The 230,686-nt window shown below is 62.5% G+C and carries 205 protein-coding genes, 1 tRNA gene and 3 riboswitches (1 of these 209 cut by a window edge); of the genes, 76 read left to right on the top strand and 130 right to left on the bottom strand.

Annotated elements, in window-relative coordinates; all coding sequences use genetic code 11:
- Positions 1–479: 479 nt before the first annotated feature.
- Complete coding sequence (locus HWX91_RS06675) at positions 480–2,762, bottom strand: NADP-dependent malic enzyme (protein WP_028198600.1); 2,283 nt, start codon at positions 2,760–2,762, stop codon at positions 480–482.
- Positions 2,763–3,064: 302 nt separating this feature from the next.
- Positions 3,065–4,300, bottom strand: a complete 1,236-nt coding sequence (locus HWX91_RS06670; protein ID WP_028198599.1) for an MFS transporter — start codon at positions 4,298–4,300, stop codon at positions 3,065–3,067.
- Between the two features lie 366 nt (positions 4,301–4,666).
- On the opposite strand from HWX91_RS06670, the gene HWX91_RS06665 reads away from it, so the two are divergent.
- Entirely contained in the window at positions 4,667–5,353 is a 687-nt protein-coding gene (locus HWX91_RS06665; RefSeq protein ID WP_028198598.1) for an orotate phosphoribosyltransferase, read from the top strand.
- A 108-nt stretch (positions 5,354–5,461) separates the two neighbouring features.
- On the opposite strand, the gene HWX91_RS06660 is transcribed toward HWX91_RS06665, so the two are convergent.
- Positions 5,462–6,151 (bottom strand): response regulator, encoded by a 690-nt coding sequence (locus HWX91_RS06660; RefSeq protein WP_028198597.1) that lies wholly within the window; start codon positions 6,149–6,151, stop codon positions 5,462–5,464.
- A gap of 266 nt (positions 6,152–6,417) precedes the next feature.
- Between HWX91_RS06660 and HWX91_RS06655 the strand changes: the two genes are divergently transcribed.
- From HWX91_RS06655 to HWX91_RS06630, 6 genes are all read left to right on the top strand, one after another.
- Positions 6,418–7,020 carry a YbhB/YbcL family Raf kinase inhibitor-like protein gene (locus HWX91_RS06655; protein ID WP_028198596.1) on the top strand — a complete coding sequence of 201 codons (603 nt, stop codon included), beginning with the start codon at positions 6,418–6,420 and terminating at the stop codon, positions 7,018–7,020.
- Positions 7,021–7,088: 68 nt separating this feature from the next.
- Entirely contained in the window at positions 7,089–7,670 is a 582-nt protein-coding gene (locus HWX91_RS06650; RefSeq protein ID WP_028198595.1) for a flavodoxin family protein, read from the top strand.
- Between the two features lie 277 nt (positions 7,671–7,947).
- Positions 7,948–8,895, top strand: coding sequence for an N-acetyl-gamma-glutamyl-phosphate reductase (gene argC, locus HWX91_RS06645; protein ID WP_028198594.1), 948 nt, complete (start codon positions 7,948–7,950; stop codon positions 8,893–8,895).
- Positions 8,896–9,383: 488 nt separating this feature from the next.
- The gene (locus tag HWX91_RS06640) at positions 9,384–10,796 is read left to right on the top strand and encodes a DUF2957 domain-containing protein (protein WP_028198593.1); all 1,413 of its coding nucleotides are present in this window, start codon (positions 9,384–9,386) and stop codon (positions 10,794–10,796) included.
- A gap of 100 nt (positions 10,797–10,896) precedes the next feature.
- Positions 10,897–12,144, top strand: a complete 1,248-nt coding sequence (locus HWX91_RS06635) for a DUF2957 domain-containing protein (RefSeq protein ID WP_028198592.1) — start codon at positions 10,897–10,899, stop codon at positions 12,142–12,144.
- A 172-nt stretch (positions 12,145–12,316) separates the two neighbouring features.
- On the top strand, positions 12,317–13,141 hold the full coding sequence (locus HWX91_RS06630; RefSeq protein ID WP_028198591.1) for an OmpW/AlkL family protein: 825 nt from the start codon (positions 12,317–12,319) through the stop codon (positions 13,139–13,141).
- A 292-nt stretch (positions 13,142–13,433) separates the two neighbouring features.
- Here HWX91_RS06630 and HWX91_RS06625 read toward each other — a convergent pair whose 3' ends face one another.
- Together HWX91_RS06625 and HWX91_RS06620 are read right to left on the bottom strand one after the other, a co-directional pair.
- Positions 13,434–14,069: a LysE family translocator gene (locus HWX91_RS06625; RefSeq protein ID WP_028198590.1), complete on the bottom strand. Its 636-nt coding sequence runs from the start codon at positions 14,067–14,069 to the stop codon at positions 13,434–13,436.
- 68 nt (positions 14,070–14,137) lie between these two features.
- Entirely contained in the window at positions 14,138–15,007 is an 870-nt protein-coding gene (locus HWX91_RS06620; RefSeq protein ID WP_028198589.1) for an NAD(P)-dependent oxidoreductase, read from the bottom strand.
- A gap of 94 nt (positions 15,008–15,101) precedes the next feature.
- On the opposite strand from HWX91_RS06620, the gene HWX91_RS06615 reads away from it, so the two are divergent.
- Complete coding sequence (locus HWX91_RS06615; RefSeq protein WP_028198588.1) at positions 15,102–15,857, top strand: Mut7-C RNAse domain-containing protein; 756 nt, start codon at positions 15,102–15,104, stop codon at positions 15,855–15,857.
- Between the two features lie 137 nt (positions 15,858–15,994).
- Positions 15,995–16,273, top strand: a complete 279-nt coding sequence (locus HWX91_RS06610; protein WP_028198587.1) for a hypothetical protein — start codon at positions 15,995–15,997, stop codon at positions 16,271–16,273.
- A gap of 156 nt (positions 16,274–16,429) precedes the next feature.
- On the opposite strand, the gene HWX91_RS06605 is transcribed toward HWX91_RS06610, so the two are convergent.
- The 4 genes from HWX91_RS06605 to HWX91_RS06590 all read right to left on the bottom strand — a co-directional run bounded on the left by HWX91_RS06605 (position 16,430) and on the right by HWX91_RS06590 (position 19,754).
- Positions 16,430–16,642, bottom strand: coding sequence for a hypothetical protein (locus tag HWX91_RS06605; RefSeq protein ID WP_028198586.1), 213 nt, complete (start codon positions 16,640–16,642; stop codon positions 16,430–16,432).
- A gap of 226 nt (positions 16,643–16,868) precedes the next feature.
- Positions 16,869–17,621: an IclR family transcriptional regulator domain-containing protein gene (locus HWX91_RS06600; RefSeq protein ID WP_028198585.1), complete on the bottom strand. Its 753-nt coding sequence runs from the start codon at positions 17,619–17,621 to the stop codon at positions 16,869–16,871.
- 128 nt (positions 17,622–17,749) lie between these two features.
- Positions 17,750–18,928 carry an SDR family oxidoreductase gene (locus tag HWX91_RS06595; protein WP_028198584.1) on the bottom strand — a complete coding sequence of 393 codons (1,179 nt, stop codon included), beginning with the start codon at positions 18,926–18,928 and terminating at the stop codon, positions 17,750–17,752.
- Between the two features lie 79 nt (positions 18,929–19,007).
- Positions 19,008–19,754 carry a MipA/OmpV family protein gene (locus tag HWX91_RS06590; RefSeq protein ID WP_028198583.1) on the bottom strand — a complete coding sequence of 249 codons (747 nt, stop codon included), beginning with the start codon at positions 19,752–19,754 and terminating at the stop codon, positions 19,008–19,010.
- Between the two features lie 201 nt (positions 19,755–19,955).
- Between HWX91_RS06590 and HWX91_RS06585 the strand changes: the two genes are divergently transcribed.
- The 3 genes from HWX91_RS06585 to HWX91_RS06575 are packed head-to-tail and all read left to right on the top strand — an operon-like array spanning position 19,956 to position 23,077.
- Positions 19,956–20,681, top strand: coding sequence for a response regulator (locus HWX91_RS06585; protein ID WP_028198582.1), 726 nt, complete (start codon positions 19,956–19,958; stop codon positions 20,679–20,681).
- Entirely contained in the window at positions 20,682–22,097 is a 1,416-nt protein-coding gene (locus HWX91_RS06580) for an ATP-binding protein (protein ID WP_042276068.1), read from the top strand.
- Positions 22,098–22,141: 44 nt separating this feature from the next.
- The gene (locus HWX91_RS06575) at positions 22,142–23,077 is read left to right on the top strand and encodes a DMT family transporter (protein ID WP_028198581.1); all 936 of its coding nucleotides are present in this window, start codon (positions 22,142–22,144) and stop codon (positions 23,075–23,077) included.
- A 15-nt stretch (positions 23,078–23,092) separates the two neighbouring features.
- Here HWX91_RS06575 and HWX91_RS06570 read toward each other — a convergent pair whose 3' ends face one another.
- The 6 genes from HWX91_RS06570 to HWX91_RS06545 all read right to left on the bottom strand — a co-directional run bounded on the left by HWX91_RS06570 (position 23,093) and on the right by HWX91_RS06545 (position 29,414).
- Positions 23,093–23,344: a hypothetical protein gene (locus HWX91_RS06570; protein WP_028198580.1), complete on the bottom strand. Its 252-nt coding sequence runs from the start codon at positions 23,342–23,344 to the stop codon at positions 23,093–23,095.
- Positions 23,345–24,095: 751 nt separating this feature from the next.
- Positions 24,096–24,800, bottom strand: a complete 705-nt coding sequence (locus HWX91_RS06565) for a DUF2242 domain-containing protein (protein ID WP_028198579.1) — start codon at positions 24,798–24,800, stop codon at positions 24,096–24,098.
- Between the two features lie 177 nt (positions 24,801–24,977).
- Complete coding sequence (locus HWX91_RS06560; protein WP_028198578.1) at positions 24,978–25,646, bottom strand: lytic transglycosylase domain-containing protein; 669 nt, start codon at positions 25,644–25,646, stop codon at positions 24,978–24,980.
- A 123-nt stretch (positions 25,647–25,769) separates the two neighbouring features.
- Complete coding sequence (locus HWX91_RS06555) at positions 25,770–27,044, bottom strand: cytochrome-c peroxidase (protein WP_028198577.1); 1,275 nt, start codon at positions 27,042–27,044, stop codon at positions 25,770–25,772.
- A gap of 8 nt (positions 27,045–27,052) precedes the next feature.
- Entirely contained in the window at positions 27,053–28,282 is a 1,230-nt protein-coding gene (locus HWX91_RS06550) for an alkaline phosphatase family protein (protein ID WP_028198576.1), read from the bottom strand.
- Positions 28,283–28,430: 148 nt separating this feature from the next.
- Positions 28,431–29,414 carry a helix-turn-helix transcriptional regulator gene (locus HWX91_RS06545; protein WP_244144001.1) on the bottom strand — a complete coding sequence of 328 codons (984 nt, stop codon included), beginning with the start codon at positions 29,412–29,414 and terminating at the stop codon, positions 28,431–28,433.
- Between the two features lie 107 nt (positions 29,415–29,521).
- On the opposite strand from HWX91_RS06545, the gene HWX91_RS06540 reads away from it, so the two are divergent.
- The 4 genes from HWX91_RS06540 to HWX91_RS06525 all read left to right on the top strand — a co-directional run bounded on the left by HWX91_RS06540 (position 29,522) and on the right by HWX91_RS06525 (position 32,192).
- On the top strand, positions 29,522–30,172 hold the full coding sequence (locus HWX91_RS06540) for a glutathione S-transferase family protein (RefSeq protein WP_028198574.1): 651 nt from the start codon (positions 29,522–29,524) through the stop codon (positions 30,170–30,172).
- Between the two features lie 195 nt (positions 30,173–30,367).
- Positions 30,368–30,628, top strand: a complete 261-nt coding sequence (locus HWX91_RS06535; RefSeq protein WP_028198573.1) for a DUF6723 family protein — start codon at positions 30,368–30,370, stop codon at positions 30,626–30,628.
- Between the two features lie 85 nt (positions 30,629–30,713).
- Positions 30,714–31,307: a hypothetical protein gene (locus HWX91_RS06530; protein WP_028198572.1), complete on the top strand. Its 594-nt coding sequence runs from the start codon at positions 30,714–30,716 to the stop codon at positions 31,305–31,307.
- A 186-nt stretch (positions 31,308–31,493) separates the two neighbouring features.
- Entirely contained in the window at positions 31,494–32,192 is a 699-nt protein-coding gene (locus tag HWX91_RS06525; protein ID WP_028198571.1) for a hypothetical protein, read from the top strand.
- An 84-nt stretch (positions 32,193–32,276) separates the two neighbouring features.
- Here HWX91_RS06525 and glmS read toward each other — a convergent pair whose 3' ends face one another.
- The 5 genes from glmS to HWX91_RS06500 all read right to left on the bottom strand — a co-directional run bounded on the left by glmS (position 32,277) and on the right by HWX91_RS06500 (position 37,965).
- Positions 32,277–34,094, bottom strand: coding sequence for a glutamine--fructose-6-phosphate transaminase (isomerizing) (glmS, locus tag HWX91_RS06520; protein WP_028198570.1), 1,818 nt, complete (start codon positions 34,092–34,094; stop codon positions 32,277–32,279).
- A 60-nt stretch (positions 34,095–34,154) separates the two neighbouring features.
- A complete protein-coding gene (gene glmU, locus HWX91_RS06515) occupies positions 34,155–35,516 on the bottom strand; it encodes a bifunctional UDP-N-acetylglucosamine diphosphorylase/glucosamine-1-phosphate N-acetyltransferase GlmU (RefSeq protein WP_028198569.1) in 1,362 nt (453 codons plus the stop codon).
- A gap of 134 nt (positions 35,517–35,650) precedes the next feature.
- Positions 35,651–36,649 carry a tRNA 2-thiocytidine(32) synthetase TtcA gene (gene ttcA / locus HWX91_RS06510; RefSeq protein WP_028198568.1) on the bottom strand — a complete coding sequence of 333 codons (999 nt, stop codon included), beginning with the start codon at positions 36,647–36,649 and terminating at the stop codon, positions 35,651–35,653.
- A gap of 3 nt (positions 36,650–36,652) precedes the next feature.
- Complete coding sequence (locus HWX91_RS06505; protein WP_028198567.1) at positions 36,653–37,048, bottom strand: dihydroneopterin aldolase; 396 nt, start codon at positions 37,046–37,048, stop codon at positions 36,653–36,655.
- A gap of 98 nt (positions 37,049–37,146) precedes the next feature.
- Positions 37,147–37,965 carry an SDR family oxidoreductase gene (locus tag HWX91_RS06500; protein WP_028198566.1) on the bottom strand — a complete coding sequence of 273 codons (819 nt, stop codon included), beginning with the start codon at positions 37,963–37,965 and terminating at the stop codon, positions 37,147–37,149.
- A 13-nt stretch (positions 37,966–37,978) separates the two neighbouring features.
- On the opposite strand from HWX91_RS06500, the gene HWX91_RS06495 reads away from it, so the two are divergent.
- Both HWX91_RS06495 and HWX91_RS06490 read left to right on the top strand, forming a co-directional pair.
- Positions 37,979–39,169, top strand: coding sequence for a class I SAM-dependent methyltransferase (locus tag HWX91_RS06495; RefSeq protein WP_028198565.1), 1,191 nt, complete (start codon positions 37,979–37,981; stop codon positions 39,167–39,169).
- A gap of 22 nt (positions 39,170–39,191) precedes the next feature.
- Complete coding sequence (locus tag HWX91_RS06490; protein WP_028198564.1) at positions 39,192–39,386, top strand: DUF2905 domain-containing protein; 195 nt, start codon at positions 39,192–39,194, stop codon at positions 39,384–39,386.
- A 719-nt stretch (positions 39,387–40,105) separates the two neighbouring features.
- Here the strand turns inward: HWX91_RS06490 and HWX91_RS06485 are convergent.
- The 4 genes from HWX91_RS06485 to HWX91_RS06470 form a co-directional block, all read right to left on the bottom strand.
- Entirely contained in the window at positions 40,106–41,338 is a 1,233-nt protein-coding gene (locus HWX91_RS06485; protein ID WP_028198563.1) for a multifunctional CCA addition/repair protein, read from the bottom strand.
- Entirely contained in the window at positions 41,335–41,988 is a 654-nt protein-coding gene (locus HWX91_RS06480) for a glutathione S-transferase family protein (protein WP_028198562.1), read from the bottom strand. Before HWX91_RS06480 ends, HWX91_RS06485 begins: the two co-directional genes overlap by 4 nt.
- Positions 41,989–42,022: 34 nt before the next feature.
- Positions 42,023–42,976 carry a complex I NDUFA9 subunit family protein gene (locus tag HWX91_RS06475; RefSeq protein ID WP_028198561.1) on the bottom strand — a complete coding sequence of 318 codons (954 nt, stop codon included), beginning with the start codon at positions 42,974–42,976 and terminating at the stop codon, positions 42,023–42,025.
- An 81-nt stretch (positions 42,977–43,057) separates the two neighbouring features.
- Positions 43,058–45,025, bottom strand: coding sequence for a lytic transglycosylase domain-containing protein (locus tag HWX91_RS06470; RefSeq protein WP_028198560.1), 1,968 nt, complete (start codon positions 45,023–45,025; stop codon positions 43,058–43,060).
- Between the two features lie 77 nt (positions 45,026–45,102).
- Between HWX91_RS06470 and HWX91_RS06465 the strand changes: the two genes are divergently transcribed.
- Positions 45,103–45,645, top strand: coding sequence for a 5-formyltetrahydrofolate cyclo-ligase (locus HWX91_RS06465; RefSeq protein WP_028198559.1), 543 nt, complete (start codon positions 45,103–45,105; stop codon positions 45,643–45,645).
- A 58-nt stretch (positions 45,646–45,703) separates the two neighbouring features.
- On the opposite strand, the gene HWX91_RS06460 is transcribed toward HWX91_RS06465, so the two are convergent.
- A complete protein-coding gene (locus HWX91_RS06460; protein ID WP_028198558.1) occupies positions 45,704–46,216 on the bottom strand; it encodes a winged helix DNA-binding protein in 513 nt (170 codons plus the stop codon).
- A gap of 204 nt (positions 46,217–46,420) precedes the next feature.
- Here HWX91_RS06460 and pxpB point away from each other — a divergent pair, with 204 nt between their 5' ends.
- The 6 genes from pxpB to HWX91_RS06430 all read left to right on the top strand — a co-directional run bounded on the left by pxpB (position 46,421) and on the right by HWX91_RS06430 (position 52,890).
- Complete coding sequence (gene pxpB / locus HWX91_RS06455) at positions 46,421–47,074, top strand: 5-oxoprolinase subunit PxpB (protein ID WP_028198557.1); 654 nt, start codon at positions 46,421–46,423, stop codon at positions 47,072–47,074.
- A complete protein-coding gene (locus HWX91_RS06450) occupies positions 47,071–48,123 on the top strand; it encodes a 5-oxoprolinase subunit C family protein (RefSeq protein WP_028198556.1) in 1,053 nt (350 codons plus the stop codon). Before pxpB ends, HWX91_RS06450 begins: the two co-directional genes overlap by 4 nt.
- A 19-nt stretch (positions 48,124–48,142) precedes the next feature.
- Entirely contained in the window at positions 48,143–48,895 is a 753-nt protein-coding gene (gene pxpA, locus HWX91_RS06445) for a 5-oxoprolinase subunit PxpA (protein ID WP_028198555.1), read from the top strand.
- A 273-nt stretch (positions 48,896–49,168) separates the two neighbouring features.
- Complete coding sequence (locus HWX91_RS06440; RefSeq protein WP_028198554.1) at positions 49,169–49,918, top strand: DUF969 domain-containing protein; 750 nt, start codon at positions 49,169–49,171, stop codon at positions 49,916–49,918.
- Positions 49,915–50,871, top strand: coding sequence for a DUF979 domain-containing protein (locus tag HWX91_RS06435; RefSeq protein WP_028198553.1), 957 nt, complete (start codon positions 49,915–49,917; stop codon positions 50,869–50,871). Before HWX91_RS06440 ends, HWX91_RS06435 begins: the two co-directional genes overlap by 4 nt.
- A 213-nt stretch (positions 50,872–51,084) precedes the next feature.
- Positions 51,085–52,890, top strand: a complete 1,806-nt coding sequence (locus tag HWX91_RS06430) for a tetratricopeptide repeat protein (RefSeq protein WP_028198552.1) — start codon at positions 51,085–51,087, stop codon at positions 52,888–52,890.
- A gap of 138 nt (positions 52,891–53,028) precedes the next feature.
- Here the strand turns inward: HWX91_RS06430 and HWX91_RS06425 are convergent, their stop codons facing one another.
- From HWX91_RS06425 to HWX91_RS06375, 11 genes are all read right to left on the bottom strand, one after another.
- The gene (locus HWX91_RS06425) at positions 53,029–54,180 is read right to left on the bottom strand and encodes a TraB/GumN family protein (RefSeq protein ID WP_028198551.1); all 1,152 of its coding nucleotides are present in this window, start codon (positions 54,178–54,180) and stop codon (positions 53,029–53,031) included.
- Positions 54,173–55,192: a peptide ABC transporter ATP-binding protein gene (locus HWX91_RS06420; protein WP_028198550.1), complete on the bottom strand. Its 1,020-nt coding sequence runs from the start codon at positions 55,190–55,192 to the stop codon at positions 54,173–54,175. The genes HWX91_RS06425 and HWX91_RS06420 overlap by 8 nt, the downstream gene beginning before the upstream one ends.
- Positions 55,189–56,193, bottom strand: a complete 1,005-nt coding sequence (locus HWX91_RS06415; RefSeq protein WP_028198549.1) for an ABC transporter ATP-binding protein — start codon at positions 56,191–56,193, stop codon at positions 55,189–55,191. The genes HWX91_RS06420 and HWX91_RS06415 overlap by 4 nt, the downstream gene beginning before the upstream one ends.
- Before the next feature lies 1 nt (position 56,194).
- A complete protein-coding gene (locus tag HWX91_RS06410; protein WP_028198548.1) occupies positions 56,195–57,112 on the bottom strand; it encodes an ABC transporter permease subunit in 918 nt (305 codons plus the stop codon).
- Positions 57,113–57,118: 6 nt separating this feature from the next.
- Positions 57,119–58,129, bottom strand: coding sequence for an ABC transporter permease subunit (locus HWX91_RS06405; RefSeq protein WP_028198547.1), 1,011 nt, complete (start codon positions 58,127–58,129; stop codon positions 57,119–57,121).
- A 132-nt stretch (positions 58,130–58,261) separates the two neighbouring features.
- Complete coding sequence (locus HWX91_RS06400) at positions 58,262–59,890, bottom strand: ABC transporter substrate-binding protein (RefSeq protein ID WP_028198546.1); 1,629 nt, start codon at positions 59,888–59,890, stop codon at positions 58,262–58,264.
- A 205-nt stretch (positions 59,891–60,095) separates the two neighbouring features.
- Positions 60,096–61,739 (bottom strand): ABC transporter substrate-binding protein, encoded by a 1,644-nt coding sequence (locus tag HWX91_RS06395; RefSeq protein WP_028198545.1) that lies wholly within the window; start codon positions 61,737–61,739, stop codon positions 60,096–60,098.
- Between the two features lie 314 nt (positions 61,740–62,053).
- Positions 62,054–62,884 carry a methylenetetrahydrofolate reductase [NAD(P)H] gene (metF, locus tag HWX91_RS06390; protein WP_028198544.1) on the bottom strand — a complete coding sequence of 277 codons (831 nt, stop codon included), beginning with the start codon at positions 62,882–62,884 and terminating at the stop codon, positions 62,054–62,056.
- Positions 62,885–62,895: 11 nt separating this feature from the next.
- Positions 62,896–63,249 carry a phage holin family protein gene (locus HWX91_RS06385; RefSeq protein ID WP_028198543.1) on the bottom strand — a complete coding sequence of 118 codons (354 nt, stop codon included), beginning with the start codon at positions 63,247–63,249 and terminating at the stop codon, positions 62,896–62,898.
- A 155-nt stretch (positions 63,250–63,404) separates the two neighbouring features.
- The gene (gene ahcY / locus HWX91_RS06380) at positions 63,405–64,826 is read right to left on the bottom strand and encodes an adenosylhomocysteinase (protein ID WP_028198542.1); all 1,422 of its coding nucleotides are present in this window, start codon (positions 64,824–64,826) and stop codon (positions 63,405–63,407) included.
- 33 nt (positions 64,827–64,859) lie between these two features.
- Positions 64,860–64,996, bottom strand: a riboswitch (S-adenosyl-L-homocysteine riboswitch).
- Positions 64,997–65,015: 19 nt separating this feature from the next.
- Entirely contained in the window at positions 65,016–65,786 is a 771-nt protein-coding gene (locus HWX91_RS06375) for a glycosyltransferase family 2 protein (RefSeq protein WP_028198541.1), read from the bottom strand.
- Between the two features lie 182 nt (positions 65,787–65,968).
- Here HWX91_RS06375 and HWX91_RS06370 point away from each other — a divergent pair, with 182 nt between their 5' ends.
- Positions 65,969–66,934 carry a LysR family transcriptional regulator gene (locus HWX91_RS06370; RefSeq protein WP_028198540.1) on the top strand — a complete coding sequence of 322 codons (966 nt, stop codon included), beginning with the start codon at positions 65,969–65,971 and terminating at the stop codon, positions 66,932–66,934.
- 153 nt (positions 66,935–67,087) lie between these two features.
- On the opposite strand, the gene HWX91_RS06365 is transcribed toward HWX91_RS06370, so the two are convergent.
- Positions 67,088–68,833: an OmpA family protein gene (locus tag HWX91_RS06365; RefSeq protein ID WP_028198539.1), complete on the bottom strand. Its 1,746-nt coding sequence runs from the start codon at positions 68,831–68,833 to the stop codon at positions 67,088–67,090.
- 172 nt (positions 68,834–69,005) lie between these two features.
- Positions 69,006–70,655 (bottom strand): GMC family oxidoreductase, encoded by a 1,650-nt coding sequence (locus tag HWX91_RS06360; protein WP_028198538.1) that lies wholly within the window; start codon positions 70,653–70,655, stop codon positions 69,006–69,008.
- A 308-nt stretch (positions 70,656–70,963) separates the two neighbouring features.
- Here HWX91_RS06360 and HWX91_RS06355 point away from each other — a divergent pair, with 308 nt between their 5' ends.
- Positions 70,964–72,649 carry an isovaleryl-CoA dehydrogenase gene (locus HWX91_RS06355; RefSeq protein WP_028198537.1) on the top strand — a complete coding sequence of 562 codons (1,686 nt, stop codon included), beginning with the start codon at positions 70,964–70,966 and terminating at the stop codon, positions 72,647–72,649.
- A gap of 88 nt (positions 72,650–72,737) precedes the next feature.
- Positions 72,738–74,156 carry a coniferyl aldehyde dehydrogenase gene (locus HWX91_RS06350; RefSeq protein WP_028198536.1) on the top strand — a complete coding sequence of 473 codons (1,419 nt, stop codon included), beginning with the start codon at positions 72,738–72,740 and terminating at the stop codon, positions 74,154–74,156.
- A 132-nt stretch (positions 74,157–74,288) separates the two neighbouring features.
- On the opposite strand, the gene HWX91_RS06345 is transcribed toward HWX91_RS06350, so the two are convergent.
- The 5 genes from HWX91_RS06345 to fliE form a co-directional block, all read right to left on the bottom strand.
- Positions 74,289–74,654 (bottom strand): EscU/YscU/HrcU family type III secretion system export apparatus switch protein, encoded by a 366-nt coding sequence (locus HWX91_RS06345; RefSeq protein WP_028198535.1) that lies wholly within the window; start codon positions 74,652–74,654, stop codon positions 74,289–74,291.
- Positions 74,654–76,060 (bottom strand): flagellar hook-length control protein FliK, encoded by a 1,407-nt coding sequence (gene fliK / locus HWX91_RS06340; protein WP_028198534.1) that lies wholly within the window; start codon positions 76,058–76,060, stop codon positions 74,654–74,656. The genes HWX91_RS06345 and fliK overlap by 1 nt, the downstream gene beginning before the upstream one ends.
- Positions 76,061–76,141: 81 nt before the next feature.
- The gene (locus HWX91_RS06335; RefSeq protein ID WP_028198533.1) at positions 76,142–76,468 is read right to left on the bottom strand and encodes a flagellar protein FliT; all 327 of its coding nucleotides are present in this window, start codon (positions 76,466–76,468) and stop codon (positions 76,142–76,144) included.
- Complete coding sequence (fliS, locus tag HWX91_RS06330) at positions 76,465–76,899, bottom strand: flagellar export chaperone FliS (RefSeq protein WP_028198532.1); 435 nt, start codon at positions 76,897–76,899, stop codon at positions 76,465–76,467. The genes HWX91_RS06335 and fliS overlap by 4 nt, the downstream gene beginning before the upstream one ends.
- Positions 76,900–77,195: 296 nt before the next feature.
- The gene (gene fliE, locus HWX91_RS06325; RefSeq protein ID WP_028198531.1) at positions 77,196–77,531 is read right to left on the bottom strand and encodes a flagellar hook-basal body complex protein FliE; all 336 of its coding nucleotides are present in this window, start codon (positions 77,529–77,531) and stop codon (positions 77,196–77,198) included.
- A 237-nt stretch (positions 77,532–77,768) separates the two neighbouring features.
- On the opposite strand from fliE, the gene fliF reads away from it, so the two are divergent.
- From fliF to fliR, 13 genes are all read left to right on the top strand, one after another.
- Entirely contained in the window at positions 77,769–79,568 is a 1,800-nt protein-coding gene (fliF, locus tag HWX91_RS06320) for a flagellar basal-body MS-ring/collar protein FliF (protein ID WP_028198530.1), read from the top strand.
- A complete protein-coding gene (fliG, locus tag HWX91_RS06315) occupies positions 79,558–80,553 on the top strand; it encodes a flagellar motor switch protein FliG (RefSeq protein ID WP_028198529.1) in 996 nt (331 codons plus the stop codon). The genes fliF and fliG overlap by 11 nt, the downstream gene beginning before the upstream one ends.
- A complete protein-coding gene (gene fliH / locus HWX91_RS06310; RefSeq protein WP_028198528.1) occupies positions 80,540–81,223 on the top strand; it encodes a flagellar assembly protein FliH in 684 nt (227 codons plus the stop codon). The genes fliG and fliH overlap by 14 nt, the downstream gene beginning before the upstream one ends.
- Positions 81,217–82,902: a flagellar protein export ATPase FliI gene (gene fliI, locus HWX91_RS06305; protein WP_028198527.1), complete on the top strand. Its 1,686-nt coding sequence runs from the start codon at positions 81,217–81,219 to the stop codon at positions 82,900–82,902. Before fliH ends, fliI begins: the two co-directional genes overlap by 7 nt.
- Before the next feature lie 2 nt (positions 82,903–82,904).
- The gene (fliJ, locus tag HWX91_RS06300) at positions 82,905–83,354 is read left to right on the top strand and encodes a flagellar export protein FliJ (protein WP_028198526.1); all 450 of its coding nucleotides are present in this window, start codon (positions 82,905–82,907) and stop codon (positions 83,352–83,354) included.
- Positions 83,355–83,414: 60 nt separating this feature from the next.
- Positions 83,415–84,947, top strand: a complete 1,533-nt coding sequence (locus tag HWX91_RS06295) for a flagellar hook-length control protein FliK (protein ID WP_028198525.1) — start codon at positions 83,415–83,417, stop codon at positions 84,945–84,947.
- A 1,097-nt stretch (positions 84,948–86,044) separates the two neighbouring features.
- On the top strand, positions 86,045–86,551 hold the full coding sequence (gene fliL / locus HWX91_RS06290; protein WP_028198524.1) for a flagellar basal body-associated protein FliL: 507 nt from the start codon (positions 86,045–86,047) through the stop codon (positions 86,549–86,551).
- Between the two features lie 50 nt (positions 86,552–86,601).
- Positions 86,602–87,600 (top strand): flagellar motor switch protein FliM, encoded by a 999-nt coding sequence (gene fliM, locus HWX91_RS06285; RefSeq protein ID WP_028198523.1) that lies wholly within the window; start codon positions 86,602–86,604, stop codon positions 87,598–87,600.
- Positions 87,593–88,057, top strand: coding sequence for a flagellar motor switch protein FliN (gene fliN / locus HWX91_RS06280; RefSeq protein WP_028198522.1), 465 nt, complete (start codon positions 87,593–87,595; stop codon positions 88,055–88,057). The genes fliM and fliN overlap by 8 nt, the downstream gene beginning before the upstream one ends.
- A complete protein-coding gene (gene fliO / locus HWX91_RS06275) occupies positions 88,054–88,716 on the top strand; it encodes a flagellar biosynthetic protein FliO (RefSeq protein ID WP_028198521.1) in 663 nt (220 codons plus the stop codon). Before fliN ends, fliO begins: the two co-directional genes overlap by 4 nt.
- A 62-nt stretch (positions 88,717–88,778) precedes the next feature.
- Positions 88,779–89,558 carry a flagellar type III secretion system pore protein FliP gene (gene fliP / locus HWX91_RS06270; RefSeq protein ID WP_244144000.1) on the top strand — a complete coding sequence of 260 codons (780 nt, stop codon included), beginning with the start codon at positions 88,779–88,781 and terminating at the stop codon, positions 89,556–89,558.
- 56 nt (positions 89,559–89,614) lie between these two features.
- On the top strand, positions 89,615–89,884 hold the full coding sequence (gene fliQ, locus HWX91_RS06265; RefSeq protein WP_028198519.1) for a flagellar biosynthesis protein FliQ: 270 nt from the start codon (positions 89,615–89,617) through the stop codon (positions 89,882–89,884).
- Positions 89,885–89,929: 45 nt separating this feature from the next.
- Positions 89,930–90,712 (top strand): flagellar biosynthetic protein FliR, encoded by a 783-nt coding sequence (fliR, locus tag HWX91_RS06260; RefSeq protein WP_028198518.1) that lies wholly within the window; start codon positions 89,930–89,932, stop codon positions 90,710–90,712.
- Positions 90,713–90,789: 77 nt separating this feature from the next.
- Here the strand turns inward: fliR and flgL are convergent, their stop codons facing one another.
- The 12 genes from flgL to flgB all read right to left on the bottom strand — a co-directional run bounded on the left by flgL (position 90,790) and on the right by flgB (position 103,303).
- Positions 90,790–92,010 carry a flagellar hook-associated protein FlgL gene (flgL, locus tag HWX91_RS06255; RefSeq protein ID WP_028198517.1) on the bottom strand — a complete coding sequence of 407 codons (1,221 nt, stop codon included), beginning with the start codon at positions 92,008–92,010 and terminating at the stop codon, positions 90,790–90,792.
- Between the two features lie 10 nt (positions 92,011–92,020).
- Positions 92,021–94,003 carry a flagellar hook-associated protein FlgK gene (gene flgK / locus HWX91_RS06250; protein ID WP_028198516.1) on the bottom strand — a complete coding sequence of 661 codons (1,983 nt, stop codon included), beginning with the start codon at positions 94,001–94,003 and terminating at the stop codon, positions 92,021–92,023.
- 97 nt (positions 94,004–94,100) lie between these two features.
- Complete coding sequence (locus tag HWX91_RS06245) at positions 94,101–94,874, bottom strand: flagellar brake protein (RefSeq protein ID WP_174459558.1); 774 nt, start codon at positions 94,872–94,874, stop codon at positions 94,101–94,103.
- A gap of 430 nt (positions 94,875–95,304) precedes the next feature.
- Positions 95,305–96,303, bottom strand: a complete 999-nt coding sequence (flgJ, locus tag HWX91_RS06240) for a flagellar assembly peptidoglycan hydrolase FlgJ (protein WP_028198514.1) — start codon at positions 96,301–96,303, stop codon at positions 95,305–95,307.
- A 12-nt stretch (positions 96,304–96,315) separates the two neighbouring features.
- A complete protein-coding gene (locus tag HWX91_RS06235; RefSeq protein ID WP_028198513.1) occupies positions 96,316–97,476 on the bottom strand; it encodes a flagellar basal body P-ring protein FlgI in 1,161 nt (386 codons plus the stop codon).
- A 2-nt stretch (positions 97,477–97,478) separates the two neighbouring features.
- The gene (gene flgH / locus HWX91_RS06230; protein WP_028198512.1) at positions 97,479–98,177 is read right to left on the bottom strand and encodes a flagellar basal body L-ring protein FlgH; all 699 of its coding nucleotides are present in this window, start codon (positions 98,175–98,177) and stop codon (positions 97,479–97,481) included.
- Between the two features lie 118 nt (positions 98,178–98,295).
- Positions 98,296–99,084: a flagellar basal-body rod protein FlgG gene (flgG, locus tag HWX91_RS06225; protein WP_028198511.1), complete on the bottom strand. Its 789-nt coding sequence runs from the start codon at positions 99,082–99,084 to the stop codon at positions 98,296–98,298.
- Between the two features lie 41 nt (positions 99,085–99,125).
- On the bottom strand, positions 99,126–99,884 hold the full coding sequence (flgF, locus tag HWX91_RS06220; RefSeq protein WP_028198510.1) for a flagellar basal-body rod protein FlgF: 759 nt from the start codon (positions 99,882–99,884) through the stop codon (positions 99,126–99,128).
- A 19-nt stretch (positions 99,885–99,903) separates the two neighbouring features.
- Entirely contained in the window at positions 99,904–101,421 is a 1,518-nt protein-coding gene (locus HWX91_RS06215) for a flagellar hook protein FlgE (RefSeq protein WP_028198509.1), read from the bottom strand.
- 43 nt (positions 101,422–101,464) lie between these two features.
- Positions 101,465–102,145 (bottom strand): flagellar hook assembly protein FlgD, encoded by a 681-nt coding sequence (flgD, locus tag HWX91_RS06210; protein ID WP_244144013.1) that lies wholly within the window; start codon positions 102,143–102,145, stop codon positions 101,465–101,467.
- 67 nt (positions 102,146–102,212) lie between these two features.
- The gene (gene flgC / locus HWX91_RS06205) at positions 102,213–102,638 is read right to left on the bottom strand and encodes a flagellar basal body rod protein FlgC (RefSeq protein WP_028198507.1); all 426 of its coding nucleotides are present in this window, start codon (positions 102,636–102,638) and stop codon (positions 102,213–102,215) included.
- A 170-nt stretch (positions 102,639–102,808) separates the two neighbouring features.
- Positions 102,809–103,303, bottom strand: coding sequence for a flagellar basal body rod protein FlgB (gene flgB, locus HWX91_RS06200; protein ID WP_028198506.1), 495 nt, complete (start codon positions 103,301–103,303; stop codon positions 102,809–102,811).
- Between the two features lie 217 nt (positions 103,304–103,520).
- On the opposite strand from flgB, the gene flgA reads away from it, so the two are divergent.
- The 5 genes from flgA to HWX91_RS06175 all read left to right on the top strand — a co-directional run bounded on the left by flgA (position 103,521) and on the right by HWX91_RS06175 (position 106,960).
- Positions 103,521–104,981 (top strand): flagellar basal body P-ring formation chaperone FlgA, encoded by a 1,461-nt coding sequence (flgA, locus tag HWX91_RS06195; protein ID WP_028198505.1) that lies wholly within the window; start codon positions 103,521–103,523, stop codon positions 104,979–104,981.
- Positions 104,982–105,164: 183 nt separating this feature from the next.
- On the top strand, positions 105,165–105,521 hold the full coding sequence (flgM, locus tag HWX91_RS06190; RefSeq protein WP_028198504.1) for a flagellar biosynthesis anti-sigma factor FlgM: 357 nt from the start codon (positions 105,165–105,167) through the stop codon (positions 105,519–105,521).
- 94 nt (positions 105,522–105,615) lie between these two features.
- The gene (locus tag HWX91_RS06185) at positions 105,616–106,062 is read left to right on the top strand and encodes a flagella synthesis protein FlgN (RefSeq protein WP_028198503.1); all 447 of its coding nucleotides are present in this window, start codon (positions 105,616–105,618) and stop codon (positions 106,060–106,062) included.
- Positions 106,063–106,370: 308 nt separating this feature from the next.
- Complete coding sequence (locus HWX91_RS06180; RefSeq protein ID WP_028198502.1) at positions 106,371–106,553, top strand: type II toxin-antitoxin system HicA family toxin; 183 nt, start codon at positions 106,371–106,373, stop codon at positions 106,551–106,553.
- Positions 106,550–106,960 (top strand): type II toxin-antitoxin system HicB family antitoxin, encoded by a 411-nt coding sequence (locus HWX91_RS06175; protein WP_028198501.1) that lies wholly within the window; start codon positions 106,550–106,552, stop codon positions 106,958–106,960. Before HWX91_RS06180 ends, HWX91_RS06175 begins: the two co-directional genes overlap by 4 nt.
- A 64-nt stretch (positions 106,961–107,024) precedes the next feature.
- Here the strand turns inward: HWX91_RS06175 and HWX91_RS06170 are convergent, their stop codons facing one another.
- The 20 genes from HWX91_RS06170 to flhD form a co-directional block, all read right to left on the bottom strand.
- Entirely contained in the window at positions 107,025–107,765 is a 741-nt protein-coding gene (locus tag HWX91_RS06170; RefSeq protein WP_028198500.1) for an RNA polymerase sigma factor FliA, read from the bottom strand.
- Between the two features lie 28 nt (positions 107,766–107,793).
- A complete protein-coding gene (locus HWX91_RS06165) occupies positions 107,794–108,663 on the bottom strand; it encodes a nucleotide-binding protein (protein WP_028198499.1) in 870 nt (289 codons plus the stop codon).
- The gene (gene flhF / locus HWX91_RS06160; protein ID WP_028198498.1) at positions 108,656–110,623 is read right to left on the bottom strand and encodes a flagellar biosynthesis GTPase FlhF; all 1,968 of its coding nucleotides are present in this window, start codon (positions 110,621–110,623) and stop codon (positions 108,656–108,658) included. Before flhF ends, HWX91_RS06165 begins: the two co-directional genes overlap by 8 nt.
- Before the next feature lie 366 nt (positions 110,624–110,989).
- Positions 110,990–113,092 carry a flagellar biosynthesis protein FlhA gene (flhA, locus tag HWX91_RS06155; RefSeq protein ID WP_028198497.1) on the bottom strand — a complete coding sequence of 701 codons (2,103 nt, stop codon included), beginning with the start codon at positions 113,090–113,092 and terminating at the stop codon, positions 110,990–110,992.
- A complete protein-coding gene (gene flhB, locus HWX91_RS06150; RefSeq protein ID WP_028198496.1) occupies positions 113,089–114,300 on the bottom strand; it encodes a flagellar biosynthesis protein FlhB in 1,212 nt (403 codons plus the stop codon). Before flhB ends, flhA begins: the two co-directional genes overlap by 4 nt.
- Positions 114,301–114,550: 250 nt before the next feature.
- Positions 114,551–115,837 (bottom strand): DUF3443 domain-containing protein, encoded by a 1,287-nt coding sequence (locus tag HWX91_RS06145; RefSeq protein WP_028198495.1) that lies wholly within the window; start codon positions 115,835–115,837, stop codon positions 114,551–114,553.
- A 15-nt stretch (positions 115,838–115,852) separates the two neighbouring features.
- Positions 115,853–116,398, bottom strand: a complete 546-nt coding sequence (locus HWX91_RS06140; protein ID WP_028198494.1) for a DUF2844 domain-containing protein — start codon at positions 116,396–116,398, stop codon at positions 115,853–115,855.
- A gap of 281 nt (positions 116,399–116,679) precedes the next feature.
- Positions 116,680–117,390 (bottom strand): protein phosphatase CheZ, encoded by a 711-nt coding sequence (gene cheZ, locus HWX91_RS06135; protein ID WP_028198493.1) that lies wholly within the window; start codon positions 117,388–117,390, stop codon positions 116,680–116,682.
- 1 nt (position 117,391) lies between these two features.
- Positions 117,392–117,787, bottom strand: coding sequence for a chemotaxis response regulator CheY (gene cheY, locus HWX91_RS06130; protein ID WP_028198492.1), 396 nt, complete (start codon positions 117,785–117,787; stop codon positions 117,392–117,394).
- A gap of 63 nt (positions 117,788–117,850) precedes the next feature.
- A complete protein-coding gene (locus HWX91_RS06125) occupies positions 117,851–118,939 on the bottom strand; it encodes a protein-glutamate methylesterase/protein-glutamine glutaminase (RefSeq protein ID WP_028198491.1) in 1,089 nt (362 codons plus the stop codon).
- Between the two features lie 5 nt (positions 118,940–118,944).
- Positions 118,945–119,715, bottom strand: coding sequence for a chemoreceptor glutamine deamidase CheD (gene cheD / locus HWX91_RS06120; RefSeq protein ID WP_028198490.1), 771 nt, complete (start codon positions 119,713–119,715; stop codon positions 118,945–118,947).
- Entirely contained in the window at positions 119,712–120,692 is a 981-nt protein-coding gene (locus HWX91_RS06115; protein ID WP_028198489.1) for a CheR family methyltransferase, read from the bottom strand. Before HWX91_RS06115 ends, cheD begins: the two co-directional genes overlap by 4 nt.
- 204 nt (positions 120,693–120,896) lie before the next feature.
- Positions 120,897–122,780 carry a methyl-accepting chemotaxis protein gene (locus HWX91_RS06110; protein ID WP_028198488.1) on the bottom strand — a complete coding sequence of 628 codons (1,884 nt, stop codon included), beginning with the start codon at positions 122,778–122,780 and terminating at the stop codon, positions 120,897–120,899.
- 49 nt (positions 122,781–122,829) lie between these two features.
- Positions 122,830–123,360 carry a chemotaxis protein CheW gene (locus tag HWX91_RS06105; protein WP_028198487.1) on the bottom strand — a complete coding sequence of 177 codons (531 nt, stop codon included), beginning with the start codon at positions 123,358–123,360 and terminating at the stop codon, positions 122,830–122,832.
- 51 nt (positions 123,361–123,411) lie between these two features.
- Positions 123,412–125,715, bottom strand: coding sequence for a chemotaxis protein CheA (gene cheA / locus HWX91_RS06100; RefSeq protein ID WP_028198486.1), 2,304 nt, complete (start codon positions 125,713–125,715; stop codon positions 123,412–123,414).
- A gap of 101 nt (positions 125,716–125,816) precedes the next feature.
- The gene (locus HWX91_RS06095; protein WP_028198485.1) at positions 125,817–126,194 is read right to left on the bottom strand and encodes a response regulator; all 378 of its coding nucleotides are present in this window, start codon (positions 126,192–126,194) and stop codon (positions 125,817–125,819) included.
- An 84-nt stretch (positions 126,195–126,278) separates the two neighbouring features.
- Positions 126,279–127,286, bottom strand: a complete 1,008-nt coding sequence (motB, locus tag HWX91_RS06090) for a flagellar motor protein MotB (RefSeq protein WP_028198484.1) — start codon at positions 127,284–127,286, stop codon at positions 126,279–126,281.
- Positions 127,287–127,307: 21 nt separating this feature from the next.
- Positions 127,308–128,168, bottom strand: coding sequence for a flagellar motor stator protein MotA (gene motA / locus HWX91_RS06085; protein ID WP_028198483.1), 861 nt, complete (start codon positions 128,166–128,168; stop codon positions 127,308–127,310).
- A gap of 239 nt (positions 128,169–128,407) precedes the next feature.
- Positions 128,408–128,968 (bottom strand): flagellar transcriptional regulator FlhC, encoded by a 561-nt coding sequence (flhC, locus tag HWX91_RS06080; protein WP_028198482.1) that lies wholly within the window; start codon positions 128,966–128,968, stop codon positions 128,408–128,410.
- A 51-nt stretch (positions 128,969–129,019) separates the two neighbouring features.
- Entirely contained in the window at positions 129,020–129,340 is a 321-nt protein-coding gene (gene flhD / locus HWX91_RS06075) for a flagellar transcriptional regulator FlhD (protein WP_028198481.1), read from the bottom strand.
- Between the two features lie 697 nt (positions 129,341–130,037).
- Between flhD and HWX91_RS06070 the strand changes: the two genes are divergently transcribed.
- Positions 130,038–131,102, top strand: coding sequence for a glycosyltransferase family 4 protein (locus tag HWX91_RS06070; RefSeq protein WP_028198480.1), 1,065 nt, complete (start codon positions 130,038–130,040; stop codon positions 131,100–131,102).
- A 299-nt stretch (positions 131,103–131,401) separates the two neighbouring features.
- Here HWX91_RS06070 and HWX91_RS06065 read toward each other — a convergent pair whose 3' ends face one another.
- Entirely contained in the window at positions 131,402–131,704 is a 303-nt protein-coding gene (locus tag HWX91_RS06065; protein WP_028198479.1) for an H-NS histone family protein, read from the bottom strand.
- Between the two features lie 290 nt (positions 131,705–131,994).
- Here HWX91_RS06065 and aqpZ point away from each other — a divergent pair, with 290 nt between their 5' ends.
- The 3 genes from aqpZ (at position 131,995) to HWX91_RS06050 (ending at position 134,179) form a co-directional block, all read left to right on the top strand.
- On the top strand, positions 131,995–132,735 hold the full coding sequence (gene aqpZ, locus HWX91_RS06060; protein WP_028198478.1) for an aquaporin Z: 741 nt from the start codon (positions 131,995–131,997) through the stop codon (positions 132,733–132,735).
- A gap of 163 nt (positions 132,736–132,898) precedes the next feature.
- Entirely contained in the window at positions 132,899–133,594 is a 696-nt protein-coding gene (locus tag HWX91_RS06055; RefSeq protein ID WP_028198477.1) for a hypothetical protein, read from the top strand.
- Between the two features lie 285 nt (positions 133,595–133,879).
- Positions 133,880–134,179: a PXPV repeat protein gene (locus HWX91_RS06050; protein WP_028198476.1), complete on the top strand. Its 300-nt coding sequence runs from the start codon at positions 133,880–133,882 to the stop codon at positions 134,177–134,179.
- A gap of 82 nt (positions 134,180–134,261) precedes the next feature.
- Here HWX91_RS06050 and HWX91_RS06045 read toward each other — a convergent pair whose 3' ends face one another.
- Both HWX91_RS06045 and HWX91_RS06040 read right to left on the bottom strand, forming a co-directional pair.
- A complete protein-coding gene (locus HWX91_RS06045; RefSeq protein WP_028198475.1) occupies positions 134,262–135,083 on the bottom strand; it encodes a Cof-type HAD-IIB family hydrolase in 822 nt (273 codons plus the stop codon).
- An 87-nt stretch (positions 135,084–135,170) separates the two neighbouring features.
- Entirely contained in the window at positions 135,171–136,052 is an 882-nt protein-coding gene (locus tag HWX91_RS06040) for a glucosamine kinase nucleotide-binding domain-containing protein (protein WP_028198474.1), read from the bottom strand.
- 139 nt (positions 136,053–136,191) lie between these two features.
- Between HWX91_RS06040 and HWX91_RS06035 the strand changes: the two genes are divergently transcribed.
- Both HWX91_RS06035 and HWX91_RS06030 read left to right on the top strand, forming a co-directional pair.
- Positions 136,192–136,788: a DNA-3-methyladenine glycosylase I gene (locus HWX91_RS06035; RefSeq protein ID WP_028198473.1), complete on the top strand. Its 597-nt coding sequence runs from the start codon at positions 136,192–136,194 to the stop codon at positions 136,786–136,788.
- Positions 136,789–137,122: 334 nt separating this feature from the next.
- A complete protein-coding gene (locus tag HWX91_RS06030; protein ID WP_028198472.1) occupies positions 137,123–137,548 on the top strand; it encodes a hypothetical protein in 426 nt (141 codons plus the stop codon).
- Positions 137,549–137,677: 129 nt separating this feature from the next.
- Here HWX91_RS06030 and rpsU read toward each other — a convergent pair whose 3' ends face one another.
- Positions 137,678–137,890 carry a 30S ribosomal protein S21 gene (rpsU, locus tag HWX91_RS06025; protein WP_006050883.1) on the bottom strand — a complete coding sequence of 71 codons (213 nt, stop codon included), beginning with the start codon at positions 137,888–137,890 and terminating at the stop codon, positions 137,678–137,680.
- 357 nt (positions 137,891–138,247) lie between these two features.
- Positions 138,248–139,189: an aldo/keto reductase gene (locus tag HWX91_RS06020; protein WP_028198471.1), complete on the bottom strand. Its 942-nt coding sequence runs from the start codon at positions 139,187–139,189 to the stop codon at positions 138,248–138,250.
- Positions 139,190–139,456: 267 nt separating this feature from the next.
- Here HWX91_RS06020 and HWX91_RS06015 point away from each other — a divergent pair, with 267 nt between their 5' ends.
- From HWX91_RS06015 to HWX91_RS05990, 6 genes are all read left to right on the top strand, one after another.
- Positions 139,457–140,608: a flagellin gene (locus HWX91_RS06015; RefSeq protein ID WP_028198470.1), complete on the top strand. Its 1,152-nt coding sequence runs from the start codon at positions 139,457–139,459 to the stop codon at positions 140,606–140,608.
- Between the two features lie 158 nt (positions 140,609–140,766).
- The gene (gene fliD / locus HWX91_RS06010) at positions 140,767–142,281 is read left to right on the top strand and encodes a flagellar filament capping protein FliD (RefSeq protein ID WP_030102397.1); all 1,515 of its coding nucleotides are present in this window, start codon (positions 140,767–140,769) and stop codon (positions 142,279–142,281) included.
- Between the two features lie 4 nt (positions 142,282–142,285).
- Positions 142,286–142,600: a flagellar protein FliT gene (locus HWX91_RS06005; RefSeq protein WP_028198468.1), complete on the top strand. Its 315-nt coding sequence runs from the start codon at positions 142,286–142,288 to the stop codon at positions 142,598–142,600.
- 295 nt (positions 142,601–142,895) lie between these two features.
- A complete protein-coding gene (locus HWX91_RS06000; protein WP_028198467.1) occupies positions 142,896–145,250 on the top strand; it encodes a tetratricopeptide repeat protein in 2,355 nt (784 codons plus the stop codon).
- A 46-nt stretch (positions 145,251–145,296) separates the two neighbouring features.
- A complete protein-coding gene (vioA, locus tag HWX91_RS05995) occupies positions 145,297–146,445 on the top strand; it encodes a dTDP-4-amino-4,6-dideoxy-D-glucose aminotransferase VioA (RefSeq protein WP_028198466.1) in 1,149 nt (382 codons plus the stop codon).
- 32 nt (positions 146,446–146,477) lie between these two features.
- Positions 146,478–147,140 carry an acetyltransferase gene (locus HWX91_RS05990; protein ID WP_028198465.1) on the top strand — a complete coding sequence of 221 codons (663 nt, stop codon included), beginning with the start codon at positions 146,478–146,480 and terminating at the stop codon, positions 147,138–147,140.
- A gap of 21 nt (positions 147,141–147,161) precedes the next feature.
- Here HWX91_RS05990 and HWX91_RS05985 read toward each other — a convergent pair whose 3' ends face one another.
- From HWX91_RS05985 to HWX91_RS05965, 5 genes are all read right to left on the bottom strand, one after another.
- On the bottom strand, positions 147,162–149,522 hold the full coding sequence (locus HWX91_RS05985; protein WP_028198464.1) for a carbohydrate-binding protein: 2,361 nt from the start codon (positions 149,520–149,522) through the stop codon (positions 147,162–147,164).
- Positions 149,523–149,642: 120 nt separating this feature from the next.
- Positions 149,643–150,833: a BamA/TamA family outer membrane protein gene (locus HWX91_RS05980; RefSeq protein ID WP_028198463.1), complete on the bottom strand. Its 1,191-nt coding sequence runs from the start codon at positions 150,831–150,833 to the stop codon at positions 149,643–149,645.
- 6 nt (positions 150,834–150,839) lie between these two features.
- Positions 150,840–151,808 (bottom strand): SphA family protein, encoded by a 969-nt coding sequence (locus HWX91_RS05975; protein WP_096335771.1) that lies wholly within the window; start codon positions 151,806–151,808, stop codon positions 150,840–150,842.
- Between the two features lie 100 nt (positions 151,809–151,908).
- Positions 151,909–153,399, bottom strand: a complete 1,491-nt coding sequence (locus HWX91_RS05970; RefSeq protein ID WP_028198461.1) for a DUF1254 domain-containing protein — start codon at positions 153,397–153,399, stop codon at positions 151,909–151,911.
- A 172-nt stretch (positions 153,400–153,571) separates the two neighbouring features.
- Positions 153,572–154,366, bottom strand: coding sequence for a hypothetical protein (locus HWX91_RS05965; RefSeq protein ID WP_028198460.1), 795 nt, complete (start codon positions 154,364–154,366; stop codon positions 153,572–153,574).
- A 621-nt stretch (positions 154,367–154,987) separates the two neighbouring features.
- Between HWX91_RS05965 and HWX91_RS05960 the strand changes: the two genes are divergently transcribed.
- Positions 154,988–156,082 carry an HAD family hydrolase gene (locus tag HWX91_RS05960; RefSeq protein ID WP_081833184.1) on the top strand — a complete coding sequence of 365 codons (1,095 nt, stop codon included), beginning with the start codon at positions 154,988–154,990 and terminating at the stop codon, positions 156,080–156,082.
- 246 nt (positions 156,083–156,328) lie between these two features.
- Here the strand turns inward: HWX91_RS05960 and HWX91_RS05955 are convergent.
- Positions 156,329–156,404, bottom strand: a tRNA-Arg gene (locus HWX91_RS05955).
- Between the two features lie 296 nt (positions 156,405–156,700).
- Here HWX91_RS05955 and HWX91_RS05950 point away from each other — a divergent pair.
- Positions 156,701–157,600 carry a c-type cytochrome gene (locus HWX91_RS05950; protein WP_028198459.1) on the top strand — a complete coding sequence of 300 codons (900 nt, stop codon included), beginning with the start codon at positions 156,701–156,703 and terminating at the stop codon, positions 157,598–157,600.
- A 104-nt stretch (positions 157,601–157,704) separates the two neighbouring features.
- On the opposite strand, the gene HWX91_RS05945 is transcribed toward HWX91_RS05950, so the two are convergent.
- Together HWX91_RS05945 and HWX91_RS05940 are read right to left on the bottom strand one after the other, a co-directional pair.
- Positions 157,705–158,283, bottom strand: a complete 579-nt coding sequence (locus HWX91_RS05945) for a hypothetical protein (protein ID WP_028198458.1) — start codon at positions 158,281–158,283, stop codon at positions 157,705–157,707.
- A 121-nt stretch (positions 158,284–158,404) separates the two neighbouring features.
- Positions 158,405–160,495, bottom strand: a complete 2,091-nt coding sequence (locus HWX91_RS05940) for a UvrD-helicase domain-containing protein (RefSeq protein ID WP_028198457.1) — start codon at positions 160,493–160,495, stop codon at positions 158,405–158,407.
- A gap of 405 nt (positions 160,496–160,900) precedes the next feature.
- Between HWX91_RS05940 and HWX91_RS05935 the strand changes: the two genes are divergently transcribed.
- The 8 genes from HWX91_RS05935 to HWX91_RS05900 all read left to right on the top strand — a co-directional run bounded on the left by HWX91_RS05935 (position 160,901) and on the right by HWX91_RS05900 (position 172,177).
- Positions 160,901–161,950, top strand: a complete 1,050-nt coding sequence (locus tag HWX91_RS05935; protein ID WP_028198456.1) for an oxidoreductase — start codon at positions 160,901–160,903, stop codon at positions 161,948–161,950.
- Positions 161,951–162,175: 225 nt separating this feature from the next.
- Entirely contained in the window at positions 162,176–162,529 is a 354-nt protein-coding gene (locus HWX91_RS05930; protein WP_028198455.1) for a hypothetical protein, read from the top strand.
- 142 nt (positions 162,530–162,671) lie between these two features.
- Positions 162,672–162,773, top strand: a riboswitch (glycine riboswitch).
- A 33-nt stretch (positions 162,774–162,806) separates the two neighbouring features.
- Positions 162,807–162,967, top strand: a riboswitch (glycine riboswitch).
- A gap of 82 nt (positions 162,968–163,049) precedes the next feature.
- Positions 163,050–164,168, top strand: a complete 1,119-nt coding sequence (gene gcvT, locus HWX91_RS05925; RefSeq protein WP_028198454.1) for a glycine cleavage system aminomethyltransferase GcvT — start codon at positions 163,050–163,052, stop codon at positions 164,166–164,168.
- 62 nt (positions 164,169–164,230) lie between these two features.
- The gene (gene gcvH / locus HWX91_RS05920) at positions 164,231–164,611 is read left to right on the top strand and encodes a glycine cleavage system protein GcvH (RefSeq protein ID WP_028198453.1); all 381 of its coding nucleotides are present in this window, start codon (positions 164,231–164,233) and stop codon (positions 164,609–164,611) included.
- A gap of 94 nt (positions 164,612–164,705) precedes the next feature.
- Positions 164,706–167,642: an aminomethyl-transferring glycine dehydrogenase gene (gcvP, locus tag HWX91_RS05915; protein WP_028198452.1), complete on the top strand. Its 2,937-nt coding sequence runs from the start codon at positions 164,706–164,708 to the stop codon at positions 167,640–167,642.
- A 118-nt stretch (positions 167,643–167,760) separates the two neighbouring features.
- On the top strand, positions 167,761–168,891 hold the full coding sequence (locus tag HWX91_RS05910) for an alginate lyase family protein (protein ID WP_028198451.1): 1,131 nt from the start codon (positions 167,761–167,763) through the stop codon (positions 168,889–168,891).
- Between the two features lie 27 nt (positions 168,892–168,918).
- Complete coding sequence (locus tag HWX91_RS05905; protein WP_028198450.1) at positions 168,919–170,307, top strand: L-serine ammonia-lyase; 1,389 nt, start codon at positions 168,919–168,921, stop codon at positions 170,305–170,307.
- A gap of 154 nt (positions 170,308–170,461) precedes the next feature.
- Positions 170,462–172,177 carry a thiamine pyrophosphate-binding protein gene (locus tag HWX91_RS05900; protein ID WP_042276012.1) on the top strand — a complete coding sequence of 572 codons (1,716 nt, stop codon included), beginning with the start codon at positions 170,462–170,464 and terminating at the stop codon, positions 172,175–172,177.
- Positions 172,178–172,311: 134 nt separating this feature from the next.
- On the opposite strand, the gene HWX91_RS05895 is transcribed toward HWX91_RS05900, so the two are convergent.
- The 4 genes from HWX91_RS05895 to putA all read right to left on the bottom strand — a co-directional run bounded on the left by HWX91_RS05895 (position 172,312) and on the right by putA (position 179,006).
- Positions 172,312–172,770, bottom strand: a complete 459-nt coding sequence (locus HWX91_RS05895; RefSeq protein ID WP_028198448.1) for a cupin domain-containing protein — start codon at positions 172,768–172,770, stop codon at positions 172,312–172,314.
- Positions 172,767–173,462, bottom strand: coding sequence for an iron-containing redox enzyme family protein (locus HWX91_RS05890; RefSeq protein WP_042276008.1), 696 nt, complete (start codon positions 173,460–173,462; stop codon positions 172,767–172,769). Before HWX91_RS05890 ends, HWX91_RS05895 begins: the two co-directional genes overlap by 4 nt.
- Positions 173,463–173,827: 365 nt before the next feature.
- Positions 173,828–174,976, bottom strand: coding sequence for a branched-chain amino acid ABC transporter substrate-binding protein (locus tag HWX91_RS05885; RefSeq protein WP_028198447.1), 1,149 nt, complete (start codon positions 174,974–174,976; stop codon positions 173,828–173,830).
- Between the two features lie 88 nt (positions 174,977–175,064).
- Positions 175,065–179,006: a trifunctional transcriptional regulator/proline dehydrogenase/L-glutamate gamma-semialdehyde dehydrogenase gene (gene putA / locus HWX91_RS05880; RefSeq protein ID WP_028198446.1), complete on the bottom strand. Its 3,942-nt coding sequence runs from the start codon at positions 179,004–179,006 to the stop codon at positions 175,065–175,067.
- A gap of 313 nt (positions 179,007–179,319) precedes the next feature.
- Between putA and HWX91_RS05875 the strand changes: the two genes are divergently transcribed.
- The gene (locus tag HWX91_RS05875; protein ID WP_167346784.1) at positions 179,320–179,490 is read left to right on the top strand and encodes a hypothetical protein; all 171 of its coding nucleotides are present in this window, start codon (positions 179,320–179,322) and stop codon (positions 179,488–179,490) included.
- Between the two features lie 141 nt (positions 179,491–179,631).
- Here HWX91_RS05875 and HWX91_RS05870 read toward each other — a convergent pair whose 3' ends face one another.
- The 4 genes from HWX91_RS05870 to hemE form a co-directional block, all read right to left on the bottom strand.
- Entirely contained in the window at positions 179,632–179,877 is a 246-nt protein-coding gene (locus HWX91_RS05870) for a hypothetical protein (RefSeq protein ID WP_028198445.1), read from the bottom strand.
- Complete coding sequence (locus HWX91_RS05865) at positions 179,877–181,307, bottom strand: YeiH family protein (RefSeq protein ID WP_028198444.1); 1,431 nt, start codon at positions 181,305–181,307, stop codon at positions 179,877–179,879. The genes HWX91_RS05870 and HWX91_RS05865 overlap by 1 nt, the downstream gene beginning before the upstream one ends.
- Before the next feature lie 191 nt (positions 181,308–181,498).
- Complete coding sequence (locus HWX91_RS05860; RefSeq protein WP_028198443.1) at positions 181,499–183,745, bottom strand: primosomal protein N'; 2,247 nt, start codon at positions 183,743–183,745, stop codon at positions 181,499–181,501.
- A gap of 464 nt (positions 183,746–184,209) precedes the next feature.
- A complete protein-coding gene (gene hemE / locus HWX91_RS05855; RefSeq protein ID WP_028198441.1) occupies positions 184,210–185,310 on the bottom strand; it encodes a uroporphyrinogen decarboxylase in 1,101 nt (366 codons plus the stop codon).
- A gap of 218 nt (positions 185,311–185,528) precedes the next feature.
- Here hemE and HWX91_RS05850 point away from each other — a divergent pair, with 218 nt between their 5' ends.
- Positions 185,529–186,326: a transporter substrate-binding domain-containing protein gene (locus HWX91_RS05850; protein ID WP_028198440.1), complete on the top strand. Its 798-nt coding sequence runs from the start codon at positions 185,529–185,531 to the stop codon at positions 186,324–186,326.
- 876 nt (positions 186,327–187,202) lie between these two features.
- Here the strand turns inward: HWX91_RS05850 and HWX91_RS05845 are convergent.
- The 26 genes from HWX91_RS05845 to HWX91_RS05720 form a co-directional block, all read right to left on the bottom strand.
- A complete protein-coding gene (locus HWX91_RS05845; RefSeq protein WP_028198439.1) occupies positions 187,203–188,933 on the bottom strand; it encodes an AMP-binding protein in 1,731 nt (576 codons plus the stop codon).
- Between the two features lie 240 nt (positions 188,934–189,173).
- Entirely contained in the window at positions 189,174–189,599 is a 426-nt protein-coding gene (locus HWX91_RS05840) for a F0F1 ATP synthase subunit epsilon (protein WP_020067428.1), read from the bottom strand.
- 69 nt (positions 189,600–189,668) lie between these two features.
- Positions 189,669–191,063 (bottom strand): F0F1 ATP synthase subunit beta, encoded by a 1,395-nt coding sequence (atpD, locus tag HWX91_RS05835; protein ID WP_028198438.1) that lies wholly within the window; start codon positions 191,061–191,063, stop codon positions 189,669–189,671.
- 116 nt (positions 191,064–191,179) lie between these two features.
- Positions 191,180–192,064 (bottom strand): F0F1 ATP synthase subunit gamma, encoded by an 885-nt coding sequence (gene atpG / locus HWX91_RS05830; protein WP_028198437.1) that lies wholly within the window; start codon positions 192,062–192,064, stop codon positions 191,180–191,182.
- Between the two features lie 138 nt (positions 192,065–192,202).
- Entirely contained in the window at positions 192,203–193,744 is a 1,542-nt protein-coding gene (gene atpA / locus HWX91_RS05825) for a F0F1 ATP synthase subunit alpha (RefSeq protein WP_028198436.1), read from the bottom strand.
- Between the two features lie 58 nt (positions 193,745–193,802).
- Entirely contained in the window at positions 193,803–194,342 is a 540-nt protein-coding gene (locus tag HWX91_RS05820) for a F0F1 ATP synthase subunit delta (RefSeq protein ID WP_028198435.1), read from the bottom strand.
- 2 nt (positions 194,343–194,344) lie between these two features.
- Entirely contained in the window at positions 194,345–194,815 is a 471-nt protein-coding gene (locus HWX91_RS05815) for a F0F1 ATP synthase subunit B (protein ID WP_028198434.1), read from the bottom strand.
- Between the two features lie 138 nt (positions 194,816–194,953).
- Positions 194,954–195,223, bottom strand: a complete 270-nt coding sequence (atpE, locus tag HWX91_RS05810; RefSeq protein WP_007180033.1) for a F0F1 ATP synthase subunit C — start codon at positions 195,221–195,223, stop codon at positions 194,954–194,956.
- Between the two features lie 93 nt (positions 195,224–195,316).
- Positions 195,317–196,168, bottom strand: coding sequence for a F0F1 ATP synthase subunit A (atpB, locus tag HWX91_RS05805; RefSeq protein ID WP_028198433.1), 852 nt, complete (start codon positions 196,166–196,168; stop codon positions 195,317–195,319).
- 172 nt (positions 196,169–196,340) lie between these two features.
- Positions 196,341–196,886 (bottom strand): ATP synthase subunit I, encoded by a 546-nt coding sequence (locus tag HWX91_RS05800; protein WP_028198432.1) that lies wholly within the window; start codon positions 196,884–196,886, stop codon positions 196,341–196,343.
- A gap of 794 nt (positions 196,887–197,680) precedes the next feature.
- Complete coding sequence (locus HWX91_RS05795) at positions 197,681–198,568, bottom strand: ParB/RepB/Spo0J family partition protein (RefSeq protein WP_028198431.1); 888 nt, start codon at positions 198,566–198,568, stop codon at positions 197,681–197,683.
- Between the two features lie 18 nt (positions 198,569–198,586).
- Entirely contained in the window at positions 198,587–199,378 is a 792-nt protein-coding gene (locus HWX91_RS05790; protein ID WP_028198430.1) for a ParA family protein, read from the bottom strand.
- A 91-nt stretch (positions 199,379–199,469) separates the two neighbouring features.
- Positions 199,470–200,153, bottom strand: coding sequence for a 16S rRNA (guanine(527)-N(7))-methyltransferase RsmG (gene rsmG / locus HWX91_RS05785; protein WP_028198429.1), 684 nt, complete (start codon positions 200,151–200,153; stop codon positions 199,470–199,472).
- The gene (gene mnmG, locus HWX91_RS05780) at positions 200,150–202,108 is read right to left on the bottom strand and encodes a tRNA uridine-5-carboxymethylaminomethyl(34) synthesis enzyme MnmG (RefSeq protein ID WP_028198428.1); all 1,959 of its coding nucleotides are present in this window, start codon (positions 202,106–202,108) and stop codon (positions 200,150–200,152) included. Before mnmG ends, rsmG begins: the two co-directional genes overlap by 4 nt.
- Positions 202,109–202,283: 175 nt before the next feature.
- Positions 202,284–203,036 (bottom strand): ABC transporter ATP-binding protein, encoded by a 753-nt coding sequence (locus HWX91_RS05775; RefSeq protein WP_174459557.1) that lies wholly within the window; start codon positions 203,034–203,036, stop codon positions 202,284–202,286.
- Positions 203,037–203,047: 11 nt separating this feature from the next.
- A complete protein-coding gene (locus tag HWX91_RS05770) occupies positions 203,048–204,832 on the bottom strand; it encodes a branched-chain amino acid ABC transporter ATP-binding protein/permease (protein ID WP_051743507.1) in 1,785 nt (594 codons plus the stop codon).
- A gap of 4 nt (positions 204,833–204,836) precedes the next feature.
- On the bottom strand, positions 204,837–205,892 hold the full coding sequence (locus tag HWX91_RS05765; protein ID WP_028198425.1) for a branched-chain amino acid ABC transporter permease: 1,056 nt from the start codon (positions 205,890–205,892) through the stop codon (positions 204,837–204,839).
- A 210-nt stretch (positions 205,893–206,102) separates the two neighbouring features.
- Positions 206,103–207,263, bottom strand: a complete 1,161-nt coding sequence (locus tag HWX91_RS05760) for an ABC transporter substrate-binding protein (protein ID WP_028198424.1) — start codon at positions 207,261–207,263, stop codon at positions 206,103–206,105.
- A 394-nt stretch (positions 207,264–207,657) separates the two neighbouring features.
- Complete coding sequence (locus HWX91_RS05755; RefSeq protein ID WP_028198423.1) at positions 207,658–208,824, bottom strand: ABC transporter substrate-binding protein; 1,167 nt, start codon at positions 208,822–208,824, stop codon at positions 207,658–207,660.
- Positions 208,825–209,343: 519 nt separating this feature from the next.
- Positions 209,344–210,315, bottom strand: a complete 972-nt coding sequence (locus tag HWX91_RS05750) for a branched-chain amino acid ABC transporter permease (protein ID WP_028198422.1) — start codon at positions 210,313–210,315, stop codon at positions 209,344–209,346.
- Positions 210,315–211,199: a branched-chain amino acid ABC transporter permease gene (locus HWX91_RS05745; protein WP_028198421.1), complete on the bottom strand. Its 885-nt coding sequence runs from the start codon at positions 211,197–211,199 to the stop codon at positions 210,315–210,317. Before HWX91_RS05745 ends, HWX91_RS05750 begins: the two co-directional genes overlap by 1 nt.
- Before the next feature lie 196 nt (positions 211,200–211,395).
- Positions 211,396–212,610 carry an ABC transporter substrate-binding protein gene (locus HWX91_RS05740; RefSeq protein ID WP_028198420.1) on the bottom strand — a complete coding sequence of 405 codons (1,215 nt, stop codon included), beginning with the start codon at positions 212,608–212,610 and terminating at the stop codon, positions 211,396–211,398.
- A gap of 51 nt (positions 212,611–212,661) precedes the next feature.
- Positions 212,662–213,420 carry an ABC transporter ATP-binding protein gene (locus HWX91_RS05735; RefSeq protein WP_028198419.1) on the bottom strand — a complete coding sequence of 253 codons (759 nt, stop codon included), beginning with the start codon at positions 213,418–213,420 and terminating at the stop codon, positions 212,662–212,664.
- The gene (locus HWX91_RS05730) at positions 213,417–214,196 is read right to left on the bottom strand and encodes an ABC transporter ATP-binding protein (protein ID WP_028198418.1); all 780 of its coding nucleotides are present in this window, start codon (positions 214,194–214,196) and stop codon (positions 213,417–213,419) included. Before HWX91_RS05730 ends, HWX91_RS05735 begins: the two co-directional genes overlap by 4 nt.
- A gap of 245 nt (positions 214,197–214,441) precedes the next feature.
- Positions 214,442–216,148, bottom strand: a complete 1,707-nt coding sequence (locus HWX91_RS05725; RefSeq protein WP_028198417.1) for a GMC family oxidoreductase — start codon at positions 216,146–216,148, stop codon at positions 214,442–214,444.
- A 635-nt stretch (positions 216,149–216,783) separates the two neighbouring features.
- Positions 216,784–218,322 carry a CoA-acylating methylmalonate-semialdehyde dehydrogenase gene (locus HWX91_RS05720; protein ID WP_028197599.1) on the bottom strand — a complete coding sequence of 513 codons (1,539 nt, stop codon included), beginning with the start codon at positions 218,320–218,322 and terminating at the stop codon, positions 216,784–216,786.
- A gap of 133 nt (positions 218,323–218,455) precedes the next feature.
- Between HWX91_RS05720 and HWX91_RS05715 the strand changes: the two genes are divergently transcribed.
- Together HWX91_RS05715 and HWX91_RS05710 are read left to right on the top strand one after the other, a co-directional pair.
- Positions 218,456–219,355, top strand: a complete 900-nt coding sequence (locus HWX91_RS05715; RefSeq protein ID WP_028197600.1) for a LysR family transcriptional regulator — start codon at positions 218,456–218,458, stop codon at positions 219,353–219,355.
- 237 nt (positions 219,356–219,592) lie between these two features.
- Positions 219,593–220,129, top strand: coding sequence for a class IV adenylate cyclase (locus HWX91_RS05710; protein ID WP_028197601.1), 537 nt, complete (start codon positions 219,593–219,595; stop codon positions 220,127–220,129).
- Between the two features lie 89 nt (positions 220,130–220,218).
- On the opposite strand, the gene HWX91_RS05705 is transcribed toward HWX91_RS05710, so the two are convergent.
- Positions 220,219–220,710, bottom strand: a complete 492-nt coding sequence (locus HWX91_RS05705; protein ID WP_028197602.1) for an Lrp/AsnC family transcriptional regulator — start codon at positions 220,708–220,710, stop codon at positions 220,219–220,221.
- 148 nt (positions 220,711–220,858) lie between these two features.
- Between HWX91_RS05705 and phhA the strand changes: the two genes are divergently transcribed.
- Together phhA and HWX91_RS05695 are read left to right on the top strand one after the other, a co-directional pair.
- Positions 220,859–221,749 (top strand): phenylalanine 4-monooxygenase, encoded by an 891-nt coding sequence (gene phhA / locus HWX91_RS05700; RefSeq protein WP_028197603.1) that lies wholly within the window; start codon positions 220,859–220,861, stop codon positions 221,747–221,749.
- A 49-nt stretch (positions 221,750–221,798) separates the two neighbouring features.
- Positions 221,799–222,143: a 4a-hydroxytetrahydrobiopterin dehydratase gene (locus HWX91_RS05695; protein WP_255246799.1), complete on the top strand. Its 345-nt coding sequence runs from the start codon at positions 221,799–221,801 to the stop codon at positions 222,141–222,143.
- Between the two features lie 94 nt (positions 222,144–222,237).
- On the opposite strand, the gene HWX91_RS05690 is transcribed toward HWX91_RS05695, so the two are convergent.
- Positions 222,238–222,462 (bottom strand): DUF3717 domain-containing protein, encoded by a 225-nt coding sequence (locus tag HWX91_RS05690; protein WP_028197605.1) that lies wholly within the window; start codon positions 222,460–222,462, stop codon positions 222,238–222,240.
- 181 nt (positions 222,463–222,643) lie between these two features.
- On the opposite strand from HWX91_RS05690, the gene HWX91_RS05685 reads away from it, so the two are divergent.
- Both HWX91_RS05685 and HWX91_RS05680 read left to right on the top strand, forming a co-directional pair.
- On the top strand, positions 222,644–223,330 hold the full coding sequence (locus HWX91_RS05685; RefSeq protein WP_028197606.1) for a response regulator transcription factor: 687 nt from the start codon (positions 222,644–222,646) through the stop codon (positions 223,328–223,330).
- A gap of 143 nt (positions 223,331–223,473) precedes the next feature.
- Entirely contained in the window at positions 223,474–224,976 is a 1,503-nt protein-coding gene (locus HWX91_RS05680) for a sensor histidine kinase (RefSeq protein WP_028197607.1), read from the top strand.
- 82 nt (positions 224,977–225,058) lie between these two features.
- Here the strand turns inward: HWX91_RS05680 and HWX91_RS05675 are convergent, their stop codons facing one another.
- The 6 genes from HWX91_RS05675 to HWX91_RS05650 all read right to left on the bottom strand — a co-directional run.
- The gene (locus tag HWX91_RS05675; RefSeq protein ID WP_028197608.1) at positions 225,059–225,583 is read right to left on the bottom strand and encodes an SET domain-containing protein; all 525 of its coding nucleotides are present in this window, start codon (positions 225,581–225,583) and stop codon (positions 225,059–225,061) included.
- Between the two features lie 220 nt (positions 225,584–225,803).
- Positions 225,804–226,916: an NADH:flavin oxidoreductase/NADH oxidase gene (locus HWX91_RS05670; protein WP_028197609.1), complete on the bottom strand. Its 1,113-nt coding sequence runs from the start codon at positions 226,914–226,916 to the stop codon at positions 225,804–225,806.
- Between the two features lie 73 nt (positions 226,917–226,989).
- On the bottom strand, positions 226,990–227,703 hold the full coding sequence (locus HWX91_RS05665) for a glutamine amidotransferase (RefSeq protein WP_028197610.1): 714 nt from the start codon (positions 227,701–227,703) through the stop codon (positions 226,990–226,992).
- A 128-nt stretch (positions 227,704–227,831) separates the two neighbouring features.
- Positions 227,832–228,470: a MarR family winged helix-turn-helix transcriptional regulator gene (locus tag HWX91_RS05660; protein ID WP_028197611.1), complete on the bottom strand. Its 639-nt coding sequence runs from the start codon at positions 228,468–228,470 to the stop codon at positions 227,832–227,834.
- A gap of 536 nt (positions 228,471–229,006) precedes the next feature.
- Positions 229,007–230,122 carry a YbdK family carboxylate-amine ligase gene (locus HWX91_RS05655; protein ID WP_028197612.1) on the bottom strand — a complete coding sequence of 372 codons (1,116 nt, stop codon included), beginning with the start codon at positions 230,120–230,122 and terminating at the stop codon, positions 229,007–229,009.
- 140 nt (positions 230,123–230,262) lie between these two features.
- Positions 230,263–230,686, bottom strand: partial view of a cation:proton antiporter gene (locus HWX91_RS05650; RefSeq protein WP_028197613.1) — the 3' portion only. The gene runs 782 nt beyond the window's last position; only the last 424 of its 1,206 coding nucleotides appear in the window; its start codon lies off the right edge, out of view; the stop codon is at positions 230,263–230,265.

Raw genomic sequence — 230,686 nt, 5'->3', positions numbered from 1 at the left:
AGCAACTTCAACTGCCTACTGCAACTTCAACCACCTACTGCAACTTCAACCACCTACTGCAACTTCAACTACCTACTGCAACTTCAACTACCTACTGCAACTTCAACTACCTACTGCAACAACACACATCTACTGCAACTACTACAACCCATTGGTACAACTGTCTTCATCAGCAGAACTGCAACTACTCAACACCAGAGTTGAAGCGCAACGCCAGATTCGATGCAACGAAGTGACCAGCCGACTGTTTCGTTGCCATCGCGTAGTGCCGCGCCTCAGAAGTAACTTTACAAAAGTGTCACAGCGAATCGAATAGGACCAGTCTTAAAGCTCGTTTATCGACTTAAGAATCCTTCAGACAAACGCTCATTCAATTCAGAACGTGCAAATAAAAAGCGCCACGGAATCTGCTTCCGTGGCGCTTTTGCTGGCTTATCGCGAACGCCGCGATGCGGCGTCGCTTCGACATCAAATCATCATTACTGCGCGCTCACCCGCTTGCGTGCATTGGCCGAGGCCACTGCCGTCATGTTGATGATGCGGCGCACAGTCGCGGCCGGTGTCAGGATGTGCACCGGCTTTTCCGCGCCCAGCAGGAATGGACCGACCGTCACGCCTTCGCCGCCAACCATCTTCAGCAGGTTGTACGCGATATTGGCTGCTTCGACGTTCGGCATGATCAGCAGGTTCGCTTCACCGCTCAGCGTCGTGCCAGGGAACGCAGCCTTGCGGACCATTTCCGACAACGCCGCGTCGCCGTGCATTTCACCGTCGATCTCGAGCGAAGGCGCACGTTCAGCAATCAGCTTGCGCGCCGCAGCCATCCGTTGCGACGACGCCGACGGCGCGCTGCCGAAGTTCGAATTCGACAGCAATGCGACCTTCGGCGTGATGCCGAACTTTTCGATTTCGCGCGAAGCCAGCATCGTCATGTCGGCGAGCTGTTCGGCGGTCGGCGTTTCGTTCACGTACGTATCGCAGATAAACAGGTTGCGGCCCGGCAGCATCAGCAGGTTCATCGCGGCGAAGTTCTGCACGTTGTCCGCTTTGCCCAGCACCTGCTCGATGAATTTCAGATGCGTGTGGTACTGGCCAATCATCCCGCAGATCATGCCGTCTGCTTCGCCGAGGCGCACCAGGATCGCGCCGATCAGCGTATTGAACTTGCGCATCGCGGCCTTCGCGACGTCCGGCGTCACGCCTTCGCGCGCGCCGAGTTCGTGGTATGCCTGCCAGCATTGCTGGTAGCGCGGATCGTCTTCCGGATCGACCACCTCGAAATCTTCACCGCACTTCAGCTTCGAGCCCATCTTCTTCAGACGCATCTCGATCACCGACGGACGGCCGACCAGAATCGGCTTGGCGATCTTTTCCAGCAGCACGAATTGCGCGGCACGCAGCACGCGCTCGTCTTCACCTTCGGCGAACACGATACGCGCCGGCTCGGACTTCGCCGCCGCGAACACCGGACGCATCACCATGCCGGTGCGGTACACGGTCGTGCCGAGTTCTTCGCGATACGCGTCCATGTCCTTGATCGGACGGGTTGCGACGCCCGAATCCATCGCGGCTTGCGCAACAGCCGGCGCGATCTTGATGATCAGACGCGGATCGAACGGCTTCGGAATCAGGTATTCCGGGCCGAATTCGAGCGAGTGGCCTTCGTAGGCCTTGGCGACTTCATCGCCCTGATCGGTTTCTTCGGCCAGTTCAGCAATCGCGCGCACGCACGCGAGCTTCATTTCTTCCGTGATCGTGGTTGCGCCGACATCCAGCGCGCCACGGAAGATGAACGGGAAGCACAGCACGTTATTGACCTGGTTCGGATAGTCCGAACGACCCGTTGCGATGATGCAGTCCGGGCGCACCTTCTTTGCTTCTTCCGGACGGATTTCCGGTTCCGGATTCGCCAGCGCGAGGATCAGCGGTTGCGTGCCCATTTCGGCGACCATTTCCGGCTTCAGCACGCCGGCGCTCGAGCAACCGAGGAACACGTCGGCGCCACGGATCGCGTCGGCCAGGGTACGCGCTTCAGTGTTCGCCGCGTAGCGTTCCTTCGAGGGATCGAGATTGCCGCGACCTTCGTAGATCACGCCCTTCGAGTCCGTGACCAGCACGTTCTTTTTCGACAGACCCAGATTCACCAGCAGATCCAGACACGCGATGGCCGCCGCGCCAGCGCCCGAACACACCAGCTTCACTTCGTCGAGCTTCTTGCCGACCACTTTCAGGCCATTCAGTATCGCCGCCGAGGCGATGATCGCGGTACCGTGCTGATCGTCGTGGAAGACCGGAATCTTCATGCGCTCGCGCAGCTTCTTCTCGATGTAGAAGCATTCCGGTGCCTTGATGTCTTCAAGGTTGATGCCGCCGAGCGTCGGCTCGAGCATGGCGATCGCTTCGACCAGCTTGTCCGGATCCGACTCGGCGAGTTCGATGTCGAACACGTCGATGCCGGCGAACTTCTTGAACAGGCAACCCTTGCCTTCCATCACCGGCTTCGCGGCGAGCGGGCCGATGTTGCCGAGACCGAGCACGGCCGTGCCGTTCGTGATCACGCCGACGAGGTTGCCGCGCGAGGTGTACTTCTGCGCGTCGAGCGGTTCGTCGTAGATCGCCATACAGGCCGCGGCGACGCCCGGCGAGTATGCAAGCGACAAGTCGAGCTGGTTCGACAGCGGCTTGGTGGGCGTGACCGAAATCTTGCCGGGTTTCGGATTCTGGTGGTAGGCGAGAGCGCTTTGCTTAAGTTGTTCGTCCATTTTTTAACCTGCGAGACGTAAGTAATTGGGCCCGGCACACTGCCCCGTGGCGGCGCTTCGCGTCTATCGAATGGATAATCGACGGCGGCGGTTTTCGCGTGCGCCGGTTGGGCGCAGCGTCGAACCTCGGCGGAGCGCAAGACGGTGCGGAGTGCTACGCGGGTCGATCAGTGTACACCCCGAACGAGTCGATGCACTGACTGGTTAACGCGGCTCGCCACCAGCGAAACAGGCGCCGGCAATGCTGCGGCGCCGCATCCAGTGGCCATTCCGCTCACCGCTGCGAGGGCGTCGAGCACACGTCATTCGAGTTCGGCGCCGCGTCGTTCGGGAATCAGAAAAAGCGTTGCGAAGACGTCGAGTAGATAAATCGACGCGAGCAAAACGAGCGCGGCGCCGAACGAATAGCGCGCGGCCAATGCGCCTACGACCACCGGCCCGAAACCGCCGACCGCCCGGCCGACGTTGAACAGTACGTTCTGCGCGGTGGCCCGCGCATCGGTGGGATAAAGCTCGGAAATCAGCGCGCCGTAGCCACCGATCATCCCGTTCACGAACACGCCCATTGCCGCGCCGCCGATCAGCAGCGCCATCGGCGTTGTCAGATGCGCGTAGACGAATACCATCACCACCGCGCCCACCTGGTAGAACAGGAACGTGGGCTTGCGGCCGAACCGGTCGGCGGCCATGCCGAACAGCCAGATGCCAGCCGCCATGCCGAGAACCGTCACGGCTGTCCACACACCGGATTTGGTCAACGAATAACCGAAGGTCTTCGACAAATAGCTCGGAAGCCAGATCATCAGCCCGTAATAGCCGAAGTTCTGGACTGAACAGAGAATCGCCACGCCGATGCTGGCGCGCGTGGTGCGTGCGTCGGCCACCAGCAGCTTGAGCGGCAGCTTGCGCATGCCACGCGCAACGCGTTCGGTGAACAGTGCCGGTTCCTCAACGCTGCGCCGCACGAAAAACGACACCACGGCAGGCAGCAGTCCAAGCGCGAACATACCGCGCCAGCCAATCATCGGCAGCAGCAGCGGCGTCAGCAACGCGGCCGCCAGCACTCCAAGCTGCCATCCCAGCCCGACATACGACGACACGCGGGCCCGTTGCGACGCGGGCCACGCTTCGGCCACCAGCGTCATGCCGATGCCGAACTCACCGCCCAGACCAATGCCGGCGATGGTTCGATAAGCCAGCAGGTCGGTATAGCCTTGCGCCAACGCACAGAGGCCGGTGAATATGGCAAAGATCAGAATCGTCCACGTCAGCATCCGCACGCGGCCAAAATAGTCGCTTAAAACGCCAAAAATCAGGCCGCCGGCGACAGCCCCAATCAAGGTCCACGTCACAAGCGAACCTGCTTGTGCTGAACTCAGATGCAGATCCGCAGCAATGACCGGCAACATGAAACCGAGGATCAGCAGATCGAAGCCGTCCATCGCGTAACCGAGCACCGACGCGATCAGCGCGCGTCCCGCATAGCCACGCCTGGCGGGTTCACAGGTCTCGGTGGCAGAAGAAGAAGCGGCAGTCATTGAAAGCATTCCGTAGGACATGGCGACGGCCAACGTGCAAGGCCGCCAGGAAATTCGCGTGAGTGTAAAGGTGCCCCAAGCCGCTCACAAGCAAGCCATAAAACCGGCGCCCAGCCAACCCTGAAAGTCCCGTTCAGCGTGGCCGTTATGCCCGTCATTCGCGGCGAATGCACACGACAGCCTCCTCGGGAGGGGCCATTTCGGGTAAAATGTCGGGCTACGCGCGCAGCAAAATCGCAGTTAAACCGGCCGGCCTGTACTCCACCGACCGGCCGCGTATTCCGCCCATCATGGCGCGGATACCCCGCTTGCTGCGCCACCGGGCTTCGCGCCCGCTTCTCCTCGCTCACACCCAAGGATCCGCCCATGACAGGCTTCGATCGCCAGACGATCTCCGACACCACCGCCAAGATGCTGCTGGAAGTGCAAGCAGTGCACTTCAACGCGGAGAAACCGTACATTTTCACGTCCGGCTGGGCGAGCCCGGTTTATATCGACTGCCGCAAGCTGATCTCGTATCCGCGCGTGCGCCGTGGCCTGATGGAAATGGCCGAAACCACCATCCTGCGCGACGTCGGCTATGAACAGATCGACGCGGTTGCGGGTGGCGAAACCGCCGGCATCCCGTTCGCGGCCTGGCTCTCCGACCGCCTGATGGTGCCGATGCAGTACGTGCGCAAGAAGCCGAAGGGTTTCGGCCGTAACGCGCAGATCGAAGGTCTGCTGACGGAAGGGCAACGTGTACTGCTGGTCGAAGATCTGACCACGGACAGCCGCAGCAAGATCAACTTCATCAATGCGCTGCGCACCGCCGGCGCAACGGTGAACCACTGCTTCGTTCTGTTCCACTACAACATCTTCAAGGAAAGCGTGTCGGTGCTGAAAGACATCGACGTCGATCTGCACGCGCTTGCCACGTGGTGGGACGTGTTACGCGTCGCCAAGGCAAATAACTACTTCGATACCAAAACGCTCGACGAAGTGGAAAAATTCCTGCACGCACCGGCCGAATGGTCGGCGGCTCACGGCGGCGCCAACGCAACGCCGCAGTAAGCGCAGCCGCTTAATGCGGATGGAATAAAAAAGCCGCCTGTCTCATCGACAGGCGGCTTTTTTCATCGAGTTCGCATGGAGTTCGCCTGGCGGGACGAATGGTCGCGGCTAGGCCGCACTGCCGGTATCGTCGGCCGAGTGCGAAGACAGATTCAAGAGGCCGTTGCTCTGCGCGTACTGGAACAATTCCGAATCGCGATCGATCCCGAGTTTGCGCATCGCCGTATTCTTCTGCGTGCTGATCGTCTTGATGCTGCGATTAAGGTGCTCCGCGATCTCCTTGATCGTCATACCGGAGACAAACAGACGCACCACCTCGAGCTCGCGCCGCGACAGCATCACGTCGTCGTTCTTGCCGCCGGCATTCATGCGCAACGTGTCGAGCGACGCCTTGACGGACGGACTCATGTATTCGAGGTTGCGGCTGACGTGCTGCACCGCGAGCCCGATATGGCTCAGATCGTCCGATTTGTTGACGACCGAGGTCACCCCGAGTTCGCTCAGCCGCTTGAGCAGCGCGGCGTTTTCCAGCATCGTCAGCACGACAATGGGAAGGTCCGGGAAATTGCGCCGCAGATAGCCGATCAGCGGCAGGCCGTCGCCGTACTGGCCGCCAGGCATGGCCAGATCCGTGACGAGCACGTCGCACGCAACGGTCTGCAGCACCTTGATCAACTCGGTTGACTGTCGCGCGCGCGCGACGACCTGCAGACCTGGAAACTTGAGCAACGCTTGTTCGGCGCCGAACAGAATCACCGGATGGTCGTCAGCGACCACGACCCTGACTGGATCTTGCATTGCCCTCCCCTCGACAGATAAACCGCTCTCCAAAACTTCCGACATACCTTTCTATTCTTGGTACTTGAATTGACCGAGTGCGCGGTCTGTATTCGCGCGGACAATTCCTCCGACTATAGCCGATTTCACGTCCACCAAACCCGCCGGCGGCAACAATGAGCCGTCGCAAAGCGAATGTTAGACTTGAATCGACCTTGGGGCACAAAATAGGGACAATAATCCTCGCGAGGACAACCGCCTCGCGCCCCTGACAGGAGAACCGGCACATGCGCTCGCGTTGCCTGGTTGTTTCGCTTGCTTCGCTGTTCCGCCGGATGCCGTCCTTCACCTGCGCGATGCTGGGTCTTGCGCTATTCGCGGCGCATATCCCACACGCACTCGCCGAGGACGTGTTCACACTGACCAGCACCAGCTTCCATGCGGGTGGCGCCGTGGATGCGGCGCAGGTTTTTAATCAGGATGACTGCCAGGGCGGAAATCGCTCGCCACAATTGACGTGGCGCAATGCGCCGGCCGGCACGCGCAGCTTCGCGATCACGATCTTCGATCCGGATGCACCCGGCCGCGGCTGGTGGCACTGGGCCGTGGCAGGCATTCCGGCCACCGTCGGCAGCTTGCCGGAGAACGCCAGCGCATCGGGCTTCCTGAAGAAACTCGGCGCGCTCGAGGCACGCAACGACTTCGATCTCGATGGATACGGCGGCCCTTGCCCGCCGCCCGGCAAACCGCATCGCTACATCATCACCGTCTATGCGCTGAGCACCGCGGACCTGCGCCTCGCACAAGGGCGCCCGGCGCTCATGTTCGATCATGAGATCAGCACCGCCACGCTTGGCAGTGCGCGGATGGTGGTCAACTACGGACGGTAGCGGCGCCATCAACTCGCCACGCGCCGCTGCTATCCTTAGCTCTCTTTTTCAACTTGCCGGAGAATGCCATGTCGAAGATCGTCATCGTTTATCACAGCGGCTACGGCCATACGAAGAAAGTCGCGGAGGCGGTGCTGGCCGGTACGCTCGAAGCCGGCGCGGACGCGAAGCTCCTGCCGGTCGGCGAGATCGACGACGCCGGCTGGGCAGAGCTGGCGGCCGCGGACGCCATCATCTTCGGCGCGCCGACGTACATGGGCGGGCCGTCCGCCGATTTCAAGAAATTTGCCGACGCGAGTTCGAAACCGTGGTTCGGCCAAACCTGGAAGGACAAGATCGCCGCCGGTTTCACCAATTCTGCGACCATGAACGGCGACAAGTTCTCGACGATCCAGTACTTCGTCACGCTGGCAATGCAACACAGCATGATCTGGGTCGGCACCGGCATGATGCCGTCAAACACCAAGGCGGCCACCCGTAACGATCTGAACTACGTAGGCGGCTTTACTGGCCTGCTGGCGCAGTCCCCGGCGGATGCGTCGCCGGAAGAAGCACCGCCCGCGGGCGATCTGGAAACGGCGCGGATGTTCGGCGTGCGCATTGCCGGCGCTACGGCAAGATGGAAAGCGGGCGCGCAAGCAGGCGTTTGATAGCACGGTTCCATAGACTCGCCCCGCGTGGCGGTCTCACCGCCACGCGCGCGATGCGCGCGCCGCAGCGCTTCCCACGTATCGTCAATTTGCGCGGAACCGGCCTGCATCGGCGTGCATCTGCCGCATAACCCGTCATGCCGATGTCACTTTCAACGCGCATCGTCGTTTTTTAACCCCGCTTTGCACACCTTTTGCACAGCCGTCGCTATCAGGTCTTAAAATAGCGTTCCGGCGCGGTGTCGCGCCCCGTTTCCAGTAAGCCAGTGAGATCGAGATGAGCACGAAAGTTTTTGTCGACGGACAGGAAGGCACGACCGGCCTGAAGATTTTTGAATACCTGTCGCAACGCGCCGACGTGGAGATCCTGCGTATCGAAGAAGCGAAGCGCAAGGACCTCGAGGAGCGCCGTCGTCTCATCAATGCATCGGACGTCACGTTCCTGTGTCTGCCGGACGTCGCTTCGCGCGAGTCGGCCTCGCTGGTCGAAAACGATCGCACCGTGCTGATCGATGCGAGCACGGCGTTCCGCACGTCGGCCGACTGGGCCTACGGCCTGCCCGAACTGGCTCGCTCGCAACGCGAGCGGCTGCGCACCGCGAAACGGATCGCCGTGCCGGGCTGCCACGCATCGGCCTTCGTGTTGGCCATGCGTCCGCTGGTCGAAGCCGGCGTCGTGGCGCCGGACTTCGCCGCGCACGCGTACTCGATCACGGGTTACAGCGGCGGCGGCAAGAAAATGATTGCCGACTACGAAGCAGGCGGCAACGACAAGCTCAAGAGTCCGCGCCCGTATGCACTCGGCCTCACGCACAAGCATCTGCCGGAGATGGCGGCGCACACCGGCCTGAACTCGGCACCGGTATTCACGCCGATCGTCGGTGACTTCTACAAGGGTCTCGCGGTCACCACCTTCTTCTCGCCGAACCAGTTGGCCAAGAAGACCACGCCGCAAGACGTGCGCGCGCTGTTCGCCGAGTACTACGCGGGTGAAGCCTTCGTGCACGTAGCACCGTTCGATTCCGAGGCGAATCTCGACGGCGGTTTCTTCGACGTGCAAGCGAACAACGACACCAACCGCGTCGACCTGTTCGTGTTCGGCAACGAAGAGCGCTTCGTGACCGTCGCGCGCCTCGATAACCTGGGCAAGGGCGCATCGGGCGCGGCCATCCAGTGCATGAACCTCGCCATCGGCGCCGCCGAAGAAGCCGGCTTGAAACGCTGAGCAAGTTCGAGATACAGACGTCTTCCACTGCCAATCCACTGAAAGGCCGGTCTTTACAGACCGGCCTTTTTGTTTTAAAAAACCTGCCCGCCAAACTCCTCTTTTGCCGTTAATCAGTAGTAGCCCGCATTACTTTAAAAAGAAAATCGGAATGCTTACCAGCCGACGGTAATTCATTCCCCAAATCGACCCGTCCTGCATAGTTTTCCGCATAGGGAAACTCCGGATTTTTTCTCGAACGGTCGTTCGAAGAAGATAGAGCCATTTTGCTGTAACGCTTGCCTGGCAAGGGCGTGCAGCGAAGCAACGGTACGACTGTGGAAGCGAAAATTCCTTTTTTGTTTAAAAGGGCTCCGAAGTCCCGCGTAGTGTGCGTCCGACAAAAAATGTCCTGTTTGAATCGATCTTTTTAGACGGCTCATTCAATTGACAGGCATTAAACGCGCAGCGAAATTAGTTCGCACAATTACATGAAGGGAGACAGCAGCATGTCGTACGCCATTATTCGAGGCCTGGCGATGGCCATCGCTACGACGCCGTTGCTTATTGCTTGCGGCGGCGGCAAGGCCAGCGATCCCGGCACGATCAATGCCCCGCAATGCTCGGGCTCGAGTTGCGGCGTGCAGGGCCCGCCGGCCACCGGCGCCGCCGCGGCCCCGCTGTGCCCCGCTACCGCGGACATTGGGAAGACCACCTTTCTCGGTGGCGCCGGCAGTGGCGAAGTGGTGCAACTGAACATCAACGCGACGGCGATGACGTACACGCTGAAGTGGCTCGAATCGCCGATTCCGTTGCGCACGGGTCAAGTCACGCCGACGCGTGCGGGCACACAGATCACGGGCGCCGTGATCCACCCGCCGACCGGCGCGCTGCCGACCGCCGAACAAATACGCTGCGCCTTCATTCTCGGCGCAGGTACCGGCACCGCCGCCGGTGACGGTCAGCCTTACACGACACCCGATTTCGTCAATAACCCGAATCCCCCGATGATCCTCGTCGGTCAGGGCGTGGCTGGTGGCGGCATCCCGGGTGCGACGGTGCAGTTCAGTGGCCTGAACCTCGGCCTGCTCGGCTCGAACGTCGGCGCGGTGCCGAATCGGCATTTTGACTTCTATCCGTTTCTTGGTTTCGCGAGCACGACGACCGATATCACCAAGCTGCCAGGCACGTACAACGGCCTGCTTTACCACCTGACACCGTCGGGCAACTACGCGACGGTCGCGACCAACACGGTCGAAACGTTCGACGCCAGCGGCACCTGTACGAGCAGCAACGCCGCGAATCCGAATTATTCGCCAAACGCCGGCGGCTGCCTCACCACCGGCGATCCGTTGACGCTGAACAGCAATGGGTATTTTGATAGTCAGAAGGCCCCGCAGATCGTCGCGCAGTTCAAGCTCCCGGTTCTGGGCCCAACCGGCAAGTCCGGCGTTGCCCACATGATTCTCGGTCAGGTCAACGGCGCCACGGTACCGCTGGTGGTCCGCACCGGTTTTGTCGACACGAGCAATCTGCTGACGGCAAAGGTCGACGACGAGTCCGGCATCGCCATGCTCGCCGCGGCCACGCCGCTTGCATCCGGTGGTTTCGACGGCGGCTACGTTGGCGCGGACTCGAACTTCAAGTACACCGCAACGTTGATCCAGGGTGCAGTCGGCACCTTCATCAATCCGAGCACCTCGTCGGCGGAAAGCGGCTTTGGTCTGGGCTACGGGCTGCCGAGTCCGGGTCTCGTCGGCGTGCAGGACACCAACGGCAAAACCGGCTTTGCGATTGCGTCCGGCGGTCTCTACGCCATCGCCATCCAGGGCGCTGAGAACGGCGGCCTCACGCCGACCTCGGCGAACTCAGATACGCCAAACGCCCCCTACTTCGGCATCGGCGCGCAGATCAGCAAGTAAGGACTGAAGGACCGGCAGTTCGCAGTACGAGACATAAATAGAGCAAAAGGTGGCGGGACAGGGAGCCTGCCACTCACAACGAGAAAATTCTGGAGGCGGTATGAAATGGAGAATCCTTTCGGTGCTCGCTCTTGCAGCACCGTTACTGGGGGCGTGCAGCGGTGGCGGCGGCAATGGCGACGGACCGGTGACCGAAGTGCGTCTGTGTCCTGCGTCGCTCGACTACGGCACGGTGTTCACGGGCGGCGGCGGTGACGGCGAACTGGTCAAGCTGCAGATGGACACAACCAAGATGACGTGGCAAATCAGCTATATCGAATCGCCGATCCCGGCCACCACGGGCACTGTCGCGCCGACGCGCGCCGGCCAGACCGCAAGCGGCACGCTGACCCAGGAAACCCTGCTGCCGACCACCAAGCTGAATCAGTGCGCGTTCCGCCTGAACGGCGCGAGCCTCGACCCGAATCGTCCGGCGCGGATTTTTGTCGGCGAAGGCGTGGCCGGCGGCACGATTCCGGGGGCGGAAATTTCCTTCGCCGGGATTCTCGGCGTAGGCGCGGTGCCCGATACGACGTTCCCGTATTACCCGTTCATCGGCTTCTCGTCGATTGAAACGAACATCGCGAACGTGGCCGGCACCTACAACCAGCTCGGCTATCACCAGGTCCCGTCGCAAAACTTCGCGCCGGTCGCGGTCGATACGAAGATCACGATCAATGCGGACGGTACGTGGACCGAGTGCGACAACTCCGGGGTCAACGCAGGCAAGTGTCAGCAACCGGGTACGAACTTCGCGCAGTCGTCCGACGGCAGCGGGGCTTTCGAAACCGACAACTTCCTCGGCCAGGCTAAACCGACGCTTGCCACGACACCCAAAGCTCGCGGCTACATGATCGTCGGCAAGCTGAAAAATCAGCTGGTGCCGATTCTGGTACGGACCGGCGCAGCGAATTCATCGGTGACGACACCGGTGAACGGCTCACTCGGCCCGTATGCGGACGACGAATCCGGCATCTCGATCCTGGCGCCGCAAAGCGCGATTGCAGTGAACTCGCAGAACGGCGAGTACATCGGCGTGGATAGCCAGTTCGACTATCGCACCACCGCGCTCGAAGGCACGGAGGCCACGCTGCTCGATCCGTTCAACGCCTCGCAGGCATCGCTCGCGACCGCGCTGAATCTGGACTTCACGCAGACCGTGCCGGGTGTGGTGACGACGACGCAAGTGGGTGCTTCGACAGGCACCACGCCGACCGGAAAGATGATCTTCACGGGTGGCGTGTTCGGCTACCTCGATCTGACCAACGCGGCCTCGCCGTACTTCACGATCGGCGCCTTCGTCCAGTAATGGACGCAGCACGCGCTGCCGACACGCAACGAGGCGTTCGTGTCCCGGCTGCCACGCACAGCAAACGCGCGGCAGCCGGCGTCCACCGAATATCCAGCGCAGCGGCCGCGCAGCCCGGCCGCCGTCGCTCGCCGCGCGCATAGAACGCAACGCGCGCCTCAGGAGGAACAACATGAAGAAAATCTTATTCGCGATACTGGCCATCTGCCTGTCGGCCAGCGCGCACGCACAACACGCGGGGGACAACGTCGCCGTACTCGGCTGGTTCCACGTCATGCCGCAGGATTCGAGCACGCCGCTGACCACTAACGTCGCGCCGACACCGATCAACACACCGTTGCGTCTGCCGAACTCGTTCACGTCCAGCGGCACGAGCTTGTCGACCAATACCGCGAATACTGTCGGCCTCGTATTCAGCCATTACCTTACCGACCATATTGCCGTGACGACGGTGGCGGGTGTGCCGCCGGTCTTCAAGATCTATGGGCACGGCACCATTCAGCCGCCGGGTCCGGCGGGCGCGCTCGGTCAACAGAATCTGGGCGATCCGCAGGCCAACCCGATCGTAAAGAGCGTGCGTCAGTGGAGCCCGGCGCTGCTGTTCCAGTACTACTTCAATGAGCCGACGGCCCATTTCAGGCCGTTCGTGGGTATTGGTGTGTCGTATAACTGGTTCTCGGACGTTCAACTGAGCCCGAACTTCGTGAGCGCGACGCAGAACAATCTCGGCTCGGTGCTGGCAGCGGGTGCGGGCAAGCCGGGGCAAACGCAGGTGTCGGCGAAGGCGTCGTCGTCCTGGCAGCCGGTGTTCAATGCGGGTCTCGCCTACAACATCACCGACCACTGGGGCCTCGTGGCATCGGTCACGTACATTCCGCTGAAAACCACCTCGTCGGTCATCATCAAGGCGGCGGACGGCACGGAACTGGGCGTCTCAAAGTCGGAACTGAAAGCCGACCCGATCATCTCGTTCCTCGCGGTCTCGTATAAGTTCTGAGTTCGGCGCAGATGCACCAAAGCCGGCGGCCTCGCACAGGGGCCAGCCGGCTTTGTCTTTTCTGGAAAACCGCGGGAAATTCGGGGCAAAAAAAGCCCGCCTAAGTGGGCGGGCTGAATCCATATCAGAGGAGACATGGAGGAGACAAGACGAACTATAGCAAATGATTTGGTGCGTCGCAACATGCAAATTAGGGTTGACCCTCAGCGTTGCGTAAGTACAACAAATTGTCCCGTGCCTGGCAAGCGGCGTTAAGCGCCACGTAGCAGGCCGCCACTCGCCTATAACTTGCCTAGTGCCGCACAAGCGCCATCATCGCGCCGAAGCCGACGAACACACCACCCGTCAGACGATTGAACGTCCTGGCGACGCTGCGGCTCTTCAAGGTGGCGCCGATCCGCGTGCCGAATCCGGCATACACCAGATACCAGCTCACCTCGATGACCGCCACGGTCGCGACGAGCACGCCGAACTGCGGCAGCTTGGGCTGCGCGGCGTCGATGAATTGCGGCAGCAGCGCGGCGGCGAACAGGATGGCTTTCGGGTTACTGCCGGCCACCAGGAAGCCATTGCGAAATAGCGCGAAGCGCGAACGCACGGGCCTCGCGGACAGTTCCTCGACCGCGCCGGCAGCGCCTTCGTCAACTGGCGTACGCCATGCCTTGATGCCCAGATAGACGAGGTACGCCGTGCCGATCATCCGCAGTGCGTTGAACATGGTCGGCCACGCCGTGAGAAACACACCAAGACCCGCCGCCGACACCGCCAGCATCAACACCAGCGCCGACAGGCAGCCGGCCATGGTTGCGCTGGAACGGCGCAGGCCGTGCCGGGCGCCGTGCGTCATAACCAGCAGCATGTTCGGGCCGGGAATCGCGCAAACAACGAAAACAGTCGCGACGAAAAGCCACCAGGTATGCAGACTCATTGAGCTCAATCCGGAAAAAGATCAGGGCGCCATTATGCCCGTGCGCATCCTGACGCACCCGCGCCCGCTCAGCGCCCTGCCCGCCGTGCCGCGACCTGTCCCAGCACCGCGAAGTCTTTCTCTCCGTCGCCATGCGCCACGGCTTCAATCAGGCTGTCGCGCACCACGCTCGCGATCGGCAACGGCGTCGTGACCGCATCGGCGGCCGCCAGCGCAAGACGCAAGTCCTTCAATCCGAGGCGCGCCTTGAACAGCGCCGGCTCGTAGCGCTGCTCCGCGATCAGTTTGCCGTAGCCCGAATAGACCGGTCCCGGGAACAGGCCGCTCGTGATGACATCGAGAAAATCCTGCATCGCAAGGCCGTGTCCCGTCACGAGCGTAGCGGCCTCGCCGAGCGTTTCAACCGCCGCGCCCAACATGAAGTTCGCCGCGAGCTTCATCACGTTTGCCTGTTGCGGCAACGAACCGATGCGCCAGGTTTTCTGGCCGATGGCGTCGAAAATCGGTTGAACGCGATCGATCGACTCAGCGGGACCGCCCGCCACGATCGTCAGCTTGCCTGCCGCTGCGACGTCGGGCCGCCCCAGCACCGGTGCAGCGACGTAATGGACGCCGCGCGAGGCGTGCGCCGTCGCCAGTTCCTCGGCCAGCGCCACCGAGATCGTCGCCATATTCACGTGGATCAAACCGCGCGGCGCGTGTTCCAGCAGCGCCGCAGTGACGACTTCGCGCAGCGCTGTATCGTCGGCCAGCATCGAGAACACTGCGTCACCAGCAAACGCTTCGGCCGGTGTCGCGACGATCTGCGCACCTGCGTCGGCGAGCGGCCGCGCGCGTTCCGGCGAACGGTTCCACACGCGCACCTGGTGCCCGGCTTTCAAAATGTTTGCAACCATCGCGGCGCCCATCTCGCCGAGACCGATAAAACCGATGTCCATCTGTCGCTCCGTCTTCTAAAGAACTGGCAGTAAAGCACACCCGCGCGACACGTGCAGGACAGCGCGCAAATGAACACGGTGCGATACTGACGCGATGGTCACCGCGACATTCCGCTTCTATGAGGAGCTGAACGATTTTCTCGCCCGGCCCCTGCGCCGGCGCGCGTTCAGTTGCGCCTGCGCGCACGGCGCCACCGCTAAACATATGATCGAAGTGCTCGGGGTGCCGCACACCGAGGTCGAACTGATTCTGGTGAACGGTGAGTCGGTTGGTTTCAATCATCCGCTATCCGACGGCGATCGCATCTCCGTTTATCCGAAGTTTGAATCGCTGGACATCCAGCCGCTATTGCGCGTGCGCGAGCATCCGCTGCGCGTGGTGCGCTTCATTGCCGATGCGCATCTAGGCGGTCTCGCCCCGCTGCTGCGGCTAGCCGGCTTCGATACGCTCTACGACAACCACTATCCCGACGCCGATATCGAAGCGCTCGCTGCCGCCCAGCAACGCATCGTTCTCACACGCGACCGCGAGCTATTGAAACGCCGCGCCATCACGCATGGCTGCTACGTCCGCACGCTGCGGCCGCGCGAACAATTACGCGAAGTGTTTGAAAGGCTGGATCTGGCCGGCAGCGCGCAACCGTTCCGTTTGTGTCTGATGTGCAATGCGCCGCTGCGGCGTATCGCCAAAGATGAGGTCGGCGACCGCGCGCCCGACGGCGTGCTCGAACGGCACAACCAGTTCGTCACCTGCGACGTGTGCCGGCGGGTGTTCTGGGAAGGCACGCACTGGCAACGCATGCGCGCTTTGATGGACAGCGTGGCGGGCGCGCCCGAACGGCCCGCCTGAACAACGCGCAACGCCTCAAATTCCTCGCCGTCCGAGCCGCGCTCGGGCGCCGCTTACCCGCGCAATCGCCACCGTTAGCTCCACGCGCGGCGCGATGCGTACAATGCGGGATTACTTATCTGGCAGAGGCCTTCCGTATGGCGATGAAAAAAACCGACCTTGAGAAGAACAAGGCACTCAAGCTGAACAATGCAATGAAACTGTCGACCGCCGAGCGCTTCGGCAAAGCCGCTGCCGCCGAGCCAAAGCTGGATCGCCGTGAACAGCGCAAGCTCGACCAGGCCCAAGGGCTCGTCGCGTTCGCCTGCAAGCTGAATGGCGACCTCGTCACGGAGCTGAAAGAGCGCGCCGCCACCCATCCGGAAGGCATGACCGGCCTGCTCAACGAGGTTATCAAGCGCGGCCTTGCGGACTGAACTGCGGCCAATACCCGCCGTTCAAGACAAAAAGGCCAGAGCAGAAGCTCTGGCCTTTTTGCTGGCGGTATTCGACCGGCGCCGCGCTGCACCCGCCGGCTAGCGGCAGGCGCAGGCAAACCGGCAGGGTTCGCCCGACAAAACCAAGCGAAATGCTTAGTTTGCCGCGCCCTTGTCGTTCGTGCCAGCTGCCGAAGCGGCCGACGAAACCGCAGCGCGCTTACCGTGCGTCTTCAGCTTCTTGATGTGGTGCTTCTTCGGCGTGCTAGCTGCAGCAGCCGGCGCTGCTGCGTCCGATGCCTGTGCGAAAGCTTGAACGGAGACCAGCGCGATCGATGCGGCTGCGAGCGAGACGATGAATTTTTTCATGTGTTGTTCCCCAAACCTGGACGACTGAGTCAAATTGAATGAAATAGCTTAACGGTGAAGCAGACGGCGCTCGAGGCCCCTTCCCGCTCCCCGCGGGAGAGTATTACGCAGTGTATGCGGTTTGTCATGCGCAAAAGTCGATATGTATTTTCCGGGAGACAGCTTGCTTTCGATATGCTTTCACTCATTAAGCAGACCATATCAGGGAGATTACCTAGTGCTGCATTCAGATCAGGTTTCTAAGCAGACTCGCGGTTTCCTGGAGGGTCGGCAGCACCCGATGCAACGCGGCGTTCGCTGACTCCTGGCCGATCGGCATACTCACGCTAATCGCCGCCACAACCGAGCCGTGCCGGTCCCGCAACGGTACCGCGACGCCACGCATACCCAGTTCCAGTTGCTGATCGGTGACGACATAACCGTCGCGGCGAATTTCGCCCAGCACTTCGCGCAAGCGTTCGACGGTCGAATACGTATGCGGCGTGAATACCTTGATCGGATAGGACGCCAGCCACTGCTCGATGCTTTCCGGCGCCTGGAACGCCAGCAGGACCAAACCCGCGGACGACAGCGGCGCGCTCGCCCGCGAGCCCAGCACGAAGCCGACCGCCATCGCCCGGTTCACGCCATTGCGCGCGACGTACACCACGTCGTGTTCGTCGAGAATCGCGACCAGCGCCGTCTCCTGCAAGGTTGCGGTGATGCGCTGGAGAAATGGTTGCACGGTGCGCGGCAAGCGCGCCGAATCCAGATACGACTGACCGAGCCGCAATACCCGCGGCGCGAGCCAGAACAGCTTGCCGTCGGTGTCTACGTAGCCGAGTTCGCGCAGCGTCAGCAGGTAGCGGCGCGCCGCGGTGCGCGAAAGCCCGGCGCGCGTGGCCACCATGGTCGGCGTCATACGTGCGTGCTCTTCGTCGAATGCTTCGATGATCGCCAGCGCCTTGGCGGCGCCGGCGATCCAGTCTTTCTCGTCCATTGTGTCTGCCTGAAAATCCGTCGCCGGCATGAGTCGATGGTAAGTCCATGGTGTCCTGAGTCACCCGGGCGTTGCGCGAATCTCGCGCGAATCGCTCACTGTATCGCCGGTAGTGACCTGGTGAGGGTCTATTTGAAATCCCAGCGCATCTGCTCGGCAATCCCCACCCCGCGCGAGGTCCGCACGCATTCGCTCACGTAGTCCGTGAACGGCAGCGGCTCGAAGCCGATCTCGTCGCGCAGGCGACGGTTGTCGAACGTGTAGTCCAGCTCCGCGAAACCGGCGTACAGACGCAGCGCATGTTCGAGCAGACGGCCGCTGCCGCAACGGTCACGGCCCACTACCTCGCGCGCGATCCTGCCGAAGTCGCCCACGCGGCACATCGAATAGCGGCGCCCGGAGACGCCGGTGGCTTCGTCCATGGCGCTGATGATCTGACCGATGGTCGGCGCTTCCGAACCCGCCGACACGTGATACGTATCGAACGCCAGCGACGGCTTCATTGCCAGCAGCGCGAGCGCGCGCGCGCAATCGTCGGCGGACACCACGTCGATGCGGTTCATTGCCCGTGCCGTGAAGCGCCGCGCGGTGTGCACCACGCGAAACACCCAGAAAATGCTGGCCGAAGGCAGTGTGCCGAGCACCGTATGACCGACTACGATCGACGGCCGCACCACGACCAGCGGCAGATTCGGATACATGCTGCGCAGCAGGCGTTCGACTTCGCGTTTGCTTTGCGTGTACGGCACGAGGTGGCGGGTTTCACCATAGCCGAACGAAGATTCCTGCACATTCGCGCCACATTGCGTGCCGCACGCCATCGCCGTGCTCACGTGCAGAAAACGCCGCAGCTTTTTGCTGCCGACAAAACGCGACACGAAACGCAAAGTATCGTGCACATTCGTATCGAGCACTTGAGGATGTGTCGAAAACGATGCAAGCGCCGCGCAATTGATCACGTGCGATGCTCTGGCGAGCCGCGCCAGATCGATTTCCGAAAACTCGCTGCCGAGTTCGCCCACCATCACGTTGGCTTCCGTGATTCGCTGTGCACGAGCGTGCGGCAGCCCGCAACGCACGGCCGCAGCGCGCAGCCGCGCGAGCGCATCGGCCACGCTGGCGCCGCGCACCAGACACACCATGCGTTCGACCAGCCCGGCATTAACCAGGGTCACCAGCAGATTGCCGCCGATAAAACCAGTCGCACCGGTCAGCAGCATGCTGTCGACGCCAATCGCCTGCGCGCGCGCCGACGAAATCATGCTGTCCTGCCACGCGTTGGACAGAGGGGTTTGCCATGCAAACATCGCGAGCTCCTTGCAAGGAAGTCAGATCGTCGAGAGAGTTGATCCGCACAACCGACCAACAGCCGCGTCGACACGCGCATCAATAGCGATACGTCAGCGCCGTGATCGCGAAGTAGTTGTTCTTCGACTGCACAATCGGGCTGTTCGCCGACGCACCGAGCAGGCGCGTCACGCCGCCTTCGGTATGCACCGACCAACGCGGCGAAAAACTGTAGGTCCAGGCCGCCGACACCTTCGCGCTGTCGAACCCGCCCTTCACTGCATAGGGCTGAAAGCGGCTCGTGCTCGCCTGCGCATCGGTCACGCCGAAAAAGGTCTGCGTATAGCGGCCGCTACCGGCATGCACGCTGCCCGTGATGCTGATTTCGTTGTCGACGGTTTGCAGCACCGGCACCGTCAGATCGATGTGCCCGCTCGTACCGCGGCTCGTGTGCGTCACCGGTTGATCCAGCGTGATGCTGACGGTCGACGGACCAAACAGATGCGCGCCGAGCTGTACGGACACCATCACCGAGCCCGGAATCTTGCCCATGCCCTTCAGGTAGTCGGAGCCCGGCAAATCGGCACGATTGCTGTCGGTGCGGCCGAAGTCATAGCTGAGCGCCGCGGATGCAAACAGCCCGTTGGCGAAGGTGTGCTTGTAACCGAGGCCGTCCGTCGGGCTCAAAAAGATGCCGTTGCTGAACTCCGCGGCGATCAACGGCGCAACAAACGGGCGGTAGTCGCGGCTACCCTGATAGCGCGGCGCCACACCGCCGGCCAGCGAAAACATATAGAAATTCTCAGCGTAAGCGATCGACGAGCAGGTCAGGCCAAGCAGCGGAATACACAGATAAGAGAGGCGTTTGCGCACGATCAGGACTTTTTATTTGGAACGGAAGCCGCAGTCTAGGGACCCCGCCGTGCCACGTCTGTCCTGAAGTTGGGAGAATGTGTGCGCAATTGTGTTCAAGTGTTCGCGAATGTTCGCGACGTATCCCCTCGCGGCACGCGCGGATAGAATCGGCGCCTGATAGTGGAGACCCATATGAACGACGCCCCTCTTAAGACCAGCGTGCTGCTGATCGAGGACGACGATCGCCTCGCGCAGTTGATCGGGGAATATCTGAACAGCTACGAATTCAATGTGACAATCGTGCGACGCGGCGACACCGCCGTGGCTGCCGTGCGCGAGCACAACCCGGCGCTGGTGATTCTCGACCTGATGCTGCCGAACATGGACGGCATGGAGGTCTGCCGGCGAATCCGCAGTTTTTCGCGCGTGCCCGTGCTGATCCTGACGGCACGCGTCGACGTATTCGATCAGATCGCCGGACTGGAAACCGGTGCCGACGACTACGTCATCAAGCCGATCGAGCCGCGTGTGCTGGTCGCCCGCGCCCGCGCGTTGTTGCGCCGCGCGCAGCCGGCCGAAAGTGCGGAGCCGTCCACGCAGGACGGCACGCTGAGCTTCGGTGAACTGGTGATCTCGCCGCCCGATCGCGCCGTGAGTTGGCGCGGCCAGCCGGTCGAGCTGAAGACCGCCGAGTACAACCTGCTGCTGATCCTTGCGCGCGCAGCCGGCACCGTACTAAGCCGCGACGACATTCTCAGGCAGCTGCGCGGCATCGAATTCGACGGCCTCGATCGTACCGTCGACGCCGGGATCTCACGGCTGCGCCGGCGTTTCGAAGATGCGTCGCCCGAGCCGCACAAAATCAAGACGATCTGGGGCCGCGGTTATCTGTTTAGTCCTTCGGCATGGGAGGAATGAATGCTCCGCTCCCTGATCCGGCTGTATCTGATCGTTCTGATCGGTGGCGGTCTCACCATTGCGTTCATCAACATCTCATTCTCGCAACTGTTCCATGAGCGAGTCACACAAACCGAGCGCGACACGGACCGTACGTACGCATTCGTACTCGACGATTACTTGCAACGACACGCGGGCCCGGAACGCGCTGCGGCGCTCGAGGAACTGAAAAAACACGGCGCCCAGGACTTCAGGCTGATGACGACCGACGAGGTCAAACCGCTGGTCGGCGAGCGTCAATGGCGCGAGTTGCGCGCTGGCAAGCTGGTGTTGAACGACGACGCCACGAGTTACTACCTGCCGCTGTCGGATGGCACCGTCGTCAATTCGCGCCGCTACGAGGCCACCACCGTCGAGATTCAGGCATTCGCGTATGCGCTGGTCGCGCTCGCCACGCTGCTTTCAGTGGTCGTGTGGGTGCTCTATCACTGGCGCGAGTTGCGCAAGCTCGAAGCCGCGGCGCGCGCGTTCGGCGCCGGCAATCTGTCGACCCGCGCACAGTTGTCGAAGAAATCGAACATCTACGACTTGTCGCAACAGTTCAACGAAATGGCTCAGCAGATCGAAGCGTCGATCCTGCATCAACGTGAAATGATGCACGGCATTTCACACGAACTGAAGACGCCGCTAGCGCGGCTCGAATTCGGCCTTGCGCTGTTGCAGTCGCCGGAGTCGCCCGAGCGTCAGCGCGAAAGGCAAATGGCACTGCGCAAAGACGTGCGCGAACTCGACGAACTCGTCACCGAACTGCTGACTTTGAGCCGCCTGGAACAAGGCGACGGGCATCGGCTGCTGATGCGGGTGTCGGTGAATGAGTTGCTCGACAGCGTGGCCGCGAGCATGGCCAACGACGTCGCCGATCGCTCGCTGACGCTTTCGGTCAGCATGGCGGGCATGTCCCCCGCGGGTACGGGCGCCGCCGTTGCGCCTGCCGGCCGCGCTCCGGTTTCTCGTATGCCGGTTGCCCGTACGCCCACGTATCATGTCTGCGACCCCAAACTGGTTGCGCGCGCGTTGCTGAATCTGTTGCGCAACAGTACCCGCTACGCGCGGCAGGCGATTTCGCTGAGCGCGGCCGCTGGCGCGGCGGGCGCACTGGTATTGATCGTCGAGGACGACGGTCCAGGTATTCCGCTTGCCGAGCGCAACCGCATATTCGAACCGTTTCACCGGCTCGACTCCAGCCGTGACCGGCACACCGGCGGCTTTGGCCTTGGCCTCGCGATCGTGCTGCGCGTCGCGCTGGTTCATGGCGGCGACGTGCGGCTCGAAGAAGCGGCCTCGGGTGGCGCGCGTTTTGTCGTCACCTTGCCCGCGTTACCATTGCCGGTGCCGGTAAAGGGGTCCGTGCCGCAAGACGCCGTGCATCACGGTTAAGTCGAGAGCGCCTCGTTAAGACAACCTGATTCGAAAAACAGCCTTTGAAACCCGACACACGCCAACACCTGCGCGCCAATCTGTTGATGCTGATCGCGGCCATGATCTGGGGCTCCGCGTTCGTCGCGCAACGTCTGAGCCTCGATACGATCGGACCGTTTCTGTTTACCGGGCTGCGTTTCCTGCTCGGCGCGCTGGTCGTGCTGGCCCTGATCGTTTGCGTGCGGCGCTCCGCGCTGGCGGAATTGTCGAAACGCGAACCCGGCGGCGCACGCGAACTGCTCGGTGCGGGTGTGTTGCTCGGTGTCGTGCTGTCCGCGTCGATTTCGTTGCAGCAGATCGGCTTGCAATACACGAAGGTCGCCAACGCCGGTTTTATCAGTTCGTTGTATGTGGTGATCGTGCCGCTGCTTGGCGTGCTGTTTCGTCATCGAACGGGATTCGGCACGTGGCTCGGTGCGACGCTAGCCGCGATCGGCATGTACTTTCTGAGTGTCAACGAGCACTTCTCGATCCTGTATGGCGACTGGTATCAGCTTGCCGGCGCCCTGGTGATTTCCGTGCAGATGATGCTGGTCGGCCGCTTCGCGCTGCGGCACGACACGCTCATATTGGCGCTCGTGCAGTTCGTGACTTGCGGGGTCGTGTGTCTGGCCATCGGTCTCGCGATCGAGCCGCTCAGTCTTGTGGTGCTCGAGCGCGCCGCGCCGACGATTCTGTACGGCGGTGCGCTATCGGTGGGCGTCGCCTATACGATTCAGGTGGTCGCGCAAAAACACGCGGCGCCCTCGCATGCCGCGGTGATTTTCAGTATGGAGGGCGTTTTTGCCGCGTTCGCCGGCTGGCTCGTGCTCGGCGAAACACTGTCGGCGCGTGCGCTGTTCGGATGCGCACTCACGCTCACCGGTTTGATCGTGTGCCAACTGATGCCCGCCCGGCGCCCCGCGAGCGAGCGTAATCGCTTGCCTCATGCTTCGTGAGGGTTTAGCCCGTCATCAAGCAGCAAGTGGCTGCGTGAAAAGCTTGGGCGTATCGGCAGTGGGCGGAAACACACACCAGCAGCCGTCGTCGTGACGAAAGAAAAATAGACCGCGCGATCCGGCCTCGGGAGAGGTTTCCACGCGTACATAACGCCTGCCGCCAAGACGGGTGCGGCTGAACTCAGTAACGCGAACCGGAGCGGACGGTTCAGGCGCCAGCCATTTCTCGACCAGAAAACGCAGCGATTGTTCGCTTGCCGCTCTCATGATCCGCTCCGGACCGGTTTGTCGTGATTCGCCTCGTGTGCGGCGTCGTTGCTTTCGTCGCTATCGGTACTGTCCTCGTCATGCTCGGAGGATGCGAGGGATATGGCCCGGTTAGTAGCCGCCGCCCGCAGCGTCGTGCAGTGGCTGGCATGTCTGATATCTGAAAGAAGACGGACTAGCTGTCGTGCTGTTCTACGTTTCATCGCACACCCCCGCACTGCACCAATAACCTCAGAAAACACTTTAACTCTATGCCTGGATAGGGCGTTGCCGAAATGGTTTTGACTAAATAGCAACAGTTGCGCTTGCAAAAACATACACGCAATCTTTGTACCTTCCAGCCTCAATGTGCGCGCCTCGCGAGGCCCGGTCTGTACGGTGGCGAGCGAATGTCAAAGCATGCCCGGATACGCGAGTTATCCACAATTGCCTATGAATAACTTCGGGATATCGCGTCGGACAGCCTGTGCGCGAAATCTTGATAAGACGCGGTGCGAGGCAAGCTGCGTCAAAGTTATCCCGACTTTGTAGTTTTTCTACAGACGTGTTCCGCAGGGTTATGGTTTCTGCATGACTCTGATGTGACAGGGAATTGGAGAGTTATCCACAGAAGGGGTTAACCCTTGTTAACTATTACTACATATATATACGTGTGAAGTAAAAGACATAGGATAAGTACTGCCACGTGATGAGATCAAAGGCTGATCAGCCCTTGATCAGTCTGAACCTGGCAAGGTTCGATGGCCATGGTTCACGGCGCCACGCTGGCTCCGCTTGCCGGTTGCACCATCGCGGCAGCAGCTTTGTCGATTGCATCGGGCATCTCAGGAAGAAGTGCCGGAGCCGGCGCTTCGAGCTGCACCGGAACCGGCACCGGCAAAATGCGCGTCTCGATGCGGTTGCTCACAACCGGCTGCGTGCGCACCACCGTCTGCAAATAGTGATCGACGAGGCCAAAGAAGCGATCGTAGAACTTGCCCGACGGAATCGTCTCGCTCGAAATCTTGACCATCGCGTCGTTGTTCGAGCGGATCGGCAACGACAGCGAACCCAGCACGCTCAGCCCGACGCTCGCCGACGTATCGCTTTTCTTCAGCGCAAAACCGTTTTGCACCGCGTTGACGTAGACGATGCTCGTATCGCTCGCCTCTTCTCCCGGCGTGCACACCACGTGAAATTCGACAACGATGTGGGTATCGCCCGTCGGCTGGAAGTTTTTCGTTCCGTCGACGGTATCGGTGCGCGTCATCGTCGTCAGATAGCCCTGGCTCAACAGCGCGCGGCGCGCAGCCTCGCACGTATCCGTAGTGCTCGAGTTGAAGTTTCGGGCGTAAGGGCTTGCGCCTGTTTCGAACAATTCCTGCTGGAATTTTGGCTGAGGCGCGCTGCTGCAAGCGGCAAGTGCTAGCAGGCCGGCAAGCGAAACGGCGGTGGTTCTGGAAAACGAGGTGAACATGGTCGATCGAAAAAGGCGCAGCGTGAGCTCAGATGGAAATGCATTGTAGAGCGGTTGCCAGGCGTGCGTAAAAAGCGCGCAGCGCTTGCCCCCGCGCAGCCGGGCATGGCGTGACAGTTCGATCCGCAGCTTCAGTGCGGACGCATGACAAAGAGGAAAATCAGGGAGAGCGACTGCTCAGTGCGGCGTGGCAGGCGATGCGCTTTGCAGCGTCGGCGCGCCGTTCACTCCGGCGGCGTTCGTGGCATTCGTAGCAGTCGTTGTGTTGCCGGCCGGTATCGTGAAAGCGTCGGCCCAGTTTTCCGGTGCCGGACAACGATCGGCCTCGCACATGCCCGTTTGTGCGCTCAGATGCGATGCGACCTCCTGAGGCGCGGCGACGCCGGCGAAATCTTCCACGCGCAAGTTCACTTTCCTTGCGTACGCCTGCGATCCGCCGTAGCTCTTGAGCGCCGCGTTCATGTCGCCGTTTGCCGAGCGCATGTAGCCGTAGAGGATTGCCGAACCCATGTCGATGTTAGTGGTCGGCTCGGTGAGGTCCTTGACGTTTCTCAGCATCCCGCGATGGGCGCCCGGCACCACCTGCATCAGCCCGGTCGCGCCATTGGGACCCTTGGCCTTTTCCTTGAAGCGCGATTCGATCGAGATGATCGCCAGCAGCAGCGCCGGCGGCAGTGAATATTTCGATGCAGCGGACTGTACCGCGTCGGAAATCTTTTGAGCCTTTTCCTTTGCCAGCCCGAATTTCTGCGTCAGATACGCGGACATGCGGTCATTGGTTTCGTCGGCCGTGGCGGTTTGCATCAGGCCGAGCGAAAGCACGATCAGGCAAAGTAACCGGCTCATAACGGGGACGGAAAAGAAAAGGGATCCGCGCATTATATCCCTGCTCGAAAAAGAGGCATCAAACCGGCGAAAATCGTCTGATGAAAAGCAACCGTTGGATACGCCTGCTGTTGCCGGCAGTTGCTACTTCGACTGCTTCGGTTTCAACACGTAATCGTCGTTCAGCGTCGCGAGGAAAGCAGCGACGTCGTCGATATCCTGCTCCGACCACACGGGACGCTCGCCCGCTTTACGCGTAAGCGGTTCATCGGTCGTGTCGACATTCACCCGCAGCGCAACCGGCAGGTCGTTGAATTTATCGACCTTGCCGTGCGCGTCTTTCGGATACCACTTCGCCGGGTTGGTGTCGCGCTGCACGTAAAAACGCAGCGCGTCCTTCAGCGTATGGAAGCGGCCGTTGTGGAAGAACACCTGGCGCGTCGCCGTGTTACGCAGCGACACCGACTTGAAGAGTCCGCAGTTGCTTTTGTCGCCCGACTGATCGGTGCGCAACGGTCCACACAATCCCATATCGAAGTACTTCGGGTCCGCGTTCGCACGCAACTCCGGATTGCGCGGCACGCCGAGCGCCTGGAAGTTGAAGTCGGTGAAAAGCGGATGCGAGCCGTCGACACCCACCTGGTCGATGTGGCAGGAGGCGCAATTGCCGCCCGTCGGATTGTCGAACAGTTTTTTGCCTCTCAATTCCTGTGCCGTTAGTTGCACTTTTCCATCGAGGTAATAATCGAACTTGCTGGTGTACGGATGGAAGCTCGGGTCTTCAAGCTCGAAACGCTCGATTGCAGCCATCGCCTGGGCGAACGCTTTCGTGCGGTCCACGAAAATGTTCTGGCCAAACACTTCCCTGAAACGGGCGGCATACGGCGCCCGCTCCAGTTTCGCGAGGACGGCTGCCGGGTCCCGGTTGGCCATCTCGTCGGGATTGAACAGCGGGAAGCTCGCCTGATCGTGCAACTGGTTAAAACGTCCGTCCCTGCCGAAGCCGCCAACCGGCGCGTTGTCCGTCTCGCTCAGCCGCTCGGACAGGCTGGCCGCCTGCGCATGACTCCACATCGGCGTACGGTTCAGCACGTAACGCAGGCTCGGCACGGCGCGCGTGCCTTGCCGGCGCATGTCGGGGCCGCCCAGTTGCGCGGCCAGCCCGTCAGGCGGGCCGTACGCATGCGACGGACTATGGCAACTCGCACAGGACATCTTGCCCGAGGCCGACAACGACGCATCGAAGAACATCAGCTTGCCGAGCGCCGCCGCATCGCTGTAGACAGGCTGCGCGCCGGCCACCGCTGGCACAGGTGCGGCCACGGCCGCGAACGGCAGCCATGCGGCGCCAATCAGCGCTGCGAGCGCCGCCCATCGTGCGGCCGTGCGCCCGGTGAATCGTGTTGCAAAGAACCGCATCTGATCGCTTACAGGTTCGTGAAGATGTCGTTGCCGAACCCGACCAGGCCGGCCTGCCCCGCGTAGCCCAGATAACCCAGCTGGAAGATGTCTTCAATGCTCTTGAGCATCGAGTAATGGTTGTACTGCACCGTCGACACCGTACCCGGCTTGATGAACTTCGAAATCATCACCGCGCCGGTCTGGTCGCCGCCGAAGCTCTGCTTGGTCAGATTGATCGTCAAGCCCTTGTACGACAGCGACGAAGTCTGCGGGAACGCCGGCAGATTCGGACCGGGCTGCTGACTGCAGCAGGTCGAGCCGGCGAAGATCAGATCCTCGCCGGATGCCGACTGCGTGACGGTTGCGTAACTGCTTTCGTCGAAGTTGATGATCAGCAGGCCGTCCTTCTGGAATGCCGGCGAGGCGGTAATAATCGGCACCCACTTCTGCAGGAACGTGTTCGCGCTCGTCAGGCCGCCCGGCTGGCCGTTCACGCACGGCGAATCGTGACCGTCGTCGCACAGGTTCGGCGTGATCAGGTTGAAGTTGGCGGTGGTCGAGATCGACTGCAGGTCGGTGGTGAGCCTGTTCAGGTTCACGACGTTCTGGCCGCAGCCGGGTGAGTCGATGATCGAATGGAAGTACATGAACGGGTTGTGACGCGTCGCGTACTGATCGCCCAATGGCACGGCCGCGCTCGGCGCTTCTGCCGACTGGGTCAGGTCGGTCGTGTTGAGCGTCGGGTGGCCGCAGGTGGCGGCTTCGCGCGTCGGGTCGTTGCCCATATCACCCTCGTAGCCCTTCCAGGTGTAGCCGGCAGCCGTCAACTGGTCCGGCAACGTCTTGATGCTGGCTGGGTACACGCAGCCCGAGCCGATCGCCTGACCGTCCTGTGTCATGCCGGTGAGCTTGTAGTCCTGATAGGTGATGCAGTCGTTGTCGGTTTCCGGCGTCGGCGCCTGACCGCTGATCATCGAGATGTAGTTGTCGAGGCTCACGTGCCCGGTGCCGTAGTACTGCTGCACCAACGCGCCTTGCGAAGCCAGCGTCTGCGACAGATACGGCGCCTTGCTATTGGCGCCGAACGTGGTCGCGTAGTTTTCGTTTTCGAGCGTGATGACGAAGACATGGCGGATCTGCTGCTGCCCGGTCGGCGCAATCGACGAGGACGACGAGCCGCACGCCGCGACGATAATACCGACTAAGGCCGCACAAACGACCATGAAGAAAGCACGCAACCCGCTGCGCTGTGACATGTTTTGCCCTTGGGGATTAGAGTTTTATTCGCGGGCACACTCTAGGTAGCGTGTGTGACGAAGACGTGAATCGCGCCGCATCCTCGCGATATGCCGGCCATTCAACGCCGCATATAAGGGTGACCACGCTAGTGGTGACCGCTCACCCTCATTGCATGTAGCGGCGGTGCAAAGCAGCCGCCACTTCGGCGAAATGAGCGCGCAATTCGGGCGGCGCCAGCACCTCAGCCTCGGTGCCGAAGCGCAGCAGTTCCGCACAGGCCTGTCTGATGGAGCCAACTGGCAATGTGACCAGACACCAGCCGTCGACCGGGTCCGGCTCGCCGATTTTCGCGCCTGAACGGGCGAACGGCGAAACAAAGGCGTCGAGCATCTTCATGCCCCACGGCGACAGGCGCAAAGTTGCCTCGCTCGAATGCATCTCTTCGGATAGACGCTGAGTGCTGTCTTGCCAGTAGGTGGCCAGATCGAAGGTGGCCGGCCGCTCGAAAGTCTCGTCCAGCATGCTCAATTCAAGAATGCGCGAAATACGATAGATGCGCTTGTCCGTGCCGACCCGCCCAACCACGTACCACGCCCCGCTTTTCAGCACGATGCCGAGCGGTTCGATCCGGCGAAATTTTTCGGCCTTCCAGCTCTGGTAACGAATCTGCAGCGGATGCTGCTCCCACACCGCGTTGGCAATCAGCGGCAGGTTCGCGGGCTGGTCCGCATCGGCGAACCAACCCGGGGCGTCGAGGTGGAAACGCGAGCGCATGCGCTCGGCAGTTGAGCGCAATTCGGCCGGCAGCGCGGCCAGCAACTTGGTTTGCGCGCCAGCCATCACCGCGCCGAGACCGAGCGCCTGCACCGGGCCGGGCAAGCCCGCGAGGAACAACGCCTCGGCTTCCTGCGACGACATGCCGTTCAAACGCGTGCGATATCCGTCGAGCAGACGGTAGCCGCCTTCCGCACCACGCTCACTGTGGACAGGGACGCCTGCGGCGCTTAAGGCGTCGATGTCGCGATAGATCGTGCGCAGCGAGACCGCGCATTCGTCGGCGAGCGACTGCGCGGTCACGCGTCCGCGCGCCTGCAAGGTCATCAGGATGGAAAGGAGGCGGCTGGCTCTCATACCCGCAAGTGTAGTCATACCTGACACAAACTGACAGGTATGGGCGTCTAGCATGGAGCCATCCAGCCAACGCCAAATGGACGCTGGTTTTTTCTCCGCGACACTTACCCAGAAAGGCTCCCACCATGACCACCGACCGCACGATCACACTGTTTCACTCACCGCAATGCCGCTCCGTCAGCGCGCTCACGCTGCTCGAAGAACTCGGCGTCCCGTATCAGTTGAAGGTGTTGAACATGAAGGCCGGTGAGCAACGCAGGGCACCGTATCTCGCGATCAATCCGCTGGGCAAAGTGCCGGCCATCCTGCACGGTGATGCGCTGATTACCGAACAGGTCGCCATCTTCATCTATCTGGCGGATCTGTTTCCCGAAGCGGGCCTCGCACCGGCGCTCGACGATCCGTCGCGCGGCCCGTATCTGCGTTGGCTGGTCTACTACGCCGCATGCTACGAACCGGCGCTGGTCGACAAGGCGATGAAGCGCGAGCCGGCGCCGCTTGCCACGTCGCCGTATGGCGACTTCGATTCGATGCTCGGCACTTTGACGAGTCAGTTGCAGGCGTCACCGTATCTGCTCGGGGACAGGATGTCGGCTGCGGACATCTTGTGGGGCATCGCGCTTCACTGGGGGATGATGTTCAAGCTGGTGCCTGAGACGCCGGTCGTGGTCGACTATGCGAGCCGCATTTGCTCACGGCCGAGCTTCGTCAAGGTGAACGCGCGGGATGTTGAGCTGGCGGCCGAGCATGAGGCGGCGTTGAAGGCCGCAGGATGATGCCGACTGCAGCGCCGATCGTTGCGATCCAGGATGCGGAACGCACGTCGTGGCCGGCCGGCTGATACGGGCATCCGGTTCGATGCGCCGGGATTTGAGACAATGGGGCTGCCGGTGAGTATCTTCCCGGGACAACCGGGCGTGCCTCGACCTTTCAGAAAGTGCCGGCCCATTGAACAAGAGATGTTTTCAGGTATGAGCAAGACCGCATTCATTCCGAGCGTTCCCGCGACGTCGGAGGACGACTTTGAAGTATCCGCGACGTCGAAACTGGCCGGTTACCGGCGCTTTTTCGGCGTGCTGAAAGTGGTTCGAACCACCGACGGCCGCGTGCTGTTCCCGTTCGACGGCGCACCGGAACTCGGACCCTACGCCACCAAATTGGAAGCCATCGCGGCGGCACAGGTGTACGGTGAGCACATCGTGACCAGTGACCTGGCGCGTCCGGAGTTGTGAGCGCAAGGGTATGGCTGGCTTCGGCTTGATCGCTTAGGTTCGTGACCCGGCTTCGCCGCAGAGCGGGTCACTTCGGGAGCAACGAATGACTCGTCTATGCAAGGCGCGCTCATCGGCGATGGTTGTATGGAGTGCGGCTGCGCTGATCGCCGCTTTCTGCCGATCCGGCTTCACTCAGGAGGGCAACGCTTACGCCACCGGTCAAACGGCACTCGGAAAAGCCGAGGTCGTCCACGCCCAGGTCCGTGTCGTGGCGATCCACCCCGACACCAACAGCGTCACGCTGCGAGGCTCGCATGGACGCCTGGCGGATGTCGATGTGAACCCCCAGGTGGCCGATGTCAGAAAACTGCGGGTTGGCGACAAGCTGAACATCGCATACCAGCAGGCGCTGCTGCTTCACATCGACAAGGTGACGGCGCGAGGCGTTCGTGAACGCATCGAAACAACCGTGGCGATACCGGCTTCAGCAGGATACGCATCGTCGGCACATCGGGTGCAGATTATCGCGACGGTGTTGAAGATCGACCGCAGGAGCCGGATGGTGACGCTACGCGGGCCGAAGCATCAGCAGGTGCTGAGGGCCGCGGCGAGCATTCCGCTCGATGAGTTGAAAGTCGGTGATAGCGTGCGGGCGGAGTTCGTTTCGGCGGCCGCGGTGGAGGTGGTGAGGGAATGAGCAGTTTCAGCGACCGGCATTTACGACAACGTCCTGATTGTGCAACCAGATGCCGAGCTGGATTTCCTCTCAGGCCCATTTTGTGCTCCACCTCCGCGAACGCCGAGATTTTTCCCGAATGGTAAAACCTCACGACCGAGCCAATACGGCTATTGCAAAAACGGCCATCAAACTTCAGGGGGATTGGTGCATCTGAGACGATATTGGGCCTTATTGCTGACGATGACAGCGCTTGGTTCGTCCGCGGCGTGGGCAAGCGATATTCAGTGTGCGACCACGCGCCAACCGGCGGAGCGCGTGATATGCGACCACGCCATCCTGAACAACGAATACGACGATATCTCCGCGCAGCAGCAGGCTCTCCTGAACAGCGGCAAACTCTCGCCCGGACAGCTCGCCCAGTGGCGGCAATCGCGCAATGCCTGTAGCGACGTCCACTGCATCGACACCGTATTCGCGCAGTGGAAGACGATGGCGAGGTCGGTCGAAACCGGCTCCCGCGCGGCAATGGCACCGGCTATAGCTTCGGCTACCGGCATGGCGCTTGTCGGACCCGCTTCGGAAGCCATCACCCTTCCCGCGTCACAAGCCTTGCCCACCTCAGAAGCGTCTCTGGTACGCCAGGGGAGTGCCGCCGGCGTTGCGCTTCCGAAACCCGTGGAGACTCAGGCTTCTTCGCCAACGGTCGCCTCGGCTCCTTCGGGCGCGAGTGAATCGCATGGCACGTCTGGCATGAGCGCGGGCCTGCTGGTGGCCTTGATGGTGGCCCTGATGGCGGCCCTGATTGCTGCGGTTGGATTCGGCGTTCTTTTTCAGCGCCGAAAGAGGAACGGTGGAAGCGCCGAGCAACGACCAGGTCATGCGCGCGACGAGGGCAAGCCTTGAGCGCAAAACATTGAAGGGTGACGAGCGCGGCGATGCAGTCTTGTGATTTTCAGTGGATCGCCGCGCCGGTCACCGCACTAAACTTCACTCCACCGTCACCGATTTCGCCAGGTTCCGCGGCTTATCCACATCCGTCCCACGCGCACAAGCCGTGTGATAAGCCAGCAACTGCAGCGGCACCACGTGCAGAATCGGCGACAGCAAACCGTAGTGCTCCGGCATCCGGATCACATGCAGACCCTCGTCGTTCACGATCTTCGTATCCGCATCCGCGAACACATAAAGCTCGCCACCGCGTGCGCGTACTTCCTGAATATTCGACTTCAGCTTCTCCAGCAGCGCGTCATTCGGCGCCACCGTCACTACCGGCATCGCTTCCGTCACGAGCGCCAGCGGTCCGTGCTTCAGCTCACCGGCCGGATACGCTTCCGCGTGGATATAGGAAATCTCCTTGAGCTTCAGCGCGCCCTCGAGCGCGATCGGATAATGCAGGCCGCGCCCGAGGAACAACGCGTGCTCCTTGCGCGAAAACTCTTCCGACCACGCGATGATCTGCGGCTCCAGCGCCAGCACGCTATTCAACGCTGCCGGCAAGTGGCGCAACTGTTTCAGATACTCGGTTTCCTGCTCAGCGCTCACCTGTCCACGCAACTTGCCAAGGGTCGCGGCCAGCACAAACAGCGCAACCAGTTGGGTCGTGAATGCCTTCGTGGACGCCACGCCGATCTCGCGACCCGCATGGGTCAGGAACGACAACGCTGTCTGACGCACCATCGCACTCGTGCCGACATTGCACACCGACAGCGTATGTTTATGTCCCAGCGCCTGCGCATGCTTGAGCGCGGCCAGCGTGTCAGCCGTTTCGCCCGACTGCGAGATCACCACCACCAGCGACTTCGGATTCGGCACCGACTCGCGGTAGCGATACTCGCTGGCAATTTCCACCTGGGTCGGAATCTTCGCGACCGACTCGAGCCAGTACTTCGCGGTCAGCCCCGAGTAGTAGCTCGTGCCGCAGGCCAGAATCAGCAGGTTGTCGATCTCGGCGAACACCTGGTCGGCACCTTCGCCGAAGAGCGACGCATCGAACGAATCGGCTTGCGGGATCGTGTCGGTAATCGCACGCGGCTGCTCGAAGATTTCCTTCTGCATGAAGTGACGGTACGGGCCGAGTTCGACCGCGCCGCCATATGCCGCGACCTGACGCACTTCGCGCTGCGCCTCGTAGCCGTCGCGATCGGCGATCCGCACGCCCTCGAGCGACAGTTCGCAGACGTCGCCTTCCTCGAGGAAGATGAAGCGTTCGGTGCTGCCGGCAAGCGCCAGTGCATCCGAAGCGAGGAAGTTCTCACCGTTGCCGAGTCCTACCACCAACGGCGAGCCTTGCCGCGCGCCGACCACCGTATGCGGCTGGTCCTTGTGCAGCACGGCGATCGCGTACGCACCGTGCAATTGCCCGACGGCTTCACGCACCGACGCGAACAGGTCGCCGCGATACAGGCTATGAATCAGGTGGGCAATAACCTCTGTATCGGTCTGCGAGACAAACTCGTAACCCTTGCCCCGCAGCATTTCCCGCAGTGATTCGTAATTTTCGATGATGCCGTTGTGTACCAACGCGAGCGCATCTCTCGAGAAAATCGGATGGGCGTTGTCGGTTACCGGCGCACCGTGCGTCGCCCAGCGCGTATGCGCGATGCCCGTGATGCCTTCAAGGTGGCTTTCGTGCACCTGCGCGTCCAGATCGGCGACGCGCGCGACGCTGCGGGCACGACGCGGCCCGCTCTCGCCGAGAACGGCCACGCCGCAGGAGTCGTAGCCGCGATACTCGAGGCGACGCAGCCCTTCGATCAGAACGGGAACGATATTACGTTGCGCAACCGCGCCAACAATCCCACACATGGCTTATTCCTTTTCAGTGCTGGGTTTCAGGGAGCACGCTCCGCGCGCGCGTCACGCCCATCAGCTTTTCTTCTTGACCGGGCGTACGTAGCCCGGCTTGCTTGTTTGAGTCTTATCGTTCAGGACCAGCATGCCTTCTTCGACATCTTTCCAGACCGTTGTCCCCGCGGCGATCGTCACGCCGCGTTTCACCCGCACGGGCGCCACGAGTTGCGTATCGGAGCCGACGAACACGTCGTCTTCGACGATCGTGCGGAATTTGTTTGCGCCGTCGTAGTTACAGGTGATGGTACCCGCGCCGATATTCACGCGCGCGCCGATATCCGCGTCGCCGATATACGTTAGATGGTTCGCCTTCGAGCCATGACCCAGCACCGCGTTTTTCACTTCGACGAAGTTGCCGACGTGCGATTCGTCCTGCAACTGCGCGCCCGGACGCAGCCGGGCGTAGGGGCCGAGCACGACGTTCGCACCGACTTCGGCGCCTTCGATGTGCGTGAACGCGTCGACGCGCGTACCGGCGCCGATCGTTGCATTGCGGATTACACAGTTCGGCCCGATCGTCACGTTGTCGGCCAGGATGACGCGGCCTTCGAACACACAGTTCACATCGATCGAGACGTCACGGCCGCATTCGAGCGTGCCGCGCACGTCGAGCCGCGCCGGGTCGGCAAGCGTCACGCCCGCAACCAGCAACGCCTCGGCGACATTGTGCTGATGAATCCGTTCGAGTTCGGCAAGCTGCTGCTTGCTATTCACGCCTAGTGTTTCCCACTCGTCGTCAGGCTGAGTGGTAACGACTTCGAGCCCTGCCTCGATTGCCATTTCGACCGCGTCGGTCAGGTAAAACTCGCCTTGCGCGTTGTCGTTTTTCAACGCCGCGAGCCAGCCGCCCAGGCGTTCGGTCGGCGCGACGATGATGCCGGTGTTGATCTCGGCGATCTTGAGCTGCTCGGGCGTTGCGTCTTTCTGCTCGACGATGCGCGACACCTTGCCGTGCTGATCGCGCACGATGCGGCCATAGCCGCTGGGGTCGGCGAGTGTGACGGTAAGCACGCCGTAGCCGCCCTGCCCTGCATGGTCGGTCAGCGCCCGCAGCGTGCTGGCGCGCGTGAGCGGCACGTCGCCGTACAGCACCAGCGTGGGTTCGGATGGATCGAGCAAGGGCAGCGCCTGCTGTACCGCGTGGCCCGTGCCGAGCTGCTGCTCCTGCGCGGCGAACTGGACATCTGGCGCAGCTACCGCTTGACGCACGGCGTCGGCGCCATGACCGACCACCACCACCAGCCGCGTGGGCTTGAGCGCGCGGGCCGTCTCGATGACGTGAGCGAGGAGTGGCCGGCCAGCCAGCGGATGGAGCACCTTGGGAAGCGCGGACCGCATGCGCTTACCGGTGCCTGCCGCCAAAATCACGATGTTCATGGCGTCGGCAATCAGACGAGTTTGGAGCCGACGATTCTATCATGCAGGCCATAACGAAAAAGGCCGCTCACGCGGCCTGGCTACCCTGCTGAATCGGCCGGAAACCTCTGATTTCCGGACACTTCACGGCCTGATCACAGATCGTCGAACTGAACGATCGAGATCGGTTTCGATCCGTTGAACGTTGCGCCTTCGGCGGCATCGGTCGAGCACGGCTCCTCGTCGAAGGCAATATCACCTTGGGGATCCGCCTCGCCGCTTGCGCGCAGGCCGGCGAACGGGAACAGCTTGTGATCCATCAGGTGCGACGGCACGATGTTCGACAACGCGTTGAACATATTTTCGACACGGCCCGGGAAGCGCTTCTCCCAATCGCGGATCAGCGCCTTCATTTCCGCGCGTTTCAGGTTCGGCTGACTGCCGCACAGATTGCAGGGAATGATCGGAAATTCGCGCAACTCCGCGTACTTTTCCAGATCGGTTTCCTTCACGTAGGCGAGCGGGCGGATCACGATATTCTTGCCGTCGTCCGATTGCAGCTTGGGCGGCATGCCCTTCAGCTTGCCGCCGTAGAACAGGTTCAGCAGCAGCGTTTGCAGGATGTCGTCGCGATGGTGGCCAAGCGCGATCTTGGTCGCGCCCAGTTCGCCCGCCACGCGATACAGAATGCCGCGACGCAGCCGCGAGCACAGTGAGCAGGTGGTCTTGCCCTCCGGCACCAGCCGCTTGACGATGCTGTACGTGTCCTGATTCTCGATGTGAAACGGAATGTCGAGCTGTTTCAGGTACTCCGGCAGCACGTGCTCCGGAAACCCCGGCTGTTTCTGGTCGAGATTCACCGCGACGATGTCGAAGTTGATCGGCGCGCGTTCGCGCAGCCGCATCAGGATTTCGAGCATCGCGTAGCTGTCCTTGCCGCCCGACAGGCAGACCATCACCTTGTCGCCGTCCTCGATCATGTTGAAGTCGCCGATCGCCTCACCGACCTGGCGGGCGAGGCGCTTGAACAGCTTGTTGTTCTCGTAGGCTTCTTTCTGCTCGCGGCGCGTAAGCGGTGTTTTACCCGCGGGCGCGTGCGCGGCCTCGGCCGCCTCAGGGGCCGCGGCGCCGTTCAGGATTTCCTGAGCGTTCATGGCTCAATCCTCTTTGATACGAAAGACTTCGACGCCCACCGCGTCGCAGTCGGGATAAACGTCCGGCTTTTCGGTCGACACGCACACGGCGCGCACCTGCGGATGATCGAGCAGCGCCTTGACGAGGTCGTCGCAGAGGGTTTCCTGCAGATGAATATGACCTTGTTCGACGCGGCGCGCGATGGTCGAGCGCATGAAGTCGTAATCGACGACTTCGTGCAATTTATCCTGCACCGGCGTGGACAACGCGAGCGGCACGAACAGTTCGACGTTGATCACGACGCGCTGTTCGCCGCGCTTTTCGAAATCGTGCACGCCGATGTTGATGTGCACTTCGTAATTGCGCAGAAAGAGCCGGCGGCAGTCGGCGAGCCGGGGGTGCGAAAGAGCGGCAAACATGTTCGTTCCAGTCGAAAAAAGCGTGCGGGGCACGCAAAGGGACGCTGCAACACGCGTGCGGACCGCCGGCCAGAGCCGGCAACTCGCACGCGCGCCAGTCAGGCGCCCGTCAAAAACATTACGTCGCGCGGCAGCGGCACAAGGTGCTGCCCGCCGTCGACTACCAGCGTCGTTCCGGTGACGCCCGCTGCATCGGCGAGATACAGCGCGGCGGCGACAATATCCTCCGGCCGCGACGCGCGGCCCAAAGGCGTAGTACGGTGAGCGGCTTCAAAATCGGCCGGCGTCTGGTCGCCGGATTGCATTGTCAGACCGGGGGCGAGCCCGACCACGCGCACTTTCGGCGCCAACGCCTGCGCGAGCGCAACCGTCGCTGTCTGCAACGCTGCTTTTGACAGCGTGTAGGACAGGTAGTCCGGATTCATGTTGTACAGCTTCTGGTCCAGCACATTGATGACCACGCCGCGCTGGCTTTCGTCGGTGCGCGCGGTGTCCGGCGTGAGTTCGAACAGCATGCGCGCCAACACGAGCGGCGCGCCGAGATTCATTGCCGTTAGCTTCAGCAGCAGCTCGTAACCGACGTTGAGCGCCGTATCTTCCTCGAAGCGCGACGCGTTGTTCACAATACACGAGGGCCGGCCCAGCGCGGCCATACAGGCGGGCAAAAGCTGCCCGACCTGGGCCTCGTCGCTCAATTCCGCGTGCAAAGCCACCGCCCGGCGCCCCAAAGCGACGATTTCAGCGACCACCTGGTCGGCCTCCTCCCGCGACGCGCCGTAGTGGACTGCCACGTCCCAGCCACGCGCGGCAAAGCCGAGCGCGAGCGAGCGCCCGATGCGGCGGGCGGCGCCGGTAATCAGCACGATGCGCGGCGCTTCGGGCGCGCGGGCGGCGGCGGTATCCAGAGAGGCGGTCATTTACAATGCGGGGATGAATCCGAAAGCTCACCAACCCGATAGTTTACCTGCTCCCGGCCCGAGCGCGCTTGCGCAGTCCGAAGCGCTGGTCGCGCAGCTCCGTTCGGAGCTCGACGCGGCAGGCGGCTGGTTGCCGTTCGACCGCTACATGGAGCGCGCGCTTTACGCGCCGGGGCTCGGCTATTACAGCGGTGGCGCCCGCAAATTCGGTCTGCGCGGCGACGACGGCAGCGACTTCGTGACGGCGCCGGAAATGTCGCCGCTATTCGCATCCACGCTCGCTCGCCCGCTCGCCGAGGCCTTGCAGGCAAGTGGCACGCGCAACGTGATGGAATTCGGCGCCGGCACGGGCAAACTCGCCGCCGGTTTGCTGAATGCGCTCGACGCGCTGGGCGCCGAATTCGACAGCTACTCGATCGTGGATTTGTCAGGCGAATTGCGCGAGCGCCAACGCGAGACGATCGAGGGCGCGGCGCCCGCACTGGCCGCGAAGGTGCGCTGGCTGGACGCGTTGCCGGAGCGATTCGAAGGCGTGGTGATCGGCAACGAGGTGTTGGACGCGATGCCCGTACGGCTGTTCGCCTTCACCGGCGGGAGCTGGCACGAACGTGGCGTGGTGTGGCGGGATGAGGCTTTTGCGTTCGACGACCGTCCCGTATCGGCGGCAGCGGACGTTGCGTTTCTGGCCCAGATCGACACGGCTGGCGAAGACTACGTTACGGAAACGCACGAGGCCGCCGGTGCATTCACGCGAACCGTCTGCACGATGCTCACGCGTGGCGCGGCGTTCTTTATCGACTATGGTTTTCCGCGTCACGAGTATTACCATGAACAGCGTGCGCAGGGCACGTTGATGTGCCATTACCGGCACCGTGCGCATGGCGATCCGTTTGTTTATCCGGGTTTGCAGGACATCACAGCGCACGTGGAGTTTACCGGCATCGCCGAAGCCGGGGTTGAGGCCGGTGCGGACTTGCTGGGGTTCACTTCGCAGGCGCGGTTTTTGTTGAATGCGGGGATTACCGAGGCGTTATCGGCGCTTGATCCAACGGACACGGCGAAGTTTTTGCCGGCGGCGAATGCGGTGCAAAAGTTGTTGTCCGAGGCGGAGATGGGCGAACTGTTCAAAGTGATTGCGTTTTCGCGTGGACTCGACGACACGTTGCAGGCGTTTTCCGGCGGCGACCGGTCACATACGTTGTGATTCTTTGCTTTGAGGATGGGTGATGATCCGCTGGCTGTTGACTACGTTTATCGCGGTGGCGGTGTTGTCGGCCTGCTGGCCGTGGCTCAGGAAGTTTGGAATTGGGCGGATGCCCGGTGATGTTACTTTGCGGCTGTTTGGGCGGGAGTATCCGTTTCCGTTTATGTCGACGCTTGTGGTTTCTATGGTTTTGTCGTTGATTGCCAGGGTTTTGTAGGGGTTTGGTTTTTGCCTGTTCGGCGGGTTTGTTGTTGGGCTGGATTTTGGGCGTTGCCTTGCTGTGTTTGTGGTCTGGTCTGTTGTTGGTCTTTTGGCCTTTCCTTGAATTGTTAGTGGTCTATTAGCGTTGCCCCTGTGCGGGGCGGCACCTACTTTTCTTTGCCTGCCGCAAAGAAAAGTAGGCAAAAGAAAGCGGCTCAAACCGCTAATTTTTAAGCGGGTCCCCCGCACAGTAACGGTAGTGGTGCATCTGGAATTCGTGCCCTCGCGCACTCCGCGTTAGCGACAAGGCGCTCATCAGCTCCCACTCCGCACTGCGTGCGTCGCGGACGGGTCTGCCTGGGAAACCTGGTCGACGCTTTGCATACCTGATGGTTTTTGGAACCGGTTTTCGGCGGCGCAGCGCCGCCGGAGGTATGACTGCCTTGTCACCAGGGCGAAGTGTGCGAGGCGACAGATTCCAGATGCACCACTACCGCTACTGTGCGGGAGACCCGCTTATGAGCTGGCGGGGTGAAGCCGCTTTCTTTGCTTATCTTTCTTTGCGGCGGCAAAGAAAGTAAGTGCCGCCCCGCACAGGGGCAACGCTAATAGACCACTAACAAAACAAGGAAAGGCCAAAAGATCAAGGAGAGCAACGCCAAACAGACCACGAACCCAGCAAGGAAAGGCCAAAGAGCAAAACCAACAACAAAACCCGCCAAGCAGGCCCAACCCTCACTTAAGAACCTCTTCAACAGCGCGAACGCGCTCCCGATGCACTGCATCCTTAATCCCACCAGGCGAGTCAGCGAGCCTCTTCGCCACCGCTCCAGCATCCACACCTCGCGCAGCAACAAGCGCAACCCGCAGCCGCTCAGCCTGCGGATACTCCCGCATCTCAAACCCCAGCCGCCCGCGCGCGTCCGCCTCGCATGCCTGCAACGCTTCAGCAAACCGCGCAGGTTTCCGAATAGCATCGCTACGCTCCAGCAACCTCACCAACGCGGCCGCCCCCATCTCCATCACGCGATGAATATTCCCGTGCTCCCGCGCCACCAGCACCGCCAGATCGCGGCATTCATTCGGCACCCGCAGCCGCTCGCAAAAAGGCTTCAGCAAATCCACGCTGCGCCCCTCATGCCCAATATGCCGCGGTAATACATCAGGCGGCGTCGTCGCCTTACCCAAGTCATGCGTGAGCGCCGCGAACCGAACCGGCAACGCATAGCCCTGCTGTGCCGCATGGTCGACCACCATCATCACATGCACACCCGTATCCACTTCCGGGTGATAGTCCGCCCGCTGCGGCACGCCGAACAACGCATCGATCTCCGGTAGAACTCGCGCCAACGCACCGCATTCCCGCAACACCTCGAACATCCGCGACGGCTTCTTCTCCATCAAGCCGCGCGACACTTCCTGCCACACGCGTTCAGCTACCAGCGCGTCCACCTCGCCTTGACTCACCATCTTGCGCATCAGCGCCATCGTCTCCGGCGCCACCGTGAAATCGATGAAACGTGCCGCGAACCGCGCAATCCGCAAAATCCGCACGGGATCTTCAAGAAACGCATTGCTGACGTGACGAAACAGGCGTGCCTGCAAATCGCCCCGGCCGTTGAACGGGTCGATCACCGGACCAGTCAACTCACCGTCCGGGCGCACTTCGCGCGCCATCGCATTGATCGTCAGGTCGCGGCGAGCGAGATCCTCTTCAAGCGTGACGTCCGGTGCGTAGAAGAACTGGAAGCCGTGATACCCCGCCGCCGTCTTCCGCTCAGTGCGGGCGAGCGCGTATTCCTCATGCGTCTGCGGATGCAGGAACACCGGAAAATCCTTGCCCACCGGACGATAGCCCTGCGCCACCATCTGCTCAGGGGTCGCGCCGACCACCACGTAATCGCGGTCTTGCACCGGCACGCCTAACAGCTCGTCGCGAATCGCGCCGCCGACCGCGTAGATATTCATGGGCATACGTCTTGATAGGCAATCGTGTGCGTTTCGCGAAGCGCGTCGTCGATCCAGGCCTTCACGGCCGGCAACGCCGTCACGCGACGCACATAGGCCGCGGCCGTTTCGGACAAGGCCGGCTGCCACGTGTTGAAGCGCATCGCCACCGGTGCGTACATCGCGTCGGCAATGCTGAATTCACCGAACAGAAACGGACCGCCGTAGGTCGTGAGGCACTCGTTCCAGATCGCCTCGATACGCGCGATGTCGGCAAGCGCGCCCGGTGTGCCGTTCTTGCCGGGAAACGATGCGCGAATGTTCATCCACATGTTCGAGCGCAAGTCGCCGAAACCCGAGTGCATCTCGGCGCTCACGCTGCGCGCGCGGCGCCGTGCCGCCGGATCGCGCGGCCACAGCGCATGCTGCGGAAAGCCCTCGGCCAGCGTCTCGGCGATCGCCAGTGAATCCCACGTAACCGACCCATCTTCGCCGATCAGACACGGCACCTTGCCCGGACCCGTCGGCGCATAAGCCAGAATCGCAGCCTTCGTACCGGGTTCATTCAGATGAATCAGCACCTCTTCAAAGGGGATGCCGAAATGCTTGAACAGCAGCCACGGACGCATCGACCACGACGAATAGTTCTTGTCACCGATAAGCAGCTTCATGCTCTATCTTTGTATAAGGGAGTGGATAAAAAATTCAACGCCCCGCGCTGGCGCGAAACGTATCGAAACGTGACCGCGTCGACGCGCCAGTCAGATAGATGGGCGCGACCGTTTCGATGCTGACGGGTTCGATGCCGAGTTCAGGCGCAAGCGGTCCGCTCAACACGTTGTCGACTTTCATCGAATCGAGATTGTCGCGCGAAATCACCGGTACGCCAGGCGCCATTTCGAACGTGAACGCCTGCAAGCGCGCCAACGCTTCGGGCAGGCGAATGATCCGCGCGTGCCGGCCAATCACCTCGCCGCAATACTCGACGAGATCTTCGAGGGTATAGACGGTTGGACCGCCCAGCTCGTAAGTATGGCCGCTCGCTGCATCAAGATCGAGCACGTTGCAGATCGCCTTCGCCACGTCGCCGACATACACCGGTTGGAATTTCGCATCCGGCATGGCAAGGGGAATCGCTGGGAACATTCGCTGCAGGAACGCGAACTTGTTCAGAAACTGGTCTTCCGGACCGAACACCACGGAAGGCCGGAAAATCGTCCACGCCAGATTCGCCGCACGCACGGCCTTTTCTCCGTCACCCTTGGAGCGCGAGTACATGCTCGGCCCATTCGGATCGGCGCCGAGCGCGCTGATATGAATCAGGCGATGCACGCCCTTGCCTTCGCACGCCGCAACGATTTTACTCGGCAACTCAACGTGCAGGCGCGCGAAATCCGGACCATAAGGTGTCCCGCGTTTGCCATGCAGCGTGGCAACCAGGTTGATGACGCAATCGGCGTTTTCGACGAAACGTGCGAGTTGCACCGGATCGAACACGTCGGCTTCGATCACGTCGATGGGGAGCAGGGTGAGATGGCGGGCGTTGTAGCGGCGCCGGGTGGCAATGCGCACATCTTTGCCCATTTCAACGAGGGCATTGACGAGATGGCTGCCGATAAAACCGGAACCGCCGATGACCGCAATGGCTTGGTGTCGCATTTTCGACTCCCTGGTGGAAGCCGCGGCAACGGCTGGCGTGGCGCACCGCCGCATCAGAGTGACACGGCGGCGGCCCAGCGCTTACGGTGCGATATAACCCAGACGCGCCTTCAGCGATTGCGGACGGCCTTCGAACAATGCCGCGTAGTAGACCGTATTGGACAACACATTCTTCACGTAGTCGCGCGTTTCCTGGAACGGAATCGCCTCGGCAAAGATCGCGCCTTCAACCGGACGCTGCAACGATTGCCGCCAGTTGCGCGGACGGCCGGGACCGGCGTTGTAACCGGCGGTGGCCAGCACGGCGGACCCGTCGAATTGATTGTAGATCATCGACAGGTAGTTCGTGCCGAGCAGGATGTTGGTGTTGATGTCGTTCATCTGCTCGCGCGAAATCGGGCCGAGGCCGATCTTCTTCGCCACCAGCTGCGCGGTGCCCGGCATCAACTGCATCAAACCGCTCGCGCCGACTTCCGAGCGCGCGTTCATGATGAAGCGCGACTCCTGGCGAATCAGCCCGTATGCCCATTCGACGTCGAGCCCGTTCGACTGCGCGTCGCGCTCCACGATGTCCTTGAAGGGCGACAGATAACGCAGCGAAAAATCGTGTTCGCTCTTCGTGCGATCGGCCGTGTTGACGGTGCGGTCATACAACTGAATCCGGCGCGCGTATTCGGCCGCAGCGAGCAGTTGCCGGTCGCTCATGTTGCGCAGCGGCCAGTTCCACTCGCGATTGCCTTCGAGCCGCAGATTCAGCGCATAGAACCGCTGCGCCAGATCGAAGCCCGGCGTGTTGCCGGCCTGCTGGATTTCCGCGTCGGTCACAGTCGTTTTCGGCGGCACGGTGATCTTCTGACCCAGCTCTTCCGAAGCCAGCTGGCCGTAGAAGTTGAAGCCTTGCGAGATCGACGCGAATTCCTGGTTGGCGGTGGTCGTGTCGCCAGCCTGCTTGAGGGCCCGGGCGTGCCAGTACACCCACGACGGCTGGTTGCGCAGCGCCGCCGGCATCTGTTCGATCGACCAGCGCACCATTATCCAGTCGCCCGCAAGCAGCGCGGTGCGTGTGCGCCATTCATACGCCGGGTTCGACAACGGCGCATTCACCGAGAGACGGTACCAGTCGACCGCGCCCGGCATCTGCTTGACCGCGGCCTGATAGGCAATCGTGCCCCAGCCGATGGCCCGCTCGGGTGAGCTCAACGACGGCGCCACCGAAGCAAACGTGGCCGCGGCCATGGCCGGGTCGTTGCGCGCCATGCGCGTGATAGCGAGCAACGCGAGTTGATGCGACTGCGTGTCCGGGCCGACGCCGCGTGCCAGCAACAACGGTGGCGTGCTCGTGGCCTGGCCGAACAGCACCGGGTCGGGCGGCTGGTTGCTGAGCGCATCGACAAGCTTGCTGCCGGTGCTGGTGTAATTCTGCTCGTACGCGAGACGGATCTGCTGCCACACGTCGTCGGACGTGAATTGCTGATTGACCGCCAGCGACGTAATCAGATCGACGCAGCCGTCGCCGTACCACTTCGGATCGACCAGCAGCGCACGCGCCGCGTCGGCAACGTTTTCGCCGCGCGCAGCACGCGATTCGAGCGCATAGCACTTCACCTGCGTATCGTCGTTCAGCACGAAGCGCGCGTATTGCTGATCGAAGTTGCGCCAGTCGTGACGTGCGCCGAGCACCGTGAGGTAGTCGTTGCGCAGGCGGTCGGCAATGGCCTCGCCGTCGTATTTCTGCAGGAACGCCAGCACCAGCGCATCTGGTGCATCGATGCGCGCATGGCCGCTGGAATCGAACAACTGCGGCTTGATCTGGAAGTACTCCAGATACGAAGGCGCAGGATAGTTCGGAATCATGCTCGCCAGTTGCGCGGCACGCGCCGCGTCGTTCGAGCGGGCGGCTTCGCGCAGCTGGACGAAAATCTGGTCGTCGTTCGTAAGCTGAGAAAGGGGAACGGGCTTGATGGCGGAGGCCGTACTGCATGCGACGAGTGCCGCGGCGCCAAGCGCCAGAGCGACCGCGCGATATACTTGATAGAGGCGTTTTGACATCGTTGTTTCTGGAGCGCGAATTGATCCCAAGCATAGCATGCAACCCCGTCGCAGAATCGAAAAAGGCGCTGCGTCGAATGCTATTGGAAGCAAGGCTACAAGCGGCTTCCGAGCCCGCACGCAATGCTGCGCTCGGCCGCCGGATTCTCGACGCGTTGAAGCGCTACGGCGTGAGCAGTGTCGGATTCTACTGGCCGCTGACAGGCGAATTCGACGCGCGCGCCGCGATCGCGGTCTGGCTCGCGGCAGACGCGCAACGCGAGGCGAGCTTACCGGTCGTCAAGGAGCGCGGCGCACCGCTCGAATTTCACGCATGGGCCCCGGATACGCCGATGAAGATCGGCCATCACAAGATCGCCGAGCCCACCTCGGGGCGCGTCGTCATTCCCGATCTGCTATTTGTGCCGTGCGTCGGCTTCGACGCCGACGGCTACCGGCTCGGCTACGGCGGCGGCTACTACGATCGCACGCTTGCCGGCTGGCCGGGAGCGAAGAAACCCGTCACGCTCGGCATCGCGTATGAAGCGTGCCGCACGGACGCGTTGCAACGCGAGACCCACGACATCCCGCTCGATCTGATCGTGACGGAAGCCGGCTGCTACCCATCCGCGGCGGATTAAGCGTTTGACGGGCACGGCGCGCGGCGCGCCCTCCAGTCGGCCCAGCGGCCCCACCCCGTTATAAAGACGCCGCTGCCCGCGCGGCCGTGTCGTACAGTCCGGACGCATTGCGCATCAATTGCGCCGCCTCGCCGATCTGCTCATTGGTCATGCCGCTTTCCTTCAGCGTCGAGATCAGGCAGCTCTCGCGCACCTCGCGGTACCTCAGACACAGTTCCCGGCCGGCATCGGTGGCCGAGAAGAACACTTCCTTGCCGGTCTTTTCGCTTTTTACATACCCTCTAGCTACAAGCTTCTTCAACGCGTAGGTGGCGACGTGGGTGTCTTCGATGTTCAGCACGAAGCAGATGTCGGCCAGCTTCTTGCGCCGTTCGCGATGGCTGACGTGGTGCAGCAGCGAAACTTCGATCGCGGTCATGTCTTTTTCGCCGGCCGCCGACATGCAGCGCACCATCCAGCGGTTAAACGCGTTGCCAGCCATGATCAGTGCGTACTCGAGCTCGGATAACTCCGCGCTTGTGTCAGACACGAGATGTTCCGAAGAGACGATCTTGGTAGGGTGGCGCGACATGGTGATGTTTCTCGAAAGCACGAAGGGAAGGTGTCGGGAGTGTACGACGAGCAACCCCTTCCCGGGAGCCTGGCGAAAACGCTTATTGATAATTTGTCGATATTTTATTGATAATGTACTCTCCAAACATCGCAGCCCCATCCAGACGAACACCACGGGGTCCGATATGTTCGACAATTGCGACTCGACCAGGGCCATGAAGCAATGAGCCAGCCAAGAATCTTTCCGTTCGGTGATGCCGCGCTAGTCTGCGAGGCGCCGCCGCCTGCCACGCTGGAATGTCAGCGGCGCGTGTGGGCCACTGCCGAGGCCGCGCGCGACTGGCCGCACGTGCTGGAGGTCGTGCCGGGCATGAACAATCTGACGCTCGTATTCGATTCGCTCGAAGCCGACCGGGACGCGCTGGTGAACCACCTGCAAGCAACCTGGGACGCGGTGAGCGACACGCCCGCAACCGGCCGCGAGGTCGAGATCCCGGTGCAATACGGCGGCGAGTTCGGCCCCGACCTGCGGGCGGTCGCCGATCACACCGGCCTGAGCGTGCGCGAGGTCGTGCAACGCCATGCAGAGGGCGAGTACGTGGTGTTCTTTCTGGGCTTCCAGCCGGGTTTCGCCTATATGGGCGGGCTCGACGAAACGCTGCACACACCGCGCCGTTCGTCGCCGAGGCTGGAAGTGCCGGCCGGTTCGGTCGGCATCGGCGGTGAGCAGACCGGCATTTATCCGGCCACCTCCCCCGGCGGCTGGCAGTTGATCGGCCGCACCGAACTACCGCTGTTCGATCCGGCCCGGCGCCCGCCCACGCTGCTGCAACCGGGCGACCGGGTGCGCTTTACCGTTGCGGGGATACACGCATGATCGATGTGATCCGCGCGGGCCTCCTGACTACGATTCAGGACCTCGGCCGCCACGGCTACCGGCACCTCGGCGTCGCGATGGGCGGTGCGCTCGACCGTTTGTCGCTCGAAGTCGGCAACCGGCTGGTCGGCAACCGGCCCGATGCGGCCGGCCTGGAAATTACCTTCGGCCCGACCGTGCTGCGCTTTCTGCGCGCCACGCGCGTGGCCATCACCGGCACCGAATTCGGTGCGACGCTCGACGGCAAGCCGGTCTATTCATGGTGGAGCCTGCCCGTGCAGGCCGGTCAGGAACTGGTTCTGCAGGCGGCCAAACGCGGTATGCGCGGCTACGTCTGCATCGCCGGCGGCATTGACGTTCTGCCGATGCTCGGCTCGCGCAGTACCGATCTCGCCGGCCAGTTCGGCGGACTCGGCGGCCGGGCGCTGCGCGACGGCGATCGTCTGCCGGTCGGCGCGCCGCCCCAACGCGGCCATCTCGGCTTCACCCCGGAAGCGCCGGAGTTCGGCGTGAAAGCGCCGGCCTGGTGCAAGTTCGTGCTGGTTCACGAGCCGCTGCGGCGCGGCCGGCATCCGTCCGGCGTGCCGTGGGCCGTGCCGATTCGCGTGCTGCAGGGCCCCGAGTACGACAGCTTCACTGAAGCGGCGCACGAATCGTTCTGGTCCGACGAATGGCTGGTTACGCCAAACAGCAACCGCATGGGCTACCGTCTCGCCGGCACGCAACTCAAGCGCAGCGAGAAAAGCGATCTGCTCTCGCATGCGGTGCTGCCCGGCACGATTCAGGTTCCACCGAACGGCCAGCCGATCGTGCTGATGAGCGATGCGCAGACGACTGGCGGCTATCCGAAGATCGGCGCCGTGATTCAGGCCGACCTGTGGAAGCTCGCCCAGGTTCGCCTGAACGCCGCCATCCGCTTCATCCCGACGACAGTCTACGAGGCGCGTCAGGCGCTACTGGAAGAACGTACGTATCTGCGGCAGATCGACGCCGCGATCGCCATGCACGAGGAACGCTGCGCGCGCCAGACGGCGCTCGCTGCGCTGTAACACTTAGTTGAGGAACACCATGGAAATCGATTTGAACGCCGATCTCGGCGAAGGTTGCGGCTCCGACGAGGCGCTGCTCGACCTCGTCAGCTCGGCCAACATCGCGTGCGGCTGGCACGCCGGCGGCGCCAATGCGATGCGCGACTGCGTGCGGTGGGCGGTGCAAAAAGGCGTGTCGATCGGCGCGCATCCAAGCTTCAACGATCCCGAGAATTTTGGCCGCAAGGAAATGGACCTGCCGGCGAGCGAGATCTACGCGGGCGTGCTGTATCAACTCGGCGCACTGTCGGCCATCGCGCAGGCCGAGGGTGGGCGTATCGCGCACGTCAAACCGCACGGTGCGCTTTACAACCAGGCTGCGCGCGACGCGAAGATCGCCGACGCGATCGTCTCGGCGGTCCATGATTTCGATCCGTCAGTCGCCGTGTTCGCGCTGGCCAACAGCGGCCTCGTGACCGCCGCGCGCGAAATAGGCCTGATCGCCGTAGAAGAAGTATTCGCCGACCGAGGCTATCGCGCCGACGGCTCGCTGGTGCCGCGCAAGGAGCCTGGCGCGCTGCTCGACGACGAAGAAGTGGTGCTGGCTCGCACGCTCGCCATGGTGCGGGAGCGCCGCGTGCAGGCGGTGGACGGACACTGGGTGCCGCTCAACGCGCAAACCATCTGCCTGCACGGCGACGGTCCGCACGCTTTGGCGTTCGCACGGCGCATCCGCAGCGCGCTGGAGGAAGCCGGCATTGAAGTACACGCGGCGGGCGCCGCGAGCGTGTGAGCCGCGCGGACTCGCATGAATCCGTCAGCGTGAGTCGACCCATTGCCGTGCCCTGAACGCCCCGCTCCTTGCGGGGCGTTTGCCAGGTGCAGGAGAGTTCGCAGTACCCCGAGTGGAACAACACCGTCGAATAACAAGAAGCAGCAGGTGCAGGTGTAGTCGAAGCAACGCGGCCAGCAAGAGCCGTGGCAACAAAACGGCGCGAGAGTCAGCAGCGCCGGCACACGTTAGCCGCCACAAGCGGCGAGGTTGAAACCCTGTTTGGAGATCCAGATGCAGACAACAGTCAGTCTATGGCCGCTCATTGGCGTGGCCGTCATCATCGTCGGCTTTTTATTACGGTTCAATCCGATGCTGATCGTGGCGGTTGCCGCGATCATCACCGGTCTGGCCGCGCACTTCCCGCCCGAAAAGATCCTCGCCGAAATCGGCACCGGCTTCATCAAGACCCGCAATATCCCGCTGATCATCCTGCTGCCGCTCGCCGTGATCGGTCTGCTCGAGCGGCATGGCCTGCGCGAGCGCGCGCAGGCGTGGATCGGCGGCATCAAGGCCGCGACCGCGGGACGTTTGCTGATTGTCTATCTGCTGGTGCGCGAACTGACCGCCGCTGTCGGCCTGACCGGTCTAGGCGGGCATCCGCAGATGGTGCGTCCGCTGATCGCACCGATGGCCGAAGGCGCGACTGAAACGCGCTTCGGCAAAATCAGCGACGCGGTTCGCTTCAAGCTGCGCGCCTTCTCGGCGGCGACCGATAACGTCGGCCTGTTCTTCGGCGAGGACATCTTCGTCGCGTTCGGCGCAATCGTGCTGATGACGACCTTCCTGAAAGAAGCAGGCATCGTCGTCGAGCCGATTCACGTGGCCGTCTGGGGCATCCCGACCGCGATCTGCGCCTTCATCATTCACGGCTTCCGCCTCTATCTGCTCGACCGCAGGCTCGAGCGCGAACTGCGCGGCAATGCCGCAGCGAACACCGCATCCGTTTCGCCGACGCAACCCGCCGCTGGAGACAAAGCATGACGCTCACGATTACCTATCTGTTCTGGCTGCTGGGCGTGGTGCTGCTCGTCATTGGCGGCATGATCGTCACGGACAAGGAGCATCCGCGCCGTTTCACCGCCGGCGGTTTCTGGATTCTCTACGCACTGATCTTTCTGATCGGCGACAAGCTGCCGGCCTCCGTGGTCGGCGTGCTGGTCATCGTGATGGCGCTCGCAGCGGGCTTCGGCGGTGTGACCGCGGCCAAGCCGAAACTGCTGTCGCTCGAAGCGCGCAAGGCTAGCGCCGCGCGGCTGGGCAACAAGCTGTTCGTGCCCGCGCTGACGATTCCGGTCGTCACCGTGATCATTACGCTGTCGGCCAGCCATCTGATCTTCGGCGGCATACCGTTGATCGAGAAGGCCAACGTCACGCTGATCGGCTTCGGCATCGGCTGCGTGATCGCGCTGGCGATTGCCTGCGTGATGACGCGCGACACCGTCGGCCAGTCGATGAAAGAGGCGCGCCGCCTGGTCGATGCGTTGTCATGGGCAGCGGTGCTCCCGCAAATGCTCGGCATGCTCGGCCTCGTGTTCTCGGATGCCGGCGTCGGCAAGGCGGTTGCTCACGTGACCACGGCCTACATCAGCCTCGACTACCGGTTTATCGCCGTGGCTGTGTACTGCATCGGCATGGCGCTCTTCACGATGGTGATGGGCAACGGTTTCGCCGCATTTCCCGTGATGACGGGCGGCGTCGGCGTGCCGATTCTGGTCGGCGTGTTCCACGGCAATCCGGCTGTGATGGTCGCGATCGGCATGTTCTCGGGCTACTGCGGCACGCTGATGACGCCAATGGCCGCGAACTTCAACATGGTGCCGGCGGCACTACTGGAATTGCCGGACAAGAATGCGGTGATCAAGGTGCAGGTGCCGACCGCCTTGACCTTGCTGGTCGTGAACATCTTCCTGCTGAATTTCCTGATGTTCCTGTAAGAATGTTGGCCAGGCCACGCGAGAAGTGCCGGTATCGCGCCGGATTGTCGCGCTGGCCGGTGTAGTTCCATAGACCGTGGCGAATGGACGCCGCCGAATTCGGAGGCGTCCGATCCTCAGGAAAGGGGCGAAAACATAAGCTGGTGGATGGTCTCCCATCCACACGTGCCGGCGCGGGTAACGCATGCCGCCGGCGCTTTCCAGCAGGCCCTCATGGAACATCAACCTCAATCCGATACCGCGAGCACCGGTACATCACCCTCCGCTTACCTCGCCTCGGTGCTCGACGCCGCGCTCGAAGAACACCTGGCCGGCAGGCTCGATTCCGCCGAACCGCTCTACCGCGAAGCCCTCGTGCTCGATCCCGCACAGGCCCAGGCGCTGCACTACTTCGGCGTGCTCCAGCATCAGCGCGGCAACCATAGCTTCGCTGCGGAGCTGATGAGCGAGGCGCTCAAGCTCGATCGCACGAATGCCGCCTGCTGGAGTAACCGCGGCCTCGTGGCCGCCGCCCTCGGCCATCCGCAGGAAGCCATGATCTGCTACGACCAGGCGTTGCAGTTGCAGCCTGATTTCGCCGACGCGCGCAACAATTTCGGTGTCGCGCTGCAGGCGCAAGGCGCGTTCGACGAAGCGATCGGGCAATATCGCCTGGCGCTTGCCGCGGACCCGCTCTTCATCGACGCGCTTCTGAACCTCGGCACCGCGCTCAGCAAGCTCGACCGCTACGACGAAGCGCTCGCGTGTTACCAGGAGGTGCTGACACTCGACCCGCAATCGGCGGAAGCGCACTTTAACGCGGGCAATGCACACACCGCGCAGCGCAATCACAGCGCTGCGATTGCCAGCTTTCAACAAGCGCTGCTGTTGCGCCCCAGTTACGCCGAAGCGCATGTCAACCTCGGCAGTGTGATCGGCAAGCTCGGCGACTACGCCGGAGCCGAAGCCCATTATCGGCAGGCAGTTGCGCTCAAGCCGAACCCAACCAATCTGGTTTGCCTTGGCGGCTCGCTTGGCGCGCAAGGCCGTCTCGACGAGGAAGAAGGTCCCTACCGCCATGCGCTGGCGCTTGACCCCGACTACGCAGACGCGCATCAAAACCTCGCCTGGCTGTTGCTCAAGCGTGGCGATTACAAGCAGGGTTGGGCGGAGTTTGCAAAGCGCTGGCGCAAGCGCGACTACGAAGCGATCGCCGTGCCGAACGTCGCCGAGTGGCGTGGCGAGCCGCTCGACGGGCGCCGGTTGTTGGTGATGGGCGAACAGGGTTTCGGCGATCACTTCCAGTTTCTACGCTATGCGCGCGAACTCGAACGGCGGGGCGCCACGGTCGACATCTGTGTGCGCGAGCCGCTGCTGCCGCTGGTCGGGCGCATTCCTGGCGTACATCGCGCGTTCAGTGGCAAGCCCGATAGCGAGTACGATTTCTGGGTGCCGCTGATGAGCGTGCCGTCGTGCGTCGGCACCGAACTGTCGACCATTCCCGCTGCCGTACCGTACATGTTCGCCGACAAGGCGAAGATCAAGACATGGCGCAAACGGGTGGCTGCCGCCGACCAATCGAAGCGCAAAGTGGGCCTGGTGTGGGCCGGCAGTCCGACGTTTGGCAACGATCGTTATCGGTCGATGGTTCTCGCCGACCTGGCCGCGCTAAGCGAAGTAAAAAACATTGCCTGGTACGCGCTGCAGAAAGGCCCGGCGCACGATCAACTGGCCGATGCACCCAAAACTTTCCGGGCCCACGATTTCACCGCCGATCTGCACAACTTCGACGACACCGCCGCGCTCATCATGAATCTCGATCTGGTGATTGCAGTGGACACTGGGGTGGCTCACCTTGCCGCCGCGCTGGGAAAACCGGTCTGGGTGCTGCTGCCCGCCAATTCGGACTGGCGCTGGCTCGAAGAGCGCAGCGATTCGCCGTGGTATCCGACCATGAAACTATTCCGGCAGACAGTTCTGGGCGATTGGGCGCAGGTGGTCCAGCGGGTGTCGGAAGAATTACGCGACACCGCGCCTTAAGGACGACGGCGCTGCTGCGCCAGCATGTAGGCGCGCAACAACTTGTTGATGCGCGTCTGATAGCCCGCGCCCTGCTTTTCAGGACTGCAGTGAACCACTGCAGTGAGTCACGACATCCAGCGCATGGCTGGACGACACTCATCCCGCATCGACCACGAACCCGTGCTGCCGCAGCAACTGCAGCACACCCTTGCGGCCGCCCAGATGCAAGGCGCCGATCGCCACGAATACCGGTTTGTTCGGCCCGGCGATCAGCAGCATCCGCGACACAAAGCGCCGGTTGCGTTCGTACACGATCTTGTTGTCGATCGAATCGGAGACGCGCTTGTCGCGCGCCAACTTTTCGGACTTCGCGGCCTGCCAGGCCGCAATCGCGTCGGCGTCCCCTACTCGCCACAGCCGATGCAGCGTCTTCACATCGTCGACATTTTCCGCGGGCGTCTGCACCAGGTCCTGCGCGAGCATTTCGCGCTGTTGCGCGAGCGTAAGCCCCGTAAACGCGCGCATCTGCTGATGCAGCGTCTCGAGGCCGACGATCTTGCCGCGCGTCCTGATGTAGACGTTCTGCAACTGTGCTTCCGTGCCGTACTCGGTCTGCAGGCCGGCGCTCAACGAATCGTAGGTTTCGACCACCAGCGACGCGAGCCACGGCCGCATCTTCTTGATTTCATCCAGCGCCGCGGGATTGCCGCGCAGACGCGCGGCCAGTTTGCGCCACAGCGGCTCGGGTAGCAGACCCGGCAGGCAGTCCCGGCGGCACACGCCGTACTTCGACACGTCGTCTTGCGAGACCAGCAGTTCGTCGGGGGAGAGTTCGAGCGCCAATGTCGGCGAAGCGGCCAGCGCGCCGAGAATCGGTGCGCGAAACGGCTGCTGGGGCGGATAGTCGGCGGGATCGCCAACGTGCAACGTGCCAAGCACGTAGATGGTCGTGGTGCCGCGGGTCGCGACATAGAACGGCATGCGGGCCGGTTGCAAACGCACCGGACCGCTCGCGGTAGTGCCCGGCGTGGCGGGAGGGGGATTGAAACCCGGCAGGGTGGCGCGCGGCGGCGCCGGCAGATTGGGCACCGGGATTGCCGGCCGCCCTGCCTGAGCGGGCGTATTGGCGGCTGCCCCGGCGGCATGCGCGACGCCGAATGGCGCCGGGCTCAAATGAAAAACAGCACAAACGCCGAGGAGCGCGGCACCGGTCAGTGCACGCGCTCTCCAGCGCCGCGCAAAAGCAACGTGGCGGCCGTCATCACGCGAGCGGCGCGTAAGACGACGCGCCGCCACTGCATCAGGCATCCACGTCCCCCACCTCCTCGGCACGGTGACACGACACCTGACGGCCATCCACTTCACGCAACTTCGGTTCTTCGCTGCGACACCGGTCGATCACGTACGGGCAGCGCTGATGGAACGTGCAGCCCGACGGCGGATGCAGCGGCGAAGGCATTTCGCCTTGCAGCTTGATCTTGATGGTGCGATCCGCTTCGAAGATCGAAGGCGTGGCCGACATCAGCGCACGCGTGTACGGATGACGCGGGTTCGAGAAAATCCGCTTCTTGTCGCCGAGCTCCGCCACGCCGCCGAAGTACATCACCATTACATCGTCGGCGATGTGCTCCACCACCGACAGATTGTGCGAGATGAACACGTAGCTGGTCTTGAACTGCTCCTGCAGGTCCATGAACAGATTGAGAATCTGCGCCTGGATCGACACGTCGAGCGCGGACACCGGTTCATCGGCGACCACGATCTGCGGATCGAGAATCATCGCGCGCGCAATCGCCACGCGCTGACGCTGACCGCCCGAAAACATGTGCGGATAACGCTTTGCATGCTCCGGACGCAGGCCGACCGTGCGCATCATCTGCGCGATCCGTTCGGCGCGCTCGGTCGAACTCAGTTGCGTGTTGATCGCGAGCGGTTCACCGAGCGTCTGCTCGACAGTCTTGCGTGGATTCAGCGAAGCAAACGGATTCTGAAACACCATCTGCACGCGCCGCCGCAGCGCGGCGATCTTCGCGTGATCGGCGCCGGCCACGTCTTCACCGTCGATCAGCAGGCGGCCCGCGCTGGGCGCCTCGATCATGGTGAGTTGCCGCGCGAGCGTCGATTTGCCGCAGCCGGATTCACCGACCACCGCTAGGGTCTTGCCGCGCTCGAGTGCGAACGAAACCCCGTTGAGCGCCTTCACCGTGCCGGACGCGAACAGCCCGCGTTTGACCGTGTAGTACCGCGCCAGCTTGTCGGCAACCAGCACGTGATCGCCCGCATGGTCCGACTGGCGCCGCGGTTCGAATACTGCGTTCATCGTGCGCCTCCATGGGTGTGAACGTTGGCGTCGCCGCTCAGGTTCAGGGGTTTGATGCAGCGCACGCGCGCCACTTCGGCGTGACCTTGCATCGGCGCCAACGCGGGGCGCGCCTTCATGCAATCGTCGACCACATACTTGCAGCGCGGCGCGAAGAGACAGCCTTTGGGACGATCGTCACGCCCCGGCACCATGCCCGGCAGCGCGGCGAGCCGCACCGCGCCCACATTGTGCTCGGGAATCGCCGCCAGCAAGGCCTCCGTGTACGGATGATGGGGCGCGGCGAAAATATCCGGCACGCAGTTGGTTTCGATCACTTCGCCAGCGTACATGACCGCGACACGCTGCGCGACCTCGGACACCACGGCCAGATCGTGCGAGATCAGCACGAGCGCCATGCCGCGTTCCTTCTGCAGCTTGATCAGCAACTCCATGATCTGCGCCTGAATCGTCACGTCGAGCGCGGTGGTCGGCTCGTCGGCGATCAGCAGCTTCGGATTGCAGGCGATCGCCATCGCGATCATCACGCGCTGGTTCATGCCGCCCGACATCTGATGCGGGAACGAGCCGATACGGCCCTTCGGGTCGGGAATGCCGACCTGGTCGAGCAACTCCAGCGCGCGTTTGTCCAGTGCGCTGCCGCGCAGACCTTCGTGCAGCTTGAGCACTTCCTTGATCTGATAGCCGACCGTGTAGCTCGGATTCAGACTGGTGAGCGCGTCCTGGAACACCATCGCGATGTCTTTGCCGATGATCTTGCGGCGCTCTCTTGCGCTTGCCTTCAGCAGATTCTTGCCGTTGAAGGTGATTTCGTCCGCGGTGACTTTGCCCGGCGCGTCGATCAGGCCCATCAGCGCCATCATCGTCACGCTCTTGCCCGAACCCGATTCGCCGACTACGCCGACAACTTCGCCCGGCGCGACATCGAGGTTGATCCGGTCAACGGCGGGCAGGCCGTTGAAATTCACCGCCAGATTGCGGATGGTCAATAAACTGGTCATTTCAGGCCATCCGTTTCAGTTTGGGATCGAGTGCGTCGCGCAGCCCGTCGCCGAGCAGATTGATGGCGAGCACCGAGATCAGGATGGAAAGACCCGGCATCGTGACGATCCACCAGGCGCTGTCGATATAGTCGCGCGCCGAGGCCAGCATCGCGCCCCACTCCGCCGACGGCGGTTGCACGCCGAGACCGAGGAAGCCAAGCGCCGCGGCATCGAGAATCGCCGACGAAAAGCCCAGCGTAGCCTGCACGATCAACGGCGCGGTGCAGTTCGGCAGCACTTGCGAGAACATCAAGCGCAGCGTGCTCGCGCCTGCAACACGCGAAGCCGTCACATACTCTTTCTGCAATTCGCCCTGCGCCGAAGCACGCGTCAAACGCACATAGCCCGGCAACGCGACGATCGCGATCGCCAGCATCGTGTTGACGAGACCCGGACCGATGATCGCGACCACCGCTACGGCGAGCAGCAGCGAGGGCAACGCGAGCAGCACGTCCATGATGCGCATGATCGGCGTGTCGGCCCACTTCTCGAAGAATGCCGCGATCAGACCGAGCACGATGCCCGGAATCAGCGCCAGCACCACCGAGACGAAGCCGATCCAGAACGACAGACGCGCGCCGTACATCAGGCGCGAGAGGATGTCGCGGCCCGCTTCGTCGGTGCCGAGAATGAACTTCCAGTTGCCGCCGTCGAGCCAGGCGGGCGGAATCTTGACGAAGTCGCGATACTGCTCGATCGGGCTATGCGGCGCGATCAACGGCGCGAAGATCGCGATGAAGATCAACCCCAGCACGACGATGCCGGCGGCGACCGCGCCACGGTTACGTGAGAAATTCGCCCAGAATTCACGGGCGGCTATTGCGCGGCCACTGGGTGGCGTGACCGACTGGGGGACTGTGTTTTGAATGTCTGCCATGGCCAGTTACCTCGTATGGCGAATGCGCGGGTTCAGCACGCCGTACAACAGATCGACGACGAGGTTCACAACGATCACCAGCGTAGCGATCATCAGGATACCGCCCTGCACCACGGGATAATCACGCCGGCCAATCGCGTCGATCAGCCACTTGCCGATACCCGGCCACGAAAACAGCGTCTCGGTCAGCACCGCACCGGCCAGCAGCGTGCCGACCTGCAGGCCGATCACGGTCACGACCGGAATCAGCGCGTTACGCAACGCATGCACGATGATCACGCGCGCGGGCGACAAGCCTTTCGCGCGCGCCGTGCGGATGTAATCCTCGCGCAGCACTTCGAGCATCGACGAACGCGTCATGCGCGCGACGACCGCCAGCGGAATCGTGCCGAGCACGATGGCCGGCAGAATCAGATGGCTGAGCGCGGATTTGAATGCGCCTTCATCGGTGGACATGAATGCGTCGATCAGCATGAAGCCGGTCACATGCGGAATGTCGTATTCGACCGCGATGCGGCCCGACACCGGCGTCCAGCCGAGATCGACGGAGAAGAACATGATGAGGATCAAACCCCACCAGAAGATCGGCATCGAGTAGCCGGTCAGCGCCGTGCCCATCACGCCGTGATCGACCACCGTGCCGCGCCGGAGCGCCGCGAACACGCCGGCCGGCAGACCGACGATCAGTGCGAACAGCATCGCGCAGATCGACAGTTCGATGGTGGCCGGAAAGCGTGCGAGGAATTCGCCCATCACGCTCGTATTGGTGATGATCGAGGTGCCGAGGTCGCCGTGCAAGGCGCGGCCGACATAGTGGATGTACTGCATCGGCAAAGACTCGTCGAGTCCGAGACGATGCAGCGCGGCGGCATGCATGGCGGGATCGACGCCGCGCTCGCCCATCATCACTTCGATGGGGTCGCCCGGGATCAGGTGAATCAGCGCAAACGCGAGGATCGTGATGCCGATGAAGGTCGGTATCACCATGCCGATGCGGCGCAAAACGAAGCGGAACATGGTTCGTCCCTATGGTCTTGATGAAGAAAAAACGCAACCGGCGACGAGGGCTTGTGACCCCGGCCGCCGGACCATTTCGACCAGTTTTCTAACCGTGCGAAAAGCTACTGCGTAAGCTTGACTGTAGTACCTTTACTTGACGCTGACGCCGTCGAAGCGCGCATAGCCGAGCGGCTCGATACGCATGTCGATCACCTTCTTGCTGACAGGCTGGTACACGGTGGAGTGAGCGATCGGCGAGAACGGCAGTTGCTGCGCGAAAATCTGCTGCGCCTGCATGTAGGCCGTCGTGCGCGCACCCTGATCGGACGTGACGCGTCCCTTCTGGATCAGATCGTCGAACGGCTTGTAGCACCACTTCGAGAAGTTGTTGCCGTTCACCGCTTCGCAACCGAGCAACGTGCCGAGCCAGTTGTCCGGATCGCCGTTATCGCCGGTCCAGCCAATCAGCATCGTGTCGTCTTCGCCTGCGTGAGCGCGCTTGATGTATTCGCCCCATTCATACGTGACGATCTTCGCCTTCACGCCGATCTTGGCCCAGTCGGCCTGGATCATTTCCGCCATCAGACGGGCGTTCGGGTTGTATGCGCGTTGCACCGGCATCGCCCACAGCGTGATGTCGAAGCCGTTCGGATAACCGGCCTTGGCCAGCAGCGCTTTCGCCTTATCCGGATCGTAGGACGCGCCCTTCAGGTTTTTGTCGTACGACCATTGGGTCGGCGGCATCGGGTTCGTCGCGGCCTGGCCTGCGCCTTGATACACCGACTCGATGATCGCCTTCTTGTTGATCGCCATGTCGAGCGCCTGGCGCACTTCGACCTTGTCGACCGGCTTGTGCGACACGTTGTACGCGAGGTAGCCGAGGTTGAAGCCCGGTTGCGACGGCATCGCGATATTCGCTTCAGCCTTCAGCGGCGCGATGTCGGCCGGCCGCGGATAGCTCATCACCTGGCATTCGTCGCGCTTGATCTTCTGCACGCGCACACCGGCGTCCGGCGTGATCGAGAAGATCAGCTTCGAGATCTTCACGTCGTTCGGCTTCCAGTAATCCGGATTGCCGTCGAAACGGATCGTCGCGTCTTTCGTGTAGCTGCGGAAGATGAACGGGCCGGTGCCGACCGGGAACTGGTTGATGTCGGCGGCCTTGCCGGCCTTCAGCAATTGATCGCCATACTCAGCCGATAGAATCGACGCGTATTCCATCGCCATGTTCTGGATGAACGGCGCGTTGACTTCCTTCAGCGTGAACTTGACCGTGTACGGATCGACCTTTTCGACGCTGGTGATCAGCTTGTCGAGGCCCATGTCCGTGAAATACGGGAATTGAACCGGGTATGCCTTACGGAACGGCTGATTCGTGTCCAGCATGCGCTGGAACGTGAACACGACGTCGTCCGCATTGAATTCGCGCGTCGGCTTGAAGAACGACGTGGTCTGGAACTTCACGCCATGACGCAGATGGAACGTGTAGGTCTTGCCATCGGCGGAAACGTCCCACTTTTCGGCAAGGCCAGGCTCGACCTTGGTGCCGCCGCGCTCGAATTCGACGAGACGGTTATAGACGGTAAACGTATTCGCCGTGAAATCGGTACCCGTGGTGTATTGGGCCGGATCGAAACCCGCGGGACTGCCTTCTGAGCAGTAAACCAGGGTTTTATTCGGAATCTCGGCACGCGCGACACTTGCGCCCACCATCGATGCCGCTGCAGCTGCGACGAGCGTCGTAACACGCGCGGCGCGCAACAGATTGTTTTGCTTCATGTTTCCTCCAGGTTCGAGGCCGGCTGACGCCAGCGTAGCGCGATATTACTTGAGCTTGGCTCGCACCAACAAGCGGAGGAAAATACCCCCGTTGACGATAGGAAACAGATAAGGCATAAGAACGGCCGCACGCCGGCACTGGCCGGAACGTGCGGCGTTGGAGGCGGACCCGGCAAAAAAGCGCTCCGCGGACCGTTGCCGGCGGCTATTTCAGGCCGACACCCATGAATTGCGTCGGGCCGAACGGGTCGATCCTGAAGCCCGTGACGTCCTTGCTGATCGGCTGGTAAACCGTGGAGTGGGCGATCGGCGTGAACGGAACCTGCTGCTTGAAGATCTCCTGCGCTTCAATATAGTCCTTCGTGCGCTCAGCGAGATCGGTGGTGCCACGCGCTTTCCTGATCAGGTCGTCGAAAGGTTTGTAGCACCATTTGGAGAAATTGCTGCCCTTCACCGCATCGCAGCCGAGCAACACGCCAAGCCAGTTGTCAGGATCGCCGTAGTCCCCCGTCCAGCCGATCAGGATCGCCTCGTGCTCGCCAGCATGGGCGCGGCGGATGTACTCACCCCATTCGTACGTGGCGATCGTCGTCTTGACGCCGATCTTCGCCCAGTCGGCCTGCAGCATCTCAGCCATCAGGCGGGCGTTCGGGTTGTAGGGCCGCTGCACCGGCATGGCCCACAGCGTCAGGTCGAAGCCGTCCGGGTAGCCTGCCTCTTTCAGCAAGGCCTTGGCCTTGTCGATGTCGTAGGGCGCGTCCTTCAGGTTCTTGTCGTAGCCCCATTGGGTCGGCGGCATGGGATTGGTCGCGATTTGCCCGGCGCCCTGATACACCGACTCGATGATCGCTTTCTTATTGACCGACATATCCAGCGCGCGTCGCACCAGCACGTTGTCGAGCGGCTTTTTCGTCGTGTTGTAGCCGAGGATGCCCAGGTTGAAGCCCACCTCGCTCGGCATGGCCAGCGCAGGGTCGGCCTTGATCTGCGGAATGTCCGCGGGACGCGGATAGCTCATCACCTGACATTCGCCGCGTTTCAGTTTCTGCAACCGCACCGCGGGATCCAGCGTGATCGAAAAAATCAGCTTGCCGACTTTCACGATGCCCGGTTTCCAATAATCCGGATTGCCGTCGAAGCGAATCGTGTCGTCCTTGGTGTAGCTGCGGAAAATGAAAGGTCCGGTGCCGACCGGATATTGGTTGATATCGGCGGCCTTACCGGCCTTGAGTAGCTGATCCGTATACTCCGCCGACAGAATCGATGCGAACGGCATCGCGATCTGCTGCAGGAACGGTGCATCGACCTCTTTTAGTGTGAAACGCACCGTGTACGGGTCCAGCTTCTCGACCTTGGCAATGTTCTTTGCCAGCCCGAGATCGGCGAAGTAGGGAAACGGCACCGGGTACGCCTTACGGAACGGCTGGTCCGGATCCAGCATCCGCTGGTAAGTGAAAACAACGTCATCCGCATTGAATTCGCGAGTGGGCTTGAAGAACGCGGTGGTCTGAAACTTCACGCCGTGCCGCAGGTAGAACGTGTATTGCAAGCCGTCCTGCGACACATCCCATTTCTCGGCGAGGCCCGGTTCGATATCGGTACTGCCGCGCGCGAATTCGACAAGACGGTTATAGACCGTGTACGAAGCGGCGGTAAATTCAACGCTGGTGGTGTACTGCGCGGAATCGAAACCGGCCGGACTGCCTTCGGAGCAGAACACGAGGGTTTTGTCGGGCAAGCTGGCCGCGTCGGTGGCGGCCGGCGCGAGGCCCGCCGCGAGGACCGCGCACGCGCTCAGGACTGGCAGGAAGGTATGGCGAACTGCAAACAGCAATCGATGTACTGTCATCACGTTCTCCGCACAGCAGCCAGGTCAGCTGCACCCCGATCATAGATAGCGCAAAAATCGGCTTCAATGCGGGCTTACACGACAGAGGGGAAAACGCCTGGCGGCGCACATTTACTGCGATACAGCAAATACTTCATAGCGGCCTCACGCCCGGGATTTTCTGTACGCGATGGTTACGTGGCCTAACCGTGCGAGATAACTCGGCGAGACTGCCCGGTGCAAAAAAAAACCGCGCGGTTGATCGAACCGCGCGGTTTTTTACAACGCTGCCTGGTCAAGCTTCAGGCTTCAGGCTTCAGGCGGCCGCCCGGACATCAAGCGCCCAGCCGTTCGCAGATGGCCTTGGTCGCCGCCGCCCCATTGAGCGTGTAGAAGTGCAGACCCGGTACTTTCGCGTCGATGAGACGCTGGCACAGGTCCGTCACCACATCCAGCCCGAACGCGCGAATCGACTCGCGGTCGTCGCCGAAGCTTTCCAGACGGCGCGCGATCCAGCGCGGCACTTCCGCGCCGCACATCTCCGAGAAACGCATCAGCTGCGAGAAGTTCGTGATCGGCATGATGCCCGGCACGATCGGCACGTCGACGCCAAGCTTGCGCGCGTCGTCGACGAAACGGAAATAGGCGTCCGCGTTGAAGAAATATTGCGTAATCGCCGAATTAGCGCCTGCCTTCACCTTGTGGGCGAAATTTTCCAGATCGTGACGCGGCGAGCGCGACTGCGGGTGGTACTCCGGATAGCCGGCCACTTCGACCCAGAACCAGTCGCCAAACTCGGCGCGAATAAAGCTCACCAGTTCCGACGCATAGCGCAACTCGCCGACTTCGCCCATACCGGACGGCAGATCGCCGCGCAGCGCGACGATATGGCGGATGCCATGCGCGCGATACTCGTTCAAGATCGCGCGCAGGCTCTCTTTCGACGAGCCGATGCACGACACGTGCGGCGCCGCTTCGAGCCCTTCCTTCGCCATATCGACGACGGTATCGAGGGTGCCCTGTTGCGTCGAGCCGCCGGCGCCGAACGTGACGGACACGAACTTGGGCTTGAGTGGCGCAAGCTGCGCGCGGGTGGCGCGCAGCTTGTCGACGCCTTCCTGCGTTTTCGGCGGGAAGAATTCGAATGAAAGTTCGATCGGGTTCATGATTCAGTAGATCAACCGATGCTGCGGTTGCCGAAAATAAGCGCGGACAGCAGCCACGAAACGATGCTGTACAGAATCGAACCGAAGAACGCGGACCAGAAACCCGACACTTCGAATCCCTTCAACAGCGACGCGCACAGCCAGAAGCACAGCGCATTGACCACCAGAATGAAGAGTCCGAGCGTGACGATCGTGACGGGCAGCGTCAGCAGAATCAGCACCGGTCGCAGGATCGTGTTGATCAACCCGAGCACCACCGCGACGATCAGTGCGGTGCCGAAACTGCGGATATGAATCGACGGTACGAGGTAGGTGATGATCAGCAGCGCGAGTGCGTTGATCAGCCAGGTCAGCAGCACGGTCATGTAGAGCTCCTTTGAGGCAGGATGTCCGTTTGAACGGAACGAGGCGGGCATGGCGAACAAAGCGGCGCTTTGCGCGCCGCCCTGTTGTCAAACTGTCATGCGTTGAAACCGCCTGCGTGCTTAATATTAGCTGGAAGCGGTTACCTGACCGCTACTTAGTAACGGTAGTGGTTCGGCTTGAACGGACCGTTCTTGTCGACGCTGATGTAGTTCGCCTGGTAGTCCGACAGCACCGTCAGTTCCGCGCCGATACGGCCCAGATGCAGACGCGCGACCTTTTCATCAAGGTGCTTCGGCAGCACATAGACCTTGTTTTCGTACTTGTCGCCGTGCACGAACAGTTCGATCTGCGCGATCGTCTGGTTCGTGAACGAGGCCGACATCACGAACGACGGGTGACCGGTCGCGCAACCCAGATTCACGAGGCGCCCTTCAGCCAGCAGGATCACGCGCTTGCCGTCCGGGAAAATGATGTGGTCGACTTGCGGCTTGATGTTTTCCCACTGGTACTTGCGCGTCGACGCCACGTCGATTTCCGAATCGAAGTGACCGATGTTGCAGACAATCGCGTTGTTGCGCATGGCCGCCATGTGATCGTGGCCGATCACGTGGTAATTGCCCGTTGCCGTAACGAAAATGTCAGCCTTGTCGGCGGCATATTCCATTGTCACCACGCGATAACCTTCCATCGCGGCCTGCAACGCGCAGATCGGATCGATTTCCGTGACCCACACCGTGGCGCCCAGACCGCGCAGCGATTGCGCGCAACCCTTGCCCACGTCGCCGTAACCGGCCACGACCGCGATCTTGCCCGCGATCATCACGTCGGTCGCGCGCTTGATCCCGTCGACCAGCGATTCACGGCAGCCGTACAGGTTGTCGAATTTCGACTTGGTGACCGAATCGTTCACATTGATGGCCGGGAACGGCAGGCGCCCTTCCTTTTCCATCTGATACAGACGATGCACGCCGGTCGTGGTTTCTTCCGTCACGCCCTTGATGTGCGCGAGACGCGTGGAATACCACACCGGGTCTGCGTCCAGATGACGGGCGATCGACTTGTACAGCGCGACTTCTTCTTCGTTTTCCGGCTTCGAGATCACCGAACGGTCTTTCTCGGCCTTCGAGCCGAGGATCAGCAGCAACGTGGCGTCGCCGCCGTCGTCGAGGATCATGTTGGCGAATTCGCCATTCGGCCATTCGAAAATGCGGTGCGAGAATTCCCAGTATTCGTCGAGCGATTCGCCCTTGAAGGCGAACACCGGCACGCCCCCCTCCGCAATCGCGGCGGCTGCATGGTCTTGCGTCGAGAAGATATTGCACGAGGCCCAGCGCACATCCGCGCCGAGTGCCGTCAAGGTTTCGATCAGCACGCCGGTTTGAATCGTCATGTGCAGCGAACCCGCGATGCGCGCGCCCTTCAGCGGCTGCGAGTTCTTGTATTCCTCACGCGTTTGCATGAGACCGGGCATTTCGGTTTCGGCGATGTTCAGCTCCTTGCGGCCCCAGGCTGCAAGCGACATATCGGCGACGAGGAAATCCTGCTTCTTGTTTGAATCGAGAACTGCGGCGTTCATCACGCCCTCCTTTCTAAAAAATTGACTAGAAATTTGACGTGAGCGCGGTTCGATGCGGTGGCTGGAAACGCGCAATGCGCATCCTGGCCATCCGATTGAAGCCTCCGAGCCTGGCGGGCGGCCGGCGAATAGCTGGATTCGCAGTACCCGTCGCAACGCTCCTCGAAGACGAACGGCGATTGTAGCAAATCAAGATGGCTTCGGGGTGACGCTGGCCGTGCGCAATTGTTCGATTCCCGCGCGGGCGGTTTCGACGAACTGCCTCGAAAACCGGAATGCTTCGGCCACATCGGCTGGGTCCGGAATCTGCATGCCCAGCGCGACACGGAAATAACGTTCGGCGTGAATCCCGGCGTGATAGTGCATGCGCACGCGCTTTGCATCGGTCAAGCGCCGGTTGCCGAAAAGCTCGCGCAACGCCCACGAAAACGCGCCGTCTTCGCCGCCGATGCGGCGAAACGCGTCATCCATCGGAAAGCCACCGAGTGCAGCGTACGCCGCGCGGCGGATGATCAGGCTGCTCGGCACGGTATTGCTAAGCGTTGCAGCGTGCATCGCGAAGTCGGGATGGCCGGTGAGTTCGGCCGGAAAGTCCGTGTAGTCGACGTCGAGCCGCACGGAGACGTCGTGCGGGTTCTGCGCGAGAAACGCGCTCGCGGCGGCTAATGCGCCAGGCAGGTATTCGTCGTCGGCATCGAGGAAAGCGAGCAGACCGTGAGCCGCATGCATCGCGCCCCAGTTGCGCGCGCGGGCCGGGCCGCCGTTGTGCGGCATCCGCAATAGACACACGCGAGGGTCGAGATTCCCATAGCGCACGGCCAGGTCGGCGGAGCTATCCGCGGAGCCATCGTCCACCACGATGATCTGCGCGGCTTCCGGCTGAGCGAGGCAACTCCGGAGTGCACGGGCGAGTGTCGCTGCGCCGTTGTAGCAGGGAATGATGATCGAGATGGGTGTCATGGACAAAGCGGGCGCTGCGGGCCGAACGGTAGAGAAACCGTCGATAGTAGCCCGCTTGTGGCGAAGCCCATCCTGGAAAGGCTGCAGCCCCGGACACCCCCGAATGGACCGCTCCGCAACATAAATACAATGACTTACAATCCTGAAATTCATTCCAAATTGGAATTCTGGAGCTTGAGATCGTGGAACTACGTGCGTTGCGGTATTTCGTCGAAGTAGTCCGTCAACAGAGCTTCACCGTCGCGGCCGAGCAGATGTTCGTCACGCAGCCGACCATCAGCAAAATGGTCAAGTCGCTGGAAGACGAAATCGGCTCGCCGCTGCTGTTGCGCGACGGGCGGCAGATGGTGCTGACCGATGCCGGCCGGATCGTCTATCAGCGCGGTCAGGACGTGCTGGCGGCGCACGCGCAGTTGCAGGCCGAACTGAACGATCTCGACACGCTCGGCCGTGGCGAGTTGACCATCGGCATTCCGCCGATGGGCGGCTCGCTGTTCACGCCGGCCATCGCCGCGTTCCGTCAGCGCTACCCAAAAATCGAACTGAAGCTGTTCGAGCAGGGTTCGCGCGCGATCGAAACCGCGCTGATCCACGGCGAGCTGGAATTAGGCGGCGTGCTGCAACCGGTCGACCCGGAAAACATCGAAGTGCTGCCGATGACGCGGCAATTGCTCTGGCTGGTCGCGCGTACCGGCTCGCGCTGGGACGACCTGCACGAAGTGCCGCTCGCCGCGCTCGCCAACGAGCCCTTTGTGTTTTACGGCGAGAGCCTCGCGCTCAACGATGTCGTGCTGAATGCATGCCGCAGCGCCGGCTTTGCACCGACCATTGTCGGGCGCAGCGGGCACTGGGATTTCATGGCGGCGCTGGTGCTGGCCGGCGTCGGGATTGCGCTGTTGCCAGCGCCGTATTGCCGGCGCCTCGACGCGGCGCAGTTTACTTGCCGGCCCGTGGTGGAACCGGAAATTCCGTGGGAAATGGCGATCGGCTGGCGCCGCAACGGCTATCTGTCGCACGCGGCTCGCGCCTGGCTGGACGTGGCTCGTGAGACGCTGCCGGGCCAAGCCGGCGACGATTTCATGCTGGGACCGGGCATCGGCATGAGCGGCATCGCGGCGCCTGTTCAGACGCCGCCGTCACGCGTGTAGCCACTGCAAACGCGCCCGCCGCCCATGCAGCCGGTCAGACGACAACATGCCGCCGGCACGAGGCGGGCGGCATGTTTTTCAGGTTCACCTCAGCGGCTCACCCGGAACGGGTAACGTTAATCGCGAACGCTCAACGAACACCGTCACACGCCGTTACTGCCGCGCGACAAACTCGATGCGGCGGTTGGCAAAACGGCCGCTCGCCGTGTCGTTGCTCGCAACCGGATGCGCGTCGCCGTAACCTTGCGCGACCAGCGAATCCGCCGGCACGCCGGTCTTCACGAGATACGCGCGAACTGCTTCGGCGCGCTTCTTCGACAGTTGCAGATTGGCTTGCGCGCCGCCGACATTATCCGAATAGCCGGCCACTTCGAGCCTGGCCGTCTTGCCGTTGCGCGCACAGGCGTTCAGCACCTGCGCCGACTGATTCAGATCTTCAACCGCCGAGGCCGGCACACGGGCACTGGCGCTCGCGAAATTGATCACCTGCAGATTCAGCACTTTGACGACGTCCGCCGCCGCGCACGAGCTATCCGGCGTGAGCAGGTTCTTGATCGCGCCGCGGAAGTTCTCGGTTGCGTTGGCGACGGCCTGTTCGACGTTGAACGAACCGATCTGATACGACGCCCCAAACAGCGACTTCAGCTTGTCGAGCCAGCCGAGCTTCGCATTTGCCGCGCTGCCGCTCAGTTCGATGCGCGCACCGTCCACTTTCACCTCGGCGCCCGGCAATGCCATCAGCGGCAGCAAGCCGTCCAGATGAGCGAGCCAGTCGGCCGGCCTCGTGTCCTGATCGACCGTGATGTTCGCGACGAAACCATCCGTGCCGAAGCGCTTTGTGAGCGCCTCGATCAGCTGGTTCTTCTCGGCTTCGCTGCCGACCGTGCTGGTAAGCGTCGGTTTGCCGGCAGCGTCGACTGTGAAGCTGAGCTGGCTGTCGCTGGTCGGCGCCGGCGCGGCAGCGGGTTGCTGCGCTTCGCTGGCGGCGCTGGCTTGAGTCGCCGAAGTAGCCGAAGCCGCCGCAGCCGACGCTGCGACCGGTGCGGACGCGGGCTGCGCGGGCTGCGCGGTTGCAGCGGCTTGCTCGCCGCTGCGCTCGCTGCTTTGTTCGCTTCGTTGCCCGTCGCGTTGCTCATTGTGGCAACCGCGCAGGAACAGGAACGCCAGTACCGCGGCAATCGCCGCGAGCAGCCACCACAGCCCCTTGTGCGAGCGGCGCTCTTCACGCACCACGGCGTCGGCCGGCACGCGGACGTTCGGCAAGGCCTCAGCCACCGGCCGGGCCGCAGGCGTCGGATGATCGATATGCGACGAGACAGCTTTCAACTGCGACAGGATATTGCCGGTGAACGCGCCGAGTCCGCTCAGGCCAAGGCCGGTCATCAGACGGTCGTTCAGGTACGGCGCAATGGCCGGCAGTTGATGACCCAGCAAGGTCGGCAGTTGGCCGACGTTGCCCTGACCTTCGAGGAAATGCTGCTTCAGCAGACCCAGCAGCGTGGCGCCGACGATACCCGTCATCGCATGCGTTGCATGCGCGGGCACGCCGGTTTGAGCGGCCACTTCATCGCTAAGCGTATCGACGCGGCGGTCGAGCGCGCGCTCGAGCAACTGGCGCCCCACGCCTTCGAGCTGGCTCACGCCGGTGGTGCTGCCGATCAATTGCGGCAACTGCTCGGCGATGTGGCCGTTCACCTCAGGCGAGAGGATCGTTGCGAACAGCGAACGCGCGCCGTCGAGCGTCGCGCCCTTTTGCATCAGCCCGGCGACCAGCGCAGGGCCGGTTGTCGCAAGCACCTTCTGGGTCGCATCCGGTGGCAGCCCGAAGCGGGCCGCCAACTGTCGCACGACCCCGTCCGTCAATGCGGACTGAATCAGCTGAATCACATTGATACTCATCGCTTCGCTTCCTTGAGTTCCCGAACGCATCACCTGACGCGCTCTTTTTCGCGGCGCGATTATAGGTTTGGGGAAATCTCATAAACGAAGTGACACAATTTATGACGAATTAGCCGACGTTCGCCTAAATATTCTTGTATTTACAACCCAAATTAGGGCGATTGATGCGACATCAAGCCGCCACGCCTGCGACGCCGGGCGATGCCATTGCGGGCGCCGTTTGCCCCTCGCGCCGGCTCGCCGCGATCAGTTCGGCCGCACGCTCGCCGATCATCACGGTCGGCGAGTTCGTGTTGCCGCCGATCAGCGTCGGCATTACGGACGCATCGACGATCCGCAGTCCCGTCACGCCGCGCACCCGCAACTGCGGATCGACCACCGATCGCGCATCGCCGCCCATCCGGCACGTCGCTACCGGGTGATAGATCGTGTCGGCATGTTCGGCGATGGTCTGCCGCAACGACTCCTCGCTCTGGCCGGAATGCGTGTAGAGCTCCTTGCCGCCGTGCAGCGCCAGCGAGGGCGCGTCGAGAATGCGCCGCGCCATCTGCGCGCCTTCCACCAGCAGATCGAGATCGCGGGAGTCGCTGAAAAACCGCGGGTCGATCACCGGCGCGGTGCGCGCGTCGGCGCTCGCGAGCGTCACCGTGCCGCGGCTATGCGGCCGCAACACGCACACGTGCAGCGAATAGCCGTGGCCCCAGTGCATATGGCGGTTATGGTCGTCGACAATCGCCGCGCAGAAATGCAGTTGCAGATCCGGGCGATCGAGCGTCGGACGGCTCTTCAGGAAACCGCCGGCTTCGGCGACATTGCTCGACAACATGCCGGTTCCATGCCGCATGAAGGTCACGAATTGCGGCAGCATCCGCGCGATGCCACGAATCGAAAAGCCAGTCGGCTCAATCGACGACACCCGTTTGTTGATCGTGAAGTCGACGTGATCGATCAGATTCTGGCCGACCTCGGGCGCGTCATGCAGCACGGGTATGCCCAGCGATTGCAGATGCGCCGCCGGGCCGATCCCCGAGCACATCAGCAATTGCGGTGAATTGAACGCCCCCGCCGCCAGCACGACTTCGGCTCGCGCTTCCAGGGTTTCCGTACGGCCGCCGCGCACGATTTCCACGCCGCTTGCGCGTTTGCGATCGAAGGTCGCGCGCAGCACCGTCGCATCGGCGATGGTATGGAGATTGGGACGCTCGCGATCGTAGACATAGGCGCGCGCGACGCTGCAGCGTCGTCCGTCGCGCTGCGTCACCTGATAGAAGCCCACCCCTTCCTGATCCGCGCCGTTGAAGTCGCTATTCGGCTTGTAACCGGCTTCCATCGCGGCCTGCACGAAACGCTTCGAAAACGGATTGCGGTAACGCAGATCGGACACCGTCAACGGACCGTCGGCGCCGTGCCACGCATCGGCGCCACGCTCGTTGCCCTCGGCGCGGCGGAAATACGGCAGCACCTCGGCCCACGACCAGCCTTCGCAGCCGAGTTGCGCCCATTCGTCGTAATCGAGCGGATGGCCGCGCGTATAGATCATCGCGTTGATCGCGCTCGACCCACCGAAACCGCGCCCGCGCGGCTGATAGCCCTGGCGGCCGGCGAGCCCCGGCTGGGGCGTCGTCAGATAGCCGTAGTTGGTCTTGAGTTTGTGCGGCACGACGACCGCCACGCCCACCGGCATGTTCACGAACAGATTGCGGTCCGTATGCGGTCCGGCGTCGATCAGGGCGATCGTCGCGTCCGGGCAGCTATCCGCCAGACGGCTCGCGAGCGAACAGCCGCCCGAGCCCGCACCGACGATGATGTAGTCGTATTGCATCCGCGCCTCCTGTTGGGACCGCATTGCTGGCGGCTCCTGTCTCGTGCACACTTGTCTACGTGTGTTTCATCGGCATTGTAGGGAGCGTTCGGGCGCGGCGGCGGGTTCCTGTCAGAGCGATCCCTCTAAACGAAAAGACGCCCGCGACCCTATGATGAAAGACGCGCATGCGCCCGCCAGGCCGCTGCGCACGGCATTCAAACACGGCGCCCCGCGCGCCGTCCTCTGAGCGTGCGGCACGACACGCCGCGATAAAACAGCCCGCTGTCGCAGAGCGACGGCGCGCATCCGGTGAACGGAGACAGCAGATGGAACGGCATAGCTTCGGCCCCACCCACGACGTGACGAATCAGGCGCCGCCGCTCGCGAACTACAACCTGTTTGCGAGCGACGTGGCGTTGTCCGCCGCCCTCGACCGCGACGGGGCCGCGTGGCATCGTGAGGCGTTGCAGCGGCACGGCGCGGCACTCACCACACCCGAGACACTCGCGCTCGCCGAACTGGCGAACCGCCACACACCCGAGCTTTTCACGCACAGCCCACGCGGCGAACGCATTGACGCACTGGAGTTTCATCCTTCGTGGCATACGCTGCTGTCGCTGTTGCGTCGTGAAGGCCTGCATGCGCTGCCGTTTTCGGATCCGCAAGCCGGCGCAATGGTTGCGCGCTGCGCAGGCTACTTCCTGCATGCCCAACTCGAATCAGGCTCGCTCTGCCCGCTGACGATGACCTTCGCCAGCATCCCCGTTCTGCAACGCGAACCCGCGTTGTTCGACACCTTGCGCGACAAGCTTTACGCCCGCGAACACGATCCCCGCGACGTGCCGCTCACGCAGAAAAATTCGGCGATGATCGGCATGGGGATGACCGAAAAACAGGGCGGCTCGGACGTGCGCAGCAACCAGACCCGTGCGTACGCCACGCGCGGCAGCGGCCGTGGCGCGGAATACCGCCTGGTCGGCCACAAATGGTTTTTCTCCGCGCCGCAATGCGACGCGCATCTGGTGCTCGCCCGCACCGACGACCACGAAGGCCTCTCCTGCTTCTTCGTGCCGCGCTTCGCACCGGACGGCAGCAAGAACGCCGTGCAGATCCAGCGTCTGAAAGACAAACTCGGTAACCGTTCGAATGCCAGCAGCGAGGTCGAATTCTTCGATGCGTTCGGCGTCATGATCGGCGACGAGGGCCGCGGCGTGCCGACCATCATCGAAATGGCGAACTACACGCGGCTCGATTGCGTGATCGGCAGCGCGGCCTTGATGCGCGCGGCGCTGGTGCAGGCGATTCACCATGCGCGGCATCGCAGCGCCTTCGGCCGGCATCTGGCCGATCAGCCGCTGATGCGTAACGTGCTCGCCGACCTTGCCTTGGAATCGGAAGCCGCGACGATCCTGTTCATGCGGCTCGCGCGCGCTTTCGAAGCGTCGGCGGATGCTTCGGCGGCCGCGCCCGCCGAGCGCGCATGGCGCCGGATCGTCACGCCGGCCGCGAAGTACTGGGTCTGCAAGCGCGCGCTGGAATTCACCGGCGAGGCGATGGAAGTATGGGGCGGCAACGGCTACGTCGAAACCGGCCCGATGGCGCGCTTCTATCGTGAAGCCCCGGTGAATTCGATCTGGGAAGGCTCGGGCAACGTGATGTGTCTCGACGTGCTGCGCGCCATGGAGCGCGAGCCCGACGCGGCGCAAGCCCTGTTCGCCGCCTGGCAAGCGGATGCGCACGGGCACCCCGCTTTGAGCGCCGCACTCGGCAAGCTCGCGACCACGCTCAGCGGCCCCGCCGAACATCGCGAAGGATCCGCGCGACGGATCGCGCAGCAGATCGTGCTGATCGCGCAAGCCACCTTGCTGCTCAAGCATGCGCCGCCGGAAGTCGCCGAGGCCTTCATCGCAACACGTCTCGGCGACGGCTGCGGCGAGAGCGGCCGTGTGTACGGCACGCTGCCGGTGACGTTCGACCATGCGGCAATCATCGAAAGGGCATTTCCCGCCTGAAGCGAAGCGGACCGCCCGGCACCAAACCGACAACATATCAATAAGCGCGACTCAACGCGCACCGTTATCCATCAGGGAGTGGACATCCATGAAGAACGATTTACCCGAAGTCGCCGCGCTCGAAGCGCTGCTACGCGATCAACGCCATGCGTATTTGCGCGCGCCGTATCCGTCGTGGGAAACCCGTGCGGGACATCTGAAAGCGCTGCGCAAAGTCATGCTCGACAATCGCGATGCACTCGCCGACGCGATGAGCGCCGACTTCGGCAATCGCGCGAAACAGGAAGTGCTGCTCGCGGAATTCCTGCTGGTGAAAGAGGAGATCGACGCCGCGCTCAAACACGGCAAACGCTGGATGAAAGCGCAGCGCCGCAGCACCAGCAAATGGCTGATGCCGGCGCGCGCGAAAGTCGTGCCGCAGCCGCTCGGCGTGATCGGCATCATCGTGCCGTGGAACTATCCGGTGCTGCTCGCCGCCGGTCCGCTGATCAGCGCACTGACGGCCGGCAATCGCGCCATCATCAAGATGTCCGAATTGACGCCACGCACCTCGGCGCTGTTCGAGCAACTGATCGGCCAGACCTTCGCTCGCGAACACGTCGCCGTGGTGAATGGCGACGCCGCATTCGCCGCCGCGTTCAGCTCGCAACCGTTCGACCACCTGCTGTTCACCGGTTCGACCAAAATCGGCCATGAAGTGATGCGCGCCGCCGCCGAACATCTGACACCGGTCACGCTCGAACTCGGCGGCAAATCGCCGGCCATCATCGGTCAGCACGCGCGCTTCGACAACGCGGTGGACAACCTCATCGCCGGCAAAACGCTCAACGCGGGCCAGACCTGCGTCGCGCCGGACTACGTGCTGGTGCCCCGTGGCAAGGAGCAGGCGTTCATTGAACGGGCGCGCGCGCGAATGGCGAAGGTGTACCCCGATTTTGCGCACAACCTCGATTACACATCGATCATTTCGGAGCGGCACTTTGCGCGCTTGCAGCGCCTTGCCGACGAAGCACAGGCCGCCGGCGCGCAGCTGCACACGCTCACCGACAGCACGCCGGACGAGGCAAGCCGCCGCTTCCCACTGATCGCCGTCACGAATGCCCCGGAAGAGAGCGCGTTGATGCAGGAGGAAATCTTCGGCCCGCTGCTGCCGATCGTCCCCTACGACACACTCGACGACGCGATCGCGTGGATCAACGCGCGTCCGCGTCCGCTCGCGCTGTATCTCTACGCCGACGACAGCGCGACGATCGAACGCGTCACACGCGACACCATCGCGGGCGGCATGGCGATCAACGAAACGCTGATGCATCTGGCGTGCGAAAGCCTGCCGTTCGGCGGCGTCGGTGCAAGCGGAATGGGGGCGTATCACGGCTACGAAGGCTTCGTGAACTTCTCGAAGATGAAGCCGGTGCTGACGCAAGCGCGCCTGAATGCGCGCGGCTGGATCTCGCCGCCGTACGGCAAGCGGGTGAACGCGCTGCTGAAGTTGATGCTGCGGTTTTGATGCGACGGGCGGCCGGGGACGGCTGTCCGGGCGACGGGCGGCCGGGGCCGGCTATCCGGGCGACGGGCGGCCGGGGTCGGCTGTCCGGGCGACGGGCGATAGGCGGTCGGGCCCGCCAGCCCCACCTCCGCCTCAGCGCCTGGACGCTCCGCCAGAAACGTCCGCTATGTCCGTCGCCACCACATCGGTCACGTCATGCACGGCAGCGGCTCCGCCTTCGGGTTCATTCTCCGCACCGCTTTCCAGCCGATGCAGCCAGGCGAGCAACTCCGCCACCGCCTGATAGAGCTGCGGCGGAATCCGCGTATCGAGATCGACCTGCATCAGCAACGAGACCATTTCCGGTGACTCGTGCACATACAGACCGGCCTCCTTGGCGCGCTGCACGATCATCTCGGCCAGCATGCCGTAGCCTTTGGCGACGACGCGCGGCGCGGGATCGTTGCCTTGTGCGTCGTAGACGAGCGCGGCCGCGCTGCGGCGATGTTTGCGGCTCATCACATATCCCAATCGAAATCGTCGAGCGGCGCGGACGAGCGGTCAGCCCGCCCCGCGCGATGCCCCGCCGACGCTTTGTCAGCCGCCGAGGCAGCAGATGCCGCCGAGGCCGAGCGCGCATACGCGGACGCCGCCGCCTGTCCGGCTACCGCGGCGCCCGCCGCGGTAGCCGGCATGCCGCCGCCAATCTCGCGAATCGTCAGCCCGTGCAATTCGATGCCTGCCGCCGCGAGCCGTTGACGAAAATCCTCACCCTGCACGGACAAGCGCGCCGCGCCAACCGGACTCGCCTGCACGCGCGCGACCAGCCGTGAGCCCGTCAGCGTCAGGTCCGCGTCGACGATGCCGAGTGTCGGCAGCGACAGCGTCAGCCGCGTGCGCCACGGTTGATCGTCCTCGCTCGCCGTGCCGCCGCCGCTGCGATCCCATTCATCGCCTTCCTGCTCGATGGTCCAGTCGAGCTTGGCGCCCGGCCATGCTTCGCCGGTCCAGCGGAATTGCCCGGTAGCGAGCAGATCGAGTTGCTGGCGCACCAGCGGCACGGTCGCGGGATGAACCGCGGCTGCCATCGATTGTGTGTTTTGCGACGACCCGCCGTCGTCCAGCGGCGTCGCGGCACCGCGTAAGCTCGCATGCGCCGGCTGGCCGTTCAGGTCGGACAGCGAACTCGCCAGCACCTCGCCCGCTACGAAACGCGCGGCCTGCGCGGTCTGGATCGACGGCATCCGGCCTGCCGCGTTGCCGTCCGGCGCGCCGTTGGCCGGGCCGTTGGGCGTACCGCCCGCGCCCTGCCGGGCTGCCGCATTGGCAGACGGAGCCTGCTCGGCGTCGCTCGCCCAGTTGAGCGGCAGTTGCGCGGCGGCGGCCACCAGCTTGTTCTGCGCCTCGCCGGCCAGCGCGGCCGGCGTGCTTTGACCGGCCAGCCATTGTGCGAGATGGGATTCGTAAAACAGGCCGCTTTCACCGACCGTCTGTTCGAGCGCGGCGGCGAGCGCGGCGACCGGCACCTGGGCCGCCGCGACATTGGCGGTGGCCGCGGTGCCGGCGGTATTCGGATTCGCGGAGGGAGCAGCGGATGGGGCAGCCGTATCGAAGAGCGGCAAGCCACCAGCCTCGATATCGAGCGCCGGCGCGGCCGGCCAGATCGGCGCCTGGCCGAGCACGGCCGGCGTCGCCTCGCCGCCAGAGTTCACGATCGCATTGAGCGTCAGCGCGACGGCGGACAGCGCGGTCTGGGCGGAAGCCGGCGGGGCTGCGGGAGGCGCGACAGGGGTGGTGTTGAGAACTTCGGTATCGACGCCCGCAGCGCCAGTCTGCGAGGCCGTCGCGCTGCCCGGCGCAAGATTGAGCAGACTGTCGACCCGGTTCGCGAGCAGCGAACTGACGACCGTGTCGATTCCGTTCATACCGATTCCTTGGTCACATTGGCAGCGGCACGCTCAAATATAGTCGGACAGACTGAGGCAGCGTGTTGCCCGCGGGCGCACTCAGCGCGCCCCGTACAATTCCTTGAGCACGCGAGTCGGCCGTCCGGCGAACAACGCCGACAGATTGGCCATGCGCGGATTCGCCAGATCCCGGATCGCCGCGTCGTCGGCCAGAATCTGCCGGATCAGCGTGTACTTGCGCAGACGCTCCGCATCGTCCAGCCTGACGCCGGTTTCCGCGTCTTTCAATGCGTCCACCAGATTCCGGTATTCCTCCTGCAAATGGGCCAGATCGCTCCACAGGGCCCGCCGGGCGGCTGTCAGCATGCGGCGGGAAATCGCTGCAATCGCCTCGTAGCGGGCGAAATATTCTGCGTTCGATGTCATCTCATGCTTTCCGCGGCCGGCTGGGCTGCCATCCGCGCGATCTCCGGGGCGATCCCGATCCATGCCTCTTCGAGTGTCGCCAGCAGGCCATCGACCTCGACCAGCATCGCCTCGCTCTGTTTTATATTGGCTTCGAGCAACCGGCGCGACATATAGGTATATAGCGCGTCCAACCGCTCTGCAATCTCGCCGCCCACCTCGAGGTTCAGCGATAGTTGCAGCCCGCTTTCGACGATCTGAATCGCCTTGCCGATCGCCTCACCACGAGCCGGCACATTGCCTTGCTGCACATGCATGCGCGCTTGCGCGATCGCCTGCCGGGCGCCCTGATACAACATCACGATCAGACGATGCGGACTCGCGCCCATCACCCCTGTCTCGACGCCGACGCGTGCATACGCATTGGCTCCAGAGTGTCCTGGGGAAAACATCGGCGCTCCTCCTCTCTTGCACTGCGGTTGGTCGTGGCACCCCGTCCGGGTGCGCTGCGCACCCAAGATTTCTGCCTATAGCTGGTTATCGGATAGGCAACGGGAAAGCTTTAGGCCGGTGTAAGGAGGATTAAGGGGCCGATCGCGGCGACATCGCGCTGAACGCGGCAAGTTCGCCTGCCATGAAGCGCCTCGCGGGCGCGCCGGGCCGACCGTCCTGCCGTGCAAGCGCACGGTGTTGCATCCGGAGCACAGGCATTCGGGCGGGCGGAACAGCCCTGCCGCCCGAGTCGCACTCACACCGACATCTGCATGATGTCGTTGTAAGCCGACACCAGTTTGTTGCGCACCTGCAGCCCGAACTGGAAGCCGACGTTGGCCTTCTGCATGTCGACCATCACGTCGTTCAGCGAGACGTTGGACGCGCCGAGTTCGAACGCCTGCGATTCGCCGATCGCCTTGGTCTGATCGCCGCTGATCTTGTCCAACGACGCCTTGAGCGCCGAGGCGAACCCGCCGGCCGTTGCCGCGCCGGACTGATCGGCCGCCGGGCTGCTGCCGCCGGTCGCTTGCGCCGCCATCGACTGCATCTGTTGCAGTGCCGACGTGAGCGCGTTTACGGGCAAAGTCATGTTCTCTCCAGGGAATGACGACCGGCATGCCGGAAACCGTACCGATCTGGACGAAAGCATAGCAGCGGGTCCTCAGGGAAAGCCCCGAAACTAGGGGGGAAACCCGGCTCTATTCAAGCAATCGGGTTGAGCGGCGCTGCGGATAATTTCAATCGTGAAAGTCTCTGTCCGTACGCCCGCCGACCCTCGGTGCGCTCAGGCGGCAGAACGCAAAGGCATCCCGGAGATACCCGACGCATGGATTCGTCAGCCAACTCTTTGATCAACCCCGACGCCCGTATGGGCCTCGCCGGCGCGCAGCCGGGCGCCAGCGCTGCCGGCACCGGCCAGGCAGGCGCCGCCGCGGACCTGGGCGGACTGGGGAGCAACCTGGGCGGCAATTTTGGCCAACGTCTGTCGGGTCTCGCGCAAATGCGCGGCAACCCGCGCGCACCGCTGATTTTCGCGGTCGCGTTGCTGGTCGCCATCGTCGCGGGCCTGTTCCTGTGGTCGCGCGCGCCGGACTACAAGGTGCTCTACAGCAACCTGTCGGACCGTGACGGCGGCGCCATCATCACCGCGCTGCAGGCGGCCAACATCCCCTACAAGTTCACCGATGCCGGTGGCGCGATCCTCGTGCCGTCCGAGCAGGTGCACGAAATGCGTCTGCGTCTGGCGGCGCAAGGCTTGCCCAAGAGCGGCTCGGTCGGCTTCGAATTGATGGACAACCAGAAGTTCGGCATCAGCCAGTTCGCCGAGCAGATCAATTACCAGCGCGCGCTGGAGGGTGAACTCGAACGCACGATCGAGTCGATTTCATCGGTGAAGTCGGCGCGCGTGCATCTGGCCATTCCGAAGCCTTCGGTGTTCGTGCGCGACAAGGAAGCGCCGTCGGCCTCCGTGCTGGTCAACCTGTACCCGGGCCGCGCGCTCGACGAAGGCCAGGTGCTGGCGATCACCCACATGGTGTCATCGGCAGTGCCGGATATGCCGGTGAAGGGCGTGACCATCCTCGACCAGGACGGCAACCTGCTGACGCAGCCGTCCACCGGCAGCGGGCTGGACGCCTCGCAACTCAAGTACCGCCAGCAGATCGAGCGCAGCACCCAGCAACGTATCGACGCGATCCTCGCGCCGTTATTCGGTTCGGGCAACGCGCACTCGCAGGTCAGCGCCGACATCGACTTCTCGCGCAGCGAACAGACCTCGGAAAACTACGGCCCGAACGGCAGTCCGCAGCAGGCGGCAATCCGCAGCCAGCAAACCAGCACCGCCACCGAAATGTCCCAGGCCGCGGCCTCCGGCGTGCCGGGCGCGTTGTCGAACCAGCCGCCGCAACCGGCCTCGGCGCCGATCGTCGCCGGTAACGGTGCGAGCGGCGTGACCACCACGCCGGTCAGCGATCGCAAGGATTCGACCACCAACTACGAACTCAACAAGACCGTGCAGCACCTGGAGCAGCCGATGGGCGGCATCAAGCGCCTTTCGGTGGCGGTGGTGGTCAACTACCTGCGAGTGGTCGACGCCAAGGGTCACGCGACCATGCAGCCGGTCACCGCCGACAAGCTCGCGCAAGTCAATCAACTGGTGAAGGACGCGATGGGCTTCGACGCCGCGCGCGGCGACTCGGTCAACGTGGTCAACAGCCCGTTCACCGCCGATATCGATCCGAATGCCGACCTGCCGTGGTGGCGCACGCCGGACATGATCGCGCTCGCCAAGCAGCTCGCAACCTACCTCGGCATTGGCGCGGTCGCCCTGTTCCTGTACTTCGTAATGGTGAAGCCGGCGCTGCGCCGCGCTTTCCCGCCGCCGGAGCCGGTCGCCGCCGCGGCGCTGCCTTCGCCGGACGAACCGATCCTGCTGGACGGCATTCCCGCCGCCGAGCGCGCGGCTACAGCCAGCGTCGCCGAACTCGAAAGCGACAACGAATTGCTCGCGCTGGAAAACTCGAAGCACAAATACGAACGGAACCTGGAATTCGCGCGCAACATTGCCCGCCAGGATCCGAAGATCGTCGCAACCGTCGTGAAAAATTGGGTGTCCGATGAGCGCTGAAGGCGTAATGAAGAGCGCGCTCCTGCTGATGTCGATCGGTGAGGAAGAAGCCGCGCAGGTATTCAAGTTTCTCGGACCGCGCGAGGTTCAGAAGATCGGCGTGGCGATGGCCGCGCTGAAGAACATCACGCGCGAGCAGATCGACGAAGTCCTGCAGGAGTTCGTGCGCGAAGCCGAGAAGCACACCGCCCTCTCGCTCGATTCGAGCGACTACATCCGTTCGGTGCTGACCAAGGCGCTCGGCGACGACAAGGCCGGCGCGATCATCGACCGGATTTTGCAGGGCAGCGATACCAGCGGGATCGAAGGCCTCAAGTGGATGGACTCGGCGGCGGTGGCCGAGCTCATCAAGAACGAACACCCGCAGATCATCGCGACCATTCTGGTTCACCTGGACCGCGATCAGGCTTCGGAAATCGTCGCCTGCTTTACCGAGCGTCTGCGTAACGACGTGCTGCTGCGGATCGCCACGCTGGACGGCATCCAGCCGGCCGCACTGCGCGAACTCGACGACGTGCTGACGGGCCTGCTGTCCGGCAGCGACAACCTGAAGCGCAGCCCGATGGGCGGCATCCGCACGGCGGCCGAAATTCTCAACTTCATGTCGAGCAACCATGAAGAAGGCGTTATCGAGAACGTTCGCCAGTACGACGCGGAACTCGCGCAGAAGATCATCGATCAGATGTTCGTGTTCGAGAACCTGCTCGATCTCGAGGATCGTGCGATCCAGTTGCTGCTGAAGGAAGTCGAGTCCGAGGCGTTGATCATCTCGCTGAAGGGCGCGCCGCCCGCGTTGCGCCAGAAGTTCCTGTCGAACATGTCGCAACGTGCTGCCGAACTGCTCGCCGAAGACCTCGATTCGCGCGGCCCGGTGCGCGTGTCCGAAGTCGAGACGCAGCAGCGCCGTATCCTGCAAATCGTGCGCAATCTGGCGGAAAGCGGCCAGATCGCGCTAGGCGGCAAGGCGGAAGATGCGTATGTCTGATCAGAACTCCGCGGCGAAGGAAAGCCTCTCGGCCTACCAGCGCTGGGAGATGGCTTCGTTCGACCCGGTGCCGCCGGCGCCGCCCGAGCCCGAAGTCGACGACGGCGCGTTCGAAGCCGAACTCGAGCGTGTGCGCGACGCCGCCCATGCGCAGGGCATCGCAACCGGTCACGTGGCCGGGCAGGCGCTCGGTTATCAGGCCGGCTACGAGCAGGGGCATGCGCAAGGTTTCGAGCAGGGCCAGAGCGAAGCGCGCGAAGAAGCGGCGCGTCTGGCCGCGCTGGCCGAGACCTTCAAGGCAGCGCTCGACGGTGCGCAAGGCGCAATTTCGGAGACCCTGGTCGCGTTGGCGCTGGACATCGCCCAGCAGGTGGTGCGCCAGCACGTGCAGCACGATCCCACTGCGCTGATTGCCGCCGCCCGCGAGGTGCTGGCCAGCGAACCGGCGCTGGTCGGCGCGCCTGCGCTGATCGTCAGCCCCGCCGACCTGCCGGTCGTCGAGGCCTATCTGATGGAAGAACTGCAAACGCGCGGCTGGACCGTGCGGACCGATCCGGCGGTCGAGCGCGGTGGCTGCCGCGCCCAGGCCGGCACCGGTGAAGTGGATGCCGGCATCGATACACGCTGGGAGCGCGTCGCCGCCGCCCTCGGCAAGGTGAGCACATGGTGAAGCCGACGCTCGAAGAAATCCGCGCCAGCGATCTGACGCCGCTCGAACGCGAACTGGCGCTGGCGTCGTTCGGCGCCGAGGCGTTGGCGGATGCACCGGCTGCGCTGACGCCCGCCGCGGCCGCCGTCGCGGCTATTGAAGCGGCCTTGCGCGAGCCTGGCCACGGTCATCCGGGCGCGGCGCGGCTGGAGGCGGGTACGCCGCCGAGCCGCGAATCCGCTGCCGCGGAGGCCGCTTCAGACACAACTTCTTCGAGTTCCGCTTCACCCCAGCCTGCCCCATACGATCCCGCACTCGAGAGCAACCCGCACATGCAAGCCTGGCGTGGTCGTCTCGACGCCCTGCGCGAGCGCAACGCAATCGCCAAACCGATGCGGGCCTGCGGACGTTTGACCCGCGCAGCCGGCCTGGTGCTCGAAGCCGTCGGCTTGCGGCTGTCGGTGGGCGCTGAAGTGATGATCGAACTGCCGCGCGGCAGTTCGCTGCCGATGGCCGAAGCCGAAGTGGTTGGCTTCTCCGGCGACAAACTGTTTCTGATGCCGACCACCGAGGTGATCGGCCTCTTGCCCGGCGCGCGCGTGTACCCGCTCGAAAGCGCGCCGATCGCCGATCCAATGGCGGGCGCCAAGCGCCTGCCGGTCGGCTGGGAACTGCTTGGCCGCGTGCTGGACGCGTCCGGCCGCCCGCTCGACGGGCTCGGCCCGCTCGGCGCGCATGCCGATGCGCCGCTGTCGGCGCCGGTCATCAACCCGCTGAACCGCGAGCCGATTCACAAGGTGCTCGACGTCGGCGTGCGCGCGATCAACGCGCTGCTGACCGTGGGCCGCGGCCAGCGCATGGGCCTGTTCGCCGGTTCGGGTGTCGGTAAATCGGTGCTGCTCGGCACGATGGCGCGCTACACCAGCGCCGAGGTGATCGTGATCGGCCTGATCGGCGAACGCGGCCGTGAAGTGAAGGAATTCATCGAACAGATTCTCGGCGAGGAAGGCCTCGCGCGCTCGGTCGTCATCGCCGCGCCGGCCGACGTCTCGCCGCTCTTGCGGATGCAGGCCGCGTCGTACTCGACCTCGCTCGCCGAGTATTTCCGCGATCAGGGCAAGCACGTGCTGCTGCTGATGGATTCGTTGACCCGCTATGCGATGGCGCAGCGCGAGATCGCGCTCGCCGTGGGCGAGCCGCCTGCCACCAAGGGCTATCCGCCTTCGGTGTTCGCCAAGCTGCCGGCGCTCGTCGAACGTACCGGCAACGGCCCGGCGGGCGGCGGATCGATCACCGCGTTCTACACCGTGCTGACCGAAGGCGACGACCAGCAGGACCCGATCGCCGACTCCGCGCGCGCGATTCTGGACGGCCACATCGTGCTGTCTCGCTCGCTCGCCGAGGCCGGCCACTATCCGGCGATTGACATCGAAGCATCGATTAGCCGGGCAATGACCGCGCTGATCGACGATAACCATCTTGAGAAAACGCGTATGTTCAAGCAGATGCTGTCGCGCTACCAGCGCAACCGCGATCTGATCAACGTCGGCGCCTATTCGAGCGGGCGCGACGCGCTGCTCGACCGTGCGATTGCGTTGTACCCGCGGATGGAAGCTTTTTTGCAGCAAGGTTTCCGCGAATGCGCGAACTTTGAACCGAGTCTCGAGATGCTGGACGCTCTGTTTGCCCAAGGAGGCTGACGATGGCGAAACATTTTCCGATCAAGACACTTATCGGCCTCGCTCAGGACGATGTGGACGCGGCCGCGCAACGTCTGGGCCGCGCACAGCGCGAGCGCAACGACGTGCAATCGCAACTTGATGCGCTGGTGCAGTACCGCGACGAATATCACGCGCGCTTCACGGCAACCGCTCAGACCGGCATGCCGGCCGGCAACATGCGCAATTTCCAGGCGTTCATCGACACGCTCGACGCCGCCATCGAACAGCAGCGCAACCTGCTGGTGACCGCCAATGCGCGCGTGGAGGCGGCCAAGCCCGACTGGCAACGCCAGAAGCAGAAGCTTGGTTCGTACGAAGTGCTGCAGGCGCGCGGCGAGGCTGCCGAAGCAAAAGTCACGGCGCGGCGCGATCAGCGCGATGCCGACGAACATGCCGCCCGCATTCTGAGGATGCGCGCCGAGGGCGTTTGACGCGCCCGGGCGCCGCCTCGCTGACCGAACACCCCGTTTGACGGATTGACAGGATTCCCTATGTCGCTTCTTTCACAGATCGGCTCACTGCTCGGCTCCGCCAGCAGCACGTCCACCACTGCGGCCATGGCTGCGGCGGCGAACGCCACACCGTTCTCGCAGACCCTGCAGCAGAGCATCAACCTGCAGAACAACACGGCGGTGCAGAGCGCGAGCAAGCCGCCGGCTCCGCCGTCCTCTTCATCTTCTTCGTCTGCTTCCTCGTCGTCTTCGGCCTCTTCGTCCTCTTCGGCCTCTTCGTCGAGCGTGCATGACGCGCCGCCGCCGTCCGATCCGTCGACGCAGAACCAGAATGCCGCGAGCAGCAACACGAGCAACGGCAGCTCGGCGAATGGGTCTGCATCCAGCTCGTCGTCGGCTTCGTCGTCCGGCTCGCAGCAGGCCTCGAACGGCACGAACAACGCGACACCTTCGAAGTCCACCAACACCACCACGCAGACCGACGCGGGTACGGCAGCGGCCGCCGCAGCCGCGCAGGCACAAGCGCAAGCGCAGGCCAACGCGAACAACGCCGCCGATCCGGCGAGCACCGACCCTGCCGCCGCGCTGACTGACGCCGCGACCACGCAGGCTGGCACGGACCCCACGACGGATGGCGCCACCGGCAAAAAGACTTCCGCGACCGATTCCAAGTCCGCGCAGGACGCCCTGCAGGCAGCGCTGGCCGCGCTGGCGAGCGGCCAGGCGGTGGTCCCGGCGCAGGCGCTTGCCAGCGGCGCGGCGGCGAACGCAACGCCGGCGGGCAGTTTGGGTGCTGGCGCGAGCAACGGACTGACCGAATCGGCGGACGGCAAGACCTTGGCGGCTGGTTTATTCGGCAACGGCAAGGGATCGGGCGCCGGCAAGACCACATCGACGACCGCGGCTACGACCGTGGCCGATCCATCGGCGGCGGCGAAGGCGGCAGCCGACGCACTGGGCGCGACTGCTGCCGGTGGTGCGCAGACTGACGATCTGGCCTCCTTCAAGAGTGCGGCCGATGCCGCGACGGCGGCGCTGGCGGCCGGCCAGGCTGCGGCGGGGGCCGCGAGCACGACCACGGCTGTGCAGACGACGGGGAACGCCGGTGCGGCGGAAGTGGCGAATGCGTTGTCGCCGCAGGTGGGCACGACGGATTGGGAAGACGCGTTGAGTCAGAAGGTGGTGTTTTTGTCGAATGCCCATTCGCAGAGCGCCGAGCTGACTTTGAATCCGAAGGATCTGGGGCCGCTGCAGGTTGTGTTGCAGGTTGCCGATAACCATGCACATGCGTTGTTTGTTTCGCAGCACCAGCAGGTGCGGGAAGCTGTCGAGGCCGCCTTGCCGAAGCTTCGCGAGGCGATGGAATCGAATGGGATTGGGTTGGGGAGCGCTAGTGTCAGCGATGGGTTTGCTCGGCAGGGCGGGCAGCAGAGTGCTGGGTCTGGGCGTTCTGGTGGGAGTGGCAGCGGGGCTGCCGGGTCTTTTGGCGGCGGGGCCGCGGGTGATTCTGATTCTGTAGTGGCTGATGTTGCCGTTCGGCGGAGTGTTGGGTTGGTTGATACGTTTGCTTGATTTTGTGTTTTTGGCCTGGTCGGCGGTTTGCTGTTTTCGTGGTCTGTTCTGGTGTTGGTCTTTTGGTCTTTTTGGCCTTTCCTTGAATTGTTAGTGGTCTATTAGCGTTGCCCCTGTGCGGGGCGGCACCTACTTTTCTTTGCCGGCCGCAAAGAAAAGTAGGCAAAAGAAAGCGGCTCACACCGCTAATTCTTAAGCGGGTCCCCTGGCTTGGAGAGGGTAGTGGTGCATCTGGAATCCGTGTTCCCGCGCACTCCGCGTCAGCGACAAGGCGCTCATCAGCTCCCACTCCGCACTGCGTGCGTCGCGGATGGGTCTGCCTGGGAAACCAGCAGCTTCGCTTCGCGCAGCGGGTGCCCTCGGCTTCGCCTCGGCGAAATGCCCCCGCTCTGATTGGCCAACCCCACTTCGGAAATGTCGGTGCGTTGCTCTTGTTTTCGCTTTCGCGGCGCGATTGAGATCGCTGTTGCGGCTGAGCTTGCAGCAGCGGGGCAGCGGCGAGCAGGGAACCGAGGCAAACGGCAGCGGGAGGCCGAGGCCTGGTGACAGCGATGCTGCCGACGAGTCAGTATCTGCATAAATCGAGGCGTGAAACCGCAGCGGGCGAATCGAGGCGCGAAACCGCAGCGGGCGGATCGAGGGTGGAAGCCGTAGCGGGGTGGCGATATGAACGGGGTATCGGCGCGCGCAGCGCCGCCGGAGGTATGACTGCCTTGTCACTGAGGCGGAGTGTGCGAGGCGACAGATTCCAGATGCGCCACTACCGCCACTGTGCGGGGGACCCGCTTAAGAATTAGCGGTTTGAGCCGCTTTCTTTTGCCTACTTTTCTTTGCGGCAGGCAAAGAAAAGTAGGTGCCGCCCCGCACAGGGGCAACGCTAATAGACCACTAACAAAGCAAGGAAAGGCCAAAGAACCAACACCAGAACAGACCACAACAACAGCAAGGCAACGCCCAAAACCAGATCAACAAGAAAACCGCCGACCAGGCAAAAACCAGAGATAGCCCTCAATACCCCTTCTTTTCGACCCATCGCGCCGCAGGCAAATCAACAACAATCACCCTCATCAGCAATAAAGGCAAGCAAAGCAAACCTCATGGCAACCACGACCGCAAACCAGCAAGCCGTGCCCGCTTCCCCGGGCCCCTTGAAGCGCATCATCCTGATCGTCCTCATCGCGATCATCGCCGCGGGCGCTGCCGGCGCGGGTGTGTGGTTCTTCATGTCCAAACGCGCGCCGACCCCGGTGTCGGCGGAAACCGCCAGCGCTCCGCCGCCGCTCGCCGCGCCGCTGTTCTTCCCGCTCGAATCGATGACCGTCAACCTGCAATCGGACGACGGCCAGCAACACTTCCTGCGTATCGGCCTGACCCTCAAGCTCAACGACCCGAAAACCCAGCAGGAACTCACCGAGCATATGCCGGAAGTACGCAGCCGCATCCTCCTCGCCCTGTCGAACAAACACCCGGAAGAACTCGCGCCGCTGGAAGGCAAACGCGCGCTGGCCGCCGAACTCCGGACGCTGATCGAAGAGCCGACCGACAAGGGCGCGGCGCCGATCCATGTCCAGGACGTGCTGTTCACCGAATTCGTCGTGCAGTGAAACTGATTCACGCTGCCATCACTAACCGCCGGACGCACGAGGAATAAGGAATGGGCCACGAAGAGTTCATGTCCCAGGAGGAGGTCGATGCCCTCCTCAAGGGCGTCACCGGCGAGTCCGATTCGGAAACCGAGCAGACTGATCGCGCCGGGGTACGTCCGTACAACATCGCGACGCAAGAACGCATCGTCCGCGGCCGGATGCCCGGTCTCGAGATCATCAACGACCGCTTCGCGCGTCTGTTGCGCGTCGGTATCTTCAACTTCATGCGGCGCTCGGCGGAAATCTCCGTCGGTCCGGTGAAAGTGGTGAAGTACAGCGAGTTCACCCGCAACCTGCCGATCCCGACCAACCTGAACCTGGTCCATGTGAAGCCGTTGCGCGGCACATCACTGTTCGTGTTCGACCCGAATCTGGTGTTCTTCGTGGTCGACAACCTGTTCGGCGGCGACGGGCGTTTTCATACCCGCGTCGAAGGCCGCGATTTCACGGCAACCGAGCAGCGCATCATCATGAAGCTGCTCAATCTCACGTTCGAACACTACGCGGCGTCGTGGAAAAGCGTGCGCCCGCTGCAGTTCGAATTCGTGCGCTCGGAAATGCACACGCAGTTCGCCAACGTGGCGACGCCGAACGAAATCGTCATCGTCACGCAGTTCTCGATCGAGTTCGGCACGACGGGCGGCACGCTGCACATCTGCATGCCGTATTCGATGATCGAACCGATTCGCGACATTCTGTCGTCGCCGATCCAGGGCGAGGCGCTGGAAGTCGACCGCCGCTGGGTTCGCGTGCTGTCGCAACAGGTGCAGGCAGCGGAAGTGGAACTGACCGCCGACCTCGCACAGGTGCCGGTTACGTTCGAACAGATCCTGAACATGCGCAAAGGCGATGTTTTGCCGATCAACATCCCTGAACACATCACGGCGAAAGTCGATGGCGTGCCGGTGATGGAATGCGGCTACGGAATTTTCAATGGTCAGTACGCGTTGCGGGTCCAGAAAATGATCAGCGCAGCCGACACGATGAAGGAAGGTGGATATGAGTGACCTGAACGCAAAGACTGAGGCCGAACTGGCCGCCGGCGAGCCGCAACTGGCCGCCGACGCCGCAGCCGCCGAAGACGACGCGGCGATGGCCGACTGGGCCAGCGCGCTGGCCGAACAGAACGACAACACGGAAGTCAGCGCGGCCACGGCCGGCGTGTTCCAGCCGCTCTCGAAGGTCGAATCGACCTCGACGCGCAACGACATCGACATGATCCTGGACATTCCCGTCCAGATGACCGTCGAACTCGGCCGTACCAAAATCGCGATCCGCAATCTGCTGCAACTGGCGCAAGGCTCGGTGGTGGAACTGGACGGCATGGCGGGTGAACCGATGGACGTGCTGGTCAACGGCTGCCTGATCGCCCAGGGCGAAGTGGTGGTCGTGAACGACAAGTTCGGTATCCGTCTGACCGACATCATCACGCCGTCCGAACGCATCCGGAAGCTGAATCGATGAAACGCGTTGCCGGTCGCGCCATGCTGCATGCGTCGCGCAATCTTTTCAATCGCACTGTGCCCGCAGCCTCGACAGCAGCGACCGCAACGGCAACGACGTCAACGGCCACCTCGGCGCTGGTGTTCGCAGCAGCCTGCGTGGCGAGCTTCGCCGCATCAGCCGCTCACGCAGCCGACATGAACGCGGTCAACAACGCCGCAAACATCGCATCGGGTGTCGGCGCCGGCACAGCCGTTCCGGCGCTCGGCGTGGGCGCGGTGCTGCAAACCATCGTCGGCCTGCTGGTGGTGATCGGCCTGGTATTCGCCTGCGCATGGCTCGCGCGCCGCTTCGGCTTGCAGCCGGCCAATCGCAGCGGCCTCGTGAAGACGATTGGGGGCGCCTCGCTCGGCGGCAAGGAGCGCGTCGCCGTGGTAGAGATCGGCGACACGTGGCTCGTGCTCGGCACGGCACCCGGCAATGTGCGTCTGCTGCACACCCTGCCCGCCGGTTCGGTCGCGGGCGATTCCGTCGCGAGCACGCAACCGGACGCAACGGGCGGCTCGGATGCATCGGCTAAGGGCACGGCATTGCCCGGCACCTTCAGTCAACGCTTTCGCGACGCTTTACGAGGCGAAGTGAGCAAACGTTTCAACGGGCAAGGCAACGGGGATCGGTAATGCAGTTCAGTCTTCAATCATCGCGCCCCGCGCAGTCAAGCCATCGAGTGCACAGCACTCGCATGTCCCGCATCGCTTTGAAAGTCGTTGCCAGCCTGCGCCGCGCGGCGCCTGTGGCGTTGCCGGCCCTGATGCTCGCGCTGCCGACGCTGTCGTTCGCACAAGCCGCCGGCTTGCCCGCCTTCAATACGAGCCCGGGCCCGAACGGCGGTACGACCTACTCGTTGAGCGTGCAGACGATGCTGCTGCTCACGATGCTGTCGTTCCTGCCGGCCATGGTGCTGATGATGACGAGCTTCACGCGCATCATCATCGTCTTGTCGCTGCTGCGTCAGGCGCTCGGCACCACCACCACGCCGCCGAACCAGGTGCTGGTCGGTCTCGCGCTGTTCCTCACGCTGTTCGTGATGTCGCCGGTGCTCGACAAGGCCTATAACGACGGCTACAAACCGTTCTCCGACGGCTCGATACCGATGGAGACCGCCGTCAGCCGCGGCCTCGCGCCGTTCAAGACCTTCATGCTGCGCCAGACCCGCGAAAGCGATCTCGCGCTGTTCGCCCGCATCTCGCACGCCGCACCCATGCAGGGTCCGGAAGACGTGCCGCTGTCGCTGCTGGTGCCGTCGTTCGTGACGAGCGAACTGAAGACGGGTTTCCAGATCGGCTTCACGATTTTCATCCCGTTCCTGATCATCGACATGGTGGTAGCGAGCGTGCTGATGTCGATGGGGATGATGATGGTGTCGCCCGCCACCATCTCGCTGCCGTTCAAGCTGATGCTGTTCGTGCTGGTGGACGGTTGGCAATTGCTGCTCGGCTCGCTCGCGCAAAGCTTTGTTTAACCGCCGGTTCACCTCGCTGCGTCACTTAACCCCTCACGCATCGCACTGAAAACGCCATGAATCAAGAATCCGTCATGACGCTCGCGCACCAGGCCATGTATGTCGGCCTGCTGCTTGCCGCGCCGTTGCTGCTGGTCGCGCTGGTGGTCGGTCTGGTGGTGAGCCTGTTCCAGGCCGCCACGCAGATCAATGAAACCACGCTGTCGTTCATTCCGAAGCTGCTCGCGATCGCGATTACGATGGTGATCGCCGGTCCGTGGATGCTGACGACCATGCTCGACTACCTGCGCCAGACGCTCACCAACATTCCCTCGCTGGTCAACTGAGCGCGGCCCAGGCCTTCGCCCGGCGCTCGCCCCCTCCCCTCAGCCATGTTTTCCGTCACCTACGCCCAACTGAACGCCTGGCTCACGGCGTTCCTGTGGCCGTTCGTACGGATTCTCGCGCTGGTGGCAACCGCGCCGGTGCTCGGCCACCGCTCGCTGCCCACACGCGTGAAGATCGGTCTCGCGGCCTTCATTACGATCATCGTCGCGCCCACGCTCGGCGCACTGCCGCAAGTCACGGTGTTTTCCGCCGCAGGCGTGTGGATCATCGTCAACCAGTTCCTGATCGGCATCGCGCTCGGCATGACGATGCAGATCGTGTTTCAGGCGATCAGCGCCACCGGCGATTTCGTCGGGCTCGGCATGGGCCTCGGCTTCGCGACATTCTTCGATGCGCAGGCGAGCAGTTCGAGCCAGGTGCTGTCGAGCTATATGAACACCATCGCCATGCTGGTGTTTCTGGTGATCGACGGCCATTTGCAGATGATCAGCGCGCTGCTGGCCACCTTCCAGTCCGTGCCGGTGTCGGCGAACATTCTGGGTGCACCCGGCTGGCGCACCCTGGCGAATTTCGGCAGCACGGTGTTTTCCGCCGGCCTGCTGCTGTCGCTGCCGGTGGTCGTCGCTCTGCTGATCACCAATCTCGCGCTCGGCATCCTGAACCGCGCGGCGCCGCAAATCGGCGTGTTCCAGATCGGCTTTCCACTGACGATGCTGATCGGCATGCTGCTTCTGCAACTGATGATCCCGAACATGATTCCGTTCTTCATGCGCCTGTTCGATATCGGCATCGATCAGATGGGACGGGTTGCAGCAGGATTGAAGTAGCGTACGCGGAAAACAGGAAGGGCGGGAGCCGGCTCACACCGGCTTCCGCCCCTCCCTGTTTCAGACTACTGCCGCGTTCAGTTCAGGTACTGGAACAGCGAAACGCTCTGAATCTTCACGAATGCCTGCTGTGCCGCTTGCAGCGCGTTTTGCGTCATCGTGTACTGGCCGATCGTCTTGACCATGTCGGTCTGGGTCAGATCCGCCAGGTTGCTCGCCGTCTGCAAGGTGTTGCTCTGCGTAACCGTCTGCAATGCCTGCACTTGCTGCTCGCGGCCACCCACCGCCGCCTGCGCCGTCACGACATTGTTCATCGTGTTTTCGAGCTGGGTCATGCTGGTGGTCAGCGCGCTCTGGAAGCTGGCCGTCGAGGCGCCGCCCGACACCGGCGTTTGCAAGGTGGTGATCAACTGGCTCAGGTTGGCGAACACGTCCGTGCTGCCTTGCGTGGCCGGCGTCACCGTGAAGCTGTCGCCCGCGTCCGGCGCGCCGCTGATCGACACGGTCTGGCCGCCCAGCGTGATCGCCGAGCCGGCCGTGAACGGTTGCGGTCCGCCCGTGGTCACCGTGCCGGAAGGCGTGGTCTGGGTCACCGTGTAGGTGGTCGCCGACGTGAAGGAAATGGTGTACTTGTCCGCGTTGGCCGGGTTGGTCGGATTCGTCATGCTGACGGTGCTGACCACGCCTGTGCCCGTGTTGCCGGTCGTCGCTGCCGGTACCGAGCTGGTGCCGATCGCCGCCACACTGTTGAAGATCGCGATCCCGTTGTCACCCGTCTGAATGGTGTGCGAGGGGGTGATCTGCATGGCAGGCGTGCCGGTATCGCCCGAATAGGTCACCGCGCCGGCCGAGTTGGTGGTGTATGGCTGCGCGGTGCTTTGATAACCGCCAAACAACGCATTGCCCTGCGGGTCGGTCGAGTTGGCGAGCGTGAGCAGCTGGCTGCGCAAGCTCTGCAATTGCGTCGCGATCGAGCCACGGTCGCCGTCGTTCAGCGAACCGTCGCCGGCGCGCAGCACCAGCGTGTGAATGCTTTGCAGCACGGTATTGACGCTGCCGAGCGTCGAATCTTCCTGCTGCAGCGAAGACAGCGCCACATTCTGGTTGGTCGTGTACTGCGCGAGGCTCGTCGCCGTCGAGCTCAACTGCACCGCCTGCGCCGCGCCGAGCGGATTGTCCGACGGCGTGGAGAGGCTCACGCCGCTCGAGATCTGTGCGTACAGTTGCGACAGCTGAGCTTGCTGGTCGCTCATCGTCGAAACGTTCATGTTGAAGTACTGCATGCTGGAGATACGCATGTTCAACGCCTCACTGGAAGATGCCAAGTATCGTCTGGAACAGGGTCTGCGCGGTCTGGATGACCTTGCTGTTTGCCTGATACAGCTGCTGATACTGAAGCAGGTTGGCTGCTTCTTCGTTGATGTTCACGCCCGAGACCGACTGCTGCGCGGTGGTGATCTGCGTCACCAGCGCGGTCTGCGCCGTGCTCGAGGTCTGAATCTGGTTGGTCTGGTTGCCGATCTGGTTGACGTAGTTCGCATAGGCGCCCGTCAGCGTAACCGTGCCGCCAGCCAGCGCTTTTGCGTTGGACAGGTTCGACAGCGCCAGCGCATTGCGGCCGTCGTTGCTCGCGCCGGTGTTCGGGCCGATGGTGAAGGTGTCGCCGGCAGCCGGTGCGCCGCTGATCGTGACCGACACGCCGTTCATGTTGCCCGCCGTCGCGTTGTTGATCGTCAGCGTCGCGCCGGTGGTCGCCGAATACGGGATCACCGGCGTCGTGCCGGTGTTGTAAGTGGTGGTGGTCGGCGGTGTGCCGGCCGTCACCGTCACCGTCGAGCCGGCCGGGAAACCGGTGAGGCCGGTGCCGTTGTACGACAGCGTGGTGGTCGCATTCGGCATCGTGTAGCCGGCCGTCACCGTGCCTTGCGTGATCGTGGCGGTGCCGGTGTTGCTCGCCGTTGCGGCGCCCAGCACCGGTGCGGCGGCGGCAATCGCCGACGGGTCCGTTGTCGCGGTGTTGAAGCTGTTGAGCGCGCCGCGGGTCGGTTCAACCGTGAACGAGTCGCCGGCGTTCATCGTGCCGGTGGTCGAGAAATTCAGGCCATTGATCGGCTGGCTCAGATTGGCCGCCGAGCCCACCACGTTGCCAGTCGAGTTGTCGGTCAGCGTGTAGATGCTGCCGTTATAGGACAGCGTGTAATCGCCAGTGGTCGGCTGTGCGGGATTCGCGAACGAGACGTTCAGTTGCGCATTGCCGGTATTCTGCGTGTTCGCATAGACGGTCGGGCCGCCCACCGAAAACAGCGCGCCGCCTTGAGCACCGGCGAGCGTAATGCCAAGGCTGTTCTGCGCATTGACCTGCGAAGCGAAGCTCACTGCAATCGCGCCAAGTTGCGCTTCGGCCGGATCGAGCGTCTGGCTGCGGAACGCCAGCAGACCGCCCAGCGTGCCGCCGGTGACTTTGCTGTCGGGCAGGTTTTGCGGCGCGGCGGCCGGGTTGGCGCCGGCCTGGCCGAGATACTGCACCGACAATTCGCTGGTATCGCCCGTCGAAGGCGCGGTGCCCAGGTTGTAGCTGTTGGTTGACGACACGAGCGGCTGGCCGTTGGCCATGAACACGCTGTAGCTGCCGTTGCTGTTCACCACGTTCACGCCGATCAGTTGCGACAGGTTCGACACGGCGAGATCGCGCTGATCCATCAATTGGTTCGGCGGCTGTCCCTGCGTGCTGGCCTGGGAAATCTGGCCGTTCAACTGCGCGATCTGCTGCGTGTAGCTGTTGATCTGCGAAACGGTGTTGCTGAGCTGCGTGTTGACGCTCTGGCGCAGCGCATCGTATTGCTGGCCCGCGGCATTGATCTGGTTCACGAGCGTCTGCGCGCCGCTGATCGCGGTCTGGCGGGTGGCCAGGCTGGAGGCGTTGTTCGAGACGTTCTGCAGACCGGTGAAATAGCTGGTGATCGCGCTCGCAATGCCGGAAGTCGGGCTCCCGACCAGATTGTTCAGTTGCGAGATCAGCGTGTTATAGGTCGACAGCGAGCTGCCCGAGCTCTGCGCGTTGTTCAGCTGAGTGGTCAGATACTGGCTGTACTGGCGCGTCACGGTGACAGTCGAGACCCCCTGCGGCAGGAAGCCGGAACCCGTGTACTGGCCGGCGCTCTCCGCGTAGACCGGGGTTTCGATCGTGTAGCCCGGCGTCGACGCATTGCTGATGTTCTGGCCGGTCGTCGTAAGACCCCACTGGGCTGCGTTCAGTCCACTGAGTCCGAGATTGATGAGGTTGCTCGACATGCGTCATCCTGAAGGGCGACACCGACCGCTTGCCGCCGCGTTACTTGAACATTCTGTTTAACGGCCCTTTCGACGAAAAATTGAGGGCCATTCCGCATCAGCGCACCAGCGAGCGGCGCTTCATTTCGAGTTGCGTAATCAGACGTTGCAGCGTGTTTTCGGCATTGCCCGGCAGTGTCAGAAACCGAAAACCGAGTTGGTAGCGCTGGGTGCCGTTCGGCAACGCCATGGAGCGGTGCGACACCAGTTGCAGATCGAGCGAAAGCCGGCCGAAGCCGCCAAGCGACAGCTCGCAATCCTGCAAGCGCGCGCCCATCGGCAATTCGGCCACGCGCTCATCCGTGGTGCGCATGCCCACGCCACCGAGCGACAGATCGTGCACTTCGAAGCGGAACGTGTCGCCTTCGGGCAAACGGCCGCTGCACATATACGGATCGAGAATCGGTGCATCGACGCGGAAATACTCGCGGCGCTGAACGTAGAACAGCACCTCAGGGAAATCGGCCTCGAACGCGGGCAGCCCTTCATAGCGGGTTTCGCGCGGTGTGGCGGTTACGAACTCGACGCGCACGCCGTCGGGCGAGGCGTGGAACTGGCAACGCGGCGCGGCCAGCAAGCCTCGGTTCTGCTCGGAGAGCGCGCCCCAGTCGAACGTGAAAGTGCGCCCGCGTACGTCGACTTCGAGCAGGCGCGTCACGAGCTGACCGCCCGCATATTCAACGGTGAGGAAATCGCCCCGATTGACGAGGTTACGCAACTGAACGCCGATCTCCAGCGGATTGCGACGGCCGAAATCGGGTGTGCTGTCGTCTAGCGGAGCGTGCGACTGGCCGGGTGCGTCGGTCTGGCCGTGCGACTGGTTAGTATCCATGGGCTTGCCGGTATGCATGTTCTTGCGGGCGCGTGCCAGGGCTCCTGCCGGGGCTTTCGCGCGGTCTTCGTCGAAGCCGCAGCACGCGCATTCAACCGGACATTACAACGCTTTCCGGTATCGGGTCTAACTGATTAGCGGCAGCATTGCGCCAAAATTTAGGGCGGTTAATGAAATATTTGCCACAAACGTTAGAACACCGACAGGCGATCGGCGCAATCCGGTGCATCGAAACCAGGCGGCAATCAGCGGCACATTGCACACATCACGCCGCTTATGCGGGTGGACCGGCCGCCCACAGGCGGCCGGCCTCGTCCGTCTTGTTATGCACCTGGCCCCGTCGCGTGCATACTTTATTCGAGAAAATCAGACTGCAAAAACTGACTGGCTGCGCACTCCCGTGCAACCGCGCCCCTGCATTAACGGCAGCTCAGCCCATTTTCTGCATGATGGACATCAGTTTTTTAGCGTAATGCGGATCGGTCGCGTAACCCGCGCGCTGCATGCCATTGGCAAAGCCATTCACGTCATGCGCGGAATTAATCACCTGCGCATAACGCGGGTTACCCTTGAGCAGGCTCGCGTAGTCGGTCATCGCTTCCTGATACGAGTCGTACGCACGGAATTTTTCGACCACGCGCTGCGGCTTGCCGTTCACATATTCTGTCGTGACCGTCGAGACGGTCTTGCCGGTCCAGTCCTTGGTCGCCTTGATGCCAAACACGTTATGGCTGGTCGACCCGTCCGACTTCTTGATCTCGCTCTTGCCCCAGCCCGATTCAAGCGCGGCCTGGCCGATGATGAAGCGCGCCGGGATGCCGGTTGCCGCGCTGGCGGCCTGGGCCGGCTCGGCAAGCTTGTCGACGAAGGCATCGACCTTCGGCGAGCTGCCGTCGCCTTTGAGCGGCGGCGTCAGCGCGCTGTTGGCCGAGTAGCCCTTACCCATCGCCAGTTGGCCATTGGCCTGCGCATTGCCATAGGCCTTGGCGAGCGCGTTCAGCGCCGCGGTCTGGCCTTCGTCGCCGCCGCTGCCGCCACCCAGTGCATTGGCCATGCCGGCAAGACCGCCGCCCGCGCCGCTGCCGCCGCCCACCTGCAGGCCCTGATTGCGCATCATCTGCTTGAGCATCGCGTCAGCCACGCCGATGCCCTTCTGCGACAACTGTTGCGACAACTGCTGATCCATCATCGACGTGAAGGTGGCGCTGTCGTGCGAATCGAACGGGCCGTCCTGCGGCGTCGCATCGCGCATGCTCTTCAGCATCATCTGCGTGAACACCGCGTCGAACTGCTGCGCGGCCATCTTCATGCCGGCCTGCGGCGAAGCCTTGGCCTGCGCGCTCAATTTGCCGAAGCCCTGCACGTCGAGCGCGAAGCGCTGGGTCAGGTCGTTCGCCATATTGGCGGAATTGGTCGTATCCGAATTCATCCTGTGTCTTCCTTAGATGATTTCCAGGTCGGCGCGCAGAGCGCCCGCCGCTTTCATGGCCTGCAGGATCGACATCAGATCCGCGGGCGTCGCACCGAGCGCATTGAGCGCCTTCACCACTTCGGCCAGATTGGCGCCGGCGGTCACCATCTTCAGTGCGCCGTTGTCCTGCTTCATCTGAATCTGCGACTGCTTGGCCACTACCGTCTGGCCGTTCGAGAACGCGCCCGGCTGACTCACCACCGGCTGAGTATTGATCACCACCGACAGATTGCCGTGTGCCACCGCGCAGTTTTGCAGCGTGACCATCTGGTTCATCACGATCGAGCCGGTGCGCGCGTTCAGGATCACCTTCGCGGCGGCTTGCGCCGGCTTTACGTCGAGATTCTGCAATTGCGCCATGAAGGCGACCTGCTGTTCCGGATCGGACGGCGCGCGCAGCTGGATCGTGCGGCCGTCGAGCGCGGTGGCCGTGCCACTGCCGAACGCATTGTTCACGGCGGCCACGATGCGTTGCGTGGTGTCGTAGTCCATGTCGTTCAGGTCAAGCTGCATCGTGCCGGCCTGCGAGACCGAGGTCGGCACCGCGCGTTCGACAATCGCCCCGCCCGCAATGCGGCCCGCATTGAGCGTGTTGACCTGCACCTTGCTGCCGTTCGCGCTCGCGCCGGCGCCGCCGACCGCCAGATTGCCCTGGCCGAGCGCATACACCTGGCCGTCCGCGCCCTTCAGCGGCGTGAGCAGCAGCGTGCCGCCGCGCAGGCTCTTCGAATTGCCGAGTGACGACACCGTCACGTCGATGGCTTCGCCCGGACGCGCGAACGGGGGTAGCACCGCCGTGACCATCACCGCGGCGACGTTCTTCAACTGAATGTTCGACAGCGACGACTGCTGGTTGGTCGAACCCGCCGCCTGGTTGTTGATCGAGATGCCGAGATTCGCCAGCATGTTGGCGAGCGTTTGCGTCGTGAACGGCGTCTGGGTGGTCTGGTCGCCCGTGCCGTCCAGACCGACGACGAGGCCGTAGCCGATCAGCGGGTTGTCGCGTACGCCCTGAATCTGCACGAGGTCTTTCAGACGTTCGGCGTGGGCGGGCGTGGCGGCCGGCAGCGCGGCGCAAGCAAGCGCGACGAGAGCGAGGGCGCGGCCGAGGCGGGAAAAGACGGTACGCATGATCACCACGGCGACACGTTAAGGAAGAAGCGCTGCAACCAGCCCATGTTCTCGGCCTCGTTGAGATAGCCCTTCGCGGAATATTCGATCTTCGCGTCGGCCACCTGGGTCGAGTACACGGCGTTCAGGTTGGAAATCGTGTTCGGATTCACCACGCCGGAAAAGCGCACGAATTCATCGCCCTGATTGATCAGCATCTGCTTCTCGCCGCTCACCATCAGATTGCCGTTCGGCAGCACGCCGGTCACCGTCACGGTGATCGTGCCGTTGAACGTATTCGACGCATTGGCGCCGCCGGTTCCGTTGAACACGTTCGCCCCGGTGGCGCTCAGGTTGGTCTTGCCGAACAGTCCGCCGAGGAAGCCCGCGGTCGGCACGTTGAAGTTGGTGCTGCCCGAGCGATTCGCGTTGGCGCCCGACGACTTGGTCGCGTTGACGTTTTCCTGAATCACGATGGTCAGGATGTCGCCCACGTTGCGCGGCCGCTGGTCTTCGAACAACGGCCGGCCCGCATAGCCCGGGTTGTAGATCGAGCCCGGCGATTGAGCCTGCGGCGGCATCGGCGGCAGCGCAGTCATCGGCTGCTGCGTGATCGGCTGCTTCGGCACGAGGCCGCAGCCGCCCAGCGTCGCGAGCAGCGTGAGCTGCACGAGCGCCTGAGCGGTGCGCGAATGAACCGGATGACGAGTGAAGTGCGACATCTTGATTACTGCCTTTCGATAAAGCGCCGGGCCGTCCCAAATTTTCCTGGTCCCCGTTGAGGGGCCTGTCGCCAGGCGACAGGTTCGGAGGCGCTCTTGATTCCTGATCCCCTGAGCCTTAAACCTGCATCTGGCTGAGGGTCTGCAGCATCTGGTCGGAAGTTGTCACGGCCTTGCTGTTGATTTCGTAAGCGCGCTGTGTCTGGATCATGTTCACCAGTTCCTGCACCACATTCACGTTCGATGCTTCCACGTAACCCTGGCTGAGATTGCCCGCGCCGTTCAGGCCCGGTTGGGCGATGTTCGGCGCGCCCGACGAAGCCGTTTCCGCGAACAGGTTCTCACCCTTCGCATCGAGACCGGCCGGGTTGATGAAGGTGGCCAGTTGCATCGAGCCGAGCTGCTGGCTGTTGGTCGAGCCGGCCACGGTGATCGACACCACGCCGTCGCTGCCGATGGTCAGCGAGGTGGCGTTGCTCGGGATCGTGATGCCCGGAATCACCTGATAGCCGCTCGAAGTGACGAGCTGGCCCTGGGCGTTGGTCTGGAACGAGCCGTCACGCGTGTAGGCGGTCGTGCCGTCAGGCATCTGCACCTGGAAAAAGCCCTGGCCGTTGATGGCGATGTCTTTCGAGTTGCCGGTCTGCTGCAGGTTGCCCTGCGTGTACAGACGTTCGGTCGCGACCTGCTGCACACCCGTGCCGAGCTGGATGCCCGACGGCAATTCGGTGTTCTGCGTCGAGTTCGCGCCCGGCTGACGGATGGTCTGATACAGCAGATCCTCGAACACCGCGCGCGAGCCCTTGAAGCCATTGGTGCTGACGTTCGCGAGGTTGTTCGAAATCACGTCCATCTGCGCCTGTTGCGCATTCATGCCGGTAGCGGCGATATAGAGCGAGCGATTCATCATTCTTCTCCAAGGTGTCGGGGCAATCCCGGAACAACCCGTTAGCTAAAGCTGAGCAGCTGGTTGGCGGACTGATCGTTCTTGTCCGCGTTCTCCAGCAGCTTCGTCTGCATCTGGAACTGGCGCGCGTTGGTGATCATCGAGACCATCGCGGCAACCGGATTCACGTTGCTGCCTTCGAGCGACGCCGGCGCCAGCGTGACGGCCGGATCGGCGTCGGCGGCATTGCCGTCGGCGGTGCGAAACAGGCCGTCGTCGCCACGCGTCATGGTTTGCGGATCGGGATTCACCAGCTTCAGCTGATCGACCGTCACCACCGCGGTCGGCGGATCGCCGGGCGTCAGCGCGGACACCGTGCCGTCCTTGCCGATCGTGATCTCCGCCCCCGGCGGCACCGACACCGGGCCGCCGTTGCCGAGCACGACCTGGTTCATCGCGTTGACCAGTTGGCCGTTCTCGTCGACGTGCAGGTTGCCGGCGCGCGTGTAGGCCTCGCCGCCGTCGGCGGTTTGCACCGCCAGCCAGCCCGGCCCCTGAATCGCGACGTCGAGCGGATTGCCCGTCTGCTGGATCGGCCCCGGCGTATAGTCGGCGCCCGGCGTGGACGACAGCACGAAGGTGCGGGTGGTGTTGTCGTTGATCGAACTGCCGTCGCCGAACGCCATCGGCACGGCGCGGAAAGTTGCAAGCTGGGCGCGAAAGCCGGTGGTCGAGGCGTTCGCCAGGTTGTTGGCGACGATAGCCTGCTGCTCGAGCGCTTGCGTGCTGCCCGACATCGCGGTGTAGATCAGCCGATCCATGATGGGAGGTCCCGGTCGCTTACAGGTTGATCAGGGTCTGGTCGACGGTCTGCTGGGTCTTGATCGTCTGCGCGTTCGCCTGATAGTTGCGTTGCGCGGTGATCAGGTTCACCAGTTCGCTCGTCAGATCGACGTTCGAGTTTTCCACCGCGCCACCTTGCAGCACGCCGTGGTTGGTCGCGCCCGGCGCCGAAATCTGCGCGACACCCGATTGCGAGGTCTGCTGGAATTCGTTGTTGCCGAGGTTCACGAGACCGTTCTGGTTCGAGAAGTTCGCGAGCACGATCTGGCCGAGCGCAGCGGTCTGCTGGTTCGAGTAGTTGCCGGTCAGCGTGCCGTCGGCGCCGATCGTGAAGCTCGTCAGCGTGCCGGCTGCGTAGCCGTCGGGCTGCAGCGAGTTCACGCCGTCCTTGCCGCCGTACTGCGTCGTGCCGCCGATGTTCAGCGTCAGGTTTTGCGGCGTCGACGAACCGTCGGTGGTCGGGATGCTGAAGTTGAAAACGAACGGCGTGGTGGTGGCGACACCGGCCGCGTCGGTCGTGCCCAGCAGCGTGCCCGACGAGTTGAAGTTCGCGTGACCGACGAGGCTTGCGGTGCCGGTCGAGGTGCCTGCGTACACGTTCCACGTACCGGCCGCAGTCTTGGCGAAGTACATGTTGACCGTTTGCGAGCCGCCGAGCGAGTCGTAGACCGTCGTGCTGGTCGAGTAGTTGTAGGTCGACGAGCTGTTCTGGTTAAACGCCACGGCGGTCGGCGTGATCTTGTACGTGTCGCCGGTGGCCGGCGCGCCGTTGAACGTGATCGTCTGACCGTTGCCGAGCTGGATCGCCGTGCCAGCCGTATACGGCGTGGAGGCGGACGTTGTGCCGAGCGTCGTGTCCGTCACTTTGTAGGTCGGCGGAGTCGTCGTGGCGTCGAAAGCGACCGTATACGTGTCGTTGTTCGTGCCCGACGCGGTGTTCGTGATGGTCGCGCCCGGCGTGGTAAGCGTGCCCGTGCTGGTCACCGGCGTCACCGTCGGCGTACCCAGCATCAGCGGGTCCTGCGCATTCAGGTTCAAACCGGCGACGATCTTGGTCGTGGCTTGCGGCGCGATGTTCGCGGTCGGCACGCTGAGCGGCACGGTCTGCGCGGTGTTGATGATGCCCGCGCTGTTCGCGGCGTAGCCCATCAGCTGCAGGCCTTGCGCGTTGGTGATAAAGCCGTTCTTGTCGAGCTGGAACACGCCGTTGCGCGAGTACACCAGCGAGCCGTTGTTCGACAGCTGGAAGAAACCGTTGCCGTTGATCGCGACGTCGAGCGCCTGGTTCGTGCTGGTGATCGTGCCTTGCGAGAACTGCTGCTGCACTTCGGCCAGCTTGGTGCCGATACCGACCTGGTTGCCCACCGCGGTCGCCACCGAATTGGCGTACATGTCGGCGAATTGCGCCGCGCCGCTTTTGAAGCCAACCGTATTCGCGTTGGCGATATTGTTGCCGATCACGTCGAGGTCGCTCGACGACGCGGACAAACCACTCAAACCTTGTTGGTAACCCATGACGGTCTCCGTATCTGGAAAGTCGTAACTGACAGAATCTGAATCAGAGGATGGCGGCGACGCTGGTCAGCCCCACGGTCGTACCGTTCGACAGCACGAGGCCCGGCGTACCGCTGCTCTGCATGACGACGCTTTGCACCGTCGCGCCCGTGAGCGTCGTGGCCGTGGCCTGCTGACCGTTGATCGTGCCGACCGCGCTGATCGTGTAGCTGCCGTCGGGCAGCGTGTTGCCGGCCGAATCGGTCGGCGTCCAGCCCACCGGAATCGTGCCCGCGGACTGTTTGCCGAGGTCGATCGTGTTGACGATCTGGCCCGCCGAATTCTTCACGACCACCTGCAGATCGCTCACCGAGTTGGCGAGCTGCACGCCGAACGCACCGGCCTTGCCGCTTGCGACCGCCACCGAGCTGCCCGGCGCGAGCACGGTCGAGCCGATCAGCAGCGCGGCTTGCGATTGCTGGCCTGCCGACATCTGCGTGGCGAGCGAGGTAAGCGTCGTGTTCAACTGGCTGATGCCCGACACCGTGTTGATCTGGGCCAACTGCGACGTCATCTGCGAGCTGTCCATCGGATTGGTTGGATCCTGGTTCTTCAGCTGCGCGACGAGCAGTTGCAGGAAGGTGTTCTGCAGATCCGTGGCCGACGTGCCCGAGGTGCTGCCGGTCGAGCTGGTGGAACTGCTCGCGCTCTTGGTGCTGCCGCTCGCGCTGTTCGTGCCGTTCATCGTATCGAGCAGCGTTTGCGATACGGTCGGGCCGTTGTTGCCAATAGGGGTGGTCAAGGAACTCTCCTCAGGTGCCGATCGTGAGCGTTTTGAGCATCAACGTCTTGGCGGTGTTCAGGGTCTCGACGTTGGCCTGGTACGAGCGCGAGGCCGAGATCATGTTGACCATCTCCTGCACCGGGTCCACGTTGGGCAGCGTGACGTAACCGTCCGCATTGGCGGCCGGGTTGCCGGGGTCGTACGCGGTCTTCATCGGCGTCGGATCGTCGACCACGCCGGTGACCTGCACGCCGCCGATCTGCTGGCCGGAGGCCGTGCGCGAGCCGCCGATCGGGCTGACCGCGAACACGACCTGCTTGGCCTTGTACGGCTGGCCGTCCGGACCCGTCGTGCTGTCCGCGTTGGCGAGATTCGACGCCGTCACGTTGAGCCGCTGCGACTGCGCCGACATCGCGGAGCCCGCAACACCAAAAATGTTCATCAAAGATGGCATGTTCCCTTCCCTCTCCTATGTCGACCGGAGTTGGCGCTTTAGCGCTTATTCCGGTCCCATGCACCGCAGTTGCATGGGCCGACCCGGCCTCAAGTTAAATCCCGTAGCGATTGTTCGTGCGTACTGCGTTTTCTTTGTGCGGCATGGGCCGCTGTATTCGTAACCTGTTACTACGAGCCCGACGTGATCGCCGCGAGCATCGTTTTGATCTGGCTAGACAGCACCGTCATGCCCGATTCGAAGTGCAACGTGTTGTCCGCGAACTGCACCCGCTCCGTATCGATATCGACCGTGTTGCCGTCGAGCGCCGGTTGCGTCGGGATGCGGTATTGCAGATTGCCGTAGTCGTCGGGCGTGCCGCCGGTCGGCGTCAACGTCGCCTTACCGGACATGTGGCCCGGCGCGGTCGACACCATCGACATGCCGCTCGTCACGCCCGCGGGCTGCGTCATGGCGAGCGTCGAGTTGTTCGAAGCGGCCGTGCCCGTGCCGCCGCCCGCCTTCTTCAGCGCGCCGGCCAGCGACGAAGCGAAGTCGACATCGCGCGCCTTGTACCCGGGGGTATCGGCGTTGGCGATATTCGACGACAGCAGTTCCTGCCGGTAAGCGCGCACATCGAGCGCCTGACGGCCAAAGGCGAATTCGGCATCGAGTTTGTCCAGCATAGAAATCTCCGGAGAACGTTCCCGAGGCTTCCCGGGCTTGCCTCACATAAAACCTGCGTCGGCCGGGAAGACCTTTTTGCATGAGGTGCATCTTATGGGCCGAACGCAAGCGGCAATCGGACGAATAACCGGGAAAGGGGGCTTCTATTCAACGTTTGCGCAATGGGGGCGCTCACTAGAATGCAAGGCGTACCGATGCATTCGATGGAGAAACACGATGGACCAGCCCGCCTTCGACCTGACGCCCCACGCAAGCCGCGTGGCGGCGCATCGTGGAAGTGCGGGCGCGCTCCGGCGTGCTGCGCGTGGCGCATCCCGCGGCGCGTGCCGTCTGCTGGCTCGCGTTGCCGTGAACCTCGCGGTATGGGTTGCCGGCGGCATCGTGCTGCTGCCTGCCTCGACAAAGGCTCAACAGGCGCCGGACACCGGCGGCGCCATCGTGATTCCGGGCCCGGGCGAAAAGAATCCGGCCGCCCTCGCCGACCTGGCCGCGCAGATGCAGGCCGCACCCGCCAAACGCGCGGGCTCCGCGGCGACGCTCGCTGCCGCGACGGCACAGTCGCTGGCGCCGGGCTCGGTCGGGCGCAACACGGATCAGTTCACGCGAGCCGCCAACGCGAGCGGCTCGATCGTCATTCCGGGCGCGGACGAGCCGCCCGCCGCGCCGCAAATGATCCGCACCAGTTTCAAGCCCGACGCGAACGGCGTCGTCACGATTCCCCCGCCTGGAACCGCATCTGGAAACACTGCTGGACGCGCGCCCGCGCCTGGCAATAGCGCCAACGGTGCCGGTATCGAAAGCGCCATCGGCGGCAATGCGCCGGCGGCCGGTGGCTTCGACAGCCTGGCCTCGCGTGGCGAGCCGCCTCAGTTGGGTGCGAACGGCAAACTCATCGCGGCCACCACAGCCGCAGCCAAACCGGCACCGACAGCGGCGCCAATGCCGACACCGCCCGCTATCGTCGGCCGCTCGCAGTCGGTGCGCCAGGTGGCGCCGGCTGTTGCGCAACAGAATCTGCAACCCGCCGCCGTGGCGCAGGCCGCCCCGCTGCCTGGCCAACAGGATGCCGAGGCGATTCGCAGCGCCGCGCTCGCATTCCTGCAACAACAGTCCGCAGGCTTGCCCGGCAAGGTCGACATCACCGTCTCGCCGGCCTTCCCGCGCGGGCTCGCGGCCTGCACGACGCTCGAACCCTTCATGCCCAGCGGTGCGCGCCTGTGGGGCCGGATGACCGTGGGCGTGCGTTGCGCCGGTGAACGGCCGTGGACCATCTATCTGCAAGCGCGCATTTCGCTGCGCGCCACCTACTATCTGGCCGCCCGCGCGATGGCGCCGGGCGAAGTGTTCACGGCCGCCGACCTCGTCGCGCGTGACGGCGATCTGACCGGTCTGCCGCAGGCGATCGTCACGGACCCCTCGCAGGCGGTCGGTTCGGTGTCGCTCGTGCGGATCGCCGGCGGCATGCCCCTGCGCCGCGACATGATAAAAAGCGCGTCGGCGGTGTCCATCGGACAAACGGTGCGGGTCGTCGCGGCCGGCCAGGGTTTTGCGATTTCCGCCGAAGGCAGCGCGATGAACAACGCCTCGCCGGGCCAGCAGGTACGGGTGAAGACGGCTAACGGCCAGATCATCTCCGGCATCGTCAAGGATGGTTCGACGGTGGAGATTCAGCTATGAAGCCCTGCGCCAGCGAGAATTCTGGCGCGACGACCCGTGCGGCCGGCCCGGTGGCTACAACAGCCGCGGCAGCCGTGATGGGGCCGGATTATCTTGAAAGGAAAGGTAAAACCTGGAGCGATTGCGCTAAAGTTTTGATCAACGCTTGCCGTTATCAGAATCAAATCGTTCAGGAAGCCAATCGTGAAAGTCGATTCCACAACCAATTCGAATCTGCCGACGTTGAAAGACGCCCTGTCCCGCTCACAGCCGGGCGACGCGACGAACAGCGTGACCAGCAACGCGCAGAGTGCGAGCACGAGCTCGCCGACCACTACCAGCGGCTCGGGCGACGCCAGCGTCAGCCTGTCGGGTCTGTCGCAGCATCTGCGCAGCCTCGCCGCGTCCGGCTCGGCCGATATCGACACGGCGCACGTCGAGTCGATCAAGGCAGCCATCAAGGACGGCTCGCTGACGATCGATTCGAGCAAGATCGCCGACGGCGTGCTGAATACCGCACGCGAACTGTTGCAAAGCAAAACTTCGTCGACCGGCAACTAATCGACGCATCGAAGTATGGTGAATGGCCGGGCGGCATTCGACAAACCCGGCTCGCGAATCGTGCGCGAGCCGTCGTGTTCAGCGAGTTGTTGAGATGAAAGACGCCCTGCTTGCCACCCTCATCGAAGAATATTCGGCCGTCGAGGCATTCGCCTCGGTTCTGACGCTCGAGACGAAGGCATTGACCGCCTTGTCGCCGCTGGAATTACTGCCGCCGGTCATCGAGAAGAAAACCGAACTGATCGGCACGCTCGCCAAACTCGAAGCCACGCGCGACGGGCTGCTCGCTGACATGGGCTTTCCGGCCGGCTGGCCCGGCATGGAGCTCGCGGCCAGCGCGGATACGCGGATCGCCGAGCAATGGGCGCTGCTGCAGAAAGCCGCCGAGCGGGCGCGGCACTTCAATACGAACAACGGTGAGCTGATCCGCGTGCGCATGGACTACAACCAGCGCGCTCTGACGGCGCTGCAGGTGGCCGTGCCACAGAAAGTCGGTTTCTACGGCCCGGATGGACGGATTCCGGCGCAACCGGCGGTTTGAAAATCTGGCTATGCGGCGCGTTTCACGCGCTGACGCCATGGCGTAGATTGCCTTGAACAGAAGGGTTCGTCTTTGACGAGCCCTTTTTGCTTTCCCCTTCCGCCCAGGGCGCTTAGGCCCTTCTCCGACGCACGTTGGCCATCCGGCCAGGTCGCGCGCAATTCCCCGCCAGGTTGAAATCACGGATTCCCCCCACTGAGGTTCTCCGCCGTCGCTCACGGCTTTTCAACGCCACGTCGGGCGAGCAAAGCGGAACGTCAACCACTAGCGAGGTTGTGTAATCGTGTGTATAGTAAGAGGAGTGCATTATGAACAGCGCCGAAGTCGTCAAAGTCATTCAAGCGGATGGCTGGCGGTTGATCCGGATATCGGGCAGTCACCATCATTTTCGGCACGCGGTAAAAGCCGGTCTCGTGACCATCCCGCATCCGAAAAAAGATCTTCCGCCCGGCACATTGAACAGCATCCTGAAACAGGCGGGTCTGAAATGAAAAATCTGATTTTCCCGATCGCAATCGAACCTGGTGACACGCACCACGCGTTCGGCGTGATCGTCCCCGATATTCCGGGTTGTCATTCGGCGGGTAGTTCGCTGGAAGAAGCCTACGCGAACGCAAAAGAAGCAATCGAGGCGCATCTGGACACGCTGCTCGATGAAGGCCTGCCGATTCCCGAGCGGCTAACACTGGAGGAACATCGGCGCAATCCCGACTACGCCGGTTTCACCTGGGGATTTGTCACCACGCGCAATATTCCGGCGCTGAAGAAAGCCGTGCGCATCAATATCTCGCTGCCCGAGGCGCTGGTTCACGATATCGACGCTTACGCCCAGGCACGCGGCATGTCGCGCTCGGCGTTTCTCGCGCTGGCCGCCGAGCACGAGATGGCGGATGCGTAACTGAAGAGAAGAAACAGAACGGGAAGGCGGGCGTTGCACGCGCCGCCAGTCAACCATCGGGCCGTCAGGCGCCCGTCGCCTCGGCGTTCGCCCAGGCCATCTCACGCAGGCGCGTACGCAAACGCGCCACGGCCTGGCTGTGCAACTGGCACACCCGCGACTCGCTGACTTCCATCACCGCGCCAATCTCGCGCAGGTTCATGCCGCGCTCGTAGTACAGCGACATCAACAGCTTCTCGCGTTCCGGCAAGCGGTCGATCGCCTCGATCAGCGCCGAGCGCAGGCTGTCGTCCAGCAGCGCCGACAGCGGATCCGAATGATCGACGCAATAACGGTCGAGAAACGGTTCGTCGTCCGCGGAACGGTCGAAGTCCTCGTAATAGATGAGCTGACTGCCGTGCAGATCCTGGAGCATCGACTGATACTCGTCGAGCGGCATTTGCAGATGCTCGGCGATTTCCGTTTCGCTTGCCGAGCGCCCCAGATTCTGTTCGACCTTGTGCACGGCGGATTCGACTTCGCGCGACGTGCGCCGCAAGCTGCGCGGCAACCAGTCGTTGCTGCGCAATTCGTCGAGCATCGCGCCGCGAATCCGCTGGCTGGCATAGGTCTCGAACTGCGCGCCCTGGTCTTCCTTGTAGCGGCTCGCCGCATCCAGCAAGCCGATCATGCCGGCCTGGATCAGGTCGTCGAGATCGACGCTCGCCGGCATCTTGGCGACGAGCTGCAAGCCGAGGCGACGCACCAGCGGCGCGTACTTCGTCAGAACGTCGGCTTGGGAGATCTTTCCCTGAGCGTTATACATCGTGCTCCCCTTGTCCTTGTGCCGCCGCTCAGGCGTGCTGCGCGGACGGTTGGTCGGCGTGTTGCGCCGCTGTAACTGTCGCTGGCGCCATCCACGGCGCTTGCGACGACATCGCTGGCCGCATCGGCCAGTACTGCAGTTCGGCAGCGAGATGCCGGAAGTCGCGTGCGGCCGGTGTCGATGGAAATGCATCGACGACACACCGCGACAACTCCAGGGCTCGCGCCATCCGCGCATCGGCGGCAATACATCCGGCGTCTTCCAGCGCCACCGTCAGGTAGCGTCCAGCCACGCCGGCCAGGTTGACAAAGGCGGTATGCGCGTCGTCAACGCTCTGCACATGATTCACCAGCACGCGAAACTGCGCGGTGGCGTGTGCGTAGTGCAGACGTTTCATGCACGCATACGCGTCGGTGATCGCCTGCGCGGCCACCCGTGTCACGATCATCAGGTCATGCGCCTGCATTGCGAGCGGCGACAGATGACCGCGCTCGTCGAGCTCGGCGTCGATCAGCACAATGTCGGCGGATCCGCGCAACACGGCGCCCAACTGCGCGGCCGTGTGGCCCTCGCGGTTGTGACGCGAGGCGCTCAGCACCGAGAAGCCGAGCGCGTGCCGTGCGGTGGCTTCGTCGAGCGCCATCTCGCCGCGCATCACAGCCGCAAAATTCCCTGCGCCGCGCACGCCGCCGAGCATCGCGCTCACCGACTTGCCGCCGAGGCACTCGTCGATCACCAGCACGTCCTTGCCCTGTTGCGCGAGCGCTGCGGCGAGGTTCACCACGATCGTCGTGGAGCCCACGCCGGCCGATCCACCCGCCACTGAAATCACGCGCGAGCCGCTTCTCGCCAACAAACGCCGCAATCCTTCGGCTTGATCCGAAATGAATTTATCCAAAGCGGACCTCGTGCAATTCGGCGGTCGACCTTGCGGACAGCGCGGACAGCAGCGCCGGAATGTCGTCGTCATGCGGCACGAACGGCGAGTTGTCACGCGGAATGCAGAACGTGCTCTTGATCAGGAATTTCCTGGTCGCGACGTACAGGTTTTCCGGCACCTTCTGACCGGTCGACACGTAGTGCACCGGCAACTTGTAGCGAATCACCGTATCGAGCACGCCGCCCAGATTGGTGGCCTCGTCGAGCTTGGTCAAGATGCAGCCGGCGAGCGGCTGTTGATCGGGTGCGCGCTGATAGGCCTGCACCACCTCGTTCAAGGTATCGCCGTGGCTCGTTGCGTTGAGCAGCAGCAGACGCTGCACCGGCTGGCCGGCGCGGCATAGCATGGCGATCTGATCGGAGACGAGGCGGTCGCGCTGGCTCATGCCGATCGTGTCGATCAGCACGATGTGCTTGTTGCGCAATTCGGAGAGCGCGAGTTGCAGATCGGCGCCGTCTTTCACCGCATGAACCGAGACGCCGAGAATCTTGCCGAAAATGCGCAGTTGTTCGTGACCGCCGATCCGGTAGCTATCGGTGGTGAGCAGCGCCACCTTGCTTGCGCCGAAACGCATCACGCAGCGCGCGGCGAGCTTCGCGGTGGTCGTGGTCTTGCCCACGCCCGTCGGGCCCATCAGCGCGAACACACCGCCGCGCTCCATCAGCGCGTCTTCGTCTTCCATCACCGGCAGGTTCGATTCGAGCACCGAACGCACCCACTCCATGCCGCCTTCCATGTTGTCGACGTCGTCGGGCAGGTTGTCGACCATCATCTGCACGAGCTGCGCGGAGAAACCGGCGGCGAACAGGTGCTTGGTGAGCGCGGCGCGCGCCGGGCTGCGGCGCTGGCGGTCGCCCCACAACAGGCCGGCAAAGTGTTCTTCCATCATGCCGCGCATCGACGACAGTTCATGCATCACGGTGTCGTTGACGACCTGCTCCATGCGCGCCTTGATCGCTTCGGCGACCGAAGCCGGAGTGCGGGCGTCGTCACCCGTGGGCAGCGGCGGGGCAGCTTTCTGAGCGGCGCGGCGCGCGGCGAGCTGCTGCGCTTCGCGGGCCCATTCGGGCGTGTCCGTGACTTGCGGCATGGCCGGTTGTGCGCCCGGTTCGACGGCGGCGCCGAGGCCCTTGGCCATCGCGGCGGCCGGCGTCATCGCGGCGGGGCGCGCGCTGTAGGCACCTTGCTGCTGCTGTTCGGCCGCGATGCGGCGGGCGTGATCGATCAGCCAGGGATTCGATTCGGCCATCGTGCGCGGCGCGTCGGCGGCGGGTGCGGGGGGCACGCCGGCAGCTTTGAGCAGGTCCGCGCGGATGTCTTCGGTAAGGCGCGTCGCTGCGGCGCGGGCACTGGGTTGCTCGATGCTGATCGGTTGCGACGTCGATGCCGGCGCTGAAGCTGAGCCCGCAGCGGACGCGGCGAGCGCTGCTTTAGGCGCGTTCGGCAGCGAGGCCTTCGGCGCGGCGGGAGCGGCAGCCTTGGCAGCCGGGCCTGAAGCGCTAGCGGCATGCGAAACATTCGGCGTCATGTTCTCGGTGCCCGCTTCCGGGCTTGCGCCAAACACTGACGAAAACACATCGGGCATACCGCTCGCATACGGATTGGCGCGCGGCGCGGCGAGCGCGGCTTGCTGTCCAGTCGTTGCAGCCGTCGCGTTCGTCGCAGCCGTCGCGTTCGTCGCAGCCGTCGCGTTCGTCGCAGCCGTCGCGTTCGTCGGCATGGCCAGCGCTGCGCCCGCGCTGCCGCGCGGCGCCTTCGGTGTGATGGCGGCGAGGTCGCTGTCGGCTAGCGCGACGATCTCGACGCTGCCGTCGTCCATCGTGCGGTTCGACAGAACGACGGCATCCGGGCCCAACGCTTCGCGCACGAGACGCAGAGCATCGCGACTGGTAGCACCGACAAATTTACGAATGTTCAAGCTGGACCCCCGATGAGGTAAACGGACTTACGGACTAACGGACCGGCAACATACCGCTTCCCATTGAGATCATTATTGCGAAACCTGTCGAGCGACGATCGGTGGATAAAGACCGTTAAAGGTGGGCAATTCGGGCGATGGAAACGCGCCGCGAGGCACGCGCGAGGCGGTTTGAAACAGGCGCCAGAGCCGCGTCCAGCGGTGTTTTCGCGGACGCAGCATGACCTCCGCCAGACGCTTGCGGCACGCAAAGTCAGACGCTGAAATGAAAACCGGCGCTCCAAGGAGCGCCGGCGGGAAATCATGGGTCTGGAACAACTTCGGCTAACGGCCGGGAATCATCGTGCAAGTCTGGCCACGCGGGACTTAACCGTGCGCCCCGATCAGATTCACCACCTTGATGTTGCGCGTATCCGGCACTTCCGCGTAAGAGAGCACCTTCAACTGCGGCAGGCTGCGGCGCAGGAAGCGCGCGAGCATGGGTCGCAAGGCATGCTGCACCAGCAGCACCGGCGCGAGCCCCAGATTCTGCTGCCGCGTCATGGCCTTCTGCGTTTCAGTGAGCAGCGTATGCGCGAGACCCGGTTCGAGGCCCGGATTGGCGCCCGTGGAAAGCGCCTGAGACAATACCCGCTCCAGATTCGAATCGAGGCCCATCACCTGCATGTCGCCCACGCCCGGGAACCATTGCTGGGTGATCGCGCGGCCCAGTGCGAGGCGCACGGCGGCGGTGAGATCGTGCGCGTCGGTGATCTTCGGCGTGTGTTCGGACAGGGCTTCGAGAATCGTGCGCATGTCGCGGATCGGCACACCTTCTTCCAGCAGGTTTTGCAGCACCTTTTGCAAGGTGGTGAGCGGCAGCGACTTCGGCACCAGATCGTCGACCAGCGACGGCGTGTCCTTCTGCATCCGCTCCAGCAGCGCCTGCACTTCGCGGCGGCCAAGCAGTTCGGACGCGTGCGTGACCACCAGGTGATTCAGGTGCGTGGCCACCACGGTGCTCGAATCGACCACCGTGTAGCCGTACACCTGCGCCTGTTCGCGCAGATTCGTATCGATCCAGATCGCCGGCAGCCCGAATGCCGGATCCTGCGTCGGCGTGCCCGGCAGCGCGGCTGACACCTGCCCCGGATTGATCGCCAGCCACTGCCCGGGATACGCCTCGCCGACGCCCACCTCGACGCCCTTGAGCGCGATCCGGTAGCCATTCGGCCGCAATTCGAGGTTGTCGCGGATATGGATCACCGGCGGCAGGAAGCCGATCTCCTGCGCGAACTTCTTGCGAATGCTCTTGATCCGTTTGAGCAGTTCGCCATCCGAGTTCTTGTCGACGAGTGGAATCAGCCGGTAGCCCACTTCGAGACCGAGCGTATCGATCATCGTGACGTCGTCCCAGCTGGCTTCGGTGTTTTCCGTCGGCGCCATCGCGGCCGGTGCGACGTCGACGAGCGCCGCGCTGGTCTTGCGTGCCTCGCTGCGCTTCTTCATCGTGCGGCCGAGTTGAATCAGACCGCCGCCGAGAACCAGGAACGCGAAGTGCGGCATGTTCGGAATCAGGCCCATCAGCACCAGAATGCAGCCGGTGATGATCAGCACGCGCGGATTCGTGAAGAGCTGGCCGGTCAGTTGCGTGCCGATGTCTTCGTTGGTCGCGACGCGCGAGACGATCACGCCGGCGGCCGTCGAAATCACCAGCGACGGGATCTGGGCAACGAGCCCGTCGCCGATCGTCAGCAGCGTGTAGTTCTTGCCCGCCGCCGCGAAGTCCATGTTGTGCTGGACCATGCCAACGATCAGTCCGCCGACGATGTTGATCAGCATGATCAGCAAACCGGCGATCGCATCGCCACGCACGAACTTGCTCGCGCCGTCCATCGAGCCGTAGAACTCGGCCTCCTGCGAGACCTCCGCGCGGCGCTTCCTCGCCTGCTCTTCATTGATGAGGCCGGCGTTCAGATCGGCGTCGATCGCCATCTGCTTGCCGGGCATCGCGTCGAGCGTGAAGCGCGCGGACACTTCCGCGATCCGCCCGGCACCCTTGGTGATCACCATGAAGTTGATGACCATCAAGATGACAAAGACGACGATACCGACCGCGAAGTTGCCGCCCACGAGGAAGTGGCCGAACGACTCGATCACCTGGCCCGCCGCGTCCGGCCCGGTATGGCCTTCGAGCAGCACGACGCGCGTGGACGCGACGTTCAGCGACAGGCGCAGCAAGGTCGAGAACAGCAGCACGCTTGGGAAAGCGGCAAAGTCGAGCGGTTTCATCGTGTACATGCTGACGAGCAGCACCATCACGGAAAGCGCGATATTGAAGGTGAACAGCAGATCCAGCAGAAACGGCGGCAGCGGCAGAATCATCATGCCGAGGATCATGCAGATCAGCACCGGCCCGGCGAGGGCGCGCAAATTGGTGCTGCTCAAGGCATCGGGCCGTCGGGACAGGAATCCGGCGCGAGCGTTCATGCGGAGGCTCCTGAAGCGTTGTCGTTAGCGGGGTTGAGCGTGTCGGCGGCTTCCTGCGCGGCTTCATCGTCCGGCACGCCGCCTTTGTCGAGGTCCGCGGGCACGTCGAAATCGGTCGGTGCGACCGGCGCGACGCCGCCCTCGGTGTTGAAGCGCCGCAACTGATACACCCAGGCGAGCACTTCGGCGACCGCGCCATATAGCGGGCCGGGAATTTCGCGGTTCAGCTCGACGTTGTGATACAGCGCACGCGCGAGCGGCGGCGCTTCCAGCAGCGGCACGTTGTTCTCGGCTGCGATTTCGCGAATCCGCGCGGCCACCAGATTGACGCCCTTGGCGACCACCTTCGGCGCGCGCATCTCGCCGTCGGTGTATTGCAGCGCGACCGCGAAGTGCGTCGGGTTGGTGACCACCACGTCGGCCTTCGGCACGTTGGTCATCATGCGGCGGCGGGCAATCGCGCGCTGCTGCTGGCGAATCCGGCCTTTCACATGCGGATCGCCTTCGCTTTCGCGGTGTTCGCGCTTCACTTCTTCCTTCGTCATGCGCAATTTCTTGTGGAACTGCCAGAGTTGATACGGCACATCGAGCGCGGCCACGACGAACATGCCGGCCACCGTCATGCCGCAGCACACCGCGATCAGATGCACGGTGTTGGCGAGCGCCAGTTGTATCGGCTGATTCGCCAGCGCGAGAATTTCCTCGCGGCGGACCCAGATCGCCGAGCCGCCGATGCCGCCCACCACGAGCGTCTTCGCGAGCGACATGCCAAGCTGGATCGGCCCGTTGATGGAGAACATCTTGCCGAAGCCTTCAATCGGATTGAGCCGGTTGAACTTGGGCTCGAGTCCTTTCGAAGAAAACTGCCAGCCGCCCAGCGCCATCGGCGCAAGCAAGGCCGCCGCGCCCGTGAAGGCCAGAATCGGCAGCAGCGCGTACAGGCCTTCGCGACTCGCCACGCCCGCGCCGATCATCATGCGGCGGGTTTCGAACACCGTGGCATGGTCGAACGTGAAGGACGAACGCAGCATGGCCTGCAAATGCTCGCCGATGTGGCTGGACATACCCCATGCGCCGAAAAATCCCGCTGCCAGCAGCGCAAACGTCGACAGCTCCCGCGAACGCACGATCTGCCCTTCCTCGCGCGCCTTCTGCAGGCGCCGGGGAGTGGCTGATTCGGTTTTTTCGAGGTCGCTATCCTCTGCCACAAACGCTCTCCAGTCGGCTGAGGCACGGCGCCTCTTTCCAGTGAGAGCGATTATTCCCGCTCGACGCAAGCGCTGATCGGCGGATAAAGCTGGAGAAAGGGGGGTATTTCGGGGGATGGAGCGCCCGGCGGCGTTTGCTGGCGGGACTGTGGCGATTGCGCCCCGACAACGGAGCGTGCCAGGGTCAAGCGGGCACCCGCGCTATCGCGCGCGGGTGCCCACCCGGTTCCATAAAGCTTGCGCCTACGGCCTAGAAGCCGACGTAAGGTGCTTGACCGCCGGTCGCCGTCAAGTCGAAGCCGTAGTACATGTGGCGGCCATAAAAGAACGGCAAGCCGAGATCGAAGCTGCTGCTGCCGCCGATCTGCCCGCCCAGATCGTTGAACGCGTAGTTGCTGCTGTTACCGAACAGCGTGGCCGCGTTCAGGATGCCGATGCTGACGCTGGCGGTCGTGCTGTTCTGACCGGACAGCGTGATCGAGCGGGTTTGCGCGGCCGACGGGCAATAGAACCCGGCGTAATTACTGGGGCACTGGGCGATCGAGCTATCGGAGAAGAAGTACGCGTTCGAGCCCGAATCGAAGAACGCCTGCACGGTCGTCCCGTTATAGACGCTGTTATTCAGGTCGCCATAGCCGTCGGTGGCGAAGGTCTGCGAGGCGGCCAGCGCATTGTTCGACTGCGTGCCGATCCCGAATACCAGCGTGCCGGTGGCGGAGGGTGCACCGGTGTTCGACACCGGCGGCATCTGCACGATCACGCCGTTGTTGTCGCCGGTGAAGTTGGCGACAGGATTGGCGACCTGCTGGAGGAGCGGCACTGCGGTACGGGCACAGGATGTGCCGCCAGGACATGCAAAGTAATTGCTGTAAGTGGACGCCGTTGCCGCGTTCGCGCAGGTGGGGCCGCAATCATAAAGCGCCGTCCCTATGCCGAGAATGCCGTTGGCGCCAAGATCGCTGGCCGTGCTTTCCGCCGAGCCGCTGCCGCAACCCTTTGCCGGCACCGTACTGGCGGCCATGTCGCCGATGATCTGTATCGGGATGGCCCTGCCCGTCGTCTCGCCGCCGATCTGCACGGTCGCCGTGCGCACGGTGCCCCACGTGTAGCCGTCGGCAAACGTCGCGCATTCGGCAATTTGCGCGCCGCTGCTCAGGGTGCTGATCGGCAACGCCGAAGTATTCAGCGCCGAGCTGACCACGCGCAGCCCAAACGAACCCGTATCGACCTGGATGTTGTTGATGGTCTGACAATTGGTTGTCGTGCCTGGCGGACAAATGGTCACGCTAACTGTCGGAATATTGATGACGCCGTTCACCCCTCGCGCGACCGTGATCGGCACGGTATTCGCGGCATTCGCGGCGATCGGCTGCTGGGTCGGGCTGGGCGGCAGCGAGCCGCCGTTCAGCGCATCCGACGAATTGTTGCTGGAGCTCGAGCCGCCACCGCCGCAGGCGACCAGCACCGACACCAACGCCACGGCCACAACGGCCTGCATCCAGCCCTTGAGCTTCACAGCACTTTGCATGGTTCGCATCGTTTGTCCCCGCCCTTACTGGATGTCGGAACCGCTGACGCCGGCAGGCAACGCCTGCGGCAACCAGGCCTGACCGTTGAACGCGCCCATATGGCCGCCGGAGCGAACCACGAGGCTGCTCTGGTTGACCGCAACGGGGCCGTGACCGCCTCCGCGCGCCGCGCGCACGGCCTGAACGCCGGTGACATATTGGGGGAAGTAACTGCCGAGCAGATCGTTGAGATCCGGCATTTGCGGACCGCGCCACGCGATGCCGAACACCGAGCCGTCGGCGGCAAGATATTCGCGCACGACCGTGCCGTTGCCCAACGTGGTTTCACGCACCGTGTAGGACGCGGAAGCCGAGGTGGAAGAGGCCGCGCTGGACGCGGAACGCATCACGCTTTGGGCTCCCGCCGCCGAACTGGCGGCGGGCTGCACGGTGCGGGAAGACACCGACGCATCCGCTGGAGGCGTCATCGGGGCGCCGCCCAGTGCCGCATGGGCGGACTGCACGGCTGACAGCGAACAGGGTAAAGCTAGCGCGATAACAAATCCGGCGCGACGTACACGACTCCACATGACAAGGCTCCTCCCGAGCTGCTGGGGCTCGGTGCGCACCTCGTGCGAACCGGCCGCATGTATGCAGATCATACGGCACCGCTGCGGCCGCACTCAGAAGTCATGCCTCATCGTGCCGCCGACCGGTGACTGCATCTCACCGGAAAGCCGTGCCGCTGCTTGAGTCCGTAGTATGCCTGTGGTTTGTGTCGGTAGACAGCAAGCGCACGCGGGAGCGCGGCTTGCCGCCAATACCGGGCCGCGATCCCGCGGTTGGCCGCGCACCCTCGCGGGCGCGCCGCTCAGAAGCCGAGACTTGCCAGCAGATCGTCGACCTGCGACTGGTCCTGCATCACATCCGTCTTGCCTTCCGGATTGATCTGGGGACCGTTCAGCAGATGTTCGGGGCTGCCGGTGGACGACGGTTCGGCCGCGAGAGCCGCCGCGTTCGCCGCGAACTGCTCGCGCCGCTCGAGCGCGATGTTCTCGACCAGCACGCCGAGCAGTTGCTGCTCGATCAGGTAGACGACATCCGTGATCTTCTTGATGACCTGGCCGGTCAGATCCTGGAAGTCCTGTGCCAGCATGATCTCCATCAGCTGCGCGTTGGTCGCGCCCGTCGCTTCAGGCACGCCGCGCAGAAAGGTGCGCGTGTCGTTCATCAACGCGCGCACTTCCTCGCGTTCGATCGGCGCCGCATACCATTGCTCCCAGCGCGCGTCGAGCTCGCCCGCGTCCTGCTGCAATTGCGTCTGGATCGGCTTGGCGATTTCGATCGAAGACAGCACGCGCTCGGCGGCCTGCTCCGTCATGTTCGCGATGTACTTCAGGCGATCGCGGGCGTCGGGCACGGCTTCCGCCGCACGCTCGACATGTTTGTCGAGCCCGAGCTCGCGCATCGAGTCACGCAGCGTGCGCGTCAGTTGTCCGATACGGGCGAGGATGCGATCGGACGCGAAGTCACCGCTCTCGTTGACCGCATCAGCGCTTTGCGCGTTGGTCGGCAGATTCACATCAGCTCCCGGCTTTTGCCATCTTCTCGAGAATCTTGTTGAGCTTCTCGTCGAGCGTCGCGGCCGTGAACGGCTTGACGACATAACCGCTCGCGCCGGCCTGAGCCGCCGCGATGATGTTTTCCTTCTTCGACTCGGCCGTCACCATCAGCACCGGCAGGTGCGTGAGGTTGGCGTCGGCGCGGATTTCCTTGAGCATGGCCAGACCGTCGAGGTTCGGCATGTTCCAGTCGGAGATCACGAACTCGTAGGTGCCGCTGCGCAAACGCGCGAGACCGGCCTGACCGTCTTCCGCTTCATCGACGTTCGAGTAGCCGAGCTCTTTGAGCAGGTTGCGAACAATCCGGCGCATTGTCGGAAAGTCGTCAACCACCAGAATCTTCATTCCCTTATCCATTTCATTCCCTTTGCTTGATCCTTGATGCGGCGCATGACCGCCTGTTCATTCCATACGCGCGCATCATACCCGCTGTACGCGATCACCCATCGACGACAAACGCGCCATCACCCGGCGGCTCATCTCCGGCAGCGACGCGATTTCGTCCGCCGCGCCGAGCGCAATGGCTTCGCGTGGCATACCGAACACGATGCAGCTCGCTTCGTCCTGCGCAAGGGTATACGCCCCCGCTTTTTTCATGTCCAGCAGCCCGGCGGCGCCATCTCGCCCCATCCCGGTCAGAATCACGCCGACCGCGTTCTTGCCCGCGTGCTGCGCGGCCGAACGGAACAACACGTCGACTGACGGCCGATGCCGGTTCACCGGCGGCTCGTCCGACAGGTGCGCAATATAGTTCGCGCCGCTGCGGGCCAGCAACAGGTGAGCGTGGCCGGGCGCGATATACGCATGTCCCGGCAGTACGCGTTCGCCGTGCTCTGCCTCTTTAACGGTAATCCGGCACAAACCATTAAGGCGTTGCGCAAAAGATTTCGTAAAACCCGGCGGCATATGCTGCGCGATCAGCACCGCGGGCGCATCCGGCGGCAGCGGCACCAGCACTTCGCGGATCGCTTCTGTGCCCCCCGTCGACGCGCCGACGATGATCAGCTTCTCGGTACTGAGCAGCGGATTGTTGAAGAGCGGCGCGGCGACGGCAGGCGCATGCGCGGCTTGCGTGGCCGCGTGCTGCACCGGCGCGGCCTGGCGCACACGCGCGCGGGCCGCGGCGCGAATCTTGTCGGCAAGTTTTTCCGAATAGTCGAGCATGCCGTCGCGAATGCCGACCTTCGGCTTGGTGACGAAGTCGACCGCGCCCAGCTCCAGCGCGCGCAGCGTGATTTCATTGCCGCGCTCGGTCAGCGACGACACCATCACGACCGGCATCGGCCGCAGGCGCATCAGCTTCTCGAGGAAGTCGAGACCGTCCATGCGCGGCATTTCGACGTCGAGCGTCAGCACGTCCGGATTGTGTTGCTTGATGAGCTCGCGCGCGACCAGCGGGTCGGGTGCGGTCGCCACGACAGTCATGTCCGGCTGGCCACTGATGATTTCCGTCATCAGGCTGCGAATCAGCGCCGAATCGTCGACGCACAGTACTTTGATCTTTTGCACAGCGCTCACGCCTCCTCTGTAGTTCTGGCGTTGTTTGAGTTAATCGGGCGCGAGCCGCCGCCGAACAGCTCGACACGCGGCTTCGGGCTGCCCGCGCCCGCACCGCCTGCCGTTGTGCCGAACAGCTCGACCCTGGGCCGCGTGGCAGCCGGCGTCGAGAACAACTCGACCCGTTTGCGTGCTGCCGCGAGCCGCTCGGCACGCGCTTCGGCGCTTTGCCGCACGAGCGCCTGTTCGCGCTCGGCCACGCCTGCTTCCTGCTGCAAGCGCAATTTCTTCACCATCACCTGGCCGGTGCGCGGCATGAACGCGACCTTGCGCGGGTGATTGCCCTGCAAATCCTCGGCGACGATGCGGATCTTTTCGAGCGCCAGATAGCGGCGCACGAATTCCGAATTGCGATCGCCGATGTTCATCGTGGTCATGCCGGCCAGCACCGCGCCGCCGCCGAACACCTTGGCTTCGAAACGCTCGCGCCGGCCGCCGGCCTTGATCAGTTCGTTGATCAGCACTTCCATGGCGTACGCGCCGTAGCGCATCGAATCCGACGCGGGCTGGCCGGCATCCGCGCCGTCGTCGGGCAGCATGAAGTGATTCATGCCGCCAATGCCGGCCGTGCGGTCCTGAATGCAGGCCGCGACGCACGAGCCCAGCACGGTGACGAGCACCATGTCTTCGCCCGTCGTGTAAAACTCGTTCGGCAACAACTTCACGCCGGGGCGCTGGAAGTGGTTGTCGAAGTACAGATTGGAGGCGATCGGCAGGGTGCTGCTCATGCGGTCACCCCGCTTGTCGTTGCGCCAGCCGCATGGCTCGCGGCACGCGCGGGCGTGCGTGCCGCGCCTGCGTCGCGCGTCAGTTCGTAGACGGTCTGGCCGCGCAGCTTGAACGCCTGCGTCACATAGGTGAAGTTTTCCGAGTGGCCGGCAAACAGCAGACCACCGGACTTCATCAGCGGCTCGAAGCGCGCAAGCACCTGCGCCTGGGTCGGCTTGTCGAAATAGATCATCACGTTGCGGCAGAAAATCGCGTCGAACTGCGAGCGCAACTGGTAATCGCGGTCAGTCAGATTCAGTTGTTCGAAGCGCACCATCGCGCGCACTTCCGGACGCACCTTGACGAGGCCCGCGTGCGCTCCCGTGCCTTTCAGGAAGAAGCGCTTGAGCCGCTCGGGCGACAGGTGCTTCACCTGGTCGAACTGATACATGCCGGCTTCGGCTTTCGCAAGCACCTGCGTGTCGATGTCGGTCGCGAGCACGGTGGCCTGGCGCGCGCCGCTATCGCCGAGCGCTTCGATCAGCGTCATCGCGATCGAATACGGCTCCTCCCCGGTCGAGGCCGCCGAGCACCACACCGAAACCGGTTGCGGGCGGCGCGGCACGAATTCGGCGAGGATCGGGAAATGATGGGCTTCGCGGAAGAATGCGGTCAGGTTGGTGGTCAGCGCATTGGTGAACGCCTCCCACTCGGCCGGGTCGTTTTCCGCTTCGAGCAGATCCAGGTACTGCTTGAAAGTCTCGAGGCCACGGGCGCGCAGCCGCCGCGCCAGCCGGCTGTACGCCATGTCGCGCTTGTGATCCGACAGCGAAATACCCGCGCTGTGATGAATCAGATCGCGAATACGAGCGAAATCCGCCGACGTGAATTCGAAATCCCGTCCTTGCTCGCCGGATCTAAGCGGTTCAGCCCGGTCGGCACGTGCCGCTTGTGGAGCTGCCGCTCGCGGAGATTGTTGTGCGCGCGTTGCCGTCATGAGAGTTTCCGCCTGCAATACGAGCCATCCCGCTTTTCGTCAAAAGGATTGCTTCTGGCGAAAGGGATTGAGTTCGCGGGGTCGCGCCCGCCCGCGAGTTCTGCAAACACGCAGTCGGCCCGCGACACGCTTTGTGAGCGTGCTTCGATGATTCGCCCCTCAGGGAGCGAGATGTCGAATGACCGCATGTCTTTGTGCCACTTCCTAGAACGTTTCCCAGTCCGCGTCCGATCCCGCCGTCGCGGCGCCTGCGGCGGCCGGGCGTGCTGCGGAGTCGGAGGCGGCGCGGGCCGTCTTCGGTTTGAGAGCCGGTTCGACACGTGTGGTGTCGGCACCCTGAGTGGCCGAGGCCGGTGCTGCTGCCGGGGTTGCCGCAGTTGCTGTCTTTGCCGTCTTGCCTGCTGCCGGGTGTGCCGCGGCATGAGTGGACGCCGGCGGCGGCGCCTTTGCCGACTGCACGTACTGGCCGCCGCTCTTGCCGGCGCTCGGGCGTGCCGCAGCCGGGGCACGCGTCGCTGCACTGCCGCGCGCCTCGCCGCCCACCTTCCAGCCGTTCACCACCGCTTGCAATTGACGCGTCTGCTCTTCGAGCGAGGCCGCCGCAGCCGCAGCCTGTTCGACCAGCGCGGCGTTCTGCTGCGTCACCTCGTCCATCTGCACGACCGCGCGGTTGACCTGTTCGATGCCGCCCGATTGCTCTTCGGAAGCCGCGCTGATTTCGCCCATGATGTCGGTCACGCGCCGCACCGCCTGCACGATCTCGTCCATCGTGGTGCCCGCGCGGCCAACCAGCGTGGAGCCGCTTTGCACCTTGTCGACGGAGTCGCCGATCAGCTCCTTGATTTCCTTCGCGGCGCTGGCGCTGCGCTGCGCGAGGCTGCGCACTTCGCCTGCGACCACCGCGAAACCGCGGCCCTGCTCGCCTGCCCGGGCAGCTTCGACCGCCGCGTTCAGCGCGAGAATATTGGTCTGGAACGCAATCCCTTCGATCACGCCGATGATGTCAACGACCTTGTTCGAGCTGGTCGCGATGTCCTGCATCGTCGTGACGACCTGGCTCACCACGTCGCCGCCGCGGGTCGCGATATCGGACGCGCTGACCGCCAGTTGACTCGCCTGACGCGCGTTTTCGGCGTTCTGCCGCACGGTGCCGGTCAGTTGCTCCATGCTCGACGCGGTTTCCTGCAACGAGGCGGCCTGTTGTTCGGTGCGTTGCGACAGATCGGTATTGCCCATCGCGATTTCGCGCGCGCCGGTATCGATCGATTCGGTGCTGCTGTGAACCGACTTCACCATCGCGGCGAGGCTTTCCTGCATCCGCTTGATGCCGGAGAACAGGCGGCCGATTTCGTTACGGCTGAATACTTCGATGGTCTCGGACAGATCGCCCGAGGCCATCCGCTCGAAGCACGCGGTCGCGTCGTTCAACGGTTGCACGATCAGGCCGCGCAGGGCGAAGCGGATGCCGACCACCAACAGCAACGCGAGCACGGTGACGCCGATGATCAGCGTGGTCATCAGCGAAATGTCCGATTGCGCGCTCGACTGCTGATCCACTGCATGCTGCTGAAGCGCCTTGACGACCGCGGACGCCGCGTTGTCGTACGAAACGAACCACGGGCTGATCTTCGTATCGGCAATGGCGTGGTAGGCGGCCAGATCGTTCGCCCGCAATGCGGCGAATTCAGGCTCCATGCCGTCGCGCATCAGGGAGGTGCGGCGCGCCAGCAGTTCGTCCAGTTGCGCCTGGCTCACGCCGTTCTTTTGCGTGTCGAGATAGACCTGCCAGCGCTGGTTGCCCATGCCGTACAGTTCCTGCGCGCGATCGAGGACCTTCTTCGCCTGTTCGGTGTCGCCGGCCGCGCTCAACGCATTGAAGCGGTCGAGCGAGACGCGCGAGCGCAACAGGTACGACGACGCATCGTCGAGCGCGTGAATGGCGACTAGGTCGCCGCGCGCGATACGGTCGAGCGACCGGCTCGCGTCGTTCAACGCGGTTAGACCCAGCGCGCCGACCACTACCGTCAGCGCAACCAGAATGATCCCCATCATCGTCAGCGATGTGCGAATCGACCACCTGCTCAGCATCTTGATGCTCCCTGTTCGATCTTTCTTTCGTCCCGGCACATACTGCCGTTCACGCGCCGAGCGTTTCGATCAGCGCCATTTCGCGGCTGGTCATTAGCTTCTCGATGTCCATCAGGATCAGCATGCGGCCGTCCACCGTGCCCAGACCCGTGAGGTATTCGGTCGTCAGCGTCGCGCCGAATTCCGGCGCCGGCATGATCTGGTCGGTGGCGAGCGTCAGCACGTCCGACACGCCGTCCACCACCATCCCGACCACGCGATGCGCGACGTTCAGGATGATCACCACCGTCTGATGGTCGTATTCGACGCGGCCCAGATGGAACTTGATGCGCATGTCCACGATCGGCACGATGATGCCGCGCAGATTGATCACGCCTTTGATGAACTCAGGCGCATTGGCGATCCGCGTCACGTTGTCGTAGCCGCGGATTTCCTGCACCTTCAGAATGTCGATGCCGTACTCTTCGGCGCCGAGCGTGAAGACGAGGAATTCCTGACCGCCGGCGTCTGCCTGCTGCGCGTCGCGGCGACCATTCGTCGCGTTCGCGACGCTCGAATTGATGGATTGGACTTCTGCCACGTTAGCCCCCAAACGGTTGGGATGAAATAAGTTGAGTGAATTCGACGAGTGTCATGCGAGGCTCATCGCGCCGTGTGCATGGCGCGTTTCGCGGTTCAGCGCCGCCACGTCCACGATCAGCGCGACACTGCCGTCGCCGAGAATGGTTGCGGCGGAAATGCCGTGCACCTTGCGGTAATTGGTTTCCAGATTCTTTACGACCACCTGCTGCTGCCCCACCAGTTCGTCGATCAGCATCGCGAAGCGGCGCCCCTCGGTTTGCATGATGGTGACGATGCCCTGGGTCGGCTCCTGCTTGGCGTCTTCGACCGTGAATACTTCGTGCAGCGCGACGAGCGGCAGATATTCGCCGCGCACGCGCACCACGCGCTCGCCGTTGGCCACCGTGTAGATGTCCTCGGCTCGCGGCTGCAACGACTCCATCACGAAGTTCAGCGGCAAGATGAAAATCTCGTTGCCGACCTTCACCGACATGCCGTCGAGAATCGCCAGCGTGAGCGGCAAGACGATGCGCGTCGTGCTGCCCTTGCCGGCATGCGAGGTGATTTCAACGTGCCCACCCATCGACTGGATGTTGCGCTTCACCACGTCCATGCCGACGCCGCGGCCGGAGACGTCCGTGACCTGCTCCGCCGTCGAGAAGCCCGGCAGGAAAATCAGGTTCCAGACTTCTTCGTCGGTCATGCTTTCGCTGACCTGCATGCCTTGCTTCGCCGCCTTCGCGAGAATCTTGTCGCGGCGCAGGCCGGCACCGTCGTCGCTCACTTCGATGACGATGTTGCCGCCATGGTGAGCCGCCGACAGCACCAGCTGGCCGGTCGCATCCTTACCCGCCGCGCGCCGCGCTTCCACGGTTTCGATGCCGTGGTCGAGACTGTTGCGCACGAGGTGAGTCAACGGATCGATGATCCGTTCAATGAGGCTCTTGTCGAGTTCGGTCGCCTGACCGAAGGTGACGAGTTCCACTTCCTTGCCGAGTTTCGCCGCCAGATCGCGCACCAGGCGCGGGAAGCGGCTGAACACGTAATCCATCGGCATCATGCGGATCGACATCACGGCTTCCTGCAGATCGCGCGCGTTGCGCTCGAGCTGCGCCATGCCGTTGAAGAGCCGGTCGTGCAAGGCCGGATCGAACGTGCTGGTGGTCTCGGCCAACATCGCCTGGGTGATCACCAGTTCGCCGACCAGGTTGATCAACTGATCGACCTTCTCGACGCCCACGCGAATCGAGCTGCCTTCCGCGCCGCCGGCCGCCGCAGCCGGGCGCCCCGCTTTGCGGTCCTGCTCGGCGGGTGCTGCCGCGCTTGCCGCCGGCGCCGCGGGTGCAGCCGCGACGGGCGCCGGCGTGGCCGCCGGCGCGCTTGCGGTATCGAACAGTCCATGTGTGGCGGCTTGGGCGGGCGCAGCGGTGGGGGCCACCGGTGCCGACGATGCTGCGCGTTCCACCTCTACTGCCTGTGCCGCCTGTGCTGCTGGCGTCGGGGTCGACTCGGCAGCGTCGGGCGTTCCAGGTTCGCCTTGCTGCGTGCCGTCCGCCGGCGCGGTGCCGCGGCCGATCAGGATCTGACTTTCGTCGATCACGAAACAGCACACGGCGGTAATGTCGTCGGCGGTCACATCGGTCTGGAGCCACAGCGTAAGATCGCCGCCGCTCTTGACCCGTCCGACAATGTCACCCAGGTTGCCGAGCTCTTCGGCCAGCAGTTCCTGGTCCTTCTCGCCTACGCCCCGTAGCGTAATTTTCAGGTGTGGGCCGGTGTCGCCACCCGCGCCCGCGGCTTGCCCGGTCTGTGCCGGTTCGCCGTCAGTCCATTCGCCCGCCGCCTGCACCGCCTGTTCGACGACGTGCTCGGGCGGGGTCCCGCCCTGACCCGCTGACGCCGCGCCGAGCGGCGTGGCGGTTGCAGCCGGCGGGATCGGTGCCGGCGTCGCGGTCGGCATCGGCACCGGTTCGGCGTCGAAGCGGCTTTCCGTATTCAGGCGTTCGAGCTTCGCGCAGATCGCCTTGGCGACCGCCGCATCCGGCTCGGCACTCGCGCGATAGTCGGCGAGCTGGCCTGACAACACATCCTTGGTTTCGAGGAACGTGTCGATCATGTCCTTGCGCAGCACGAGTTCGTTATTGCGCGCGCGGTCGAGCAGCGATTCCAGAATGTGGGTCGTTTCGGTCAGCGCGGTAAAGCCGAACGTCGCCGCGCCGCCCTTGATCGAGTGCGCCGCGCGGAAAATCGCCGCGAGGTCTTCGGGGTCCGGGTGGGCGATATCCAGATTGAGCAGCAACTGCTCCATCTGCGCGAGCAGTTCGTCCGCTTCGTCGAAGAAGGTCTGATAGAACTGAGTGATGTCGAGTGTCATGCCTGGGTCACCGCGAGAGTTCCTGTCTACGCTTGGGCTGCTTGCGCGCCGCTGCGTCGAGAGCTTCTATAACTTGTCTAAAGGTTGTGCTTATGGGGTGCTCACGCCTCGCCCGGTTCGGCTAACGCCGCCACCAGTTCGGTCAGCATGTCGGGGTCGAGCGGCTTTTCGATCCAGCCGGTCGCCCCCGCGGCCCGCGCCGCCGCCTTGAAGGGTTCGCCCGATTCCGTCGTGAGGACGAGGATGGGGGTCGCCTCATAGGCCGGGTTGCCACGCAGTTCCGTGATCAGATCGAGGCCGGTCTTGCCCGGCATATGCTGGTCGGTCAGCACGAGGTCGAACGGCATGGCGAGCGCGTTTTCGAGCCCTTCATTGCCGTCCGCCGCGAGCGTCACCTCATAACCGGCCGTCGTCAGCGTTGCGGCAAGGATTTGCCGCATCGATGCCGAATCGTCGATTGCCAGAATGTGCCTGATCATGAAAACCTCGCTGCACTTACGCTATGGATCGCCGGCCGGTCCGCGCCACATGGGCGCCGGAGCCGACCTCGCGATCGTTGTCTGTTACTGGGCCGCCGGCACTACCGCCGGCGCCTTCGGTGCAACCGTCACCGGTTGCGCAAGCTTTTGCAGCAGCGGCTTGGAGCCGGCCGCGTCGTCCGACAAGGTAGTCGTGGTGGAGTCGTCATGGTCAAGCGCCTCCTCCGACTTCCTGTTCAGCACGATGATGCTGATGCGGCGGTTCTCCGGATCCATCGGGTCCGCCTTGTTCAGGTTCTGCGTCGACGCGAGACCGAGCACGCGCATTACCTTCGCCTCGTCCATGCCGCCGGCGATCAGCTCGCGGCGCGACGCATTGGCGCGGTCCGCGGACAGTTCCCAGTTGCTGTAACCCTTCTCGCCGCCGGCGTACTGCGCGGCGTCGGTGTGCCCTTGCACGATGATGCGGTTCGGCACGTCGTTCAGCGTGTGGCCGATTTCGCGCAGGATGTCGCGCATATACGGTTCAACGACGTCTCGCGCGGTCGCGAACATTGGCCGCTTCTGCGAGTCGACAATTTCGATGCGCAGGCCGGTCAGCGTCGAATCGATGCGGATCTGCTGCTTGAACTGGCGCAGTACCGGATTCGCTTCGATCGCGGCCATCAGCTTGATCTGCAGATCGTGCAGGCGGACCTGTTCGCGGCGCTCCAGCTCGCCTTGCAACTGCTTCACCGAGTCTTCGTTGTTGTGTGAAGCGGTGCGCTCGGCGCGCGCGGTCGAGCCGTCAGTGGCGCGCGTCACGCCTTGGGCGTCGGTCGAAATGTCGCGGCCGCCGCCCTTCAGAATGCTCGAGTCCTCGGCGCTGCGATCGCCGCCCCACAAGGTGATCTTCAACGGCTGGTTGAAGTAATCGGCAATGCCCTTCAACTGCACGGTGGACGCCGAACTCAGCAGCCACATCAGCAGGAAGAACGCCATCATCGCGGTCATGAAATCCGCGTACGCGAGCTTCCACGCACCGCCGTGATGGCCTTTCTTGGCCGGCGCGGAGCGCTTGACGACAATCGCGCGGTCTTTGTCCTTGCTCATCGAATCGATTCCCGGCGCCCGTTACTTGGCCTTGACGCGGCGCACGTGCTCTTCCAGTTCGGCGAACGACGGGCGTTCGGTCGAGAAGAGCACCTTGCGGCCGAACTCGACGGCAATCGCCGGCGCGTAACCATTCAGGCTGGCAAGAATCGTCACCTTGATGCACTGGAACATCTTGGTCGACTCGGTCACGCGCTGCTCGGCGACGCTCGCGAGCGGGCTGATCAGCCCGTACGAAAGCAGAATCCCGAGGAAGGTGCCGACCAGCGCCTGGGCGATCATCTCGCCTAGCACGGCAGGCGGCTTGTCGGCGGAGGCCATGGTGTGCACCACGCCCATCACCGCGGCCACGATACCGAATGCCGGCATGGCGTCGCCAACCTTGGTCAATGCATGCGCCGGGGCTTCGCCTTCCTGGTGATGCGTCTCGATCTCCTCGTCCATCAGGCTTTCGATCTCGAACGCGTTCATGTTGCCGCCCACCATCAGGCGCAGGTAGTCGGTCAGGAATTCGATGATGTGCTTGTCGGCGAGAATCTTGGGGTACTGCGTGAAGATCGGGCTCTTCGCCGGATCGTCGATGTCGGCTTCCAGCGTCAGCGTGCCTTCCTTGCGCGCCTTGGCGAGCAGGACGTAAAGGAGCGCCATCAGCTCCATATAGACGTCCTTGTTGTACTTCGCGCCCTTGAACAGGGTCGGAATGACGCGCAGTGTCGCCTTGATCGTCTTCATCCCGTTGCCGAGAATGAACGCGCCGACGCCGGCGCCGACGATCATCAGCACTTCGACAGGCTGCAACAGCGCGCCGAGATGGCCGCCTTCCAGCGCGTAACCGCCGAAAACGGACAATAGCGTCACGAGTGTTCCCACGAAAATCAGCACTGCCGAGCCCTCACAAAGAAGCGACGGTGACCGTCGTTAATCTGGTTTACGGCAACGGAGCAGAAAACTTTGACGGAAAAGCGGCGCGTCACTCCGGTGTAAACCAGAGGAGGGTTAAACCCGCCCGTCAGGGTCTGGCGCCGGCCAGTGCGGCCGGAAAGCCCGCCGGGTAGGGGTTGGGACGTGTATAACGGCGCGTGCACCGGGTTGCGCGCCGTAGGCCAATGCCGCTTTGTGGGTCAAACCGCAAGCGCGGCAAGGCTTTCGCGGGCCCGGGCGTCGGCGAATTTCTTTGTCTTACCGGCGCGCGAAGGCGGCTGGCACAGCCCGCAGACGAAGGCGTGCTGCGGATCGTGCGCATGCGCGACAAAATGTCCGCCGCAGCGGCAGCAGGCGGTCATTTGCAGCATTCCGGAGTCGAAGAAGCGCACTAGCGTCCAGGCGCGCGTAAGACTGAGCACGGGCTCGTCGTCGTGCATCTGGACATGTTCCAGATAGAGCCGGTAGCTCTTCACGATCGACTGGATCGTCAGACAGCCGCCGTGGCCGGCCATGAAACGGTAAATGTTATAGAACAGCGACGAGTGAAAGTTCGGCTGCCAGGTCATGAACCAGTCGGTCGAAAAGGGCAGCATGCCCTTGGGCGGCGACACCCCTTTCAATTCCTTGTAAAGCTTGATCAGCCGGTCGCGCGACAGACTGGTTTCAGCTTCCAGCAATTGCAACCGTGCGCCGAGTTCGATCAGCTCGATGGCCAGGGTGATTTCCCTGACTTCCTGCACCACACTTTTATAGGCCATCCGTTTGCATTTCCCCCGTCCTGATCGCTTTATTTGAGCTAAAAGCTGCCATCAGCCGAGTTGCTCGACTGGCTGGCTTGCCATCAGGATCGCGGAATGCGCCTGAGCCACGGCGCCGGATTTGCCTTTGTCCGCAAGGGCGGACAGCACGGCATGGTCATCGAAACGGAAACGGCACAACACCTGATTGGACGCCGCCAGCTTCACGGTCTGCGCCAAAGACAGATTGGCGAGCACGTCGGCCAACTGGTCCGAAATCCCCATGCGAAACATGCCCATCGGCTTGTCTTCGCGCAGCAGACGCTGAGCGAGCAGGAGATAAGACAGGTTGACTTCTCTGATCTCATTGAGCATTTCGCTTGTCGCGCTCATGATTCCCCCGGGGTGTATCTGGCTGGTCAGGCCGTTACGGAAACGTTTGCTCGAACGCGCGCACTTAAACCGCACGAATCGGCTCGTTTCTGGTCTTGCGAGCATTGTGTCGAAAGGGGGGGCGAACGAAAATCGGACAGACACCCAGCCTACCTGACGGATTAATCCGTCATTCGTGTAGGAATTCTTCCTACACGGAGGGTGTCAGAAAGCAGATTGAAGTGGGTGAACTGCCGCGTGGCTTGGGACTCGCGATGCGATCCGGATAACTTTGCGGCCGAAATGTGAACCAGATGGTGAGTTCTGCGTAGCGCACAATCCGCACCTTGCAACGGTGAGGAAGAATTATAAGACGTTTTCACTACTGCGCAACGGACGTGATCTGAGGTCCCGGGACCGCTCCTTGCTAATGTTTCTTCAGCGTTTGAATGTCCACCAGCCGTGCCTTCCCGACTATCGGGACAGCCCTCCTGCCGACCTGTAACGCATCATGTTTCGCGCTGTAACAACATTAAGCGTTTGAAAAATAACTCGAATTGGCGCGGCCGATCCCGATAATGAAGCTAAGGGATTACCCGATGCAGGTTCGGAGCACCCCCGGGCGGCGGCTTACCGCGCCCAACCGTCCGTCAGGCATTCGCTCCCCGCTCTACTCGAGCGTCGCTGTGCGAAGCCGTTTTGAACAGGAGAACAACGCATGCGAATCGCACAGATTGCGCCGTTATACGAAGCTGTCCCGCCGAAACTCTACGGGGGCACGGAGCGTGTCGTCTCGTACCTGACCGAAGCGCTGGTCGACCTCGGCCATGACGTCACGCTGTTTGCGAGCGGCGACTCGGTCACCTCCGCGAACCTCGACGCCTGCTGGCCTCGCGCGCTGCGCCTCGATCCGACGATCCGCGATGCGCTGGCGCCGCATGTCCTGATGATGGAAAAGGTGCGCAAGGTTGCGCATGAGTTCGACGTGCTGCACTTTCACCTCGACTACATGCCGTTCCCGCTCTTCTCCACCATGGACACACCGTTCGTGACGACGCTGCACGGCCGCCTCGACTTGCCGGAACTGCAACCGGTGTTCGACGCATTCTCGAATGTCCCGGTGGTGTCGATTTCGGATTCGCAGCGTGCGCCGCTGCCGCAGGCCAACTGGCTGAACACGATTTACCATGGTCTGCCGGAGCGACTGCTCACGCCGCAAACGCACAAGAAGCCGGAATACTTGGCGTTTCTCGGCCGTATCTGTCCGGAGAAGCGCGTCGATACAGCTATCAAGATCGCTGCACAAAGCGGTTTGCCGCTGAAGATCGCCGCCAAGGTGGATAAGGTCGACCAGGAATACTTCAAGAAGGAAATCGAACCGCTGCTCTCGATGGCGCACGTGGAGTTCGTCGGCGAAATCAACGAGGCGCAAAAGCCCGAGTTTCTGTCGGGCGCCAAGGCGCTGCTGTTCCCGATCGACTGGTCGGAGCCGTTCGGCCTGGTGATGATCGAGTCCATGGCGTGCGGCACGCCGGTGATCGCGTTCAACCGCGGTTCGGTGCCGGAAGTGATCGACCACGGCGTGACCGGCTACATTGTCGAGGACGTTCAAGGTGCGGTGGCCGCCTTGCAACGCCTGGACGAATTGTCGCGCACCGAAATCCGCGCGCAATTCGAACGCCGTTTCAGCTCGAAAACGATGGCTCGGAATTACGTTGATGGCTATTCGGCGCTGATCGACGCGACGCGCCGCCCGGTGTTGCGCCAGGTAGCGATGGGGTAAGGGCTGAGCGACACGCTTAAGCGACTGGGATCTTTATGCGTTCAGCCGCTTAAGCCATGCGTCTATCGCTCACACCGGTTTCCGGTTTGCACGCCAATCGTAAGTAAATTTGCCTTGTGAATCGTTTGCGCGAGCGGTTAGCAGGAGTTAACCCGCTTCCACTTCGAAAAAGCCGCCCTTCAGAGGCGGCTTTTTTAATGCGGTCGTGGATACGCTTCCATCCCGGATTAGCGCATCGCAAATTAGCGACCCGGCACCAATCAACCTTCAGTTTGCTTTCATCTGGAGCGGCAGCATATTCAAGCCGCGCCAATCAGAAAACGTTCGCGGTTCTTGCCGACAATCCACTTGGGTGGTTTGCCGCGCCCACTCCAGGTATTACCCGATTTCGGGTCCTGATACTTGGCCGGCAGCGGTGCCTTCTTTGGCGGGCGTCCGCGCCGGGCGGCAACGGCAAAACCGAGATCCTGCGCGGTTAGACCGTATTCAGCGATCTTTTGGCGGATGTCAGCGACAACGTTATCGATTTCAGTACGCCGTGCTTCATCAGCCTGCGCCTGCAATTTGGCGATCTGCGCCTTGAGGTCTGCATATTGAGACATTTCGGTTCTCCCCTTTTCTAGAACTCATTCGCTCGCAGACTAGCTGCAATTATAAAAATTCGCAATGGACAATAATACCGATTTAGGAAGAAATCATCTGATAATTATTAAGCGTCGATGAATTGTAAAACATGATCTTTATCGCGGAATAATAGGTAAAGGAGACTCCACATTGACAATTCTTGACACCTAATCCGGCCGTCTTTCCCTAAAATTGCGCGCTCAATGGCATGCATCGGCACTTAGCACTCATGCCACTTCACACGCTAAACATTTTAGGATTACCAATCATGCCGTTGTCAAAGCGACTTGCTGCCGAGCTGTTCGGCACCTTCTGGCTTGTGCTCGGGGGCTGCGGCAGCGCCGTGCTCGCCGCCAGCTTCGCCGGTCCGGTCCACGGACTGGGCATTGGCTTCGTGGGCGTCGCGCTCGCATTCGGCCTCACGGTCCTGACCATGGCTTATGCGATCGGCCACATCTCCGGCTGCCATCTGAATCCGGCAGTGAGCGTCGGCCTGAGCGTCGCGGGCCGCTTTCCGGCTCGCGACCTGCTGCCGTATATCGTTGCGCAAGTGATCGGCGCCGTGCTCGGTGCGCTGGTGCTGTCGTTGATCGCATCGGGTAAGCCGGGTTTCGACCTCGTCGCCAGCGGCTTCGCCAGCAACGGCTACGGTGAGCGCTCGCCCGGCCATTACTCGCTCGCGGCCGCCTTCATTTGCGAAGTGGTGATGACCGGCTTCTTCCTGTTCGTCATTCTCGGCGCGACCGACAAGCGTGCGCCGGCCGGTTTCGCACCTATCGCCATTGGACTGTGCCTGACGCTGATTCACCTGATCTCGATTCCGGTCACCAATACATCGGTTAACCCGGCGCGCTCGACTGGCCCGGCGCTGTTCGTTGGCGGCGCAGCGGTGGACCAACTGTGGATGTTCTGGCTCGCCCCGATTATCGGCGCGGTGATCGCAGGCGTGCTGTATCCGGTCATTGCCGAAAACCGCCGCGGCAGTTCGCGGGAACCCGTGCTCAACTAATTCAACGGTGCGCCGGGTGTGCGGCGTGCCCATGCAGACAGTCAAAGCGGGCGCTGCGGCGCCCGCTTTGACTTGGCACGCACGAGGCGTTGGCAACCCGGTGGGCTGCCAACGGGCCGCTGCTAGAATCGTGCGACTTTCCAAGCTCGCACAGGTGCTACCGATGACTCGTCTCCGCGGATTCCTGCATGGCGTCGCATTCTCCATCGGCGGTCTGTGTATGGGCGCACTAACCTTGCCCACGGCCCATGCGGCAGACAGCAATACCGAAACGCTCGTATTCGTACGCCACGGCGAAAAGCCCGCCAAGGGTTACGGCCAGCTCAATTGCCAGGGGCTCAACCGCGCGCTGGCGTTGCCGGCGGTCATCGCCGCCAAGTTTGGCAAACCGGATGCGATCTATGCACCCGATCCCGGGCAGCAAAAGGACGACAGCGGCCACCCTTATTACTACATTCGGCCACTGGCAACCATCGAGCCGACCGCCATCCAGTTTCAGATGCCGGTGCAAACGCCGTACGGTTTCGCCCAGATCGATCAGCTCGGCAGCGACCTCGTCAACCCGTCGAATCGCAACAAGCTGATTGTCATTGCGTGGGAGCATAAGCTGATCGTGAAGTTGCTGCGTCAGATGATGAGCACCCACGGCGGCAATGCCGCCGATATCCCCAATTGGCACAGCGACGACTTCGACAGCATCTATATCGTTCACCTCACTTGGCAAAACGGCACGGCCCACGCCAGTTTCAAGCTCGACCATCAGGGATTGAACGGCCGCGCTACGGATTGCCCCTGCGCGGGGCTGCCGGGCAGCCCTTCGGCGGCTGCGTTGGGCGCCTCCGCCGGCTCGGCTGATTAATCCGGTAATACAGGTGTAAGCCGTGATTACGAGCGAGGCCGCCCAATGCGGCCGCGAGGCGGCGAAAACTGAATGCCGGCTCGCTCCAGGTGTCTGGGATGCCTTGTCTGACGGGACTTTGAGCGGAAAACGCGTAACGCGAGGCGCGTTCGAATGTTTCTTCTATCGCCTTTCAAGCGCTGCAAGGATGCTTGCAGTCCGTAACATCTCGTCTCACTAATGAGCGGCCGGAATGCGTAGATTGGTCCTGTGCGACACACATACGTCGCCTCACAGGAGAACAACATGAAACGCATCGTCACTCACTTGCTGGTTGCTGCCGGACTCGCGGCGGGCGCATGCGGCGTCGCGCAAGCGCATACGGATCTGAATATCGGGCTGTCGCTCGGCGCACCGGTTTATGCCCAGCCTGCCCCCGTCTATGCAGCGCCGCAGCCTGTGTACTACGGGTATGGCGGCTGGGACCATCGTTACGACCGCGGCTACTACCGCGACGACCACCGCGATTACCGCGGCTGGGATCACAACGACCACCGCTGGGGTCACGATGACCACGGCGATCGCCGTGGCGGATGGCACGGCTGACCGTAGCGTTGGCGCGTAAGGTCGCCTGCCAAGGCGAACAGCCGGCCCGCATCCACGAAAGAGGATGCGGGCCGTTACGTTTTCAGGACATCAGTTCGTCGTCGAGCGAGAACAGCTTGCGAAGATGATGCGCGACGCCCGCTTCGAAGTTGTTCCCGATACGCGGCACGTGCGGCAGACGCGTGATGAGATCAGGATTGGCGTTGTTCATCATGAACGGATGGCCGGCTGTCTCCAGCAGGTCGATATCGTTCATGTTGTCGCCAAAGGCCACGCATTGCGAGGCATCGACGCCGAGGCGCTCGAGCACGATCTGCAAGGCACGCCCCTTCGACACGTTCGACGTCATCACCTCCAGACAATCCGGCAGCGAATAGGTGACGTACAGCGCGTCGCCGAATTCGCGCTCCAGGTTGGCCGAGATTTGCGCGAGATCGGCGGGATCGCCGATATAAAGTGCCTTCGCGATGTCGGCACCGTCGTGACTCGGCAAATCGGTTACTTCATATCTGAAGCCGGAATCCTGATGGAATTTCAGCAGATCCGGTGCATCCCGGTCGATCAACCACGCCTGGTCGGCGAACAGGTTGACGATCACGCGGCCATGCGCGCCAACGATTTCCGGTAGTACCAACCGCTGCACGACGGCAGGGGGCAGGTCGTCGGCGTGGATGACCGTGTTGTCCGGTGCATGAATGCGTGCGCCGTTCGACGTGATCAGATACGGATTGATGCCCAGCAGATCTCTGATGCCCGCAACGTCGCAGTAGTGGCGCCCCGTGGCGATCACGAAGTGCAGCCCGTCGCTCTCCAGCTTACGCACAGTCGCGATCGTGAACGGGTCCACCTGGTGATCGGCGTTGAGCAGCGTGCCGTCGAGGTCCGTGGCAATGACTTTGTACATAGTGTGAGCAGCCGGGCAGCGTCAAAGATCGCATTTTACCGTTGTCCGGTGCATGCGCGAGATCGTGCTCGGCGCGGGCCGGGATTCTCAGCCGGCGACGCGAGCCGCTTCGCGTTGCGCTAACTGCAAACCGCCATGCGCCGAGTCGGCCAACGGCTCGCGCAAACGAGCTTGATAAATCTGCGGCACGTACTCGCGCAACGGTGCACCGAGACCGCCGCACAGCGCGACCGGCAGGCTCGCCGAAGGGTCGAGCGCCGCAATCATCTTGCCTATGTCTACGCCGGCCTCGCGAAGCAAACGCGCCGCGAACGGATGCGAGGCATTGGCGATGACAAGCGGCGCAAGCTTCGCATAAGCAGTCTGATTGGCCTCGCACAGCCAGACAATCAGGCTGTCGCGGTCATGCGCATCAGTGTGGGCGAGTAGCGCCTGGGCCAGATCGTCGTTGGGTGCGCGTCCGTCAAGCGCCTGCTGCGCGTGTACGATGGCCCGCAATCCGAGCCAGGCGCCGCTCGCTTCGTCGCCGGACGGATAACCGAAGCCGCCGGCGACCCTGCATTCGCCATTGCCGTCGAGCACGGCCGCCTGACTGCCGGTGCCAAGCGCAACGACCACGCCCTGCGCGCCGCCATGCGCGCCCAGCAAGGTGGTGTACACGTCGCTTTCCACCGCGAGCCCGGCTAGCGCCGGCGCCTGGGCGCGAAACGCGGCCAGCCAGTCGCGATTATTGACCCCTGCCAGGCCGCAACCGAGTACGCAGCGCGCCCAGTCCAGCGGCATGCCGGCACGTGCGAATGCTTCGACGCAGCCGGCCGCAATCGCCTGCCACGCCCGTTCCACGCCGAGCCCCAGCCCTGAGGGCCCGCTCGCCGCCTGCGCCAGTTCACGGCCCTGCGCGTCGCCGAGCACGACGCGCGTACCGCTGCCGCCGCCGTCAATGCCGATCAAAAAGAGGTCTTTATTCATCGAATCGAGTGAGTTCAGGTGGTGAATAACGCTAGCGTGGCAGGTCAGTTTCAATCCCGCAATCGGCCGAATGGCCAGCTTGCGGCGCGCACGGCTTCCGCTATGCTGACGGACGACATGACAACGCGGGAGCGCGAAAGTGACACAGCGATGCAACTGGGTATCGAGCGAAGCGCTCGCACACTACCACGACACCGAGTGGGGCGTGCCCTCGCGCGACGATCGGCATCTGTTCGAACTGCTGGTGCTGGAAGGCGCCCAGGCTGGGTTGTCATGGTCGACGATTCTTAACAAACGGACCGGCTATCGCCGCGCCTTCGCCGACTTCGAGATCGACAAGGTCGCGCGCTTTACGCCTGAACATGTCGATGCGCTGGTGCTGGACGAAAGTATCGTGCGTCATCGCGGCAAGATCGAGTCGGCCATCACCAACGCGCGCGCCGTGCAGAAGATTCAGGCCGAACACGGCTCGCTCGCCAACTTCGTATGGTCGTTCGTCGATCAGACGCCGATTCAGAACGATTGGGCGTCATATAAACAGGCGCCTGCGTCGACCGAAATTTCGGACGCGCTCAGCAAGGGGCTCAAGCGCTATGGCTGTAAATTCGTCGGCTCGACGATCTGCTATGCGTTCATGCAGGCGGTCGGCATGGTGAACGACCACGAGGCAAGCTGCATGTGCCGCGCGCGATGCGCGGCGCTGGGCAAGAAGGGACGCAACCGCAAGGCCGGCTGAAGCGGCCGCGGCAGCGGTTGCCAGTCAGCACCTCGTGCCACGCGTCTGAGGGGGCGCCGCTTCCGTTCCAGGCAACCGTCGGCTATCCGGTAAAGCCCTCTCTACAATTTTCACACGGCCAGTCGTTATAGAAGGTAAGTGCCAGTCGCGACTGTGGCGGGCGGCGTCGCCAGTGGCGTAAGCGGCATAAAAGGCGAACGCAAACGGGCCAAACTCGGGAATTAAAGGCTTTTCGCCGTGCTAGTCGGGGATTCGTTAGCTGGCGTGTGCCCGATACTGCCCCTCATGCGCTCGAACAACGAATAACCGCTGCGTAATACGTGGGAGACCAACCATGAAAACCCATAACTTCCTGACCCATCAGGAGATTTTCGATCAGGCCGTCAACCATCTGTTCAGTCAGAAACGCGCCGCCTTGCTGCCGCGTGGTGGCGGCGCTTACCGCGGCTACTGCGGCGGTTGCCCGGTCGGCAGCTTCATCAAGCCACGCGATTACATGAGCTCAATGGAAGGTGTTCCGGTGCGCTACATCGGCAAGGCGCCCATCGAGGTGCCGGCTTATATGGATGCCGGTATCTCCGCGCTCAAAAAGGCCCTCCTGCGCGCCCGCCTCAATGTATACGACCCGGCCACAGTCTCTCTGCTGAGTTGCCTGCAAAACGTGCACGATGTGTTTGGCACGTGGGAATGGCATGAGCGTCTGGCTTCAATCGCCCGCCAATTCGGGCTGTCCGCCGAGCGCCTGAAGAACGCCGCGTAACGGGCCTCGGTTAACGGCAAAACCCAAGGTCAATCGATTCCCCAAAAGCAAAACGGCGATGTGGCTTCTTTCGAAGCTCACACCGCCGTTCGGCGTACAGTGCGCGAAATGCAGCGCGAAAAAACGTGCTTAGTGCAGCTTTTTCGGCAGCATCTGGCTGCGCAGGCGCTTGTGCAGGCGCTTCACAGCAGCAGCCTTCTTGCGCTTACGTGCCGTGGTCGGCTTTTCGTACGATTGGCGCTCACGCAGTTCAGCGATCAGGCCATTCTTTTCGATTGCGCGACGAAAGCGGCGAATCGCCACTTCGAACGGCTCGTTTTCTTTCAGAAGAATCGTCGTCATGTAATTCCTAACTCAATCACTTGATAGGGGTAAATTGCGTGGCGGATACCGCTCACGCGCCGGCCCTCCGGTCGTTCCGATTCATGGCCAGTAACAGGCAAACGCGGGCAGAACCCGGCCAAACCATGAATGAAACGAGAGGCATAACGGCCACGGAGGCCGGAAAAGAGAGGTGGGGAGTTCACCGCGGAACGCGGACAAACGTCATGCCGAAGCCGCGTCTGCTGCCGTTTCGCCAACCTTTCATCAATGAAAAACATTGACGAAACAGGCAAAGATCTCAATTCACTCCCGATGATATCAGGAAACTCTCCATCCTACCAGGGGTTTAGCGATCGCGCCAGGCCTCGCGCACGGTCAGGCGCTTGCCTCGTCCAGCTCGCGGATATCGGCGCCCGTCAGCATCAGATGGACGGCGGCGGCGAGGCTTTTGAGCTGGTCGACCGAGGTCGCGCTGGCAATTGGGGCCGTTACACTCGGGCGGGCAATCAGCCATGCCAAGGCAACGGTGGCCGGCGTGCTGCCGTGCCGCCCGGCAACCCGGTCGAGCGCGTCCAGAATCCGCAAACCGCGCTCATTCAGATACTTCTCGACCCGGCTGCCGCGCACCTTGTTGGCCAGATCGGCCTGGGAGCGGTATTTGCCGGACAGAAAGCCGCTGGCCAGACTGTAATACACCACCACGCCGAGTTGATTGGCGAGCGCCACCGGCTCGATGTCGCGCTCATATTCGGCGCGGTCGTACAGGTTGTACTCCGGTTGCAGCAACTGGTATTCGGGCAGCCCATGCTGACGGGATACGGCGAGCGCTTCCTCGACGCGCGCGCCACTGTAGTTCGACGCGCCGATCACCCGCACCTTGCCCGCCTCGATCAGCTTCTGATAGGCGCCCAGCGTTTCGACCAGGGGCGTTTCGGTGTCGTCGTCGTGAGAAAAATAGACGTCGATGTAATCGGTTTGCAAGCGTCGCAGCGAATCCTCGACGGCCGCCTGAATATTCGCTGCGGATAAACCCTTGCGCTGCGGGTGCTTGGAAACCTTGGTGGCGAGCACGATCCGGTCGCGCTTGCCGCTCCGCCTGAACCACTTGCCGATGATAGTTTCCGATTCGCCGCCGTGGTTGCCCGGCACCCACGCGGAATAGACATCGGCGGTATCGATGAAGTCGAGTCCTGCATCGACAAATGCATCCAGGATAGAAAACGAGGTCGCTTCATCAGCGGTCCAGCCAAATACATTGCCGCCGAACATAAGCGGTGCGACCTCCAATTCGGAACGTCCAATCCGTCGCTTTTGCATGATTTCTCCAGGGTTTGCCTCAGGAGAAAACGAGAATACGCCGTCTTTTCAATACTTGCAGTGAAGCGCCCGAACCAGGCTGCAAGCGGCTTACAGACGAGTGATCGGGTAATCCGCCGTAAAGACAATTGGGTCGCTATTGCACAAAGTCCCTCAAGTTTTTTTTACACGCGCCGTCAACCTTCACTGAGGCGGCCAGCAATGAACGAGTGCTTCCGCCGATGCCAACGTGGCGTTTTGGGCTCAAGGCTTATTTAGGAGATTTTCATGCTCGGAATCAATAGCAACATCAACTCGCTGGTTGCACAGCAAAACCTTAATGGCTCGCAAAGCGCCCTCTCGCAAGCCATTACGCGCCTGTCGTCGGGTAAGCGCATCAACAGCGCAGCGGACGACGCAGCAGGTCTGGCGATCTCGACGCGTATGCAAACGCAGATCAACGGCCTGAACCAGGGCGTGTCGAATGCGAATGACGGCGTGTCGATGATTCAAACCGCATCGAGCGCACTGTCGTCGCTGACCTCCAGCCTGCAACGTATCCGCCAGCTGGCCGTGCAAGCATCGACCGGCACGCTGTCGTCGAGCGACCAGGCAGCACTGCAGCAAGAAGTTTCGGCGCAGATCTCGGAAGTCAACCGTATCGCGTCGCAAACGACGTACAACGGCACGAACATTCTGGACGGCTCGGCAGGTAACGTGACGTTCCAGGTCGGCGCGAACGTTGGCCAGACCATCAGCCTGAACCTGACCCAGTCGATGTCGGCTGCGAAGATCGGCGGCGGCCTGGTGCAAAAGGGTCAAACGGTCGGCACGGTGGCTGTTACGACGGACGTCAACGGCGCGTACACGTCGGCGGCCAATCCGGCAATCACGTCGGTCAACGTTCTGTCGGACGGCAACGGTGGCTTCACGTTCACGGACCAGAACAATCAGGCGCTGAGCTCGACGGCAGTCGCGGCAATCTTCAGCTCGGGCGCGACCACGGGTTCGGGCACTGCGATCACGACCCTGACGCTCAGCTCGACGCTCGCAACGTCGATGGGTACCACGGCAGGCAATGCTGCAACGGCAGCAGTTGCTCAGATCAACGCAATCAATGCGCCGCCGACCGTTTCGAACCTGAACATCAGCACGGTGACTGGCGCGAACGAAGCAATGGTCTCCATCGACAACGCACTGCAGACGGTTAATAACCTGCAAGCGGCGCTGGGTGCCGCACAAAACCGCTTCACGGCAATCGCTACGTCGCAGCAAGCTGAATCGACCGACCTGTCGTCGGCACAATCGCAAATCACGGACGCCAACTTCGCGCAAGAAACGGCGAACCTGAGCAAGGCGCAAGTGCTGCAACAAGCAGGTATCTCGGTGTTGGCGCAAGCTAACTCGAACCCGCAGCAAGTTCTGAAGCTCCTGCAGTAAGAGCTGACGCAGTAACGTCGATGCGCCGCGCGCGAGTGCGGCGCATCGACGGGTTCCAGACAACGGGAGGCTCGCCTCCCGCTGTGCATTCCAATCATGAAGTGATGTAGCATCGCGCACCACCCAATACAGATTTCCAGACGCCCGGAGCCTCTGCAATGTCCTCGATCTCGACCACGTCTACTGCGGCATCGACCGCCGCTGCCAATGCCGCGCTGCAATCGGCCGCGCAATCGATCATCAGCGGCTCGACCGGCAACACGTCGATGGACGTAGGGACGCTCGTCACGGCACTCGTGAACGCGAAGACCGCGGGACAAGCCGCCGCTCTGACGGCGCAACAAACCACCGACAACACGCAGGTGTCCGCATACGGCGCACTGACCGCCGCGCTGGACGCGCTGCAGTCGGGCATCGCGGGCCTCACCAACGGCTCCACGCTGTCGACCTTCTCGGCCACCGCGAGCGGCACCGGATTGACGGCCACCGCAGGCTCGGGCGCCGTCGCCGGCAGCTACTCGATCGGTGTTACGCAGATCGCCAGCTCGCAGGCGTTGTCCTCGGCAGCCTTCGGCGCGACGACGCAGCTGGGCACCGGCACGATGACGATCTCGATCGGCAGCCAGTCGATGAACATCAACGTCGACAGCACCAACAACACGCTCTCCGGCATCGCCGCTGCGATCAACTCCGGCACCGGCAACCCCGGCGTGACGGCGACCATCGTGACCGGTTCGGACGGCGCCCACCTGGTGCTGCGCGCGGCGAACACCGGCGCCGCCAACGTCATCAACGTCTCGGTCAACGCCACTACCGACAACGGTCTGTCGAGCCTTGGCGTGACCTCGACCGCGAGCACCACAGGCGGTCAATCGTCCTTCACGTCGGCGAATTCGAGCAACGCCTGGACGCAAAGCTCGTATGCCCAGGATGCGGAATTCACGATCGGCGGAATCGCCGCGAGCAGCGCGACCAACGCGGTGACCACCGCCATTTCCGGCGTCACACTGAACCTGTCGGCGGCGGCCGCCGGTTCGACGCAAACCTTGACCGTCGCGGCGGACACCACGGCGGAAAGCACCGCGATCAACAATTTCGTCAGCCTCTACAACACCGTCGTCACGACGATGGCGACGCTCACGTCATTTAACTCCTCGTCCTCATCGCAAGGCCCGCTGCTGGGCGACTCGACACTGCAGACGATCAAGAACACGCTGGCCACGATCGTAGGCGGCGCGGTCGGCTCGGGCACCACGGGCAGCACGCTGGCGGCGATCGGCATTACGCTGAAGGACGATCCGGCCGACGGCACGATGGTGGTCAATAACACTACGCTGAGCGCCGCGCTGACGAGCAGTCCGGCGACAGTCGCCTCGCTCTTCAACTCGACCAACGGCATTGCCGAGCAGTTGAGCAGCAGCATCACCAATTTCACGCAGACCGGCGGCCTGATCGATACGCGCACCAGTGCGTTGAATACCGATCTGCAGAGCATCACCACGCAGCAAAGCGCGCTGGCGGATTACACTGCGCAACTGACGAGCCAGTATCAGGCGCAGTTCACCGCGCTCGACACGCTGATGGCGACAATGAACAACAATTCCCAGTACCTGACCGCGCTGTTCGGCGGCGCCAACAGCGCCGGCGCGCTGGCGTCGGCCAACAACGCCTGAGCCCATGGACCCGATCGAAATGAACCAGACCGAACTGATCGAACGGCTGCTGTCGATGACCCGGGAAATCGAGCAGGCCGCCTCGCTCGCCGACTGGCCGGAAGCGGCCCGTCTGACCGAAATGCGTTCGCCGTTGCTGATGTCGCTGTCCGCGGATCAGGAACCGGCCGCGCTGGAGATGATCCGCCGGATTCAGGCCATCGACGAAGCACTGCTCGCCGACGCGGAAACCACGCAAAACGAATTGCACGCCGAGTTCGAAGCTGCGATGGGGCGCACCAAAGCCGCTGGCGAATATCAGCGGATGGCCCGGTTGTAAGCGAGCTGGCGGTACGGCCTCCCTCCGGCCGCACCACGCAAGGCGCACCGCGGAACCTGACTCTGGATCGGCTCCGCGGCATCGAATGGAAGTACCGAACAATAAGAACTACGCGCTGAAGTCAGGGCGCGCTCGTTCCCTCGGCCCGCCTCGTGCGGGCTTTTTTCATGGCGTTCGGCCTTTCGCCGCCGCGCCCCATGCGCTAAACAGGCGGCCTTTTCACCGTCATCTCCGCGCATCGGAAACGCCCTCTCCACCGCACAATTTCCGTCATAGACCATTCTGCGCTGAGACCATGACTCTCCTCCACGAGCAGCCGACGGCTGAACCCTTGACGCCCGAACAGCAACTCGAGCAAGACATCGCTCTGGTTTTGCAGACCGCGTTGGCGCATCACCACAAGGAGGAGTTCGACGACGCCGAAGCGCTGTACAAGGCGATCCTCGACGCCCGACCCGCCCACACCGACGTGCTGTACAACCTCGGCGTGCTGTACGTGCAACGCAAACAACCGGCCGACGCGCTGCCGTATCTCGAAGCCGCATTGGGCGGCGCGCCGGATAACGGTCAGTTCTGGGTCGCCTACATCAATGCGCTAATCGATGCAGAGCAGATCCCGGCTGCATGGCTTGCGCTCGAAATGGGCCAGCAACGAGGGTTGAAGGGACCGGCGGTCAACGGTTTGATCACGCGCATGGCGTATGACGGCACGCAGCTCTCGACCGCCGCCGTAGCGCCGAAGGTGCAGCCTTCCATTACCGCGGAAAGCGCTGGGACCCGCGCCGCCGGATCAGCCAACAACAAGCCCGTAGCAGCGATCGATACACGCCGCCCGAACCCGCAGGAACTGAATCGCTTCGCCTCGCTGTTCAAAAAAGGCCAGCTGCCACAGGCGATCAAACTCGCGCGTGATCTGACCGAGCGGTTTCCCGCGCACGGACAATCATGGCGTTCGCTCGGCATTGCATTGCATCGCGCCGGGCACTACGTCGAGGCGATCGAACCGTTCAGGACGGCGATTTCACTGGGAAGCGACGACGCCGAAGCACGCAATACACTCGCCGACCTGCTTCGCCTGACCGCCAACCCGGCCGCCGCGGAAGTCGAGTCCAGAAAACTGCTTGAGCTGAATCCCAACTATTCAGAAGGTCATCGCGTGTTGGGCCTCATCCTCGCTGCCCGCGGAAGGTACCGTGAAGCGATCGCCTCATGCAGACGAGCGGTCGAACTGACGCCCCAGCACGGCGAATCGCACGGCACACTGGGCGTGGTATTGCTGGAACACGGCGCCTCGCAGGAAGCGACTCCGTCGTTTCGTCGCGCACTGGAACTTGAGCCGAAAAACTCGCTGACGCGCAGCAATCTCCTGTTCTGTCTCGCGCACGATCCCAACGTTGATACCGAAGAGATCTACGCGGAACATCGAAAGTTTGCCCAAATTCATGAAGCGCCTATGCGCTCCAAATGGCCGAAGCACAATAATAGCCGCACGCCGGGGCGGCGCCTTCAGATCGGTATCGTCTCGGGCGACCTGTTCCGGCACGCCGTCGCTTCATATCTGATGCCGGTCATGGAACCGCTCGCGAACGACGAGAGCCTGACGCTCCATATGTACTACAACCACGTGATCGAGGACGACTATACGCTGCGATTGCATAGCCAGGCGGATCACTGGAACATGGTCGCTGGCATGAGCGACGAGCAACTTGCGGCCAGGATTCGCGCCGACAATATCGATATTCTGATCGACCTGAGTGGCCACACGGGCCGCAACCGGCTTCAGGCGTTGACACGCAAGCCCGCACCGATTCAGGCGAGCTGGATCGGCTACCCGGCGACCACCGGGCTCGACGCCATGGACTATTACCTCAGCGACCGCTTCTTCACACCGTTCGGCGACATCGAGCGCCAGTTCTCCGAGAAACTCGTGCACCTGGCCGCCATCGGGCCGTTCCATCCTGAGAAGAATGCGCCGCCAGTCAACATTCTGCCGGCGATGCACAACGGCTATATCACTTTCGGCAGTTTCAACCGTCTGAACAAGTTGCGCGCCGACGTGATCGCCGTGTGGGCGAAGCTGCTGCGCGCACTGCCCACCTCGCGGATGGTGCTCGGCTCGATGAGCGGTGAGGAGGGTGACGAAACGCTGATCGACTGGTTCGTGCAGGAAGGTATTTCGCGCGACCGGCTCAGCTTCCGCCCTCGCTCGACGGTGCCCGTCTACCTGCAACAGCATTTCCAGGTGGACATCTGTCTCGACACTTTTCCCTACACCGGATCGACAACAGTCCTGAATTCCCTGTGGATGGGCGTGCCCACCCTGACGATCGCCGGTCAGACAATGGCCAGCCGCGCAGCAGCCGCGTGGTTGAGTCACACCGGCCTCGAAAACTTCGTGGCCACCGACGCGGATGATTTCGTCACCCGGGGTGTAGCCCTGGCCTCGGACATACCGGCGCTCGCGGCGCTACGCACGGGGTTGCGCGAGCGTTGCAGAGCGTCAGCGGTGTTTCAACCGGAAGTGGTCGCGGCAAGCCTCTCGCGAGCGCTCCATGTGATGTGGCAGCGCTGGCGCGACGGTCTGCCGCCCGTGGCCTTCAGTGTGGACGATGCGCAAACGGCAGACCGCAGCCCGGTTCAAACCGCCTGACGATACCCATCCGCGACCCGGACTAAAAAAAAGCAGCGAGGAAATCATGGGCTCAAGCGCTCCTCTTCGTGCGATCACGTCACTGGACGACGAACGCATCTATGTGACTCAGCCGCATCTGCCGCCGCTGGCCGAGTTCCTGCCGTACCTCGAAAAAATCTGGAACAGCAAGACGCTGACCAACGGCGGTCCGTTCCATCAGCAACTCGAGAAAGCGCTCTGCGAGTATCTGGGCGTGGAGCATCTGGCGCTATTCGCGAACGGTACGCTCGCGCTCGTGACTGCGCTGCAAGCCCTGCGCATCAACGGCGAAGTCATTACCACGCCCTATTCGTTCGCCGCCACCGCGCATTCGCTGCTCTGGAACGGCATCAAGCCGGTTTTCGTGGACGTCGACCCCGACACGCTCAATCTGGATCCGGAAAAGATCGAAGCGGCGATCACGCCGCAAACCACCGCGATCATGCCGGTGCATTGCTACGGCCACCCGTGCGACGTGCAAGCGATCCAGAAGATCGCCGACAACTACAACCTCAAGGTCATCTACGACGCCGCGCACGCGTTCGGTGTGCAGACCGAAGAGGGCAGCGTGCTCAAGCATGGCGATCTGTCGATCGTCAGTTTCCACGCCACCAAGGTTTTCAATACGTTCGAAGGCGGTGCGATCATCTGCCCGGACGCAAAGACCAAGCAGCGCATCGACCATCTGAAGAACTTCGGTTTCGTGGACGAAGTAACTGTCGTGGCAGCCGGCATCAACGGCAAGATGAGCGAAATCAATGCCGCGTTCGGGCTTCTGCAACTGCAACACGTCGACAATGCATTGGCAAAACGCAAGACGATCGACGCGCAGTATCGCGAGCTGCTGGCCGATGTACCCGGCATCCGCTGCCTGTCGGACGCAGGCGAAAAAGTCGCGAATTACGCTTACTTTCCCGTCCAGGTCGAAGACCACTTTCCGATCAGCCGCGACGCACTCTACGAGCGCCTGAAGGAACATGGTATCTATGCGCGCCGTTACTTCTATCCGCTGATTTCCGAGTTTCCGATGTATCGTGGCCTGCCGTCCTCGCACAAGGACAACCTCAGTGCGGCCAGCGCGGCGTCGAAACGGATCCTGTGCCTGCCAATCTATCCCGATCTGAACCCGGTGCACGTTGAACGCATTGTCAGCATCATTGCCGGCATTCAATGAATTGAGCCGGTCTTAAAAGCGGAACGTGGACCATGCAGAACATCGTGCTTGTCGGGTCTTCCGGCCACGCCAAAGTCGTTATCGACATTGTCGAAAAGCAGGGGTCCTACCGGATTGCCGGCCTCATCGACGCCTTTCGCAAGGTAGGCGAAACAACGCTCGGCTATCCGGTGCTGGGTAGCGAATCCGATCTTGCGCGCCTTGCCATGGAACACGATCTGAACGGCGTGGTCATCGCGATCGGGGATAACAGCGTTCGCGCGAACGTAGCCGCCAAGGTAACCGCTACCTCTCCACACCTGCCGTTCGTTAGCGCGGTCCACCCAGCGGCCAGCGTCGGCAAAGGGGCCCTCATCGGCGCCGGTACGGTCGTCATGGCCGGCGCGGTGATCAACGCCGATTGCCGCGTGGGCCGGTTCTGCATCGTGAACACGAAGGCGTCGCTCGATCACGACTGCATCATGGAGGATTTTTCGAGCCTGGCGCCTGGCGTAACCACCGGCGGCAATTGCCGCATCGGCAGCCACGCCGCGGTGAGCATTGGCGCTGTGCTGCGCCATGGCATCACGATTGGCGAACACAGCGTGGTGGGTGCAGGATCGATTGTGATGAAACCGGTCGAGCCTTTTTCGGTGACCTACGGCAATCCCGCGAAGAAAGTCCGGGATCGCCAGCAAGGCGACAAGTATCTTTAAGCAGGCTCAGCCGCCACCGCATCACCTCCGGAACCGCCCACCCCCGCCGCCGAAATGCCGCTGTGGCTGAAACTGCCCACTCGCGCGCGCATTTCCAAGGTCATGCCCCTGCCTGAGCGAATCGAGCCGCTGGGTCTGGCTCGCGTTCGGCTGCACGGGCTGCCAGCCGTCGGCGCCGTGCTGCTCCCAGCCGCCGCCTTGCTGGTGCCGGTAGACGTTGCCGTCGCTGCCTGCATAGACATTGCCGTTATTCCACGCGACGGCCTTGCCCGTGTCCTTGTTGCCCACAATGCCCTTCGTGCCCGCCTGATGATCGCCTGAATACGCATTGCCGGTCACACCCGCCTCAGCCGCGCCGTAGCGCCCCGTCTGCGCGTTGTAGCCGGCGCGTTGCCGACCCGCCGCATAATCGCCGGTGGCTTCGTTGCCCGCCACACCGCCGCGCGCCGCGCCGCTGCGTCCTGTCGACGGATTGCTGAACGAGCCTTGCCGTCCCGCAGCGAAGTTGCCGTTGTAGGCGTTCTCGACCGCGCCGCGGCTCGCCTGGAAGTGACCACCGGTGTACGGATTGAAGCCCGACGCCGCCGTGCCGGCCCAGCTATTGCCGGTCCAGCCGTTCCAGCCGCTCGCGTGGGTCACGGTGCCCTGCCCCCAGCGGCCGTAGATATTGGCCTGGTTGACGTTCGCGTATTGCCAGCTCCACGGGCCACCGCCCCAATACGGTCCCCAGTACGGCGACGGCGCGCCCCACGTGGCGCCGATCGCAAAGCCGAAGGCAAAGCCCACCGTGGTGCCGAGCGCGAAGCCCGCGCCGTAGCCGTAGGTGGCCGGATAGCCGTAGTAGACCTCGCCGACATAGGGCGGATAGACATAGCCCGTGCCGTACACGACGGTCCCGTCCGCATTGACGACCACGCCCATGTAGCCCGGCGTGTAGCCGACCACCACCGTATCGGGCGTTGCCGAATAAACGTGAACGTAGGTGACGTAATGCACGGGCGACGCCGCCGGAATCGTATAGATCGCGGCCGGCACGGTATCGGCGACACGCCACGGGCCGCTTGCCGCGCTCGCGGTGAACCAGATTCCGTTGGCAACGGCGAAAAATTGCGAAGGCGCGGTCTCGATCACCGGTGTCGCTGTATTCACCGCATACGACAACGACGTGCCCGCGATACCGACGAACTTCGGCGCACCGTCATAGACGACCTTCAAGGTCGTGGTCTTGCGCGATACGGTCGCCGTCTGCGGGATGGTTGCCGCAATTGCCGCCTCTTTTGCCTGCGGCGTCCCCGGCACCGAGACGAGTGCATTCGCGTGCGGATCGTCGGCGGCGATCTTCGAAAAATCGGCGGGCAGGCTCTTGCCGTCGACAAAGGTCCACGGTCCGGAAAGGCTCACTGCGCTGAACCAACGGCCCGACAGCAGCAGGTAGTAATGACTGTCGCCCGGTTCGACGAAGAGCGCATGGTCGGCATTGGCGACGGACAGCAGATTCACGCCCTTCACCGGTTGCAATGCCGGTTTGCCGTTCGTCACCACCAGTTCGGCCGGTTGCGCGGCGACCACCACGTCCGGCGCCCGCGCGGGCTTCTTGCCGTCGGCGGGCAACATCGGATCGGACTTGAGATTGGTTTGCGCTTTGTTCGCCGCGGCAACCAGTTCATGCGGCGGCGTTGCGTTCAGATGCCATGGGCCGTCGAGCGCGCTCGACTCGTACCAGTAGCCGGCGGCATTCAGATGCAGCGTGCCGCTCGCGTCTTTGAGCAGCATCGCTCGCGTGTTGATCAGACGTTGATAGTGCGTGTCGCCAAGCGCGCGCCAGTTTGCGTCGCCGTCGACCAGCACGAGCAGCGTGGGGCGCTCGGCAAAGATGATGTTCGGGACGTTGTTCTGCACCGCGAGACCGGGCGCACTGCCTTCGTGAGTACTGGCATAACTGGCCTGCAGTTGCTCGAGCGACGTGACGAGGCCACCTTTGGGAATGCGCGCCTGCAAGGCTTCCTTGACGCCATCGGCTGCGGATGGCGTGGTCGGCATGTCGACCTTGTCGAACACGATGTCGAGCAGTTGCACCGTCGAACTCGTCTTGTCGACTTCAGCGCGCGCGGTGAAATGCGCGACGCCGTAGTTCGGCGTGGCGCCCTTCGCGCCGACGGCGAACGCCGCCCGACCTTCGATCCGGTTTCCCTGCCACACTTCCACCTGCGGCTGATACAGCTCGATGCGTTGCCGTGCGCTATCGAAGTCGCGCGGCCAGGTGGTCGGCACGGGTTGCACAGCGGCAGCGGCGAGCGCTTGCCCAGGCGTCGCGAGTGTCACCGCAAGCGACGTGCAGACGCCCGCGAGCAACACCAGGGATCGCTTCATCGTGAATTTCATGGTGCTTGGTTCCTTCAACACGAACATCGGAAACACGTACGCGGCAATCGGCGCTTGTACCCTGGTTGAAGCCCGCTGCCGCATCCTTTGTGCGAACTCAACCGCACGGGTTAATTCTCGTCAGCGCCAGGCGCTGCCCACCTGCACATAAAAAGCGTTCTGCCCCGGCCCGTGCGCAACGTCGATCCCCATCGACAATCCGAGCTTGCGAGCGATCAGATAGCGAAACCCTGTACCAAAGCCAAACGCGGTCGGCGCCTCCGAAAACGAATGCAGACGGCCATAGGCTCTGCCAACCCCGCCGAAGCCGAGCAGCGCCCAGCGCGGCGTGACGTTCCAGCGGATCTCGGCTTCGGCCGTAAGCTGGTTGCTGTCCTGGAACTTCGCATCGGATACGCCACGCAGCGACACGTACGGCTGCGCAAAAAATGGAATGTTTCCCTGCGAGAAACCGGTGTCGGCTCGCAGGCCGAGCACCCAGCTCTTCGACAGCGGAATCCACTGATAGCCGCGCGCCGTCTGTTCCTGAAAGTTGGTGGAACTGCCAAGCCCCCCGCGCGCGAGGTCCGCTTCGAGTTCCGCATAGGTACCGCTCGACGGATAGAACATGTTGTCGCGCGTGTCGTAGTCGACCACTACGCCGGCCTTGGCAACGCGCTGGTCTTTCTCGAACTCGCGAATCCCCTGCGGAATCGTTCCGCTAAAGCGCGTGCGGGCATCGAAGAAGGTATAGCGCGGACCAACATACCAATGGCTATCGCCGATCCGGAACAACACCTGCTGCACGAGCGCGATGCCATCGAGCTGGTACGCGCGCGGCTGGTTGCGGATGCCGTAGTAGTTCAGATGCAATCCCACTTTGCCGACTACGCCGAGATAGCGGATGTGATCGTCGTCCCAGGTGTGGAAGTGCATCAGTCCCACGCCCCAGCTATGCGTGCCGGTCGCGAAGCCGCCGAGGCCGGTGACGTTCGGCGGCGCCTTGGCGTCGTCGGGTGCATCCGCGCTTTTCTTCGGCATCGTGAAATAGAGGAGGCCCAGACCCAGACCGTAACCGACTGCGGGCTCGGTGATGAGCGTCGGCACAGGCAAGACGCCGCGATGCGTCAGCAGCAGATCGCTCAGGTCGAATGCGCCGTCTTCGGGATCGGTGAATTTCGACGCCGCATGAGCGTGGGCCGACATCAGCAGCACCGCTGCAGCCGCTGCCGCGGTGCGTCTTACACGGCGGCGGTTCTTATCGGCCTCGATCGACAAGGCTGCGTTGACGCGCAACGGCGCACACCGGGCATGACGGATCAGCAAACGCACGCTCCGTTACTTGAAGGTGGCGCTGACCGACAACTCCACCGCATTGCCTTTAGGCCGGTTGCTGACGTTGAACTCGTTCACCCAACGCAACGACGCCGACACCGGCGTTTTCTGAAGCTTGCCCGACCACGTGACCATTGGCCCGAGACCCACGGAATGCCCCTGATTTCCGCCGGTGACATCGGCAAGACCACCGCTGTCATGACCGAGTTGCTGGATATAACCGCCCACGACGCCCACGCCCCAGCCGCCGAAGCGTTTAAGCGCGAGCACATCGAGCACGCTGACCGGTGCGTTGTGATAGTGGGTATCGCTGTTGGCCGTGTAGAACCCGATGCCGTAGTTCACGGACAACTCGATTTCTTCTTTCGGGAACAGCTTCGTATAGGCGACCGTCGGCGTGAAGGTCCACGTGTTCTGTCCGGCATTGGCGAGCCGGCTGGTGGAATAAGCACCGGTCGGCGCATAGATCTGTACGCTGAGCGCGATGTGATCGGTCTTGGTCAGGTGATAACCCGCGACGATCGGCGTAAAGAACAGATCGGCGAACTGGGTGTTATGGTCGTTCGGCAAACGGCCGTGGAACGATGAGATGTCGGTGTACTGGAACGGCACGCCGAACGATGAGGCGAAATTCCAGCCGCCCGCGGTGATCCCCCACGTCTTCACCGCGTTGGCGATGGTGTACACGGCGGTTACGTCTATACCCGCGGTAATCTGCCCGGCGATCGGAATGGTCTTGCTCGCGCCTAACGAGCCTTCGTAGTAGATGGTGGTAGCCGACACGATCCAGTCGTCGGTAGGCGGCACGACACCGGCGTATGGCGTGACCTGCATACCGGTAATCGGCCGGCCGATGCCACCTTCAGTCGCCCATCCTTGCTGGGAGACAACCAGGCCTGCGGTGGTCAGAAGCGCACCCGCGCCCCACCTGGCGAGTGACCGGTTTGCGGACAAATGATTGCGGCGACTCATAGTCATCCTCACGAAAATAAGTTTCCGCATTCTCACTCTGCGGACGAGGCTGTAGACGACGTGCGGCCACAAGCCACAGCGATGCGCGACGAGGCGATTCTCACGGCTGGCGCACGATCGGCGGTGGCGTCCAGCTGCCGTCAAGCGCCGGCTGCTGCGGCCAGTAGGCGCGCACATACAGCGAGAACGCTTCGTTGGCCGGCGCCGGCAGCCAGTTGGCGAGTTTGTCGTCGCCGGGGCTCGTGCTCTGCACATATAGCGTCAGCGAGCCGTCGGCATTGAATTTCAGGTCCTTGTTCTTGGTGCCGAGCGAGTAGCGGTTTTGCGCGTTCGGCGAGAAGAAGTGATGCGCGTTGTACAAGGTCAGCGACCAGAATCCTTTGACCGGCGGCAATCTGTCTTTCGCGAACGTCACTGTGTAGTTCGCATTACCGTCGAGGCGTTGACCGGATGCGTCGGCATCGGCATAGAAATACTTGGTCTCGTTTGGCTTGTTGACGAAGATGTTCGACTTCGCCACCGCCGTACGCGTGAAGTAGTCCGTGCCGAACGCAGCGCCGTTGCTGATGGTGTTCCAGTTGGCGGGCAGCTGTTTGCCGAAGGTGTTGAAGTTGAATAGTGGCGTGACCAGATCCGCCTCGGCCTTCACTGCTTCTTCGACGATCGCGGTCTTGATCGCCGGATCTTTCCGCGCCGCCGCGATCAGCGCGCGCGCCTGCGCATAGAGCGCTTCTTCGCCGGGTTGCGGCGGCGTCTCGTCGAGTACTGTGGGCAGTTCATCCCAGAACCGGTTTGGATCGACCCACTTGATCTCTTCGGCGTTGCCGCCCGCGGCGGCACCGGCCGAACCGAAACTCGGCGACTTCGACCAGTCGGTCTCCTTGACCTTGCCGTCGTACTCGGCGAGCGGATACAGGCCCACCTTGGCGAGCACCGGCTGCACGGCCGCGCGATCTTCAGCCGTGTCGTCCATGAAAACGCGCGGGATGAAGCTGCCGACGCCGGTCGGCGAGCGGAACACCTGACGGATGCCCTTCGGCACCTGACCGTGCCAGTCAGGCCCGGCTAACAGATAGAAGCCCGGACGCGTGCCGTACATCTTGCCGAGACTCGCGAACCCGTCGGTACGCAGATCGACCGCCTGATAGACCCAGAAGCGTTTGCCGAAATCGGGCACCTGCACGACCACCGGGGTCTGGTTCAGATCGAGAATCGCGGAGCCGTAGACCACGTCCTGATTCGGACACGCGACAAAGCGCTCCTGCGGCTGGATATAGTCGCGCAGCATCGACAGATGGTTGGGCGGGGCGACCGGCACGACGCCGCCATTCAGGCCCGGCTGCGGCACCTGCCTCATCGCCAGCAAGCGGCCGTAGACGTTCACCATCGGCCACGCCCAGAAGTAGGTCTGCCGCGCGACCAGCCGCGCGTACTGGTCGGAGATCGCATAGCCCGCTACCGGACCCGGCACCGACGCTGCTGCGCTGGCATTGGCATGGGCCGGCTGACCCTGCGGTGTCTTCGCCAGAATCGGCGCGGCGACCGACGCCAGTACGGCTGCGGTCACCCATGTTGCGGCTTTCTTGTTCATATCGTTCTCAGGTTCGTCCATGCGCGGCCTAGCGCTTTTGCGACGCTGGCTGGTCCCCGGCACCGTCGAGCACGATCCGGCCAGAGCCATAGAGCCGCTCGACGGGGTCGTACACGCCTCGGGACGCGGGCGGCCAGGTCGATGTCATGTCTGCTTTCTCTCAGGTTCCAGTCTATTTGCCGAACGTCATATTCAGGCCTGCGAAGATCGTGAACTTCGGCACCCCGGCACCGGAATGGGCGACCGAGTACTGCGGTTCGATAAACGCGTTGTAGATGGTCGAGCCACCCTTCCACGCCTTGCCGGCACCAAGGCCGACCGGAATGTAGTAGCTGCCGTGCTGCAGATCGAAAGTCCAGATTCCGGTTGAGCGGATGTACCAGCCGCCCGGCAGGTTGAAGATGCCGAACGGCTGCGCGGTAAGCGATTGCGTGGTGGGCCGGCTGCTTTGCCCCGCGAACGAGTGTTGCCATTGCACCAGCGCGCCGAGCAGCCGCGCCTTGGTCGCACTGACCGCGACCGCGGCAAGACCAGCCTGCCACTTGCCGGTGCCGAGGCTCGGGTCGGTGGCCGTCGGCATGGTCACGAGCGGGCCCACGCCAACCTGCACGTCGCCTTCGGACAGCAGGAAAATGTCGAACAGGTTCAGGTCGCCGAGACCGGTGTTATAGCCGCCGCTTGGGTCAGGCCGCGTGCTGACCGGCACCGTGGCGCGAAAAATTTGCGGCACGCCGATCAGGCTGTTCGGGCCGATCGGTACGGTGGGGCGCAGCAGCAGGTCGTTCGTGTGCGCGCTCGCGCCGAACACGCTCGGCGTGTAGTAATTCTGGATGTTGAATGAAGCAGCCAGGTTCAGCGGGTTATTACTTTTATTGGCATCGTCAGCGGAAGCCTGGGCGAACGCAGGCGACAGCAGCACCGAGGCGGCATATAGCGCTGCCGCCAAAATCACGCATTTACAACGCATCGCGCACCTCGTCTATGGGCACTTCTTATAGGCGAACGTATTCCCCATTGCCAAAGCAAATGAATTCAGGAAATAGCATTCGTATTTCTTGATTTAACTCACATTAATCGCGGAAGCGAGTTCGCCCGCCCGGCAGCCACGTGCAGCCGGGAAATGCGCAGAACAGAAAGACGCGCAGTTAAATAGCGCTAAACCTTGCGAGCAGACTGGGAAGACAACACGGCCGGACACAGGGATTGCATGGACGCTCCTCTCAGACCCAAGAACGCCGCACCGAACAAAGCATGCGGAAGATAAAAGGTTCACTACGCGTGAGCTTGTGGCGGAATGGTAGCAAACGTTTCAGGAGATTACAGAGATAAATTTGTAACACGATCGAAAGCTCAGGAATTTTCCGCCCGCCTTAGGTTTTTATAGCCATTCCAATTGCATATTTCTGATATGGCCTTGCCAGTTTTTTTACCCGGTTCATATGAATCCACATGACGGCATCTGCTATCGCGCATTGCCGGCATCGAGGCAGCCGCGTTAAAAAGCAACAGAATGGGCTGCAACAATCACCGCACCCCATTAGACTGGCGCTCGCTTTAGCTTCGACCCACCGCTTTTGATGAGGCTTTCATGATTCGTACGATGCACCGGTACTGCATTGCTTTGACCGTTGTAATTCTTTCAGCTTGCACTGTTACGCCGCGTCACGACGCGGGCGGGTCGCAAGCCGCCGCATCGGCCGCCACGGCGCTGCCGTCATGGAACGACACAGCGACCCGACGCTCGATTGTCGATTTCGTCACGCTGGTCACCACGCCCGAGTCGAAGGACTTCATTGCGCGTGCTGACCGGGTTGCCGTGTTCGACAACGACGGCACGTTGTGGCCGGAGCAACCTGCCTCGGTGCAACTGGTGTTCGCGCTGCAACGGGTGAAAACGGTGGCCGGGCGGCATCCGGAATGGAAGCGGCAGGAACCCTTCCGCTCGATTCTGAGAGGCAATCTGAAAAGCATCGCGGGGAGCGGCGATGCCGGCTCGATGAGAGTGCTGGCGGCCGCGCATGCCGGCATGACCAGCGATCAATTCGCCGCGCTCGTCCACGAATGGTTCGACTCCGCGAGTGACCCGCGCTTTAACCGCCCGTACGCCGAGCTCGCTTATCAGCCAATGCTCGAACTGCTCGCCTACCTGCGCGCCAATGGCTTCAGGACCTATCTAGTGACGGGCAGCGATGTCGAGTTCGTCCGCGACCTGGCGCAGCGTGTCTACGGCATTCCGCCCGAGCAGGTGATCGGCAGCACCGTCAAATACAAGTATGGCCAAACGAACGGCGCCGTCACGCTGACCCGGCTTGCGCAGGTCGACAATCTGGTCGACGGCGCCGCCAAACCGCTCGCCATCGACCGTGTGATCGGCAGGCGCCCTGTGATCGCGTTCGGCAACGCCGACGGCGACGTGCCAATGCTCGAATGGACCGCCGCCGGCGACGGTCCGCGCCTCGCGGCACTGCTGCATCACACCGACGGTGAGCGGGAGTACGCGTACGACCGCTCGGCGAAAAGCGGCAAGCTCGACAAGGGTCTGGACGAAGCCGGCGCGAAAGGCTGGCTCGTCGTCGATATGAAGGATGACTGGAAGACGGTGTTCAAGGCGGATAGCACGGCTACGCTGCGGCTTCCTCCAATTAGGCACGGCAATGTGGCCGGAGACGCGGTCGCACGTTGAGATTGCCGCACGCTCGCGCCCCCGCCTTGGGACGCGCAAGCGAGCGCGGCCGCGCCGCTAAGGTCGGTCGACGTCTATGACCGCAGTGAGGCTCCGAGGAGCGGCCATTTTGGATGTGACTTTTGGGGCTATGCGACCGCGGGCTTTGGGGCGGGATTCCTTGGCTTTTTGCGGACGCAAATTTCCCGCAATGCCTTAGCTGACGAGGGATTTCAGGACTTCAGGGGAATTCAGAGGAACATCAGATGGTGCGCCCGGCTGGGATCGAACCAGCAACCCCTGCCTTCGGAGGGCAGTACTCTATCCATTGAGCTACGGGCGCTTCAACACGAAAGCGCGGCAACCTGAACAGGAGCGACGCCAAAGCGAGACCGAAAGGATACCCGGTTTCGGCCCAACCGTCCACCGGACGGCCTATATGGCGGGATTGGGCGGCTTCGGCCCGCCATCCAGGCGCCGCCGGCCACGCTCCGCGATGCGGGTAAACGCCTGCTGAACACCGCGCCGAGCCCCTCGCCGCCGTCGAAATGTTCCGTCTATAATCGTCCGTGGCTGAATAAAGAACAAGAAGTTGCCGTCACGCTGTACCGCTCACATACCCACGGAGACGAGACAAGCATGAGCGAAGCACCACACGGAGCCCCAATCAAAACCCCCGGGCAGCTCATTGCCGCGATCATTGCCAGTTTTGCGGTACCGATCGTCATCATCGTTCTGCTGGTGATTTACGTCGATAATTCGACACGCACCGGTGCCGGGACAGACAGTCTTTCCGAAGCCGAAGTCAGCGCGCGCATCAAGCCGCTCGCGCAAGTCGACATTCGCGACGCCAATGCGCCACGCGTCTACAAGACCGGCGAAGAAGTCTACAAGGCCGTTTGCTCCGCCTGTCACGCGTCGGGTGCGGCAGGCGCGCCGAAATTCACCAATACCGCCGACTGGGCCCCGCGCATTTCGCAGGGCTTCGACACGCTGTGGCACACGGCGCTCACTGGCAAGGGCGCGATGCCCCCGCGCGGCGGCACCAGCCCGGACGACTACAGCGACTTCGAAATCGCCCGCGCGGTGGTGTACATGGCGAACAATTCCGGCGCGAGCTTCCCTGAACCGGCGCAGCCGGCCGCGGGTGCGGCGGCCGCCGCTTCTGGTGCCGCTGCCGCAGCGCCGGCGGGCGCTTCGGATGCCGGCGCTGCTCAAGCTGCCGCCGCATTGGCCGCTATGGCAAGCGTGCCGCAAGCCGCTGCGCCGGCAGCCGGCGCTGCGCAAAGCGCGGACGCCTCGCAAGCCGGCAAGGCGCTGTACCAGCAGGTTTGCCAGGCATGTCACGCGGCCGGCGTGCTGAACGCACCAAAGTTCGGCGACAAGGAAGCCTGGGCGCCGCGCCTGAAGGACCCAATGGACACCATCTACAACTACGCGCTGCATGGCAAGGGCGCGATGCCGCCCAAAGGCGGCTCGAATGCCTCGGATGCGGACGTGAAAGCCGCCGTCGACTACATGGTCAGCGCGGCGAAATAAGGCATCCGGCGGTTGCTGTAGAACAAAAAATCCCTGCATCGTGACGACACGAGCAGGGATTTTTTTAACGCGTTTCTCTCACGACGATACTCGGCCGGCGCAGATCAGATGCCAGCCGATGCCACCGCGGGATGCTTGAACGCTTCGACAAATGCCAACGCCGGCGTGCTGCGAGCGAGCGACGTGAAATGCGCGTGCAATTCGGCAGGCGCAAGCCATGGATAGCTCAGGCCGTCCTGCAATGCATCGAGCAAAGTGCCGTCTTCGTCCGGCACGACATCCATGCGTGCAATGTGGATATGGAACCCCGTCACAGCCGGCGTCGCGTCGAAATTCCAACGGTACACGCCGTGGCCCACCCGCAATGCGCCGCTTGCCTGTTCGCGCATTATCACTAGCCAGGGCAGCGCGTCGATCGTGTCGCCTCGGACCGCGAGCGAATCGCACACGTAATAGGTGCGGCACTGCGTATATTGAGCGCCGAAATCAGTGACAAGCGTTTTCGCAATTGCATCGGTGCCGACCGTGCGCGCCGGAAACGCGATGTTCGACGTCGCGAGCGAAATGGTGAGCACGGCATCGGGAGCAAAGGCTTCGGCGATGCGCTCGGCCCGCGTGTTGTCTTTCGCGTCGACGTAGGTTTCGAGAGCGCGGCGATAGTGCGCGGGCGGCGGCGTGGGCATGCGAGCGATCTCCAATTGGCGCCCGCTCGACATCCGGCCGACATCGAGTCAGCGGGCCGCACCACTGTAGCGTGCCTGCGCGGAAAACCGCCGATGCACCCGCCGCCCGCAAGGTCTTACTTCAAGGCTTCTGCAACAGCGCCTTCAAACTCGCGAGCCGGTCTTTCGGGGACATCGGCGCTTCTTCCGGCGTCGGCGGCGGCGCATCGTCGAGCAGCATCTCGGGGATGAAACGCGACGGCTCACACACCACGGTTTCGCGCGCCCGCTTGCGCTTCTTGCACCAGTTCAGATGCAGGCTGCGCTGCGCCCGCGTGATCGCGACGTACATCAAACGCCGCTCTTCCTCGATGCGCGCGTCGTCGATCGGTTCGTCATCGGGGCCGCCACGGTGCGGCATGATGCCTTCTTCGACACCCACCAGAAACACGTGCGGATACTCCAGTCCCTTCGACGCGTGCACGGTCGAAAGCCGCACCGCGTCCGGATCCTCTTCGCGGCCTTCGAGCATCGACATCAGCGCCACGGTCTGAATCAGGCCGAGCAGATTCTTGCCGGTGTCGCCGAGGCCGTCGGCCGTGTCGTAGCCGGTGGCCTCACTCGCCTCCGAACCCTCCGGTTCGGCCTTGGTGCCTTTGCGCTTCAGCCATACCATGAACTCGAGCACGTTCTGCCACTTGGACTGCGCCTGACGTTCGTCGAACGCGTCGTACAGATAGGCTTCGTAGTGGATCGCGTCCATCAGCTCGTCGAGCAGCGGGCCGGCCGCATCCTTCTCGGCGCGGTCGGTGAGCCGCTGCATGAAGTCGCAGAACACGCGCATCGGTTCGATCTGACGCGGCGACAAGCGGGCTTCAATGCCGCCCATATAAACCGCTTCGAATAGCGACACTTTTGCCTGACCCGCAAACGAGCCGAGCGCTTCGAGCGTCGTATTGCCGACACCGCGGCGCGGCGTGGTGATCGCGCGGATGAACGCGGGGTCGTCGTTTGCGTTGGCGATCAGGCGCAAATACGCGCAGATGTCCTTGATCTCGGCTTTGTCGAAAAACGACTGCCCGCCCGACAGCACATACGGAATCCGTTCACGACGCAGCACCTGTTCGAAGATACGCGCCTGAAAGTTGCCGCGATACAGGATCGCGTAGTCGCGAAAATTCGCACGCCGCTCGAACTTGTGCGCGGACAGGCGAAACACCACAGATTCGGCCTCGTGCTCTTCGTCGTTGCAAGCCGTGACGGTGATCGTGTCGCCCATGCCGTGTTCAGACCAGAGCTTCTTTTCGAACAGCTTCGGGTTGTTCGCGATCACGTTGTTCGCGGCGGTGAGAATACGCACCGTCGAGCGATAGTTCTGCTCGAGCTTGATCAGATGCAGCTTCGGAAAATCCTTGCTGAGCTGACCGAGGTTTTCGAGCGTCGCGCCGCGCCAGCCGTAAATCGCCTGATCGTCGTCGCCGACCGCCGTGAACGCCGCGCGCTTGCCGGCCAGCAGTTTCACCAGTTCGTACTGACACGCGTTGGTGTCCTGATACTCGTCGATCAACAGATAGCGCAGCTTGTTCTGCCAGCGGTCGCGCACCTGCTCGTTCTTTTCGAAGAGTTCGGCGGGCAGACGGATCAGGTCGTCGAAGTCGACCGCCTGATACGCATGCAGCGTCGCCACGTAATTACGGTAGACGATCGCGGCCTGGTGTTCATCTTCATTCGCGGCAATCGCGATCGCCTGCTCCGGCATGATCATGCCGTTCTTCCATAGCGAAATGATCGACTGGATCTTGCGGATGAAGCCCTTGTCCGTCGAGCCGACCTGCTCCTGAATCATGCCGAAGCAGTCGTCCGAATCCATGATCGAGAACTGCGGTTTCAAACCGACGTGTTCCGCTTCCTGCCGCAGAATCTGCACGCCGAGCGAGTGGAAGGTACAGACCGTCAACTGGTTGACGGGCACTTTGCGGCCTTCCTTGCCGGGCGTGGTGAGCGTCTTGCCCTCGAGCAGCTTGCCCACGCGCTCGCGCATTTCCAACGCGGCCTTGTTCGTGAACGTGACGGCGGCGATATGGCGCGGTTCGAAGCCCTTGGCCTCGATCAGGTGCGCGATTTTCTGCGTGATCACGCGCGTCTTGCCGCTGCCGGCGCCGGCGAGCACGAGACACGGACCGTCGAGATAACGGACCGCTTCATCTTGAGCGGGGTTCAGGCCTGCGGACATCGTCTGTGGATGGGTAATGCGGTTGAGGGCGCTTAGGTGCGGGATCGCGAGACCGAAGGCCCGGGGGCATGCTGCGCGGGGCCGGCGGCTGGAACGGCGCCGCTTGTGCCGCGGGGTTCCGGCTCGCCGCGCCTGCGCGAGAGCAGCGATGTTAACACGGATAAATGACGCGGATGAACGTGACAGACTGGAAATGGACGAGCAAAACCAGCGCGCTGCGTCCGACGGCCGGATGGCGACCCCAACGCCATGCCGAGGCCTGGCTTGAACAGCCTGATGACAGATATCCCTGACAGGGGCCTGCGGCAACGCTGACAGTCCGTCTTCGAGACATGCCACAATTACAGTGTTGCGCGCCGTCGCCGCGGTGGCAAAACGGCGCGCCGTTTCTGCAGGAAGACACGCATGTCCGCATCGCTGAAGATTGGATTGATGGGTTACGGTTTTGCTGGCGCGACCTTTCATGCGCCGGTGATCGAGCACTGCGGGCGGGCGAGCGTCGCGGCCATCGCGACGAGCCACCCCGAGCGCGCACAGGCCGATTACCCACACGCAAAGGTGGTGGCCGATCTCGACGCCCTGCTGGCGCTCGATGAAATCGACTGTATCGTCATCGCGACGCCCAATGACACGCACTTCGACCTGGCGCGCCGCACGCTGGAAGCGGGCAAGCACGTGGTGGTCGACAAACCGGTCACGCTAAGCGCGGCGGACGCCCATACGCTCGCCAACATCGCACTCGCCCGCAGCAAGCGCTTCGTGCCCTTTCATAACCGCCGCTGGGACGGTGATTTTCTGACCGTCCGGGATCTGCTCGCCAGCAGGGAGCTAGGGCGCATCACGCAATACGAATCGCATTTCGACCGCTTCCGCCCGGAAGTCAAGCAGCGTTGGCGCGAGGAAGCTTCGCGCGGCGGCGGCTTGCTGTTCGATCTCGGCCCGCACCTGATCGATCAGGCATTGGCATTGTTCGGCGCGCCGCAAACGGTGTTCGCGACGGTTCGCACGCACCGCGACCAGGCCAGCGCGCCCGACTATGTGCATATTCAACTTGGATACGGTGAGTTCGAGGTGGTACTGCATGCCAGCGCGTTGACCGCGCTGGCTGCGCCGAGGTTCACGATTCACGGCACGCAGGGAAGCTACGTGAAGTACGGTCTCGACACGCAGGAAGATCAGTTGAAAGCAGGCCTGCGGCCTGGCGACGAGGGATTCGGTGCCGGCAATGCGGCGGGCGTACTGCGCGTGCTCGAAGGCGGTCAGGAAGTGGAGCGGGAGGTGCCTACGCGCAATGGTGATTACGTCGGTTTCTATATTGCTTTGGCGGATGCCATCCAGAATGGCGTGAAATTTCCAGTCAGCGCTCAGGACGCAGTCGACGTGATGACGATCATCGAGCTTGCTGCCCGGAGTTCGGAAGACGGAGTCCGGCTGCCATTCGAGCGTATTCGCTGACTTTTTTGCGTACGTTACAGGGCACTTACAAGGCACTTGCCTGCCTTTCGGATTGTCCGGCGGTGGCACGCGAACACCGCCGCCGTCCGGCGCAACACACCTGTCAATCCCGAAAGGAACATAACGTTACAAATAACCCCCTCTTCGCGGTCAGCGTAAATCGCCGGCAATCCGTTGCTACCCCAGTAGCACCAACACAAAACGACAACGACTTCTGGAGAGTCCATGCCCCGTATCGCCCGCGCAGTAGCAGCATGCGCATTGCTCAGCTCTCTCGCCGCCTGCGTGGTGGCGCCCCAGCAACCCGCGCCGGCGCCGCGCCCCAACCCGCAGCAGATCGCGGATGAGCGCCTCCATCAAGTCAATGGCCGCATCGACAACCTGAGCCGTCGCATTGACGCTCACGTCAACCAAGGCTATTACCCGCCCCCGCAAGGCGGCGCATTGCACCACCGTCTCGACGTGATCCGCCAGGAAGCGCACGATATGGCGGCGCAACACGGCGGTGGTCTGTCCAGCGACGAGCAGCGCGTGCTGAACCAGGAACTGGACAACGCGGCACACGCCATCGGCGAATAATCGCGCCGGTTCAGGCACTGAAGCAAAGAAGCGCGGGCATTGCGTCCCGCGCTTTTTTTTGACCTCGACGAACCCGCAGGGCCGTCCCCCGTGCCCGTTGCGGGCCTTTATTTGACAAGCCCCCGGCCCTCGCGTACATTCGCCGCACGCGTCGGGAGAGCGTGCTGGCCGCAGAAATTCGCAGGCCGCGCCGCCGAAGGGGCACACCCACAAACTCTCAGGCAAAAGGACCGGCCGCGTCGAAAAACCCGCGTCAATGCAGCATCGAGACATCGGTTTTTCGCACTCTGGAGAGCGGCAGTAGCCGTCTGCATCGTTTATAGCGGTGCAGATTCCGGCAAGCTGCCCACCGAAGGGGCGCGCGTTTCACCGTAGCGATCACGGCTTCACATCGCACGGCAGCGCAATCTCTCAGGTATCGAGGACAGAGGGGTCATGCAACGCAAACCGCTCGCAGCCGGCAGGCCGCGAGGCGTAGCGCCGCATGGCCTTTTTTGTTTCGCGAGACGCCTGAGGCCCCATGACCGAACTCAAACACACCCCGCTCAACGCCACCCATCGTGCGCTCAACGCCCGCATGGTCGATTTCGGCGGCTGGGACATGCCCGTCAATTACGGCTCGCAGATCGACGAACACCGCGCCGTGCGTACCGACGCCGGCATGTTCGACGTCTCGCACATGTGCGTCGTCGATTTCACCGGTGAGCGCGTACGCGCCTTCTTCGAATACGCGCTGGCCAACAACGTCGCCAAGCTGCAAACGCCGGGCCGCGCGCTCTACTCCTGTCTGCTCAACCCGAATGGCGGCGTGATCGACGACCTGATCGTCTATTACTTCAGCGAGACGCACTTCCGGCTGGTCGTCAACGCCGGCACCGCCGAGAAAGACGTCGCCTGGTTCAACAAGCTCAACGCCGAAGGCGGCTACGGTCTGACCATTACACCGCGCCGCGATCTGGCGATCGTCGCCGTGCAGGGCCCGAATGCGCGCCACAAGGTCTGGCAAGTCGCGCCGTCCAGCCGCACCGCGACCGAACTCCTCAAGCCGTTTAACGCTGCGATCGTCGACAACACGCCGTTTGGCGAATTGATGATCGCCCGCACCGGCTACACCGGCGAAGACGGCTTTGAAATCGTCCTGCCCGCCACGTCCGTCTGCGAGTTTTGGGACGCCTTGGCGCGTCAGGGCGTGCGCCCCGCCGGCCTCGGCGCGCGCGACACGCTGCGCCTCGAAGCCGGTATGAATCTGTACGGCCAGGATATGGACGACAACGTCTCGCCGCTCGACGCCGGCCTCGCCTGGACCGTCGATCTGAGCTCGCCGCGCGACTTCGTCGGCCGGAGCAAGCTGGAAGCCGACGGCTCGCAAGCCGCGTTCGTCGGACTGATCCTGCTGAAGGAAAACGGCAAGGCGGCAGGCGTGCTGCGTGCTCATCAGAAAGTCGTCACGCCGCATGGCGAAGGCGAAATCACCAGCGGTACGTTTTCCCCCACGATGCAGGAATCGATCGCCTTTGCGCGCGTGCCGAAGGGCGTGCAGCCGGGCGACACCGTTCACGTTCAGATTCGTGACAAAAACGTCCCTGCAAGCGTGGTAAAACTGCCGTTCGTGCGCAACGGCAAGGTGCTCGCGGTTTAAGCAGCCGGCGCGTGCGTCACCACTTTGAAACACCACCAAATCACACCGCATAGGAGCATCCGATGAGCATCCCGGCCGATCTGAAATACACCGAATCGCACGAGTGGGTCCGCACCGAAGCGGACGGCACGCTGACGGTCGGCATCACCGACCACGCGCAGGAAGCGCTCGGCGACATCGTCTTCTTCGAAGTCCAGGAACTGGGCAAGACCGTTGACGCCGGCGACACCGTTGCCGTGATCGAGTCGGTGAAAGCCGCCTCCGATATTTACGCACCGGTCGCGGGCGAAATCATCGAAGCGAACCCGGCGGTTGCCGATACGCCGGACGGCGTCAACAGCGCGCCGTACGAAAACTGGCTCTTCAAGATCAAGCCGGCCGCGGGCGCATCGCTGGACCGCCTGATCGACGCGGACGCTTACTCGAAGTCGATCGGCGCCTGATTCACCGTACGTTGCACCTTTACGTTTAAACCCGACAGGCGCGGCGCGTCCGATTCAACCGTCGAACGGACGCCCGCGCCGGCAGGAACACCTCATGAAGCTCGAACACCCGGATCGTCTGATGAACCGCACTCCTCTCTCGCTCGCCGCGCTCGAAGTGCATGACGCCTTCGCAGAACGGCACATCGGCCCGGATTCGGCCGACCAGCAGGCCATGCTCGAAGCCCTCGGCTTCGCGTCGCGCGCCGCGCTGATCGACGCCGTGATTCCGAAGACGATCCGCCGGGCCGAAACGCTGCCGCTCGGCCCCTTCGTGCAACCGAAGAGCGAAGCGGAAGCGCTCGCCGCGCTGCGCGAGCTGGCGGAGAAGAACCAGGTGTTCCGCTCATACATCGGGCAAGGCTATTACAACGCGCACACGCCGGCGGTGATCCTGCGCAACGTGCTCGAAAATCCGGCGTGGTACACCGCGTACACGCCGTATCAGCCGGAAATCTCGCAGGGCCGTCTGGAAGCGCTGCTGAACTTCCAGCAAATGATCGTCGACCTGACAGGTCTGGCGATTTCGAACGCGTCGCTGCTCGACGAAGCCACCGCCGCAGCCGAAGCGATGACGCTGCTGCAACGCGTCGGCAAGCCGAAGTCGAACGTGTTTTATGTCGCCGACGACGTGCTGCCGCAAACCATCGAAGTGGTGAAAACACGCGCCACGCCGGTCGGCATCGAAGTGAAAGTGGGTCCGGCCGCGGACGCCGCGAACGCGAATGCGTTCGGCGTGCTGCTGCAATATCCGGGCGTCAACGGCGACGTGCGCGACTACCGCGCACTCGCTGACGCGATCCACGCGGCGGGCGGCCACGTGGTGGTCGCCGCCGATCTGCTCGCACTGACCGTTCTGACGCCGCCGGGCGAATGGGGCGCGGACGTGGCCGTCGGCAACACACAGCGTTTCGGCGTGCCGGTCGGTTTCGGCGGCCCGCACGCGGCTTACCTCGCCGTACGCGACGAATTCAAGCGCCAGATGCCGGGCCGTCTCGTCGGCGTGACGGTCGACGCGCAAGGCAATCCGGCATTGCGTCTCGCGCTGCAAACGCGTGAACAACATATCCGCCGCGAAAAAGCGACCTCGAACGTGTGCACCGCGCAAGCGTTGCTCGCGATCATGGCCAGCATGTACGCGGTTTATCACGGCCCGCACGGTCTGAAAACGATCGCACTGCGGGTGAACCGCATCGCCGCATTGCTCGCCGAAGGCGCGAAGCAACTGGGCTACACGCTGGTCAACGAAACCTTCTTCGACACGCTGACGTTCGAAAGCGGCGCGCGCACCCAGGCGCTGCACGACGCCGCCAAAGCCCGGCGCATCAACCTGCGCCGCGTGAGCGACACGCAAGTCGGCCTGTCGGTCGACGAAACCACGACGCGCCACGATCTGGCCGACCTGCTTGCCGCGTTCGCGGAAGCCGCGGGCGCGCAAGACGTGCCGCAAGTCGATGCGCTCGACGCCGCCATCGCCGCGTCGAACACCGCGTCGGTGCCGGCCGCGCTGGAGCGCACCAGCGCGTACCTCACGCACCACGTGTTCAACCGTCATCATTCTGAAACGGAAATGCTGCGCTATCTGCGCAGCCTGTCGGACAAGGATCTCGCGCTCGACCGTTCGATGATTCCGCTCGGCTCATGCACGATGAAGCTGAACGCCACCTCGGAAATGCTGCCAGTCACGTGGCCCGAATTCGGCCAGATCCATCCGTTCGCACCGGCTGAACAAACCGTCGGCTACCGCGAAATGATCGACCAGCTCGAAGAAATGCTGGTTGCGGCAACGGGTTACGCCGCGGTGTCGCTGCAACCGAACGCCGGTTCGCAAGGCGAGTACGCGGGCCTGCTGATCATCCACGCTTACCACGCATCGCGCGGCGAAGCGCATCGCAACGTCTGTCTGATTCCTGCTTCGGCGCACGGCACGAATCCGGCGTCGGCGCAAATGGCGGGCATGCAGGTGGTCGTGGTGGCTTGCGACGCGCAAGGCAACGTCGATATCGAAGACCTGAAGAAGAAAGCCGACCAACACGCCGACAAGCTCGCGGCGATCATGATCACGTATCCGTCCACGCACGGCGTGTTCGAGGCGAACGTTCGCGAAATCTGCGAGATCGTGCATGCGCACGGCGGCCAGGTCTACGTGGATGGCGCGAATATGAACGCGATGGTCGGCCTGTGCGCGCCGGGCCAGTTCGGCGGCGATGTCTCGCACCTGAATCTGCACAAGACCTTCTGTATTCCGCACGGCGGCGGCGGCCCGGGCGTCGGCCCGGTCGCGGTCGGCGCGCATCTCGCGCAATTCCTGCCCAATCAGATTGCAACGGGCTACGAGCGCGCGCCGAACGGTATCGGCGCGGTGTCGGGCGCACCGTACGGTTCCGCATCGATCCTGCCGATTTCGTGGATGTACATCGCGATGATGGGCGCGAAGAACCTCACCGCAGCCACCGAAACCGCAATCCTGAACGCGAACTACGTCGCGAAAAAACTCGCGCCGCATTATCCGGTGCTGTATTCGGGCCCGGGCGGACTGGTCGCGCACGAGTGCATTCTCGATCTGCGTCCGATCAAGGAAACCAGCGGCATCACCGTCGACGACGTCGCCAAGCGTCTCGCCGACTACGGCTTCCACGCACCGACCATGAGCTTCCCGGTGCCGGGCACGCTGATGGTCGAGCCGACCGAATCGGAATCGAAAGAGGAACTCGACCGCTTCATCGAAGCGATGATCGCGATCCGCGATGAAATTCGCGCCGTCGAAGAAGGCCGCTCGGACCGTGAAGACAATCCGCTCAAGCACGCGCCGCACACGGCAGCGGTGGTCATTGCCAACGAATGGAAGCATGCGTATGCGCGCGAAACCGCCGCGTACCCGCTGCCTACACTGATCGCGAAGAAGTACTGGCCGCCCGTCGGCCGGGCGGACAACGTGTATGGCGACCGCAATCTGTTCTGCTCCTGCGTGCCGATCGCCGACTACGAGTAAGCGTGTCCGCTAACCGCGCATCGCCCTGAAGGTTGTAAGCAGGCGTTGCGCGGTTCTGTCGCTCGGCTCCGCAAACGGCTAACATCTCACACCGAATCAGCCTAACGAGGAGTTTCGCATGGCGCGAAAGGTGCGATTGATGCAGAGCCGGACCGAAGCAACGCGAGCCCAGACATGGCAACAGGCTTGCACATTACTGCTGGCGAGCGCGGCGGTGCTGCTGCCGCTGCGGCAGGCGCAGGCCGCGATGAATTTTTGTGCAGCCCCCGCGCTGCAAACCAGTGAGCGCACGAATGCCGATCCGGGCGTCAAGGCGCTGGTGAGCAATGTGCAGGCACATCTGAACGACCCGCCGCATGCGGTGGCGAAACTGCATACCGAAGGCACGCTGCCGCACGAAGGCATCTACGATCAAAGCGTCGAGGCGGCGAAGGATCTGGATCTGCTGCGCGACGCCGCGCTCGCCTGGCGCGCGACCAGTGACGATCGTTATCTGAAACTGGTCGACCGCTTGCTGTATGCGTGGGTCACGACTTATCAACCCAGTTTCAATCCGATCGACGAAACCCATTTTGAAGGCCTGATCCTTGCCTACGACATGACCGCGAGCGCGTTGCCGGTGAAAACGCGCAATGCATCAATGGCGTTCCTGACGAAGCTTGCGAACGGCTACATCGCGCAAATCGACGCTCAGCCGCGGCCGCTCAAGGGCACGTTCCGCAACAACTGGCAAAGCCACCGGGTCAAACTGATCGCGATGGCCGCGTTCACGCTGGACAACCGCAAGATGATCAACGCGGCGCAGCGCCTGTTCGACGAGCACATCGGCGACAACATCGCACCGGACGGCTCGACCGTGGACTTCACCGAGCGCGACGCACTGCACTACGTCACGTACGACCTGCAGCCGCTCGTGACCGCGGCACTTGCCGCGCGCCGCCACAACCGCAACTGGTTGCCGGAGAAGGGCGCGAATGGCGCGTCGCTGGCTGCCGCGCTGAACTGGCTCACGCCGTATGCGGACGGCAGCAAGACGCATGAAGAATTCGTGCATTCGAGCGTTCCGTTCGATGCCAAACGTCGCGAAGCCGGATTGCCCGGCTATTCGGGCCAATGGGATCCGAAAAACGCGACGGAGTTGTATCACCTGGCGGCGCGTCTGGACGGACGCTATACGCCGATCGCGCTGCAGCTCGCACCGACGCCGCCCGCGTGGCTCGCCGTGTGCTTACCGCTGCCGGCGCGCTAACCTTACTTTTATCAGCAGGAGCAGTAAATGGCAGTCAGCGTGTTTGATCTCTTCAAAATCGGCATTGGTCCGTCCAGTTCGCATACGGTCGGGCCGATGCGCGCGGCGCTGATGTTCGCGCAAGGGCTCGAACGCGACGGGCTGCTGGCCGCGACTGCCTCGGTGAAGGTGGACCTGTACGGATCGCTCGGCGCGACGGGCAAGGGGCACGGCACCGATCGCGGCGTGATGCTCGGCCTGATGGGCGACGCTCCCGACACAGTCGATCCCGACACCATCGCGCAACGGCTCGAAGCGGTGAAGACATCGCGCAAGCTCGCCTTGCTCGGCACGCACGACGTGCCGTTCGTGCAAAAAGATCACATTTCGTTTTATCGCCAGGCGCTGGCCGAGCATCCGAACGGCCTGAAACTGCGCGCGCTCGACGCGCAGGGCGAGACGCTGCGCGAATCGACATATTTGTCGGTGGGCGGTGGTTTTGTGGTGACGGCAGGCGCGCCGAACACGAAGGTGCTGAGCGCCGTCGAGCAGTTGCCGCATTCGTTTCGCAGCGGCAGCGAACTGCTCGCGTTATGCAAATCGACCGGCAAGAGCATCGCGCAATTGATGTGGGACAACGAGCGCGTCTGGCATACGGAAGAGGAGACACGCGCGGGCCTGCTGAAGATCTGGGGCGTGATGCAATCGTGCGTGTCGCGTGGTTGCGGCATCAACAATCCCGATGCGGACGGCAATTTGCCCGGTCCGTTCCAGGTCAAGCGCCGGGCACCGCAGTTGTATCGTGCGTTGGCGGGTCATCCTGAGCTGGCGCTGCGCGATCCGCTGTCGATGGTCGACTGGATCAATCTCTACGCCATCGCCGTGAATGAAGAAAACGCCGCAGGCGGCCGCGTAGTGACGGCGCCGACCAACGGCGCGGCCGGCATCATTCCGGCGGTGCTGCACTACTACACGCGCTTCATGCCGGGTTCGAACGAGCAGGGCGTGATCGACTTCCTGATGACGGCGGCCGCAATCGGCATTCTGTACAAGCTGAACGCGTCGATTTCCGGCGCGGAAGTAGGCTGCCAGGGCGAGGTGGGCGTGGCCTGCTCGATGGCCGCCGGTGGGCTTGCGGCCGTGATGGGCGGGACGCCGGAGCAAGTCGAGAATGCGGCCGAAATCGGCATGGAGCATAACCTCGGGCTGACGTGCGATCCGGTCGGCGGCATGGTGCAGATTCCCTGTATCGAGCGCAATGCGATGGGCTCGGTGAAAGCCGTGAATGCCGCACGCATGGCACTGCGCGGTGACGGCACGCATTATGTGTCGCTCGACTCCGTAATCAAGACGATGATGCAGACCGGCGCCGATATGAAGACGAAGTACAAGGAAACGTCGCGCGGCGGGTTGGCGGTGAATATTGTCGAGTGCTGACGCAGCGGGGCACGCGGTTGCGCTGCGCCGTGACATCGGACACGCGCTCGGCGTAAGCTGTCGGTGCGCCCATCGGCGTTGATAGACAACCCGATGCGGCAAGCACCCGTCTGCATCGATCGCACCCATCGTCACGCCTGGAGGCTTCATCGCAATGCCGCTTGCTTCTGAATCTTCTTCCACGACCCAAACCACCGGCGCGCGTCTCGTCGTCGACGCCTTGCTGACGCATGGCGTCGAACGTGTTTTTTGTGTTCCCGGCGAGAGCTTTCTCGCGGTGCTCGATTCGCTGCACGACGAAACAGATCGCATCCAGACCATCGTCTGCCGGCATGAAGCGGCGGCCGCGAACATGGCCGAAGCAGTCGGCAAATTGACCGGACGCCCCGGCGTCGCGATCGTCACGCGCGGACCGGGCGCGACGCATGCCTCGATTGGCGTGCACACCGCGTTTCAGGACTCCACGCCGATGATCCTGCTGATCGGACAATGCGCGCGCGAACATCTCGACCGCGAGGCTTTCCAGGAAATCGACTATCGGCGCATGTTTGGGCAGATGGCCAAATGGGTCGCGCAAATCGACGATCCGAAGCGGATTCCCGAATACCTGAGCCACGCGTTTCACACAGCGACGTCGGGACGCCCAGGGCCAGTCGTGTTGTCGTTGCCGGAAGATGTGTTGAGCGACGCCTGCGAAGCAGTGGCTGGCGCGCCCAGTTACAAGCGTGTGGCAGCCTCGCCGTCCGCGGCTCAGATGGACGAGTTGCGTCGCTTGCTGGAAGGCGCGCAACGCCCGATGGTCGTTGCCGGCGGCAGCGGTTGGACGCCTGACTCATGTGCCGACCTGCGGCGCTTCGTCGAGAATTGGCAATTGCCGATTGGCCTCGCGTTCCGCTTCCAGGACACGCTCGACAACGAGCATCCGAACTATGCGGGCGATGTCGGCCTCGGTATCAATCCGGCGCTTGCTCAACGTATCCGCGACGCGGACCTGCTGCTCACGCTCGGCCCGCGTTTGGGCGAAGCAACCACGAACGGCTACACGCTACTCGACATCCCGAAAACGAAGCAGACGCTGGTGCATGTGCATCAAGGCGCCGAGGAATTGGGCCGGGTCTATGCCGCCGACTTGCCGATCGTCTCCGGCATGCCGGAACTGGCGGCATTGCTTGCCGCGCTCGAACCATCCACCGGGAAACTCGCATGGAGCGGCGCCGCGGAAGAGGCCCATCGCGCGTATCTCGACTGGCGCAAACCACGCCCGATTCCCGGCGACGTGCAAATGGGTGAAGTGATCCAGCAGTTGCGCGCGCATCTGCCGGAAGACGCGATCCTCACCAACGGCGCAGGAAACTACGCAACGTGGTTGCATCGGCATTTCTCGTATCGGCATTTCCGCTCGCAGCTTGCACCAACCAGCGGCGCGATGGGTTACGGCGTGCCGGCGGCAATCGCGGCGAAATCGCTTTACCCGCAACGCGCAGTGGTCGCATTGGCCGGAGACGGCTGTTTCATGATGGCGGCGCAGGAGCTCGCCACTGCGATGCAATACGATCTGCATGTGATCTTCATTGTGGTGAACAACAACCACTTCGGCACGATCCGCATGCATCAGGAGCGGCACTATCCGAATCGCGTGCACGGCACCGGCCTCACGAATCCTGACTTTGCGGCATTTGCAAAGTCGTTCGGCGCGCATGGCGAGACAGTGGAACGGACTGAAGATTTTCTGCCGGCGCTTCATCGCTCGATGGAAGCAAACCGCGCGGCGGTGATCGAGATTCGCATGCCGCAAGAGGCGAGTACACCGGGTGCGACGTTGGAACAGATTCGCGAGCAGGGCAGGAAACTGCGCGCATCGGATTCGTAGACTCGCATGCCGATCGCCCAAAAGAGTGCGCGCCGATGCCATTGCGGCAACAGCGCGTTTCCCATCGTTTTGTGCGGCACGGCCGCTGCCGCACAGGTCGCCTCGTCATTCTTCACACAGGCGACGTCTCCTCTCTAACGCGTCTCCTCAGCGTCGGCTTCCTCGCGCAAAGCGACACCGAAACTCTGCAACACCGGCGCGTTTTCACACGCCACATAGGTCGCGTCCTGGTCGCCCGTATTGCCATGCTGATGCCACGCCCACACGGGCACATACAGCGCGTCGCCGGCCTGCCACTCGACGCGGTGCGAGCCGATGCGCGACCAGCCACGGCCCGCGGTGACGTAAATCAGCGTTTCGTAATTGTGCCGATGCAAGCGCGACGTCTGTCCCGGCTTGAGTCCGCCGATGGTCATGCTCAACACGCGCGACGGCAAGTCCACCAGCGCAACGGGATGCTGACGTTCCGCTGAAAACGCCGCGTCGTTGCCGCCCAGCACGTTGCGATGCACGACCTTGTCCGGCACCTGCGCTTCGAGCACCGCCGGCACGCGCGGAAAATCGACTGAACTGAAGCGGTCCCGCTCGCTCATTGCGCGCCTCCGGCCATCAGACGGTCGAACAGGCGTAGACGCGCATTGAGCGCGGCCTCGCCCGCGCTGACCATCGTGACCACCGACGCCGGATCGTCGGCGACCATCCGCGCCATGATGTCGCGCATGGTGTCGGCATGGCCGTCATCACACTCGATATGAAGCGTAAAAAACCCGAGTCGCTCACGCGGCACGCCGGCCTGCACGAACCCCTCGACGATATCGGCGTAGAACACCGGAACGATCGCTTCCGCCCCCAGGCACAGCGCGCCCAGCCCGTTCGCCGGATCGGTCTGGCGGCACAGCATGTACATGGTGTCGATCAGATTTTGCGTCTCCGGGTAAACGGGTTCGTCCGCCGGATTCACGCCGAGATCGGCGAGCATTTCACGGTACAGCTTCGAGTGCGGCGTGGGACTGTCTTCCGCGAGGCCGATTTCCTCCAGCAGGTTGCCGGCGAGCCGCAAGCAGTCGTCGCCCGAGCGCAAGTTCGCCATCAGCGCCGAGAGGAAGCGGGTGAAGTGCTCGCCGTACTTCGCATGTTGAGTGAGCAGCCGGTTGAGTCGCGGCCGACCGATTGTTCCGGCACGGCACGCGGCAAGGAAAGGATGCACCGAAATTCTCGCCTTCAATTCTTCCTGCGTGTCGCCGATTACGTCCGTCGAAAAAACCGCTTCTTCAATAGCAAACATAGTTTCCTCATTAGAATAATTAATCCGCGTTGCCGCCGCAGGAAAAACATTTTTATTCAGTGGCTGGCCAACACAGAGTTCAATCGACATCGAACTCAATCACCATAGCAGGCCCGTCTGGATTGGCTCTGAATGGATGCGGGTCAATTGATAATTGGCAATCAGCCTATTAGGACGCACGGTTTAATCAGGAATATTCCGGAATCAGCAAGTGAGAAATAGGAACGTAAAAAGATGCCGCGCGAGGCCCAATAAAAAAGCCCCGCGGGCAGAACCCGCGGGGCTTTTTTTAACTGGCGCGGCGCGCCCGGAATTTCACTTCACATTCTAGGCAACACCCGCTGGATCGGGACGCGCGGGACCGCTTACTTGCCGCCCACGCTTTGCAGCGTCGTCCACTTGCCGTCGACAACCTTGTACAGCGTGATGCCGCCGTTCTTCAGGTCGCCCTTGCTGTCGTACGCGAGGTTCGCGGCCGTCACGGCCGGCATCGACGTCTTCGCGAGCACCGGCAGATACTTCGCCGGATCGGTCGAGTTAGCCTTCTTCATTGCGTCGAACATCGCCATTGCGCCGTCGTAGGCATACGGCGAGTACGTTTGCACGTCTTCGTTGAAGCGCTTCTTGTACTTCGCGACGTAGTCCTTGCCACCCGGCATTTCTTCCAGCGGCAGGCCGGCGAGCGACGCCACCGTGCCGTTCGCCGCGTCACCCGCGATCTGGATGAAGGTCGGCGTGTGGACCATTTCGCCGCCCATCAGCGGCGCCTTGATGCCCAATGCCTTCATCTGCTTGACCATCGGTGCCGCTTGCGAATCCGCGCCGCCGTAATAGATCAGGTCCGGGTTGACCGACTTCAGCTTGGTCAGGATCGACTTGAAGTCGACAGCCTTGTCGTTCGTGTACTCACGATCGACGATCGTGCCGCCCGCTGCCTTCGCAGCCTTCTCGAACTGATCCGCCAGACCTTGGCCGTAAGCCGTGCGGTCGTCGACGATCGCGATCTTCTTCACGCCCAGGCTCTTCACCGCGAACGCGCCGGCGACCGAACCTTGCTGCGTGTCGGACGTCATCATGCGGAACGTGGTCTTGAAGCCTTGCTGCGTGTACTCAGGCGCCGTCGCCATGGCGATTTCGGGGATGCCCGCGTTCGCGTAAATGCGCGAAGCCGGAATCGTGGTGCCCGAGTTGAAGTGGCCGAGCATGCCCTTGATGCCGTCGTCCACCAGCTTCTGTGCAACGGTCGTACCGGTGCGCGGGTCAGCCTGGTCGTCGGCCGAATCCAGCACGAAACGAACCTGCTTGCCGCCGATCACCGGCTTGGTGGCGTTCATGTCTTCCACAGCCAGCGTGATGCCGTTCTGGAAGTCTTTGCCGTAGTGGGCCTGTGCGCCCGTCATCGGACCGGCAAAGCCGATCTTCACGTCTTCAGTCGATTGAGCGTTGGCCGTCCCCGCCAGCGACATTGCCGCAACCAGTGCTGCGCCTGCCAGCTGTTTCATCTTGTATTGCATAGCTTCTCCTTGGTACCAGGTATGGATGGAGCGGTTTTTCGGGGTCGCCGTACCGCCTCCGTTCTATTGAAGGATCAATGAGGTTCGCTCAACCGATCGTCATCAAATTTGCATTGCCGCCTGCTGCCGCGGTATTCACACTGACCGAGCGTTCCGTCAACAGACGCTCGAGCGCGTAGTCTTCATCGCCGCTTTCCAGCGCGCGCGCCGCGACGCCCTGAACCGAAACGATCGGCCCTGGACGTTTCGCGACTTCCTTCACCAGCGCGAGCAGTTCGTCGCTATCGCCTTCGAACAGCACCGCGTCGAACGGCGTATCGGCACTCTTCTTCACGCTTGCGTAGGACTTCAACGCAGCGGGCAATTGCGATACCAATTGTTCACCCGCAGCGCCTTCGAACAACGCGCGATTTCCCGTAGCCAGCGCTGCGGCGAACTGCACGCGCGCGCCGCTGGCCGTCGCGGCGATGCACAGCACCGTGCCGCGCGCGCCGAGCGTGTACGTGTTGCGCTCGCCCGTGGGGCCCGACAACACCGCCGTCGCGCCCGCCGGCATATGCGACAGATAACCGTCGCAGCGTGCGGCCAGCACCGGCTGCTGTTCGCTGATCAGCCAGTCGCGCAGTGCCGTCAAGGCCGCGGACGGATTGTCGCCGCGATTATCCCCGTTCGGGCCGGCTTGCGGTACGTCGGCGATCAACGACTGCGCGAGCGACTTCGGCAAGCCCGCAGGACGCGTCGCCAGCAGACGTTGCAGATACAGCGCGCCACCCGCTTTCGGCCCCGTGCCCGACAAACCCTCGCCGCCGAACGGTTGCACCCCCACCACCGCGCCGATCACGTTGCGATTCACGTAGATGTTGCCGACATGCGCGCGGCTGATCACGTGAGCAATGGTTTCGTCGATCCGCGTATGGATACCGAGCGTGAGGCCGTAGCCCGTCGCACGGATCTGCTCGAGCAGCTTGTCCAGCTGGCTGCGGCGGTAACGCACCACGTGCAGCACCGGGCCGAACACTTCACGCTTCAATTCGTCGATGCTGTCGAGTTCGATCAGCGTCGGCGGAACAAACGTGCCTTGTGCGCCGCCTTCGGGCATCGGCAGTTGCTCGACCTTGCGGCCTTTCTCGCGCATCGCCGCGACGTGCGCGTCAATCCCGCGTTTGGCGTCGAGATCGATCACCGGGCCGACGTCGATCGACAGACGATCCGGATTGCCCACCGACAGTTCGCGCATTGCGCCGGTCAGCATTTCCAGCGTGCGGTCCGCCACATCTTCCTGCAGACAAAGAACGCGCAACGCGGAACACCGTTGACCGGCGGAATCGAACGACGACTGCAGCACGTCCGCGACCACCTGCTCAGCGAGCGCCGACGAATCGACGATCATCGCGTTCTGACCGCCGGTTTCGGCGATCAGCGGAATCGGTTTGCCTTCCGGATCGAGGCGGCTCGACAGCGTCCTGTTGATCAGACGCGCGACTTCGGTCGAACCGGTGAACATCACCGCGCGGGTGCGCGGATCGGCCACCAACGCGGCGCCGACTGTTTCGCCGTCGCCCGGCAGCAGTTGCACGGCGCCCGCCGGCACGCCGGCTTCGCGCAGAATGCGCACCGCTTGCGCGGCGATCAGCGGGGTTTGTTCCGCCGGCTTCGCAAGCACGGTGTTGCCGGCCGCCAAGGCCGCCGCTACCTGGCCCATGAAAATCGCCAGCGGGAAGTTCCACGGGCTGATACACACCACCGGGCCGAGCGGACGGTGCGTGTCGTTGGAGAATTCGTTGCGGATCTGCGTCGAGTAGTAGCGCAGGAAATCGATCGCTTCGCGGATTTCCGCGACGGCGTTCGCCAGCGACTTGCCGGCTTCCCGCACGACGAGACCCATCAGCGTGTGCATCTGCGCTTCGAGCAGATCGGCGGCACGCGCGAGGCAATCGGCGCGAGCCTCGACCGGCGTGGCTTGCCAGATCGGCGCGGCGGCAACGGCGTGCGCCAATGCCGCGCTCACGTGTTCCGGCGTCGCTTCGACAACCGTGCCGACGAGGTCGCGATGATCGGCCGGGTTGCGCACGTCACGTGCGACACCGACGGCGATCTCGTTGTCTTCGAGCATCGGCGCGGCGCGCCACGGGTGATGCGCGCTCGCCAGCAACGCGGAGGACAGCGAGGCCAGGCGGTGTTCGTTCGACAGATCGAGACCCATCGAATTGAGACGCTCGGCACCGAACAGATTGCGCGGCAGCGGAATCTTCGCGTGCGGCGCGCCGAGCGGCACGATCTTCGAGGCTTCGTCGACCGGATCGGCGATCAGGTCCTTGATCGCGACGCTTTCATCGGCGATGCGGTTCACGAACGACGTGTTCGCGCCGTTTTCCAGCAGACGGCGCACGAGGTATGCGAGCAGCGTTTCGTGCGTGCCGACCGGGGCGTACACGCGGCACGGACGGTTCAGCTTGTCGCGGCCGGTGACTTCCTCGTACAGCGGTTCACCCATGCCGTGCAGGCACTGGAACTCGTACTGGCCGGGGTAGTAGTTGTTGCCCGCGAGGTGATAGATCGCCGACAGCGTGTGCGCGTTGTGCGTGGCGAATTGCGGATAGACTGCGTCCGGTGCGCCGAGCAGCTTTTTCGCGCAGGCGAGGTACGACACGTCCGTGTAGATCTTGCGCGTGTACACCGGATAGCCTTCCAGACCATCCACTTGCGCGCGCTTGATTTCGGTATCCCAGTACGCACCCTTCACAAGGCGGACCATGATGCGGTGACGGCTGCGGCGCGCCAGATCGATCAGGTATTCGATCACGAACGGGCAACGCTTCTGGTACGCCTGCACCACGAAACCGATACCGTTCCAGCCGGCCAGTTCCGGATCGAAGCACAATGCTTCGAGCAGATCGAGCGAGATTTCGAGGCGGTCGGCTTCTTCCGCATCGATATTCAGGCCGATGTCGTAGCGGCGCGCGAGGATCGCCAGCGAGCGCACGCGCGGCAGCAGTTCGCTCATCGTGCGTTCCTGCTGCGAACGTGAATAGCGTGCATGCAGCGCCGACAACTTGATCGAGATGCCGGGGCCTTCGTAAATGCCGCGGCCGCCGGCGGCCTTGCCGATCGCGTGGATCGCCTGTTCGTACGACGCGTAGTAGCGCTGCGCGTCGGCTTCGGTGGTCGCCGCTTCGCCGAGCATGTCATACGAGTAGCGGAAGCCGCGCGCTTCGTATTTGCGGCTGTTGGCCAGCGCTTCGGAGATGTTCTCGCCGGTGACGAACTGTTCGCCCATCAGGCGCATCGCCATGTCGACGCCCTTCCTGATCAGCGGCTCGCCGCCCTTGCCGATCAGGCGCGTGAGCGCCGACGAGAGGCTTGCCTCGCTGTTGGTCCCCACCAGCTTGCCGGTGATCATCAAGCCCCACGTCGCGGCATTGACGAACAGCGACGGCGCCTGACCGACGTGCGACTTCCAGTCGCCCTTGCTGATCTTGTCGCGGATCAGCGCGTCGCGCGTGGCGCGATCGGGGATGCGCAGCAGTGCTTCGGCGAGGCACATCAGCGCCACGCCTTCCTGGCTCGACAACGAGAATTCGTGGATCAGCCCTTCGACGCCACCGCCTTTGCTCTTCGTGCGCAGCGTTTCGACCAGCTTGCCGGCCATGGCCTGCACATCGCCCGCGAGATTGGCCGGCAGACGCGCCTGACCGAGCAGGAACGGCACGCATTCCGGCTCGGGACGGCGATACGCCGCGGTGATCGCCGCGCGCAGCACCGATTGCGGTTGCACGTTCTGCGCGAATTCGAGGAACGGATGCGATGCGCTGTCTTCGTCGTGCTCCACCGCCGCGCCGTCGGCCAGATCGGCCGAGCCCGTGTGGCCTGACAGTTCTGGGGGTAACTGACCGTGTTCGATCTTTTCGAGGTATGCGAAGATCGCCTGCTTGATCAGCCAGTGCGGAGTACGTTCGAGGCGAGTAGCGGCATCTTTCAGCCGGGAACGCAGGAGGTCGTCGACCTTGACGCCGAGGGTGGTGCTAGCCATGTTTCCTTCTTCGGATACCAGACGAATAGCTGGCAAGAGACTAAAAGTTGTGCGAATCGTACGCCTCCCAATAAAAAGGTGCAACCATGCACCACGCATGGTTGCACCTTCGTGGAAGCCTTATATGACGGGGGTTTGCGCCGGATAGCGCCGTACGCGGCACGCGCGGTTGCGATCGGTACTTTCCCTGGCGTGATTCTTTTCGCTTTTACCCTTATCAGATTGCTCTGCGCGCCGTTATACAGATCATGGGTGGCGGCGGCCTCACGGCACGCACATAAAAAGCGGTACGGGGTTTTAGAGGACGGGTGAAATGGAAAAGTGGTTGGTCATACTGGGCATCTGGGCGATGTGCGCGATGTGCGCGGTGCTGTTCATCCGTGGCGCGACGGGTGGTTCGGGCAAACGCACGGCCGCGGATGGACGCGCGCGTCCGGCCTCACGCGCCTCGGCAGGCGATGTGCGGGCAGCGGCGAACGATTGAACGGTTGAATCCGGCGGCTCGCCAAGGCCATGGCGATGCCGGTCCCGATCCCGATTGAGGTCTCGACCAGGATCTCGATTAACGCAGCAAACAGTGAATGGGCGCCCCCGGGCTCAACCGGTGGCGACGTCGACGCGCGCGTCAGAAGTGCGCGATCGGCTCGAACTGCGCGCAGGCGTCATCAGGCGAAACGAGCTGGTCGTGCAGACGGCAGAGCCGGCTGTCCGCCACGCTCGCGCCGAACCCGGAACTGAACACGGTGAGGCCCGGAATGCTCTGCTCCAGTGAATGCCGATCCTCGGCGCGATACCGGCAGCTTGCACAGCGCGGCGCGCACGCGTCTCCGCGTGCGTGGGCCGTGCCGGCAATGCGGACAGCCTCGCTCATTACGAGCCCTGTCCCAAGCTATTCCAGTACGGTGCGAACACGTGCGCGGACAGCGCGTAGCCGATGGCGATATTGACGACCACGCCCGCCGTGAAGGCCAGAAACGGTTTCAGGCCGGTGGCCGACAACGCTCGCAAACGCGTGGTCAAGCCAATGCTCAGAAAACAGAACGTGAACGCCCACGTGCGCAGCGCGGTAATCGGCGCGACGAATTCGGGCGTGACCACCTTGCGGTAATCGGCCAGCGAGTAGTGGCTGGCAATCCACGTCACCAGAGCGGATGCGATCACGAAGCCGATCACGAATTTCGGGAAACGCGCCCAGATATCGCCTGCCTTGGCGCTGGATTTGACGCCGCTGTCCTGCGATTCCCAGCGCGTGGTCGCCACAATCGCCAGCACGAAGGCCCAGATGCCGATCCAGATGTCGCGGCCCACCACCTTCATCAGCGTAAACGCCTGCAGCGACGCCTCCGGCGCGCCCGCAATAGCACCGCCCGCGTGCTTCGCAAAGTCGCCATAGGCTTGCGCGGCGGCAATGCCCGCGGCGTCGGCGAATTCGGAGGTGCCGATCCATGCGCCGGCGACCGCTGTCGATAGTCCCAGCGAGCGCGACGCGAACGGCAGCACGAAGATCATCACGATCGCCCACAACACGACCAGCGTGATCGCCACCGACGCCTGTTCGCGCCTGGCCCGCACGGCGCCGGCAATCGCAATCGCCGCCGAGACACCGCACACCGCGCCGCCCACACCGAGCACGGCCGCGAACCGCCGGTCGAGGCCGAGCGCCTTGCCGGCAAAAAAGATCACGAAGAATGTCACGAGCGAGACGATGGTCGCCTGCCCGACCGCGACCGGCCCCGCCCACACCAGCAAGGTAAACGGCAGCGTCGCACCGAGCAGCACGATGCCGACCTTGATGTAAAACTCCACACGCAGACCGGCGGAGAACCACTCGGGCAAGGTGAAGACATTCGAGATCAGCAGGCCGAGCGCCAGCGCCACCAGCGGCGGCTCTAGGTTGTACTTCGACGCATTGACCCACGCGCCCAGCGTGAAGATCAAAGCCGATGCAATGAACAGGATCAGGAACGACGCGAGGAACGCGCCGATCCGCTGCTTCAACGCGGCAAGACTCGCGCCGAACAGCACGGCGAACACAACGAACAGCGCGACATAAGCCGGCAGACGCTTACCGATGTCCTGCGCGGCTTGCGCCAAGTTCGACCATTTGGCCGGCGCAACCGCCAACCACTTGATGCTGCTGCCCGAGGCGAATAGCCCCCAGGCAATCACGATCACCAGCAGGCCGATCCAGACGGCCCACCAGTCTTCGGTGGAAAACAGACCGCCGCCGTGCGCGCTTTGGCCACTGCGATCTTTGCCGGGCGCCGCGCCGGTCGGCAGCGTTTGATTGGTATCGCTCATCGTCATGCCCCGAGTGAGTAGAGGTACATCGGCGCGGGAATGTTGGAGTTGTGCCTAACGATGCGCCGATTCGGCGAAATATAGGCGAGCGGCGGCGCAAAACGAAACGACCATTCGCTCTATGAATATGACTGAAAGGAGTAACGAGCAACGCCACGGGCGGCGCGGCGAAGGGTGTCGGGCGGCAGGCGTCAGATGTCGAGCGGGTCGACTTCAAGGTTCCAGCGCAGCACGCCTTTCAGTGTGCGCAACATCGGTTGCCACGCGCGCAACGTAGCCTGCAGCGCCCCCCGCGATGCGCTCTCAATCAGCAATTGCGCGCGATGCACGTGCATCACCTTGACGATGGTGAGCGGCACCGCGTCATAGACTGTCACGCGCTCGGCGGCCGGGATCTGCGTCAGCACGGCGGCCGCCTGTTGCAGAAAGGCAAGCGCGGCTTCGAGTGTGCGGCCTTCGGCGCGGAGCAGCGCCTGATAGACGAATGGCGGCAAGTGAGCGTCACGCCGTTCGGCCAGCGTCGAACTGGCAAAGCCGACGTAGTCGTGCCGGCCCAATGCGTGGTACAGCGCATGGCGCGGATAGCGAGTCTGCACCAGCACTTCGCCCGGCAAACCGGCGCGGCCGGCGCGACCGCTCACCTGCATCAATTGCGCGAAGAGCCGTTCGCTCGCGCGGAAGTCGTGTGAGAACAACGCGGTGTCCGCGTTCAGCACGCCGACCAGCGACACGCGCTGGAAGTCGTGGCCCTTCGCAATCATCTGCGTGCCGACCAGGATATCGACCTCGCCGGCGTGGACGTCGGAAAACAGCGCCTGCGCGCTGCCTTTGCGGCGCGTGCTGTCGGCGTCGATGCGCAGCACGCGGGCGCCGGGCACGGCGCTCGCCAGGGTTTCTTCAACGCGCTGGGTGCCGCGTCCCATCGGCGCGATGTCGACATTGCCGCACTCCGGGCACGAACGCGGAATGCGCGCTTCCCAACCACAGTGGTGGCAGCGCAGCGCGCGCTCGGGTTTGTGCAACACGACGTAGGCGCTGCAACGCGGGCAGCCTGCCACCCAGCCGCAGGCATCGCAGGCGAGCTGCGGCGCGTAACCGCGCCGGTTGAGAAATACGAGGCTCTGCTCACCGCGCTCGAGCCGCAACTTCAGCGCCGCGATCAACGGCCCGGATAAACCTTCCACCGAGGCCCGTCCGCGCCGGCGCTCTTCTTCCAGATCGATCAGCCTGACGGTCGGCAAAACGGCCTCTGCGACTGCCCGGCGCGACAGGGTCAGCCGCTTATAGCGTCCCTGATCCGCCTGCCACCAGCTTTCCAGCGACGGCGTGGCCGAGCCGAGCACCACCGGCAAAGCGAGTTGTTTGGCGCGATAGATCGCCAGATCGCGCGCCGAGTAGCGCAGGCCTTCCTGTTGCTTGTAGGCCGGATCGTGTTCCTCATCGACGACGATGATCGCGAGTTTCGGCAGCGAGGCAAGTACCGCGAGCCGCGTGCCGAGCACGATGCGGGCGCGCCCGGTGTGCGCGGCAAACCAGTTGCGGGCCCGCTCGCCTTCCGCAAGACCGCTGTGCAGCGTGACGATCGAGGCGCCTTCCAGCGCGGCAAAGCGCGCACGGAAGGCCGACTCGAACTGCGGCGTCAGATTGATTTCCGGGACGAGGACGAGTGCCTGCGCGTCGGGCTTCGCGGCCAGAATCTCCGCGAGCGCTCGCAGATACACCTCCGTTTTGCCGCTTCCCGTCACGCCGTGCAGCAGGAATGGCGCAAAACCGTTCGCGTCGCGGATCGCGTCGACTGCGCTCGCCTGCTCGTCGGTGAGGGTGGGCAGGACGGGCGCCGGCGTATCCGGCGACACCGGAGCGGCGAGTGCCTCGGCGGCTTCGATCACCTCCAGCGCAACCCAGCCTTCGGCCTGCCATGCGTCGAGGGTTGCAATGGCTTTGGGGTGGAGCGCGCGAGCGGCGGCGGCGACCAGAAATTCGGCTTCGGCGAGAGCCGAGGCGAGCTTGCGCAACGCGCTGGCGCGCGCAGGCAAAGCGTCGGGCAGCGCGGTGCGGCCCGCCGGCGTCAGGCTGTAACGCTCTTCCGGCACGAAGAGGCGCGACCAGCGTGACGCATCCCGCAGGGCTTGCGGCAACGCGGGCAGCGCGACTTCTCCGAGGCCGCGTTGATAGTAGTCAGCAGCGAAGGCGCTGAGACCCAACCATTCGGCCGACACCGGCGGACAGGCAGCACAGACCGCGCTAACGGCCCGCAGGCGCTCCGCCGGCACATCACTGTGAGTGGTCACTTCGCATACGAGGCCGACCACGTGACGCTTGCCGAACGGCACGCTGACCAACATGCCCGGCGCGACAGGTTCGGGCGTGTCGCAACGGTAGTCGAACAAGGTCGGCAGCGGATGATCCAGCGCGACGCGAACGAAAACGTCACTCACGCGGCGCTGCGGACCAGGTACATGGCTGCGGCACGACGCCGCGCCACAGCGTTCATTACACACACGGCAAACCCGTCGAAGTTAAAGTAAAACTTCAATTTCCGCGCTAAGTTTTGGATTCGGCTGAACAATTGCAATCGGTCCGCGTGCCTGTGGATAACTTTGTTGAGAACTTCGCTCGAATGGGCCGGGAACCGCGCCGCAGCGGCGTTCTGTGGGGTTTCGCACATTTTGTCGTGAGCCCCCGAAACCCTTGCCAGACAAGGCTGAGATCAAAAGCGCCGGCAATGTGCAAGGGCTGGGGCACGACGAAAGCTTCTACCGCGCCGCAGCGTGAACAATGTGCATAAGTCAAGTCTTGACTTTCGTGGGAGCGCCATCTGACGGCCCCCTGCGTACAAATATTCCCTTAGACCGAGAGCCCAGTTCGCCGCATTGCAGCAAAAGTGGCAACGATTTCGGCGTCAGGTTGGTGCATGCGCGCCGCTGCGAATCGCCCGGCTATGCCGATGGACTTCGTCTACGAGTTCGGCGACGTTCTCCGGCGGCGTGAACTGCGAAATACCGTGGCCGAGATTGAAAACGTGGCCCGGATGATTCCCGAAGCTGTCGAGCACGGCACGCGCCTCCATGCGGATCGACGCCGGCGGCGCAAACAGCACCGATGGATCGATATTGCCCTGCAGCGCCACCTTGCTACCCACTCGCTCGCGGGCTCGGCCCAGGTTCACGGTCCAGTCGAGACCGACCGCGTCCACACCCGTATTGGCGATCTCGTCGAGCCACAAGCCGCCGCCCTTCGTGAAGGTGATCACCGGCACTTTTTCGCCGTCGTGATCGCGCTTCAACTGGCTCACGACCTGCTGGATGTACTGCAGCGAGAAGCGTTGGTACACGCCGTCTGCGAGCGCCCCGCCCCACGTGTCGAAAATCATCACGGCTTGCGCACCGGCTTCGATTTGCGCATTCAGATATGCCGCAACCGACTTTGCGTTGACGTCGAGAATCCGATGCATCAGGTCCGGGCGGGCATACAACATGGATTTGACGGTGCGGAAATCCGCCGACCCGCTGCCTTCGACCATGTAGCACGCCAAGGTCCACGGGCTGCCTGAAAACCCGATCAGCGGCACGCGCTGACGGCCTTGCGCGTCGATGAGCGCGGTGCGGATTTCGCGCACTGCGTCGGTTACGTAGCGCAGCGTGGCGTCGATATCCGGCACAGCCAGGCGTGCGACGTCGTCTTCAGTGCGCACCGGCCGGGCGAATTTCGGCCCCTCGCCGGCGACGAATTCGAGACCCAGGCCCATGGCGTCCGGCACGGTCAGGATGTCGGAAAACAGGATCGCGGCGTCGAGCGGATAGCGCTCCAGCGGCTGCAGCGTCACCTCCGTTGCGTACGCCGGGTTCTTCGCGAGACCAAGGAAACTGCCCGCACGAGCCCGCGTGGCGTTGTATTCCGGCAGATAGCGGCCAGCCTGCCGCATCAGCCAGATCGGCGTGTAGTCGGTCGGCTGGCGCAGCAGCGCGCGCAGGAAAGTATCGTTCAGGAGTTTATGGGCCACGTTGCGTACGACTGAAGGCAAAGGGGCATTTTACCGGAGCCGGCTCGCCGCATCGTGCTTGATCCGGGCAATAACGCTCACACACCTCGCTCGCGGCCGCCTTTCTCGCTGCGCCGTGCGCTGCCGTGACTCAGCTGAACGGCCAATGTTCAAGCGCGAATTGCCGGGCTATCATCCGACGGCCTTACCAAACAATTACGCGCAACCAAGGAGACTCGATGAACAAGGCAGCACTCGCACTGCTCGGCGTTTTGACCGGTGTTTTGATGCACGCAGGCGTGGCCCAGGCACAGACTGGCCCCACAGCCGCGGCGCCCTCCCGGCTCGACGAAATCCTCGCGCGCGGCACACTGCGCGCGTGTACGGCCGGTGACTACAAGCCGTACTCGTTTTACAAGGCAGACGGCCAGTTCGAAGGTATCGATATCGACATGACCGAGTCGCTCGCCAAATCGCTCGGTGTGAAGGCTGAGTTCGTCAAGACGTCGTGGTCGAACCTGATGAACGACTTCGTCGCGAAATGCGACATCGGCGTGGGCGGGGTTTCGCCAACGCTCGAGCGCCAGAAGCGCGCGTTTTTCACCCAGGCGTACATGATCGACGGCAAAACGCCGATCGTCCGGTGCGACGACGTCAACAAGTATCAGACGGTAGCGCAGATCGATCAGCCGGCGACCCGCGTTATCGTCAATCCGGGTGGCACCAACGAGCGTTTCGCCAAGCAGTATTTCCCGCACGCGAATCTGACCGTCTATCCGGACAATGTGACGATCTTCAAGCAGATCCTCGCCGGCAAGGCCGACGTCATGGTGACGGATGCGTCAGAGACCCTGCTGCAGCAGAAGCTGAATCCGGGTCTTTGCTCGGTGCATCCGGACAAGCCGTTCCAGTACGGCGAGAAGGCATGGCTGCTGCCGCGCGGCGATGTGACGTTCCAGCAATACGTCGATCAGTGGCTGCACCTCGCGCGCGCGACCGGCGAGTATCAGGCAATCTCGGACAAGTGGCTGAAGTAGCTGGGGTGGGACGCCGTCTGCGTCCTGCCCAGTTGGAAAAGCCTGGCGGGTCGATTGACTAATAAGCCTGCACGGCTGACACAATCGTGTAACCAGCGTTTGAGGTGTTAAGCAAAACCTGAGCAATCCAGTTGAACAGAGGGCCGACGAACCGGCCCTCTGACCCGTCTTTCCCGCATGCATGAAATGCTGCAGTGCAGCGTGCGGAGGTGTCCGCAATCAAGCGGGGTTCGTCACGCTGGAAAACCGCCTGTAATACAGCCGATCCGTCCTGAAAAAGTTGAGCATGCAACCATTTCATGCGGAATCGACTGAACGGATTACGCCGCGATATGCGTCACGAGTAGCATCAATCAGGCGTATGAAATTGCACAACTGTCATCGGTAAAAAATACGTTTAAAACGTTTCGGATTGGAAATAAATCCTGCAACGCCTTATCTGGCGGGCGTTACAACCTGAAACACTTTGTTACCGCGCTGCCAGGGTAATTCGCCCACAATGCCCTCAACGGTTTCAACACGGATGTGGCTGGGTGCGTGGTGTGAGCGGATACGATGCACTTGCCGGTCGGCGTAAGCCGAAGCCCTGTGAAGGGGCATCCCTGCTGGGGCCGTAGTCGACGCAGGGTCGTCGTCTCAGTTGGTTCCATCTTTGGTCTCCTCGCGCTAACCCCGTAGCGTGTGGTTTTTAGCGGGCTCCAGGCCCGCTTTTTTTTCGTCTGGTCAAACGTTTGCGAGCTTCACGGCGGGTCGATTTGTGGCGGTTTCCATCCGCACCGTTTCCCGCGCACGATTCCTCTTCCAGCAAACGGTTTTCCTCAAAAATGTCGGCCGGCGCCACGCGGGTTTACGCGTGGCGCCGAACCAGCATGCCAATCAAGCCGTCTTGTCTTCTTGAACCTTCAATTCGCTGATCATCCGATCGCGCATGACGAACTTCTGCACTTTGCCCGTCACTGTCATGGGCAATTCGTCAACGAAGCGGATGTACTTCGGCACCTTGTAGTGAGCAATCTGGCCCTGGCAGAACTGCTGGATTTCCTCCGCCGTGGCCTGCTCGCCTGAGCGCAAGACGATCCACGCGCATACTTCCTCACCGTATTTCTTGTCGGGCACGCCAAATACCTGCACGCTCTGGATCTTCGGATGGCGGAACAGAAACTCTTCGATCTCGCGCGGGTAGATGTTTTCGCCGCCGCGTATCAGCATGTCCTTCAGGCGGCCGACGATGTTGCAGTAGCCCTCGGCGTCGAGCGTCGCCAGATCGCCGGTGTGCATCCAGCCGTCGACGATACTTTCCCGCGTCTTCGCTTCGTCCCCCCAGTAACCTTGCATCACCGAATAGCCCTTGGTGCACAGTTCACCCGTTTCTCCCACCGCCACGATATTGCCAAGCGGATCGACGATTTTCACTTCGAGATGCGGCTGGATGCGACCGACCGTGGTGGTGCGTTTGTCGAGCGGGTCGGTGGTCGAACTCTGGAACGACACCGGGCTCGTTTCCGTCATGCCGTAGGCGATAGTGATCTCGCTCAGATGCATCCGCGCGACGACCTTCTTCATCGTCTCGATAGGACATGGCGAACCGGCCATGATGCCCGTGCGCAGACGCGACAGATCGTAGTTGGCAAAGTCCGGATGATCGAGTTCAGCGATGAACATGGTCGGCACGCCGTGCAGCGCGGTGCACTGCTCTTCAGCCACGGCCGCGAGCGTTGCCGCCGGATCGAAACCCTCGCCTGGAAACACCATGTTCGCGCCGACCGAAACGCACGCGAGCACCGCCAGCACCATGCCGAAGCAGTGATAAAGCGGAACGGGAATGCACAGGCCGTCCTGCTCCGTTAGCCGCATCGCCATCGCGATATAGCGGGCGTTGTTGACGACGTTGCTGTGTGTCAGCGTCGCGCCTTTCGGATTGCCCGTCGTGCCGCTGGTGAACTGAATGTTGATCGGTTCGTGGCAGGACAGCGTCGCACCGATAGCATCGAGCTTCGCGACGTCAAGCGTTGCGCGGCCCTGCTCGATTACGTCGGAGAAGGTCAGCATGCCGGGCGTTTCCGTGTCGCACATGCGAATCACGTAGCGCAGTTCCGGCAAGCGAGCGGCGTGCAGTTCGCCCGGCTTTTGCGTCGCCAGTTCCGGTGCGAGCTCCTGCAGCATTTCGAGGTACATCGACGTCTTGAAACGCTCGGCCGCGATGATCGCCTTGCAGCCGACCTTGTTCAACGCGTACTCGAGTTCCGCGAGTCGGTAAGCCGGATTGATGTTGACCAGCACCGCGCCGATGCGCGCGGTGGCGAACTGCGTGAGCAGCCATTCCACACGGTTCGGCGACCAGATGCCCACCCGGTCGCCTTTCTCGATACCCAGCGCAAGCAGCCCGGACGCCAGCACGTCGATCTCTTCCGAGAACTCCCGCCACGTCCAGCGAATACCTTGCTCGCGAAATACCACGGCCGGACGGTCTGGGAAGCGCGCTGCGGTGTCGCGCAGAAACTGGCCGACTGTCGCTTCGTTCAACGGGATTTCAGTCGACCCGCGAACATACGACAAATTGTCTCGAGGTTCGATGAGTGCACCTTCGCCTGACGCGTACGTTGCCATGGTGTTGTCTCCGAGAGCGGAAGCTCGCCCAGTCTATTGAAATGAATTTGAAACCGATTGTGCCACCGGCGTATGTCCGTACGGCATCAAGTGTTACCCGCCCTCTGCGCCAACGGTCGCCGTGACAATTACCCAATGCCTGCGGGTTGAATCTGCGATTTTGCTGACCTTTCCGTAAACGTCAAGTAATGGTCAAAAAAAAGCAGCCGCGAAGGCTGCTTTCTCTCTGATACGTATTGCTTAGCTCTGACCGCGCAGCTTGCGCAGACGCTGAATCGCAGCGAGCTGAGCCGTCGCGTACGCCAGTTCCGCTTGCGCGGTCGCGTATTCGAGGTTCGAACCCGTGTTTTGCAGCGCTTCTTCTGCGCGCTTGCGTGCATCTTCGGCTTTGGCTTCGTCGAGATCCTTGCCCCGAATCGCGGTGTCGGCAAGAACCGTCACAGCGCCCGGCTGGATTTCGAGGATGCCGCCGGCGACGAACACAAACTCTTCTTCGCCGTTTTCAGCTTCAATGCGCACCGCACCCGGACGAATCCGCGTGATGAGCGGCGTGTGGCCCGGCAGAATGCCGAGTTCACCTGCTTCGCCCGGCAGCGCGACGAACTTCGCCTGGCCCGAGAAGATCTGCTCTTCCGCGCTGACGACGTCTACTTTAATGGTTGCCATATCGACTCCTGGTGAGCGTAATTCGAGGGCACCGACATTGGCCGGCGCCCGCTTCTATACACCCGACCTTTACTGGATCTTCTTGGCCTTTTCGAAGGCTTCGTCGATCGTGCCGACCATGTAGAACGCTTGCTCCGGCAGGTGGTCGCATTCGCCTTCAACGATCATCTTGAAGCCACGGATCGTTTCTTTCAGCGGCACGTACTTGCCCGGCGAGCCCGTGAACACTTCAGCGACGTGGAACGGCTGCGACAGGAAACGCTGGATCTTACGAGCGCGCGCGACGGCGAGCTTGTCTTCCGGCGCCAGTTCGTCCATACCCAGAATCGCGATAATGTCGCGCAGTTCCTTGTAGCGCTGCAGCGTTTGCTGCACGCCGCGCGTGATCGAGTAGTGCTCTTCACCAATCACGTTCGGGTCGATCTGACGCGAGGTCGAATCGAGCGGATCCACTGCCGGGTAGATACCCAGCGAAGCGATGTCACGCGACAACACGACGGTTGCGTCAAGGTGGCCGAAGGTCGTAGCCGGCGACGGGTCGGTCAAGTCATCCGCAGGGACGTACACGGCCTGCACCGACGTAATCGAGCCAGTCTTGGTCGACGTAATACGCTCCTGCAGCTTGCCCATTTCTTCAGCCAGCGTCGGCTGATAGCCCACTGCCGACGGCATACGGCCGAGCAGTGCCGACACTTCCGTGCCTGCCAGCGTGAAACGGTAGATGTTGTCGACGAAGAACAGCACGTCCAGACCTTCGTCACGGAAGTGCTCAGCCATCGTCAGACCGGTCAGCGCGACACGCAGACGGTTGCCCGGCGGCTCGTTCATCTGGCCGTACACCAGTGCGACCTTGTCGAGAACGTTCGAGTCCTTCATTTCGTGATAGAAGTCGTTCCCTTCACGGGTACGCTCGCCAACACCGGCGAACACGGAGTAACCACCGTGTTCTTTAGCGATGTTGTTGATCAGTTCCATCATGTTCACGGTCTTGCCCACGCCTGCGCCACCGAACAGGCCAACCTTACCGCCCTTCGCGAACGGGCAGATCAGGTCGATAACCTTGATGCCGGTTTCGAGCAACTCCGTCGACGGCGACAGTTCGTCGAACGCCGGAGCCTTCTGGTGAATACCGCGAACCACGTCCGAGTTGATCGGGCCGGCTTCGTCGATCGGGCGACCCAGCACGTCCATGATCCGGCCGAGGGTCGGCTTGCCGACCGGCACGCTGATCGGGTTGCCGGTGTTCTTTACCGTCGTACCGCGGCGCAGGCCGTCCGATGCACCCAGACAGATGGTACGGACAACGCCGTCGCCCAGCTGCTGCTGGACTTCGAGGGTCAGTTCCGAACCTTCGAGAATGAGCGCGTCGTAAATCTTCGGCATGTGGTCACGCGGGAATTCCACGTCGATCACCGCGCCGATGCACTGTACGATCTTGCCTTCTACCAAAGCAGTAGTACTCATCGCTTTTCCTTTAGATACTCAATTCTTCACTCGCGCAAAGGCGCAATTTCGATGGGACCGCCAAGATGGGGTGCGCCACGAAGGCGCACACGAAGCGGCATGCCTGACCGTTAGGGTCAGACCGCCGCCGCGCCACCGACGATTTCCGACAGTTCTTTCGTGATCGCGGCCTGACGGCTCTTGTTGTACACGAGCTGCAGTTCGTTGATGACCGTCTTCGCGTTATCCGAAGCGGCCTTCATTGCGACCATTCGTGCCGACTGCTCCGATGCCATGTTTTCCGCGACGGCCTGATAGACCAGCGCTTCGACATAACGCACCAGCAGTTCGTCCACCACTGCCTGTGCATCCGGCTCGTAGATGTAGTCCCACTGCGTGCTCGGCGTCGTGCCGTCCTCTTCCTTGCGCTCGAACTGCTCTGCCGACAGCGGCAGCAGTTGCTCGATCACCGGCTCCTGCTTCATCGTATTGACGAAGCGCGTATACGCGAGGTACACCGCCGAAACCTTGCCTTCCGAGTACAGGTCGAGCTGCACCTTCACCGCGCCGATCAGCTTTTCCAGGTGCGGCGTGTCGCCCAGATGCACGACATTCGACACCACCTTCGCGCGCAGACGATTCAGGAAGCCCAGACCCTTGGTGCCGATCGCAGTTGCTTCGATCGTCTTGCCCTGGCCTTCCAGTTCCTTGAACTTCTGCAGCGACGCACGCAGCACGTTGGTGTTCATCCCGCCGCACAACCCTTTATCGGTCGTGACGAGGATGATGCCGGCCGTTTTCGCACCTTCGTTCGACACCATGAACGGGTGACGATACTCCGGGTTCGCACGGCTCATGTGCGCAGCGATATCGCGGACCTTGTCGGCATACGGGCGAGCAGCGCGCATGCGCTCCTGAGCGCGGCGCATCTTCGATGCGGCCACCATCTCCATCGCTTTCGTGATCTTGCGCGTGTTTTGCACGCTCTTGATCTTGCCGCGAATTTCCTTCATTCCAGCCATTGCTTGCTCCTTGTCGGCCCAAGTTAGCGCTTTAGCGCTTACCCGGGTCCCATGCAAAGCGATCTAAGCAGCGCGGGTTCAGTTGCCTGCGGCCCGCGCCGCTCCAAGGTCTTTTATGCCTTGCGGATCACTCGCAAATCAATAAGCGCCGGACTTCTTGAAGTCTTTGAGAGCCGTATGCAGCAGGGCTTCGTCGTCCTTCGAGAGTTCCTTGGTATCTTCGATGCGCTTGACCAGGTCAGCGTGGCTCGACTTCAGATAGTCGCGCAGGCCCTTTTCGAACGGCAGCACTTGCGCAACTTCCAGATCGTCGAGGTAGCCGTTGTTCGCTGCGAACAGCGAGACAGCCAGTTCCCACACTTGCAACGGCTGATATTGCGGCTGCTTCAGCAGTTCCGTGACGCGACGGCCGCGCTCCAGTTGCTTGCGGGTTGCTTCGTCGAGGTCCGACGCGAACTGCGCGAATGCAGCCAGTTCACGATACTGTGCGAGGTCGGTACGGATACCGCCCGACAGCTTCTTCACGACCTTGGTTTGTGCCGCACCACCAACGCGCGACACCGACACGCCGGCGTTAATTGCCGGGCGGATACCTGCGTTGAAGAGGTCGGTTTCCAGGAAGATCTGGCCGTCGGTAATCGAGATCACGTTCGTCGGAACGAATGCGGTCACGTCGCCTGCTTGCGTTTCGATGACCGGCAGTGCCGTCAGCGAACCGCTCTTGCCCTTCACTTCGCCGTTCGTGAACTTCTCGACGTACTCTTCCGAGACGCGAGCAGCACGTTCCAGCAGACGCGAGTGCAGATAGAACACGTCACCCGGATAAGCTTCGCGGCCCGGCGGGCGGCGCAGCAACAGCGAGATCTGGCGGTATGCCCAGGCTTGCTTGGTCAAATCGTCATAAACGATCAGCGCGTCTTGACCGCGGTCGCGGAAGTATTCGCCCATCGTGCAGCCGGCGTACGGTGCGAGGTATTGCATCGCAGCCGATTCCGAAGCCGAAGCGGCCACGACGATCGTGTATTCCAGCGCGCCGGTTTCTTCCAGCTTGCGCACCACGTTCATGATCGACGAAGCCTTCTGACCGATCGCGACGTAGATACAGAAGAGGTTCTTGCCCTTCTGGTTGATGATCGCGTCGACTGCGACTGCGGTCTTGCCGCACTGGCGGTCGCCAATGATCAGCTCGCGCTGGCCACGGCCAACCGGCACCATCGCGTCGATCGACTTCAGACCGGTTTGAACCGGTTCCGAAACCGACTTACGCCAGATCACGCCCGGAGCAATCTTTTCGATTGCGTCGGTTTTCTTCGCGTTGATCGGGCCCTTGCCGTCGATCGGGTTGCCAAGTGCGTCGACCACGCGGCCGAGCAGTTCCGGACCCACCGGCACTTCGAGAATGCGGCCCGTCGTCTTGACGATGTCACCTTCCGAAATGTGCTCGTACTCACCCAGAATCACGGCGCCGACCGAGTCGCGCTCGAGGTTCAGTGCGAGACCGAAGGTGTTGCCCGGGAATTCGAGCATTTCGCCCTGCATCACTTCCGACAGGCCGTGGATGCGCACGATACCGTCGGTCACGGAGATCACGGTGCCTTGATTGCGAACGTCTGCGCTCGCTTCAAGGCCCTGGATCCGGCTCTTGATCAGCTCGCTGATCTCAGAGGGATTGAGTTGCATTATTCGCTCCTGATAGTCAATTCTGTTGCGTGCCAGCTGCTGAAGCGCCTCGGGCGCTTCAGGCCGTCAGAGCCGTCTGCATGCTGGCAAGCCGCGCGCGGACCGAGGTATCGAGCACTTCGTCGCCAACTGTCACGCGCACGCCGCCGATAAGCGACGAGTCGACTTCGACCGTCGGCTTCAGCTTGCGCTTGAATTTGCGTTCGAGACTTGCGACGAGTTCGTTCAACTGCGCGCCTTCGAGCGGGAATGCGCTGACGATCAGCACATCTGCCGCTCCTTCGCGGGCGTTCTTCAACTCTTCGAACTGCGTGGCGATTTCCGGCAGCAATTGCAGGCGATGGTTATCCACCAGCATTTGCACCAGATTCTTCGCTTGCGCATTGTCCTTGAGCGGCGACTTGACCGCGGCCAGCAGCAGTTCGCTGACCTGGGCGCGGCTTACTTTCGGGCTCGAGGCGATCGACAGCACTTCGGGCAGACGCGCAACCTGTGCCAGCTCCTGCACGAGCGTGGACCAGGCGGCGATGTCACCAGCTTCGGCCACGCCAAACAGCGCTTCTGCGTACGGACGGGCGATGGTTGCAAGTTCGGCCATGATCAGAGCTCGGCTTTCAGTTGATTCAGCAGGTCAGCGTGAGCTGCCTGGTCGACTTCGCGCTTCAGGATCTGTTCAGCGCCCTTCACTGCCAGTGCGGCGACTTCGCCACGCAGCGTTTCGCGCGCCTTCACGACTTGCTGTTCCGCTTCGGCCTTCGCTTGCGCGATGATGCGAGCGGCTTCAGCTTGTGCTTGAGCCTTGATTTCGTCAGCGACTGCCACTGCGCGCTTTTCTGCGTCAGCAATACGTTGCTGACCGTCGTTGCGTGCCTGAGCGAGTTCCTGGTCGACGCGCTTGTGGGCGGCTTCGAGTTCCGCCTTGCCCTTTTCAGCAGCCGACAAACCGTCAGCAATCTTCTTCGAGCGCTCGTCGAGGGCGTTGATCAACGGCGGCCACACGAACTTCATCGTGAACCACGCGAGGATCAGGAACACGACCATTTGCGCAAACAGGGTTGCGTTGAGATTCACGGTGTTTCCTTAAACGTTGCTAGTTCGGAAAGTGAAACGGCAAGGCGCTCATCGATTCTGTATTCGATCAGCGCCCAAGTGCCCGTTCCGCCCTGCGCCTTTACCAGTTATAGCTCAGGCGCAAACTTCCGAGGAACCTCAGCCTGCCAGCTTCGACAGCAGCGGGTTCGCGAACGCGAACAGCATTGCCACACCAACGCCAATCAGGAACGCCGCATCGATCAGACCAGCCAGCAGGAACATCTTGGTTTGCAGCGGGTTCATCAGTTCCGGCTGACGAGCACATGCTTCGATGTACTTGCCACCCATCAGGCCGATACCGATACAGGCGCCGATTGCACCCAGGCCGATGATGATGCCGATACCGATGGCGGTCAGACCCTGGATGTTGGCGATGAAAGCTTGCATGATCACTCCTTTGTGAAAAGTCTTTTAGAACTGGTTGGAACTGGGATTTAATAAAACAAAACTAAAAACAATTCGTCGCGCGACACGCCGTGATTAGTGGCTGTCGTGTGCTTGTCCGATGTACACCAGCGTCAGCATCATGAAAATGAATGCCTGCAGGAAAACGATCAGGATGTGAAAGATCGCCCAAACCGTGCCTGCGATGACGTGGCCGATAAAGCCGAGCACTGACGCGTCCGCGCCAAAACCCCACATGCTGCCGAGCAGAGCAATCAGCAGGAACAACAGTTCACCCGCGTACATGTTGCCGAACAGCCGCATGCCGAGCGAAACCGTCTTTGCGACGAACTCGATGATGTTCAATGCAAGGTTCGGGATCCACAGCAACGGATGCGCACCGAACGGAGCCGACAGCAGTTCATGCACGAAGCCGCCTGCGCCCTTGATCTTGAAGTTGTAGTAAATCATCAGCACGAACACGCCGAGCGCGATGCCGAGCGTGCCGTTCAGGTCGGCGGTCGGCACGATGCGATGATGGGGGATGATTTCCGACAGACCCAGCCAGCCGATCACGCGGCCCGGCAGATCGACGGGGATGAAGTCGAGCGAGTTCATCAGGGCAACCCAGACGAACACGGTCAATGCCAGCGGAGCGATAAAAGCGCGCGAGCCGTGGATCATCGACTTCGATTGATCCTCGACCATTTCGACCAGCATTTCGATTGCGCACTGGAAACGGCCCGGCACGCCGGACGTTGCCTTGCGAGCAGCGAGATGCAGGATGGCGATGGTGGCCAGACCGCAAACGATCGACCAGAAAAGGGTGTCCAGATTCCACACATGAATGTCGAAAATCGACGTCTGGTGCGCGGTGGAAAAGTTCTGCAAGTGGTGCGCGATGTACTCGGACGGATCCAGAGCGCGCGTGCCTTCGCTAGCTGCCATATCGTTAATGCCACCCAAATTGTCGAAAATCGTCTTAGGCCGTTCCCGCCGCAATGCTCTATTGCGGGAACACACCGGGTGCGGATCGTGTCATATCCGCACTCCTTACGCCAGCGCTACGCGCCGGCCTGAATTTTGTGTTGCTTTTGTGCTGCTACTCTCTGCTACGACCTTAACGCCACGCGAGGGCGATCCAGTACGTCTTGAGCGCGATGAGGTAAGTCACGAGCAGCGGCACCCAGCATACGTCGTGATACCAGAAGGCGATGACTACAAACATCGCGATCGTTGTCCCCATCTTGAGCGCTTCGCCGATCATCCAGCTCATTGCTGTTTTGGCGCCGCTCAGCGTTCTAAGACGTGCCGCGAACAGCGCGCTCGGCACCCAGCAGATCGCTCCCCCAAGGAACGCGGACAGCGCAGCAGCGCCCGGCGGCTTGTAGAACAGCCACCACACCAGCGTCGCACCCAGGGACAAAACCATTTGCGCCGCCACGACCTTGAAAGGCGTAACGCGCGATGGACGACTCACATTCGGGCCAAACAGCTTTTCAGCCTCGACCCGGGTGAGCGGAACGATATTGTTATCTTGTTGCTCGACATCCCACGCATCGTCAGTTGTAACGTGCTGAGCGGTGGACGCATCGGAAACGGTGCGTTCAGCGCGGTGGTCGTCACGCCCATTCTTCGGCGCTTGATTCGACGTTTTAACCGCCATCGCAGTGTTCCGAAAGTCTTGTTCCTGCCCGCGAGCTTACGCTGCGCTTACGGGGTTGCCGTGCAATTAAATCCGGGCGATTGTAAGCGATAGTTGCAGGCAATTCAAGACTTTAGGCCGTTCAATAACCTGTGTGAAAACGACCTTCACGATGCGGAAACGTCCGCTCGGGCGGCCTATACACGGCAAATGTAAGGCGGTCGGGGGATGGCAAAACATGTGCGATGAATCGGGTCGATTGAAGTTCGCCGATGTGTCGTTTCGACGCTGCTGCGGACGTCTCAAAAATGCAACAGACGATCATTTTCGCCAGCTTTGGTGGACATGAAGGACCGAGCCGGGTAGACGCGGGCGGCTATGAGTTGGTCGCAGCCCTTCTTCATTGAAATCGAAGACCGTTGGACGCTACCCTCCCCATCGGGCGACCGACACGGCAAGCAGTCAGGCGCCTCCTACGGCATGTCACCACCTACCCTACCGCTGCAAACGGCCGCCTCTTCACGGCACACCCTCCCACCATGCAGGCGCCATCGGGAAAACGGTGGCACGACTCAATATATTGGATTCCTGATTATTAAACACACCAAATAATCAGGAATCCAATGCGAATCCGCGTAGGCTACCGATCGATCTGAGAATTCATCAACCGGGCGACGCCTGCGGCAAGTACAACCGCGACGTCGCTGCTATCGAAGAGAACCCCGCCTGACGGCTTTTGCGAGCGGCCAGCAGACGCGCGGCCCAACGAGGCCGCAAGCCCGCTCAACGTCCGCCGCAGATCGAACCTGCCACCCTCACGCCGTAGCGTTACCCCGCAGCCGGACAAGAATGCCTTCCAGTGCGTCCAGATCGCCGAAGTCCACCAACACCTGGCCGCGGCCGCGTCGGCCGAGCTTGATCTTAACCGTTGCGGCAAGCAGATCGGATAACTCCTCTTCGAGCCGTCGTGTGTCGCGGCCACCGTCCTGATTCGCCCGCGCCTTCACTGTCGGCGCAGCCTTGGTGGTCGCCGTCACCAGTTTTTCGGTCTCGCGGACCGACATGCGCTTGTTGACGACCTGATTGGCCAGTGTGATTTGCGTCGCGGCGTCGACGGCCAGCAACGCACGTGCGTGTCCCATGTCGAGGTCACCCGCCAGCAACATGGTTTGCACCGGCGTCGCCAGGTTGAGCAAACGCAGCAGATTAGATACGGCGCTGCGTGAGCGGCCCACCGATTCAGCCGCCTGCTCGTGCGTGAAATTGAACTCGTCGAGCAAGCGCTGAATGCCCTGCGCTTCTTCCAGCGGATTCAGATCTTCACGCTGGATATTCTCGATCAGCGCCATCGCCGCGGCGGCCTGGTCCGGCACGTCTTTCACCAGCACCGGCACCTCATCGAGACCGGCTATGCGTGCCGCGCGGAAACGCCGCTCGCCGGCAATGATCTCGTACTTATCCGCCGACACGGGCCGCACGAGAATCGGCTGCATCAGCCCTTGAGCACGGATGCTGGCTGCCAGCTCCTGCAACGCGCCTTCGTCCATGCGCGTGCGTGGCTGGTACTTGCCCGCCTGCAGCTTGCTGAGCGGCAGCACGTTCGGCGCACCCTCGATCGTCACCACCTCGGTGATATCGGCACTGCCACCCAGCAATGCTTCAAGACCGCGGCCCAACCCCTTCTTTCTTGCTACTGCATTCATTGTGCTTCCTCGATCCGCTTAGGACGCCTGGGGCGCGTCATTCAATGTGCGCACCCGCTCAATCATCTCTGCACCGAACTGCACATACGCCTGCGCGCCGCGCGAGGCCTTATCGAATACGACACCCGGCAGGCCATAGCTCGGCGCCTCGGCAAGACGTACGTTGCGCGGAATCACCGCGTCGAACACCTTGTCGCCGAAGTGCTCCTTCAACTGATCCGAGACTTGCTGCTGCAAGGTGATGCGTGGGTCGAACATGACGCGCAGCAGGCCGATCACCTTCAGATCGCGATTCAGGTTCGCGTGCACCTGCTTGATCGTGTTGACCAGGTCAGACAGACCCTCGAGCGCGAAGTACTCGCACTGCATCGGGATCACCACGCCATGCGCGGCGCACAAGCCGTTGAGTGTCAGCAGCGACAACGCCGGCGGGCAGTCGATCAGCACGAAGTCGTATTCGATTTCGACCGCCGTCAAGGCGATCTTCATTTGACGCTCGCGGTTCTGCACGCTGACCAGTTCGACTTCGGCACCCGCCAGTTCACGGTTCGCAGGCAGCACGTCGTAGCCGACAGCCTCCGGACGGACTCGCGCATCCGCCACCGACACCCCATCAACGAGTACCTCGTAGACGGTATTCGCGCATGCGGCCTTGTCGATGCCACTGCCCATGGTGGCGTTGCCCTGCGGGTCCAGATCGATGAGAAGGACTCGCTGTCCCTGCGCTGCCAGGCTCGCGGCCAGATTGACTGCCGTCGTCGTCTTGCCGACGCCACCCTTCTGGTTTGCAACGCAGAAGATTTTTGCCATCGTTGGTGTGTCCCTTTTGCTGCTTGAAACTGCTTGAATAAAGTAGGAAGCGTTTTGTAGCTGGAGTGCGCCCCGAGCGTGCCGGTGGCCGTCAGTTGTCGGCGTCCACCAAAACCTTGATCAGATGCCGCTCTGCGTCGAGCGACGGCACGTTCAGCCGAATGATCTGCTCTACGTGAGCACCCGCCGGCAGGCGCTCGATCTCACCATCCGGGCGCACGCCCTTCATCGCCCAGATCGCGCCCTGCTCCGCAACCAGATGACGGGCCAGTGTAACGAAATCCGCGAGCTCTGCGAATGCGCGCGACACGATTACGTCGAACTTCGCCGGTACTTCGGCGCCCGGCTGCAAAGTCTCGACGCGGCCCGTGACGACCGACAGATTCGCAAGGCCCAGTTCGGCTTTGGCCTGCGCCTGAAAAGCCGTCTTCTTGTGAACGATATCGTTCACGGTGACGGTCCAATCGGGCAGCACAATAGCCAGCACGATACCAGGGAGGCCACCACCGGAACCCACGTCCAGCACGGAAGATGCGCCGCGCGTAGCAAGATGCGGCACGATCGATAGCGAATCCAGGATGTGCTGAATCAGCATCTGCCGCGGATCGCGAATCGCCGTCAGGTTATAGACGGCGTTCCACTTGGACAGCAGCGCAACGTAGTCGAGCAGTTTGCCAAGTTGCGCGTCGCTCAGATCGAGGCCGAGTTCGCCTACGCCGCTTGCCAGCAGCGGCGCCAACGCCTCGTTACCGCCTCCCTTCTGCACCAGCGTCATTGCACCACCGGCGTGCTATCGGTGCCGGGTTCGGCGGGTTTCGCGGCACGACGTCCCAAACCACGCTTCAGGTGAACCATCAGCAAGGAGATCGCCGCCGGCGTAATGCCGGAGATACGCGACGCCTGACCGATGGTTTCGGGGCGGAATTGCGTCAGTTTCTGACGCGCTTCGAACGACAGCCCTCTTACCTCGGCGTAATCCAATCCCTCAGGCAAACGCGTGCTTTCGTGCGACTCATTCCGCTCGATCTCATCGGCTTGACGGTCGATATAGCCCTGATACTTGATGCCGATCTCAATCTGCTCCTTGATCTGGGCGAGCAGAACGTCGTCTTCGGCCAATATTTCAGGCGCAGCGCACGCGCCTGCGCGCAAACCGCAGACGCCGTCGTACGTCACGCCCGGACGACGCAGCAAGTCAGCGAGACTATATTCGTGGTCGATCGGTTTACCGAGCAAAGCAGTCGCCTCTTCCGCCGATAACGTCTTAGGATTGACCCACGTCGCGCGAAGACGCTCTGTTTCACGTGAAACAGCATCCCGCTTGCGGCTGAATGCGTCCCAACGAACGTCGTCGACCACGCCGAGTTCGCGCCCAATCTCGGTCAGGCGCATATCGGCGTTATCTTCACGCAGACTCAGCCGGTATTCGGCGCGGCTCGTGAACATGCGGTACGGCTCCGACACTCCACGCGTGACCAGATCGTCGACGAGAACACCCAGATACGCCTGATCGCGGCGCGGGCACCATGCATCCTTGCCCTGCACCTGCAAGCCGGCGTTGATCCCCGCCAGCAAACCTTGCGCAGCAGCTTCTTCGTAGCCGGTTGTGCCGTTGATCTGGCCCGCAAAGAATAGCCCGTTGATCACTTTGGTTTCCAGCGACGCCTTAAGCCCACGCGGATCGAAGTAGTCGTACTCGATCGCATAGCCTGGCCGCAGAATATGCGCGTGCTCCAAGCCCCGCATCGAACGTACGAGCTCCAGTTGTACGTCGAACGGCAGACTGGTGGAAATCCCGTTGGGATAGAACTCGTTCGTCGTCAGCCCTTCCGGTTCGAGGAAGATTTGATGCGATTCCTTCGACGCGAAACGGTGAATTTTGTCCTCGATCGACGGACAGTACCGCGGCCCGACCCCTTCGATCACGCCCGTATACATCGGCGATCGATCGAGACCTCCGCGGATAATGTCGTGCGTACGTTCGTTCGTATGCGTGACCCAGCACGGTACTTGACGCGGATGCTGCTCCGCACGTCCCAAAAACGAGAAAACTGGCACCGGGTCCAGATCGCCCGGCTGCTCTTCCAGCATCGAAAAATCGATCGTCCGCCCGTCGATTCGCGGCGGCGTGCCGGTCTTGAGACGGCCTTGCGGCAGCTTCAATTCCTTGAGGCGGGCAGACAACGATACCGCAGCCGGGTCCCCGGCGCGGCCGCCCGTGTAATTGTTCAAACCCACGTGAATTTTGCCGTCGAGGAATGTCCCGGCCGTCAGCACCACGGCGCGCGAGCGGAAACGAATCCCCACCTGCGTGACCGCGCCGACCACCCGGTCGCCCTCCACCATCAGATCGTCGACCGCTTGCTGGAACAGCCATAGATTCGGCTGATTCTCCAGCCGATGCCGGATCGCCTGCTTGTACAGCAGACGGTCCGCCTGCGCGCGCGTTGCGCGAACAGCAGGCCCCTTCGAAGAATTGAGGATGCGGAATTGAATACCGCCCTCGTCCGTCGCGGCCGCCATGGCTCCGCCAAGCGCATCGACTTCTTTGACCAGATGGCCCTTGCCAATCCCGCCAATGGACGGGTTGCAGCTCATCTGACCGAGGGTCTCGATGTTATGCGTCAGTAGGAGCGTGGTATTGCCCATGCGAGCCGAAGCCAAGGCGGCTTCGGTGCCGGCATGACCGCCGCCGACGACGATTACGTCAAATTCTGTGGGAAAAAGCATCGCGGATCTCACGCCAGATCGTCGCGTGAGCCTTTCAAAGGAAAATGTATGGGCGAATTATAACGGGTTCGGTTTAGGCCCGAATTTCGTCCGAATGGCCAGGCAACAAAAAAGCGGTGTGTTTCACGTGAAACACACCGCTCTGAACCACGCCGATTCAACCGAAAATAGAGACCTAAGCCACTTTCTTGGCCAGCCCCAGATACGTCTCAATCACGCGTGGATTTTGCGCCAGATCGGCTGCGGGCCCCTCCAGCGCCAGCTCACCGGTTTCAAGCACGTAACCATAATCGGAGATCTGCAGCGCAGCACGGGCGTTTTGCTCGATCAGCAGCGTGGCAACACCGGTCTGCCGCAGCGCACTAATGATGTGGAAAATTTCCTTCACGATCAGCGGCGCCAGACCCAGACTCGGCTCGTCAAGCATCAGTAGATCGGGTTTGCCCATCAACGCACGTCCGACCGCGAGCATCTGCCTTTCGCCACCCGACAACGTACCGGCTGCCTGCTTCCGACGCTCTTTCAAGCGAGGAAAAAGCGTAAAGACCGGTTCGAGTTGATCGAGAAAGTTACGCTCCCCTGCCCGCTTGCGCCGATACGCGCCGAGCACCAGATTGTCTTCAACAGTCATCGACGCAAACAGTTCGCGCTTTTCCGGCACCAAACACATGCCGCGCGCAACCCGCTTTTCGACTGGCACGGCGCTGACGTCTTCACCCTGGTAAAGGACCGCGCCTTTCGCATGCCCCGTAGTGGGCAGTGCGCCCATGATCGCGTTCAGCAACGTGGATTTACCCGCGCCGTTCGGCCCAATCACCGAGACAATTTGCCCGGGCCGCACTTTAATCGCGGCGCCGTGCAGCGCTTCAACCTTGCCATAGCGGACCGACAAACCATCCACGTCGAGAATCGGTGCGGTTGCATTCATCGTATTCTCCATCACTCCACCCCACCCAGATAAGCTTCAAGCACCGCCGGGTCTTGCTGGACATCCTGCGGCAAGCCTTCTGCGATCCGCGTGCCGAACTCCATCACCACCAGCCGGTCGGTGAGATTCATCACGAAATCCATATCGTGCTCGACCAGCAGCACGCTCATGCCTTCAGCCTTCAGCCGACGCAGCAAGTCCGCCAGCTGCAGCTTTTCCTGATACCGCAGACCAGCGGCGGGCTCGTCCAGCAACAGCAGAGTCGGGTCACAGCACAACGCACGTGCAATTTCGAGAATGCGTTGTTGCCCCAACGCCAGGCTGCCCGCCTCGTCGTACATGTGTTGCTCCAGCCCGACACGACGAATCTGCCGTGCCGCCTCAGCCATCAGGCGTGCTTCCTCGGCACCGTTCAGCCGCGCAACACTGCGCCACACGCCGGCTTGGCCGCGCAGATGCGCGCCGATCGCAACGTTCTCCAGCACCGTCATGCCCGGCAGCAGCTTGACGTGCTGGAAAGTGCGCCCAATGCCGCGCTTGACGATTTCACGTGAACTCAGCGAATCGATGCGTTCGCCGCGGAAGGTGATCTCCCCGCTCGTCGCTTGCAGCACGCCCGTGACCAGATTGAAGGTGGTCGACTTGCCGGCGCCGTTCGGGCCGATTAAACCGATGATCTGCCCTGCTTTCACCTCGAAGCTGACATCGTTCACCGCGACCAGACCGCCGAACTGCTTCCGAGCTTTATTCAGCGTCAGCAAGTTTTCGCCTGCGGCCGGTTTGCTGCGTTGCGGCAACGGCTCGGCATGGTCCGACAGATGCGCGCGCGGCCCCTTCGGGAAAAACCGCGCGACAAACGGCCAAACGCCTTGGCGAGCGTATTGCAGCAGCAAAACCATCAGAATGCCGAACACGATCACTTCGAAGTTGCCGTTCTCGCCCAGCAGCTTCGGCAGCAAGGTTTGCAGATAGTCCTGCAACACCGTCAGGATCGCCGCGCCGAGCACCGCGCCCCAGACATGCGACACACCACCCACCACCGCCATGAACAGAAATTCGATACCGTGGTTCAGACCGAACGGCGTCGGATTCACCGCGCGCTGCAGATGGGCGTACAGAAAGCCGGAAATCGATGCCAGCACCGCGGCATAGACAAAGATCACCACCCGCATCCACGCCGTGTTGACGCCCATCGCCTCGGCCATCATCCCGCCGCCGCGCAAGGCGCGGATCGCTCGCCCCGGCCGGCTATTAAGCAGGTTTTGAACAGAAATCACCGCACCGAGCACCACCACCCAGATCAGGTAATAGATATGGCGGCCGGACTCCAGGTCGATGCCAAAAACATTCAGCACGGGAATTCCATTGATGCCGTCGTACTTGCCGAGCATCTCCAGGTTGCCGAACAGGTAGAACAGCGCCAGCCCCCACGCGATTGTCCCGAGCGGCAGAAAGTGGCCCGACAGCCGCATCGTCACGAGGCCCAGCATCAGCGCGATCAACGCCGTCACCACCACGCCCGCGATCAACGCGAGCCACGGCGAGACGCCGTACTTCGTGGTCAGATACGCGGTCGCATACGCGCCGATACCAACGAACGCTGCCTGCCCGAAGCTCGTCATCCCGCCGATACCTGTCAGCAGCACGAGACCGATCGCGACGATCGAATAGAGGCCGATATAGTTGAGCAACGTCACCCAGTACTCGGGCACGTGAATTGGGTGCGGCAGCACCGGCAGCGCGAACAGCACCACGAGGAACAACCAGAAGAACTTGTTTTGCATGATCCGTTTCATCGTGTCACTCCTCTTCCTCTTCCGAGTGCGGGCTGGCCAGACTTCGCCACAGCAGCACCGGGATGATCAGCGTGAACACGATCACTTCCTTGTAAGCGCTCGCCCAGAACGACGAATACGACTCCAGCAAACCGACGAGGATCGAACCCGCGGCAGCCAGCGGATAGCTGACCAGGCCGCCGATAATCGCCCCCACGAAGCCCTTCAAACCGATCAGGAAGCCGGAGTCGTAGTAGATGGTGGTCAAGGGTGCGACGAGGATGCCGCACAGCGCACCGAGGCCCGCAGCGAGCGTGAACGCGAGACGCCCCGCCTGCGTCGTACCGATGCCGACGAGCCGCGCGCCGAGCCGGTTCACCGAAGTCGCGCGCAACGCCTTGCCGGAAATGGAGCGATCGAAGTACAGATACAGGCCGCCGATCAGCACCACCGCCGTGCCGACCACCCACAAACTTTGTCCGGAGATCGACAGGCTGCCGAGAGTGAAGGTCGCGTCGGAGAACGCCGTGGTGCGCGAGCCTTCCGCACCGAACATCACGAGCCCGAGGCCGACCATCGCAAAGTGCACGGCCACCGCCACGATCAGCAACAGCAGCGTGGTTGCCTCCGCGATCGGCTCATAGGCGAGCCGGTAGACGAACGGTCCCATCGGAATGACGATCAGCAGCGTCAGCGCGATCTGCGCGATCATCGGCAGCGGGTGCAGGAAAACGCCTTGCGTGAGCGCGTAGACCGCGACCGGGAACAGCAGATATTTGCCGACCAGCATCACCAGCGTGCGAGCCGCATGCCGACGCCTTTCGGGGTGCCGCACCAGCCCCGCGATCTCGACCACGAAGCACGCCGCGCCCATCGCCATCAGCAACCAGCACGTCGCAGGAAATTTTTGCGTCTGCAGTGCGGCAAGCGTCAGCGCACCGTACGACACAAACTCCCCCTGCGGGATAAAGATCACTCGCGTCACAGAGAACACCAGCACCAGCGCGAGCGCGAGCAGCGCGTAAATCGCGCCGGTAGTGATGCCGTCCTGCGCGAGGATCGCCGCAATTGATAGATCCATACTTCCTCGTCCTGAAGCGTCGAAATCGAAATCGGGAAACAGTCGTGGCGGCAGAACCCGCGGCCGGCCACCGGCCTGCAATGCCAGAAAAGGCGACCGCCGCGCCGGGACACGGCGCGGCGGTCGTTGCCATTGTTATCGAACAGAATGGCAATGCGGCATCAGTCATGCGCCGCAAGTTGCGCGAGAGGCGCGTACCGCTTTTTGTTGTTAGTCGTTCTGCAGCTTCCACTTGCCGTCGACGATCTGCACGATCACGCGTGCACGCTTGTCGAGGCCATTGTGGTTGGTCGGCGTGGTGTTCATGATGCCGTGCGAGACCGGCAGTTCCTTGATGTTTTCCAGCGCGCTACGCAGTGCTTCGCGGAACGCCTCGGTGCCCGGCTGAGCGGTCTTCAGTGCGACCGGAATCGCAGCTTGCAGCATCTGACCGGCATCCCATGCGTGACCGCCGAACGTCGCCACCGAACCCGTGCCATACGCTTTCTCATACGCCGCCTTGTAGGCTTCCGACGACTTCTTCACCGGGTTCGAATCCGGCAATTGATCCGCCACGAGGATCGGGCCGGCCGGCAGGAATTCGCCTTCGCAATCCTTGCCGCATACGCGCAGGAAGTCGTTGTTCGCGACACCGTGCGTCTGATAGACCTTGCCCTTATAGCCGCGCTCCTTGAGCGTTTTGGCCGGCAGTGCCGACGGCGTGCCCGCGCCGGCGATCAGCACCGCGTCCGGGTTCGCGCTCATCGTCTTCAACACCTGGCCGGTCACCGACGCATCGGTACGGTTAAAGCGTTCGTTGGAGACGATCTTCAGATTGTGTGCCGCAGCCGCAGCGGTGAACACGTTGTTCCAGCCGTCCCCGTATGCATCCGCAAAGCCGATAAAGCCGACCGTCTTTACGCCGTGATGCTCCATGTAGTCGGCGATCGCGTCAGCCATCAGGCTGTCGTTTTGCGGCGGTTTGAAGGCCCATGCGCGCTTGGCGTCCATCGGCGAGATGATCGCGGCCGATGCCGCCAGCGAGATCACCGGCGTCTTGCCTTCGGCTGCGGGATCGAGCATCGCCAGCGAATTCGGCGTAACGGTCGAACCGATGATGGCGTCGACGTGGTCTTCGTCGATCAGCTTGCGCGTGTTCTGCACGGCCTTGCCGGTATCCGATGCGTCATCGAGGATGATGTATTGCACCGTCTTGCCGCCGATCTCTTTCGGCAGCAACGCGATCGTGTTCTTTTCAGGAATCCCGAGCGATGCGGCCGGCCCCGTGGTGGACAGCGTGACGCCAATTTTCACCTGCGCGAAGGCAGCGCCCGCGCCGCACATCAACGCCATCGCGATACCGGTGCGTACCCATTGCTTTGTCTTTTTCATGCAAGTCTCCAAACGCTTTGAAGCGCGTATCTGTAAGCCGGCGCACGGGCCGGGTGTCTGAATCTAGTTATAGGGTTCAGGCATGCCAAGCATGGTTTTCCCTGCTCAGCGTCAACGCCCTCGCCGTTCTGGTGCTACTCCCCTGCTGCGAACCACTGCTGCGACTTCTTATGCACCAACCACTAACATGTTAGTAGTATTGCGTTTTGCATCAATTGCGGTCAATAGACTGTCGCCCGAATGCGGGTTTGTCCCGAAACCCGCTACCCAGCCACGTTGCGTTAACCCCACTTTGACCGCTCTTTCATCACCTTTCATCGAACGCGGTCAATAAAAAAGACGCGTCAACTGCTCGCGTCTTTTTTGATGGGGTCCCGTATCGCTTCGCCTTCGCTCAGTCGCCGGACAGCTTCCACTTACCGCCGACGATCTCCACCATCACACGCGCCCGCTGATCGAGACCAGCATGGTCGTTCGCGCTCATGTTGAAGATGCCGTGGGAAGCGGGCATGTCTTTCGTGTTTTCGAGTGCCGCACGCAGCGCTTCGCGGAACGCAGGCGTGCCCGGCTGGGCTTTCTTTAGCGCAAGCGGAATCGCGCGTTGCAGCAGCAAGCCTGCATCCCATGCGTGACCGCCGAATGTCGACACCGAACCGGCGCCGTATGCGGCTTCATACGCATGCTTATACGCGAGCGAAGTCTTCTTCACCGGGTTCGAATCGGGCAGTTGCTCCGCCACCAGCAGCGGACCGGCCGGCAGATAGGTGCCTTCGCAATCCTTGCCGCACACACGCAGGAAGTCATTGTTGGCGACGCCGTGCGTCTGATAATACTTGCCCTGGTAGCCACGCTCCTTGAGGGTCTTCTGCGGCAACGCAGCCGGGGTGCCCGCGCCGGCGATCAGCACCGCGTCGGGATGCTGCGACATGATCTTCAGCACCTGGCCGGTCACCGAAGCATCGTTACGCGCGAAGCGTTCGTTCGCGACGACCTTGATCTTCGCGAGATCGGCCGCCTTGCCGAACTCCTTGAACCAGCTTTCGCCATACGCATCCGCGAAGCCGATGAACCCGACTGTTTTCACGCCGTGATTCGCCATGTGCTGCGCGATCGCGGTGGCCATCAGAATGTCGTTCTGCGGCGTCTTGAAGACCCATGCGCGCTTCGCGTCCATCGGTTCGACGATGCTCGCCGCCGCGGCCATGGAAATCATCGGCGTAGTGCTTTCTGCGGCGACGTCGATCATGGCCAGCGAGTTCGGCACGACGGTCGAACCGATCAATGCATCCACGTGATCTTCGCTGGTGAGCTTGCGCGCGTTCTTGACGGCCTGGGTCGAATCCGTGGCGTCGTCCAGCACGATGTAATCGATTTTCTGGCCCGCCACCTCTTTAGGCAGCAGCGCGATTGTGTTCTTTTCCGGAATACCAAGCGATGCAGCCGGCCCGGTTGCCGATACCGTTACACCGATTTTCACGTCCGCGAATGCATGGCCGCTCCATGCTGCGGATACTCCCGTTGCGACCAATGCCGCGCTTATCCAACGCAATGCCGACTTCATCCTGCTCCTCGAACTACCCCGTCATTCAATTGAATTTAAATCCGTGAATTTCAATCGCCGACCAGGCGGTCGGTGAATGGCGAGTTTAGCGGACGAAAGCCCCGCACTGCAAGCATTTTGCAGGCTGGAAACGGATGAATCCGGACGTGGTTCGGCGAATAAAAAAGCGTCACCGAATTAGCGGAAGATTTGAATGGCGCTTTATGAAAAAGCCAAATAAAAAGCGCTGTTGGATATCAATCCAACAGCGCTTTCGTCTGGGCACTGAGTGCCTCATTGTCTCCTCGTTCTCCACCTGCAAAATTCGTGGTGCATCAGAACTGCATGAAGATTAAACGAGCACCTAATCCCTTACAACTAGCAATTACCCTAGTGGTGCACTGCGGCACAAATTTGGGGCACGTTTCGCGCGCCTTTGACGGCGGGTGTCAATTCTCGCACAACACAGGAGCAACTCTGGCCGATTCAAAGGTACCGAATTATATCGGAGACCAAATCAATTTAAATTCTGCTGCCGTTTCAGGCTCGCAATGGCCGCACTCGCGCGACAATCTCACCGACAATGCCGCGTCGGAACGCCAGCACGCAGGCAATGAAAATCAAGCCCGTCACGATGGTCACGGACTCGCCAAGCGAGCGGAACCAATCGATTCCGGTAGTGGCTGCCAGCGCCGTGCCGATATCGCCGAGCCGGTCTTCGAGCGCCACGATCAGCGTCGCGCCGAGCAGCGGGCCGAACAAGGTGCCCATGCCGCCGACGAGCGTCATCAGGATCACCAGGCCCGACATGGTCCAGTACGCGTCGCTCAGCGTTTCAAAGCCCTGCACCAGCACCTTGAGCGAGCCCGCCAAACCGGCCAGCCCCGCGGACAGAATGAAAGCCAGCAACTTGAAGCGATTGGTGTCGTAGCCCAGCGACACGGCGCGTGGCTCGTTCTCCTTGATCGCCACCAGCACTTGTCCGAACGGCGAGTGCACGATTCGCACGATCAGCAGGAACGCCGCCACCATCACGGCCAGCACGACAAAATAGAGCGTCGCGTCCGGCGACAGGTCCAGCAAGCCGAACAGCTTGCCGCGCGGCACGCCTTGCAGCCCGTCCTCGCCGTGCGTGAACGGCGCCTGCAGGAACACGAAGTAGACCATCTGCGCGAGCGCCAGCGTCACCATCGCAAAGTAGATGCCCTGCCTACGGATCGCAAACAGGCCGACCACCAGACCAAGCAGCGTCGCCGCAGCAGTGCCGGCCAGCACCCCCAGTTCCGGCGAGAAGCCGAGCGTCTGCATTGCATAGCCAGTGACATAACCGGCCGAGGCGAGAAACATCGCATGACCGAACGAGAGCAAACCGGTGTAGCCGATCAGCAGATTGAAGGCCGCCGCGAACAACGCGAAGCACATCACCTTCATGACGAACAGCGGATAGATGCCGAGCACGGGCACCGCGAGCAGCGCGATCAGCAGCAGACCGTAAAGCACTTTTCTCTGCATCATTTTTCCTTGCCGAAGAGACCCGCCGGGCGCACCAGCAACACGAGCGCCATGATCACGAAGACGACGGTCGCCGACGCTTCCGGGTAATACACACGCGTCAGCCCTTCGATTACGCCGAGCATCAGGCCGGTCAGAATCGAGCCCATGATCGAACCCATGCCGCCGATCACGACCACCGCGAACACGGTGATGATCATGGGCTGGCCCATCAGCGGCGAGACCTGAATCACCGGCGCGGCCAGCACGCCGGCGAATGCCGCCAGCGCGACGCCGAAGCCATAGGTGAGCGTGATCATCAACGGCACGTTGACCCCGAACGCCTCGACCAGCTTTGGGTTTTCAGTGCCTGCGCGCAGATAGGCGCCAAGGCGCGTCTTCTCGATCACGAACCACGTCGCGAAGCAGATCACAAGTGACGCCACCACCACCCACGCGCGATAGTTCGGCAGGTACATGAAGCCGAGATCGGTCGCGCCGGAGAGTGCTGCGGGCACGTCGTAGGGCTGGCCGGAAGAACCGTAGATCGAACGGAACACACCTTCGACAACCAGCGTGAGTCCAAAGGTGAGCAGCAGCCCATACAGATGATCGAGCTTGTACAGCCAGCGCAACATCGAGCGTTCGATCACGATGCCGAACACGCCGACAATCAGCGGTGCGAGCACCAGCATCACCCAGTACGGCAGACCGAAATACGACAGGCCCATCCACGCGAGCATCGCGCCAAGCATGAACAACGCGCCGTGCGCGAAATTGATCACGTTGAGCAAGCCGAAGATCACAGCAAGGCCTAGGCTCAGAATCGCGTAAAACGAGCCGTTCACGAGCCCCAGCAACAACTGGCTCAGCATCGCCGGTAGCGGAACGCCAAAGATTTCCATTGAAGCCTTAATCCGTTAAGCCGTCGTCAGGGTGAGATCGGTTATGTACGGTCCGCCCAGCGTGCAATGGGCGAGTCATCCGCCCGACCGCGTGCCGGCATGTGAAGCGCCTGCCGTCATCCTGTGTACCAACGTGGCAGTATGCAATGCCCGCCGGTCAAGGCAGGATGACGTTCATCTGGTTATCAGCCTGCGCTTACTTCCACAACGCGCAGCGCGTCTGCGCCTTGGTCGTGAAGGCCTGTTCACCCGGGATCGTCGCCATGATCTTGTAGTAGTCCCACGGCTCTTTGGATTCGGCCGGCGTCTTCACCTGCATCAGGTACATGTCGTGGATCATGCTGCCGTCCTGACGGATGTAGCCCTTCGCGTAGAAGTCGTCGATCTTGGTCTTCTTCAGTTGCGCCATCACCTTATCGCCGTCTGTCGAGCCGACGGCTTTCACCGCGTTCAGATAGGTCATGGTCGCCGAGTAGTCAGCCGCTTGCAGGCTCGACGGCATCTTCTTCATCTTGTCGAAATAGCGCTGCGCCCACTTGCGCGTGGCGGCGTCCTTGTTCCAGTACCAGCTGTCTGTCAGCACGAGACCTTGCGTGGTTTCCAGACCCAGACTGTGCACGTCGTCGATGAACATCAGCAGCGCGGCCAGCTTCATCGTCTTCGTGATGCCGAATTCCTTCGCGGCCTTGATCGAGTTGACCGTATCGCCGCCGGCATTCGCGAGGCCAAGGATCTGCGCCTTCGAGGCCTGCGCCTGCAACAGGAACGACGAGAAGTCCGAAGCCGACAGCGGCGCGCGCACGGCGCCCAGCACCTGGCCGCCATTCGCCTTCACGACGTCCGAAGTCGCCTTTTCCAGTGCCTTGCCGAACGCGTAGTCGGCCGTCAGGAAGTACCACGTCTTGCCGCCCTGCTTCGTCACGGCCGAACCCGTGCCGTTGGCCAGCGCCGTGGTGTCGTACGCGTAATGGACCGTATACGGCGTGCACTGCTCGTTGGTCAGCGTGTCGGCGCCGGCGCCGATATTGATGTAGACCTTGTGCTTCTCGCCGGCCACCGTGTTCATGGCCAGACCGGTTGCCGAGTTCGTGCCGCCGATCAGCAGATCGACGCCATCACGATCGAACCATTCACGCGCGCGCGACGAGGCAATATCCGCCTTGTTCTGGTGGTCGGCGTAGACCAGCGTAATCGGCTTGCCGTTCACCTTGCCGCCGAAGTCGGCGATCGCCATGCGGATCGCTTCGAGGCCGCCCTGGCCGTCGATGTCCGCATACAGACCCGACAGGTCGGTGATGAAGCCGATCTTCACCGCATCGTCGGCCGCTTGCGCGCTCGTCATCGTCAACGCGGCGCCGGCGGCAACCGCGAAACATAGTGTGGCAAGCCGCGCGAGTGGGTTCTTTTTCATTCCTGTCTCCTGTTTCTTCACTTGTGGTTATCAGAGGCAATCGGACGCTTTTTATACGCCCAGTAGGTCGTGCAACACCGGCATCTTGCTTTCGAGCTCGTTGGCCTCAAAGTGCTCGACGATCGCACCGTGCTCCATCACGTAAAAGCGATCGGCAAGTGGAGCGGCAAAGCGGAAATTCTGTTCAACCATCACGACCGTATAGCCGCGCGCCTTGAGCGTCATGATCATGCGTGCCAGCGCTTGCACGATGACGGGCGCGAGGCCTTCCGAGATTTCATCGAGCAGCAGCAGACTCGCGCCGGTACGGAGAATGCGCGCGACGGCCAGCATCTGCTGTTCGCCGCCCGAGAGCCGTGTGCCCTGGCTCGTGCGGCGTTCCTGCAGATTCGGGAACATCGAATAGATTTCTTCGAGCGACATCATGTGGGCTTTGTCGCCGACGGGTGGCGGCAGCAGCAGGTTTTCCTCGCATGAGAGGCTCGAAAAAATGCCGCGCTCTTCCGGACAGTAGCCGATGCCGCAATGCGCGATGCGATGCGTGGGCAGGTTGATGGTTTCGCGTCCGCCGATGCGGATCGAACCGGTGCGTCGGCCCGTTAGCCCCATGATCGCGCGCAGTGTGGTGGTGCGCCCCGCGCCGTTACGGCCCAGCAGCGTGACAACTTCGCCGCGGTTCACCGTCAGATCGACGCCATGCAGGATATGGGACTCCCCGTACCATGCCTGCAAACCCGCGATCTCCAGCGCGGGGGCACCCCCAGCCGTGCCGCTCACCTCGACGCTTTCGCGCTCGGCAATCGTATTCATGCGTGGGCTCCGGCAAGCGCAGCGTCCGCGCTGCCCATATAGGCCTGCATCACCAGCGGATTCTTCGACACTTCGGCATAGCTGCCTTCGGCGAGCACTTCGCCTCGTTGCAGGACGGTGATGGTGTCGGAGATCCCGGCGATCACGTTCATGTTGTGTTCGACCATCAGGATCGTGCGGCCGCTCGAGACTTTCTTGATCAACGCCGTGACGCGATCGACATCTTCATGGCCCATGCCTTGCGTGGGTTCGTCGAGCAGCATCAACTCGGGCTCCATCGCGAGTGTGGTGGCAATTTCGAGCGCGCGCTTGCGGCCATATGAAAGCTCGACCGTCAATACATCGGCGAAATCGGTCAAACCCACTTGCGTGAGCAGATCCATCGCCCGATCGTCGAGTTGATGCAGTGTGCGTTCGCTCTTCCAGAAGTGAAATGCCGTGCCGAGCACGCGTTGCAGACCGATGCGCACATTCTGCAATGCTGTCAGATGCGGAAATACGGCGGAGATCTGAAACGAGCGGATGATGCCGCGCCGGGCGATTTGCGCCGGGCGTTCATTGGTGATGTCGATCCCGTTGAAGACGATCTGGCCCGCAGTCGGTTCCAGAAATTTGGTGAGCAGATTGAAGCAGGTGGTCTTGCCAGCCCCATTGGGGCCGATCAGCGCATGGATCGAACCACGGCGCACGCGCAGGTTCACCCCGTTCACGGCAATGAAGCCTTTGAACTCGCGGGTGAGGCCGCGCGTTTCGAGAATCGTATCGCCGAGAATCATGTTCCCTTCCATACGGAGTAAGGCGAAGCACTACGATCTTCCGCGCGAACGGCTGCGCGACGTTTGATAACGGCGACACCCCCGTGCCGCTCGTTGGCGTGCTGCACCAATCGGGACGGTAATCCATGGGGCGGCACGCAGCATGGCTGCCATTGTCGCGCCAATGATGCAGCGCATTCATTGGGATTTGCACTTAGTGGATGACGACTGCATGCGCCAAACCCAAGGCTGGCCCTCCATGCGTGTCACACGGCGGACACAGACGGCGCCGCACTTGTTTGAACCGGGACGCCGCCGGCCACGCGTGCGCGACGGTCTTCGCGGATCATGTCGCTGGCGCGTTCGGCGATCATCAGCGTCGGCGAATTGGTGTTGCCCGAGGTGATAAGAGGCATGACCGATGCATCGACTACACGCAATCCGTCCACACCGAGCACGCGTAAGCGGTTGTCGACGACGGTGCCGGGATCGTCGGCGGTGCCCATGCGGCAGGTGCCAACCGGATGAAAGATGGTGGTGCCGACCGCGCCTGCGGCCTGTTGAAGCTCTTCCTCGGTCTGGTACTGGATGCCGGGCAGAATCTCCTGCGGCCGATAGGGTGCGAGCGCGGGGGCCGCGGCGATGCGGCGCGTGAGGCGTAACGCGTTGGCGGCGACACGCCGGTCGTAGTCGGTGGACAGGTAGTTCGGTGCGATCAACGGTGGCGTCGAAGCATCGGGTGATTCGATATGAATACTGCCACGCGAGGTCGGCCGCAACTGGCACACCGACGCGGTGAACGCGTTGAAGCGATGCAGCGGTTCACCAAAGCGATCCAGCGAGAGCGGCTGCACGTGATACTCGAGGTCGGGGCGCGTAAGCTGGCGGTCGTCCGGATCGGATTTGGCGAATGCGCCGAGTTGCGATGGCGACATCGACATGGGGCCGCTTTGTAAAAAGGCGTACTGCATGCCGATCATCAGCTTGCCCCACCAATGGGCGGAGGCGGTATTGAGCGTGCGTACGCCGTCGACTTTATAGGCCATGCGCAATTGCAAATGATCCTGCAGATTCTCGCCGACGCCGCGCAGATCCTTTACGACCTCGATGCCAAGATTCTGCAGACGCGCGCCGTTGCCTATTCCTGAGAGTTCGAGCAATTGAGGCGAGTTGACTGCGCCGGAACTGAGGATCACTTCGCAACGGGCTTTGGCAAGATAGTCGGTGTTGTCGCCACGATATTCGACACCTACGCAGCGACGTCCTTCGAACACGACGCGTTGGGTGTGTGCTCCGGTGATGACGGTGAGATTCGGACGCTTGAGCGCCGGACGCAGGAATGCTTTCGAGGCATTCCAGCGGATGCCGCGTTTCTGATTGACGTCGAAGTAGCCGACGCCGGTGTTGTCGCCGCGATTGAAGTCGTCGGTGGCGGGTATGCCGGTTTGTTGCGCCGCTCGCGAGAACTCCTCGAGGATCTTCCACTTGAGACGCTGCTTTTCCACACGCCACGGGCCGCCTGCTCCGTGCGATTCGGATGCGCCGGCGTGGTGGTCTTCGCTACGTTTGAAGATGGGGAGGACGGCGTTCCAGGACCATGACGCGTCATTGGTGACGCGGGCCCATTCATCGTAGTCTTCGCGCTGGCCGCGCATGTAGATCATGCCGTTGATCGACGAACTGCCGCCTAGCACGCGTCCGCGGGGATATGAGAGGGAGCGGCCGTTCAGGCCGGGTTCCGATTGGGTTTTGTAGAGCCAGTCCGTGCGGGGATTGCCGATGCAGTAGAGGTAGCCTACCGGTACGTGGATCCAGTGGTAGTCGTCTTTGCCGCCGGCTTCCAGGAGCAGGACCTGGATTTCCGGGTCTTCCGATAGGCGGTTGGCGAGGACGCAACCTGCTGTGCCAGCGCCTACTATGATGTAGTCGAATTCGCCTTCCAGGCGGGGGGGTGTTTTTTTTGTGATGCTCATGGTTTTGTCTCCTAAGCTTTTTTTGCCGGGTTGGCGGATTTTGTTGTTGATCTGGGTCTTTGGCCTTTCCTTGTTTTGTTATCGGTCTATTAGCGTTCCCCCTGTGCGGGGGGGGGCACCTACTTTTCTTTGCCTGCCGCAAAGAAAAGTAGGCAAAAGAAAGCGGCTCAAACCGCTAATTCTTAAGCGGGTCCCCCGCGCAGCCACGGTAGTGGTGCATCTGGAATCTGTGCCCTCGCACACTCCGCCTCAGTGACAAGGCAGTCATACCTCCGGCGACGCTGCGCGCGCCGACGCCCAGTTCATTACACCATCAGTTATGCAAAGCACCTCCGGTTTCCCCGGCAGACCCGTCCGCGACGCACGCAGTGCGGAGTGGGAGCTGATGAACGCCTTGTCACTAACGCGGAGTGCGCGAGGCGACGGATTCCAGATGCACCACTACCGCTACTGCGCGGGGAACCCACTTATGAGCTGGCGGGGTGAGCCGCTTTCTTTTGCCTACTTTTCTTTGCGGCAGGCAAAGAAAAGTAGGTGCCCCCCCGCACAGGGGGAACGCTAATAGACCGATAACAAAACAAGGAAAGGCCAAAGACCCAGATCAACAACAACCCCGCCAACCCGGCAAAAACCAGTTACTTAGCCACCGGCATAGTGAACTCAGCCCCCTTCCCAATACTATCCGGCCACCTCTGCATAATGCTCTTGTAGCGCGTATAAAACCGCACCCCCTCCTCCCCGTAGGCATGATGATCCCCAAACAGAGACCGCTTCCACCCACCAAAAGAATGCCACGCCATCGGCACAGGAATCGGCACATTAATGCCCACCATGCCGATCTGAATCTGCCGCGAAAAAGCCCGCGCCACGCCACCATCGGAGGTGAACAACGCCACCCCATTAGCAAACTCGTTAGCGTTGATAAGCTCCACAGCTGAAGCGAAATCCGGCACCCGCACAACACACAGTACAGGACCGAAAATCTCTTCGCGATAAATCTTCATGTCGGTCGAGACATCGTCGAACAACGTGCCGCCGAGAAAGAACCCCTTCTCATGCCCGGCCACCTGATGACTCCGCCCATCGACAACCAGCTTCGCACCCGCCGCCACGCCGGCATCGATATAACCCACTACTTTCTCGCGATGCGCCGCCGTCACCAACGGCCCCATCTCGGCTTCCTTTTCCATCCCGTTCAAAATCTTCAGGCTCTTCACTCGCGGTGTCAGTCGCTCGATCAACTCATCGGCAATATGCCCCACCGCAACGGCCACCGAAATCGCCATGCAACGCTCGCCCGCCGACCCATACGCGGCGCCGATCAACGCATCCACCGCCTGATCGAGATCCGCGTCCGGCATCACCACCAGATGATTCTTCGCTCCCCCCAGAGCCTGCACACGCTTGCCGTGCTTCGTGCCTTCCGTGTAGATATATTCCGCAATCGGCGTCGAACCGACAAACGACAACGCACTCACCTCGGGATGCACGAGCAACGCATCCACCGCGACCTTGTCGCCATGCACGACGTTGAACACGCCATCCGGCAATCCTGCCTCTTTCAGCAATTCAGCCAGTCGGTTCGAAGCGGAAGGATCACGCTCCGACGGCTTCAGCACAAACGTATTGCCACATGCAATCGCCACCGGAAACATCCAGCACGGCACCATCATCGGGAAATTGAACGGCGTAATGCCGGCGACCACGCCCAACGGTTGACGCAGATTCCAGTTGTCGATGCCGCCGCCAATCTGGTCGGTGAAATCGGTCTTCAACAGATTCGGAATGCCGCACGCAAATTCGACGATCTCGATGCCGCGCATCACCTCGCCCTTCGCATCGGAAAACACCTTGCCGTGCTCACGCGTGATCAGCTCCGCCAGTTCGTCATGGTGGCGGTCGAGCAATTCCTTGAACTTGAACAGCACGCGGGCCCGCTTGATCGGCGCGGTTTCGCTCCATGCAGGAAACGCGGCACTGGCGGCCGCGACCGCCGCATCCACCTCGGCGACGCTCGCCAGCGGCACGCGCGCGCTCACGCTGCCAAGCGCAGGATTGAAGACGTCGCCGAAACGGCCGCTCGTGCCTTCAACCGTCTTGCCGTTGATGAAATGGGTCAGCGCGCGTGCGCTTGTCTCACTGCGCACGGCCTCGTCCTGATATGTCTCGCTCATTGTCCTGTCCTCTTCCTGTGAAGGTCTTCCGCCCATTGCCAGCAGCGTGATCAACGCAAGCGTACGGCGCTTCGAGGCGACAAATCCAATGAGTAATGCTCAACTGCGCTATAAGCCGCGCTAATATCAGGATATGGATCTGACTCTGCTACGGGCGTTCGTCACCGTCGCGCGCGAGGGCAACCTCACGCGCGCGGCGGTGCAACTTCACCTGACCCAGCCTGCCGTCAGCCTGCAAATCAAGCATTTGCAGGAGACGCTCGGCGTGACGCTGTTCACGCGGACCTCGCACGGGCTTTCGTTGACCCGCGACGGTCAGGCCCTGCTGCCCCACGCGGAACGCGCGCTGGGCGCGGCGAGCGACGTGCAGCGCGCGGCGGCATCGCTGCGTCATGAAGTGCGCGGCCGACTGCGGATCGGCACGATTCTCGATCCGGCTTTTCTGCGTCTCGGCGGCTTTCTCAAGCAACTGGTGGAAACCTGGCCGCACATTGAAACGGCCTTGCGCCACGGCATGTCGGGCTGGGTGCTGGAGCAGGTTCGGGCGGGAGAACTGGACGTCGGTTACTACATCGGCCTGCCCTCCGACGACGCTGGCCGCGACAGCGCCGCCTTTCACGCCGTCACGCTCACGCACTTCCAATACCGCGTGCTCGCGCCGGCAGGCTGGAAAGATCGCGTGAAAGGCGCACGCGACTGGCGCTCGCTTGCCGCGTTGCCGTGGATCTGGACGCCGCCCGCCTCCGCGCACAATCGATTGTTGTCGCGCTGCTTCGACGAAGCCGGCGTAAAACCGGTTAAGGTGGCGGAAGTGGATCAGGAGCCGTCGATGCTCGATCTGGTCAAGTCGGGCGTCGGTCTGACGCTCGCGCGCGATGCCACGGCGATCGCCGAAGCGCATGCACACGCGTTGACCATCGTCGAAGGCATCACCGTACCGACCCAGCTAAGCTTCATCACGCTGGCCGAGCGCCGGGACGAACCGGCAATTGCCGCCGCGTTGAAGCTGATCGAGCAGCAATGGGCGACATAGGGTCATATAAGTGCCGCACAACAGGCCGAATATGCCGCGGATATGAGCGGCGCTCATGACAGCCGCATCGCGTTCGGCTGAAACAACGTCGTCACGCGCTTTTTTGTTAGATTGAGGGTTCGCGCTCACGCGCCGGCCCGCTTCGTTTCCGTTCCGTCTGACCTTGCCCTTCCCGGCAGCTTCGCCCCGGCAACACCGGAAGCTGCCGACCACGCCATCCTTCGACAGGAGCCTGACATGGCACGCAACATTGAAATCAAAGCCCGCGCCCAGCACTTCGAGCAACTGCGCGAGCGAGCCGCAAAGCTTGCACCGGACGCCCCGCTGATCTTCCGCCAACAGGACTTTTTCTACGACGTGCCGCGCGGCCGCCTGAAGCTGCGCCAATTCGACGACGGCACGCCGGCCGAACTGATCTTCTATCAGCGCGACGACCGCGACGGCCCAAAGGCGTCGTACTACACGCGCAGCCCGGTGACCAACCCTGAAGCCATGCACGCGTTGCTGGCGACGGCGCTGACCACGCGCGGCATCGTCACGAAGGAGCGCCATGTGTATCTGACGGGCCGTACGCGGATCCATCTGGACCGGGTCGACGGTCTGGGCGACTTCGTCGAACTCGAAGTCGTGCTGGCGCAGGACGACGACGAAGAAAGCGGCCATGCCGAAGCGCACGCAATGTTCCAGACTCTTGGCGTGCCGGAATCGGACCTGGTGGCGGTGGCCTACGTCGATTTGCTCAGTCCGGACAGTGAACCGAAGCAAGCCGCGTAAACCTAAGACGAATCAAGGGCCGCGAAGACCCGCCTCCTGAAACCGCGGCCCTTAAGCCTCTCAGCACCGAAACACTGTAAGCCGCTGCCTCAAACAGCGGCCGCCCCCGGCGACAGATGACCCAGCGGCAAAGGCCCATTGCGCTTGAACGTGGTCAACACGATATTGGAGCGCACGCTGTCCACGCCCGGCACACGCATCAGCTTCTTCATCACGAAGGTCGACAGATAATTGAGGTCGGGTGCCACAATGCGCAACAGATAGTCGGCGTCGCCGACCACCGCGTGACATTCCAGTACTTCCGGCAGCACGTCGATCTGCTGCTGGAATTGCTCGATGATCGAGTCGCCGTGATGCTTCAGCTTCAGACTCGTAAAAGCAGTCACGCCAAGCCCCAATTTTTCTGGGCGCAACACGACACGATAGCCGTCCACCACCCCCACCTGCTCCAGGCGCTGCAAGCGCCGTCCGATCTGCGACGGCGACAGCGGCACCTGCTCAGCCAGTTGCTGATGCGTAGCCCGGCCGAAGCGCTGCAACACGTCCAGCAGCGCGAGATCGAAGTGATCGAGTTCCAGCATGATTTATATCCGCATTGAATCCGTATTTATTGCACAATTATTGCATATCGCAATGCCATAACGCCATCATTGCGCCCTTTCCGCACGCTCGCCGCTCTACACTTGCATCACCGTTTCAACCCGCAGTCACCGCAGAGCGTGCAGCATCATGTCCACAGCCAACACCGCCAAACTCAAAGAGCAATTCGACGCCGGCCTCGAAACTCGCGCCGACTTCACCATCGATCAGCCGACCGACCGGTACGGCGCCGTCGACCACGCGGTATGGCAGCAGCTTTATGCGCGTCAAACGGCGTTGCTCAAGGGTCGCGTGTGCGATGAATTTCTGGCGGGCGTCGACCGTATCGGCATGCCGTCCGATCGCGTGCCCTCGTTCGACGAAATCAACGCCAGGCTGACGCCCGCGACCGGCTGGCAAATCGTCGCCGTACCGGGACTTGTGCCCGACCAGGTGTTCTTCGAGCATCTGGCAAACCGCCGCTTCCCGGTGACGTGGTGGATGCGCCGTCCCGACCAACTCGATTATCTGCAGGAGCCGGACTGTTTTCACGATCTGTTCGGCCACGTGCCGCTGCTGATCAATCCAGTGTTCGCGGACTACATGCATGCATACGGCCGCGCCGCGCTTGCCGCTAACGACGCCGGCGCGCTGCCGCTGCTCGCGCGGCTTTATTGGTACACAGTCGAGTTTGGCCTGATCCGCGACGCGGCAAGTCCCAACGGCGTGAAGATCTACGGCGCGGGCATCGTATCGAGCAAAGGCGAGACGCTCTACAGCCAGCAAAGCGCGGCGCCGAACCGGCTTGGCTTCAATCTAGAGCGCGTGATGCGTACGCGCTACCGCATCGACACGTTCCAGAAAAGCTACTTTGTCATCGACGACTTCGCGCAATTGTTCAGCGTGGCGCAAACCGATTTCGCGCCGCTGCTGGCGAGGCTCGCTGCGCAGCCGGCCTTCGCCGCAGGCGACGTGCTCACGTGTGATGACGTCCTCACGCGGGGCTCGCAGGAAGGCTGGCAAGCCGACGGCGATATCTGAAAACACAATCGGAGCAATCCGACAGCAGGCTGACGGCATCCGTGAAAAAATAGCGGATGCGCATGCCCACTGGCGTGCCGGTTCAGATCAACGAGGTCGCATCATGATTAATAAACTCACTTCCGAAGAACGCGCCACGCTAATGACGGAACTGCACGGCTGGCAAGCCGTAGCGGGCCGCGACGCGATCCAGCGCCAGTTCAAGTTCGCCGACTTCAACGAAGCATTCGGTTTTATGACACGCGTGGCAATCAAGGCGCAGGAGATGGATCACCATCCCGAATGGTTCAACGTGTACAACAAGGTGGAGATCACACTGTCGACGCACGAAGCCAATGGCTTGACCCAGCGGGACATCAAATTGGCACAATTTATCGACAGTATTACAGCTTAATACAAGCGCTTAGGTACCTCGATGCGCCCTGCATCGAGCGATTTGACGGTAATGAAAGGGCATTGCAGGCAAGCCGGCGCCCAAACCTTCAGTTCTACAGGCTATTATTAAGGCGGACGTAAGAATCCCACGCTTGCCTGGCAATCCCGTCCAAACGATCCGGCGATAGCGTCTGCTGACGCTGTACAATCATCAGCGCATACGGCTTGGAGAGCGCGCTTGCCTCCTTGCACAGAACGAGTTCGTCGCCGCTCGAAGGTGAGCGGGCGCGCCAGAAGTTGATTGCGGCTTCCAGTTCGTGAATGCTTATCTCGGACATGACGTCGTGCTCGCCCGGTGGCTGCTGTTTGGCTGCCAGTGCAACTTCAGGCTGCTCGATAGCTGTTTCGTGACCACCTTGTGCCATACCGGCACGGCCACGCAGCATGCTGCCTGTGCAGCAGGCGCTCCGGCGAACCGCTTGCCCAGACGCCTAAAACCATTGTACTTGAGCGAAATCCATGCGACTCCTTCTGATCGAAGATGACCGCCCCATCGCACGCGGCATCCAAAGCAGTCTCGAACAAGCCGGCTTCACCGTCGACATGGTCCATGACGGCATTTTCGCCGAACAGGCCCTCACCCAAAATCGCCACGAGCTGGTGATCCTCGATCTGGGCCTGCCCGGGATCGACGGCATGACGCTGCTCGCGCGCTTCCGTCAGAGCAATCGCCACACGCCGGTGATCATCCTGACCGCGCGCGACGAGCTGAACGACCGCGTACAAGGCCTGAATTCGGGCGCGGACGACTACATGCTGAAGCCGTTCGAACCCACCGAACTCGAAGCACGCATTCGCGCGGTGATGCGCCGCAGCGGTCCGCACGGCGACATGCCGCGTCCGGAAGTGTCGCTGGGCGGTGTGCGTCTGTCGGGCGTCGATCGCCGCATTTTCAACGATGACAAGCCGCTCGAACTGTCGCCGCGTGAATTCGCCGTGCTCGAAATGCTGCTGCTGCGCCATGGCCGCGTGGTCAGCAAGGCTCAGTTGCAAGACCATCTGACGCACTTCGGCGGCGATCTCGGCGACACCGCGATCGAAGTCTACGTGCACCGGGTGCGTAAAAAGCTCGAAAACTGCCGTGTCGAAATCGTCACGGTGCGTGGCTTCGGTTACCTGTTGCAGGAAATCCGCCAGGCCGCATAATCGCCACAAGGGCCGCACGCTGTGTTGCGGCCTGACGGCGCCGGGCCAGCGCCGCGCACTCGGTGCGCAGTTCGCCGGCAACCGGCAAGTTTTCACGGCGCCGCGGTGTGTTTCGCCGTTGCCCCTTTCCTGCGCGTTCGATCATGCCCCAGCCGGCCGCCAATAGTCTGCGCCGCACGCTGCTGCGGCGCCTCGCTGCTCCCCTTTCGCTGCTCGCCCTGATGAGCGGCCTGATCGCTTACTGGCTGGCGTGGCAGTACACGCAGCATGTGGTGGACAGGTCGCTTGCCGATCTCGCTACCGCGATCTCCAAACAGATCCAGATTGCCGGCCCTAACGCGAAGGTAACGGTGCCGCCGCTCGCGCAGGCCATGTTCTCCGATCCGGTCGAACATCTCGTCTATCGAATCAGCACCGGCGAAACCGAGATCGCCGGCGACCACAATCTGCCGCTGCAAGGCACCAGCGTGCGGCGCATGCACTATGCGTACGTCTTCGAGACGCAGCATCAGGGCGTAACGGTGCGCGTGGCGCAGGTGCGCGTCGATCAGCCCAGCGGTAATCCGATCGTCGTCGAAGTCGGTCAGCCGGTGCATCATCGTTTTCGCATCGCCGCCGAGTTTCTGGTCGCGATCATGATGCCGCTGCTGTTGCTGCTGCTGGCCGGGTGGGCGATCGTGTGGCGAGTGGTCAATCAACAGCTCAATCCGCTCACCGATCTCGCCGACTCGCTGAACCGGCAGACCCACACGTCGCTCGAGCCGGTGGACGAAACCTATGTACCAGTCGAAATCCGGCCCCTTACCGGCGCGCTTAACGCGCTGCTCGATCGCCTGAAAACCGCCCTCGACGGCCAACGCAAATTTATCGCCGACGCCGCGCATCAGTTGCGCACGCCGCTCACCGCCGTCAAGCTGCATGCGGAGCAAGCCGCGGTCGCGCGCGACCCGCAGCAGACGCTTGCGGCGGTCCGTGAGCTGCGCGCAGCCGCCGACCGTGCCGTACGGCTGTCGAATCAGTTGCTTTCGCTGGCGCGCGCCGAACCGGGCGAACAAGCCGCACGCTTCGTGAACGTGGATATGGCCGCGCTCGCATTCGATACGGGTGCGGAATGGGTGCCGCGCGCGCTGACGTTCCATGTCGACCTCGGCTTCCAGCGGCTCGACGATCCGGCCAACGATCATCCGCTGATGGTGCGCGGCAATCCGGTGCTGCTGCACGAAGTGATCGCCAATCTGCTGGATAACGCGCTCAAGTACGTGCCGCCTTCACGCTTCGATGGCGGCCGGATTACCGTAACGGTGTCGCAAACCGTGATCGACGAACTGCGTATGGCGGAGATCATCGTCGAGGACAATGGGCCCGGCGTACCGTACACACAGCAAGCCGATCTGTTCAAACGATTCTTCCGCGGCGACGGTCAGAGCGAAGCCGGTGTGGATAGCGGCGCCGGCCTCGGTCTCGCAATCGTTCATGACATCATGGTGCTGCATCACGGCAGCGTGCATTACGAAGATGCGCCGGAAGGCGGGGCGCGCTTCATCGTGCGCATTCCGCTGATTCCGATCAGCGTTCACCACGACGTGGATATCGAGGCGCGGCGTCCGGTAAAAAAATCGGCGCACTCGGCGCCGATCGATATCTGATTCTGCAGCAGCTCAACCCGCTGCCAAGGGCCGCCTCGAGTTCACCAAGGTTCAACCTGGTGCTCACCCGAGGCGGCCCGCTTTATTTCTTCTTCGCCTTTTTTGCGGACGTTTTCGCCTTCTTTGCCGTCTTGTCCGACCTGGACGCGCCCTTCTCTTTCTCCGGCGGCGCCAGCATCGTGCCGCGGCACTTGCGCGCGCCGCAGCGGCATTCGTATTCCTTCTTCAGCTTCTTGGTCTGGCGTGCGTCGATGACGAGGCCGTAGTCGTAAAAGACTTCCTCGCCCTCGGCGATGTCGCGCAGCGCGTGCACATATACATGACCGTCGATCTCTTCGGCTTCGCAATTCGGCGCGCACGAATGGTTGATCCAGCGCGCGCTGTTGCCATTCACCTTGCCGTCGATCACCTTGCCGTTATCGAGCGCGAAGTAAAACGTGTGATTCGGCTCGGCCGGGTTATGCGGATGACGGCGCAGCGCTTCCTTCCAGGAGATCCGCTCACCCTTGTATTCGATCAGCCGTTCACCCGCCGCAATCGGCTCGGTGGCAAACACGCCTTTGCCGTGCACACCCGAACGGCGCACGGCGATCCTGCGTGAACTCATTGAATGAATCCTTGTGAAGAACTGGGGGTGAAGATCCGGCAATCGCCAGAAACGCCCGCGTCTGACGCGCTGCTTTTTCTGACGCGGATAGCAAACGCGGCGCCTTGCGAGCGCCGCGTCGACCTGCGACGCTCATGCGCCACATCCGGCATCCTACACGCTCAAGACAGCTTCCTTCAACCGTCAAAAAGACGTGAACGCACAAGGCGCGTGTGCAGCTTTACCGTTGTCCGAACGAAATCTCGCCGAACAGCGCCTTTTGCTCGCGTGGTTGCGAGCGCCAATACTGCGGCGGCGCTTCGACCGTCGCACCGAGTTGAGCCGCGGCATGCCACGGCCAACGCGGGTTGTAGAGCAATGCACGCGCCAGTGCGATCAGATCGGCGTCACCTTCTTCGATGAGTTGTTCGGCGTGCAGCGGATCGGTGATCAGGCCCACGCCGATGGTCGTGAGGCCGGTTGCTTGTTTGACGGCCCTTGCAAAGGGAATCTGATAACCCGGCTCGAGCGGAATTTTCTGCAACGGCGAGACGCCACCGGACGACACATCGATCCAGTCGCAGCCACGCTTTTTCAACTCCTGCGCGAACACGATCGTTTCTTCGAGCGTCCAGCCGCCTTCCACCCAGTCAGTTGCCGAGACACGTACGCCGACCGGTTTGTCGGCCGGAAACGCGGCGCGCACGACGTCGAATATTTCGAGCGGAAAGCGCATCCGGTTCTCCAGCGAACCGCCGTAATCGTCGTTGCGTTGATTGGCGATCGGCGACAGGAACTGATGCAGCAGATAGCCATGCGCCGCATGCACTTCCAGCGCGTCGACGCCGAGGCGCGCGGCACGCCGCGCGGAAGCCGCGAACGCTTCGCGAATCCGGTTCAGCCCAGGAGTATCGAGCGCGAGTGGCGGCTCTTCACCCGCTTTATGCGGCAACGCCGACGGCGCGTGCGGCAACCAGCCGCCTTGTGAAACGGGAATCAGTTGACCGCCTTCCCAAGGCACGTGACTCGACGCCTTGCGTCCCGCATGCGACAACTGCATCGCGACGCGAATATGCGAGTGTTTGCGGATCGCGGCGAGCACCGGCACCAGCGCCGCCTCGGTGGCGTCGTCCCACAGTCCGAGATCGCCCGGCGTGATGCGTCCATCAGGCTCGACAGCGGTCGCCTCGATGCACAGCATGCCGGCGCCCGACAGCGCCATACTGCCGAGATGGATCATGTGCCACGCGGTAGCCTCGCCACGTTCGGCGGAGTACTGGCACATTGGGGAAACGACGATGCGGTTGGGAAGCGTCACGCTACGCAGCGTGAGCGGAGAAAAAAGCGCGCTCATGGATTACGCCCTGTAAAAACCCAAGAGCGGACGAGCATAGCACTGCGGCTCATTGTCTGCAGGCGCGCGCGGATCAGGGTTTCGGTTCGACCTGATCGAGCCACTCGCCAAACATCCGGCGCGCGGCGATTTCCAGCACCGGCCCGAACTGCGCCGTCTCGGCCCGCAAGCGGCGTACGTCGATACCATGGCCGGCGATCTCGCCGGCGTTGCCGATCAGCCAGGGCTCGAACCGGTCAGCGCGAATCTCCGGGTGGCATTGCAGACCCAGCACGTGCCCGCCCCAGGCGAATGCCTGGTTTTCGCAGGCAGGCGTCGAAGCGAGACGGGTGGCGTTGTCGGGCAGATCGAAGGTGTCGCCATGCCAATGCAGCATCGACGTGAGCGCGCCATCCAGATGGCGCACTGGCGACGCACGGCCGGCATCGGTGAGCGTAAGCGGTGTCCAGCCGAGTTCGGTATGGCCGGCGGGATAGACCCGCGCCCCGAGCGCACGCGCGATCAGTTGCGCGCCGAGGCAGATGCCGAGCGTCGGCAAACCGGCGGCGATCCGCTTCTCGATCATGGCGAGCAACGGCACGAGCGTCGGATAGAGCACGTCGTCAGTTGCACTGATCGGGCCGCCCAGGATCACCATGAGCGATGCGGCGACCGGGTCCGGCGCCTCGATGCGGGCAAAGCCGACGTCGAGATAGCGCACCGGCCGACCGCGCTCGCCGAGCTCCAGTTCAAGACTGCCCAGATCCTCGAAGTGCACATGGCGAATGGCCAGAACTTCGCGATTCATCAGCCTGCCCCACCTTCAGGTTGACTAAAGACTTGCCGCTACGCGGCGCGAACCGGCCAGCGGACGGCAATCGCCGGCCGCCGGAGCACGGTTTGGCAGTGTAGCGGAATGTCCTGAAAGACGCCGCCTTATTGGGCGAAGATCTTCCAGGTCTTCTTCTGGGTGGCGATGTCAGCCGCTTCGTACACCGAGCAATCGAGACGCACGTCTGTGTCCGACATATTCAGATTGAGCAGCGCGCAATGATGCGGCGTCTTCTTCGGCGTCTTGCTCGGCTCGAAATGCGTGCAGGTCAGGCACATGCGGTGCGGCGGAATCGTGCCTTGCACTTCCAGCTGATGGATGGTCTTGAGCAGCGTGCGATAGAACAGCGACTGCTCTTCGTCGCGCAGCGTGCCGACCGCTTTGGCCAGAAAGTCCGGCCATTGCGCAGCGCGCTTCGCGGCGGTGCGGCCACGCGCCGTCAGACGGACCGCGAGAGCGCGGCCGTCGTCGAGGGCACGGCGTTTTTCGACCAGGCCTTTGGTCTCGAGCGTGCTCACGGCGTCGCTGGTGGTTGCGGCGGTCAACGCCGTTTCGCGGGCAATTTCGCCAAGACGCATCGGGCCCTTGCGTTGCATCAGCAAGACCAGGATTTCGCCCTGGGTCGGCGTAAGGCCTGCGCCCTCCGCCCATTCCCAAGCCTGGCTCCGCATGGCCGTGCTCAATCGCAATAGGCTGTGGGTCACTCGCCCGGTTGCCTGTTCTCCGTATACGCCTTCGCTCATAATCTTCGTTTGGTTTATTAAAGCTTGCGTGCAATGTCGGCGAACCGCTGCCGAACAAGCCCGTAGCCTGTGTGGGGTAGCCTCGCCCAAAAGCGAGCGAGACGGTTTCTACTATCTCAAAAATTTACCGCCTTACCAGCCAAAGGCAGCTAAAGCGACATTCTATGCGAGACCGGCCAATCGTACAGCTAAGTTATCCAACATAAGCTGTGGATAACCATGGGAAAACATAGGGGATCGCTTGTGTGCCGATTCTTGATAAGCAACCAGCCCCCGCTGCCCTAACCAAAGTTGTCCTCGTTTACCGGCTCCGACGCACCTTTGATCCGCCCGGTTATGGTTTACGTAGCACTTTGACTTTTCAGGGAATTATTCAGTTGTCCACAGGCAGATGCAATGCTTGTTAACTACTACTACGTATGTATACGTAAATTTTTGAAAAACCTAAGACCCCGCGAGCTGGAAATTTATTTACGAAAAAAAACCCGCACGAAGCGGGTTTCCTTACGGTTTAGCGTAAGCGATCGCGTCTCCGGCTAGGCTCGCCACTGCAAACACTGCTGCCTTACGGCTTCGTGCAAGGACTTTTCCCGCTCGAAGACACCGCGCAGCCAAGCCGCGTCATTGACCTGACCGCGTGCGATCGCGCCGATTTCGGCGAGCGCGTTGCCCGATCCCAATGCTTCGGCATGCGGTGCAATCAGATCCAGCGTTTCGAGGATGTCTTCGGAAATCGTCTTGCGCTCGCTCGTTTGCGGATTGATGCAGTTGCCGGCCAGACCGAAGCGGCATGCTTCAAAACGGTTGAAAGTGTAGACAAGGTAATCGTCTTCTTTCGGCGTGATCGGCTTGTCGAGCAGCAGATGCCGTGCAAGGGTCTGGATGTAGCAGGCAATCGCTGCCGCGCGATCCACAGAAAACGGCGTATCCATCACGCGCACTTCGATCGTGCCGAAACCCGGCTTCGGCCGGATGTCCCAGTAGAAGTCTTTCATGCTATTGACCACGCCCGTGTGAACCATCTTCGAGAAATATTCCTCGAAGCTGTCCCACGTCAGCACGAATGGCGCACGCCCCGACAACGGAAACGCAAACACGGAATTCAGTCGTGCCGAATGAAAACCGGTATCGACACCCTGTACGAACGGCGACGAAGCGGACAAGGCGATGAAATGCGGAATGAAGCGCGACATGGAATGCAGCAGGTACAGCGCGCTGTTCGGATCCGGACAGCCGATGTGCACGTGCTGGCCGAACACCGTAAATTGCTTGGCAAGGTAGCCGTACAACTCCGAAAGATATTGAAAGCGCGGTGTATCGACAATCTGTCTTTCACTCCATTGCTGGAATGCATGCGTGCCGCCGCCGCACAAGCCGACGTTCAGATGATCCGCTGCGGAAACCAGCGTGTCGCGAATCTTGCGCAGATCGGTGACGGCCTGTTCATGCGTCGTGCAGATACCGGTCGACAGCTCGATCATGCTTTCGGTGATTTCCGGCGTGATGTTGCCGGGGATTTTTTCATCCTTGATGAGGCGCAGCAGGTCTGAGCCGGCTTTGGTCAGATCATAGTCATGCGTGTTCACGATCTGCATTTCGAGTTCGACACCGAAGGTGAACGGTTTCGAATCGATGAAGGGTTCGAGTGACATAGCGTCCCCTGAGTCAGGTCGGCCGGTGTGTCACGTGGCTGTGTCACAAGTCCGGCCGTTTTTTTGAAACGAATAAACGGGATAAAGCGAGGATAAAGCGCGCAAATCAAGCATCCAGCGCATCGAGTAGCAGTGCTGCGTTACTCTTCGCGCCGTTCGGCCACCAGCGCCAGGCTGCGATACACGAGCCACGGCCCGAGAATCTGCAGCACGAAAATCGAACACATCACGATCGCGCGCAGTTGTGGATCGAAATTCGGATAAAGGTTGTAGGTATCGTCGACAAGCAGGTACGCAAGCGCCGACATCGGCGAGAGCGACAAACCGAGGGCCATGCCCTGCTTCCAGTTCAAACCGCTCGGCTTGGCAAAGGCCATCACGCCCACCAGTTTCGCAACCAGCCGCGCAATAATCAGACCCAGCGCAGCGACGCCGCCGAGCGCGATGTCTTTCCATTCGAACGAAGTCAGCGTCAACACGAACAGAATCACGGTCAGCAGCCAGCCTGCCGTGCCGAAATGTTCCGGCCACAACTGCGGACGCGCTTCAAGATTCTTAACGATG

Source organism: Paraburkholderia fungorum (assembly GCF_902833645.1).
Classification (GTDB): Bacteria; Pseudomonadota; Gammaproteobacteria; order Burkholderiales; family Burkholderiaceae; genus Paraburkholderia; species Paraburkholderia fungorum.
Note: the sequence above shows the minus strand (reverse complement) of the source record. Positions and strands in the feature narration are given on the sequence as shown.

What these genes read in the sequence shown, in the direction of transcription:
- HWX91_RS06675 (WP_028198600.1), bottom strand. Translation starts at nt 2,762, where the DNA reads ATGGACGAACAACTTAAGCAAAGCGCTCTCGCCTACCACCAGAATCCG.
- HWX91_RS06670 (WP_028198599.1), bottom strand. Translation starts at nt 4,300, where the DNA reads ATGACTGCCGCTTCTTCTTCTGCCACCGAGACCTGTGAACCCGCCAGG.
- HWX91_RS06665 (WP_028198598.1), top strand. Translation starts at nt 4,667, where the DNA reads ATGACAGGCTTCGATCGCCAGACGATCTCCGACACCACCGCCAAGATG.
- HWX91_RS06660 (WP_028198597.1), bottom strand. Translation starts at nt 6,151, where the DNA reads ATGCAAGATCCAGTCAGGGTCGTGGTCGCTGACGACCATCCGGTGATT.
- HWX91_RS06655 (WP_028198596.1), top strand. Translation starts at nt 6,418, where the DNA reads ATGCGCTCGCGTTGCCTGGTTGTTTCGCTTGCTTCGCTGTTCCGCCGG.
- HWX91_RS06650 (WP_028198595.1), top strand. Translation starts at nt 7,089, where the DNA reads ATGTCGAAGATCGTCATCGTTTATCACAGCGGCTACGGCCATACGAAG.
- argC (WP_028198594.1), top strand. Translation starts at nt 7,948, where the DNA reads ATGAGCACGAAAGTTTTTGTCGACGGACAGGAAGGCACGACCGGCCTG.
- HWX91_RS06640 (WP_028198593.1), top strand. Translation starts at nt 9,384, where the DNA reads ATGTCGTACGCCATTATTCGAGGCCTGGCGATGGCCATCGCTACGACG.
- HWX91_RS06635 (WP_028198592.1), top strand. Translation starts at nt 10,897, where the DNA reads ATGAAATGGAGAATCCTTTCGGTGCTCGCTCTTGCAGCACCGTTACTG.
- HWX91_RS06630 (WP_028198591.1), top strand. Translation starts at nt 12,317, where the DNA reads ATGAAGAAAATCTTATTCGCGATACTGGCCATCTGCCTGTCGGCCAGC.
- HWX91_RS06625 (WP_028198590.1), bottom strand. Translation starts at nt 14,069, where the DNA reads ATGAGTCTGCATACCTGGTGGCTTTTCGTCGCGACTGTTTTCGTTGTT.
- HWX91_RS06620 (WP_028198589.1), bottom strand. Translation starts at nt 15,007, where the DNA reads ATGGACATCGGTTTTATCGGTCTCGGCGAGATGGGCGCCGCGATGGTT.
- HWX91_RS06615 (WP_028198588.1), top strand. Translation starts at nt 15,102, where the DNA reads ATGGTCACCGCGACATTCCGCTTCTATGAGGAGCTGAACGATTTTCTC.
- HWX91_RS06610 (WP_028198587.1), top strand. Translation starts at nt 15,995, where the DNA reads ATGGCGATGAAAAAAACCGACCTTGAGAAGAACAAGGCACTCAAGCTG.
- HWX91_RS06605 (WP_028198586.1), bottom strand. Translation starts at nt 16,642, where the DNA reads ATGAAAAAATTCATCGTCTCGCTCGCAGCCGCATCGATCGCGCTGGTC.
- HWX91_RS06600 (WP_028198585.1), bottom strand. Translation starts at nt 17,621, where the DNA reads ATGGACGAGAAAGACTGGATCGCCGGCGCCGCCAAGGCGCTGGCGATC.
- HWX91_RS06595 (WP_028198584.1), bottom strand. Translation starts at nt 18,928, where the DNA reads ATGTTTGCATGGCAAACCCCTCTGTCCAACGCGTGGCAGGACAGCATG.
- HWX91_RS06585 (WP_028198582.1), top strand. Translation starts at nt 19,956, where the DNA reads ATGAACGACGCCCCTCTTAAGACCAGCGTGCTGCTGATCGAGGACGAC.
- HWX91_RS06580 (WP_042276068.1), top strand. Translation starts at nt 20,682, where the DNA reads ATGCTCCGCTCCCTGATCCGGCTGTATCTGATCGTTCTGATCGGTGGC.
- HWX91_RS06570 (WP_028198580.1), bottom strand. Translation starts at nt 23,344, where the DNA reads ATGAGAGCGGCAAGCGAACAATCGCTGCGTTTTCTGGTCGAGAAATGG.
- HWX91_RS06565 (WP_028198579.1), bottom strand. Translation starts at nt 24,800, where the DNA reads ATGTTCACCTCGTTTTCCAGAACCACCGCCGTTTCGCTTGCCGGCCTG.
- HWX91_RS06560 (WP_028198578.1), bottom strand. Translation starts at nt 25,646, where the DNA reads ATGAGCCGGTTACTTTGCCTGATCGTGCTTTCGCTCGGCCTGATGCAA.
- HWX91_RS06555 (WP_028198577.1), bottom strand. Translation starts at nt 27,044, where the DNA reads ATGCGGTTCTTTGCAACACGATTCACCGGGCGCACGGCCGCACGATGG.
- HWX91_RS06550 (WP_028198576.1), bottom strand. Translation starts at nt 28,282, where the DNA reads ATGTCACAGCGCAGCGGGTTGCGTGCTTTCTTCATGGTCGTTTGTGCG.
- HWX91_RS06545 (WP_244144001.1), bottom strand. Translation starts at nt 29,414, where the DNA reads ATGACTACACTTGCGGGTATGAGAGCCAGCCGCCTCCTTTCCATCCTG.
- HWX91_RS06540 (WP_028198574.1), top strand. Translation starts at nt 29,522, where the DNA reads ATGACCACCGACCGCACGATCACACTGTTTCACTCACCGCAATGCCGC.
- HWX91_RS06535 (WP_028198573.1), top strand. Translation starts at nt 30,368, where the DNA reads ATGAGCAAGACCGCATTCATTCCGAGCGTTCCCGCGACGTCGGAGGAC.
- HWX91_RS06530 (WP_028198572.1), top strand. Translation starts at nt 30,714, where the DNA reads ATGACTCGTCTATGCAAGGCGCGCTCATCGGCGATGGTTGTATGGAGT.
- glmS (WP_028198570.1), bottom strand. Translation starts at nt 34,094, where the DNA reads ATGTGTGGGATTGTTGGCGCGGTTGCGCAACGTAATATCGTTCCCGTT.
- glmU (WP_028198569.1), bottom strand. Translation starts at nt 35,516, where the DNA reads ATGAACATCGTGATTTTGGCGGCAGGCACCGGTAAGCGCATGCGGTCC.
- ttcA (WP_028198568.1), bottom strand. Translation starts at nt 36,649, where the DNA reads ATGAACGCTCAGGAAATCCTGAACGGCGCCGCGGCCCCTGAGGCGGCC.
- HWX91_RS06505 (WP_028198567.1), bottom strand. Translation starts at nt 37,048, where the DNA reads ATGTTTGCCGCTCTTTCGCACCCCCGGCTCGCCGACTGCCGCCGGCTC.
- HWX91_RS06500 (WP_028198566.1), bottom strand. Translation starts at nt 37,965, where the DNA reads ATGACCGCCTCTCTGGATACCGCCGCCGCCCGCGCGCCCGAAGCGCCG.
- HWX91_RS06495 (WP_028198565.1), top strand. Translation starts at nt 37,979, where the DNA reads ATGAATCCGAAAGCTCACCAACCCGATAGTTTACCTGCTCCCGGCCCG.
- HWX91_RS06490 (WP_028198564.1), top strand. Translation starts at nt 39,192, where the DNA reads ATGATCCGCTGGCTGTTGACTACGTTTATCGCGGTGGCGGTGTTGTCG.
- HWX91_RS06485 (WP_028198563.1), bottom strand. Translation starts at nt 41,338, where the DNA reads ATGAATATCTACGCGGTCGGCGGCGCGATTCGCGACGAGCTGTTAGGC.
- HWX91_RS06480 (WP_028198562.1), bottom strand. Translation starts at nt 41,988, where the DNA reads ATGAAGCTGCTTATCGGTGACAAGAACTATTCGTCGTGGTCGATGCGT.
- HWX91_RS06475 (WP_028198561.1), bottom strand. Translation starts at nt 42,976, where the DNA reads ATGCGACACCAAGCCATTGCGGTCATCGGCGGTTCCGGTTTTATCGGC.
- HWX91_RS06470 (WP_028198560.1), bottom strand. Translation starts at nt 45,025, where the DNA reads ATGTCAAAACGCCTCTATCAAGTATATCGCGCGGTCGCTCTGGCGCTT.
- HWX91_RS06465 (WP_028198559.1), top strand. Translation starts at nt 45,103, where the DNA reads ATGCTATTGGAAGCAAGGCTACAAGCGGCTTCCGAGCCCGCACGCAAT.
- HWX91_RS06460 (WP_028198558.1), bottom strand. Translation starts at nt 46,216, where the DNA reads ATGTCGCGCCACCCTACCAAGATCGTCTCTTCGGAACATCTCGTGTCT.
- pxpB (WP_028198557.1), top strand. Translation starts at nt 46,421, where the DNA reads ATGAGCCAGCCAAGAATCTTTCCGTTCGGTGATGCCGCGCTAGTCTGC.
- HWX91_RS06450 (WP_028198556.1), top strand. Translation starts at nt 47,071, where the DNA reads ATGATCGATGTGATCCGCGCGGGCCTCCTGACTACGATTCAGGACCTC.
- pxpA (WP_028198555.1), top strand. Translation starts at nt 48,143, where the DNA reads ATGGAAATCGATTTGAACGCCGATCTCGGCGAAGGTTGCGGCTCCGAC.
- HWX91_RS06440 (WP_028198554.1), top strand. Translation starts at nt 49,169, where the DNA reads ATGCAGACAACAGTCAGTCTATGGCCGCTCATTGGCGTGGCCGTCATC.
- HWX91_RS06435 (WP_028198553.1), top strand. Translation starts at nt 49,915, where the DNA reads ATGACGCTCACGATTACCTATCTGTTCTGGCTGCTGGGCGTGGTGCTG.
- HWX91_RS06430 (WP_028198552.1), top strand. Translation starts at nt 51,085, where the DNA reads ATGGAACATCAACCTCAATCCGATACCGCGAGCACCGGTACATCACCC.
- HWX91_RS06425 (WP_028198551.1), bottom strand. Translation starts at nt 54,180, where the DNA reads ATGCCTGATGCAGTGGCGGCGCGTCGTCTTACGCGCCGCTCGCGTGAT.
- HWX91_RS06420 (WP_028198550.1), bottom strand. Translation starts at nt 55,192, where the DNA reads ATGAACGCAGTATTCGAACCGCGGCGCCAGTCGGACCATGCGGGCGAT.
- HWX91_RS06415 (WP_028198549.1), bottom strand. Translation starts at nt 56,193, where the DNA reads ATGACCAGTTTATTGACCATCCGCAATCTGGCGGTGAATTTCAACGGC.
- HWX91_RS06410 (WP_028198548.1), bottom strand. Translation starts at nt 57,112, where the DNA reads ATGGCAGACATTCAAAACACAGTCCCCCAGTCGGTCACGCCACCCAGT.
- HWX91_RS06405 (WP_028198547.1), bottom strand. Translation starts at nt 58,129, where the DNA reads ATGTTCCGCTTCGTTTTGCGCCGCATCGGCATGGTGATACCGACCTTC.
- HWX91_RS06400 (WP_028198546.1), bottom strand. Translation starts at nt 59,890, where the DNA reads ATGAAGCAAAACAATCTGTTGCGCGCCGCGCGTGTTACGACGCTCGTC.
- HWX91_RS06395 (WP_028198545.1), bottom strand. Translation starts at nt 61,739, where the DNA reads ATGACAGTACATCGATTGCTGTTTGCAGTTCGCCATACCTTCCTGCCA.
- metF (WP_028198544.1), bottom strand. Translation starts at nt 62,884, where the DNA reads ATGAACCCGATCGAACTTTCATTCGAATTCTTCCCGCCGAAAACGCAG.
- HWX91_RS06385 (WP_028198543.1), bottom strand. Translation starts at nt 63,249, where the DNA reads ATGACCGTGCTGCTGACCTGGCTGATCAACGCACTCGCGCTGCTGATC.
- ahcY (WP_028198542.1), bottom strand. Translation starts at nt 64,826, where the DNA reads ATGAACGCCGCAGTTCTCGATTCAAACAAGAAGCAGGATTTCCTCGTC.
- HWX91_RS06375 (WP_028198541.1), bottom strand. Translation starts at nt 65,786, where the DNA reads ATGACACCCATCTCGATCATCATTCCCTGCTACAACGGCGCAGCGACA.
- HWX91_RS06365 (WP_028198539.1), bottom strand. Translation starts at nt 68,833, where the DNA reads ATGAGTATCAATGTGATTCAGCTGATTCAGTCCGCATTGACGGACGGG.
- HWX91_RS06360 (WP_028198538.1), bottom strand. Translation starts at nt 70,655, where the DNA reads ATGCAATACGACTACATCATCGTCGGTGCGGGCTCGGGCGGCTGTTCG.
- HWX91_RS06355 (WP_028198537.1), top strand. Translation starts at nt 70,964, where the DNA reads ATGGAACGGCATAGCTTCGGCCCCACCCACGACGTGACGAATCAGGCG.
- HWX91_RS06350 (WP_028198536.1), top strand. Translation starts at nt 72,738, where the DNA reads ATGAAGAACGATTTACCCGAAGTCGCCGCGCTCGAAGCGCTGCTACGC.
- HWX91_RS06345 (WP_028198535.1), bottom strand. Translation starts at nt 74,654, where the DNA reads ATGAGCCGCAAACATCGCCGCAGCGCGGCCGCGCTCGTCTACGACGCA.
- fliK (WP_028198534.1), bottom strand. Translation starts at nt 76,060, where the DNA reads ATGAACGGAATCGACACGGTCGTCAGTTCGCTGCTCGCGAACCGGGTC.
- HWX91_RS06335 (WP_028198533.1), bottom strand. Translation starts at nt 76,468, where the DNA reads ATGACATCGAACGCAGAATATTTCGCCCGCTACGAGGCGATTGCAGCG.
- fliS (WP_028198532.1), bottom strand. Translation starts at nt 76,899, where the DNA reads ATGTTTTCCCCAGGACACTCTGGAGCCAATGCGTATGCACGCGTCGGC.
- fliE (WP_028198531.1), bottom strand. Translation starts at nt 77,531, where the DNA reads ATGACTTTGCCCGTAAACGCGCTCACGTCGGCACTGCAACAGATGCAG.
- fliF (WP_028198530.1), top strand. Translation starts at nt 77,769, where the DNA reads ATGGATTCGTCAGCCAACTCTTTGATCAACCCCGACGCCCGTATGGGC.
- fliG (WP_028198529.1), top strand. Translation starts at nt 79,558, where the DNA reads ATGAGCGCTGAAGGCGTAATGAAGAGCGCGCTCCTGCTGATGTCGATC.
- fliH (WP_028198528.1), top strand. Translation starts at nt 80,540, where the DNA reads ATGCGTATGTCTGATCAGAACTCCGCGGCGAAGGAAAGCCTCTCGGCC.
- fliI (WP_028198527.1), top strand. Translation starts at nt 81,217, where the DNA reads ATGGTGAAGCCGACGCTCGAAGAAATCCGCGCCAGCGATCTGACGCCG.
- fliJ (WP_028198526.1), top strand. Translation starts at nt 82,905, where the DNA reads ATGGCGAAACATTTTCCGATCAAGACACTTATCGGCCTCGCTCAGGAC.
- HWX91_RS06295 (WP_028198525.1), top strand. Translation starts at nt 83,415, where the DNA reads ATGTCGCTTCTTTCACAGATCGGCTCACTGCTCGGCTCCGCCAGCAGC.
- fliL (WP_028198524.1), top strand. Translation starts at nt 86,045, where the DNA reads ATGGCAACCACGACCGCAAACCAGCAAGCCGTGCCCGCTTCCCCGGGC.
- fliM (WP_028198523.1), top strand. Translation starts at nt 86,602, where the DNA reads ATGGGCCACGAAGAGTTCATGTCCCAGGAGGAGGTCGATGCCCTCCTC.
- fliN (WP_028198522.1), top strand. Translation starts at nt 87,593, where the DNA reads ATGAGTGACCTGAACGCAAAGACTGAGGCCGAACTGGCCGCCGGCGAG.
- fliO (WP_028198521.1), top strand. Translation starts at nt 88,054, where the DNA reads ATGAAACGCGTTGCCGGTCGCGCCATGCTGCATGCGTCGCGCAATCTT.
- fliP (WP_244144000.1), top strand. Translation starts at nt 88,779, where the DNA reads ATGTCCCGCATCGCTTTGAAAGTCGTTGCCAGCCTGCGCCGCGCGGCG.
- fliQ (WP_028198519.1), top strand. Translation starts at nt 89,615, where the DNA reads ATGAATCAAGAATCCGTCATGACGCTCGCGCACCAGGCCATGTATGTC.
- fliR (WP_028198518.1), top strand. Translation starts at nt 89,930, where the DNA reads ATGTTTTCCGTCACCTACGCCCAACTGAACGCCTGGCTCACGGCGTTC.
- flgL (WP_028198517.1), bottom strand. Translation starts at nt 92,010, where the DNA reads ATGCGTATCTCCAGCATGCAGTACTTCAACATGAACGTTTCGACGATG.
- flgK (WP_028198516.1), bottom strand. Translation starts at nt 94,003, where the DNA reads ATGTCGAGCAACCTCATCAATCTCGGACTCAGTGGACTGAACGCAGCC.
- HWX91_RS06245 (WP_174459558.1), bottom strand. Translation starts at nt 94,874, where the DNA reads ATGGATACTAACCAGTCGCACGGCCAGACCGACGCACCCGGCCAGTCG.
- flgJ (WP_028198514.1), bottom strand. Translation starts at nt 96,303, where the DNA reads ATGAATTCGGATACGACCAATTCCGCCAATATGGCGAACGACCTGACC.
- HWX91_RS06235 (WP_028198513.1), bottom strand. Translation starts at nt 97,476, where the DNA reads ATGCGTACCGTCTTTTCCCGCCTCGGCCGCGCCCTCGCTCTCGTCGCG.
- flgH (WP_028198512.1), bottom strand. Translation starts at nt 98,177, where the DNA reads ATGTCGCACTTCACTCGTCATCCGGTTCATTCGCGCACCGCTCAGGCG.
- flgG (WP_028198511.1), bottom strand. Translation starts at nt 99,084, where the DNA reads ATGAATCGCTCGCTCTATATCGCCGCTACCGGCATGAATGCGCAACAG.
- flgF (WP_028198510.1), bottom strand. Translation starts at nt 99,884, where the DNA reads ATGGATCGGCTGATCTACACCGCGATGTCGGGCAGCACGCAAGCGCTC.
- HWX91_RS06215 (WP_028198509.1), bottom strand. Translation starts at nt 101,421, where the DNA reads ATGGGTTACCAACAAGGTTTGAGTGGTTTGTCCGCGTCGTCGAGCGAC.
- flgD (WP_244144013.1), bottom strand. Translation starts at nt 102,145, where the DNA reads ATGAACGGCACGAACAGCGCGAGCGGCAGCACCAAGAGCGCGAGCAGT.
- flgC (WP_028198507.1), bottom strand. Translation starts at nt 102,638, where the DNA reads ATGCCATCTTTGATGAACATTTTTGGTGTTGCGGGCTCCGCGATGTCG.
- flgB (WP_028198506.1), bottom strand. Translation starts at nt 103,303, where the DNA reads ATGCTGGACAAACTCGATGCCGAATTCGCCTTTGGCCGTCAGGCGCTC.
- flgA (WP_028198505.1), top strand. Translation starts at nt 103,521, where the DNA reads ATGGACCAGCCCGCCTTCGACCTGACGCCCCACGCAAGCCGCGTGGCG.
- HWX91_RS06185 (WP_028198503.1), top strand. Translation starts at nt 105,616, where the DNA reads ATGAAAGACGCCCTGCTTGCCACCCTCATCGAAGAATATTCGGCCGTC.
- HWX91_RS06180 (WP_028198502.1), top strand. Translation starts at nt 106,371, where the DNA reads ATGAACAGCGCCGAAGTCGTCAAAGTCATTCAAGCGGATGGCTGGCGG.
- HWX91_RS06175 (WP_028198501.1), top strand. Translation starts at nt 106,550, where the DNA reads ATGAAAAATCTGATTTTCCCGATCGCAATCGAACCTGGTGACACGCAC.
- HWX91_RS06170 (WP_028198500.1), bottom strand. Translation starts at nt 107,765, where the DNA reads ATGTATAACGCTCAGGGAAAGATCTCCCAAGCCGACGTTCTGACGAAG.
- flhA (WP_028198497.1), bottom strand. Translation starts at nt 113,092, where the DNA reads ATGAACGCTCGCGCCGGATTCCTGTCCCGACGGCCCGATGCCTTGAGC.
- HWX91_RS06145 (WP_028198495.1), bottom strand. Translation starts at nt 115,837, where the DNA reads ATGCGAACCATGCAAAGTGCTGTGAAGCTCAAGGGCTGGATGCAGGCC.
- HWX91_RS06140 (WP_028198494.1), bottom strand. Translation starts at nt 116,398, where the DNA reads ATGTGGAGTCGTGTACGTCGCGCCGGATTTGTTATCGCGCTAGCTTTA.
- cheY (WP_028198492.1), bottom strand. Translation starts at nt 117,787, where the DNA reads ATGGATAAGGGAATGAAGATTCTGGTGGTTGACGACTTTCCGACAATG.
- cheD (WP_028198490.1), bottom strand. Translation starts at nt 119,715, where the DNA reads ATGAGCAGCACCCTGCCGATCGCCTCCAATCTGTACTTCGACAACCAC.
- HWX91_RS06115 (WP_028198489.1), bottom strand. Translation starts at nt 120,692, where the DNA reads ATGACGGCAACGCGCGCACAACAATCTCCGCGAGCGGCAGCTCCACAA.
- HWX91_RS06110 (WP_028198488.1), bottom strand. Translation starts at nt 122,780, where the DNA reads ATGCTGAGCAGGTGGTCGATTCGCACATCGCTGACGATGATGGGGATC.
- cheA (WP_028198486.1), bottom strand. Translation starts at nt 125,715, where the DNA reads ATGACACTCGACATCACTCAGTTCTATCAGACCTTCTTCGACGAAGCG.
- HWX91_RS06095 (WP_028198485.1), bottom strand. Translation starts at nt 126,194, where the DNA reads ATGATCAGGCACATTCTGGCAATCGACGATTCGGCATCGATGCGGCAA.
- motB (WP_028198484.1), bottom strand. Translation starts at nt 127,286, where the DNA reads ATGAGCAAGGACAAAGACCGCGCGATTGTCGTCAAGCGCTCCGCGCCG.
- flhC (WP_028198482.1), bottom strand. Translation starts at nt 128,968, where the DNA reads ATGGCCTATAAAAGTGTGGTGCAGGAAGTCAGGGAAATCACCCTGGCC.
- flhD (WP_028198481.1), bottom strand. Translation starts at nt 129,340, where the DNA reads ATGAGCGCGACAAGCGAAATGCTCAATGAGATCAGAGAAGTCAACCTG.
- HWX91_RS06070 (WP_028198480.1), top strand. Translation starts at nt 130,038, where the DNA reads ATGCGAATCGCACAGATTGCGCCGTTATACGAAGCTGTCCCGCCGAAA.
- HWX91_RS06065 (WP_028198479.1), bottom strand. Translation starts at nt 131,704, where the DNA reads ATGTCTCAATATGCAGACCTCAAGGCGCAGATCGCCAAATTGCAGGCG.
- aqpZ (WP_028198478.1), top strand. Translation starts at nt 131,995, where the DNA reads ATGCCGTTGTCAAAGCGACTTGCTGCCGAGCTGTTCGGCACCTTCTGG.
- HWX91_RS06055 (WP_028198477.1), top strand. Translation starts at nt 132,899, where the DNA reads ATGACTCGTCTCCGCGGATTCCTGCATGGCGTCGCATTCTCCATCGGC.
- HWX91_RS06050 (WP_028198476.1), top strand. Translation starts at nt 133,880, where the DNA reads ATGAAACGCATCGTCACTCACTTGCTGGTTGCTGCCGGACTCGCGGCG.
- HWX91_RS06045 (WP_028198475.1), bottom strand. Translation starts at nt 135,083, where the DNA reads ATGTACAAAGTCATTGCCACGGACCTCGACGGCACGCTGCTCAACGCC.
- HWX91_RS06040 (WP_028198474.1), bottom strand. Translation starts at nt 136,052, where the DNA reads ATGAATAAAGACCTCTTTTTGATCGGCATTGACGGCGGCGGCAGCGGT.
- HWX91_RS06030 (WP_028198472.1), top strand. Translation starts at nt 137,123, where the DNA reads ATGAAAACCCATAACTTCCTGACCCATCAGGAGATTTTCGATCAGGCC.
- rpsU (WP_006050883.1), bottom strand. Translation starts at nt 137,890, where the DNA reads ATGACGACGATTCTTCTGAAAGAAAACGAGCCGTTCGAAGTGGCGATT.
- HWX91_RS06020 (WP_028198471.1), bottom strand. Translation starts at nt 139,189, where the DNA reads ATGCAAAAGCGACGGATTGGACGTTCCGAATTGGAGGTCGCACCGCTT.
- HWX91_RS06015 (WP_028198470.1), top strand. Translation starts at nt 139,457, where the DNA reads ATGCTCGGAATCAATAGCAACATCAACTCGCTGGTTGCACAGCAAAAC.
- fliD (WP_030102397.1), top strand. Translation starts at nt 140,767, where the DNA reads ATGTCCTCGATCTCGACCACGTCTACTGCGGCATCGACCGCCGCTGCC.
- HWX91_RS06005 (WP_028198468.1), top strand. Translation starts at nt 142,286, where the DNA reads ATGGACCCGATCGAAATGAACCAGACCGAACTGATCGAACGGCTGCTG.
- HWX91_RS06000 (WP_028198467.1), top strand. Translation starts at nt 142,896, where the DNA reads ATGACTCTCCTCCACGAGCAGCCGACGGCTGAACCCTTGACGCCCGAA.
- vioA (WP_028198466.1), top strand. Translation starts at nt 145,297, where the DNA reads ATGGGCTCAAGCGCTCCTCTTCGTGCGATCACGTCACTGGACGACGAA.
- HWX91_RS05990 (WP_028198465.1), top strand. Translation starts at nt 146,478, where the DNA reads ATGCAGAACATCGTGCTTGTCGGGTCTTCCGGCCACGCCAAAGTCGTT.
- HWX91_RS05985 (WP_028198464.1), bottom strand. Translation starts at nt 149,522, where the DNA reads ATGAAATTCACGATGAAGCGATCCCTGGTGTTGCTCGCGGGCGTCTGC.
- HWX91_RS05975 (WP_096335771.1), bottom strand. Translation starts at nt 151,808, where the DNA reads ATGAGTCGCCGCAATCATTTGTCCGCAAACCGGTCACTCGCCAGGTGG.
- HWX91_RS05970 (WP_028198461.1), bottom strand. Translation starts at nt 153,399, where the DNA reads ATGAACAAGAAAGCCGCAACATGGGTGACCGCAGCCGTACTGGCGTCG.
- HWX91_RS05965 (WP_028198460.1), bottom strand. Translation starts at nt 154,366, where the DNA reads ATGCGTTGTAAATGCGTGATTTTGGCGGCAGCGCTATATGCCGCCTCG.
- HWX91_RS05960 (WP_081833184.1), top strand. Translation starts at nt 154,988, where the DNA reads ATGATTCGTACGATGCACCGGTACTGCATTGCTTTGACCGTTGTAATT.
- HWX91_RS05950 (WP_028198459.1), top strand. Translation starts at nt 156,701, where the DNA reads ATGAGCGAAGCACCACACGGAGCCCCAATCAAAACCCCCGGGCAGCTC.
- HWX91_RS05945 (WP_028198458.1), bottom strand. Translation starts at nt 158,283, where the DNA reads ATGCCCACGCCGCCGCCCGCGCACTATCGCCGCGCTCTCGAAACCTAC.
- HWX91_RS05940 (WP_028198457.1), bottom strand. Translation starts at nt 160,495, where the DNA reads ATGTCCGCAGGCCTGAACCCCGCTCAAGATGAAGCGGTCCGTTATCTC.
- HWX91_RS05935 (WP_028198456.1), top strand. Translation starts at nt 160,901, where the DNA reads ATGTCCGCATCGCTGAAGATTGGATTGATGGGTTACGGTTTTGCTGGC.
- HWX91_RS05930 (WP_028198455.1), top strand. Translation starts at nt 162,176, where the DNA reads ATGCCCCGTATCGCCCGCGCAGTAGCAGCATGCGCATTGCTCAGCTCT.
- gcvT (WP_028198454.1), top strand. Translation starts at nt 163,050, where the DNA reads ATGACCGAACTCAAACACACCCCGCTCAACGCCACCCATCGTGCGCTC.
- gcvH (WP_028198453.1), top strand. Translation starts at nt 164,231, where the DNA reads ATGAGCATCCCGGCCGATCTGAAATACACCGAATCGCACGAGTGGGTC.
- gcvP (WP_028198452.1), top strand. Translation starts at nt 164,706, where the DNA reads ATGAAGCTCGAACACCCGGATCGTCTGATGAACCGCACTCCTCTCTCG.
- HWX91_RS05910 (WP_028198451.1), top strand. Translation starts at nt 167,761, where the DNA reads ATGGCGCGAAAGGTGCGATTGATGCAGAGCCGGACCGAAGCAACGCGA.
- HWX91_RS05905 (WP_028198450.1), top strand. Translation starts at nt 168,919, where the DNA reads ATGGCAGTCAGCGTGTTTGATCTCTTCAAAATCGGCATTGGTCCGTCC.
- HWX91_RS05900 (WP_042276012.1), top strand. Translation starts at nt 170,462, where the DNA reads ATGCCGCTTGCTTCTGAATCTTCTTCCACGACCCAAACCACCGGCGCG.
- HWX91_RS05895 (WP_028198448.1), bottom strand. Translation starts at nt 172,770, where the DNA reads ATGAGCGAGCGGGACCGCTTCAGTTCAGTCGATTTTCCGCGCGTGCCG.
- HWX91_RS05890 (WP_042276008.1), bottom strand. Translation starts at nt 173,462, where the DNA reads ATGTTTGCTATTGAAGAAGCGGTTTTTTCGACGGACGTAATCGGCGAC.
- HWX91_RS05885 (WP_028198447.1), bottom strand. Translation starts at nt 174,976, where the DNA reads ATGCAATACAAGATGAAACAGCTGGCAGGCGCAGCACTGGTTGCGGCA.
- putA (WP_028198446.1), bottom strand. Translation starts at nt 179,006, where the DNA reads ATGGCTAGCACCACCCTCGGCGTCAAGGTCGACGACCTCCTGCGTTCC.
- HWX91_RS05875 (WP_167346784.1), top strand. Translation starts at nt 179,320, where the DNA reads ATGGAAAAGTGGTTGGTCATACTGGGCATCTGGGCGATGTGCGCGATG.
- HWX91_RS05870 (WP_028198445.1), bottom strand. Translation starts at nt 179,877, where the DNA reads ATGAGCGAGGCTGTCCGCATTGCCGGCACGGCCCACGCACGCGGAGAC.
- HWX91_RS05865 (WP_028198444.1), bottom strand. Translation starts at nt 181,307, where the DNA reads ATGAGCGATACCAATCAAACGCTGCCGACCGGCGCGGCGCCCGGCAAA.
- HWX91_RS05850 (WP_028198440.1), top strand. Translation starts at nt 185,529, where the DNA reads ATGAACAAGGCAGCACTCGCACTGCTCGGCGTTTTGACCGGTGTTTTG.
- HWX91_RS05845 (WP_028198439.1), bottom strand. Translation starts at nt 188,933, where the DNA reads ATGGCAACGTACGCGTCAGGCGAAGGTGCACTCATCGAACCTCGAGAC.
- HWX91_RS05840 (WP_020067428.1), bottom strand. Translation starts at nt 189,599, where the DNA reads ATGGCAACCATTAAAGTAGACGTCGTCAGCGCGGAAGAGCAGATCTTC.
- atpD (WP_028198438.1), bottom strand. Translation starts at nt 191,063, where the DNA reads ATGAGTACTACTGCTTTGGTAGAAGGCAAGATCGTACAGTGCATCGGC.
- atpG (WP_028198437.1), bottom strand. Translation starts at nt 192,064, where the DNA reads ATGGCTGGAATGAAGGAAATTCGCGGCAAGATCAAGAGCGTGCAAAAC.
- atpA (WP_028198436.1), bottom strand. Translation starts at nt 193,744, where the DNA reads ATGCAACTCAATCCCTCTGAGATCAGCGAGCTGATCAAGAGCCGGATC.
- HWX91_RS05820 (WP_028198435.1), bottom strand. Translation starts at nt 194,342, where the DNA reads ATGGCCGAACTTGCAACCATCGCCCGTCCGTACGCAGAAGCGCTGTTT.
- atpE (WP_007180033.1), bottom strand. Translation starts at nt 195,223, where the DNA reads ATGCAAGCTTTCATCGCCAACATCCAGGGTCTGACCGCCATCGGTATC.
- atpB (WP_028198433.1), bottom strand. Translation starts at nt 196,168, where the DNA reads ATGGCAGCTAGCGAAGGCACGCGCGCTCTGGATCCGTCCGAGTACATC.
- HWX91_RS05800 (WP_028198432.1), bottom strand. Translation starts at nt 196,886, where the DNA reads ATGGCGGTTAAAACGTCGAATCAAGCGCCGAAGAATGGGCGTGACGAC.
- HWX91_RS05795 (WP_028198431.1), bottom strand. Translation starts at nt 198,568, where the DNA reads ATGAATGCAGTAGCAAGAAAGAAGGGGTTGGGCCGCGGTCTTGAAGCA.
- HWX91_RS05790 (WP_028198430.1), bottom strand. Translation starts at nt 199,378, where the DNA reads ATGGCAAAAATCTTCTGCGTTGCAAACCAGAAGGGTGGCGTCGGCAAG.
- rsmG (WP_028198429.1), bottom strand. Translation starts at nt 200,153, where the DNA reads ATGACGCTGGTGCAGAAGGGAGGCGGTAACGAGGCGTTGGCGCCGCTG.
- mnmG (WP_028198428.1), bottom strand. Translation starts at nt 202,108, where the DNA reads ATGCTTTTTCCCACAGAATTTGACGTAATCGTCGTCGGCGGCGGTCAT.
- HWX91_RS05775 (WP_174459557.1), bottom strand. Translation starts at nt 203,036, where the DNA reads ATGAATGCAACCGCACCGATTCTCGACGTGGATGGTTTGTCGGTCCGC.
- HWX91_RS05770 (WP_051743507.1), bottom strand. Translation starts at nt 204,832, where the DNA reads ATGAAACGGATCATGCAAAACAAGTTCTTCTGGTTGTTCCTCGTGGTG.
- HWX91_RS05765 (WP_028198425.1), bottom strand. Translation starts at nt 205,892, where the DNA reads ATGGATCTATCAATTGCGGCGATCCTCGCGCAGGACGGCATCACTACC.
- HWX91_RS05760 (WP_028198424.1), bottom strand. Translation starts at nt 207,263, where the DNA reads ATGAAAAAGACAAAGCAATGGGTACGCACCGGTATCGCGATGGCGTTG.
- HWX91_RS05755 (WP_028198423.1), bottom strand. Translation starts at nt 208,824, where the DNA reads ATGAAGTCGGCATTGCGTTGGATAAGCGCGGCATTGGTCGCAACGGGA.
- HWX91_RS05750 (WP_028198422.1), bottom strand. Translation starts at nt 210,315, where the DNA reads ATGCAGAGAAAAGTGCTTTACGGTCTGCTGCTGATCGCGCTGCTCGCG.
- HWX91_RS05745 (WP_028198421.1), bottom strand. Translation starts at nt 211,199, where the DNA reads ATGGAAATCTTTGGCGTTCCGCTACCGGCGATGCTGAGCCAGTTGTTG.
- HWX91_RS05740 (WP_028198420.1), bottom strand. Translation starts at nt 212,610, where the DNA reads ATGAAAAAGAACCCACTCGCGCGGCTTGCCACACTATGTTTCGCGGTT.
- HWX91_RS05735 (WP_028198419.1), bottom strand. Translation starts at nt 213,420, where the DNA reads ATGAATACGATTGCCGAGCGCGAAAGCGTCGAGGTGAGCGGCACGGCT.
- HWX91_RS05730 (WP_028198418.1), bottom strand. Translation starts at nt 214,196, where the DNA reads ATGATTCTCGGCGATACGATTCTCGAAACGCGCGGCCTCACCCGCGAG.
- HWX91_RS05725 (WP_028198417.1), bottom strand. Translation starts at nt 216,148, where the DNA reads ATGAGCATCACAAAAAAAACACCCCCCCGCCTGGAAGGCGAATTCGAC.
- HWX91_RS05720 (WP_028197599.1), bottom strand. Translation starts at nt 218,322, where the DNA reads ATGAGCGAGACATATCAGGACGAGGCCGTGCGCAGTGAGACAAGCGCA.
- HWX91_RS05715 (WP_028197600.1), top strand. Translation starts at nt 218,456, where the DNA reads ATGGATCTGACTCTGCTACGGGCGTTCGTCACCGTCGCGCGCGAGGGC.
- HWX91_RS05710 (WP_028197601.1), top strand. Translation starts at nt 219,593, where the DNA reads ATGGCACGCAACATTGAAATCAAAGCCCGCGCCCAGCACTTCGAGCAA.
- HWX91_RS05705 (WP_028197602.1), bottom strand. Translation starts at nt 220,710, where the DNA reads ATGCTGGAACTCGATCACTTCGATCTCGCGCTGCTGGACGTGTTGCAG.
- phhA (WP_028197603.1), top strand. Translation starts at nt 220,859, where the DNA reads ATGTCCACAGCCAACACCGCCAAACTCAAAGAGCAATTCGACGCCGGC.
- HWX91_RS05690 (WP_028197605.1), bottom strand. Translation starts at nt 222,462, where the DNA reads ATGTCCGAGATAAGCATTCACGAACTGGAAGCCGCAATCAACTTCTGG.
- HWX91_RS05685 (WP_028197606.1), top strand. Translation starts at nt 222,644, where the DNA reads ATGCGACTCCTTCTGATCGAAGATGACCGCCCCATCGCACGCGGCATC.
- HWX91_RS05680 (WP_028197607.1), top strand. Translation starts at nt 223,474, where the DNA reads ATGCCCCAGCCGGCCGCCAATAGTCTGCGCCGCACGCTGCTGCGGCGC.
- HWX91_RS05675 (WP_028197608.1), bottom strand. Translation starts at nt 225,583, where the DNA reads ATGAGTTCACGCAGGATCGCCGTGCGCCGTTCGGGTGTGCACGGCAAA.
- HWX91_RS05670 (WP_028197609.1), bottom strand. Translation starts at nt 226,916, where the DNA reads ATGAGCGCGCTTTTTTCTCCGCTCACGCTGCGTAGCGTGACGCTTCCC.
- HWX91_RS05665 (WP_028197610.1), bottom strand. Translation starts at nt 227,703, where the DNA reads ATGAATCGCGAAGTTCTGGCCATTCGCCATGTGCACTTCGAGGATCTG.
- HWX91_RS05660 (WP_028197611.1), bottom strand. Translation starts at nt 228,470, where the DNA reads ATGAGCGAAGGCGTATACGGAGAACAGGCAACCGGGCGAGTGACCCAC.
- HWX91_RS05655 (WP_028197612.1), bottom strand. Translation starts at nt 230,122, where the DNA reads ATGTCACTCGAACCCTTCATCGATTCGAAACCGTTCACCTTCGGTGTC.